This is a genomic window from Roseibium sp. HPY-6, from assembly GCF_040530035.1.
Lineage (GTDB): Bacteria > Pseudomonadota > Alphaproteobacteria > Rhizobiales > Stappiaceae > Roseibium.
The window spans coordinates 1,081,924-1,310,330 of sequence record NZ_JBEWCD010000001.1; the positions used below are offsets into that span (position 1 = coordinate 1,081,924).

Sequence of the window (228,407 nt, forward strand, 5' to 3'; positions counted from 1 at the left end):
AGACTGGCTGAGCCAATACTAGTGTCAGGCTAACCACTGCAGTTTTAATCATTCATCCCTCGCCGCTTGCAGCTTCGCCCGATTTGTGGATCACTGCTGCCATACTGCCCACCACCTTAGAGCTTCGAGCGTTTGTAATGACAATTGAATTATATACCGCCTACATTGTGGCAACCCTCATCGTGCTGGCAATTCCTGGGCCCACGATCATGCTTGTTGTGAGTTACGCTCTGACGCAGGGGCGCAAATCTGCCTTTGCCAGCGTTCTGGGTGTCGGTCTCGGCGACGCAACAGCGGCGACAGCATCACTTCTTGGCCTTGGAGCGATCCTTGCCGCCTCTGCAACTGCTTTTACGGCACTGAAATGGGTAGGCGCAGCATATCTTGTCTGGCTGGGCATTACGATGTGGCGCAGCCGCCCGGGGCCTTTAGGGGTTCAGGAAGTGGAAGACATCCCACCCCGCAAGATCTTCTGGCACGCATACGTCGTAACCTCGCTCAACCCAAAGGGCATCATTTTCTTCATGGCGTTTTTGCCGCATTTCATTGCGCCGCAGGTTGCCGTTGCACCACAGCTTTTCCTTCTCGGGTCGACCTTTGTGGTGCTCGGCATCCTAAACGCCGCGATCTATGCCTACGCAGCGGCCGCAGTGGGACAGAAGCTTAGAAACCCATCCCTTTTGCGTCTGGTCAATAAGGTCGGGGGCGGTTTTCTGATTTCTGCTGCTGCGATGACGGCTACGCTACAGAGGTCAGCGAACTGAGGCAGCTCGTCCATCTCAGCGGATCAATCGCAGTGTTACGAATTTGAGCTTTGAGTACCGAGGAAAACGGCCGCTGGGATTACCCTGTTTTCAGGCCGAAGTTTGCGCCGGATTTTTTCAACGTCTCCAACGAACGCTTGGCACCTTCTTCGCTTAGAGCCGCATAGCGCTGAATGGCAGCATTCAGTTCCAGTCCGCCGATGCGCAACCGCCTTGCGCGCATGGTCAGCACATCTTTGTAGGCTTCTGCTGTGACCCCATTCGCCTTGCAAAGGATAATCAGCGGTTTGTCGCTTGAGCTGAACAGCAATTGAGAAACAGCCGAAGAAGGCAACTCGCTTACTTTTGCCAACAACATGCCAAGTTCAGCGGTTCTGTCGGATCTTGCAAATGTCTTTACGGCATCGTCAATATCGGTTTTGCGGCTGACAACGTCCTTGATGAGCGCATTCGATTCTTCGCGCGCATCGTCCAGCTTGTGCGCTCTCGCCGCCACTTCTGTTGCAGCTCTTTGCGCAAGCAGGTGAACAAGCGTGTTGTCGGCCCCCAGAGAAGTGATCCGCTCTTTCAAAGCACTTGTCAGGAACGGCACCAGAGCGTGGGCAGCTTCTTCCGGCAGATCAGGGCGACTGACAAGCGCGGCTTGGATCGATTCATCCGAGCGGGCCTTTTCGACAAGCTTAAGGAAGGAGGACTCGGCAAATTCTGCGCCTTCGTTCTCCGCAACCCTCGTCAAAACCCTGCTGTCTCCGCGGTCGACCAACACAGACGTGACAGCTTTATCGACCGTTTTTCTTACCGCAATTGCTCCCAGATGATCCATGGACGCAGAGGAAGCGATTTCAACGAGGTCATCAGTCGTGAGGGATGGTGAATTTTCAAGGACAGGCTCGGCAACAGAAATCTTGTCTTTTGCCAAACTGACCATGAGGTCCCGCGGCGCGTCTTCTTCGTGACAAACGCGTTTGGCGAGGATCATGCGCGTTTCTTCTTCGAGCTGCCCCAAGACCTTCAAGACGATGTCACCGAAAAGAAGGCTGATCTGTTCGTCCCGATCATCACCGGCACCGACGAATAGATCCGTAAGCGCACCGACCAGACTTTTCCGGCCGACTGCACTGGTATCTCTCGCCAGTTCTGCCAATTTCGAAAGGTTGATCATCCGCACTCCGCTGCGCCAGGCGCTCTTAGAACGTAGCAGGAGCATCTTAACAATCGGCTACCGCGAGCGCGCCGTCAGCGGGGTCAATTGATACAGCTTCAGGCGTTCATCTTGCGCGTAAATCGCAGTAAAATCGCCTTTCATGCTGAAAAAATTTATGGTTCTCCGAGGGAGATTCCGTCTCATTTTTTCGAACGTAAGGTGTTCGTAATCAATATGTTAATGAAAGGCGCGAAGGAGACACAACCAATAGGTGCAATATCTGCATTGCAATGCAGCATCTTTTTTGCTTCGTTTCACACATTCACTGTCTTAGTATCTGGGCGTCAACTGAGGTAATCGGGAGCGGACAGATGACCCTAGCGCGGAACCTGAACAGGATTGCCTTCATTGCAGCATTTGCTTTTCTGGCTGCAATCGTCGTCGGAATCATATGATCCTGACGTAAGAGTACGAGTTAAAACAAAGCCTTAGAGCTAAACTCGAATTGGTGTTGATAGACAAGAAATAAAAGCCACTCACATTCGAGCCCGCCGCACCAGAAGGTGTCGGCCGGCACCGAATGGCTTTTGAAAATCACAGCTGAACACAGAGTTTGACGAATGTGCTTCGATCCAACGACATGGTTCGTAGTCGCAGGTTTAAACGTCACTGAAAATCATTGCAATTATTGGGTGTAAATCGTCTCACTGAGTGAGACGGTGTGGATGCCGCCCGGAAACTGGAAGTTCCGGGCGAGGCCACTGTACGGAGCCTTGGCTACGCAGCCAGTTGAAGTGTTTTTTCCAGCGCCGTCTGTTTCTTGGACGGGTCGGCCATAAGTTGATCTGCTGCGATAATCGAAACGTCATTGATACCGATAAATCCAAGAACGTGCTTCAGATAGGTCGCTGCAAAGTCAATTTCCGATCCTACTTTCGTACCGCCGGAGGCCACGACAACATACGCCTTTTTGCCGTCAAGCAATCCGACAGGCCCGTTTTCGGTGTAGGAAAACGTTTCACGTGCCCGAGCAATCTGATCGATCCAGGCCTTAAGCGCAGCTGGAACAGAGAAATTGTAAATTGGCGTCCCGATAACAATGGTATCTGCCGATTTCAACTCGTTCACCAGTGTGTCGGAAAGCGATAACTTCATGCGTTGTTCGGCGCTGCGTTCAGCCGGATCAGTGAAATTGGCCCCCACCCAGTCTTCGTCAAGAAACGGGATCCCCTGCGATACATCTCTACTAAGGACCGTCGCTTCCCGGTCTCTTTCGACCAGTCTCTTTACCAGTGTTTCCGTCAACTCGCGGGTAACCGAGTTGTTCTTACGTGCCGAAGCATTGATATGAAGAATGGTCTTGGCTGCGTTGCTCATGCTGATCTCCAATTTCAAAGCGAAGGATCGCTTGTTCATGAAATGAAGATAGTTTCGCCTCTTTTTACAAACTAGGCTATTTTTAGTGAACAGTCTGTTGAGCGCTGAACACGGATATGGCTACACTCGCAGCCTTGATTTGGATAGAAATTGTAACTCTTACCTGTGAGACAATAAAGGCGGCTTAGCTCAAACTGACCACTAACCCCTCTGTCCGACAAACCGCTGCGCGCCCTCAGGAAGCGGCATGGACGCATGCGCCTCAGCGAATTCACCAAGTTTCGTGGCGACAGGCTCCCCAGGCAGTGAGCTGGCACGGGTTGCCAAATCAACATGCAACAAAAATGTCTCTACTGTTGCCGCAAGCCTGCCGTCTGCACCTTTGAGATAGTGGAAAAGATGTAGCTTCTTGCCATCGCCTTTCATGACCTGTGTCGTGATGATGAGGCGCTCACCTGCGTGCATTTCGTCGAGATGCCGGATATGGGTTTCAACGGTAAAGTAGCTTTTGCCCGAAGCGATGTAATCCGCATCCGCACCGATGAGTTCCATGAACCGATCCGTTGCCGCTGCGCCCGCTTCAAGATAATGGGCCTCATTCATGTGTCCGTTGTAATCGACCCAGCTTTGAGGGATTTGACGGCTGCCCGTAACCGGCAAGTCCGGGTCTACATGAGCCGAGAGCGAAGACTCGTGCCGATTGATCACACCACCTGCACCGCTTCCGGTTTTTTTCAGTGCCCGCATCATGCCAACCAGATTGTCATCTCGCTGACGTTCGAGTTCGCGAATTGTCATATGGCCCGATTGTTCATCGGATTGACCCGCGATCAGATCAACAAGCTCGTCGGTGAACTCGGGCACGTCCATGAGTTTGGTCCATGGCCACTCAAGCGCAGGCCCAAATTGCGCCATGAAATGCTTCATTCCCGCTTCACCGCCAGCGATCCTGTAAGTTTCAAACATTCCCATTTGAGCCCATCGGATTCCGAAGGCCATACGGATCGCTTCGTCGATTTCTTCTGTCGTCGCAACGCCATCTTTCACGAGCCAAAGGCTTTCGCGCCAAACAGCTTCCAACAAACGGTCAGCAATATGCGCATCGATTTCTTTTCTCAATGTGAGCGGAAACATCCCGATCTCGCGCAAGATACTTGCGGCTTTCGCCGTCAAACTCTCCGCACCCACCAATTCGACAAGTGGCAACAGATAGACAGGATTGAAGGGATGCGCGACGATCGCTCTTGCACCCTCACTGTTCAATTCGGACGGTTTGAAACCAGATGTCGAAGATCCCAGGATGGCGTCCTCAGGTGCGATCTCACTCACCGCACCAAGGACTTTGTGTTTCAACTCAAGTCTTTCAGGTATGCTTTCCTGGATCCAATCGGCGTCTACCACCGCATCTTCAAGGCTTTCATGAAAGACAAGCTCTCCTTCTGGCGGCAACAGCCAGTCGTAGAGAGACGGCAGACTTCTCCTCGCGTTCGCGAGAACTTCATTTATGTTTCGCTCCGCTTCAGGATCGGGGTCGTAGACCGCAACGTCCCACCCATTGAGCAGAAACCGCGCTGCCCAGCCACCACCGATCACGCCACCGCCAATAATGCAGGCCTTCATTTTGGTGACCTCTTCGAAAGGCCAAGCAACGACCGTACGTCTTGCGGGCCCATGACCTTCGCTCCCATGCCCTCGATGACCTTCCGCGCCTTCTCGACCAACTGGGCGTTCGTAGCAAGCACACCTTTTTCCAGAAAGAGATTGTCTTCCAATCCGACGCGCACATTTCCTCCTGCCAGCACAGCGGCTGCAGCATATGGGATCTGGTCACGGCCGAGACTAAACGCGGACCAAGCCCAATCGTTCGGGATCGCGTTCACCATCGCCAGAAGTGTATTCAGATCGTTTGGAGCACCCCACGGGACCCCCATACACAATTGGACCAGTGCGGGAGATGCCAGTGTCCCTTCACTCACCAACTGTTTCGCGAACCACAAATGACCTGTGTCGAAAGCCTCGATTTCCGGCTTCACTCCTAGTTCGGTCATCATGCTGCCCATTGCACGCAGCATGCCGGGTGTATTCGTCATGACGTAGTCGGCTTCCGCAAAATTCATGGTTCCGCAGTCAAGCGTACAAATCTCCGGTAGACACTCCGCGATATGAGCCATGCGCTCCGCGGCGCCGATCATATCAGTACCCTTTTCATTGACCGGCAAAGGCGCCTCGGTCGATCCGAAGACAATGTCGCCGCCCATGCCCGCTGTCAGATTTAGAACAACGTCGACGTCAGCTGCGCGGATAAGGTCCGTTACTTCCCGGTAGAGATCGAGCCGGCGGGAGGGAGCTCCGGTCTCTGGGTCCCTAACGTGACAATGCACAACGGCGGCACCTGCTTTCGCCGCATCAATTGCACTTTCGGCAATTTGTTTTGGGCTTCGCGGCACATGGGGAGATTTATCTTGGGTCGACCCCGATCCGGTCACGGCACACGTTATGAAAACATTCCGGTTCATTTGCAGCGGCATTGCTTTACTCCTAGCGGCCTTTCCAGACCGGGTCTCGTTTCTCGGCAAAGGCCTTGGCACCCTCGAGCTGGTCTTCGGATCGATAGAGCGTTTCGACCGTTCCGAACTGGCTCTTGGTGATGCGGTTCATCGCATCCTGGAACTTCAGATCTTCCGCTTCCCTGACCACTTCCTTGATCGCGGCATAGACAAGCGGTGGTCCTGATGCCAACAGGTCGGCCAGTTTCCAGGCTTCTTCCATCAGTCTTTCAGCCGGATAGATGTGGTTTATCATGCCCCATCGCGCGGCTTCGTCCGCCTCAATCCAACGGCCCGTCAAAAGCAGTTCCATGGCAATATGATAGGGAATGCGCTTCGGCAGTTTGATGCTGGCAGCGTCTGCAACTGTTCCAGAGCGAATTTCAGGCAGTGCGAAAGTCGCATGCTCTGCCGCGAGGATAAGATCGGCAGAAAGCGCCAATTCCAGCCCGCCACCACAACAGATGCCGTTGACGGCGGCTATCACCGGTTTGTTCAGCCCTCTCAGCTCCTGCAACCCACCGAAACCGCCCTTGCCGTAGTCTCCGTCGACCGCGTCTCCATCGGCTGCCGCTTTCAGGTCCCAGCCTGGGCAGAAGAATTTTTCGCCTGCGCCTGTAACGATGGCGACACGCAGTTCGGGGTCGTCGCGAAATTCGGTGAAAACCTCACCCATCATTCTGCTTGTTGCCAAATCAATGGCATTAGCCTTCGGTCGGTCCAGCGTGACCTCAAGTATCTTGTTTTCCTTGCGGACCTTTAAAGGACTGCTCATCTTATGAAACCTCGCATCGGATCAGCGCGTCGGCGGCAACAGCAAACGTTTCGCCGCACAGGAGTGGGTTTATTTCGACTTCGGCAACCGCTGTTGACAACGCACAGGCCTGTACCGCCATGATCGCGTCGATGATCAAGGATCGATTGCAGGCAGGCTTGCCTCTATAGCCGTTCAGAACTCTGGCGATCTTAAGTTCCTCCAGAGCGCAATCCACTTCGGTGCGCGTAACAGGCAGGATCAACGACACACTGTCATCAAACAGCTCAGTCAGAACTCCACCAGCAGCCAAAGTCAGAACGTATCCATGCGCAGGATCGAGCACCACGCCGACAAGAAGTTCCGCGAGCGCGCCCGTTACCATCTCTTCAACAAGAAAGGTTTCTGACGCCATTCCGGATGCGGCAACTAGAACATCGTCGGCTGAGTTCAAATCAAGTTTCACAGCGCCGGCTTCGCTCTTATGAGCAAAGCCGACCCCCTTCAGAACCACAGGAAAGCCTAAGTCCTCTGCTGCTTTCGCGGCACATGCTCCACTAGGTGCGACAGCTTTGCAAGGCACAGCAACTCCATGTTTCTTCAGGAGGTCTTTCGCTTTCGCCTCGTCAAGACTAATCGGTTCAATCGACCCCGTTGGTACAAAAATCGAATTGGGCGCCTGCCTGTTTCCAAGAAATGCCGCAGCTTCGATCGCGGCGAGTGATTCTTCCATACCGCAAAGAGGACTAATGCCCCGCACGAGGAGTTCCAGGGCGACATTCTCTGGCATGTTTTCGGGCAGCGAACTTAGGATTCCGATTGGTTTGCTGGTGTTTTCCCTGGCAATTTCGACTGCATCAATCACCTTGAGCCATTCGTCCAGAGAACATCGATCGGGACGCGGAAAATCCAGCACCACGATACCCATGGCTGCATCGCTCTCCAACATTGCGGAAAAAACCCGCCCCATGGCGTCAACGTCGCCCCAGATGTAAGTGTGATAGTCGAGAGGATTTGCCAACGCCACCTTCACGCCCAGCACTTCTTGCAGCGTTCTCGATTGCGTGTCGGTCAGCGCTGGAAACTCGAGCCGCCTTCCCATTGCCGCATCGGCGATCAAACTGGCTTCCCCTCCTGAACACGACATTGAGGCGATCTTGTTGTCAACGATCGGCCCCACAGTATGCAGGAGTTTCAGTGTCTCCAAAAAGGCTGCGAGGTTGGTGACTTCGGCCAGACCCAACTTCTTGAAAAGCGCGCTCGCACCCGCCGCGCTGCCCGCGAGTGATGCTGTATGCGATATGGCCGCAGTGCGAGCTTGCTGCGAACGGCCAACTTTCAGGACGACGACCGGTTTGCCCAGCGCATGCGCGCGTTGCGCAAAGCCCACGAAGGCCGCCAGATCGTCCAAACCTTCGATATGAAGCCCTATCGCAGTCACGCGTTCATCAGACAAAAGTGCATCAGCGATCGCTGACAAACCCGTCTGTGCCTGGTTGCCCGCCGTCACCAAATAGGCAATCGGCAGACCGCGCGTCTGCATGGTCAGATTGAGGGCGATATTCGACGACTGGGTGAGGATCGCAACACCTGTTTCAGCCCCTGCAAGTCCGTGCTGGTCAGGCCAGAGCGAAGCGCCATCTAATGCATTGATAAACCCGTAACAGTTGGGCCCCAGGAACGGCATATCACCAGCAGCTTCCACGAGAGCTTCCTGCAGGGAATTGCCGTCATCCAATTCGGCGGAGGCTTCTCGAAATCCCGATGCAAAGCACACCGCACCACCGGCCCCGGACTTTGAAAGAGCGTGAACAGTTTCGATTGTCGCGTGTCGATTGACACCAATGAAAGCCGCATCAGGAACAAAGGGAAGTTCGGCAACCGATCGGACTACCGGGCATTCCCAGATTTCGTCCCTCGTTGGATGAACTGCACAAATCTTGCCCGCGAAGCCGGACTTACGGCATTCCCGCACCACGTTCTCACACCAGAACCCGCCGCCAACGACAACTATGGATTCGGGGCGAAACAAACGCTCGAGGCTTCGCACGGCTTATGCCCCAAGTGGTCTGAAAATGTCACGGCTGATGATATGCCGCTGAATTTCACTCGTTCCGTCCCAGATGCGTTCGACCCGGGCATCCCGCCAGAACCGCTCGATCGGAAAGTCGTCCATCAACCCCATTCCACCGTGAATTTGCAATGTGGTATCGGTGACCCTGGAAAGCATCTCCGTCGCATAGAGTTTTGCGCTGGCAATCTCCCTGTTTGCCGGTAGGCCTTGATCAAGCCGCCACGCGCCAGCGAGCGTAAGCCAATCAGCCGCGTCAATTTCCGTAATCATGTCGGCAACCTGAAATCCGACACCCTGAAACTTGGCGATGGGCTGACCGAATTGACTCCGCTCTGCAGCGTAAGAAACGGCGTGGTCGAAACAGCGGCGCGCGCGGCCGACGCTCATCGCGGCAACGGTGAGGCGCGTTGCATAAAGCCACTCATTCATCACCGCAAATCCGCCGTCGACATCGCCCAGGACCTGAGAGTCCGGGAGACGGCAGCCGTCAAAATACAAGACATAATTCTTGTAACCGCGATGACTGACAGAGTTGTAGCCCTCTCGGACCTCAAATCCTGGCGTGCCTCGATCAACGAGAAAACATGTGATCCGTTTCTTGGGACCTTTTGGAGTGTCATCCACACCGGTCGCTACAAAAACAATAAAGAAGTCAGCGTGTTCTGCGCCTGAAATAAAATGCTTCGAACCCGACACAACCCAGTCGCCACCCTCACGCACGGCCTGACATTTCATGCCGCGAACGTCCGAGCCGGCGTCTGGTTCAGTCATGGCCAGTGCATCCATTTTCTCGCCACGCACTGCCGGAAGCAGATAGCGTTCACGCTGATCGCCCTTGCATGCCATCAGAATATTTTGCGGCCGCCCGAAAAAGTGTGTGAGCGCCATTGAACCGCGCCCAAGTTCCCGTTCGACCAACGTAAAATCGAGATGACTCAGGCCCGCACCGCCCACTTCTTCGGGAAAGTTACAAGCGTAAAATCCAAGATCGATGCATTTGCGCTTGATCTCTTCACCTAGCTCCGGGAACACCTGTCCGGTCTTTTCAACCAGAGCTTCGTGCGGATAGATCTCATTTTCGACGAACGAGCGTACCGTCGAAACGATCATTTCCTGCTCTTCGCCCAGGCCAAAATGCATCTAATAACTCCTCTTGTCTCCGTTTCGGAAGAGTGAGACAAGATGGCATGTTGCGATATGCAGTTTTGGTAAAAAAATATGCGATTTCCGGAAAATTCAGCAAAGATCCGCTCTGTCTGCGTGCTCCTTTTTGAAAACTTTTCAAATCATTGCCTTGCAAATGCAATCGAACCCCTTCGAGCCGCAAACACGATTGCGCGGCAAAAGCTTTACACGTGGGAGCACTTCAGTCTGGATGGAGGAACGGTGAGGTCTTCCAGCGGCTTGCCCGTTGAGACAATATCCATGTCCAGATTCGCTCCAAAAGGCGACTATCTTTTCGCAATGCCAAGCTACGGCTATACCAAAATGGCAAATCCCAAGATGGGCGAAACACTGCGTGCGGCACGCAATCGTTTTACCAACCTTGTCGGAATGGATACCGGTGCTTGGCTGCTGGCGAAAGCAGGGCTGCTGGATGGTCTGAGAGCGACAATTCACTGGGACGAAATAACAAGCTTCATGGAAACTTTTCCTGAGGTGCATGTGGTTCAAGATCGCTACGTTGTTGAGAAGGGCATTGCGACCTGCGGCGGGGCATCGACCGCCTTCGAATTGACGCTGGAACTGATCAGACAGGAACACAGTCCGATGTTTGCGCTCGAAATCGCGGCGCTCTTTATGCACGGCGACAATCTGGAAATGCAGAGCCCGTTGCAGCGCTGGTCCACAGATTCCCTTGTGCGCAGCGCAACAACTCTCATGCGCCGAACAATCGAAACACCTTTGTCGATCCCTGACCTCGCCGGCAAATTGAGAACAGATCAACGCACGCTTGAGAAGCGCTTCAAAAGCGAGATGAAGATGACACCGTTGTCTGTCTACAAGGGCATAAGACTTCGCGAGGCGCGCCGCCTGGTAGAACTGTCGGCATTGAGTATCGAAGAAATTGCAGCACGGTGCGGTTACCAGAACACAAGCGCAATGATACGCGCCTTCAGGCAGGAATTTGGAGTAACTCCCGGACACTGCAGGAGTTCCGGCTGACCGCAGGCGAGTTCTCAATCTTGGATGATCTAACGAACTCAATTTGCCGGCTGAAGCGCCCCGACAACAGCCGTCCCGTCAGTCGGGATCGTCCGGCCTCGCATATCGACCGCGAACTCTGTTTGCCCTGCCGGGATAGTCGGCAGGTTGTGCAATGGCCCCGGCGTGTAGTCTCCACCACCCGGCCCAGAGACATCACTTGATTGATCATTTACCCAATCAGGGGTCAGCGAAAGTATTCCACCGAATATGTGATCATTCGGCCCTTCGGTATCGGCCTTCGCATCACCGAGTGCTTCACCAATCCAAGCTGAGAACCTGTAATTCGAATTATCTGAAACCGCACGAATAGCCATCGGACCTGTATCGACACCGTGACGGATCGCCCAGTTGCCTATTCGATTACCGTCTGCGAATTTGCTTGAGGTTACCGCTTCGAAATAATCTGTCTTACAATTCCACTGCCAGTGGTAGGAATGACGACTGACCACGTCTTTAAGGATTGTGACATTCCCCACATCCTGATACGCGATGTTCGTGCGTTGACCGACAACAGTGTTACCGCTCTCGGTAACGTTCGTGATGGCAGTCACATCGCTATCACCGGAAATGTATGCGGCAGCCTGAAAACCTAAAAGGGTATGGATTTCAACCACATTTCCGACTGCAGCCCACCCCATCGAACCAATAGCTGTGTCTTCTAGCGAAAGTGATGGTCCACTGTTACCCGGCTTGGAAAAGTAGTTCCACATGCAAAGGCTGCCATTGGGTACACCAAGAGACGCGGCTTGAAGAACCCGCCATCCATCCGCACTACAAGCAATGATGTTGTAAGGTGTATTCGGCGCGAATGTGCAGCCCGCAACGATGGTTGTGTTGCCAATATTAGTGACGAACTGATGGCCAAATCCGGTGTTTTCCCCACTACAGTTGATGATCTGGCAGCGACCGTATTGAACTGTCCAAGCGTCGTAGTAGTTTTGACCGGTGCTTAGTTCGAAGGTGCAGTTTTTGGCGACGAGTAAACCTGACGACTGGTTGTTTCCGTTCATCCAAATAAGTTGCGAATTCTTACGAATGATCAGATTGTGGATGACCATCTTCCTGGGAATGTTATCAGTCGTGTAATGGATGCCCGGATCACCCCAACGTGAAGTAGCATCATCACCTGAAACAAAGAGGGGAAGTTTGTCCATTGCCCCGGTCATATTGCCGGACATTGCACCCTCATAGGTAACGCCTGCGCTGAACTTCATACGCACCCCGGAAAGGTTATTCCATCCGTTCTGGACAGAGTTTTCCGCCTTGGCGGCCAGGGCAGCGCTGGATATATCCGCGAACGGATTAGCGCGGGCAGTCGCTTCGTTCGTATTCGCAGCAGGAGAACCGGCACCGACACCGTCGATGAAAACATAGACGGGGGTGTAGTACGTTCCGCCGATGTTGCAGATTGCGCGCAGCGTGGAGATATTTCCGGAGAGGTACGCTTCGCCATCAATCGAAATCTGGAAGGGGTCGCCAATCCAGGGATGGATTATCGCATCCACGGTGATGAATTCGCCGTCTATGAAAGTAGAAAGGTCCCAATTCGGCTGGAAGTAGTTGGCGTAGAGGCCCGACGCGCTGTACTGGCTTGTAGATAGTGTCGAAACGGTGCTGGTGACCGTATTCGTTCCGTCCGAAGCGATGAATTGAACCGCGCGGACAGGACGCCCCTGTTGTGCGTGGCGATGGTATATGCAGAGCTTAGGTGCCCACGAAGCGGAGGTGACTTCCTGATCTTCCTCTTCCAGCCATGCAAGCTGCGGGGTGTAGTAAGAAAGCGCCGAATTGTTCGTGACCGCCACGGTGCCGCCAGAATTGACTTCGCCGCCTCCACCCGTTCCATTGTTGGTGTAAAGGGATGCGGCGGCGATCGCGGTGACAATGTCGTCGGAATAGATCCTGTCGGACAAGGACATGACCACTCTGAGGTCGCCCGCGAATTCCGTCACCTCCCAAAGCACACCATTCGGGAACGGTTGACGAATGACCGACGTCGCGATCACCTTGCGTTGGAGTTTGGTCTCGTTGCCTACCGCATCCCAGGACTTTGACAAGACAGTAAGCTCGAGCCCAGGCGAAACGACGTTGTTGAGACCACTATAGACCCCGCCGTCGACCGCTTGATCGATCGTCATGGTTGCTTGCCAGCCGTCCGGCGCGATCACGAGAGACGAAATCATATTGTCTGTCGCTGATGATGGAACACCCACAGCGATCGATGGGATCGACAGCCCGAATTCAAAACCAAGATCCATTTGAAAACATCCTATTCAAATCGAGCGGCGAGCCTTACTTCGAGACAAACGCAACTTTTCCACCTTCACCACAGCTCAAGACCAGAGACTGACCAACGCCCAGGAACCAGCGAGGGGTTGCTGCAGCGTTTGGACTTTTGCCCAGGGCAACGTAAAGCGCTGTGTCGCCGGAATTCACAAGGCGGGCAAAATCCTGCGTACCTGCCATTATGTTGGACGGTGTTGCAGCTATGACCATTGTTTCAGAAGCGGTTGCACTGCCATCAAAAGCAGGCATCGCGGAGCCATTTGACGATCGGCCCGAAACAGGGGCAAACGTCACTTCCAATTCAGCGGGCATACTATTTATCCTTCCTGTTGAATGGTTTGATCCAGGTACTGTGAACTTTTGCGAGGATCTGAACGATCAGCCAGATTGCGCCCAGAACCGGCAAAACGAGCTGTGCTTCGCCGGCTATCCACTCCACCACCTTATGCACCTGCGACCAGCTGAGCGCTGTCAGCGCGACTGGTGCTGTAATCATGTCTTGCTTGTTCAACGCCGCCCCCGGATTGCGCTTGAGAGTGCTTGCGCCGTCGCGACGAGACCGCCCGATCCGAAGATTGAGGCAACAATGGTGTCGACATACGGCTTCACCGATGGCGGGTAGTCCGCCACCGACCATGAGAAATCAAAATTCGTGTCGATAGTGATTGCGAAAAACCAAAGCCCGACCGACCCGGAGAACAGGCACCAGATTGCCCAGAAGACCCTATATCTGCGAGCGTCCGCCCGTTCTTCAGCTGCGGTCTCCGCATAGCGATTTACCGCGTTGGCGCGGATATCCTGGCGCTTGGTGTCGTTACTCACATAGTGGTCAACACTGTCGAAGATCCGAGAGAACGGGCCCCCCAGGAACAGGGATGCAATTTTGCCCCACATCACGCCACCTCGCGGCCAAACAGCTTGTTGAGGCGGCGCTGAATGACATCCCGATAGCGCCAGGCAAAATAGATGGCTGCCAGAATGGTGACAAACGCGGAAACCTCGAGCCAGGGAAAGCCAGCAGCAGCCGCTCCGATACCCGACACCACAGAGAGCCCCCCGCCCTTCTGCGCAGCATCGCGAACCGCAATCCCGTCTCTACGAAGTTGGGCGATGGTCGCAGGTCCAATGATCCCGTCATTGGCCAGATGCGGGTGCGTCTTCTGATAGGCCAGAACTGCGGCTTTGGTTTTTCTGCCCATCCAGCCGTCAATGATGCCAGGATCGAAGCCGAAGTGCTTCAAACTCTCCTGGGCTTCCTTGACAACCGGATCCGGCTCCGCAGGCCGGGAAGCACTCTCCTTGCGCTGCTTCCCCTCACCGACACCGGCGTAAACTCCCGTCAGGAAAAGGTGTGCTTCCTCTTTCCGGCGCCGGACAAGACCTGGCAGTTTCCGTCCACCGGCTCTGTTGTAATTTTTAGCCCAATGCGCCGCCGCCTCTTCTCGGCGGTCAGCCTTCCAGAGCTGCGCCGCCTTCCACGACATGAACTTACCGCCAAGGTTGAAAGTGGCCGAAACGGCAGCGTCGAATTCATGCTGCGTGGCATCCCTTGGCATCCCTGCTTCCACCGGCGGCTCATATTCTTCATCGAGCGCCGCTCTCAAAATCCGTTGATTTTGAGAGCGAGTGATCGTGTCACCGGATTTGAGTTTCCGGCCCCATAATTTGCGGAATTGACTGCTTCGATTGGTGAAGCCCGTTCCAATCGTCAAGACGCCGACGGGATCAAGGTAAGCGCGCGACACAAATCCTTCATGTGCCTCGATGAAGTCTATGCCAGTGTGGCTGGTCTTCATGAAGATCCTTTCAGATACAAAAAAACCGCCTCAGGGGCGGTGTGTCTGGATCATTTTTTTGAGATTTTAGAGCCCCTCGATCGTGCACCTAAGTGCAGCCAAGTTACTACCTGTCAGCCTAAAGCTGCTTGTGAATGAGGGAGCAGTGAGTGCGGTCCAAGGAATTGATTGTTTAGGTTGGCCAGTAGCTGTTATCAGCATAATCGAATGGAATCGCTCCCATTGCCTGCAACGCAAAACTCGCCTGCCAAATGGCCTGGCGGATTGCGGTCAAGGCGACAAGGATCTGCTGCCATTCGTGGGCAGTTACGGTCGTGGCACCGGTTTCCGTAACGATGTTGAACGGATCGCCATGACGGCCGAGGTTGATGGCCGCCTGCGCGCCTTTGGTAACCTCGTCCCAACCGCTTATATCGGTTTCGGTCATCGCAAAGGTGTGAACACCACGGGCGTCTGCAAAGTTGTATTCGAAACCCAGCGCGAGACGCCGGTCGCGCTCCGCACGGACGTCCTCTTTTGTCGGTGCCGCCGGATTATGCTGCCAAACCTTATTCTCCGGGTCATAGACATGATCGGCACTCGGTTGGAGAGGCACCTGGATCCAGCCGACCGGATATCGATTTAAATACTCCTCCGAAGGGTAGCCCGTTGTTTGCCAATAGCCGTTTGTTGGGTGAAAAAATCCATACTCCATAACTATCTAAGCTCCTGCCAAACGATTGCGGTACCAGTATTCAAGCGGTAGTAGTGCCCCGACGGTATGACTATGGCAAAACCACCGCCACCATTGATGCCTCCTGAGCAACGAAAAACAGGAGACCATACCAGCCCATCTTCAGACACTTGAAACGAGTGAAGCGCCGTGGAAATCTGTGACCCAGAGCCGGTCAAAGTCAGATAAAGCTGGATTGGCCGGCCAGACGTGTTTTGGTAAGCCACGCCGGTCATGCGATCTACGGTCATATTTTGCCAAACTTGGTTCTGACCAACGCTAAGCATATCATGGAATATATTATTCACATCCATGACTCGCATTTTGCCTGCGCTGTCATCCCAAAGGATGGGACGACTTACGCCGTTCGTATGATCGCGCAGTGACACAAAGGTGTCGTTGTTCGCGTCTTTGCCGAAGAAACCAGCGATTTGATTGTCAATGCCGCGGATTTCGATACCAGTATTGATTGTTCGTAGTCTTTCACCGCCGCCGAAAAAAGCGCGTACGTACTGTCCATCCTGAATGACGATACAATTCTGCTGCACACCACTGGAATTAGTACCGATAAAGCCGGTATTCGCACCGTTCAGTAGATTGCGAAAAAGCAGGCCACCAGTGTCTCGATGGTCAAGGTAAGAGTTAAAGCCATCATGGAACAGATTCATGTTACCCGCGTCTCCGAACCTGGCTCGAAGTCCGTCGTTCCACTGAGTGTCTGAATTCACGATTGTATTCTGGGTGGCAGAAACATACGCATCGGTGAGTGTCCCTGCTGCTGCCTCCGCTGCCGCCTGTGCTGTTTCGGCGGCCGCTTGAGCGGTTTCCGCTTTGTCTTCAGCGGCTTCCGCGTTCGCTTCAGCAACCTGAGCTGCATCACGCGCAGCCAACGCTGAAGCGGTGTAAGCGGTGATTTGTTCGCCGTCGATCAGCACCGGTACAAGTTTATCGCCACTTCTGACAAAACCGTAGCCATCGGGAAGATCGGGCACTTCCAGATCCGGGAGCGAACCGGCAAGACTTGGAGAGATTCTCAAAGACCGGTTTACCTCGCCAGCGATCGACTGAACTTGCAGCGTGGTTCTGTCCATGCCGCGTTCAAGCACTGCGGGATCGATCTCGCCCCCATCGAGGGAAAGTGGCTGGCCGTATCGACTGGTCAAGATCACGGTCAGTCGTTCGCCAGTTTGCAGATCAGCAGCCGAAAAATACACCGTTCCTGGTGAAAAATTCCCCCCCGTGAAAGACCAGTTGCCAGGCGATTGCTGGAAACTCCATTCCGTGTCGGTTCCGCCCGTATCGGTATGGATAACCCTAAGGTCGTTTTCATCGACGAACTGAAAGTTCAAATCGATGCGATCCGTCACTCCGTCGCCCAAAATCTGAGCCCGGGTGTTTGTCAATATGGATACAGTCATTTTAGGTCTCGTGGTTCGTGAATGCTAAAGCCAATCGAAAGCACTCAGTGCGCCTCGATCGCGTGCAATGATTGAATTCACTCCCTGGATTCTTGAGGAACCAACCAACGCCTATAAGCATCGCTCTGCGTGTTTTCACACTTTCCCAAACGTGCTTGCTATGAGCCGATCTGTTGCGGGATTGTGACTGGTAGTCTCGCGGATCTGGCGTGCGTACCGCTTGCCGAAGTCTACTTGCCGCTCGTCGCGAGTTTGCCGTTGGTTCGACCGGGCCAGTAGCTCTGCGGTTTCCACCGGTTCTAGACCAAAGCGGGATTGCAGCACATTTGATTTCAAGGTTGCTGCTCTGAGCCGATCTCCAGCATCTGCCGGCACGGCAGGCCCGCTGCCTGAGCGTTCGAACGCGGATAGAAATTCAACTGCCCTGACGACTTCATTCGAATGCGGGCTTTGCAGGTTTCTGACAAGTGCATTTTCAAACCGCCGCGGCAAGATGCCTTTGGTGCGCAGCACACCCAGCGCAAGTGTGCCTGGATCGTCTTCGCCGCTAACAAGGTGAGAATATGCCAGATCAGCTTTGGCCTGATCATTGTGCCCCAGCCCGTCTCCCGGTTCGCTGCTCAATGACCATTCGATGGCTGAAAGCTTGCCGGAGCGATCATCAAGCGCCGCACGGTATTCGTTGAGCAGTTGCAGCTTCGTGTGCGTGTCCAGATTGGCCGAACGCGTGATCTCTTCGGGATCGAACGGTTCTTCGGCAGACGACATACGTTCCACCAGCGTCTGCGCTTCAAGAGAAGATTTTTGCGCCTTTTTTCTCAATGCATCGGCAAGCAGCCTGTTTCGGCTTTGAGAGGACAGCTGGTAAGCCCGTTCCATAAATTGAGATGCGCCCCGGTTTGCGGATCTAGTGCCTGCATCCTCATCATACCCGGGTTCCCCGCTTCCGCCGCCGCGTTCAACCAAACGCGTCAGTCCTTCGATCTGGTCGTTTAAAGGCAAACTGCTGATCCAGTTCTCAAGCAGCTTTTCCTGGCCGTCTCGCAAGGCTTGCCGCTTCAATCCACGCGGCAAGGGCGTTATCTCAACCAGATTCCGATGCTGCTCCAGTGCTTCGTCGATACTGTCTGGGAACTGTCCGACCAGATCCGAGGCCCGTTCCACGGACTCCCGCACGCCATTCAGGTAGTTCGATTTGCTGAGATCTGCTTCCGTCGCCGCGATACCATAGCGAAGCTGCTCCTCCCCGCGCGCTGTTTCCGCATCGAAAATCTCTTTCTGCGCCTCCGGCAGATCCGCGAAAACCCTGGACTTGTTGTCCGACATGAACTCCAGCAAGGCTTCGCTGATCTGCGCACTCTCCGGCCTGGCCGGATCTGCGGAGTCCTGCGCTGAAGGCAGTCTCATCAGTACGTCGTACTGATGCCTCTCAGCCGCTTTCTTGGCGGAATATATCTCGCTTCTCAGCGTCAGATCATCTGAACGAGCCTTTGCTTCATCTCGTTCCAAAGTGTCTTTCCGCTCAGCATGAAACCTGTTCGCCACTGCTGAAAGGTCTTCGATGTCTTTTGCCGAGCGGCTGATTTGAGTGCCGAGAGTTGCCGTCGCGGATCCGACCGCGGTATCGGCGATTACTTGCGGTGTACCAACGCCCGGCAGCGTCTGGCTACCGCTGAATTTCTGCAATCGTGCCATCTGAATTCCAAAATGTTGCTTGGTAAGAGGTGATGCCGGTTATGCGCCAACGCGTCACTTTCCGGAAAAGTGCCGGTAAGCACTGTCGCCGAGCGTTGTCAGAGCACTTGTTGCGCCGTCGAGAAGCGCCCCGAAGGCGCCAATCCGTCCGGCTTTACGGTGCGAGGTCGCTCGTTCGCGGGCCGTATTTGCCTGAAAGCTCAGGTTGTCGCGCTGCCCTTCGGTCCGGTAGCGAATGGCTTCGATGTTCTGCGCCGTTTCATAGGCGTTGTCGTCGGCGACATCACTCAGGGATCCGGTCTCCGAAAGACCTCGTTCAGCACCGGCAGCCCGGTTGAAACCCATGATCCGCTGGTAACTTTCAAGCGTTCGCTTGCGCTCAAACGACCCTTGCGTCTGACTGACTTCCTTTTGTCTTTCCGCCAATTCGGCGCGCCGCTCTTCGGCTTTCGCCTGGGCGTCCGCCTGTTGGCGGATGCCCTGCGCTTGCACGGCGCTTCCGGCAAGCGATCCGACAACGGAAACAGCTGCAATCACTGCTGGGTGACACATTTTAGGGCTCCATATCCTGTCCGAAATTGACCGCAAGAACGGTGCAAGGCTTACCACCGGAGGCTTCCAGGGCAAGTTGCCCGCCATCTTCCCACCGGGTTTCGATAGCCTGGTCGAGAACGCCGCTCCGCAGCGGGGCCGGCTCGCCATAAGCATCGCCGGCCTCGTAATAGATCAGCTCGTCCATGTAGGTCGCATCCGACCCGGCACGCAGCGTTCCGGTCTCAAAGACAGCCGTCTTGCAGTCGTCGACGCACATCTTCCGGCCGAGCGAAGCGCCATCTTGCGCATTCACGGGGAACGGCAACGTCGTCGCACGGGCCTTCACGTCAAGGCCGACGAGTATCTTGCCGGCGGTCCGGTCGTTCGGAAGGCTGGCGACACCGCCAACCACCTGCGCCTGATAGTCTGTCCCGTCCGCAAACAGGATCACGGACGATCCCTCAAGGTAGTCAAGCCCGGAAACGGAGTTGACCGGCACCCCGCTGTAAAGCGCCGCGCAATCAAGATGCCAGGCATCTTCAATTGCGCCCCCCAAAAACGGGCTTTGCATGATCTCGATGTAGCGCCGGACCATGCCGTTTATTTCCCGCTGGACGATCATCCACACGGTGTCTGATCCCGTCCCGGTAAGGTCGGCCATGCATTCGACGACACCGCCGAAATCGTGCCGGTGCATTCCGTAAACCTGCTGCTGCCGCTCGTAGGTAAACCCGATGGCGGAACCTTTCGTGTCCCAGGCCCAGATGATGCTGTCGGGGTATTGCTGATAGCAGGCGCCGGACAGCCCGTTCCGGAAAAGATGCGACTGCACTTCACTGACAGACTGCGAGATCCGGCCGTCAGCACTGAGATCGTAGGCCATCTCGCGCATGTCGGTGCCATAGGGGCCGAAGTAAAGCAAAACCGATCCCACCTTGATCGGCGAAATCCGGTTGGCTCCAAAGTTTGTCTCCGGGCTCTGATCCACATTCTCCGGACCATAGGGGTCTTGAGCCGTCGCTTTGCCGAGTGAGCGTACGGCGCGCGTCGTTCCGATGATCAGATCATTGTCGTCGACCAGCCACTGAATTCGGTTCACCTGGCCCGACAGGATACCCGCCGTCACCGCATCTGACGCTTGTAGAACATGCGAAACGGAAAAATTGTTGAAGTCTTCCGTCTGGCTCTCCCAGACCTTTTGCGGCTCGGCCCGTGTACCGGCAAAGGCAAGCCGGTTTTTGTGCCAGCCGACCGTTTCCGGCCAGCCTGTTGTTTCCGACCAGGCCCCAAGGCGCCAGATGCTTTGGGATACAGTGTTGGGGAGTGTCTGCCCGAACACCTGAGCCGTTACGACGGTTGACGACAAGACACTCGCGATCTTGAGCCAGCGCCAGAACCCGTCCGATCCGCGCAAGCGGATGTGCCTTCCCGTGTCGGACGCTTGAAATCCGTCCCCGCCATTGATGCCGATGGTATCGGACGCCGTCAGCTCGAACGGAGTTTGCGTCTCACCCGACTGGTGAAAGACAAGCTGGCCAATCGCCGAATTGTTCGACGTGGACCCTCCCCCTTGCGTGAAATTCAACCGGTAGAAGACAAAGGCGGTCTCGTTGTGGAACGCATACTCACGCCATTCGCTGGACGCCCAGGTGTCCTGGCCATCCTGCGTATCGAGGATCGTCCAGTTGGCGCCGTCATTGGAACCTTCGATATTCCACTGCCATGGCATATCGTCATTCTGGCTGTTATCGCTCGGTGCCTGCAGCATGTAGGCATCTATGACCACGGCCGACGGGAACTGATATCGCACCCATCCAGACGACCCTGCGGAGAGAACGACGCGTCCGGCTGCCCGGTTGAAGACCTGATAGGCAGACGCCGAACTGTTTGAGGACACAACCGCCCCGCTTGGGGCGCTGTTCGACGTCATGCGAGGCACGGGGTTGCCCGTATCCGCAGGTGTCAGGTTGGTCGGTGCAATATTCACGTCGAGAAACGGCCCGTCTTCGAACACCATTGGCGCGATGCTCCATTCGGTCTCCCCGAGCCGTTTCAGAGCCTGTGGCGCGACTCCGCCCCCGGCGATGAAAAGCGTGTCCGTGGACTGGACGAATTTGAGCTCGGGGAGAACAGACGTGCTGTAGGGGGTGGCGACTTCCACGTCGCCAACGCGCCCGCTCTCGGTGAAAACGCGAAAGTAGTTTTCCCCGAATTCAAGCATGTAGTACTGCCAGTTGCCGAACTCGAAGGGGATCAACCAGCCACCGTCGGAACTGTCTTTCAGCTCGGCAACGAATTTGGTGCCGCCTCTTCGGCGCAGGCCGCCGCGTTTGAGCGTTATGAAATTCCGGCACTCGGCAAGCGAGGAACGGAAGAATTCAAGATCGGTGCGATAGATCAGCTCGGGGTCGAGTTCGCCCCGGCTAAACGTAGCCTGCAAGTGATAGCTCATCGGTCCGTAACAATATCCAGGTCAATCATGGGCAGCGGCGTACCTTGAGTGGCGTCTTGGCGCGCAGCCTGTTCGAGGGTTTCCAGCGCAGCCTGGCGCAAGGCTTCGGCCCGGCTGTTCTTGCCGGTGATGACATGAGCGCAGCTCGCGGCAAGGAACAGCGAAAACCCGTGCACGAAAAGCGGTGGGAATTCGGTTTCCCGCGTCACTCTCTTGATGTAGCGAAGCGGAAATGGCGCCGGTTTGTCCGACAGGATTTTCTGACCGGCGACCTCATGGGGAATGATCTGCCCGTCAGGCTTTCCGTCCACGGTCTGCTGAGGAAGACGCAGACAGTCGGAAGGCTTTTGATACTGGTAGGCGAACCGGAAGGCAGGTGCGACGGTATCAGCCGGCAGATTGACAAGCTCTGTCGCGAAATCCCAGTCATGTTGTGCGAGATAGGCGTCCCGGTGTGCGTCGTAATGGTTTTTGAACCAACGCGAGGCAACGGATGTGTAATCGAAATCGCGGATCGGCGCTTCTTTGAGATGCGCGAGCGCAAGGTTTGCCATTTCCACGGCTGTGTGAACGGTACCGGACATGAAACATACCCCTGTTGCGTTAGGCGGCTGGAGGTGGTGTCAGATCGGCTTCGTAGGCTTCCAGGGCGTTGATTGCCTCCGCCTTGCTCGCTGCGCCAACGCCTGCGTAGTCCAAAGCCATCGCCTGAAGCGTTTTCCAATGCTCCTTGCGCCAGTCTCTCGGCAATGCGCGCCCTTGCGGCCTTACGCGATTTCGGTGCCAGGCAGCCGACACGACGTTCGTAAGCTCTTCCCGCTTTCTGTCGGCTTGCTCGGTGTTTTCTGCCGGCCGTTTCTGGAAACTCTGTTCGTGGTTGTCTTCCAGCCATTGCAGATGCCGCAATCGGCGCATGATGATCTCGTCCATGTCAGTGTCCTTTAGGCAAAGAAAAAGGGCGGCTTGCGCCGCCCGGATGATTGTCAGTGTCTTCAGGCAAATCTCGACTTCGCGTTATATCCGGCGGCTCCAACCGCGGCTTGGGTTTCGGCACCGGTTTGTGGTCCGGCTCTTCTGCCCTGTTGCCGGCCATCAGCTGGTCGGGGTTTGGCAGCCTCGCCGCGTGCATAAGCTGTTTTCTGGCCGCTTCGAACGGGTTCAGGCCACTGGTGTCCGGCCACTCCAGGCCATAGGCCTTGGCCAGTTCCCGGTCGGCCTTCTCCCGGGCAGCCTGCTGGCGTTGACGTGCACCGTTCACATGCGCCTGGAAAGCCTCCGTCAGCACATGCCGCCTGCCCGCTTCATCGTCATAGCTCAGTGTCATGCGCGGGCCATAGCCGTCCCGGTCCATGCTCCCCCAGGCCAGGTCCCTCCCCGTCTTGCCGTTCGGCTCCAGATACCATTTGCGCGCCCGGATCCCTTCTGACGCCAGCAAGGCTTCCACATCCGCGCGCACATAGCCGTGACCGTCCTTCTCAGGGTCGATATAAGCCTTTTCAACCGGGTATTTCATCACCGTGCCGTCGTCGGTGGCAAAGGCCGAGCGATCCCATCTCAGCTTGAACAGCTCGCCCGCCAGTACCTCCGCCATGTGAATGTTGCCCGTGTCGATGTAGCTTTCCCGGCGCAGGTCCTCGTAATGCTCAAGCGCCTCCTGCTGTTCTTCCGGCGTGCGCCCCAGCTTGCGATACGTGTCATAGGAGGTTTTGCGCGCAAACCGGTCTTCTCCCGGCTCCGCGGCCCGCTCCACCGGTGCCCGCACCTCTTGGCCCGCCCCGGCGCGAGGCTCAGGCAACAGGGACGGCGGCAGGATCTCATCCGACCCGGGAAACCGGTCGACATTCGACAGCGGCGCTTCGCCTTCCAGGGCGCGCCCGGGCGACAGGTCCGGATTGCGGAGGTCCGGCGCGGCCAGCGGCACGGGCGCGCTCTTTCCGGCTTGCCTGATCAGCAGTTTGGCGATTTCCTCCGGCGTCATGCCATTGACGACCGCTTCACCCAGCTCTTCGCCGCCATCGCGGATCGCACCACGCACCTTGCCGATGGCTTCAGCGGCTTCTTCCTGGCTCTCCGTACTGCCGAACACCCAGTCGATGGCGCCGCCAACGGCCCCGGTCAGGGCATCGCGTCCTTCCACATAGGCAGCCAGCGCTGCGGAGCCCGCCACATCATCGGCGAGCGCCGCCATCTGCTGGATCACTTCGTTGTCCGGATAGGCCTCACCGTAAAGCTGCATCAGCGACACGATGTCGTCGATATTGCCCAAAACATCCCAGGCTTTCTTCAGCGGCCCGATCGGCGTGAGGGTTATGGCAAGGTCGATACCGGCTTCTGCCGCAAGGTCCTTGAATTCTTCTTCGCCGAACTCAAGACCCAATTCACGCGCCGCCTGATCAAACGGAATGTTCCGCTCTTCAGCGCGCGCCCTGACCGCCGAAAATACCGGGGGGATCGCCAACCCGAGAACAGCGACGGGCGCCCCGCCTCGAAGCAGCTTAACAAAGTGTCGGGAAATTTCGCGAAGTCTAACGGTTTTGAAGTGTTCCGGGAGTTGTATTCCTCCGGACTGAGCAGTCTCGATAGATGCTAGCATTTCATCATCAAGGCGTAAAATGTCGCTGATTTGAGGACTAATTCCTCGGATAGTGCCGTCGGGAAGCGTGAAGTCATTTAGAAACGACCTGTAACGGCTTGCGGTAAGGTCCCCTTTCAAAACTGCTCTACCCAGAAGGTCAAGATTGGTTTGATATGTGGAAGCTGGCGCAAGCCTTTCGATATCATCGATCAACCCACGGTCGTTGGACAGCAAACGATAACCGCCTTCGGAAAATAGCTTTCTCTCGCTTTGAAGCCACCTTATTGCAGCATCAGCCAATTGTTTCTGCCGCGGTCGACCATTTTCATCAAACACAACACCCAATCGCCTATTTTCTTTTGAGTCTTTGGTGAAATCCGCCTCGATTGTAATTGCCTGAATATTCAGCCGTTTCTTAAGCGCTTCGAAATCAGCCTCGAATTCGTCAGGTATGTCGCCCTTGCCATAATTTGTCACAGCGAATTTCGCACCAGTTGACCGCAATGCCTGCTCCAGCGCCCCGGTTTGACCCTGTTGCACGACCTGCGACAAGGCACTCCAATCCAATACGATCGTCTCCAATTACCCAACTCCGTAGAACGATGGACTGTCTTGAAGTTTTCGCCGAATGTACTGCCGCGCCTCGTCAGAAGTCAGATCTTTGATTTCTCCCTTCAGCATTGACAGAACAACGTGCTGCGCGAGCTTCAACGGTCCGATAACTGGACCATATGGTGTTCCTTCGAAACCGATTTTCTTGCTGTAATCATAGCTTTCCCAATTCAGAACGGCCTGTATGTCCCGCGCCGCCATCGGGTCGTCATGTGCAATCTCGTTCCGGCGTAGCATTAATTTGCAGAGCCGCTCGTCCCTGGCGACAATCTGCGCGTATTCAATGATCAGATCTTCCAGATCTTTCCCTCGAGGTATCTCTTTCATAGTTACATTCCTTCGGGTGAACTGGCCTCAAGCTCGCAATTGTTCTCTTAATGTGCTTTTGACAAATCTAGGTCAGGATCGACAACCAGTTCTCCCATAAGCTTTTTCAACGACGTGTATCTGAATGGCGTGTTGACGATCTTCCGACGCTTTCCCGTCTCCGGATCGCGCGTGCCACGGATTTCGTTCTTATAGAAATCCTTCTCACCGGAAATAACCTCGAAGTCGTAGTGCGGGTTCTCGGCCATGAACTTGCGGGCACTCATGTCCCAAAGCTCATGGCCGCCCTTTTTCGTCAATCGCCTGTTGTTCGGGTCGTATTTTTTCCGGTCGGCTCTGGTCAGCCGGTCGGGTTTGACGAGGCGTCCAGACTTGTCTTGCTGCTCATACCAGGCTTCGAAGAGGTCCGCGTTTTTCGGGTTTTGATACCAGGCCCCGTTTTTAAACTCCGTACGGGCGTCGGCACTAAACATGAAAAGATCACCGCGACGGACAATCGCTTCCAGCCCGGCTAGGCCCGTTCGATTGACGATGATGTCGATCTTGGCAACATCAAGGATGATCACCTTCTGCGTCATTCACCATCCTCCCGGTAGATGAAATGTGGGTAGAAGGTCTTTTCCGCGAAAACCTTTGCTTCCGCATAATCGAGTGATACCAAATCGCCCGCGACAACGGCGATCGCCAGTTCCTCCGCCTTGGAGAGCGGAAAATCTCGGAAGGGAACACGCGTTTTCGACCCATACCAGGCCATAAATTCTTCAAGCTTTTCAGACGCATCCAGCGGGTTCTTTTCCCAGAACTCGTCATCGTCGTTAGTCAGATCCGGACGGGTCTTCAGAAAAGCCCGAAACTCCGCTCTCTGCCTGACCGCGTCTCGAAGCTCCTTGTGCTTCAGCATCAGTCCGGCAAGTTCCAGAATAACGTCGAATGGAAGTCGCCTTTCGCTGTCATATAGATGTTGCCGGAAATAGGCTTTACCTTCTTCGCTTTCCTCAAACGCTTCCAGCTCATCCTGCCAGCCGGTGATATCTTCAAAGTCTGCCATAGCTCTGTTCCGTATTTTCTACGCAAAAATGTTCATGAATTGTTCTGAACCTCAAGTCCCAACACACAAGGTAAAATCGTCGCTGAAAAAGAAGTAGTCACCCCGCCCGAGAAGCGCGGCCAAGACATCCACTCCTGACCGCCGCATGATCGTGAGGATTTGCGAGGCGTCGATGATGAACACTTTTTCCATCATTGCACCTCCTGCGGAAATGCAACAAACCGCGAAAACCTCTCTTTCACAAGCTGTTCTGCTTCTGGAGAGCGTAGCGAGGCGAGATCCCCATTCACCACGTCGATGGCCAACCTATCGCCTGCGCTAAATGTCGACCAGCCTAGAGCAATGTTCTGCTTCATTGCATACCAGCGCTTGAAGGCTTCAACCTTCCGGTTATCCTCGACCGGACACAAATCCCAAAAGCCCTCGTCGTCCTGACCGAAGTCGGGATTGTCATCCAGATATTTGACGAATTTGGCTGATTTTTTCAGTGCTTCGTGGATCTCGTCATGCCGGAACAGTTCTTCCGCATAACGCACCTCCTGCTCAAAAGTCAGCTTAGGGGCTCCCATTCCGTATCTTCCATAGAACTCTCGCCCCTCCTCGGTCGCCTCAAACGCCTCCAGCTCTCCCCGCCAGCCGGTGATATCTTCAAAGTCTGCCATCAGAACCATTCCTGTCTTGCCGCCGCAATATGTTCACGAATTGTTCTTAATTGCAACCAGTGCGCGCACAGTCGCTCGCGCAGCTCAGAAAGTGCTGCTCTCCTGTGTCGTGCGATCCTGGCCGCACTTTCCCAATCTACCGTGATGAGGCCTGCTTTAGCCCCGTTTTGACGAAGCGTCCATCAGACGAAAATGTCTGAAACACCATTTCAGACAAGAACCTCTGAAAAACATCATTTAATCATAAGGTTATACGAAATTGCAGTTGAGCGTTTTCCGCGTGGATTGGTCCTCCCCGAGACCGGGGAGGAACCGCTTCAGATACGCGATCAGATATTTACCTTGAGGCAGGCCAGCTTCACGTTGTTCCGGGTGTATTTCCGGTTCCAGTTGGCCGCATTCCGCAACTCGGCAAGTGTCGCGCCCTGAGACTTGGCGAGGGATGTGCCGGTAAAATCCATGCCCGCCGGATGGATCATCTCGAACCGGCGGGTGGTCAGATAGTCGGCACCGCCGCCATCCCCGATATCCGGGTCACGGGTGATCTCAGTGCCCTCGTTGCCATAGATTGTTTCCCGGTTCGGCACTTCGTCAATATGCATGAAAGCGCCGGGCGCAAACAGGAAACAGGAATATTCGTTGGTGTTTGTGCCCGTAGTCACCGGCATTCTTTCGGAATGCAACACCATCATGCCGGCATAGTAGGGAACCTCGAATGGCGCTTCGGACGGTTTCTTGAATTCAATCTTTTCATCGTCCAAAAGCGTGCCGTAGACATAACTGTGCATCGCGATCACACGCAGGTCGTCAAGGTTCTCGCCCATCGTCAAACGGGCCTTGTTGATGGCCTGGTAGCTGATCCTGTTCGCAGCCGTCGGAGATGCGATATCGGAATAGACCGAAAAGACCATATCGCCGCCATTGGCCACATTATCGGCGATCACCCCCTCCGCAGTCGCGATGATACGCTCCTCCTTGCGCCTTCCCCAATAGGCGCTGATGCGCTCTGCAACCCGGTTCATGGCGCTGTCGCCGCGCCCGGTCGCTGCGTAGCTGGCGACAGTCTTCGCACCGTATTTCTTCGCCAGGCGGTGCTTGTAGGCTTTCATGTCGCTGGCCGTAATCTTGCTGACGGCGATCTTGTTGTCGCTGTCATCGATCACGGTCGGTTCGGTATCGTCAAGGTCCTCCCAGTAAGGCACCTCGATCTGGTTTCCGCCTGCCTTGAAGCGTTTGGCGATGTCGGGTGCGGGCGCTGCAAGAATCCCGGACTTTTCCAGCATGACCAGCTTGGCGGGCTTGTTTTCGGCCATGTAAGGCGTGAAAACACGCGGCTGCACGATGTCAGAAATCTGTGACGTCATTGACTATCCTGTCTTCAATTTTTGGATAAACATCCGGCGATCTCACACCGGAAACACGGACCTGATTGTCCGAATGAGAGTGCCGCAACACGGGCCGCGGCAGCCGCCCGAGCGCCAGACGGCCAACGGGCGGAATTCGCAAGGGCTCGGAACTCGCGCCCTATCGGTCTGTAACCGTATTCAGAGGATCAGCGCGTCCAGAACAGCGCCGCTATTGCCTCAAGACGGCGCGATTTCCGCGGAAAACAAAAAATTTCTGCAAGGTTTCTGCAACAAATCTCGCTTTGATTGCGGGTATTCAACGCGCGTTGCCCAGCCTGAGGAATGCTTACCGCTGATGATTACGAGACGAAATTTCATCCGGGGTCTCGGAGCCACCATTCTTGGCGCGGCCAGCCTGCCGGCCTATGCGGTCGGGGTTGAACCCTTCCGATTGCATGTGAAGCGCTATGCGCTCACACCGCCTCGCTGGCCGGAAGAACTGGAACTCAAGGCGGCGCTCATCGCGGACCCTCATGTCTGTGATCCCTGGATGGGACTGGAGCGGCTCCAGTTTATTGTTGAACGCACCAACGCCCTCAAACCGGATATTGTGCTGATGCTGGGCGACTATGTCGCTGGACACAGATTTCGAACCGGCTCGATCCCGTCAAAGGATTGGGCCCGCGTCCTCACCGGTTTCAATGCTCCGCTCGGCATCCACGCAGTTCTCGGCAATCATGACTGGTGGGAGGACCGCACAGCACAGCTCACCGGAAAAGGGCCGCCCATCGCCGGCAAGGCGCTGCTGGATGCCGGGATCTCCCTTTATCAGAACCGCGCCGTAAAGATCCGAAAAGACGGACACGCATTCTGGCTAGCCGGGCTCGACGATCAGCTTGCGCTTGTTCCGAACAGGAAAGCCGGGCGAAAGCGCTGGCAAGGCAAGGATGATCTGCAAGGCACGCTGGCGCAGGTAAACGACCGGTCACCCGTCTTGCTCATGGCGCACGAACCCAAGATCTTTCGAAAAGTACCGGAAAGCATCAGCCTCACCGTTTGCGGGCACACACATGGCGGACAAATCAACTTTTTCGGATACCAGCCAGTCAGCGGAACAACGCTCGGCAAAAAGCACAATTACGGTCACATCACATTCGATGCGTCCGGTTCCCCGGGTCAAACAGGGACCCATGCTCGGAAGCATATGATCGTTTCAGGCGGACTTGGCTGTTCCATCATGCCGGTACGCTTTGGCGTTCCGCCCGAAATCACCCTGGTTCATTTGGCACCAGGGGCCGGTTCCAAGTCGCCTCCGCTCCACAGATCCGAAATCGATGCCTAAAGCAATTGATAGGACACCAAGTGTTATCTGAACTCAAAAAGCTCCGGATCCCGCCCGGCCGCCAGGATCATCTGCCGGGCGCGCAATGGGTTGCGCTCCAACAACTCTGCCTGCAGCTGCAAATCTGGGTGGCCCAAGTCAAAAGGATTGGTGGGAACAACACCTCTGGTTCTGAGATCGGTCTTGTTTCGGGTTGGTTTGCGTGACCTTTTCACTCACTTGATCTCGTCCTTGTTTTCCCGGCAGGCTTCTTTAAGGAACTGAAGTGTTTCGTTGAAGCTTGGCTCGTTGATGAGGTCTTCAAGCGGTTTCACGTATCCTTTTTCAAGAGCCATCTGAGCGCAATCAACCTGCGAGCCTCGCTCCATGCACTGCGCAATTTCAAGCAATGCGGTCTCGCCGAAACGCTCTCGTGGCCCAGGTTCTTTGCTCATTAACTCAAACAGACTGGAAATCTCGTTCCTGTATTCTGGTATGTCGTGATAGGCATGTGTGAGAAACGAAAAAAGTCGATCGATCTCACCTACGCCTTCGTTTGAGGTCACATCCGGGCCATGGGCCCAAATTGCAGTTTTTGAAAACTCCAGAAAAAAAGGTCTGTTTTCTGGATCAATCGTAGAAGCCCACTCACTTTCTTTCGGACAATGCGTCCGGTCGTAGTCTTCTTTACCTTGAACGCCTGCCGCAACGCTCGACAACAGTGCCATTGCAAGACAACCTGTAACCGCCAATTTTCTCGACATGCTTCCTCAATTCAGCACTTCAGCATTGTTCTGCATATGTTCTCATAGGCATTCGAAATACACAACCAAAAATTGATTGCGTTGTGTTTGAGTCGTCTCGCAGTGTTTGAAAAATTCTGTTGTCAACGGACGAGCAAGTCGTTGTTGACTGATAACTACTTTTGCGAGAATCCAAAAAGCTCCGGATCCCGCCCTGCAGCCAGGATCATCTGCCGGGCGCGCATCGGATTGCGGTCCAACATCTCTGCCTGCAGCTGCAGATCTGGGCGTCCCAAGTCAAAGGGATTGGCTGGAACAGCACTTCTGGTTCTGAGATCGGTCTTGTTTCGGGTTGGTTTTCTGCGAGGCTCAGGTGCTGGTTTTCGTGCCCTTTTCGTCTCTAAGCCTTCCAACTCAAATGATGGAGGCAGAATTTTCTGCGCGCCGGGTATTAGTGGCTTATTTGAAAGCGGGATTGCGGGCAGCTCGCGAAGTTCTGGCTTTGGCTGTGGGTGAGGCACTCGCCGGAACAAACCTTCAACCGGTTCCTCATCGCTACTGTTACGTTCACGCTCAGGTCTCTTTGCACTCGTAAATGTCGAGCTTTGTCCCGAAATATGTTTGCGTGAACGCCCGAAGGACGGTACGTAACTTTCCGGGATGATGCTCTGATAAACTTCAGCAGGCAAACTCACGTATCGCCCTGACTTTCCCTTTACAGCTTGGTAGTAGTCAGCAATCATAGAAGCCTGGGCTTCGATTGACATTTTTTCGAATGGAATACCCTTTCGAACGTCATCCTCATACTGGTAGTCATTTCCAAAAAACGACCTGGCTTTGCCCGCGCCCTTTGACAACAACAGATGTCTGCCAAATGTCTGCTCCTGGACAAGGTGTGCCCCCTCGTGGACGAACCATGCCGGATCGGACTTGCTGAAGTCATCCGAATAAGCTGACCTCCCAACTTTGATATTATTATTACTCACCATTCCAAAACCAGGATGCATATACCAGTTTCCGCGTTCAATCGTCGTTTGTCGGAAATAATCACGTTCTCCGAAAATCTCGGTCAAGAGCGCTATTTCACCACTGGTGAGGTGCCTCTTTTCACTCATTTGATCTCGTCCTTGTTTTCTCGGCAGGCTTATTTAAGGAATTGAAGCGCTTCGTTGAAACTTGGTTCGTTGAACAGGTCGTTAAGCGGTTTCAAATAGCCTTTTTCGAGCGCCATTTGAGCGCAATCGATATGCTGATTTCCAGACATACACTGCGAGATTTCAAGCAATGCAGCCTCCCCGAAGCGCTCACGCGTCCAAGATTCTTTGCTCATATCCTTGAACAATTCGGCATAGACATCTCTGTAGACCGGTGTGTCCTGGTAGGCGTGTGTCATCAGCGAATACAGAAGGTCGACCGCAACCAATCCCTGGCTTTGGTATCCATCCGGACCATGGGCGCTGATTGCGGCTTCGGAAAACATCTGAAAAAAGGCTCTGTTTTCCGGATCGATCGTTGAAGCCCACTCTCTCTTTGTCGGGCAGTGTTGCAAGTCGTCATCTTCAGAAGCCTGAACACATAGTGTTGCGGCAAACAGCACTGACATAGCGAGATAACCTGTCTTGAACATGTCTTTAAGCAACATGGCGCTCTCCCAATTCGATGACGGAAACTGGTCTCAGAACAACAAAAACACTGTGAGTAGTTCGAGGTTCCAAACTACTTTGCTTCGGCCGATCGCGAAATCACCCACACACTTCGGACAAGTTGCTTCGCTAGCAATGCCCGGGATATTCAGATCCAACTTTGCTACATCGCCAACCTGAACTGCGGGCTCTTTGTCGGTTGCAGTTTTGACAGGACCGACCGATGCAGCGCGGGTTCCCAATCACATGGGCCTGCGGAATGAGTCATTCCCACCTCAATCTTGCGTCGCAGATAAGTTTTTTCGGCCAACAGTTTTTGATCAAATAGCCGTCTCGCACGAAGTCTTCACCTGTCAGTTTCAGGAGTTCGGGAAATTCTTTCAAATCGACTTGAAGATATTCGGCATAGGTCAGCAACTGTTTCAGCCTCCTGTGCGAAAAATCACCATCATTTGTCGCATCAAGAACGTTTTTGAACCTTTCCTGATTTGCGCGAAGAAACAGCTTCACTGAATAGGCATTGCCTTCGATCATCGAAAGCTCCACGTAACGCTCCACATACGCCCAATTCAACAACTGAAGGATCGAATTTTCGTTGGCTTCCCGAAGGACTGCCACCCAATTTCTTTCATTGTTGAAGTGAAAGGCCTCTTCCAGCATGGAAACGGCTTCGCAAACGGGATCGTCCTTGTGCCCTTCGATGACTATCTGAGCTGCAAAAAAACTTGCCTGTGCCGGGCAAACATCAAGATTCTCAACGGTGTATTCGTAGGCGGCACCATATTCCGCATTCCCCATGAGGGTCGTGGTCGTTTTGACGAAATCCATATTTTCAAGACATGCATTTGCCGTTGATACGCCCGCCCCTAACGAAACACAGATCACTGCGGCAAATTTAGACAATAGACCCATTGGCCTAGTTTGGGTCATTTCAAGCCCCCCTTTTCGTCGTCAATAATTTCAATTCAAAAACACAATGCAGCGTTTTCTCATCGGGGTGACTATGTTCACCATTTGTTCGTAAATCAACTGAAAATTGCATTCTCGACATCCCCCAATTGCACCAACATTTCCTTCCCGTGATCTCTGTGTCTTGTGACGAGCCTGTCAGTTGCAACCGGCCAAGACAGTGGCTGTCACGTCAAGAAAGGCCGAAAAGTTCAGGATCCCGGCCAGCTGCCAGAATCATCCGTTTTGCCGTGACAGCATTACGGTCCAACATCTCAGCCTGCTGCTTGAGATCGATGCTGTTGTTGTTGAACGGATTGGCGCCGCCTGGTACGCCGCGGAGCCCTGACAGACTATCTTCGGCAAATTACTGTCGTGAACGAAGGTGAGCAGTTTCACCACCACCGGATCGACAACCTGCTGACGCCCGCCCCTGATTGTACATCGGACCGGTCCGGGAGATCACTCAAGGCTTATGTGGAAGACTTGGATCGTTTCGTTTCACCGGTTCAAAATTCAAAGCCAATTAGACGGCGAGCCGACCTTTTCAGAGATCGGTTTTCGAGCTGACAGCGACTTTATACCAAGCTCAACCGCCCTGCTGTAAAACTCTGTCTTTTCCGACCTGATATGACTGCCTAATTCACGTCCTCCTGACTACTGTCCAGTGGTAATTTACAATAAATACGATAATCATTGAAGAGTTTTGAAACGTATTCGTGACTCACCACTGCTTCCAAGCCCGAGATATAGCCTTTTCCAAATGCCATCTCCGCACAATCCGTTTTTGTTGTACCTGAGATACAGGACCCTATTTCTTCCAGGACGGTTTTATCATAGAAGTTGGTTACTGCTGATTTCCCGTGCAGCAGCAAAGTAAGGCCTTTAAGATGCTGATCTGGCTCTGTTATCCGGATGGAATGAATGCCAGCAAGCCAGAAAAGTCGGGTCATCTCTTCGTCGATGGAGTCGGGAACAGAATCGTCGACGATCCTTTCCATTAATGACGTCGTAAATGCACGTTTGGCAAACAACCAGAACAGCTGTTTTGAGTCCCCCTTAAGTGTGGAAGCCCATTCTTCGTGCGTTGGACAAAAGGACTGTGCATACTCGGTGCTCTGATCGGTTGCACCTGTGCCGATCCACAAAACGGATAAGACCAACGCGATTTTTACAAGATTGGGATTTTTCATCTCAGCTCACTTCGAGTAAGGCAACTATGTTCATGAAATGTTCCACGCATTAGCTTTAAAAGCAACCCCAAATTGCACTGGCTGTGTCTTCGTCAACGCCCAACAAATTGCCTCGCCAGCAAATGCTCGAGGGCATCTCCTTCCCATCGCAGGCCCTTCTGCTCGACTAGAGCCCGAAAAGGCCCGGGTCACGACCCGCAGCTTTGATAAGCTGACGTGCACTCAGCAAGCTCAGGCCCAGAAGCTTAGCGAACCGCGCCTGAGCAAACAGCAGATAATTCCTTATCACAAAGTATTTCCGGGAAATGGATTGTACTCTCGCGTCGAAAATAATTTCATGCACAGCCTTTAGTTCTGTTTTTTATTCATCTCGCAAATTCAATGTGGTCTCTTCACACCAGTCACGAAATGCGGTTACGGCCTTCGACACTGAATCGTGTTTCGTAGTGGTTTCCAGACTGGGAATGTATCCATTTCGATAGGCCACGGCCGCGCAATCCAGTTCGGCGCTCCCTGAAATACACTCCGACATTTCAGAAAGTGCTTCTTGACTATAGTGTTCTTTGATTGCGGGCTTCGATATCAAGCCAAAGTAAATGTCCCGTATATAGTCCGAATATTCTTCTTTCTGGTAAGTATGAATACTAAAGTCAAAAATAAACCTTAGAAATTTATCATCCTCAAGTAAATTATCTCCCTCACCGGATTCGCTAATTGCTTTCGTGTACACTCTATCGACATAAAACCATAACGAAGGTTTGATTTGCGGATCAAGAGTGGAACTCCACTCCTGATCGCTGGGACATGGGTTGAACTTGTCTTCGTCAGAGCCCTGAACGCCTGTCGCAACGCTCGTCAACAACACCAGAACAAGACAACCTGTAATCGCCGACTTTTTCGTCATGGTTCCTCAATGCAACATCCCAATACTGTTCCCTGTATGTTCTCACATGTATTCAGAAAGCACAACCAAAAATTGATTGCCTTGTGTTTGGGCCGTCTCGCAGTGTTTGAACAATTCTCTTGTGAACGGACGAACAAGTCGGTTTTGACCGACGACTGCTTTTACGCAAATCCAAAGAGTTTCGGATCTCTGCCAGCAGCCAGGATCAACTGCCTGGCCCGGATGGGGTTTTCTTTGATAAGCTGCGCTTGCTGGTCGAGATCAGTCCTGTCCAGATCAAACGGACTAAGTCCGCCGGACTTGCCGGTTCGGCCCTGTTCTCGAGGACCTGACGGTTTGCGAGTGGGCACAACCCTCTCTGGTTTAGAACGTGGTTTAGCACGGACTGGAAAGGCAACGTTGCCCATGTGATTTTGCGCGCCCCCAAATTCGGGCTTGCCCCTGGGAGGGCGCGGGTTATTTCCACTGTCTCGTTGGCGCTAACACTAACCTCATTCCGATGGGATCTATAGCCTGGCTTCCGAAGCGGCACGGGAGTTGCCTCGACATTGAGTAAGCCCATTCGATGGATATCAAAAATCGAAGGCGTTCCAGTTGGTGTCTGATTTCCGGAAAGAATGTCTTGAAGTAACGCGCTGTTTTCTGTTTCTTCCTTGAAGCGCAAGAGGGCATCAGAGGGAGGAGAATACTGTTCGCCGATGCGTCGCTCGATATAGGCTAGCTTCTGACCGCATTTCCTATCCGTCGCGTATCCACCAGGTTTCCCATATCGCAAACCTTCCGCAGCATCAGCGAATGTTCGCGCCGACATCGCTTCAGGCCAACGGGTTGACACAGTCTCCACCCAATCCGCAAGACTGTCTTCAATACTGTCGTATTTTCGAAATCGATCAGTCTTATTGACGCGCTTGCCACCGATTTCTTCCCAGGTTTGGAAACTCTGAACATCGCCTTTCCAGGAATATCTCGCCTTAATGCCGAAATAGTTGTTCCCTTTGACAGACTGGCCGTACAACGTCTCCAGCGAAGCTTGGGCCGCTGCAAGCCGCGCCTGCGGATCCTGCAATCCAAAATTGCGTGCAGCAATATAGACCCGCCTTGAGAATTCGTTTACATGAGATGACATGAAAAAATTTATCCTTTTCTTTTTAGGATTTACTTCGGCAAATCCGGCATTTTCGCAATCTTACTTCTGCCCGGACGAGCTTGTTCCTTACACATTTACGCTTTTCGAAGATGTTCTCATGATAAATCGTGCATATCATCGCGCGTTTTGCCAAAGAAAAGAGGGCATAGAGTATGAATGCCTGGAAAAATGGACCGACGACACGCCTGTAAGCGTTTATTCAATACATGCGAAAGTCGACGAGACCGGTAATTTGGCATTTTGGAACTCGTCGGAAACGCTGGACAAAGCCCCCTGGCTTATCCCTAGATGTGAGTGAAAGTTCAAAACTTCGGTGCATCAAGGAAATCACTCAAACCCGTGAACATGGGAATGATATTTCCCGCTTCCTGTTACCAAATAAGGATCTTGCGCGATCTTCCAGACCCAACCGTCTGGCCCTCTTGCATTGTCGCCGCTATACGCCGGGTGCGGGTTTGCATAGTGAAGGCTGGGGCCCGCAGTGCTTTCACCACCGGCTGCACGCTCGGCAATCGTTTGGCGGACCAGTCGATCAATTTGGGCACCTGCTTTGGGTGCGTTCTGAAAACTACCGTATGGGTTGAGTGAAACTCTTTCTTTCAGTTTAGAGTTGCAATAGGATTTTGGCCCGTTTATTTTCGTGAACGCATCTTTTTGATTCACAACGCCTGAAACAGACCCCGGAAAGGGTCAGTCGTAAGCGACACGATTTAGGATCGTATCGACAATCGCTGCAACTCCAGTTTTGAGAACGTCCCCTTTCCAATTTGCGCCGACTTCGGTTTGAACAACACGAGTAATGTAATCAATGTCGACTTCATCCAGAAAGATACTGTCTGCATCTTTGTTTTTCATGGCATCATTATTCCTGATTTCCGGTTCATTCGCAGAGGAGAAAGAGTGCAAAAATTTGCTCTACGCAAATAAAGACAACACACTCGTGCTTTTCTTTCACAATGACAGTGACCGCCCCAGTTTCACGAAAGTCCGCGATGGTGAAGGCATAATATGTGAGGGAATTATTTCGTTTGGCGCCGGTGGCTTAAGCTTCTACTGCTCCCCAGAGGAAAATGGCATCATGTATGCTGCCTGGGGTATTGACGGCATCGATCCAGACAAAGACTTCTTATTCATGGACGAAGTCGTCACTGAACAGTGCGCGCGGTAGTAGCCGGAATGCGCCGTTGGGGTTCAGGTTCCAATTTTTCAAACATCCGTCGAAAAACCCGAAGTGTCACGAACTGCAAAAACAAGTTCATGCAGTTCTTTGTCGTTCAATTCGATTCTCATAGGTGCTGCCTTGCTTAAATTTCTGATTGGTTTGATCGTTGGTGCGTCAATATCGACTGCAGCGGCACAACACTACGTCACCTGCGGACAGGGAACACTCAAGGGGTACATTGTGCAGGATCAAGAGCGAAACGAGGTGTGCCGCGACCCCGCCGTTTGGAACCACTTCAGAGGTCCCGAAAGTTACATCATATGCGACGACTAAACCCGGAACATCTTCGGATCCCGTCCTGCGGCCAGGATCATCTGCCGGGCGCGTGCCGGATTGCGGTCCAGAAGCTCCGACTGCTGCTTGAGATCGATGCTGTTGTTGTCGAACGGATTGGCGCCGCCTGGCGCATCACCGAGCCCTGAGAGACTGTCTTCGGCAAAGGCGCTGTCGTGAATGAATGTGAGCAGCTTCACCACCACCAGATCGACACTTGTTGAAGGCCGCCCCTGATTGTACATCGGACCGGTCCGGGAGATCACTAAAGGCTTATGTGGAAGACTTGGATCGTTTCGTTTCACCGGTTCAAAATTCAAAGCCAATTAGACGGCGAGCCGACCTTTTCAGCGATCGGTTTTCGAGCTGACAGCGACTATATACCAAGCTCAACCGCCTTGCTGTAAAACTCTGTCTTTTCCGACCTGATATGATTGCCTAATTCACGTCTCCCTGGCCACTGTCCGGTGGTAATTCGCAAAACACTCGAAAATTGTCGAAATATTTAGAAATTGTTTCTTGTCGAACCACATCTTCCAAACCGGGAATATAACCTTTGTCAAATGCCATTTCTGCACAATCTGCCTTTGTGCCTCCAGAGATACACAATTCTATTTCTTCCAGGACAGCCTCGTTATAATGGTCTGTCACTCCCGGTTCATCCTGCAGCCGCAAAATGCGTTTCCTCAACTCCCAATCTTGCTCGACATCCCGGAAAGAGTGAATGCCAACAAGCCATAAAAGTCGCTCGTATTCGTCGTCGACCAACTCAGGATCGGTTTCGTCAGCAATTCGATCCATAGTCAGGGTCGTGAATGCACGCATCGCAAACAACCAGAACAACTGTTTTGTGTCACCTTTGAGCGTAGAAGCCCATTCTTCGTGCGTTGGACAATAGGACTTTGCCTGCTCGATGCTCTGAGCGGCTGCACCTGTGCCGATCCACAAAGCGGACAAGACCAACGCGATTTTTACAAGATTGGGATTTTTCATCTCAGCTCATTTCGAGTAAGGCAACTATGTTCACCAAATGTTCCACACACTAGCTTTGAAAGCAACCCAAAATTGCACTGGCTGTGTCTTCGTCGAGACCCCAACAAATTGCCTCACCGGCAAATGCGCGAGGGCATCTCCTTCCCATCGCAGGCCCTTCTGCTCGGCTAAAGCCCAAAGAGGCCCGGGTCACGACCCGCAGCTTTGATAAGCTGACGTGCCCGCATCGGGCTCAGTTCGAGGATCCTTGCTTGCTGCCTAAGGTCAGGACTTCTCAGATTGAAAGGGTTTAAAATCCCGCCCGCATCTGAATTTTCCAGGTCATTTTTAGCCTTAGGTTTTGGTCTTGGAACGACAGTCTGTGGTTTTGAACGCGGTGCTTCCGGCAATCGGCTTTCAAGTCGAGACTCATCTGGAAATTGCCGGCTTGATCCCCGAACAGGCTCTTGTTTCAGTCCTAAAAACTCTCGCGCAAGATTCAGAGAAACTTCATTGGCGTTGATATGCAAGACATAATTATGGGCGAGGTCAGCTCCGCCGCCCGCGGCGCTAACCAAAGCTCCACCATGTTCGTTTTCGCTACGGAACTGATTCAGCCCCAAGGCCGACTCAAGTACACTTCTTGCCTGTCTATGCTTTCTACTCTTTTTACCGAAATTTTCTATTTCTTCCATGATCCCATCATTGTGAAAACCATCAAATCCATAATATTCATAGAAATAGTCTTTGATTTGGGCGATATCACGGTCTCGCTGCTTCTGCGCGATATCCGCCTCCATGACCCTGGATAGCTTTTCTGCTGGTTCCAGTCTTCGGTCGTCGATTTCGTTCCTATTTTGCAATGCCTCCCGATCAGCTCTGTCAAATGCGCCGTCTATCCTTGACCCGACAAAGTTCTCGTTGAGACGTTTTTTCCAATATGTATCCAATACAAGTCTCCGTTGGTAAATAAGTGTTCTTTCGCTTCTATTTCCCTAAACTCGGAACATCTTCGGATCTCGTCCTGCGGCCAGGATCATCTGCCGGGCGCGTGCCGGATTGCGGTCCAGAAGCTCGGACTGCTGCTTGAGATCGATGCTGTTGTTGTCGAACGGATTGGCACCGCCTGGCGCGTCGCCAAGCCCTGCGAGACTGTCTTCGGCAAAGGCGCTGTCGTGAATGAAGGTGAGTAGTTTCACCGCCACCGGATCGACAACCTGCTGAAGGCCGCCCCGGTCGGACCGTGACAGGGCGCCCTTGTCGGCGAACCAGTCCGTCAGGTCGATCCCGGCCGCCTTCAGACCCGTCAGTGCCCGGTCGGCGCGGGCGACGGCGTTCTGATAACCGTCGCTCTCCGGGGGGCCGTAATCGCGCACCAGATCCCGGTGGGCGCTTTCCGCTGCCTGTTGGCGGGCTGCTGCCTCGCTGCCGGCGGCCTCCTCGTGGGAGGCATAGTGCTCAGCCATCTTGCCGACCCACCTGTCGTGGAGTTTCTGAGCTGCTTCCGGGTGAAGGCCCGCCTCTTCGAACCAGCCACCCGCCTCCTGGGCAAAGGCCTGATCATAGGGGAAGTTTTCCGGCAGGTTCTCCGGCATGGAAAACCGGTATCCGTTCTTCGGCGTCCAGCTTTTTGAGACTTCGGCATAAAATTCCGCCCGCTCGTCATCGCTGGCTTCGCTGCCGGGCACCTGGACCGACCCCATTAGTTCGCCATGAAGCGCCTTGTAACCGTCGAACACACCCGCCGCATCGCTCCATCCGTTTTGCGCAGCCAGAGCCTGATGCTCCTCGCTAAGGCCGGACAGGAACCCGCTCTCCGGCACATGAGCGTCCATCAGGCTGTCTTCAGGCGCCGCAATCGTGCCGGTTCCAGCGGTTTCGGAAAAATCACTCATCAAAGGTCCTCCTCGGGTCCGAATTCAGGCAGGGTTTCCAGGCGCGCAGCTTCCTGCAGCGCGGCGTGTTCTTCAGGCGAAATGCGGATCATCGACAGTATCCGCGCATAAAGCGCCTTGCGGCCGTCCAGATAGCCGCTTTCACGTGGCGACAGCTCTGCGGGCGCGGCCTGGTAGATCCCGCATTCCGCGCCAAGATCTGCCAGCACCGTCTCTCCCTCGGGACACAAAAAAACGGACCGATAGGCCCGCTCGATTGCAACTGCTCTGTCTTCGCGCCGCCGCGCGATCCGTCTAAGGCAGCGCCAAAGCATCGAGTCCTCCTTCGCTTTCGCTCAGGGTTTTCAGCATTGGCGCACCATCCCTGGCCATCTTCGCCATGCTCTCCCCGGCGGCAAGCTGCTGCTGCTGTGCAGCCTCCTCGGTGCGTTTCTGGCGCAGCGCCTCCACCTCTTCCGGCCGCCGTTTCAGTTTGGCCGGCAGACCGAGCGAGCGCCGGGTCAGGTCGTATTCCTCTTCCCGGTCGTGAAGATCCGCAATGGCGGGATCGGCCTGTGCCGCAATGCCCAGATACTCCTGGAAACCCATGATCGCCTCGAAATGGCCCGCCTCGCGCATCTGGTCGATCGGCGCGGTCGACGTCAGCGTGACGTCGGCCTCCAGAACACTTGGCGGCGGTTCCAGCGGCGAGCCGGGTGCAAAAGCGCCGCGGCGTCCGAGAATGCCGACTTCACGCTCGAACAGCGCATCGTTCCCGGATAGGATGTTGGTTGAGAACGGACCGATCATATCGGCCATTTCCTTGCGCCGGATGTTGACCTCGGTCGCCGTGCGCCCGTTTCCTTCCAGCAGCGTCTGCCACAGATCGCCGTAAAGTCCGACGCGCAGTTTCTCGCGAATATTCTCGATCTGGGCATCTGCCGCACCCGGGTTGACTGTCTCCAGCATCGGCCGGAACAGCGGCCTGCCCTGTTCGTCGATCAGGCCCGGGTTCGTCCGGCCCGGATTGAGATCGAGCTGCCGTTCCTGGCGATGGGTCGCGATCGGCGGCCGTACCGCCTGGGAACTTGCGATCAGGCCATCGCGGGCAAGGCTTTGCAGGCTCTTGATATCGCTCATCAGTTTGGCCTGCGGGGGCGAGCCGTAGGGCGACAGCCCGTCCCGGTCCCATCGGCTGATCACCAGCGGATATTCGAAATACCCGCCCCGCCGGCAGATGTGATTGCTCTCTTCCTCAAAATGGATGCTTTCATAGCGCGACTTGCGAATGTCGGCCGCCTCATCAAATCCGCCCTCACGCATGAAACAGGCGTGGATGAACCGGTATTCCGCCGACTTGCGTTTGGGATCCTCAGCATCATCTTTCACCCGTTGAGAGACCTTGCCGTCATACTCCTTGACCGCCTGCCAGGCCTTCAGCGTTCGCACGCGGAAAAAGCCGCAATCGTTCCCCTGGGCATCGACCAGCAGATAGATTTCATAAAGCGGTACGTACCGGTAATGGACCGGCGTGCGGATATCGGCCAGATTTGTCTCGTTTTCGATCGGAAACAAAACCCCGGTGCCGAGCTTGACGGTCGACAGAAGCCGCGACCGGTTCGCAAGCGCAAACCCTGATCGCCCCGAATAGCGCACGCGGAACAGATGGTCGCGCACCAGTTCGAAGAATTCTTCATCCTCCTGGCTTGGCGGCGGCGAAAACGGGTCCCCGAACCCGACGCCATGCCAGTTGAAGCCCTCCGGCATGGTCAGCGAACCGACCCCGGAGGCCAGCCTGTCGAGCAGCCAGACCGCCGTCGGGTCATAGAGCTTGCGCGAGCGCTCGCGGGCCGCGGAACGCCGGAACACGCTCATGCCGTCGGGAGCAATGATGCCCCCCGGCCGGTTGAACGCCCGCTCCATGTCGGGCGCCGTATATGTCACATAATCCTGCCAGTCGGTCTCATACCAGTGGCGTTCGGATTTCGCGACTTGAAGCTCCTGCTTCAGATCGTCTGCGATACCCATTGTTTTCAAGCCCGTCCCAAAAGTGTGACAGCCGGCCGCGACGCGCTCCCGAAATCGGAAACCCCCAGAGGACTGGTATGGGTCGTTGCCCGCGTGTTGTAAGCCGCCGCGCGGCGCCGGCGATTGTTTTCCTGCAGGTTTTTCGCCTGCCGCTGCGGGTTCGGTTCCCGCGGCGGCGGCGGCGTCGGTTCAGGCTCGGCGGGCTGCTTGGAGCCGCCTCCGAATAGGCACATGTCATTACCTCGCTGATGATGTTTTTTGAGAGGAGACCGGTGGTGCACGTGGCGGAATCCCGTTGTCGGGTCGCTTGCGCATGTCTGCGTCTTAAGAGTGCTGCCGGTCGATTGAAGGCTGAGCCTGTCAATCGTGTAATGGGTTCAACCGCGGCTTTTGACGCGGGATCGGCTGAACATCCGGCAAGGGCTTGGTCGGCAACACCCGATGCGGCTCTGGCTTGGGCTTCGGCATCGGTTGATGGTCCTGCTCGTTTGCCCTGTTGCCGGCCGTCAGCTGGTCGGGGTTTGGCAGCCTGGCCGCGTGCATAAGCTGTTTTCTGGCCGCCTCGAACGGGTTCAGACCACTGGTGTCCGGCCACTCCAGGCCATAGGCCTTGGCCAGTTCCCGGTCGGCCTTCTCCCGCGCTGCCTGCTGGCGTTGACGTGCACCGTTCACATGCGCCTGGAAAGCCTCCGTCAGCACATGCCGCTTGCCCGCTTCATCGTCATAGCTCAGCGTCATGCGCGGGCCATAGCCGTCCCGGTCCATGCTCCCCCAGGCCAGGTCCCTCTCCGTCTTGCCGTTCGGCTCCAGATACCATTTGCGCGCACGGATCCCTTCTGACGCCAGCAAGGCTTCCACATCCGCACGCACATAGCCGTGACCGTCCTTCTCAGGGTCGATATAGGCCTTCTCAACCGGGTACTTCATCACCGTGCCGTCGTCGGTGGCAAAGGCCGAGCGGTCCCATCTCAGCTTGAACAGCTCGCCCGCCAGTACCTCCGCCATGTGAATGTTGCCCGTGTCGATGTAGCTTTCCCGGCGCAGGTCCTCGTAATGCTCAAGCGCCTCCTGCTCTTCTTCCGGCGTGCGCCCCAGCTTGCGATACGTGTCATAGGAGGTCTTGCGCGCAAACCGGTCTTCACCCGGCTCCGCGGCCCGCTCCACCGGCGCCCGCGCCTCTTGGCCCGCCCCGGCACGAGGCTCGGGCGACAGGGACGGCGGCAGGATCTCAACCGACCCGGGCAACCGGTCTTGAATGGCAAACGGAGCTTCTCCTTCCGGGGCGCGCCCGGGCGACAGGTCCGGATTGCGGAGGTCCGGCGCGGCCAGAGGCACGGGTGCGCTCCTTCCGGCTTGCCTGATCAGCAGTTTGGCGATTTCCTCCGGTGTCATGCCATTGACGACCGCTTCACCCAGCTCTTCGCCGCCATCGCGGATCGCACCACGCACCTTGCCGATGGCTTCAGCGGCTTCTTCCTGGCTCTCCGTACTGCCGAACACCCAGTCGATGGCGCCGCCAACGGCCCCGGTCAGGGCATCGCGTCCTTCCACATAGGCAGCCAGCGCTGCGGAGCCCGCCACATCATCGGCGAGCGCCGCCATCTGCTGGATTACCTCGTTGTCCGGATAGGCTGCACCGTAAAGCTGCATCAGCGACACGATGTCGTCGATATTGCCCAGAACATCCCAGGCTTTCTTCAGCGGCCCGATCGGCGTGAGGGTTATGGCAAGGTCGATACCGGCTTCTGCCGCAAGGTCCTTTAGCTGTTCCCTCGTAAACTCGATCCCAAGCGATTGAGCAGCCTCCAGATAGGGAAGTCCGCTTTCCTCCGCTTCTCTTGTAATCAGATCGTGCATCGCATAGGCAGCAGCACCGGTAATAAAGATCGGCGCACCAAGATCGAACAGCTTCCGGCCTCTTTTTGCAGCCCGTTTTCTGTTGGTCTTGCGCTTTTTGCGATCCTCCAAGACATTCGTTTGCCGAGCTTCTTCCTTTACCTTGAGCGCAGCTTCGTAGCTTTCCGGAATGTCCGGCTGCTGCTTTTCCAGACTGCTGAATTGACCGAACCCGCCACCATTTGGGGAGGCATTTTCGACGATATGGTCGTGTTGTTTGCGCGTGAGATCAACTTCTGGGTGCGTCAGAAGTGAAATCATCAGTGATTTGAAACTGACGCGTTCAAATTGGAGACGGCCAAGACCGGTGTCTGCATTGAAGGTGTTTTTCAAAAAGTCCTTATCGGCTGAAATGACGACAAAGTCATAGTGTTTCCGGTTTTCCCACATGAAGCGGCGGACATCCATGTCCCACTGCTCCTTACCACCCCTTTCCGAATTCTTTTTTTTGTCCGGGTCAAATTTTTGCCTGTCTTTCTCGCGCTTGACGCTTTTTGCTTTAAGCACCCGGTTTTGGTAGGTTCTCTCCTTGATCCAGGATTGGAAATCATCAAAAAACTCATCAGCAATGCTGTTTTTGAGTTCAGAATCCTCAACACCCGGCACATAAAGGATCTTGTCATTGGTTGCCAGTGCGGCGTCGAGAACGGCAAAGAGTTTGTTCTTTCTTTGTTCCGCTGGCAAACCGCGCTCAACCGTGGCATCGAGAAGCGTTCCAAGCTTGGCGTGATCCAGTGCGACAACGATCGACTTGGTCATTTGTATTTCTCCGCCAGGGCTGCCTTTTCCGCGTTCCTTTCCTTCACAAAGTCGGCAAATTCCTCTGATTTGGTTGAGGTGAATTCTCCGGTCAGGACGCCAATGGCAAGATTTTCACCCCACCAGTTGACCTCATGCTTGCTGACTGGGAAGTCGACCTTCATGCAATACCATTCAAAAAAATCGGAAAGAAGTTGATAGGTCTGCTTGGGATTATCCTCGTAGGCAGGATCGTCCTCCTTGACGATTCCGCCATGGGCAAGCTTCACTTTTTTCCACTCGGCCACGACTAAAAGCGCGTCCCGGGTTTCTTTGTGCTTCATCAGCAGGTCTGCATAGTCCTGAACTTGCGAGATGGAGATCTCCTGCTCCATAATCTCAATGCTGTCCCGGTAGAGATAGTCGATCCCTTCCTGTCCGAATTCTTCGAAGTGGTCTCCCAGCTCTTCCCGCCAACCGGTGATATCTTCAAAATCTGCCATTGCTCTCTTCCGAATACCCTAAGCAAAAATGTTCATGAATTGTTCTGAACTTCAAGTCTCGATACGCCACATGAAATCGAGAAGCGTTCCAAGCTTGGCGTGATCCAGTGCGACAACGATCGGCTTGGTCATTTGTATTTCTCCGCCAGGGCTGCATTATACGCGTTCTCTTCCTTCACAAAGTCGGCAAATTTCTCTGATTTGGTTGAGGTGAATTCTCCGGTCAGGACGCCAATGGCAAGATTTTCGCCCCACCGGTGGACCTGATGCTTGCTGACTGGGAAGTCGGTCTTCATGCAATACCATTCAAAAAAATCGGAAAGAAGTTGATAGATATGCGAGGGCCTATCCTCATGGGCAGGATCGCCCTCCTTGACGATTCCGCCATGGGCAAGCTTCACTTTTTCCCACTCGGCCACGACTAAAAGCGCATCCCGGATTTCTTTGTGCTTCATCAGCAGGTCTGCATAGTCCTGAACTTGCGTGAGTGAGACCATTTGTTCCAGGATCCCTCGACTGTGCCGGTACAGATAATTGATCCCCTCCTGCCCAAACTCCTCGTAGTAGTCCTCCAACTCATCCTGCCAACCGGTGATATCTTCAAAATCTGCCATTGCTCTCTTCCGAATATCCTACGCAAAAATGTTCATGAATTGTTCTGAACTTCAAGTCTCGATACGCCACATGAAATCGAGAAGCGCTCCAAGCTTGGCATGATCCAGTGCGACAACGATCGGCTTGGTCATCTGTATTTCTCCGCCAGGGCTGCCTTTTCCGCGTTCCTATCCTTCACAAAGTCGGCAAATTCCTCTGATTTGGTTGAGGTGAATTCTCCGGTCAGGACGCCAATGGCAAGATTTTCACCCCACCAGTTGACCTGATGCTTCCTCACCGGGAAGTCGGTCTTCATGCAATACCATTCAAAAAAATCGGAAAGCAGTTGATAGGTCTGCTTGGGACTATCCTCATACGCAGGATCGTCCTCCTTGACGATTCCGCCATGGGCAAGCTTCACTTTTTTCCACTCGGCCACGACTAAAAGCGCATCCCGGGTTTCTTTGTGCTTCATCAGCAGGTCTGCGTAGTCCTGAACTTGCGTGAGTGAGACTTCCTGCTCCATAATCTCAATGCTGTTCCGGTAGAGATAGTCGATCCCTTCCTGTCCGAATTCTTCGAAGTAGTCTCCCAACTCTTCCCGCCAACCGGTGATATCTTCAAAATCTGCCATTGCTCTCTTCCGAATACCCTAAGCAAAAATGTTCATGAATTGTTCTGAACTTCAACTCTCGATACACCACATGAAATCTAGAAGCGCTCCAAGCTTGGCGTGATCCAGTGCGATTACTCTGTCTTTCATCATCGGTGCTTCTCCGAAAATGAAGCATCGAACTCGACTGTTTCCTTGTATTGGTCAGCAAACTCCTTGGATCTTGTCGAAGCAATTTCTCCCTGAAGAACACCAATCGCAAGCTTCTTGCCCCATCTGCTGACCCTGTTTTTTAAGCATGGGAAGTCGGTTTTCATGCAATACCACTCATAAAAATCGGCAAGCAGATAAATGATCTCCTTGGGACGATCCTTATAGGCTGGATCGCCCGGTTCGACGATGCCTCCTGGATGGGCAAGCTTCACTTTTTGCCACTCGGCGAAAACTAAAAGCGCATCCCGGGTTTCTTTGTGCTTCATCAGCAGGTCTGCATAGTCCTGAACTTGCGAGATAGAGACCTCCTGCTCTATAATCTCAATGCTGTTCCGGTAGAGATAGTCGATCCCTTCCTGCCCGAATTCTTCGAAGTGGTCTCTCAGCTCTTCCCGCCAACCGGTGATATCTTCAAAATCTGCCATTGCTCTCTTCCGAATATCCTAAGCAAAAATGTTCATGAATTGTTCTGAACATCAAGCGCGCCAGGTTTGATCAATGATGTCGATCTTGGCGGCGGCGCGGATGGTCACCTTCTGTGTCATTCACCATCCTCTGGGTAGATGAACCATGGCGCGAACGTTTTCTCCGCGAAAGCCCTGGCCTCCGCATAATCGAGTGATGCCAAATTGCCCGCGACAACGGCGATTGCCAGTTCCTTGCCCTTGGAAAGCGGAAAACCTCGAAAAGGAACCCGCGTCTTCGACCCAAACCAGGCTATAAATTCTTCAAGAGTATAAGACGCATCCAGCGGGTTCTTTTCCCAGTATTCGTCATCGTTCTCGGTCAAATCCGGGCGGGTCTCCAGAAAAGCCCGAAACTCCATTCTCCGTCTGACTGCGTCTCGAATATCGTCGTGCTTCAGCATCAATCCGGCAAGCTCCAAAATGACATCGAACGGAAGTCTGATTTCGCTGTCGTTCAGATGTTGCCAGAAGTAGGCTTTGCCTTCTTCGCTTTCCTCAAACGCCTCCAACTCCTCCCGCCAACCGGTGATATCTTCAAAATCTGCCATCAGAACCATTCCTGTTTTGCCGCCGCAATATGTTCACGAAGTGTTCTGAATTGCAACCAGCGCGCGCGCAGTCACTCGCGCAGCTCGGAAAATGCTGCTCTCCTGTGTCGTGCAACCCTGGCCGCACTTTCCCAATGTACCGTGATGAGGCCTGTTTTAGCCCCGTTTTGACGAAGCGTCCATCGGACGAAGATGTCTGAAACACCATTTCAGACAGACACTTCAAAAAGAATAAGTAAAATCAGGAGCTTGCAGACTATTTCCATTGAGCGCCCCGGGCACATTTTTTGCGCATGTTCATACCAGTCTCGAAAGTTACCCGAATTCTGTGAGCTTGGAACCGAATTGCGATTGTCTTTCCGCGTTGCTCCCCCTACAGCAAACATCAATGATTTTCGTTCTTTCCATCGCGCTCGCCTATGCGCTCACCAATATCGACGGCCTCTTTGCCTACTTCGCGATCGCGACGTCCGGCCGGTACCGGCAGGCACTGTCCGGTTTTCTTGTTGCTCAGGCGATCGTGGTCACAGGGGCTTACGTCACAGGTGTCGGCGTCACGGTTCTGACGCCCCATGCGCTTGGCTATCTCGGGGTGATCCCGCTTGGGCTCGGCATCTGGGAAATCTGGAAGAACCGGGCCCGGTCCGGCGTTTCAGCGGACACATCGAAACCCGCCCATTCGCTGGTCAGCGCCGCAGTGATATTCCTGGCCCTCAGCGCCGACACATTCATCATGATGGCCGCCTTCTTCGCCGACACGGCCGAGCTTCTGGACCGGCACGTTCTGCTCGGGGCGCTGATTGCCATCACGGGTCTTGTGATTGCCGGAACACTGCTTGCCAGGAGCCTGGGTCAGAACAGAAAGGTCCAGGCCTTCTTCGAAAAGCTCTCGCCTTATGTGATGATCCTTGCAGGGATCTACATCCTGCTCGACACGGCGACCGACACCTATTGAGCTGCGTGATCCAGTGGGATCAACCGCCTGCCCGCACAAGCCCCAACCGCTTCAGCGTTTGACGGCATTGCCGGCAGAGCGGTTCATTTTTCCCGCCACGATAGTAACTGAGCGCGATCACCGCGCCATATAGCGCCCATCCCTTCGCACGCCGCCACTGTGCATCGTCAGCGCTCACAGCCTCGCGAAAGGCGTCCGGCGACAGCAGAATGACAGCTTCACCGCTCCTGCAGGGCCAGCCGCGCGCCGAGTGCGCAATAAATGGTTCCGACAACCTTCCCCTGCCATCTCACCACCGCCGGATGACGGCGCAGAAAACCGCCAAGACTGCCGGCACCGACCGCAAACACCACCGTACTCAAGAGCCCCAGCAGCACGAAAATCGCGCCCAGTACCGTCAGCTGCAGCATTACCGAGCCGTTTTCCGGCTTGACGAACTGCGGCAGGAAGGCAAGGAAAAAGAGCGCCGTCTTCGGATTGAGAACTTCCGCGATAATGGCCTGGCTGAAGGCTTTCTTCGCTGTTATCGGCGCGCTGCCGCGGGCAAGATCCAGCGGCGTCTTGTCGAGGATGGCGACGATCCCGAGATAGATCAGATAGGCTGCGCCTGCATATTTGATGAGACTGAACAGCACGGCCGATGTCGCGATAATCGCCGAAACGCCGATAATCGCCATGAACGTGTGCACCACGTCCCCGGCGGCAATCCCCGCCCCGGTCGCAATGCCCACCCTGGTTCCCGAACTCGTCGCCCGCGCCACAGTCAAAAGCGTCGCCGGTCCGGGAATGAACACAAACCCCAGAACAATGGTGACATAGGCAATCAGGGTGGCTGTATCGATCATGATCACATTCCGTACGGTTTGATGTCATTGCGTCTCTGGCGATTGCCGAGCGGGGAATAGCCCGCACGGCAAAAGAGCGAGAGAGCCTGGACACAGGGCCACTTGCCTCATCCTCGCACCCGCGCAGTCAGGAGCAACCCAACCTGCCCGCCGTCTGGCAAGAAATCAACAATCGACTGCGTCCGGTCGACGCTTTCAAAACAGCAACGCCGCTACGCCGTGTTTAGTGCGAGACCTTGATCTTCTCGAAATCCAACTCGTTTTCAGGTGGTGACGTTGTGATCGTCATGACGCCATCGCGGTGTTTGAACAGAATGTAGATGACGCAGGCGAGATAGATCGCGACCACAACAGCGCCGATCCACTGGATCTGCAGCCATTGGCTCTTGAACAGCAGCGTAAGCCCGAACAGCACGGCAACATTGCCGACAATGTACCAAAGCTTGCCGAACCGCTGTGTGGTGATGTTCAGGTTATCTGAATAGAGCCGGATCAGACTGTCCAGGGAGTTGATCACGAAGGTCACGCCAACGACCACCATCGCAACGTTGAGCAGCCCCGCAGTGCTGATCTCGTTCGAGTAGTAGTGATAAAGGACCGAGAACCAGATCGCCAATGGGATCGACGGTATGACCAGGAGCGCCAGCAGAAGATGCTGCGTTTTAAGGCCACCGACAAAACGCGAGGTGAACTGTCCGATCATGATCGACCATGCGAACCACCAGAACAGGTAGAACTCGTGATAGGCATTCAGCGGAATGACGAACTTGTGGAGGTTCGTGAAATAGCCGCCGATATTCGCCAGCGTTCCGGCCAGACCGAACAGGCCCAGGTCTCCGATCGCCCACATCAGGGCGATCAGCCCGATGAACAGGAACGTTGAGCCGACGCTCAGGATCCGGACGAATTTGATGTCCGTGCTCGAATAGGCAGCTGCCAGGATCACGCAGAACACGATGACGTAGAAGGTGAAAACCACCGTCTCGCCATCGCCGATTTCAGGGATGTAAAACGGCAGATAGACAAGAAACAGGCTCGCGGTGAACGCGCAGGTTCCAATAATGACGACATTGTTGAGGACGCGAACGAACGGTATCTCGAAAAACTTCACGCGCGGTTCAATCGCACAGAAATAGAAGCTTGTCAGGAAGTAGAATCCCCAGATCAGGAACCCCCAGAACCCGAACTCGATTGCCAGCGGATTGGTGAACCCGTACTCGGGGTTCTCCGCCGTGTTGGCATAGGTCGGGAACTCTCCCAGCGGGAACATGATCAAGCCGACATCCAGTCCGGATGTGAACAGGATGGCAATGAAGGTGAAGAGCGGAACCGGCGTGACGCCAATGACCGGCATGTCCCACCACTTGAAAACGCAAAACACCACCAGCCCAAGCGCTAACAGAATACCGAATGAAATGATGATTGTGAGAATTGCGTCCATCATGCCCCCCCAACGAGCTCTCCAAGTGCGTTGATGCGCTTGCGTTTTTTTGAATTCAACTCGCGCAACTGTGCAAAAATTAGACATGATGTACAAGGCATCATCTTCAATGTCTGTTCTGATCGCGCACACGATTGTGTGCAATCAGACATGTAAGCGCTACCAAGCCGGCAAAGCGGATATGGGGCTTTCGGCAATCGATGGCTACGCGCTTCCGGATATGAAAATCACGCCGTCGCTTCCGCTTGGTGTGCCCCGGGACCGCAGGCACCTGCCGCACAATCGCGAACAGACAAGGCCCACTCGCCTCGCGGGTGGTGAAAGTTACAAGGCATGGAAGCGTCGGTTCGTGAGCGGGTGAATTCCTCAGGTTTCACGCCTGCTGCAGAAACCGCTGCAGCTTTTCCCGTTCAGGATAGTCGGTCAGAAAGTCGCCGGAGTTGATCCGGTATACCTGATCTTTCGTCTTGACGGTTCCGTCGCTCCTGAATTCGGCCGCACAAAGAAACGGAAGGCCCGGCTTCTTGAGATCCCATTGCAAAAACCCGCCTCCCATCGGGTACTGCGCCGCTGCACTCATCCCGCCGTCGTGACGCGTTGTCGGCAATATTTTCACCAGCCGGTCCGGGCCGTTTAACGCAACATGTCTCAGCCCGGCCTCTTGCATGTTCCGGTATCCATGCGCGCCACGTTCTTGCAGGATGGAGCCATGCACAGAGCCCCGAAGATCCTCCTGGGCCTGTGTTTCACCCGGCAGACCGAACCTGCCGCCGGATCGCAGGGTCGTCCCGTGCAGTTCGAAATCATCCGGCTGCGGCATTCTTTTCAGGAGCAAGAGCGTGTAGCCTTGCGACAGTCTTCCTGCGTGATAGCCAATATTAATCTCCGTCTGGCGAAAATCTGCCAGGATCACTGCCTTCAGCTGGGTCACATTGCCCGAAATGGTCGGCATGATGTCGCCGATTGGTAATGACACTTTGGAACTCCAGGGTGCAAATTTTGAAAACGCGCGTAAAAATATTAATGAGAGCGTACTCTAGTCTCGACGTTCTCGCTTCTCAAGCATTGTGACCATGGTCTCTTGAAATGCCGCAAGAGACGTTTTTGCGCACCCATCCATAGACAAAAAAATCCTCGCCATTCCTGCCATAGGCGCGCAGCAGCCCTTCCCGTTCACCGCCAAGTGCCTCAATCCAGCCATGCGCAATGTCGTGTTCGCGGAAGCTGATCACCTGCAGCCGCCGGCAGTCCCGCTCAATAATCGGCCGTATGCTCGACAGATGCCGGGTGATAAGCGGCACGCAGCGCTTGAACCGGTCCGTTCCGAAAGCCCAGGCCTGCCAATGATCCGGGTCGAAGGCTGATGCGTGGCTGAAACCGTAGGCGGCTGCCGGCTGCCCGTCATACCAGACCGACCAGACCATACCGGTAACAGCCGTCTCAAGCGCGCAAACGCCAAGCGCGCGCGTATCCCAGTCTTTCCAGAGGCAGGCAATCTCGCGGCGGTCTTCATCGCGCATATAGGCGGCAATAAAGCTCGCATCGCGGATGGTTAGGTCCTTGATCAGAAGCCGTCGAGCGGGTCGGACAGAGGCGCACTTTCCGTCCGCTGTTCTTTCCTTAGAACCTTTTTGAGGTCCGCTTTGTCTTTCCATCCAAGTGCCTCGACAATTGCGTCCGCCTCGTCTGGAGACGATCCGAGACGGTCCTTGATCTCTTCCTTGCTTTCGATGAGGATCCGGCCACCCTTCAGCTTCCAGCGATGGGCCGTCAACTGTGCTTTCACGGTCGAAGACCGCCTGATCGCAAGGCCCAGCCCGCTCTTGGGGTGCAGTGCCTCTCGCAAGCGCCAGTAGAGTTGAGCGCGCAGGTTATAGAACGGGATCCGACTGTCTTTTGCGTATTCACCTGATTGCGCTGAAAACACGCATTTTTCGACCGGTAGACTGTTTTCCCGAGTTAGAAATCCGACCGTATCGCCGCCCCAGCCGCCGGTACAGTCGACCACGATCAGCGCATTGTCGCGCCGTTCGCGAACGATCAGAGCCCCGACATCAGCGCCATCCCGCGTGTCTGTGCCTTTCCGGATAATGCTCTCTTCAAAGCGCCGTCCATGAAGCGGCTGCAGCACGGTCTTGTCTTTGCCGCCCTGGGCGACATCGACCGCCAGAACATCCATGGGTGTGTCCGCATCAACACCCGCATCATAGCGCTGGAAGGCAAGTTCCAGCCATTCCGAGGGGATCACCTGCCAGTCATGATCCTGGCGCGCGGACTGAAAGTCTCCTGTCCTGAGCGCTGTGCGCATCGGTTCCGGCATCTGGTCGAGCTGTGCGTCATAGGCCGCGCCGAGAAAGCGATTGTCCTGCCGCTTGGCCGGAATAAAGGTCCGGCTCTTCGGTGTTCTGAGTTCGCCGTCCACCGCCACTGGCTCCGGGCCGTCCACCCAGACCGTGCGCACCGTATCGCCGTCATCGATGAAAACAGCCCACAGCAGTTCGCCCGGCTGAACAGTGCCATATTTCGGATGGAGCGGGTCAAGCCACGGCGCGAACCACTCGATCAGGAAATCGCCTTGCCCGCCGAGCGGCGGGTTGGTCGCGATCAATCCGCGGCAGCGCTGGCCTGTCCGGGTCGTCCTCAGCCAGCCGAGCACAAACAGGATCTTGCGCGGATCCATCTGAGCGCCCTCGTCAAACGCCTTCAGATCATGGTCCCGCCCCTGCCAGTCTTCTTCAGAACCCGGCAGTCCCAGATGCCCGAACTCGATCATGCGCTCGTCTGGCCCGACCCACCGCGGCGGTGTCCCGCTCACCTTGCCGAGACCCGCTTCGCGCATCAGGCTGTTCATGCGCTCAATCAGGCCCTTGAGCGATTTCAGCGACTGCCGGAAGATCGCTGTCTTATGGTGGGCAAACAGCGCGAGCCCGGCAATCAGATCCGTCTTGCCCCCGCCTGCCGCCCCTCCGTAAAGCGTCAGGTCAGCTTCGGAAAAATACCCTTCGGTCTGCGGACCCGGTTGAGGTTGCCACACCTCGAACTGCCTCAAAACACCAGCTTCATCCAATTGCCTTTGCAGTAACACCCTGTCGGGCGGCTCAAGATCGTCGATGTGGTCGATGAGCTTATGAAGAGCTGTCGTCATGTCCCTTGCTGTCCTCACGCGTCAGGAGTGCTAATACGCCGAGTGCGATTTCCGCCGTGCTGCGCGGCTTCAACTGTTCAAGCCGCGCGGCCTCTTCCGGACTTGCCAGCACGTTCCAGGTGTCGACCTCGGTCCGGTCGCGCCAGCCCGCCCGGTTTTTCATATTGAAAGCCCAGGCACTGGCGTTGAACTTGGCAAGGTCTCCGCGCACGCCTTCCTTGCCGATCTTTTCCCACTCCAGCAAACCCCGCCGTGTCGCCTCTTCCAGTTTTTCGCGCGGAAAATCTTCAGGAAACTGTTCGGCGTAGTAGCGGATCGTCTTGCGGTCCGCGTCCGGAAAACTCTCGACCGAAAAGCCTGCGCCAATGTGTGCACAAAAGGCATCGCACGCCAGACGCCGCAAAGCTGACGTCTGCCATTTCAATGGAGGAGCTGCCTCGCTCGACGCTTCTGTCTCGGGCTTTGCTGATTTTTCTTTCTCGGTGCGCATGGCATCCTCCTGTGATGATCGGATTTTGAAGAACTTGCCGCCTGTGGGAGCTCCAAGAGTGCGGCTCGCATTCCGCCGCGGCTGTCATGAGGGCCACCGACCATGAACATGCTCACACGCCTCTACGTGTCCGGCCTCGGCTTATTGACGATGACATGCGCAATCCTGCCAGCCGAGGCGTTTTCCCTCACCGGAACCTACAAGGGCGTCGTTGCCTGCAACAGCACGACCGCCGGCAAGGCCTCAAGCCGGGGCTGGAACATCGAATTGCTGATTGTTCAGGATGGCAAGAACCTGCGCGTCGACTAAAAAAATGTCGACACGGCTGAACTCGGCAACGAATACACGCTTTACAGCGGCAAGGCGACGACAAGCGCAGACGGCTCGGTTGTCAGTGCCTATTTCAAATCATGCAGCGCCAGTTTTCCGTCTGATAAGCTCGCCCGGATGGCTCCGACATCAACGGCGGAAACACCGTTCAATTTCGCCGCCGACAGCATCTGGGTCTCCGATCAGGTCCCGAACCTGCCCGGTCTGACAGTTCAAAGCTGTCGCTGGACACTCACCAGAAACTCCACCTAAACGCCGAGCGTTCGGGCCTGCCCGAAGAACTGACAGAGCCTGCAAACGAACGCTAGGCACTCTGAATTTACCGGTTGTGATAAACGGTGGTTGGCGAGTTCACCGCCTGACTAAAGGGTACCGGTAATGGGTCCCGGTTTTCGAGAGGGCACGGTCAAATCCCGCTCATTAAAGAGCGTTTCCGGCGATACTGGCCGCCCTTGATGCCCCGTGGCAGGTGTAAGGTTGTCTTTTGTCTGATCCGGTTTCGGTTCAGGCCGCGGACCCGGGATCTTGCCCGTGGGAACTCATGCGGAACGGCTTGACCTTTTTTGAGTTCTCGGGTTGCCAGGGTAAGAAGCAATGCAACCATAAAATCAAACAAAACTTGATAAGCCAATCTGTACTATCAGTCTTTTCGTTTCACAATTAATCAAAGATCAGCAAAGACAATGGCAACACCGTACATAAATACTAAAGCAAGCATCGCCGTTGACGCGCATCTGTATATTCGGATCCGAACGCCGAACTTAACAACAAAAACCCTTATCGATTGGAAAATACTTGTCACCGCATCCAATACAAAAATTGTAAGTAAAAAAAGAAAATGAGTTTCTGTTCTTTCGGGTAAATATTCAGGAAAAGTAAAAGAAGCAAACGGCGCACCAAAAAAATAAATTGAAGAAGAACAAATCGCCAAAAACGAAATAAGATTTAAGACTGTCTTTTTATCTTTCCAATAGACGAAAATATTGAGATACAACCGAACTGCCAAAGGGATTGCTGACACCAAGAATTCCAAAAACAATCACTTATCTCCTCGAGACGAAGATATGGTAGGCAAAACCAGTTTTCACAACCATAATGTTCACTATATGTTCCGATTGTCAAGCGCCCGTTCAATCAGGCGTAGCAAGGCCACACGTGCCACTTAAACAGGATTGTGCCAGAGAACGAATTGAAAGCCCACTGCTGGCTGGCTTTGTCCAAACAACCCGTTCTGGTGAATTCCAGCCCAAAATAGTTCCAGTCCGCAAACACCCAAGTGCGTGTGCTTACACCAGAACAGGAACACATTTTACGTCCCTTCGACCTATGACACACACATCAATGTTAAACATGCACACAGTCTTTAGGGTCTGAGATTTGCCTGTCAGAAAGCCTAATGCCAAGCACAACGAATGATGAAAAGTTCGCGGTGGACCTGGTTTCAAATGAACCCGCGTATTGGTGCATGGCGTGCGGATCATATGAGGTGCAGACAGATCGTCTGAGCAAGAGCGCACTTTTCCAAAGTACCGTTATGACGCTTGTTCTAGTCCCGTTTTGACGAAGCGTCCATCTCAAGGTGTTGTCTTAAGTGTGCTTTCAGACCAAACAGCCGGAAAAGCAATTTCGAAACAGGACATTAGCTCATCTATTGCGTTAAGCGCGCAGAAGGTGTTTTTTTTTCAAACTCTCCAGCCAAGCAGCCGTTTTTCCAGGAGGCCGATCAGGGCGCTGACAAGAACTCCCAGCAAAGACAGGATCACCACACCTGCAAACAAACGCTCCAGATCGTATAGCGACCCTGCTTCCAGAATATAGGCGCCGATGCCGTACTCCGCGCCCAGCATTTCCGCGGCAACGAGAAGAATAATCGCAATCGCGAGGCTTATGCGCAGTCCCGAGAGGATACCCGGCATCGCGCCGGGCAACACGATCTTGCGCACGATCGAGAACCAGGAAAGCCCGAAGCTCTGTCCCATGCGGATCAGCGAACGGTCGACATTGTCCACCGCGCCATAGGTTGCAACGACGGTCGGAGTGAACGTACCGAAGGCGATCAGCGCATATTTGGAGCCCTCGTCGATCCCGAACCAGATCACGAATAGCGGGAGAAGCGCGATCTTGGGGATCGGAAAAATAGCTGCGACCAGTGGCACAAGTCCTGCCCTGACGTAAGAAAACAAACCTATCAGCACACCTATTCCGATCCCTGCACTTGCCCCAAGCGCCGCTCCGATCACCAGACGGGTCAAGGAAGGTTGCAGATGCTTGAAGAGGAGGCCGCTTTCCCAAAGCTGAACGAATGTCGCCAGCACATCACTCGGTTTGGGCAGCGTCAGGGCAGAAATCCAACCGCTCTCCGTCCCCCATTGAACCAGAGCGATCAGGACGACGAACACCACCACACCGACCCAGCGCAAGGATCTTGGCGCAAAGCCGCCACCGCGAAACCGGACTTCGATCGGCCCTTCGCCATTGCGTTTGTTTCCAGCGCCCGTATCAGCCATCGATCAGCTCCTCGTCAGCCGCACGTGCTTCCTCGCGCATGAGCTCCCAAAGAAGATCGTGTTTGCGTTGGCAGACCGGATCGCCAGCCCGGCGCTCGCCGATCGGTGTATCGATGCTGACGATCTCCCGGATACGTCCCGGGCGGCGCGACAGCACCACGATCGTGTGCCCAAGCCGCACGGCTTCGGCCAGGTTGTGCGTCACATAGACGGCGGTAAAGGGCTGCCGCGTCCAGAGGGCGACCAGATCATCCATCAGCAATTCGCGGGTCTGGGCATCAAGCGCGGAAAGCGGTTCATCCATCAGCATGACGGCCGGATTGACGGCAAGCGCGCGGGCGATCGCCACCCGTTGTTTCATGCCACCGGAGAGCTGCTTCGGCAGTGCGTCGGCAAAGTCGGCCAGTTTCGTGCGGGTCAGCACATCATCGATGATCACCTTGGAGCGCTTGCCGCGAATGCCGTGATCTTCAAGCACAAGCGAGATGTTACCCTTTACCGTGCGCCACGGCAGCAGCGCAAAATCCTGGAAGACGAATGTCAGCGGATTAAGACTGTCACTCGGCGGAGCCCCGAGTTGCAGGACACGCCCGCTGCCCGGTCGTTCAAGGCCGCCAATCAGACGCAAGAGCGTCGACTTCCCGCACCCCGAAGGACCGACGAGGCACACGATTTGACCTGTCGGGATCTCCAGAGAGATGTCGCGCAGCACTTCGGTATCGCCGTAAAAATGGCAGATGCCATCCAGCCTGATGTCCATGCCCATATGTAACCGCCTGATGGAGCCGGATAAAAACGCTGCGGCGGCCACTGCCTCGGACCGCCGCTCCGTCTCGGAATTTAGCCCTCGTAGGTCTCCACGTAGCTGCCGTCGACAAGCGTATCGAGTGTGATGTCTTTGCCGACAAGATCTTCGGACTGAAACCACTCCAACTGGTCGCGTAAGGACGCGATATTCAGCTTCGAGCCTTCGTTGATCCGCATCGTTCCATTGATGATCGAAGGCGCTGCCTTTTCACGCGGGCGGTCGGTGTAGACGTATTTGTGGATCAGATCGACCATCTCGTTGACGCCGTCGTCGCCGCCTGCCTTGCCGATCATGGTTGAATTGTAATCGCTAACGCCTTTGCCGAACCCGGTCAGGAAGTCCTTGGTCTGGTCGCGCTCGTCGGCGGCATTCTTGGCCGATGTGAACACCGTGGTCACCTGGTATCCTGGAAGGTAATCGGAAATGTCGCCAATAATGTGAACGGCTCCGGAGCCGGCCAGCGGCTTGGCAATGTGCGGGACGATCGACCAGGCATCGATCTGTCCTGACTTGAGCGCGCCGATGATCGCGCCAACCTTCTGCAGCGGCTTGAAGGACATCTCGACGCCCTCAGCCTGGGCAACCTTCGAGCCCATGTAGTGGAAGGATGACCCGGCGGTCGACATACCGAAAGTCTTTCCGCTGAGTTGCGCCGGGGATGTCAAACCGGCCTTGAAGGCAGCATCTGAAGCAAGGATCTTCTGGCCGTCAATGCCCTTTTCTTCGCTGAGCGCACCACCGATGACCTTGATTGCACCCTTGTCGGCGAGCGAAATCAGGCCACCGGAAACAGCCGTCACTGCGTAGTCGACATCGCCAGAGGCAATTGCCACCGCCATCGGCTGCGCCGCCTGGAAAAACTTTAGCTCGACATCAAGGCCGGCATCATTGAAATAGCCGCGCTCCAGCGCAATGAAGCTTCCGGAATGCGAGGTGAAGCGAAGTGCGCCCACCACAATCTTCTTGTTTTGCGCAATAGCGGGTGCCGCCAGCGTTGTCGCGGCGGCTGCCCCCATCAGGCCGAGGGTTTGGCGTCTGTTGAATTTCATCTGTTTGTCCTCCCGTTTTATTTCAATCATGTTGTCTGTCTCCAGCGCCAAGATCGGCGCGAATGTCGTCGTCCAACAGCGCAAGCGCTTCTTTTTCGTCACGGCCAAGCACAGCTTTTTGAAGCTTCCCAAGCCGCTCCGTTCGAGCGCGAAAATCAATTCGGCCCTCGCGCAAGAGCGCAAGGCGAAACCGTCGCGACTGATTGTAGAATTTTCCGGCCATCTGAATAAGCCGTTTCGAACCGCAGGCTGACAGCATCGCCTCCGATGCCCCCCGGCAGGCTTCGTCCCACTCCAGCGCCGTGACATCGTCCGGTCCGGCGACAACGGCAGCTTCCGCACGGCAGAGCGCATGAAAGGCCGCAACGACCCTGGATTCCCAGGCGACATCGCCGCGCGCCATCGCCCGCTTAAGGCCCAGTTGCTCTGCCTGGAGCCGCATCAGCAGGATGTCTTCCAGGTCTTCCTGGGTCGCAGACATGACCCGGAAGCCACGCTGGCTGGTCGCCTCGACCAGACCTTCGGCAGCCAGCATTCGCAAGGTCTCGCGCATGGAGTGGTTGGACCCGCCATAAGCCTGGCGGAGCGCTTCGATCTTCAGTTTTTCGTCGGGTGGCAGCACGCCAAACGAGATGTCGCGGCGGATCGCCGAGGCGAGCATGGCCACCACCGTCTCGTCATCACCGCTGCGTCCACCAAAAAGCATTCCGTGCCTTAAAACCCAAAAAGTTGGATATTTTTCCGATAATCGACAAAGCCATGTCAAGTCCAACAGCACATGACACTGTCGTCAATATCAACGCAAATTAAGGTTTCGACAGGATGGAACACGTTCTGCGGCTGACTGATCGACAATACGTTTCATGAGGCCATCCCCCGCTCAATCGAAACTTGTCATTCCGGCTGAAGCGCAGCGAAAGGCCGGAACCCAGTAAACTCTTGTCTGATCGTCTCTTAATTTTCGGACAAGCGGAATACGTGTTTCGGGTCTCATCTCTCAGGCGGCAGACCTGGATGACAAACCTGGCAAGCAGGTCAGTCCCAGACAGGACACTCGGCGAAGTTATATCTTATTCTCTATGACATACGCGCGATCACACACTCCAAACCGAAGAGCAGCTAACCTGTGTCAGCGCATGACGAACGGGTTGCTCATGGGTGCTTCAGACATGTTGATCCAGGTCGTTTTCGTGCGTGTGTAATCGAGGATTGCCTCAAGCCCTGCCTCCCGGCCATATCCCGACTGATTGAAACCGCCGAACGGTGCGATTGGCGAAACAGCCCGGTAGGTGTTGACCCAGCAGATCCCGGCCTGCAGCCGCGACGACACGCGGTGAGCCCGCGCAACGTTCTGCGTGAAGACACCGGACCCGAGACCGTAAGGCGTGTCGTTGGCGAGCGCGATGGCCTCCTCTTCGGTATCGAAAGGCAAAAGAGACATCACTGGGCCGAACATCTCGACATGCAGCGTTGCTGTCTCCGGCCTCGCGCATTCCACAAGCGTCGGCGCCATATAGTTGCCCGGGCGGTCAAGCGGCGCGCCGCCGAACCTTATTCTTGCGCCTTGCAACCTGGCGCTCTCCAGTGTCGTCCTGATCTTGTCGACCTGCGCCGAGGTACAAAGCGGGCCGACATGCGTCGAGGCCTCAAGCGGGTCTCCAACCACGATCCCCTCTGATTTCTCGGCAATGCGGGCGGCCAGTTCCTCAAAAATCGGGCGCTGTACCAATCCACGCGTTCCCGCAACGCAGCTCTGCCCGGAAGCCCCGAAGTTTCCGGCGACCAGGCCGTTGGCAGCCCCCTCCAGATCCGCGTCTTCAAACACGATGATCGGAGACTTGCCGCCAAGCTCGAGCGTTGTCACCGCAAAGTTTTCCGCTGAGTTGCGCACTACATGCCGCGCGGTCTCAGGTCCTCCGGTAAATGCGATCCGGTCGACATCCTTGTGCCGGGTCAGCGGAATGGCACAGTTCTCGGAATCTCCCGTGATCACCGAAACGACACCTGCCGGAAACCCCGCTTCCTCGATCAGCCGCGCAAATTCCAGCATCGGCGCCGGCGCGATCTCCGATGCCTTCAGCACCACACTGCACCCGGCGGCAAGCGCAGGACCGAGTTTGGTTGCCGTCAGAAACATCTGCGCATTCCAGGGCACAATGGCGGCAACCACCCCGATCGGAACACGCTGTGTAAAGACATGCATATCCGGCTTGTCGATGGGAAGAACCTGGCCCTCGATCTTGTCCGCAAGACCCGCATAGTAGCGGTAATAGTCGCCGACATATTTTGTTTGGCTGGCGGTTTCAGCAAGCAGCTTCCCGCTGTCAGTCGTCTCGACCTCGCCGATATGCGCCGCATGTTTCTCGATCAGCTCCGCCAACCGATAGAGCAGTTTGCCGCGCGCCGTTTGGGTCATGTCCCGCCAGGCAGGCTCCGACAAAGCGCGCCGCGCCGCCGCAACCGCCCGATCAACGTCTTCCTGCGAAGCGCAGGCGAACGTCGCCCAGTCCTCGCCCGAGGCCGGGTTTTGCGAGGACATGACCTGGCCTGCATATCCCTCGGTCCACGCACCGTCGATGAAAAGCTGATAGTGCTGCATCCTGTTCCCTCAGCTGAAAGCCGGCATCACATCGTCGATGAAACGGCTGAGCGACGCTCGCTTGCGCTCCGCGCTCATGCCACTGTCGATCCAGAACGAAAATTCATCATACCCGAGATCCTCGTAACCCTTGATCCGGTCGATCACTTCACCCGCCGTTCCGATCGTCAGGTCACGTCCAAGGTTTTCAGGTGCCATCATCTGGTTGGCTGCTATTTCGTCTTCCGTCAGTTCCTCGATCAAGCCTTGGGAGACCAAACGCTTGTTCTGGAACCAGGCACCGAAATAGCAATAAAACCGGGAAAGTTCCCGCGTTGCACGACATATATCGTCGCTATCGGACCCAACATAGGTATGGTGCAAAAGCATGATCTTGGGTCTCGGTCCATCGAAGGTCGCACAGGCATCGTTGAACCGTCCCATCAATATTTCCACCTCCTCGTTGCCCTGCCAGAGAGGCGTTACCTGGATGTTGAAGCCGTTGTGCACACCGAATTCGTGGCTGTTCGGATCGCGTGCTGCGATCCAGATTGGAGGCCCGTTTTCCTGCAGAGGTTTCGGTGACGAGGTACTTGCGGGAAAATTGAAGAACTCGCCGTCATGCGCATGATCGCCATCCCAGAGTTTTCTCAGGAGAGGCGTCGTTTCACGCATCCTTTGCCCCGCCTCCCAGGCATCCATGCCGGGCATCATGCGTTCGTATTCATAAGAATATGCGCCTCGCGCGATCCCGAGCTCGATCCGCCCCCCCGTCATCAGGTCTGCGGCTGCCGCCTCACCTGCCAGTTTGATCGGGTGCCAGAACGGAGCGACAATCGTGCCGGTTCCCAGCCTGACATTCTTGGTATGGTGCGCGAGATCGACCAGAGACAGGAACGGGTTGGGCGCAATGGTAAACTCCATACCGTGATGTTCACCCGTCCAGATCGCCCGCATCCCACCCTCATCGGCCATTTTGCACAGCGACAGAAAGTCCTCGTACAGCTTGGCGTGAGTTTCGTCACGCGACAGCCGCTCCATATGCGCAAAAAGGGAAAACTCCATGATCAGGCCCTTTCCTGGATCTGGTGCGTCTCGCCTGAGACAGCATCACCGAGATAAAGACTGAAATTGCGTGTTCGCACTTCTTCGGCAAACCGCTCCAGCATTCGCGCAGTTGTCGCCGAGCTAAATGTGAGCCCCGCAATCTCGGAAAACGCGATGCTTTCAAATCCGCAGGCCGCATCAACGCTTTCGGCTTTGGCCAGCAGGTAGGCAAAATGGGTTTCCTGTGCCTGATGGTCGAAAACAGAAAAAACAGGGCCAAGCTCTGCCCCAATTCCCAGGCCGAGAAGCTCTTGCCTTAAACATTCTCGTAAAGACGTGCGGTCGGGTGCGACACATTCGGGCAATCTGTACCCCTCAGGCGTCGCCTTGAGCAAAATGCCGTCTTCGGTCTCGACAATCGCTCCGCAGATATTCTTTCTGGCGCTTGGATCGCGTGCCTGGTGCTCCAGGCCCAGGCTGAAGAACTGCCCGCCCGCGTTACCAAGACCCCGCCCCTCGCCTTGCGAAAACTCGGTAACCTCGCCCATAAGCACCACATGATCACCTGCCGGCACAACCTGATGCGTCTTGCAGGAAAACGCTGCTATCGCACCGTCGACAACCGGGACCCCGTGCTTATTGATCGTATGTGCCACCCGCGCAAACCGGTCGCCCTTGTAGCCCGCAAAAATATTCGCGACCTCCTCCTGCCCCTCGCTCAAGACACTCACGGCAAAGCGTTCGCAGCAAGAAAACACTTGAAAGCTCGAAAGGAACTTTCCGGGACACACCAGCAATATCGGCGGGTTCAGGGAAACGGACGAAAACGAGTTCGCGGTAAATCCGACCGGACGCCCTTCACGATCAAGGCTCGTCACAACGGTGACGCCGGTCATGAACCGCCCGAAGGCATCCCGCAATTCGCGCGGATCGAGTGCGTTCATGGTTGGCATCCTTCAGCAAAATCCAGCAAGGCGCGGTTCACCGCCGTGGGATGTGTCATCGGCATCATATGCGCAGCCTCTTCGACAACTTTCACCATGCCGTCGGGTGCAAGATCGGCCATCGCGCGGCTCATGGCTGGTGTGGAGTTCGGCTCAAGGCCACCGGTCATGAAAAGCGCGGGACAGGTTAGAGCCATCAAATCCGCGTCGTTCGGTCCGTCTTCATTTGCAAAGACGGAATAGGCCGTTCGATAACCGGCCGGATCCACACCGCTAAGCCAATCATGACAGGCCAGACGCTCCGGGCTTGGCTCCGTTCCAAACCAACGGGCTATTGCTGCCGATGGATCCACAGCTGTCATGCCGTCGAGTTCTGCAGCGCGTTCTCGGACGGCGTTTCGAGCTGCCGGACTCCGCCTGAAGATGGCGTTCAGTGCGCCAACACCTCGAACCTGATCTTGATAGCGGGACGCCAGATCCAGAGCGATCATCGCCCCCATCGAGTGCCCGACAACAATGGCCGGACGGTCGAGCAGTCGCGCGATCCGCTCGCTATAGTCCTGCAAGCGCGGCGCGCCTGAAAGTGCCGCGCTGCCTCCATGCCCCGGCAGGTCCGGAGCAAGAATTTCGAAGCAGTCCGACAAGGCCGCAATTTGCGCGTTCCAGGCCTCCGCCCGAAGCCCCACTCCGTGGATCAGGAGTAGGCGCGGTCCCCTTCCCGCCGAGACATAGGCAAGCGCTCCCGCTTCAGACCGCTGCCGGGTTGTCCACGTCATGGCCCATCTCTTCAAGATCCTGATACCTGTCGCCAATCCGATGGAATGGACGGCCGGAGGTTGCTCCGCCAAGAACGACGACAATCTCGTCGGCGCGGGGTGCGTCGGGAATTGCAAACTGGATTGTTAGATAATGCGATCGCCGCCCGGCATCATTCTTGTCCATCAGCGGCACCATGATCGGGGCATTGGCAGGACCGCGCGTGTTCGTGAAGGCCAGATAGGATTTCGCTTCGACCGCCTGCCGGTAGTAATTCCCAAGCCGCAGCGTGTGGATCAGGCCCGATGCGTGTTCCACCTCGCCATCCAGACCGACCGCCGCCGCCTTGCCATAGGCTTCGATGGCGGCCCCGCTTCCGGCCAGTTTGATCATCCGGTCGGTCATAAGACGGCCGAGCCTTGGCCCGTAGGACCTGATTTCCGGGCTGAGATCGTCGACAAAGCGCCCTGCCCAAGGGTTTCGGACAACGGCGGCAACTGCAAACATGCGCCAGGGCGTCTCTGCCTTGCGGAAGCCTTCAATCAGCACCTCCTCGTCATAGGTCACGATTTTCCTGATGTCAGGCTCCACGACCGTCCTCCCTTGCATCGCCTTGATCGCCGCAATCACTATCGAACGCCTTGACTTTCCGGACAAACGAATGATTTTCAGTCTCAGGCATTAGTCAAACTAATAGGTAACTTGATCATGGCACCGGCACTGCCGCCATTGAACTGGTTTCGCGCTTTTGAATCAGCGGCAAGGACCTTGAGTTTCACAGCGGCAGCAGACGAAATCGGCATGACCCAATCAGCCGTCAGTCAGCAGATCAAGTCGCTCGAAGTGAGGCTCGGTGTGCCCCTGTTCGAGCGCAAGGCACGCGGGCTTGCACTGACCGATCACGGCCGCAGGCTGCTGCCTCAGGTCGATGCCGCGCTGACCACCTTAACCGGAGCCACCGCTGCTTTCGACACCGGCCAGTCTTCTGATCTATTGACGGTGTCCGCCTCGATCAGCGTCATTCATTGGGTCATCGCTCCAAGACTTCCAGAATTCACCGAAAGGCATCCAGATGTCGTGCTCCGGTTGATCGGCGCGGTCTGGCCGGACGAATTCACCCGGATCGCAGCTGATGTTGAAATCCGCTTCGGATCCAAAAAACAAGCCGCCTCAGACGCTGAACTCCTTGGCTCGGACCGATTGATCGCGCTGAAATCACCCGGCCTGAAAGGCGATCTTGAAAACCTTCCCCTCATCGAGGCCGTCGGAACGTCCGACGGATGGAAGTCATGGTCACAGGTCGCGGGCAGAGCACTATCAGCACCGGCCCTGTTTGTGGATTCTTACGGATCCGCACTTCAGCTCGCTGTACACGGCAATGGCGTCTGTCTGGTGCATGAACTGCTTGCCGCACACCCAAGGCAGCAGGGACTGATAGAACAGGCGAGCGGTGTTTCAATCGCGGCCAACGAAAGTTACTTCCTGTCCGTCAAATCTAAAACTCAAGCTGCTCTGGCATTCCGGTATTGGATCCTGAAAATCACCCAATGATCCATCACCGGTGAAATTAAGTCGCTAGCCAACTCCAACGCGCAAACGATGCGCGTTTTGCAGCACGTAGATTTCAAGTCTAATAACGTATCAGGATCTATCGCCGCACCTGGTAGCCGAGACTGGTTACATAAGTGCGTTTTCCCGTCCTTTCGAACGAAAAGCAACTCGTGCGGCCACCGCGGAAGTTGTTGTCAAATTTGGTGCAGATCTTGTTGCCTTTGAAATGCCAGGTCCCGCTCAGCTGTTTGCTGTTTCCTGTCGTGTAGATAAATTTGCCGCCTCGCCGATATGTGATTTTTCCGGAAAAAGCGCCACTGAAGGTGAGCTTTTTCCCGATGAGTTCTGACGAAATCTCCTTTTGGGAGAGTGTTGCTGCAGACATCGCAGGCACAACAAAAAGGACTGCGAAGATAAGCGTGAAGATCGGCAATAAGCGCATTTGTTTTTTCCCGGCTGCATCGTCAAAACAATCAGTAGCATGCAGAGACGTGTTCTACACCCAAAAACACAGGCCTAAGCAAAGCTTTAGGCATTATGGTTTTCTATTGTCTCGCCTTTTCTTCAAGTTTTAGTGCCAGCCTCTTCAACGCGGCCCTGTTCCGGCTCGTTACCGTTGACCGTTTCCAGCCGTATTTATCGCAAATCCTGCTGAACTTGCCACCGCCGGCCTTGCACATGACCTCAAATTGCAAAGCGCGGCGGGCGTCTGTATCATCAATCAGCGAAAACCAGGTCAGCGCTTCTTCCGCCCTTGAAATCTGCGGAGGAGGATAGGTGCGTTTTCTCCCGGCGATCTTTCGCCGATAGTCCGGCCAGGCGGAAAAGATCGCTCTTGGACCATCGCCTTTTGCAACGGCGGCATTCACTTCCACGGCCTCGATCAGGCGCTCCAGAACATCTTCAGGAGACTGCGGGCGATTGAGATGAGACATCCAGTTTTACTCGTATTGGCTTGCATTTCGATTGCGTTGCGGGTCCTGTCCCGGATCATTTGACGAACACGGCCTCATTCCAGTGACCATGCGCGCGCCAGTGGGTCGGTGCCTCGACTTGCGACTAGGTGTACTAGTCGGAGCCCCGCTCCCAACGATCGAAACAGTCGGCATTCTTCGGATAGGAATTGCCTGACACTCGCCAGCCATTCCGATTGGCCGCCGCGCTTCGCTCGAACGCATGCGTTTGCGCTGTTGTCTGATACGAACTCAAGCTCCCCGACGGTAAACCTGCCCACGTGTTCCTCAGGCTCGCCTTTCAATTCATTCGGACCCAATAGACAACGCACTGTTTGAGCTTTTTTCCTCATCTTCAATGCACACTCCTTGACTGAAAAAAGAGATGAAACAGCCTCCATAAGATCAACCAAATGCATCAGGCAGCTTCCTCCGAGATGCCAGCCTGCACCGATTGATCGAGTTCATAAGAAAGCAGGACTGCCAACGTAATCGTCAGTGCTTCTGGATTGATGTTCTTGGCGCGGGCATGGAGCGCGCCAAGGTCGAGACGGTCGAAACTCGTTACGAAGTCCCTGCGTGCAACGGTGCCCGGCTGGTTCACAATCACCCAGGAGACTGCACTCAGCACGGGCGCTGACCAGTTACCGCGATTGGCCGGTGTATTGATCAGGCCGAAAACCAGGCGCAGATGCTCTGCGCCATGTTTTTTCAGCAAAGCGAGACAGGTTTTCCGTGCTTTGGATTGGTGGCGGCCTTCAGCACGCTTTGCTGATGACACAAAGTGAATGCCGAATTCTGACGCGATTCTGTCCACGGCTGCACCTGACGCCATTAACGTCCCTCCTGGGGCTTTTGAGCTCCTTTCTGCAAAGCTGCGAACGAGGCTTCAGCCTGCGCGCGCGTACTCAAACCTAAATGTTTATGCTTTGTTCTCATTCGTCTTCCTGCTTCGGCACTGATGTGACCTGTTCCGCTCCGCTTCGCACCTGATACATGATCTAAGTTCACGCTCTTGCCTGCTTCTTTGGACTTTAGGGCCGCCTTCAATCCTCTCAACTCCAGTGTCAGAAGCCGCGTGCGCGCTTTTTCCAGTGCGTATTCATCTTCAAGGCGTGCACTCGGCCTTTCTGCGCGCAGGCGATAGTGCGCCACACGCTCTCTTGCTGCCTCGATTTCGTCCTTAAGCCCGCTCACCGACCACTCCTTCGTTTCTGCGCCTGACCCAACACTCTCTATCGTCCTTTCCGGTTTCAAACTTCACGAAAAATCGTACGCAAATAACGTACACTTGTCAACGCAGTTTTCATACGATACAACTCTTCTCACATTGGGAAGAATTGCGGCACAACACACATGACCGAACCTGCGCAGACACTGCACGGCAAGCTTCAAAAGCTGAAGGAAAGATCGGGGCTCTCCTTGCGGGCGATCGCAAGAGAGATGGGTTATTCCCAGGCCTCTTCCATTCAGCGCTATTTCTCCGCGGATTACGGTGAGAATGGATTGCCGGCGAACTTCATCAGCAAGTTACTGGCCGTCCTTCCGGGAAAAGGAGACCCGGCCATAACACGGGATGAGATCCTTTTGCTCGCCGACGGGTCCGTGGCCGAAATCCAGCGCAAAACAACGTCTTTGCCTAAAACCGGTGTTCCGGTCGTTGGCGAGGTTGCTGCCGGACTCTGGATGGAAGCAGCCTTGTTCGAGACAGAGAATGCTGAAGAATCAACGATTTCATACGACGTTCGCTTCCCCGCACAGGCCCAATACGTGGTCAAGGTGCGTGGCGAGTCCCTCAACAGGATTGCCGCCAATGGCGACCTGCTCCTGTGCGTCGACTATTTGGCCGCCGGAATCGAATTGAAGGAAAACGACCTGGTCCTTGTGGAGCGCTCGCGCGACAACGGTATGACCATTGAACGCACGGCCAAACGTCTCGTCAGCCTCAATGGGAAGTCGGAGCTGATGCCGGAATCCGACGACCCGAGATTTCAGGAAACAATCGTTTACCAGGAAGGCGACTTCGACCACACTGAGGTCAAGATCAAAGCCAAGATCGTCATGGTCTTCAAACCGCTCTAGGCTCATGTTCGTCCAGCGCCTCCTCGGCAGACTCACAACACTCAGAAACCCTCTCAAGCGTACGCATTCGCGTAAAACGGGATATTTTCAACTTGATTTGTACGTATTTTGCGTATATTCTGGATTGAGCTTGAAGGAGGCTGTGAATGCAACCAAATCTCGATACATCGTTTTTCTCAATCATTTGCGAACTTGGAAATTCCTTATACACGCCAGAGATCGACTTGACCGATATGAGAAGGCTCCAACTCGTTGAGGATATTCGCAACGGCCAGATCGAAAATGTCAGGGCGGTGCTGGAGTTCAATCCCGAAGAAGGCTGGTGCAACAACATTACCGAGGAAGTGCTGGCTGAAGCGACAGATGGTAACGGGAGCCCGATCGCGGGATCGGTCGAGAATTGGTCTGACTATGGCACTGAACGCATCGAAGCCCAGCGCGCGGGCGTCAGACGGCGGGTCGCGGCGTAGACCGGCACGTCAGGCGCAGGCAAAAGACAGACCCGAAACTGAACCATCAGACAAGTTTCATGACAGCGTCTCTTATCTCCTGAAGCTGACCTGAAAGGTCGCCCTTGAGACCTGCAAATCTGTGCGAAGGCACCGGCACGGAAATGGCGTAGATCAGGCCTACCGGGTCACGAAATGCAAATCCCGCCGCTGAAATACCCTGCGTATGCTCGTCCAGGTCCCACGCTATCCCAGTCGCCCGTATATCTTCAATCTCTTTGAGAAAATCCGACAGTGGCCTTTGCGCCTGGCCATCGGCCTTCAGCTCTCGGGCAGCGATGGAAACGACTTTGTCATCTTCGAGCAGTGACAGCGCGGCCTTGCCGTTTGCGGTGTCGGTCATCGGGAAGACCTCACCGACCGCCGAAACGGTTCTAAGACGGTGCGTGCCAATCACCTGATCGAGAAACACCATGTGATCATCGCGGAAAACGGCAAGATCCACGGTCTCTTTTGTGCGTTTCGCAAGCTCGGTCAGAACCGGGTGCACCAACTCGGTCATGTTGACACGGCCTGCCGCGGCCAAGGACTGGATTTCTGAACCCAGACGCAGTCCTCCTTCGGACGAAGACGACATCACCAGCCGTTCGGCAAGCAGAGCGTTGACAATCCGCTGTACCGTAGAGCGGGGCAAATGTACGCGTTCCGCGATTTGCCCCAGGCTAAGCCCGGCATTGTCGTTCTTGAGGACCCTTAATATCTCGGCTGCACGCGCGATAACCTGAACGCCTTGATTCGATTGAGTTTTCTTCTCTGCTTCCATCGACAACACCAATTCTGCCCTCTTTGATCTGATGCTGGAATCGCTTTTTTGCACAGCGCCAAACGCAGCATATAGGTCAATTTTCAAAATCTGTCGAGATTCACTCTTGACCACATTATGATGCATCTGTACCGTTTAGCAATACAGTGATACACCGACTGACGGGAGGAACACATATGTCAGTTATGATTCGCGGCATCGAGTTTCAGGACAACCTGAACAACGATATGGGTGTTGAGTTTTACAACCTCTCCCACCGCTATGGCTTTCAATGCCCCAACTGGCCTTACTTCCAGGACGTCCAGATCGACCGTAAGCACTACATGGCGAAATCCGGGGTGCTGTCACAGACCATCACCACGACCATGCACGTGACGACCCATATCGATGCACCGGCTCACGTGGTGCAGGGCACACCGTTCATCGACGAGGTGCCGCTGCCGCATTTCTTCGGGTCCGGCCTCGTTGTCTCGGTACCGAAGCAGAAATGGGAGCAGATCACCGCTGACGATCTGGAAAAGGCTTGCGGACATGCAATTCGCAAGAACGATGTCCTGATCATCAACACCGGTTGGCACAAGCAATACGAAGACGGCGATTATTTCGCCTATTGCCCTGGCCTTGTTCCGTCCGCTGCCGACTGGATGGTCGAAAAAGGCGTCAAGGTCGTCGGACATGACACGCAGGCCAATGACCATCCGCTCGCAACGGCAATCGGACCCCAGCGCAATGGCCCCATCTTGCCGCACCTGGAGGCGGAATATCTTGAATGGTCCGGTGGACGCGACTGGAAAGACGATTTTCCTGAGTGGGAACCGGTGCACAACACGCTCTTTTCCAATGGAATTTTGGGAATTGAGAACGTCGGCGGTGACCTCGATGCAGTCACGGGCAAACGCTGTACCTTCGCCTTTTTCCCATGGAACTGGGACCGCGGCGACGGTTGCATCATTCGCCTCGTCGCAATGATCGACCGAGGTCAGCAATACCGCATCGAGCCCGGTGAAGAATTCTAGGACATCATGACCTGGACCGCCGCTCCAGTTGGCGGTCCGCTTGTCGCGTCTGGGAGGAAGCGATGCATGTAAAGCGTTTCGACGATGCAGAACCTTATGAAGCCCCCAACCACCATGGGGTGGTTGGTTTGCGCCTGCAGGGATTTGAAAGCAGCGGCCCGCAAAATCAATGGATCGGACTCAGCCAGTTTTTGCCTGGCGGTGGCGCAGGCCCGGATTCCACGCCCTTTGAAAAGGTCTATGTCGTCCTGGAAGGTGAAATGACCGTCATGGCCGACGGCACCGAGACGGTCTTGAAGAAATACGACAGCTGCACCATCGCCCCCGATGAAGTGCGGACGATTGAGAACCGCTCCAATCACACCTCTACGATGCTTGTCGTTATTCCCTATCCGCCGGAGGTAAACTGATGGCTGATATATGGACCCACCCGCTCGAATTGTTCGACATCAAAGGCAAGGTTGCCCTTGTAACAGGTGCAACAGGCGCCTTCGGTGCTGTCGCGGCCAACGCATTAGCCGGAGCCGGATGTGACCTCATACTGGCCGCAGGCAACAGCGAAGCGCTCGAAAAGATTGCCGAAGAGTGCCGCGCCAAAGGCGCTGCCGTCGAGACGGTGAACAAGCGCCCGTCGACTGCAGAAACCTGCGATGAGATGGTGGAAAATTGCGTTAGGCACCACGGATCGCTTGACATTCTTGTCGTTGCCTCCGGCATGAACAAGGTCGCAAAAATAAACGACATGGCGCCGGAAGATTTCAGCAATGTCATGGAAGCCAATGTCACCCAGTCCTGGCTGCTGGCCCGGTCTGCTACGGCGCAGATGATGCAGCAGCCGCACGGCGGCAAGATCGTACTGGTATCCTCGGCGCGTGGCCTTCTCGGACATCCTGCCGGCTACACGGCCTACTGCGCCTCAAAGGCTGCGGTCGACGGCATCACCAAGGCGCTCGGCTGCGAACTCGGCGCCGACAACATCACCGTCAATGCAATCGCACCGACCGTTTTCCGCTCGCCGCTGACTTCGTGGATGTTCGAGGATGACGAATTGGCAAAGGGCTTTCGAGACGGATTTCTCGCCCGCGTGCCCAAGGGCCGCCTCGGCGAGCCTGAGGATCTGATCGGCCCCCTATTATTCCTGTCCTCCAAAGCATCCGATTTCTACACGGGGCACATCCTTTATGCCGATGGCGGATACACGGCGGGATAGAAAATGAGCGAGAGCAAGAACATCGCTGTTCTAGGTGCTGGTCTCATGGGCCATGGCATCGCACTGACCTTCGCACGCAACGGCCATTCCGTTCGGGTCTTTGATGCCTATGAGGCAAGCCTGGAAACGCTTCACGAACGGGTGCGCACAAGCCTGACCGCGCTCGGTTCGACTGCGGAAAAAACCGAAGAAGCGATCACGCGCATCACTCCGTTTGCGGACCTTGCCGCGAGCGTCGCCAATGCAGACGTCATATTCGAGGCAGCTCCGGAAAAACTTGACCTGAAGCGCGCACTCTTTGCCGAGGCAGAGCGCCATGCGCCTCAAGACACGCTGTTTGCATCCAACACTTCGGTGATTCCGATCACCAGGATCATGTCGGATCTCAAGGATCGCGCACGTGCACTGGGAACACATTGGTGGAACCCGCCGCACATGATCCCACTGGTCGAGGTCATCCGCACCGAATGGACATCGGACGCGGCGATGATTGCGGCGACCGACCTGCTCACTTCGGTCGGCAAGACACCTGTACGTGTTGAAAAGGATGTCGCCGGTTTCATCGGCAATCGGCTGCAACACGCGATGTGGCGCGAGGCGATCAACCTTGTCGAAAAGGGTGTGTGTACGGCAAGCGATGTCGACACCGTCGTCAATACCAGCTTTGGCCGGCGCCTTTCGGTGCTTGGACCGCTTGCCAACGCCGATCTGGTCGGAACGGATCTGACGCTCGACATCCATGAAAACGTATTGGCCGATCTGGACAATCGGCCCTCCCCTTCCCCGTATCTGCGCGCTCTTGTTGAAGCAGGAAAGCTCGGGATGAAAACCGGTGAAGGATTTCAAAGCTGGACGCCGGAGGAAGCGGACGAAGTTCGCCAGCGCGTCGCAGCTCATTTGCGGGAGCTTGAAACCATCTTGAGCTGATGTGGCTTAGACACGCGACCAGCGCATCCGGGAGGAAAGACGATGACGCTCACAGGAAAGAAATTCGGCATTACCCGCCGTGGATTTATCGCGGGTGCCAGCGCAGGACTTGCAGCACCGGCGATCCTGACACGAACACGCGCCTATGCGGCAGATCCGGTCATCAAGATCGGTCATGTCAGCCCGCGGACAGGGCCGCTCGCCGGATTTGCAGAGGCAGACGACTTTGTCCTTGCCGGCATCCAAAAAGCCCTTGCCGGTGGAATTGAAAACAACAACAGATCCTACAAGATCGAAATCATTTCCAAGGACAGCCAGTCCAATCCGAACCGCGCGGCCGAAGTGGCCTCCGAACTGATCCTCAGTGATGAAGTCGATATTCTGGTCGGAGCGTCGACACCCGACACGACAAACCCCATCTCGGACCAGGCCGAACTCAACGAGGTGCCCTGTATCACCACCGACTGCCCCTGGCAGCCTTACTTCTTTGGCCGGAACGGCGATCCGGCGCAGGGCTTCGACTTCACCTATCATTTCTTCTGGGGCCTGGAAGACGTGATCAAAGCCTTCCTGGCGCTCTGGGAAGAAGCCGGTGTCGACAGAACGGTCGGCGGCCTGTTCCCGAACGATGCGGACGGCAACGCCTGGGGCGACGACAAGGTCGGTTTCCCGCCTGCGCTGATCGGAAGCGGTTTCGAACTGACCGATCCGGGCAGGTATCAACCCCTGACAGACGATTTCTCGTCCCAGATCTCCGCGTTCAAGGAAGCTGGCTGCGAGATCGTCACCGGCAACATGATCCCGCCGGACTTCGCCACCTTCTGGTCCCAGTCGGCACAGCAGGGATTCCAGCCAAAGGTGGTCACAATCGGCAAGGCTCTTTTGTTCCCGTCGGTCATTGAATCACTCGGTGAGCGCGGTGACGGGCTCACCTCCGAAATCTGGTGGACACCGGACCACCCGTTCTCATCTTCCCTGACAGGGGAAAGCGCCAGGCAACTCGCCGACGGCTACGTGAATGCGTCAGGCCGGCCCTGGACGCAGCCGATCGGGTTCAAGCACGCGCTCTTTGAGGTAACTGCCGATGTCATCAAGCGCAGCGCAGACCTGGACGACCCCAACGCAACGCTGGAAGCCATACAGGCAACCGACCTTCCAACTGTTGTCGGGCACGTCAACTGGGGCTTCGGCCCGGTGAAAAACGTCTCCAAGACACCGCTTGTCGCCGGGCAGTGGCAGAAGGGGGCAAACGGCATGGAACTGGTCATTACGTCCAATCACAGCGCACCTGAGATCCCCACAACAGGTGAACTGAAACTGCTGTCGTAATGCACCGCTGGTGCACGGCGACCGACGTCGTGCACCAGCTCCGGACCATTCAGTCAAGGGATATCCATGGCGCTCGTTCTTGAACTCAAGGACCTTTCGAAAGCTTACGGCGCGATAACCGTCGCCGACGAGCTCTCCTATCAGCTGGCCCAAGGCGAAGCGCTCGGCGTGATCGGACCGAACGGCGCCGGCAAAACCTCCATGTTCAATCTGATCACCGGCACGGTTCGGGCAGACCATGGACAGATACTGTTCAATGGCGCCGACGTTACGCGCATGTCGGCCGCGAAAAGATGTCGTCTCGGCATAGCGCGGTCCTTTCAGATACCCCAACCGTTCAGCAACATGACCGTTTTCGAAAACGTTCTGGTCGCCGCAACTCACGGCGCAAAATTGCCGTCGGCAATGGCGGACAAACACTGCCTTGAAATGTTGCAGCTGACGGGCTTGATCGACAAGGCGAATGATGTCTCCGGTTCGCTCACACTGCTGGGCCGGAAACGCCTGGAATTGGCAAGAGCTCTTTGCGCGCAGCCGAAGTTGCTCCTGCTGGACGAAATCGCAGGCGGTTTGACCGAAGGCGAGTGCCACGCGCTGGTTCAGACCATCAATACGATCCGGTCGACCGGCATATCCATCATCTGGATCGAGCACATCGTCCACGCCCTGCTGTCGGTGGCCGACCGGCTCATCGTAGTCGATTTTGGCCGCAAGATCGCGGACGGCGCCCCGAAGGAAACGATGGCCAGCCGCGAAGTTCAAGAGATCTATATGGGGGTCGATGCCGATGTCTGACCCGCTTTTGTCAACACGCGCTCTTGATGCGCACTACGGGGACATTCAGGCTCTTTTCGGCGTCGATGTATCCATTGATAGAGGTGAAGTGATTGCGATCATCGGCGCCAATGGCGCTGGCAAGACAACATTGATGCGCTCGATTACCGGGCTGCTGCCCAACGGAAACGGCATGGTGAGCTTTCGCAATCAGCCGATCGGCGCTTCCCGGGCCGACCAGATCGCGAAACTGGGCATTGCGATGGTGCCCGAGGGCCGTCAGCTGTTCCAGTCTCTCTCGGTCGAGGAAAACCTCGTTATCGGTGGCCAGATGAACCGAAAGGGTCCATGGGACCTGCAAAAGGTCTTTCAGCTGTTTCCCGTTCTGAAGGAAAGACGCGCCGTGCCGGCAACGGCCCTGTCCGGCGGCCAGCAACAAATGGTCGCCATCGGGCGCGCGCTGATGTCGAACCCGGAGCTCATCCTCTTTGACGAGATCAGCCTGGGCCTTGCGCCCATCATCATCAAGTCGATCTACGAAGCGCTGCCGGACATCATCGGTGAAGGCATGAGCGCCATTATCGTTGAGCAGGACATTGCCAAGGCTCTCAGCGTCGCTGGCAGGGTCTATTGCATGCAGGAAGGCAGGATCTCGCTTGAAGGCCGTTCGAATGAACTGTCCCGGGAACAGATCAGTGCTGCCTATTTCGGAGTCTGACGCATGGATCGGAAGATGACCACAACGACACCGCCGCACCGGCAATTTCCAATCGGCAATCCCGCGTCTTCGCCCTACCCGAAAGGCAACTAGAATGGACTGGATCAATGCCATTGTTCAAGGCGTGCTTCTGGGAGGCCTCTATGCTCTGTTTGCGGCCGGCTTGTCGCTGATTTTCGGCGTGATGCGGCTGGTCAATATCGCGCATGGCGATTTCATCGTTCTGGCTGCCTTTCTCGCGCTTTCAACAACGACCGCGCTTGGCATAAATCCGCTGCTGACGCTCGCTATCGTCGTTCCGGTTATGGCCGGGATCGGCTATGTGCTTCAGCGCGGCATTCTCAATCAGACCCTTGGCGATGATATCCTGCCACCTCTTCTGGTCACGTTCGGACTTTCGGTCATCATTCAAAACGGCCTGCTCGAAGTCTATTCCGCCGACCCGCAAAAGATGAATGCAGGCCCGATCGAAACGGCAAGTGTTGCCCTTCCCGGCGGACTGAATGTCGGCGTCCTTCCCCTCGTCATGTTTGCCGTTTCGGTCGCCGTCATCGCCGGCCTTCAATGGATTTTCTACCAGACGGCTCTCGGTCGTGCGTTCCGCGCTGTTTCGGACAAGCAGGACATCGCCCAGCTGATGGGCCTGAACAAGGCGCATGTCTTCGGTCTGGCGATGGCGCTTTCATTGGCGGTCGTCGCCGTTGCCGGCGTCTTTCTTGGTATCCGGACGAGTTTCGACCCTTCCATAGGCCCTGGGCGGCTGATCTTCGGATTTGAAGCCGTGATCATTGGCGGTTTGGGCAATCTGTGGGGCACGCTGATCGGCGGCATCATTCTCGGTGTCAGCCAGAACATCGGCGCCCAGATCAACCCGGGCTGGCAGCTTCTGGCCGGCCACATCGCCTTCCTGATCGTGCTCGCGGTAAAGCCACGCGGCCTGTTTCCACGGATTGACGGATGAACGCGCAAACCTACACCATTTCAAGGTCTTCCCGGGCAAGCAGAACCGCAGCTGTTCTCGGCGTGGTGTGCCTTGTGGCACTGATCGCAGCTCCCTGGTGGGCCGGCAGGGCTGACATGCGGCTGATGAGCGAGATCTTCCTCTATCTGTCGCTGGCCTGCCTGTGGAACCTGCTTGCCGGATATGCGGGTCTCGTCAGCGTTGGACAACAGGCCTTTGTCGGTTTCGGCGGCTATATGCTGTTCGCGCTCGCGATTTTTGCCGGACTGTCTCCGCTCGCCGCAATCCCGCTAGCGGGCCTGCTCGGGGCTTTGGTGGCCGTCCCCGTCGCCTTCCTCATTTTCCGCCTGCGCGGCGCCTATTTTGCGATCGGCACCTGGGTGATTGCTGAAGTCTTTCGGCTAAGTTTTGCGCAGGTGTCCGCGCTTGGTGGCGGATCCGGCACTAGCCTTCCGGTCGCTATCGTCCGCTCCATGGCCTCCAGTCGTTCCATGCGCGAGGCAACCACCTATTGGCTCGCGCTGGGCATGGCGGTCATCGTGCTGGCGGCCATCTACCTGCTCCTGCGTTCGCGTAACGGACTTGCGCTGACCGCGATCCGCGACAGTGAAACCGCATCCAACAGTTTCGGCATTGATATCTGGCGCCATAAATTCGTCGTCTACGTCATCACCGCCGGACTGACGGCCTCGACCGGCGCCCTGATATTCCTTCAGAAGCTGAGGATTTCGCCGGACGCCGCATTCAGCGTGAACGACTGGACGGCATTCGTCATCTTCATTGTTGTCATTGGCGGCATAGGCACGCTTGAAGGACCCATCATCGGCGTGATCGTTTTCTTTCTGCTGCGCGAAACGCTCGCCGATCTTGGCACCACCTATCTCCTGATCCTTGGGCTCGTTGCTATCGTCGTGATGCTCAAGGCACCTCAAGGCATCTGGGGTTTTGTCAGGGCCAGAACCGGGCTCGAACTATTCCCCCTCTCCAGGCAGGTCGAAAAACAAAAATCGGATGATTAGGAGGCGGCATTGGCTCGCAAAAAGAAAAAAACGATCATAACTTGCGCCGTAACAGGGGCGATCCATACGCCCACCATGTCAGACGCACTTCCCTTTACCGCCGAAGACATAGCCGATCAGGCCATCGAAGCCGCCAAGGCAGGCGCGTCCATTTTGCACCTGCATGCGCGCAACCCGGAAAATGGCTCGGTTTCCATTGCACCGGACCATTTCAAGGCCTTCCTGCCGGTAATCAAGCAGGCGACGGACGCGGTCGTGAACGTTTCCACCGGCGGCAGTCTGGTCAACACCATGGAAGAACGCATCGCGCCGGCCAAATGGGCGTCGCCTGAAATGTGTTCTTTGAACATGGGATCGATGAACTTCTCCTTCCATCCGATCGCCGACCGGATCAAAGAGTACAAATACGACTGGGAAGAAGCCTATATCCGCAATTCGGAGGGTTATATTTTCCGCAATACCTTTGCCGATATCCGTTATGTAGCAACCGAGCTCGGAGGCGCGCACGGCGTAAAGTTCGAACACGAGTGCTACGATGTCGGGCATCTTTACAATCTGAAATTCTGTATGGATGCCGGGTTGTTCAAAGCACCCGTTTTTATCCAGTTCATTTTCGGCATCCTTGGTGGCATCGGCCCCGACATCGACAACCTAATTTTCATGAAGCGGACGGCCGACAGGTTGTTCGGCGATGACTATCAGTGGTCGGTCCTCGGCGCCGGCGGCGCGCAGATGCCGTTTGCGACAACCGCGAGTCAGATGGGTGGCAACCTGAGGGTCGGTCTGGAAGACAGTCTCATGATCGCCCGCGGTCAGTTGGCGAAATCCAACGCCGAACAGGTCACCAAGATCCGGCGGATTGTCGAGGATCTTGGCTGCGAAGTTGCCACGGCCGACGAGGCACGGGAAATGCTCGACCTCAAAGGCGGCGACCGGGTCGCATTCTGAGCGTATCAAGGAGAAAGGACACCATGCCTGAGATTGAACCGGGAGACCGGAGCCTTAAAGATCTTCAGGGCCTGCACCTGTGGCACGCACCGATGTCGAGCTGTTCGCAGAGGGTGCGCATCGTGCTTGCCGAGACCGGCAAGGACTACACCAGCCATCTGATCGATCTGGCAAAGGACGAGCATGCGACGCCCGAATACCACGCGATCCATCCGAATGGCCTGGTCCCGGCGTTTGTCGACAATGGACGTCTTTTCATAGAAAGCGTCGACATCATTCAGCAGATTGCAGGTTCTGCCTCGGAGCTTTCCGCTTCTGCATCCGCCGAGCTTCTGGCGATGGCCGACGATGCGCAGGCAGATCTGAAGCTGGCGACATTCGAGTTTCTGTTTCGCGGCGTTGAAAGAAGCGACAAAGAAAGTTTTGATGCCTTTCAGCAGAAGCACCGGAACGAGTGGCTGAAGCAGTTTCGCCGGGACTTCGCATCAGGATTTGAAAAATCGAGAATAGACGCAGTGGTAACCCGCACGGACAAGGCTTTCAAACGGCTCGATGATCTGTTGAGCGATGGCCGCAGGTTCTTGTCAGGAAATACATTTGGTTTGGCTGACATCGCCTGGATGCCGAATGTCCACCGGTTCAGTCTTATGGGCTGGCCGTTTGAACGCACGCCTCATCTGAAAGCCTGGTTTGAAAGATTTTCTGAACGTCAAAGCTACAAGGAAGCGCTTCTTGACTGGCAGAATGAGGTCTTGACGGGCGCGTTTGCTGACTACACATCGCAGCGCCGGTCCGAAGGTACCGATATCCGCACCTTCGGAAGTCTTGGCAGCTGAATGCAGCCGCCCCGACCGTTGTCTTGGACTTTCCGCGTCTGTCAGGCTGCCAGAGCCTGGCGTGCGCGTGAAAGGCGGCTCTTGACGGTTCCCACAGCGACGCCCATCTGGCTGGCGATCTGGTCGTGGGACATGTCGGAAAAAACACAAAGCTCAAGAACGTCCCGTTCTTCGGGCCGTAGACCTTCGATACCTTTGGCGACATCGCCAAGTTCAACGTGCTTTTCCTGTGCAGGTGCAAACTGAGCGTCCTGGTACCACTCCTCGATCGGAACGTGATGCCCCCTGCGCTCGACTTTGCGGAACTCATCCAGCTGGGCATTGCGCACAATGGCGAAGAGCCAGCTCCTAAGCTTCGTCCCGGCAACATACTGATGCTTGTTCCTTAGGGCGCGCTCGAGCGCGGTCTGCATCAAATCGTCAGCGGCTTCAGAGGAATTGGAAATGGATCTGGCAAAACGCCACAGATGCGGGATCTCGGATTGCAGGTCTTTTGCAAAGCGATCTTCATGACGGGTCATCTCGCCCTCCCTGGTGACTGTTTCGATGACCCGCATCTAATGATTATCATCAGCGTGTTTTAGATATTTCAAAGGAAGTTCATGACGAGTTGATAGTTCGCGATGAACTACACCGATCACGCGTCACTCTACGCAAATGTTACTTGTAGTGATCTTCAAAAATCCAACATCCCTAACATCCGGATTTGAAAGCAATATTTTTTGTTTTCCGGGGCGACGACACTCAACTTCAACGCCAATGGCGACATCAAGATATAAAATCACAAAATAAAGTAAAATTTGAAGAGTGATAAATATCACAAAATATATTTCTCAAAGAAATCGCCATAAAATTCAAAAAACGATCTAATTTTTTTATTTATATTATAAAGCGTAAACTTTTTTCTAAAAATTTCGGAACCAACATCTCTATCAGACGTTCTTATGCTGTAATCGAGATGCAGACATGAAACATCAGATCGGCATCTCTTCCATTCTGGAATACTCAACAAGGAGAATTATTATGCGTACAAACAAAAAAGTCATCTCTTCCCTGATCGCCGCTGTCTTTGCTTCCGGTGCGTTCGTCGGTACAGCCAACGCGATCGACTTTGGCGGCCTTTATGGCGACTCCAACGGTTCTGAGCCGGTGTTCTTCACCAACAGCCAGCGCAACGTCAACAGCAGCCAGCTTCGCTCTGCAAATCGTGGTGTGAAAACTGACGCCGGTGTCTTCGCCGACTATGCAGACCAGGCATATGGCGATCTCAATGGCAACACTCCGGTTTCTGTTCGCCGCCAGCAGGCTGACAACGCACGCGCACTTCGTTGAACCAACTAAGTCACAGCGGGTGCACACGTTGCAGTCCGCGACTTCCGAATGGCCATAGGGCCACCAATTGACAGCATAACCCTTTGGAAAGCTGTCGACCAAAGAAAGGGCCACGCACCGCGCGTGGCCTTTCTTTTTTGCCTCGTTCGAATTGCGCGGCCTAAAGCGCAAACGCGCGCTGAGACCGACGGACTCCGACAAAACACGTGTCTCAAGGCCTCAATTCCAGTCCCAAATTTAGTCGTCTAATCACATTGATTTCTATCAGCGCTCTATTGAGACCCACGTGAAACCTGAAGGTCAATCATGCTCATTCTCGTGCCAATACCACCGCTCAGGCGACCCTAGCGTACAGATTGCCCAATTGGGGATTGGAACTAAAAACGCATCAATATGAGTTAAGGAATTGATCTAAATTACGAAAAAAATTAGCACCCTAAGCATCAAATCGCTTCTGATTTTTTCTGTCATTAACCATTCATTAACTTGTCAAAAAACGCTGTTACGACCCGCAGCCTACGCTTTTTTGGGGATCAAACGAGTTATTTTTAGGTGGCTTTTTTCCTTTTTTTACAAACTTCCACCCGTCAGAGTCACTCGCAGATTGCATCCCCTCCGACAGAATTACGCTCAAATTTAGGGGTGAGGGACAATTATGAGTTATCACTACGGGTCAGATGGGTCGCTAATCAAAGCAAACGGCAAAGACGAAGAAACGAGTGAGAATCAAAAAGCGCTCGAAGAAGCAATCGAAAAACTGAATTCGAATATGTCCAGCTACTCGAGTTCACAGTCACTTAGCCAGACATCGCCGTTCAGTGAAACATCCAGCCTGTTCAACGAACTCACGAGCCCAGAAATCACGCGAAAAAAGGCAGATTACTCGAGCGTAGCCGAAGGTATCTACGTGCGTCTCGATCAGGACTGGGGCACGGCGCTTTCCAACAAGTCCCTTGGCTGGATCCCTCTCACACAAGGCATTGCGAACGATACCGTCGAGCACGATGATCTTGATGGAATACGCAAGGTTACGGGAACTCATTTCACCGACCTTATCGTCGGTGATGGACAAAACAACGTTATCAAAGGCCGCGGTGGTGATGACTTGATCAATGGCCTGGACGGCAACGACAAGCTCTTCGGCGGCAAAGGCAATGATAAGCAATTCGGCGGAAGAGGTGACGACCGCGCCAAAGGCGGCAAGGGTGACGACTTCTCCGATGGCGGCGAAGGCATCGATACGCTCGTTTTCTCCGGAAATCTTGCTGACTACGAAATCGATCTGGTTGCAGGAACGGTCCGAGACTTGCGAAACAACAAGGACGGTACCGACACTTACGTCAATTTCGAATTTCTGGAATTCAGGGATCAATCGATCAGCGCCGTTGCTCCTTCGCCGGAAGTGTTCACGCTTGAGCTTCTTCATTTTGCCGATCAGGAAGCCAATGCCGCAACGATCAACAACATCGACAACCTGTCCGGTGTTCTGAACGCCTTGCGCGCCGAAGACCTCGGCGACGATGGGGTCGCCGACAACACCCTCACGCTCAGCTCCGGTGACGCGATTATTCCGGGCCTGTTCTTCGATGCATCCGCGGCCGTTTTCGGATCACAGGGCATCGCCGACATCCAGATCCAGAATGAGCTGGGCGTTCAGGCCATCGCCCTCGGCAACCACGAATTCGATCTGGGCACCGGATTGCTTGCCGGGCTGATCGACGGTTCCGCGGCGGGCGGCTTTACAGGCAGCGAGTTTGTCGGAACGGATCTGGAAGGTGCCGACTTTGCCGGCGCCCTCTTCCCGTATCTCTCCACAAACCTGGACTTCTCCACCGATCCGAACCTGGCGCCGCTGGCAACCGCAGGCGGTCAGGACACGGCGACGCTCCAGAATGTGGTCACCTCGTCTTCCATTTCCGACGTCAATGGCGAGAAGATTGCCATCATCGGTGCGACTGTTCCGACGATCCGCTCCATCTCAAGCCCCGGCGATGACCTCGGCATTTCCCCGGCCTGGGCCAGCGGCACACCGACGGACGAGGAACTGGATGCCCTCGCGGCCATCATCCAGGCCGAAGTGAACCAGCTCCTAAGCGACAATCCGGACCTCAACAAGGTCATCCTGCTGAGCCACATGCAGCAGATCAGCATCGAACAATCGCTTGCCGCACGGTTGGAGAATGTCGACATTATCGTTGCCGGCGGCTCCAACACCCGCCTCTTCGACGACAATGACCGTATCCGCGACGGCGACAGCGATCAGGGCGAGTACCCGCAGTTCATCACCAATGCCGGCGGCACCACGACGGCCGTCGTGAACACGGATGGCAACTACAAGTATGTCGGCCGCCTGGTTGTCGACTTCGATGCAGACGGCAACATCATTGCCGACAGCTACGACGAAGACGTCTCCGGTGCCTATGCCACCGATGACCAGGGCGTGGCGGACCTCAATGCCGAAGGCTTGATCGACCCGGAAATCGACGCCATCACGGATGCCATCCAGGCGCAGATCGTGGCAACCGAGTCGAACGTGTTCGGCGTGTCGGACGTGTTCCTGAACGGCAACCGCTCGGGCACGTTCACCCCGGACGATCCGGACGGCGTGCGCACCCAGGAAACCAATCTCGGTAACCTGACCGCAGACGCAAACCTGGCCTATGCCAACGAGATCATCGCGGCTGAAGGCCTCGGCGAAGACGTTGTCATCTCCATCAAGAACGGTGGCGGCATCCGCGCCAATATCGGCCAGATTGTCGTACCTGCTGGCGGTACCGAAGCGGTGCGTGTGGCGAACGAAGAGATCGTCGACGGCGACGGCAATGTGGTCAAGCCGGAAGGCGGCATCAGCCAGAACGACATTGCAACAACTCTGGCCTTCAACAACGGCCTGACGCTGCTCGATATCAACAAGGAAGAAATCAAGGCATTCCTGGAAGGCGCTGTCAGCGCGCTGCCGGACGGCGTGTCCGGCGGCTTCCCGCAGATCTCTGGCCTGAAGTTCTCATTCGACGAGACACAGACCGCGCAGACCTATGACCAGGACGGCAACATTGCGACCCCGGGCGAGCGTGTCATCAATGCAGGCATCTTCGACAACGACGGCAACCTGATCTCTGCCATCGTCCGGGACGGCCAGATTGTCGGTGATCCGGCAGAAAGCTTCCGGATCGTAACGCTGAACTTCCTCGCCAACGCTGGCGACGAGATCCTGTCGAGCCTATCCAACCCGAACCGGGTGGATCTGATCGACCTCGATGCCGACGGCGCCGATGACGAAGCCTTCACAGGCGACGCCACCTTTGCCGCTGACGGATCGGAACAGGACGCCCTGGCCGAATATCTCTTCGACAACTTCAATCCGGAAGAAGGCGGCTCCGCCTTTAACGAAGCCGACACGGGCCCCGTTGACGACGAGCGCATCCAAAACCTCACATTCCGAGAAGACACAGTCTTCGAAGGGATCGTGTTCGACGATGAAGAGGATCTGGAAGCCGCCATTGTCGCGGAGTTTGAAGGTGACAGCGGCGATCCGGATGACCCGGAAGGCGCATCCGAGGTGGTCGCACATGAAGACGGGCTGCTTTATGTCACCAATGGCGCCAATGACCGCATCGACATTTTCGACATCGCCAGCAACACATTGGCAAACACGATACCGTTGGGCGGTCTTGACGGATACGACGGCGTTCAGTCCGTTGCAGTCAAAAACGGTCTTGTGGCAGCGGCCATCTCGCGCGCTCCGGTGGAAGAAACGAACTTTGGTGTGACCAAGCTGGTCGAACAGCCGGGTTTTGTGGCTGTATTCAACGCGTCAACACTCGCGTTGATCACCACTGTCGACGTCGGCAACCTGCCCGACATGCTCACATTCAACAATGACGGCACCATGCTGCTGGTTGCGGGCGAAGGCCAGTTCAACGAAGACAGCATTGATGACGGTGTTGCGGCCAACCCGCTCGGCACCATCGCTCTCATCGATGTCAGCGACTTCTCGGCACACATTCTCGACTTTACCCAGTTTAACGGCTTCGAGGATGCGGCACGTGCAGGAGGCATTCGCATTCAGGAAGGTGTCGATTTCGCCGAGGACGTCGAACCCGAATATATCGCGGTTAGCGCCGACGGAACGACCGCCTTCGTCTCCCTGCAGGAGAACAACGCGATCGCCAAGGTCGATCTTGCGACCAAAACGATCGTCGATGTCTTCGACCTGGGCGTAACGGACTACAGTCAAATTGCCCTAGACCCGTTGGACGATGGCAACATCAACATCCGGACTTTCGATAATCTTGTCGGCTTCCGCATGCCGGATGCCATCGCCACGGCGGAAATAGGCGGCCAAACCTATGTCCTGACCGCGAATGAAGGCGACAGCCGTGACTTCGACGAGGACCGTGTCTTCGATCTGGCACAGGACGGCCTGATCGACCCGACCGTTCAGCAACAGCTGATCGACTCCGGTCAGTTGGACCTGTCCAACGAGGACTTTGGCCTCGGACGCCTTGAGGTTTCGACATTGGATGGCGACACGGACGGCGACGGAGACATTGATGTGCTTCACACCTTCTCGTCGCGCTCGTTCTCGATTTTTGATGACGAAGGTAACCTGGTCTTCGACAGCGGGTCCGAGTTCGAAGAGATCATTGCCGAAATTGCGCCCGAGCGTTTCAATTCCGACGACGGCGACGACAGTGAGAACCGCTCGGACGCCAAAGGACCGGAACCGGAGGCCATCGTCACAGGTGTGGTTGATGGCAGCGTCTACGCCTTTATCGGCCTGGAGCGCGACAGCGGCATCATGATCTACAACATCGATGATCCGGCCAACGCGTCCTTTGTGGAATACATCCCGCCGCTGCATGTCGACAATGCGGGTCCGAACGACGTTGCACGTCATGGTCCGGAAACGATCGCGTTCATTCCAGCTGAGGAAAGCACGTCCGGCAACGCCCAGATCGCTGTCGCATACGAGATCTCCGGTACCACCATCGTCTATGACATCACGTCATCAGGTGAAACAGTACAGCCCCTTGTCATCAATGAGGTCTTGGGCAGTACCACGGGCCCTGACAGCGAGTACATCGAGCTCTTCGGAACCCCGGGTGAATCGCTTGCCGGTCTCAGCCTCATCGTTGTCGAAAGCGATGACCAGTCTTCCAACGGCACCATTGATCGCCAGTTCGACTTTGGTGAGGATGCGGTGATTGGTGAAAATGGCTTCTACCTCGTCGCCAACGAGCTCGCGGAAGCGACCTACAGCGTCGATGCCGACGACAACATCCCGGATAACTTCATCGAAAACAGCTCCTACACGATCGCTTTGGTCGAGACGGCGAGCATTACCGGATCAAGTGTGACCGGTTCGGAAGTCGTCATCGACACTGTCGGCGTGAGCGACGGCGAGGATGAGAGCTTCTTCGCCTTCAACGCGCCGGTCATTGGTCCGGACGGATCGTTCTTGCCGGCAGGTGTCGGCCGCATCACGGATGGTGTTGACACCGACACGGCTGCAGACTGGTCCATCCTGGACTTCAACAACAATCCGGAAATCAACACACCGACGCCCGGTCACGATGACAACGGCGGCGGCGGCGGTGCCGAAGAAGTTGCGATCTACGAGATCCAGGGGGCTGGCCACACGTCTGCCTTTGAAGGCCAAATGGTCCTTACGTCAGGCGTTGTGACCGCTGTCGACACCAACGGCTTCTATATGCAGGATCCGGACGGTGACAACGACATAGCAACCTCTGACGGCATCTTCGTCTTCACAGGAAGTGAACCCACAGTCTCCGTCGGTGACGCCGTCGACGTTGAAGCGACGGTGTCCGAATTCACACCGGGCGGCGTCAGCACGCGCAACCTCTCCATAACCCAGCTGGTAACCCCGGTGGTCACGGTCACAGGAACGGGCGATGCAGTTGCGGCAACTGTTATCGGTCAGGGCGGCCGCGTGCCGCCGAGCGAAGTCATCGATGACGACGCCTTCGGCACCATTGCCGGAAATGGTGGTTTCGACCCCGAAACCGATGGCATCGACTTCTTCGAAAGCCTCGAAGGTATGCTGGTGACGGCGCAGGATGTTGTCGCCGTCGCGGGAACAAACCGGTTTGGAGAGATCTTCGGTGTTGTCGATCAGGGCGCCGATGCGACCGGGATCAGCGATCGCGGAACGCTCAACATTTCTCCGGACGATTTTAATCCGGAGAAAGTCCAGATCGACTTTGACAGCGGCATCCTCGACTTCGACTTCCCGGATGTGAATGTCGGTGATCAGCTTGGTGACGTGACCGGCGTTGTGACCTACAGCTTCGGCAACTTCGAGATTGCACCGACAGTCGATTTCACCGGCCAGATTGTGTCTGCGGGTCTCGAAGAAGAAACGACAGAGATAACCGCCGCTGAAGATCTCCTGACGATCGCCAGCTACAATGTGCTTAACCTCGACACGAACGATGCGGACGGCGACACTGACGTTGCCAACGGCCGGTTCACAAAGATCGCCCAGCACATCGTCAACAACCTTGGAACCCCGGACATCATCGGGCTCCAGGAGGTTCAGGACAACAGCGGATCCGCCGACGATGGCGTTGTGTCGGCAAGCGACACGCTGCAGCTTCTCGTGGACGAAATCGACAAGGTTGACGACGGCCTCGTCAACGGCAGCCTGAACTTCGCGTTCATCGACAATACATTCATCACCGACAATGCATCCGGCGGACAGCCTGGCGGAAACATCCGCACAGCCTTCCTCTATAACACGGATCGTGTTGACCTCGTTGATGGTTCTGTCGAAGCTGTTGGCGATCAGAGCGAAGGCAGCCCGTTCGAAGGTGCCAGGCTTCCACTTGCAGCGACCTTCGACTTCAGCGGCGACCAGGTGACCATCGTCAACAACCATCTGTCCTCCAAAGGCGGATCGGCACCAATCCTCGGTGTGGTGCAGCCTTTCGATGAGCGGCAGGAAGACGTCACCGTCAACGGCAGCCTGGACGAGCGTCAGGCACAGGCCGCAGCCGTAGCTGGTTTTGTTGACACGATCGCTGGTGAAGACCCGAACGCGAACATTGTCGTCCTTGGCGACATGAACGAGTTCGAGTTCATCTCTCCGATCGAGACGCTCGAAAACAGCGGGGGCGGTCTTGTAAACCTGTCGAACACCATTGACGAAGATGAAATCTACAGCTTCATCTTCCAGGGCAATTCGCAGGCGCTCGACCACATCCTCGTGAGCGAGCATCTGGCAGACAACGCTTCCTTCGACTTTGTCCACGTAAACTCCGAGTTCGCGGAGACCGATGAGCGCGCGAGCGATCATGATCCGCTGGTTGTTCAACTGGAACTGTTGGGTATCAGCGATGCAATTGTCTGATCGGCAGCTACTACGCTGAGCCGGATCAGGAAACGAAGCAGGGAGAGCGGCTGGCCGCTCTCCCTTTTTTTACCGCCTTGTAGCCTGAACACAACCAGTCCGGGCAATCAATGCCGCTGCTTCAACTGATTGACGCCCCGGGTCTCTTTCGGCCTAATGAACATGGCTCGTATGAATGTCGCCGTTGATTTGAAGGACACCTCTGCCATGGACGCGATCCCGTTTGATTATGCCGGCTACGAACCCAAGGGGGACAAGAAGAACTCGGACTTTTTCGGCGAGTACCTTCCAAAGATCTATGCCCGCAGGCAGGAAACGGGCGTCAATGATCTCGTCGGTGAGATGAATGCCATCGTTATCCAGGTCGAGGCCGGCGATGGTGTTGCGACCATGGCCGAACTGCACTGCATGACCCCCAATCGCTATCACTCGAGCTATGTTTCCAAAACACACAAGTTCCATGTGTTGCACAACAAGCCGGAGTTTCCGGCGCTCGTTTTGATGGAACCATTGTCTGACGGATACGAGGACTATATCAGGCGTCTGAACGTCCTCTATCCTCTGTCCCGGCCCAAGCCGAATACCCGCTACGTCGGCGAGATTTTCCAGTGTCCGGACACTTCCGCGCTTCGGGAGACTTTGGAAGCCCAGAGCATTCGATTTGAGTATGCGGGCGACACTGAGAACGAATTCTACACCTCTAACGGCATTCTGTTTTCGACCCCGTCCGACTTTACTGGAAACAGGATCGGCTACAGCGGTGCCGATTTCAATGATCCGCAAAGTCTGGCGCTGGGCGAACGTCTCGAACTGACAGACAGCGAAGACGCTCTGCTCAGGGAGGGAATTGCCTTTTCCGAGCAACACGGCCTCGATGAATTGATGCTCGGTTATGACCACATGGCAACGCGTATTCTTGCAGGAGAACGCGAAGACGCCATTCTGGAGTTCCAGACGATGGTGCCCTATTATTTCTGGGGCGCCTACAATATCTCGGACATGAATTCTTCGACGAACGTCAACCGGTGTCCGATCGTCAGCGATGACAAGAAATCACCTGCGAAGGTCTTCACTGCGAACAATACGCCCTCATTTGTCAATTCCTTCGAGAACCTGCCGATGCCAACGGAAAACTTTGTTCGCAATTACGGGCGCCGGATGCATCATATGGCCGTTGAAATCCTGGATGGTGACCACGCATCCGGTCAGAAAAATGTCGACTATGTGGTTGGCATCCTGGGCGAACAGGGCATCCCGTTCCTGGCACATGTCGTTGGGGAGTGTAAGGATTCACCGGATCTGAAACAGATCTTTTCCAAGCATTCGCAGCACACGCTGCTGATCACTGAATATATCGAGCGCTGCAAGGCCTTTGACGGCTTCTTCACCAAGTCCAATGTCGCGGCGCTGACCGAGGCCGCCGGCAAGGATGAGCGATACCAGCACGGCCATGTGTTCGACTAGAGAGCACTTGTCCGTATCCGCCGCTCAATTGAGATCCTTGAGCAACCTTCCGTGCTTGCGGGTCTGCCGGATGACGTCGCCGAAAGTTGCGTAACCGCGGGATGACAGGATCGGGAGCATCTTGCAAAGCGCTTCAGCCGTGGCCTGCGCGTCCCCCAACGCCGTGTGCCGGTGCTCCGGGTCGATCTTGATGTCGAGACGTTTGCACAGGGCATCCAGCGAATGCTCCTCCGTATCGCCGAACAAAACCGCTGACAGGAGGACCGTATCCAGCATCGGATGATCCCAATCCAGCCCGCAAATCCGGCCATGCCGGTTCAGGAAAGCCATGTCGAAAGGTGCATTGTGAGCAACCATGACACAATCGCGGGCAAACCCGTGAAACCGCGTCACGGCCTCACCTGCATACGGTGCATCGGCAACCATCTCGTCCGAAATCTTATGCACCTTCGTGGAAGCAGGCGGTATGGGACGTCCCGGATTTACGAGCTGATCCACCCGCTCGCCCGCCACGATTCTGCCCTTGACGACCCGAACCGCCCCGATCTGGACGATTTCATCCTTGTTCGGCATCAAACCGGTCGTCTCAGTATCGAACACAACGAACCTCAGGTCCTCAAGCGGCGTGTCCTCGATTGCGTGTTCTGCATCCTGTTCGGTGAGATCGAAGTCATAAATTAGCGGTCGTTCGGCATCTGGCGCAATATGCGCCTTGGTGCCGTCTACGAGGATCATGTAGCCGGGCACCTGCTTCAGCTTTTTGACGCGCAGTTCAAAGCGCAGGTTGCCCTGACTGCATTGCACTTTTGCCAGCACTTCGGATTTCGTCGCCGAAAGCTGCTCTGCCGCCGCACGTAGCTCGGCCTCGTTGAAATATTCAAAGACAGATGCACTGAGGCGCGGGACATGAACCTGGCCAAGAACGTCTGCGGCCTGGCCGTCGTAGAGCATGATCCTGTGGTTGGGACTGACAAGGATGATGGCGACAGGGATCTCGGTCAAAAGCATTGCCAGATGCGCTTTTTCCGCCATCAGCCGCGCCGTCTCGGTCGCGACAGCATCATCTGTCTGTGTCGAAACCTTCGTAAGTTTCCCGGTCACGGCCTCAACGGCAGGCCCAAGGTCACCAAGGAAGCGTGCGTCATGCAGATCAACCAGTGCATCGACACCGGCATGGGCACGCGTTCTTATGGTCGCAGCAAGGCGTTCGATCGGTTTGGCAACGTTTTCATCAAAGAGGAACCAGACCTGAGTGGTAACCGCAAGGATCGCAAATCCGGACAAGACCGCGGAGATTAGAAAGGCCGATCCTTCATTCCCGTCCTCCAGCCGGCTCAGCGCAAAAAAGTGCGATACCGCCACCAATCCGGCACAAAGCGTGGCAGACCCGAAGAACATCAAAAACGTACGCAGACGCAGACTGAGTGACATCAACATCATTCCACTCCGCAAATGGTTGAAACGATCGGATCACCGGATGGGACCTTGACCCACTCAGCGCCCGTCACAGCGCCATCACTTTCAAAGGAAATCCCGTCGGTGAGCGCGGCGCGCCGGTTACCGGCACAATCGGCAATGACATTTATCTTGCTCACAGGAGACCAGCGGCCAAAGAAGTAGGTTTCGCCCAGTTTTTCATCCGGGCGGTCCGGGTGCGAGCGAATGGATCGCACATCGACCGCCACAAATCGCTCCACAAACGGCTCCACATAGGTCCATGGCCTGTAGATCGCTGTGTTTTCAATTGTCTGAGCGACGACAATCCCATCAGGCAGGGCATCTTTCGTCCGCGAGAACCACCCATACTCGTTGGCGATAGTTGTGGCGATCATCGCAACACCGGCCGCAACAGGTGCGAACCAGCGCGGCAGACGTCCTCCGAGAAATCTGTTGATCAGCATCACGACACCTGCTGCCGCAATACCGGCGACAAAAGCCGCGATCAACTCGACAAACATGTCTTCCTCCCACCAAAGCTCCGGTCTTTATTCCCCGGTTTGCTTTTGAAATTTCCAGCTACCCCAGCATGCCCCGTCCGTGTCCGATAGATGACTGCATTGTCTTGACCACAACAAACGCATCCCGCAAATGACTTCGCTCAAAATCCGATAGGGTTGACGGTTGCAGGAAATTATCCGGCCTTTGCCCCAGCTTGATCAGGCCGGCCTGATGCAGCAGCCTGGTCTCGGCAATCAGATCATAGGCATCAAGCAGATCGCTGCCGCCGGACTGGCTGAGCCGGCCATTCGCGCGCGCTTCAAGAAGGCGCATTTTTGTATTCACGCCCGTAATCTGGCCCTGCAACGCATAAATTCGGGCCAGATCGACAATAGGCACCACCCCGTTGAGCTTCATATCAACCGAGTTCTTGTGCTCTCCGGATCGTATCGTCGCCAGTCCCCTGAGCAGGTTCAACGGCGGATTGTGTTTCAGCGAGTTGCTGACCATGTGAGCGACGAATATCGAATTCGCGGCAGCCGCTTTCAGCGTTCCCTCCTGCATTGAGGCATAGAGTTGAGCATGCCCCCCGATCGGGCGGAGATCGAACATCACGGAGCTCAGCATCTGGGCTTCCGGGTCAGGCTTTTCTATCCAGCCGCGAAAGTATTCCTCCCAAACATGAACCGGCTGGCACCAGCGCGGGTTCGTCGCCATCATGTCACCCGGGCAAAAGACGTATCCGCACGTGTTCAGGCCCGCGCAAACGAAGGCGGCCAGATCCGCAAAATACCCGTCCCTGTCCTGCGCGCTCACCCTATCATCAAGAAAAAGGCAATTGTCCTGATCGCTCACGCCGGTCTGTTCCTGGCGCCCCTGCGAGCCGCAAGCAAGCCACAGATAAGGTACAGGCGGCGGCCCGAGCTTCTCCTCTGCCAGGCTCAGAAGGCGTCGCGTCGCAGTATCGGCGATATCGGTAATGAGGCGTGTCACCACTTCGTGCGGGCTGCCCGCCGCAACCAATTGCAGGAGGAGCTGCGGGATATGAGCGGTTACCGCCGCCATTTCTTCAGCGGTTTTCGCGCGTGTGATCTGCCCCACCATATCTGCGGAGCTGACCGCCTGAAAACGCGTCAGGTCCGTCTGGGTCACCATCCCGACAAGACGCTTACCGTCAACGATTGGCACATGACCGATCCGCTTTTCCATCATCAAATGGAGGACATCCGTTCCTATGGCCGACCGCGGCAGCGTCAAAGGTGCGCTTGTCATGATTTCCGAAACAGGAGTTGCAACGGACCGTCCTTCGGCCAGAACTTTCCCTGCTAGATCCCGTGTGGTCGCAATTCCAAGAAGTGTTTCGTCCGGCCCCGACACGCACAGGGACGAAATATGTTTGTCCCGCATGACTCTTGCCGCTTCCTGTACCGTTGTCTCGGGACGGCAGGTAATCGGATTTCTCGCCATGAGGGTCTCAGCGCTGCTGGTCGCCAGATCCCGGCCGCGCGTCCCCGATTTGCGGGCCCGTTCAAAGAACCTGGAAAATGCCTGATGTTCGTCAATCAACTTGCGGAAATCAGCCGGAGGCAGCACAAGAAGAATAGAAGCTTCATCTGCCTGGGCTGAAGTGGCAGCAGTCCCGTCTTTCATCAGACCCCGCTCGCCGAACGTGTTTCGGTGAACGAGATGGCTGACGACAACACTGTTCTCGTCCCGGATCTTGACCGATCCCTCATATACAACGAACAGGCCCGGCAGTCGTTCTCCGAACTTGTATATGTCGGCTCCGGCTTCGACCTTCCGGATTTCGAAACAGGTGGCAAGCCTTTGCTGGACCTCATGAGACAACGCGTCATAAGGGTGCAAAGACTTCAGAAATTTCAAAACCTGGTCAATGCTCAAGGACATTCAGGCAGCCTCGAATTGAACGGAAAATCCTGTCCGGATCAAAGCCACCCGGACAGGAAATTATCATAGGCGGTGCGGACGGCTGGAGGCCAGCCGCCCATACGCGTATCAGTGGTCCTGCGCGACGCCGGCGCCGCGAGGGATGCGCACGCTTTCCACCAGCTCCTTGATTGCCTGAGGCGTCTCCTTGGTCATGCCGGAAACAATGTAGGCAATCGTGAAGTTGACGGCGGCACCGATGGCGCCGAACGATGTCGACTTGATGGGGCCAAGCAGAGGATCTGCATCCGTGAACGTGTTGGTTCCCGGAATGAAGAACCAGCCCTTGTGCAGGAAGATGTAGACAAGGGTCACGATCAGGCCTGCCAGCATGCCGGCCACGGCACCGGTGTTGTTGATGCGCGTGGAGAAGATCCCCATCATCAGCGCCGGGAAGATCGAGGCCGCTGCGAGCCCGAACGCAAGTGCCACCGTTTGTGCTGCAAACCCGGGTGGATTGAGCCCCAGATAGGTTGCCACGACAATCGCAACCGCCATCGCGACACGCGCCGAGAGGAGTTCGCCCTTCTCCGATATTTGCGGATTGAAAGCCCCCTTGATCAGGTCATGACTGACCGCCGATGAAATCGCGAGGAGCAGACCCGCCGCCGTCGAGAGCGCTGCGGCAAGACCGCCGGCTGCGACCAGGCCGATGACCCAGCTCGGCAGGTTTGCAATCTCCGGATTCGCCAGGACGAGAATATCGCGGTTGAACTTCGTCAGTTCGTTGCCGACCCAGCCCTTTTCTTCCGCGACAGCCTGCAGCTCCGCATTCTGATCGTTGTAGTACTGGATCTTGCCGTCGCCGTTTTTGTCTTCCCAATCAAGAAGACCGGTTTTCTGCCAGGTATCCATCCAGTCGTATTTCGGATCTTCGGCGATCGTCTCCACAGCAACGGCACCACCATTGATGCCGCCGTTCGGCCACATCATTTCCGTGATGTTGAGCCGCGCCATAGCGCCAACGGCGGGAGCCGTGAGGTAAAGCAAGGCGATGAAGACCAGGGTCCAGCCTGCGGACCAGCGGGCATCGGACACTTTCGGAACCGTGAAGAAGCGCATGATCACGTGCGGCAGACCTGCGGTACCGATCATCAGCGAGAGCGTGAACAGAACCATGTTCAGCGTGTTGGAATGGTGGGCTGTGTAGGAGTTGAAGCCGAGTTCCGTGACCACCTGATCCAGCTTGGTCAGAAGCGGCACACCGCTGGCAACATCGTTGCCGAAGAGACCCAGGCCGGGGATCGGGTTGCCGGTCAGCTGGAGCGAGATGAAGATTGCCGGGATCGTATAGGCGGTGATGAGCACCACATATTGCGCAACCTGCGTATAGGTCACACCTTTCATGCCGCCGAAAACGGCGTAGGCGAAAACGACACAGGCACCGATCAGGAGACCGGTCGTATTATCGACTTCCAGGAAGCGTCCGAAGGCGACGCCCACTCCGGTCATCTGACCGATCACGTAGGTTGTCGAGGCCACGATCAGGCAGACCACGGCAACGATGCGGGCGGTCTGGCTGTAGAACCGGTCGCCGATGAATTCGGAGACGGTGAACTTGCCGAATTTACGCAGGTAAGGCGCAAGCAACAGCGCCAGCAACACGTAGCCACCGGTCCAGCCCATCAGAAATGAGCTGTTGTCATAGCCCGTAAAGGCAATCAGGCCTGCCATGGAAATGAAAGATGCCGCCGACATCCAGTCCGCGGCCGTCGCCATTCCGTTTGTGACCGGGTGCACCCCGCGTCCAGCTGCGTAAAACTCAGATGTCGAGCCGGCCCGGGCCCAGACTGCGATGCCGATGTAGAGTGCAAACGAGCCCCCCACGAACAGCAGATTGATAGTGAACTGATCCATCTTGCCGGGTGCCCCTATTCTTCGTCGACGCCGTGTTCACGGTCGACCTTGTTCATCCAGAATGCGTAGAAGAAGATGATTGCAAGAAAGACCAGGATCGAACCTTGCTGCGCGAACCAGAACCCGAGATCGGTGCCTCCGACCGTGATTCCGCTCAAGAGCGGGCGCAGCAGGATGCCGAACCCGAACGACACCAGCGCCCAGATCACGAGGCTGATCGATATGATCCGCATGTTTGCAGACCAGTATCCGTTGTTGGATGAATTTTCGGACATGTCGTCTCCTCCACATCGTCCTGTTGTTTCCAGGAAACCGCGGCACCTTCCAGATCCGCTGTTTCCCGGCGACTGACCAGCCCTTTGAACAAAGGCATTCTCCCGCAATGCACAAATTGAGCACGCGTGAATTGACCGCGAGGCAGACAATCGAAGTTGCAATTCTGATCGGAGCAAAGCGCGACGAACACCGCTTCAAGGAAAATCATGCTCATCGAAAGAAAAACAGCACGAATTTCCCCGGTTATTCCAAAACACCACGATGCCTGCCTCACAAAGGCGCGCGATGACTTGAGAACAACTTTTTCAGATCGAAACTGAAAATGATCGGAACTGACGCGGGGACACTATCAGCAGATGACACCGTTTCAACACTACTTACGAATTACGCTACTTAGGTATTAGAATACGTATCTACACTAATATTCCGAGGAATTAATACTTAGGTATATGGTTAAGAAAACGCGGAATTCTGCGATTTTTTCGCCCTTCGCTGTGTTTTGCGAGGCCCGTCCGCTGGCTTGAAAGAACTTTGCTCGCTCTAAGTGCGCGTTGGAACGACCGGCCTATTGAACCATTGGATAATGCAGCGCAGCATGGAAATTTGACGCCATGCGAAATCGGCGCTGCATTTCCGGCAACATTGATGATTGATGAACGCAAACTCAACATGCGAATTCGCTCGACTTTGCGTGCGGGTCGGATGCGAATTGAGATTGGCGAAGTCACGAAACTGAAACCCGAGCGACATTTTCTGACAACAATCAGTCGTTAGACATAACTTCTCTTTTCGGGGAACAGTGAAATGCGCTTGCTTTTGACAACACTGCTGTTGACCTTGGCAACTTCGGTTTTCGCGGAACAGACACGGTTCGAAGCAACACTCGCAGGTCATGCGGTGCTCCCCGCCGAAACCCTTTTTCCAGCGCCCGCCGACGCGCCGGACGCGCTCAAGGTTTCGGGCAAATTCACGGGACCGGGGAATCGCCGCTCACGCGCGGTACCGACCCAAGGCAGTAGCCTGCCCTTTGACGGACAACCGCTTCAAGGGTTTTCTGGAATCAAGACCATCGGCGACGGCACGTATTATGTCCTGACGGACAACGGCTTTGGCGGCAAGGCAAACTCTGCGGATGCAATGCTCTATTTCTCCAGAGTAAGACCCGACTTCGACACGGGTAAGGTCGAAAGTGCCGAGCAGGTGTTTTTGAACGATCCGGAAAAGGTTGTGCCTTTCCCTTTGGCGATGGAAGCAACCGAAAAGCGATACCTCACGGGTGCTGACTTCGACATTGAAGGTTTCCAGATCGTAGGCGACCAAATCGTTATCGGCGACGAATTCGGTCCGTTCATTCTTGTTGCGGATCTTGAAAGCGGCGCAGTCACGGAGTTTCACGAAACAATCGTCGATGGCGTCACCATCCTGTCGCCGGACAATCCCTTCATTGGTTTGTCCAATCCTGATACGCCGGAAGCAAAGCAAAACGTGAAACGTTCGCGTGGCTTTGAGGGTCTCGCTGCATCAGTAGACGGGAAAACGCTTTATCCACTCCTGGAGGGTCCTTTTTGGGACGCTGAACAAGGCGCCTACGAGACCATAGCGGATGGCAGAACGGCGCTTCGGCTCCTTGAAATGGACGCGCAGACCCGCAAATGGACCGGTCGGTCCTGGTTCTATCCTCTCGAAGCGCCCGATCACGCAATAGGCGATTTCAACATGATCGACGAAACGCGGGGCCTGATTATCGAGCGTGACAGCGGTCAGGGTGACGCAGAATTTGCCTGCAAAGAGGAAGCGACCGGAAACTGTTTCAAACAGCCCGCCGCCTTCAAGCGTATCTACCTCATCGACATGGATGGTGTTGCACCCGGCGAACCGGTTCATAAGGTCGGCTACATCGATCTTCTGCGTATTCAGGACCCGAACGGGCTTGCCAGGCAGGGCAAACGGGAAGACGGTATGTTTACGTTTCCATTCGTTACGATTGAGAATGTCGATCGCGTAGATGACAACCACATCATTGTCGGGAATGACAATAACTTTCCGTTTTCGTTTGGACGCACGCTTGGGGCACGGGACGACAATGAATTCATCCTGCTCGAGGTGGTCGAGTTTTTGAAAGCGAGCGCAAAATAGCGCTTTGACGCAGCCCGCACATTGACAAAACATGTTCAGATCACAGCCTGCAAGAATCGCTTTTCCCAGACAGGTTGACGACCTCAAGAGCCGCGATCAGCCAGCAGAGGACCTGTTGAGACACGCTCTTTTGATATGCTGGCCTGTCGACTAATCCACGACACTTGAATTATTGAACACGGATTGCGTTTTTTCATTTTGAGTGTGCTGGGGTCATCGGCACTCAAACCCAGGTTTAGCCGTCGCCATGCGTTCGTCACTTGTTACCTTTCTCGTCATCATCGGTAGCTTCGTGGCTGTTGCGAACATTTATCCAATTCTGTTTCCGACCGAACTTCCGATTGGCCGGATTGCCATGCTGGAAACACCACGTGAACTTCCAAACGCGGAATTTACCGACCAAGCCGGCGTGCAGGTGGATCTGAAGGCATTTGAAGGAAGCTATGTGTTCGTGAACGTTTGGGCGACCTGGTGTGAACCTTGCCGTGAAGAGATGCCGGCGCTCGACCAACTCTCACGCGAGTTGCGTGGAGACAACATCAAGGTGTTACCCATTTCGATCGACGTGAATGGCGCCGGGGCAATCGAGCGTTTTTACAAGCGTCACGAACTTACAGACCTGCCGGTCTATATGGATCCGGCACAAAACATCATGAGAGCGCTCAACGTTGTCGGCATTCCAACAACGGTTCTGATTGGTCCGGACGGTCGCGAACTGGGGCGTATGGTTGGCCCTGCCCAATGGGATCGTCCCGAAACTGTCCGACAACTGCAGGAGATTGCCGGATCCTGAAGGCCGGCGAACAGTTTCCGGGTTCATGGACCACCTTTACATTGGCCCGCGACGCTCCGGGGAACGTGGATCGTTGAACGCGTTTCGGTCCCGCAAAACACCTGAATTCAAGGGAGCGCCTTGAACATGTCGTCCTTTTGCCCTTCCCGAACAAGTACCGTTCCACACAAGTTTGCGATGGCTTCTGCTGTTGCGACAGCGCCGTTTTGTGAAGCCTCTCGATTCAAGGACTTGTGAGCCGCACGCATATTCTCACGGGTCTCACTTTGCAGCATCCGGTCGAGACTGCTTTTAAGATCAAACGCAGCGGTATGCCTGACCAGTAAACCGAGGTTCTGTGCAACCGCGAAGCGTGCTCGCAAGATCTGCTGGTCTTGCTGTGCGTGTTCGTTTGGGATCCAGATTGTCGGCAAGGCTGCACGCACATGTTCTGCGAACGTATTGTAACCGGCTGCAGCGACTGCAAAATCAAACGCCCGCAGGAACTTGGAAAAGGGGTATTCGGTAAGCCGCGCAACACCGGCAGGCAAATCCAATGCCTCTGCGGAAATGCGCCACTGCGCAACGGTGACACCTATGCCACTCCGCCCGTGGAGGTGGGTAAGCGCTCGCGTAGTCATGTTGCCTGTATCGATGTTGTTTCCGGCGCCCAATGCAACCAGGATATTCGTCTGGTCCGGATCAAGGCCAATCCGTTCACAGGCATCGGACCGATCGAGGAGTTCTTGGCCGTCCAATAGCGTGATGGGCGCAACCTCACGCGTATCTGGCCGCAGAGCGACTGTCGGGCCGTCGTCACGTGCCCAGGCAAGTTCGCCGGGTTCAACAATCAGGTCGAACGCCTTTCCCCGCTCCAGAGCTTCGAGATCCCGATTGGGTCCCCAAAACGCCCGCCGGATCCAAACGCGCCCCACATCCGGACATGCTTCCATTGCCTTCATAAGTCCGACAAATGGAACATTTCCGTCAAAGACGACCGCCCGAGGGCGATAGAAGGCAATCGCCGTTTCGAGCGCGTCGGCAAGGGCGGCGTTCCAGTGCTCTTTTCGTTCTCCATAGGCAGCGTGATACGGCAAGTGCTCGGCGACAAAGCCGTGTGCACCAATGATATCGATCGCTTTCGAGTGGCTCAGAAAGACCGGCGTGATCCGAGGCGGCAAACGGCGCGCAACAGCAAGTTGCCGCGTCAGGTGACCAAGGCCGACACCATTCGTGGAGAAGAACAGCGCAGTGGAATTTGGTGTCGCGTGAACGGCGGGCGCAAAAGAGTTCTCACGCGGTTTTCCAATCAAAAATTTCAACCACTTGACCGCAGCATTCGCCGAGAAGGCCGTGACGATCAGATCCTCGGCACCGTCTCGAAGATCAGAAGCAAGATCCGGATTGTCGTAAAACTCAAGTGCACGCTGATTTAGTTCAGAGGAACGGCCATAAATTGCCGTGCCGGAGAAGACAGTCCGGAATTCTGGTTCCAGAAAGGGAACAACACGACTTCGGAGCGCATAAAGGACTTCAATCGGGCAGGGATCTTCGGCCGCGGTGTCGGCATTGGCAAGGATGTCAATCTTCGCAAGAAAATCCGCCAATGAAATTTCGGTGTCGGGCCAGACTTGCATGGGTGCGGCTTGCGGCCAGCTTGGACGATGTGCGTCCGGAGCCAATCTCAGGCGCCACATCACGTTTGCTGAACCAAAGTCATATTCTTCGTTCTCGCCCCAGTCCTTCGGAAACACCGTCCTCGCGCGCGAAACGCGCGCCATGCCAACGCTCGGCCTGGCCCATTCAGTCGCTTCGCGCATCCTTGGCGTGTACGTTGGCACGACAGATACCCAGTCTTTTTCGGTCGTCGGCCAATGGGGGGCGGCAAAAAAAAGTGCGTCCCGGGAGATCTTTGTGTTCGGCGCCCAGACGATGGAACCGCCTAACACCTCCTCGGCATAACTGCGCATGAGTTCTCGCTGTCGTGGCGTAAGCGAGGTGAACGATGCCGGCCGCTCGAGTGTAACGACACGATGCTCTGCCCTGATATCGCATGCAGGGTTCACTGGTGCCGCAAAGAGCCGGTCGTCTAAGCCGAGAGCAAGGGCACACTCGACAACGGCTCCCGGTGCCAATCGCGTAATCCGCGCGTCCTCGAAGAGACGTCGGTAACAAGGATCCAGAGTGTAGGGATCTGACTTGATGGCCGGCGATGCAACCGGCAACAATCCAATGCTATAGCCTTCCGCAGCAAAAGCCTTAAGCGCAGCCGCATGAGATGGGGATGCGACATCCCCTTTCCGGATGTCCGCAAGGACGCAGACATCAAGCCTTGTGGCGGATGAACGAGCCAATTAGGTCAGCCCGGTCAGGCTGCCCGGCAAGTCAGACCCGATGGCAACGAACCTTGTCCACGTGGTCCGAACTTGGTGCCTGTAAGCGTGGATAGGCGACCGTCGCGCGTTTTCACGGTCAGAATGTAGATGCCATCGCGACCGGAGTTTCTCAAGACACCATCATCACCGGGTGTAAGTTGTAGGTACGCATCAAGGCTGACCGTCTGGCTCTGTCCGTCGGCGTTTCGTCCGCTTGCCGGAATGGGTGCAAACTCACCCCCCGCACTGCGACGGCACTCAACGGCACGCGTTACGCGACCGCTATAGCGCAAGATCCGGGTTCCGTCGGATGTCTGCGTAACTTGCCTGAAGCCGAGTTGCTGAAGACGCGCGACCTCTTCATTGATCGAAACGTCAGGACGATTGACGCTAACACAGCCGGTCAGGAAAACCATGAAGACGATTAGAGCCGCAGTGCTTTTGATCATGGGATTCCCGCCTGTGTCTCATTTCATTTGTGTAAGTGTCGACAGGATGTCGAGCGTGATGTCATCACCTGGCGCGGAAAGACCGCGACTGGAAAAGGCATCGTTCAAGGCCCTGCGCGTTGCAGGGCCGTACTGTCCGTCAGCTGTGCCTGACAAAACGCCCAGCCTGAGAAGAATCGTCTGCGCAGCGGCAACGCGCTCCTTTTGGCTGTAGGACGACGTGTTTTTACCGACGGTTTCGGCCAGATTTGCGTCGTCGCTCAGCCCGAGCGCCGTTGCATACCACACAAGAGCTGCCAAGCGGTCCTTCGGAACGCCGCGACCTGCTTCGCTCATCCTGGCCAGATCCAGCGCGGCCCAGGGCACACCGCCTTCGGCGGCAACTCGGAACCAGCGCGCAGCTTCTTCAAAATTCGGCTCAGCGCCTTCTGAAGACGCCCAGGCGCGCCCGGCGTCCCGCGCGGTCCACGGATTCTTTTCAGCTTCCGACGCAAAGAGATCACGCGCTCTGGAAACGTCCTTGGGGACGCCTCGCCCCTCGAACAAAAGCTTACCAAGGCCGCGGCCTGCGCCATAGACCTCTTCTGAGACGGCCCGCTCGAAAAGTGTTGCGGCGCGGCCCGGATCATCGAAAAGCGGGTGCCGAGAAGCATAGACGCGCCCAAGGCGGTAAAACGCTTCGGAATCGCTTTCGCGCGCTGCCCGCGTGAAAAGGCGGACGGCGGCTTCGATGTCCTGATCAACCCCCTGCCCCGCTTCATACATGATCCCGAGCCGCGTAAGCGCATTCGGCACACCGCGGCCAGCCGCCGTCTCGAACCAGAACCGGGCTTCCTCGAAATCTTGCGGAACTTCGTCGCCCCTCTGATACATGCGAGCGAGGCGTGTTTGCGCCGTCAGCTCCCCGCTTTTCGCGGCAGCCGTGTACCAGTTGACCGCCTCGTTCGGGTCTTTCTCGACACCAAAGCCCTTTTGGTAGAATTCGGCGATATTGGTCATCGCCCAGTCGTTTCCGAGATCCGCGCCTTCGCGATAAAACTCAAGAGCCTTGCCATAGTCCTGAGGCACGCCGACACCTGCACGGTAGATCCACGCCAGTGCCGTGTAGGCCGCTGTTTCACCTCGGTCCGCGGCTTCTTCAAACAGTTCCTTTGCGCGGGCGAAGTCGCGCGGCACCGCTTGGGCATCAAGATGCATTTGTCCAAGGTAAACCATTGCGGATGCATAGCCTGCATCAACAGCCTTTTGCTGCCATTCAATCGCTTTGTCGTAATCGCCGGCAGAACGATAGGCGCGGGCGAGCTGCGCCCAGAACCGCTCCACATCCGGATAGTTGGCAACGGCGATTTCACACACTTCAATCGCGGCGTCGAAGTTCCGGTCAATGATGAATTGCCGTGTTCCCGCCGTTACGCGTTGGCTGTCATAGGGATTGCCAGCAAGAATATCGCAGGCATCAACATAAACATCCAGCTGCGCCTCGACCGGGGACGTGTTCCCTTCATCGCCTAAGGCAACACTTCGGAATTTGTCACGTCCGCCATTGGAGCCAATCTGCGGCGTGTAGGACAGTTCATTGTCATCTGCGAGCCAGTGCACTGTGCCGCCATGAATAGGCTTGCCAGTGCTTTCCGTTACCACGCCAAGGCGGGAAGCACTTTCGACGTAAATCCAACCGGCCTCGCCCCGATTACTGTTAAGCGGTTTCGTGCCAACGCCTATGGGCACCGTGACCTGTGCTGCGTTGATCGCGGCCTCGAACTCTTCGCGCACACCATCTTCAAGCGCACCGGTTTCCCGGCGCTCCGCACCCGGAAGCGTGGTATCTGAAACAAGGATCGCATCGGGATCGCCGCCCAGCTGTTTCAGCTGTTCCTTGGCATCTTCCACAAATGCGCCGGCCGGCATTGTGCGGATATAAGACGCAAACGCTTCTGCCCTGTCGCTTTCGCGAATGGAGCGCCAGAAAGTCCGGTCGATTACGCGGCGCGGCGGAAGACCGCCGAGCGTGTCGGAGGCAATGGACATGCCGGTCGTAGCGGCACGCAGGTCGTCGATCTCCGGCATGAAATAAAAGCGGCTCTCCAGCGTGCTGGTCGTCCAGGTAATCTGCTCCCCAGCAGTGGTTTCCCTGACGTGCCCCCGGATACGGCGGAACAGGTCGATGATTTCCAGACCCGGCTCGCTAATGTTGTCGGCGATCGCTTGTGTGTAGGGACTATGCCGACCTTCGCCATCATAGGCCACAGACCCTGGCGCCGTCGCAAAACTGATGATCGTTTCGGTATCACCTGCCGTCATCTCCGCCAGACCGCCGCGGCTTGACTGGGACAATTGTTCCAGGCCGCGGGAAACTTCTTCGCGCGAAGCGCCCAGACTGATCGCTCTCGACGCAATGGTCTCCGTTTCTTCTTCGGTAATTTCGCCGAACGGATTGTTGCGGCAGGCATCGAGTAGAACGATGTTCAGCTTTGCGCCTGAATTGGACATGATATCCACGAAGAGCTGTGCATCGATTGACTGCTCGACGAGTTCCTCGACCGACTTGGGCGCGACTGATACAGGCAGCAGATAGTTGCGCCCGCCAATCTGCACGCCGTGCCCGGCGTAGTAGAACAAAGCTTCACTGCCTTCGCGCAACCTGCTGCGAAAAGTGGCAAGGTCGGCGAGCATCTTTTCGCGATCGCCGTCGGTCGTTTCGATGACCTCAAATCCGGCTTCCCACAACTTCTCGGCCACGAGTTCCGCGTCATTGACCGGATTGGGCAAGGGCGCAACTGAGCGATAGGCGGAATTGCCGATTACAAGGGCGACCCGTGATGTCGAGTTTGCCAGCGCATCGCCCGTTTGCGCTTCAGCGGGCCCGAACAGGACCATTACTGCAACGGCAACAACGCTTGTGGACTTGAGCAAAAACCGTATCGGTTGCTGCATAGATCTTCTCAATAAAGGCCTGGCAGTCGAGACTGACGTCCGGTCACGGACGCTGCAGCGCCCTGGTTAAAGGTCCTGATAATGTCGTCCCGGGACAGTCCCGGGTTTTCGCGCATCAACCGAAATTCGACCAGCGCGAGAAAAGCTGCATTCGCCTCCGGGCCATCCGGGTTTGCGCGCAAATAGGCGCGGGCGGAAGCCGCCGTGTCGAACTGCTTGGAGTTTTGTGCAGCCGCGCTGCTAAGCGGGATGCCGAGCACGCTCAGCATTGCCAGTATTTTCCCAAGGACCCATCGTGCCATGGCCGCACTCACCCGAATTGATTGTCGAATAAAAAATCAGAAATCTTCTGATTGATTAGAGGCGACGCCGGATATCGTGTCAACCCTCGCCCGCGCTGTAGGATCATGCATGATAGTTGCTGGTCGCGAGTGCACAGACGTGCCAAGGTGTCCCATGAGCAATTTCGCCTTTCTAAACCCAGTTCCAATAACGTTTTTTCCTGACTACAGGACCTCGAACCCATATCAAAAGCTGCTCTACGAAGCCCTGGAGCCTATGTTTGAGGCAGAACCCGGAACCATCGAAGATGCGCTCGATATGCAGGCAGCCTCTCCTTCAAAGCAGCGTCTGTTTCATCTGCACTGGGAGCATGCAGTCTACGAGAGACAAACCGAACCGAAGCCTATTGAGCGCTTTCTCAACCAGCTGGACAGCTTTCGTGCGGCTGGCGGCAAGGTCATCTGGACGATACACAATCTGAGCCCGCATGACGAAAGCAAACGCGGCTCAAATAACGATCTTCAAAAAGGTCTCTTGGAACTTGCCGATGTCCTGCACCTGCATTCGCTCCCTGCGCTTGCCGCTGCAAAGGCCAAACTCAATCTTCCTGGCAGAAAAATTCGCGTAATACCTCATCAGAACTACACGGGTGCCTACCCTTTTTTCGTTCGCGAGGTTGCCCGGGAGAGTTTGGGCTTGCCGGAAGCCGGCATGATAGCTTTGTGTCCGGGCCGGATTGCTCCTTATAAGCAGCCAAACGAGCTCATCGAGGCATTCCTCGCAATCGCCAAAGCCAATGACCGGTTGATAATCGCCGGACACACGGAGAAAGACCTCGAAATCGAACTTCCTGAAGACAATCGTTTGGTTTATCGAAACGGCTTTGCAACGCCGGAAGAGGTTGGCAAATTGCACGCGGCTGCGGACTTTATCGTTCTGCCGTATCGCGCGTCACTCACGTCTGGTTCGGCCATCCTGGCCGCGACGCTCGGGCGCGCCGTCCTCGGCCCCGACACCCCAGGGTTGCGCGACGTGGTTGAGCAGGAGAGCACCGGGTTGCTCTATCAACCGGGTAATCTTCACGGAGCCCTTCGGGTGGCGCTTGGCACCGATGCGAAGACCTGGGCCGAACGAGGACGTGCAGCGGCACATGCGAGCGCAGCACGTGATGCAGTGATCGTTGCATCCGCATGGCATGACGTTATGACAACGCTTGTGGCTCCGGTATGCAGGCCGCGGGGAACATGACATGAAAAACCTATTTTCAAACGCACGCTGGACCGGCGTCACCGAGACAGAAAAACTGCCCCCCGACGAAGCTGCGTGGCCGTTCAATGCGGACAGCCACGTGATCGAAGGTATCGTCAGCGAGGATCAACCTTTATCCATCATGCTCGTAAATCTGTGTGGCCTCGATTGGACGGAGATCCAGCCGCTGTTACCGGTTGCAAGGGATGGGGCAAGCGAACAGAACATGCTGGCAGTGCTTGTCGTCGACCTGATGGACCTTGTGCCATTACACAATTCTGAGTTCGCTTATGACACATTGCCAAACCTAGCCGCCAATATGGCTCACTTGCCCGACCTGGACTGGAGCGCCTATTTCGCACGGCGCAAGGAGTTGCTGATCGAGAAATGGTCTCCGGAGGCCATCGTACATCTCGGCAGCGACCGGAACTGGTGAAGCTATGCTCGAACTGTCAAAGTGCGATGCGGTTTTCCTGAGCTTCGACGAGCCGAATGCGGACGTTCATTTTTCGCGTGTTCAGGAACTTTTGCCAAATGCAATGCGTGTACACGGCGTCAAGGGCTTTGATGCGGCTCACCGCAAGGCAGGTCAGATCAGCAGCAGCGCCCATGTCATCACGATCGACGCCGACAATCTATTGACCGACGAGAGTTTCTTCTCAGGCCGCTTCGACATTGCCCCGCGTGACCGAAGTGCCGTGTTTTCTTTCAGTGCCCGCAACGTGCTCAATGCGCTTGAATACGGCAATGGCGGTGTCAAGATTTGGCCGCGCGAAACCCTCCTGACCCTTCGTTCACACGAGAATGCTCGTCGGCCGGAGGCAGCCGTCGATTTCTGCTGGACGACGCCATACTATCAGGTGAAGCGTGTGCTATCGGAAGTGCACATGACAGCGACCCCGTTTCAAGCGTTTCGCGGCGGTTTTCGCGAGGGCGTTAAGTTGAACCTGGCCGACGGGACGCTTGCCGCCAAGGCCTATCCAAATTTGCCCAAGGGCAAGGCCATTCTGAAACATGCCGGTGCCGCCAGTTATGAACGCCTTCGGATCTGGTGCAGCGTTGGCATGGACGCTCCAAACGGCGACTGGGCAATTCTCGGAGCGCGGCTCGGCTGCGTCATGACCGCTCTCGAATCTTTCGAACACAGGCTTGTCTCCGACTACGAATGGATCGACAGCTTTTGGAGAGACAAAATTCTTGCGGATTGGCAAGAGGATGGTTCAAGGCTTCAGGCAATCGTTGATCTCGGAAAACGCCTCAACGAGGAGCTGGAACTCGATATAGCGGATTTGAGCCCGGACGCATCACGTTTCTTGAAATCAGTCTATCACGTGAAGCGGGATTTCGGACTACGCGTCACTGTCTAGGAGCCTTGCCGGGGCTTTTGATCAACACTCTAGTCGACATCCTCACGAACGACAAAAACGGAACAGCCCGCCCTGCGGACAACCCTGGAGGCCGTGGATCCCAGGAAGTAGTCCTGCGCTGAGGGATGGTGGGAGCCGACGAGTATAAGATCCGTTTCATTCGCCTCCGCAAATGCCGCGATCTGGACGCCTGGCTTTCCGGTGACAACCTTGCAGCTGATTTGCGGATCATTTTCTGCCACCGCCCTCAGCTTGTCGGAAACCTTCTGCGTCAGATGATTGTCGATTTTCAAATCGACAAATTCGGACACGAACCCCGGAATATTCTCCAGGACCGTCAGGAGTGTGATCTGACCGTCCGGTGCCAGGAGATGCCGCGCAAGCTCGAGTTTGCGCGCAACAAGCGTTTCGTGGTCAAGCGCGACCGGAATGAGAATGTGCTTATACATCTTGTCGGAACTCCCCGTTTCCGTGATCTGCTCAGACCCTGCTTTTTTATGATTCACCAGCAGCGAGCCGTTCGAGCGCATCCAGGTAACGAACCGGTACATCAATACCGTTCTCCTGCGCATCTCGAATGGCAGTCGCGCGGCGTTCGCCTGGAAGCCTTGCCCCGTCCTGCGATGCGATTAGCGTAAGAAGGCCTTCCAGCCGTGCTCCGAAATGCTCATCAAGCGGCTTCATCGCGATGAGGAACTGCCCGACGCCGGGAGGTGGCCCATCGCTCTTGAAAAACGAAGAGGCTTCCTGACTGTAGGAAGCGCCTGTCATGACCGATGCCAGGATTTCAACCAGCAGCGCCAGGGCGGTTCCTTTCGCCCCGCCAATGGGAAGCATTGTGCCCTGAAGCGCTCTTTCAGGATCGGTTGTCGGATTGCCATCACCGTCAAGTGCCCACCCTTCCGGTATTGGCTTACCCGCCTTGTGCGCGCTCATGACTTTGCCACGCGCAACCCTGGACAAGGAGAGATCCGCGACCAGCGGGTCCCTGCCGGGGCGCGGTACGGCAAATGCGATAGGATTGGTTCCAAAAACAGCCTTTTTGGCACCGAACGGCGCCATCGCAGCCGGCGTGTTTGCCACCATCAGCGCAACGAGCCCCTGCCGGGCGAGTTTTTCCACTTGAACGGACAAGGCACCACAATGATGGGAGCGTGTAATTCCCATTGTCGCGCATCCGTGTTGGTGGGCAAGCGCTGCACCCTGTTCAATGATCTGATCGAGGGCAGGATACGCGAAGCCGTTTCCGGCATCTGCGAGAAGGCTTGCCGAACCGGTCGTGCGGATCTCGGCAACAGCAGCTGCCTTTATCTTGCCGCTGCGAACCTGTGCGGCATAATCCTCGACACGCGAAAAGCCGTGTCCCACCTGCCCTTCCGCTTCTGCCGCAACGAGAGCCGCGGCGACCGACTGTGCGCTGGCCTCAGGCACGCCAACCGCGACAAATGCAGAGCGTATCAGGCTCGTCGCTTCTTCAAGGCTCAGGCGCTTGGTCGGATCCATTGAGTTTTCCCTGGTTGCCGGATGGCTGACGTGTCAGCCATCCGCTGGACATATCAGGCGCTACGATAGAGCTTGGTCATGGAGAATTCACGGTGGCCCAAAGCCTCGGCTGCGGTGTTGCGGCCATTTGCCGTTCTGCGGATCATGTCGATCAGCTCATCGCCCGCCTCGTCGATCGTCATTTCCCGTCTCAGAATGCCGGATACGTCCACATCGACATGCTCGCTCATGGTGCGAACCGTGCGTGGATTTGCCGTGATCTTGATGACCGGCACAATCGGGTTTCCAACAACGTTGCCCTGCCCGGTCGGGAAGGTATGGATGACCGCACCGCCGGCCGCCATAAGCGTCACGCACTCGGCCGCGGCTGAAGAGGAGTCCATGAAGTAGAGCCCCTTACCGGACTTGGGCGCTTCCGCCGGCTCGAGAATGTCGATGTATTGCGACGTGCGTCCGATCTTTTCCAGATTACCGAGCGCTTTTTCCTCGATGGTCGTAAGGCCACCTTCGATATTTCCCTTGGTCGGCTGACTGTCGGAGAGGTCATCTGTCTGGTGGGCGAAAATGACGTCGTCCTGATAGGCCTTCCACATCTTGTACCAGCGTTCACCAACCTCTTCGTTTATCGCCCGTTTCTGGCAGATATGTTCTGCGCCTGTAATTTCGGAGGTCTCGCCGAAAAAGCCCGTTATCCCTTCAGGCAACAGCTTGTCATACATGTTGCCGACGGTCGGACATGATCCGAGACCTGTCGTGGTGTCGCTCTCGCCGCATTTTGTGGAAACCCAGATATCGGAGATGGAACATTCTTCACGCTGAAGCTCAGTCGACCAGTGCACGAATTCCTTTGCTTTCCAGGACGCCGCGCGGATCGTCTCGAAGTCTCCGTTCTGCTCGATCGAAAACTCGGCCACCGGTTTACCGGTTTCACGGATCCCGTCAGCAATGCGCTTCGTCCAGCCGGGCTCGATGCCGATCACGACCACAGCGGCGACATTGGGGTTCGCACCGGTCCCGATCATGGTGCGGAAATGCAGCTCCAGGTCCTCACCGAACTGTAGACGGCCATAAGCGTGCGGGATCGCCATTGTTCCTTTCACGTTATTGGCAACCGCTTCGCAAGCCGCGTTTGAGATATCGTCAACCGGAAGGATGACGACGTGGTTGCGCACACCGACCCGGCCGTTCTCGCGCCGGAAAGCCTTGACCGTGATGTTGGAATACTTGGAAGTCATGGGCACGGCTCCTTACCAGCGTTTCGTTTTGCAATTGTGGGTATGGACATGGCCGCCCTTTGGAATGTCGGCAATGATCTTTCCGATATCCTCACCGTATTTGATAGCTGTGTCGCCATTGATGAGATCCTTAAGCGCGATCTTATGCCCGATCGGCACATCCGCGCCCGCTGTGAGCCTGAACGTGGAATTGTCATGCGTTACACAGCACAGCATATCGGTGCCCGCAGTCAGACCCTCCACAACGACCACGCCGACATTGTCGGCATGTTCATGGACGAGCAGGTGGGGGATTTCAGACATGAATGTCTCCTTAAGTGTCTGGTGTCAGTAGAATTTTTGGCACGGATACTTGTCCGGCACGAAGATCGGAAAAAGCTCTCAACCCCTCAGACAGGGGGCGAAGTTCGACCCAGTCGAGCGTGCCAAGACGCCCGTCGAACATGGCCGCCGCCGTATCGCGGAAGTCCTGCGCCGTGTAGGTATAGGTACCGATAAAAGTGATCTCTTGAAGCGTGATCCGCCGAATATCGAGACCGCCGTCAGCTGAACCGAGCCCGATATGCGCAATGACGCCACCTGGCTTGACACGTGCTGAAGCTGCAACGCGAGTTGCAGCAAACCCGACGCCATCAACGACGACATCATAAAGACCGCTGTCCTCCGCCGCCTCAGGTGTCAGCACCTCAATACCGCAAGCGTTTGAGAGGAATTGCGCCCTTTCCGGGTTCGGTTCCACGAGCCGAACAGTGGATATGCCGTGCGCCTTCAGCGAGAGCGCGGCTCCAAGGCCGATTGCGCCACCCCCGATTGCAAGAGCGCGAACAGAAGCCGGATCCCCAGCGATAGCCTGCCGGGCAAGCCGCACCGCATGCCAGCCGCAGGCAATCGGTTCGGCAAGCGCGGCCTGCGCATCGCTGACATGATCGGGAACCGTAACCAGGTTCTTTTCCGGCATTGCCAGATACTCTGCAAAACCGCCTTCTCGTGGCGGCATCGAAATGATCTGCCGGTTGGCACAAAGATTGTCTCTGCTTGTCCGGCACATTTCACAAACACCGCAGCTGACAAGCGGATTAACGGTAACCCGCCGTCCCGCAGACGGGCCCGAAATGACAGTACCGGCGACCTCGTGCCCGAGAATAAGGGGCGCTGGGCGGCGCTCATCGTGGCCGAGAAAGGCATGCATGTCCGAACCGCAAATGCCCGTGTGGGCAACCTGGACGAGGACCTCGTCATCAGCCGGTACAGGGTCGGCAACATCCTTGAAGGACTGTGTTTCGGGTCCTGTGTAAACGAGCGCTTTCATTTTGCCGTAAAGCCTCCGTCAACCATCAGGACCTGCCCCGTGACAAAAGCAGAGGCATTGGAACAAAGGAACAGAAGCGGCCCGTCCATGTCTTCCAGTTCTCCATTGCGCCCGATGCAGGTTTGACCGGCATTGCGCCGCGCCCGTTCGTCATCTTCAAAAACGGCTGCCGTCAATTCCGTCGGGAAAAAACCCGGGCCGATGGCATTCACGTTTATTCCGTCTTTCGACCACGCCTCGGCCATTGCGCGCGTTAGCTGACCGATGCCTCCCTTGGACGCACCATATGCAATTCCACCCGGAAACGCGCGCGTCGTCTGAAGAGACGCGAAGGTGACGATCCGTCCCCACCCTTTTTCGCGCATGGCCGGAACAAAGGCCTGGCTGAGAAAAAACGGAATTGTGAGATTAAGGCTGAGTGTGATGTCCCAGCCCTCCGGTGTCACCTCGTCTGCGACCTGCCGCGTGTTGATACCTGCTGCATGAACCAGTATCTGCGGTGGCCCGAATGGCCCTGCGATGTTTCCCGCAATGGCGCCCAGAGACGCTCGATCCGAGAGATCCGCCGTCACTGAAGCCGTTTGACCACCGGCATCCCGGCGCCAGGCCTCAAGATCAGCGGAGCGCCGCGCAACCCCGACAACGGACGCCCCGGCTTGTGCCAGCGCCGTTGCCGCGCGCCTGCCAAGACCCGAGCTTGCCCCGGTCACGCACGCAACCTTGCCTGTAACATCGAACAAGGCAGACATGTCATCAGGCCCCGGGATCCGCGCTCAGGTCGAAGTTTTCCTCCGGGAAATACTTCTTCAGCCGGATATCGGCCGTTCTGGCGTGGCCTTCCATCCCCTCAAGCCTCGAGATCCGCGCCGTTGCCTCGGCAACCGGTTTTGCGCCGTCCCGCGTCGCCCGCTGCCATGTGACGATTTTCATGTATTTGTGGACCGACAGACCACCGGTGTAACTGGCCGCCCCTGAGGTCGGCAGCACATGGTTTGTTCCGGACGCCTTGTCGCCAAAAGCAACGGTGGTTTCCTCGCCCAGGAAAAGCGAGCCGTAGCAGGAAAGCCTGTCCAGCCACCAGTCGAGGTCCTGTGCCTGCACGGTCAGGTGTTCAGGTGCATAGCTGTCTGATGTCGCCGCCATCTCTTCGCGCGTACCGCACAGGATGACCTCCGCATAATCCCGCCACGCAGCTGTCGCGTTATCGCGATTGACCTCCGGAAGATCCGCAATCAGCTCTGGCACGAGGTCCATGACCCTTTCCGCCAGAGCCTTCGAATCCGTGACGAGCCAGACCGGCGAATTGTAACCGTGCTCCGCCTGACCGACCAGATCAGCCGCAACAACAGCAGCGTCGGCCGTACCGTCGGCCAGGATCAGACTGTCTGTCGGGCCAGCGATCATATCGATACCGACCCGGCCGAACAGGATGCGCTTGGCTTCCGCGACAAACTGGTTGCCCGGTCCGACGAGAATATTGGCACGCGGCAACCCGAATAAACCGAAGGTCATTGCCGCCACGCCCTGAACACCACCCATCGCGAGAATCCTGTCCGCACCACAGACCTTCGCAGCGTGAATGATGGCCGGGTTGATGCCGACGCCCGGGCGCGGCGGCGAACAGGCAATGATGTTCTTGCACCCAGCCACCTTTGCGGTCGTGACGGTCATGATCGCGCTGGCTATATGAGAATATCGCCCTCCAGGGATATAGCATCCCGCTGTTTCGACCGGGATGCTCTTTTGCCCCGCAATCAGACCAGGGATCACCTCAACTTCAATGTCCTGGCAGGTCTGCTTCTGGGCCTCTGCAAAACGTTTAACGTTGGCATGCGCAAACGCGATGTCCTGCTTGAGTTTTTCGGGAACGACCGCAGATGCAGCCGCTATGGCGGCATCGTCCAGAAGAATGTCCCCGTCATACTTGTCGAACTTGGCTGCGTATTCGAGTGCAGCCGCGTCTCCACCGGCTTCGATCGCATCCAGGATATCCTGTACGATTTTCGTGGTCTCGGATGCGTCGGTCTTCGAGGTTCGAACCGCTTTTTTCAAATATTCAACTGTCATTTCAGGCCTACTTGTAAATGTCCGGAAGCAGCGTGGTGGAGATTGCCGGTACGTAGGCAATCAACAGTGTCACGAGCAGCATGAAGAGCACGAATGGCACGGCGCGTGCGGCGATCTTCAAGATAGACTCTCCTGTCAGGCCAGACACTACAAAAAGGTTCAGCCCGAGTGGTGGAGTAATAAATCCGACGCCAAGCGCAGTGATCATCATGATACAGAACTGGATCTCGTTCATGCCGATATTGTCGGCAAGAGGCTTCAGGATCGGTGCCAGGATCACGATATTGGGCGTGGTCTCCATGACGCAGCCCGCGGCGATGAGGATCAGGATCATCATAAGGATCAGGATCGCCGGCTCATTGGTCAGTGACGTCAGTGCATAGACGAAGCCCTGCGGCACGCCGAGAATGGCAAGCGCCTGGGCAAGCGGCAACGAGAAGGCGATGATGGGAACAATAACGCCATTGACCTTTGCCGAACTCACCAGCATCGCCGGGAAGTCAGAGAGCTTCAGGGTACCGAGCAGGAAACCCATGGTGATCGTGATCATCACGGCAACAGCCCCTGCCTCGGTCGGCGTCAGACGGCCGGAAAAGATTCCGTAGAAGATGACACCTGGGACAATGAACGCATACCAACCGGACTTGAGCGCTTTACCGAGGTTTGCCGCCCATTCGCCAAAGGTCATGAGCCCGCCGCCCTCGTAGGCGTAGATCCTGTTCATGACGATATTGGTTACGAGAATGGACACAAGGATGGCAATGCCGGGGATAAGCGCGGCAAGAAACAGTGTCGAGGCCGAGATCCCAAGCACGAGCCCGATGATGATATAGGCAATCGACGGCGGGATCAGGATACCGGTACAAGCGCCGGCGGCAACAAGAGCGCATGCGTAAGGACGCGGGTAACCGCTTTCGACAAGCCGATCGATCGTCATCCTGCCAACCGCGGCCGCACCGGCCGCATCCGAACCCGAAATCGCGGAAAACATCCCGCAGACAAGAACGGTCGCGGAACCGAAGCCCCCTTTCGCCCAGCATGTCAGCGCTTCTGCCACGTCGAGAAACTTGCGGCTGAGTCCCGTGCGCACGAGAACGTCACCGGTCAGGATGAAGAGCGGGACCGCAGTCAGAGCAAAGTGATCGATGCCGTGGAAGAGGCTCTCGCCGACAAGCGACAGCGGTAAGGCACCGGAGATCATAAGCATCGCGATGGCCGCGGCACCGATGGCGGCCCAGACCGGGACCGCGAGCGCGACAAGAAGGACGAATATCAGAACCGGACCGTAAAAGTCCCAGCCAAGTTCGACGGTTTGCTGCTGAAGTTGGTTCCAAAGCATGGTCGCCTCCCTCAGTCGAACAGTTTGTCGCCTTCGTAGACGGGACGTCCGTCACGAAAGTCGCGCAGATCGCGCATGAGAGACTGGGCAAGGCGGAAGAGGACCAGGGCGAAGCCGAATGGCACGGCAGACAGGAACCAGACTTGCGAAATTCTGAGACCGTGCGTAACGGATCCGAACTTTGCCGAGACAAGCACTGTCTCCAGCGACCAATAGAAAGCGATGACCGCGACGAAGGCCATGACGAGGTCGCCGAAGATGTAGAGCACCGCTTTCAGCCGTGGCCCGACATACTGCATGATGACATCGATGCGAATGTGCCCGCGTTCCTTGACGGCCGCGGCGGCACCGATCCAGGCCAGATAAATGAAGGAGTAGCGGACGATTTCCTCGCCCCAGATGGAGGAATACGCAAAGACCTCGCGCCGGACCACTTCAACAAACATAGTCAGGACAAGCATGACGTAGAAGACCAGGAGAAGCCAGCGTTCGCCGTTACGGTCCAGAGCTTTGATGACATTCGACATGGGCACTCCTCTACCGTTCCCATCAGTTCATTTTCTGATGCGGCGGTCGCGCGTATGGATGCAAGGAAGGTGTCCGGCCGGCACCTGAAAGCGCCGGCCGGACGAAGTGATATTAAGCGTCGTGGACGTAGTAGCGGCCCATGGTATTGGCAGCTTCCTCGAGACGGCCGAAGGCTTCCATCGAACCGGCCAGCTCGACCTTGAACTGATCCCATTCCTCACGCTGGTATCCGCCGGCGTCTTTCCATTCCGCCAGCTGATCATCGGTCAGCGAGTGGAACTCCACACCTGACTTCACCAGTTCGGACATGGCATAGGCACGGGCGGCTGGAACCTTGGCAAGGTTCTGCTGTGCAGAGATCTCTCCTGCAAACTCAATGCCTTCCTGGACATCTGCCGGCAACGAATTGAACCACTCCAGGTTCATGGAATAGACCTGACTGTCCGGCACTGCTTGGGTGAAGGTAACGTGGCTCAGGATATCCTTGAAACCGAAGACGTTAAGCGCGCCAACCGACGGATCGAGCGCATCTGCAACGCCCTGCTTGATCGCTGACGGTGTCTCGCCCCAGGCAACGGGCGTCGGGTTCGCGCCGACCATGCGGTAGTATTGCTGCAGCATCGCGGAGCCGGGCACGCGGAATTTCACACCTGAGAGATCAGCCGGTGTGATCACCTTGTTCCCACCCTTGCGCACGGCAACGACACGCGGATCGATGACAACGTAAAACAGTGCCTTGAAGCCCGATGCCTCGATTTTCGGGTGCACTTCTTTCTTCCAGGCGTCGGCTGTCACAAGGTTGGTGAAGCGCTGATTGGAACCGCAGAAATACGGCAAGTTGATCAGGTCGACGGCGGATGCAAACGGAGCAAAATTCGACAGGGAATGCTGAGCGGCTTGGATTGTGCCGCCCTGAACGGCCTGCGCAAGTGCACCGCCCGCTCCAAGCTGGCCACCAGGAGCGAGCTTGACATAGACCTTGCCGTTCGTCGCGTTCTGGATGTTTTCCTTCAGGTCGAGCTGCATGATCGGATAGCTGCGCGTCGCGCCCAATGGGTAGGCGGTTGCGAGCGTCATGATATGGTCGGCGGCCTGCTCTCGCGCCCGCTCTTCCTGAGCGGTCTGCGCGACCGCCTTGTCTGACCAAAGCACACCTGCCGCCCCTGCAACGACCGCGGCCGTAAAGCCGCCAGCGCTGGCAAGCTTCAAGAAATTGCGGCGCTCATGCGAAGCGAGATCTTCTGTTTTCTTCATATTTTCCTCCCAAAATCCCAAAAGGTGCAGTTAGTCGCCGGTTCGTTTTTTTGCTTCTCTCTTCAGGACTGATGCGGTGAACGCTATGGAAACGGCGAACAGCAAAACCATCTCGCCGACGTTGCCCAGCAACGGCGTTCCACCCATTGAACCGATCGAAACATTGATCACAAAAGCGGCAAACAGAACGGCCGCAAGAGCCAAAAGCATGATCACCTCCCAACGATCAGTTATCCCGGCCAGTAAAAATGTAAGCGCTTACATTTTTCTTTGCAAGCAGAAAAACTAGTCCCCGGAATGGAAAACCGCTTAAATGCCTTCCTAGCTCTTGACTCGAACCGCGGAACGTCACCCGACTGGACTGATGGAAGAATTCACAAGTTCAACAATAGGCGACGTTCCGACGCTTGCCGATGTGGCAGCGGCGGCGGGGGTGTCGACTGCAACGGTTTCAAGGTGCCTCAACACACCTGACAGGGTCACCAAGAAGACGCTGACTATCGTGATGGAGACCGTCGACCGCCTGGGTTATTCACCTAATTACAGTGCACGTGCACTTGCTGCCGGACGAACGAATACAATCGGGGCGATCATTCCGACAATGGAAAACGCCATTTTCGCACGCGGCATCCAGGCCTTTCAGGAAGAACTTCAGGAGAACGGCTGCACTCTGCTGGTTGCCAGCTCCTCTTACCGGCAGGATCTGGAAGAAGAGCAGATCAAGACGCTGACCGTGCGCGGTGCGGATGCATTGCTATTGATTGGCTATCAGCGAGACCCCAAGATTTATGAGTATCTCGAAAAACGCAAAATTCCGGCGGTCCTGACTTGGGCTTCCGACCCGGCTGCGAAACATCTCTCAGTCGGCTTCAACAACAGGCACGCCATGCGGGCGCTCGCCGAACTCGTTCTCAAAAACGGGCACACAAAAATCGGCTGTATCACCGCCGACACGATAGCAAATGACCGCGCCCGTGATCGTGTTCATGGCATTCGCGATGCGATGGAAGAAGCCGGGCTGAACCCCTCCGATCTGATCGTTCAGGAAACAAATTATTCAATCAACAAGGGCGACGTTGCTTTTCGCAGCCTAATGTCCCGCGACGACCGACCGACTGCTGTCATGTGCGGCAATGACGTTCTTGCGGTCGGGGCTGTAAGGGCCGCATCGGCACTGAACATGAGCATCCCTGACGACGTGTCCATTACGGGCTTCGACGATATTGAGCTGGCGAGCGTTGCAAACGTGCCTCTGACCACGGTTCATGTTCCGCACAGGCGAATGGGTCAGTTTGCGGCTCAGGCGCTCATGCGCGCAATCAATGGCGAATCGCCAAAGAGCGTGGAGTTGCCGACAACGATCTGCCGCAGAAACACGCTTGGCCCGGCCCCGAAAGCAACTTTGGTCAAACGCGTCTGATCAAAGACAGCTGTCACGTGCAAGACCGTTTGGCCCGCTGGCGACAGCTTCCCAGAATGTACCGCTAACGCTTGTCTTCGATCTGATTGGGTCCGGTGTATGTCCATCGGTAGGATGGCGGCGTCGGCCCCTTGTTGCGTCCGCCCTGTTGCATCTGTTCCCAGGCATGCGCGATCACTCCGACGGACCTTGAAAGGCAAAAAAGCCCCCGCGCCAATGGACCGGCAAACCCGAGTTCGGCGTAAATAACAGCTGTTGCACCGTCGATATTCATCGGGACGGGCTTGCCCTTGCGGGTATTGAGGACGTGTTGGACAGCGCGGCCGATCCTTGCAAACCGTCCGCTCACCGTCCCTGCCCGGGCCGCCTCATCGACAAGTCCCAAGAGCCGAGGTGCGCGCGGGTCTTCCGGTTTGTGAAATCGGTGGCCGAAACCCGGCACAAATGCAGTTCGGGTCTGCTGCCAACGGTCGATCATCTGTGCAGCGGCTTCTTCTGCGTCGACCCCAGCGCTGACGGCCTCGTCGATCCAGCCATAAAGTTCGACAGCCTGTTCCCCCGCGCCGCCGTGCACATCGTCCAGCATGTTGACGGCAGACGCCATAGCGCCGTTGAGACCGAGCCCGCAGGTCACAGCCATGCGCGCCGCTGCAATGGAAGGGGCCTGGGGGCCATGATCAACTGCCGCCACCAGAGCACATTCCAATAGTTTCGCCTGTTCCTGTGAAGGCAGCGCGCCGCGCGTCATCAGCCAGATCATCTGAGGAAAGGAAACAGACCCGATCAGATCCTCAATGGGCTGACCGCGAAACCGGATCTGACCAGGTGCCATGTCGATAATCTCGGTCGACCACCAATCGGATACATCATTGTTTTCGCCACTCATAAGGCACCGCCGTTCCGCAATTCCTTCAGCTCTTCCTCGCTAACGCCCAGGTCAGTCCAGATCTCGTCATTGTGCTCGCCAAGAAGGGGTGGCGGACTGTCGACACTCGGCGCGTTCCCGTCCAGTTTGATCCCGGTCGTTGTGACGGAAATGTCCCGTCCGACACCAGGCACGTCTTCGTAGGTTCTCAGAAATCCACGATCGGCGACCTGCGGCATGTCCAGCACTTCCGGCACCGTCAGCACGGCACCGGAAGGCACGCCGAGGCGATTGAGTTCCTTGGCCCAATCCCGAGCCGGACGGGTCTTCAACACAGTTTCGAGCTCCGCTTTAAGCGCCAGACGATTGCGTTTCCGGTCTTCGCGCGTTGCGTATTCCGGACGCTCGCGCAAGCCGCTCAGGCCCAGATGATCCGTCAGCAAGACCCACTGCTCATCCTTGTTGGCCGCGATATTGAGCAGGCCCCCGCCCGCTTCAAAGGCACCAGAAGGAGCCGAAGTAACGTTTTCGTTGCCGTTGGCGGCCGGTTCAACACCGGCATTGAGGTAGTTCGACACCACCCACCCCATCGTGGCAAGAACCGATTCCAGCATGGAGACATCGATGAAGCTGCCTCTGGGCGAGGCATTGAGCGCGGATGCGACCGCGAACGCCGCCGTTATGCCTCCAACGGTATCGGCCACCGGATAGCCAACCCTCAGGGGTGCACTGTCGCTGTCGCCGGTGATCGACATGACCCCCGACGCACCCTGGATAATCTGGTCATAGGCGGGCCTGTGTACCCAGGGGCCATCCTGACCGAAGCCTGAGATCGCGCAATAGATCAACTCCGGCCGCTCTTTCCTGAGCGCATCATAGCCAACACCAAGCCGGTCCATGACGCCGGGCCGGAAGTTCTCGACCAGCACATCGGCGGTTTTCACGAGCTTGAAAAAAAGCGCTTTGCCCTTGGGATGCTTGAGATTGACCGTGACGGATTTCTTGCCGGCATTTTGCGCAAGAAAAGAAACGCCCATGCCTTTCTCGTTGAGCTCCGCGTCAGCGCCGAGCTTGCGGGCAAGGTCGCCGCGGCCTGCCGCCTCGACCTTGATCACCTCCGCACCAAGATGCGCGAGGTGATGACAGCAAAAGGGACCGGCAAGAACATTTGTCAGGTCAAGGACCCGGATACCTGCAAGCGGTTTTGACACGACGCCCGCCCCTTTTGCTTTCTTTCTCAATCGCCGTCGGCGACACCTTCAGCACGAAGCCGTGCGCGGCGGGCCCGATAGCCCGGCAAAACGACCAGAACAACCGCCAGGATCAGCAATCCAAGCGTCATCGGACGCTCCCAGACGAAGCCGACGCCGTCATAGAGCTGCATGGCCCGGGAGAAGTTGTTCTCAAGCAGCGGCCCGAGAATGAAGCCGATGAGAAGCGGTGCGAGCGGATAATCCGCAAACCGGAACAGTGTCGCGCAAATTCCGAAGCCCACTAGGATCAGAAGCTCCGTCGCATTGTTCTGCCCGATATAGGCGCCCATCAGCGTGAAGAACAAGATGAACGGAATCAGATAGTTACGCGGAACAGCCAGAACCTTTGCGATATAGGGGATCAGCGGCAGGTTCAGGATCAGCAGCACCAGGTTTCCAAGATACATGGATATGATCACCGCCCAGAAAATCTGCGGTTCATCGACCATGAGGCGCGGTCCCGGGCTGACATTGAGCGCGATCAGCGCCCCGAGCAGAATGGCGGTGGTCCCCGATCCCGGAATGCCGAGCGTCAGAAGCGGCACGAACGAGCCCGTACAGGCCGCGTTGTTTGCGCTTTCCGGCGCTGCGATCCCTTTAACGGAACCTTTGCCGAATTCATCCTGCTCTTCCTTCGTAGCGATGTTGCGCTCAACCGCGTAGCCCAAGAACGATGCGATTGTCGCCCCGGCGCCGGGAAGGACTCCGATGAAGAAGCCCTGGAGCGACTGACGGCCGATCACGGGCGTTATGCTCTTCGCTTCCTCCTTGGAAATCCGCAGGTTCTTGATCTTGCCACCGTCGCTTCCGTCTCCGGTCTTGGAACGGTTGGGATCCAGAACAAGGAAAATCGCTTCTGGAAGTGCAAACATGGCCATGGCGAGCGTGATGAATCCAAAGCCCGATTGAATATCCATGATCCCCATCGTGAAGCGCGGTGCGTTGAAGAGCACGCCCTCCCCGACGGTTGCCATCATCAGCCCCAGGAATGTCATCAGCAGCGCCTTGCCGACCTGCCCTGTTCCGGCAAAGGCGGCGATCGCGGAAAGTCCGACGACCATCAGGGCAAAATACTCCGAGGAGTGGAACAAGAGGGCGACCGATGCCAGCGCAGGCGCGAACACCATCAGCAGAATGGCGCCGATTGTCCCCCCGGCAAAGGACGAGATCGCAGCGACTGTCAGAGCCTTGCCGGCCTGGCCTTTGCGCGCCAGCGGGTAACCGTCGAACGAGGTGGCCACTGTTGAAGCGACACCCGGCGCGTTGATCAGGATGGATGACGTCGAGCCGCCGAAAACGGCGCCGTAATAGACACCCGCAAGCAGGATAAGCGCGGCCGACGGATCGCCAATTGTGATCGCAACCGGGATCATGATCGCAATGATCGACATCGGGCCAAGACCAGGCAGCATGCCGATAAAGGTACCGATCAGGCAGCCGCCGATCACCATCATGATGTTGGTAAATGTGAAGGCCGTTGCGAGGCCGGTCAAAAGTCCTTCAAGCATCTCAGCCCCCCGTCAAGAACAATGGGAACGGACTTAGGAAGATCCCAAGCACCACATCCACCAGATACCAGACCGTGCCTGCAGCAATCGCCGCGACAATGATCATTATGCCGTAGCGGCGCTCGCCGAGAATATAGCTACCGACGGTCAGGAACAGAAAGGTCGAAGCAAGGAAACCGAGCGGCCGCAGCAGCAGCGCGTAAGCAACCATCAGCCCGAGAAGCAGTATTGCCTGGCCAACTTTGTATTCGCGCAGGCGCGACAGGTTGATGTCCGTCGCGTCCTTTTTCTCGGGAGACTTTTCAAGACCGAGCAAGATGCTCAGGGACAGCAAAATACCCCCGATCACCAGAACCTTCGGAAAGCTCGATGGCCAGATCGGACTGCGTTTCATGATCGGCGGCAAAAGCGCGTCCATGGTGAAATAGGCTGCATAGCCATAGGCCAGACAGATCAGCAGGATGACTAGGGCCAGCCAGCGGTCGAGCGCCATCGTTCCCCCCCAAGAATTTTATGATTGGTCGATGCGTCCGGGCAAATCCCGGACGCATCAGTACGCTTACAGTCGATGCAGAAGTGCGGCTTAAAGGAAGCCGAGCTGCTTCATCAGATCACCGATAGTCTGCTCCTGCTCTTCCAGGAAAGAGCGGAAATCATCGCCCGGATTGTGAATGTTCACCCAGCCGTTGCGTGCACGGACTTCTTCCCACTCGGAAGTGTCGTACATCTGTGCGATCGCAGCCTGATAGGCAGCAAGCTTGTCTGCCGGAAGGCCTGGTGCGGCAAAGAAACCACGCCAGTTGACGAAAGTCGTGTCGTTGCCTTGCTCAACCATTGTCGGAGCATCTGCATAAGCGTCGACGCGCTCCGGAGCAGTCACACCGATGATGCGGACTTCGCCGGCCTTGGCCAGTTCAACAGCTTCGGAGAAGCCGGTGGAAACCGCCTGGACTTCCCCGGATAGAAGGCCGGCCATTGTCTTGCCGCCGCCGTCATAAGGCACGTATTTCATGGCAACCGGATCGGCACCTGCCGCCTGGAAAACCATGGCAGCGACAAGGTGATCCATGCCACCGGGCACTGAGCCGCCGCCGATCGCCGTACCGGCCGGATCAGCGTTAAAGGCATCGATCAGACCCTTGAGGTCCTTGATGTCGCCGTTTGCCGGAACCACGAGCGCAGCATAGTCACCGATCGTGCCGGCAACGAGGGTCAGGTCACGGAAATTCTGCGGAAACACGCCGGTCAGCGAACGGATGACGATCGGGGTCGAGTTGACCATGAGCGTGCCGTGATTGCTGTCCGCGTTTTCGATCAGGTAACCGATGGCCTTGCCGCCACCGCCACCGGACATGTTCTCGTAAGACGCAGAGCCAACGAGGCCGGATTTGGTCAGGGCTTCGCCTGTTCCGCGGGCTGTTCCGTCCCAGCCGCCGCCTGCGCCGCCCGGAATCAGAAAGTGGATGCTATCAACAACTTCATCTGCAAAGGATGGTGTTGCGAATGAAAGAGAAGCGGCAGCCGCCGCCAATACGACCCGGCGGGTCATCTTCATAAGTGTCATATTGTCCTCCCTGACACGCCGGGGCTTCACGAGCCCCTTGCAAACGACAAAAGTATTGGGAAAGCTGACAGGAACCTGTCACGACACCAAAAACATTGGCAAACGGCTTTAAAACATGCGCTTCCTGCTGATCGAGGACAATGAAAAACTGGCAAAGGCCATTGTTGATCGGCTTGGGCTGGACGGACACGTGGTCGATCACGCACCCGACCTGGAGACAGCGGGCGACTGTCTGGCAAGCACGGGCTACGAACTCATACTGCTCGATATCATGCTGCCGGACGGCGACGGGCGTACGTTTCTGGAGCGTCACAGGACCGGTGACAACGATACGCCGGTGATTGTTTTGACCGCGCGCTCAGAAGTTTCCGACCGGGTGCGTATGCTCGATCTCGGCGCCGACGATTACATCACCAAACCGTTCGATTTTTCGGAACTTGAAGCCCGGTGCCGGGCCGTTCTGCGGCGCCGGCAGGGTGCGGCCCGCAACCAGAAGACTTTTGAGGACGTTGTCTTCGATCCGCTTGCCGGGACGGTCGCGGTCGCCGGAAACGTGTCTGATCTCAGAAACAGGGAACTGCGGCTTCTGGAAGTCTTCTTTTCGGCACCCGACATGATCTTTTCCAAATCTCATCTGGTCGACCGGCTTTTTTCCTATGACGAGGATGTCTCGGAGAATGCGATCGAAGTCTATGTTGGCCGGGTGCGGAAGAAACTGCAGGGCGGGCGCGTCAAGATCGAGACGGTGCGCGGTGTCGGCTATCGGATGACCGCCCTATGACGGCTGTCCGTGCACGTGGGTCACTGCGAAGACGGCTTTTGCTCCAGCTTCTTCTGGTGGCAGCAATTCTGTCAGTTGCGCTCTACTTCACCGTGCGGGCGTTGGCTCAGCAGGCGGCGGAAACAACCCAGGACAACATTTTGATCGCTTCCGCGACGGCCATTTCCGAAGCAGCCCGCGCCGAGCGCGGTCAGATCCTTGTTGATGTCCCCTACTCGGCCCTTTCAATGCTTGGCTCGATCGCGGAAGAGCGCGTCTTTTACCGCGTAACTGCGGACGCGTTGACGGTCACCGGCTACGATGACTTGCCAGCGCCTGACGCCGCAACGGAAACTGGAAACCCGGTATTCACGACTGCGATCTACAGGGACGACGAAGTGCGCATCGCGGCACTGCCAAGGCGGCTGACGGTCGGCGATGAGACGGTAATCCTGACTGTGCTGGTTGCCCAGACACGCCTGGGACTGGCCGCTGTGTCACTTCAGATCTCCATTGCGGCCGCCGCGGCCGGTGTCGGCTTCTTCCTGTTGTCTGGCGCACTGAGCTGGTTCGCCACAAACAACGCCATGCGCCCGCTCAATCGGCTCGCAAAATCCGTGGAAAGACGGGGCCCTCAGGATCTCAGTCCTGTCGAGACCTCAGCCCCTACGGAGCTCGTTCCGCTTTTGCAGTCGCTCAACACATTCATGGGGCGCCTCAGTGCTTCGCTCGCAAGAACGGAAGATTTCATCGCCGAAGCTGCGCATCATGTGCGTACTCCGCTGGCGACGGTCAGAACCCAGTCGGAAATCGCCATGCGCAGTGTGCGCAAGCCGGAAAACAAGCAGATCCTGCGTGAAGTGATCCGCGCCGCTGATGAAAGTTCCCGTTCTGCAGGACAATTGCTTGATCACGCGATGGTGGCTTTGCGCTCGGACAACCTGGAAAAAGAGCGGCTCAACATGAAGGACCTTGCGCAGGACGTAATCCGGTCCATCAGCCCGACCGCAGATATGAAGGACATCAGGATAAGCTGTTCGGGTTCGGACACCACAAGCGCCGTCGAGGGAGATCCGATCCTGCTGCAGAATGCGCTGCGCAATCTTTTGGACAATGCCGTCAAATATTCTCCGGAAGACAGCCGGATCAAAGTGGAAATTTCGGAAGCCGCATCCACCGTGCGAGTGGACGTGCTTGACGAAGGCAGAGGGCTTGGAGACGGTGATCGCAGTCACTTGACCGAGCGTTTTGGGCGCGGCGACAACGTTCGCGATGTGATCGGGTCGGGCCTGGGTCTGACTATCGTGGACGAGGTTGTGCGTGCCCATGGCGGGTCGCTGGCCCTTACAGACAATCAGGAGAGTAGAGGCACATGCGCGTCCATTACACTGCCCTCGGCCTGATTTTTTGGGTCCTTTTGCTCCTCACTCCGGCCAGCGGTTTCGAAGCGGAAGAAGAGCGCCTGTTCGAGGTGGACAGCCGTGCGGCAACGCTGAATATCATATCGACGGCGGACCTCAATATTTTTGCCCCGCTTGTGGAAGCGTTCCAGAAGCAGAACCCCGGCGTTGAAGTTCGCTACATCACCGCGTCCAGCAGCGAGCTCATGAAAGCACTTTATGACGAGGACGCAGAATTCGACATCGCGATTTCCTCAGCGATGGATCTGCAGACAAAGCTCGTCAACGATGGCTTTGCACGCCGCCATGTCTCGACGGAAACCGGCACGCTGCCCGATTGGGCAAAGTGGCGCGACCGCCTGTTTGCCTTCACACAGGAACCGGCGGTTCTGGTCTATTCAAAAGCGGCCTTTGAAGGCCTTCCCCAACCGACCAATCGCGACGAACTCATCGCACTCTTGCGCGAAAATCCAGATCGCTTTGCCGGACGCGTCGGGACATATGACATTCGCGAAAGCGGCGCCGGGTATCTTTTTGCAACGCAGGACTCCCGACAATCGGAATCTCTTTGGCGCATGGCCGAAGTCATGGGCAGGCTCGACGCACAACTTTACTGCTGCTCCAGCCAAATGATCCGCGACGTGACAAACGGCAGGCTTGCTCTTGCTTACAATGTGCTCGGAAGTTACGCGGCAGCGCATCTTGAGGGCAATCCGGATCTGAACATCCTGCAGTTCAGTGACTTCACCACCGTTATGCTGCGCACCGTTCTGATCCCGAACACGGCCCGGGACCCGGATCTTGCCGGACAGTTTGTCGATTTCCTGGTTTCTGCGGAAAACCGCGCGCTGATAGAAGACCTCACCGGGCTTCCTTCGATCGATCCGGGCGTCCTGCAAAAAGAAGCCGCCTTCCGTCCGATCCGTTTGGGTCCGGGACTGCTGGTCTACCTTGATCAGCTCAAGCGGCGCACGTTTATCCGCGCCTGGCTCAACGCGATGGTGCAGCCCTGAACTTAGAGCGAAAGCGGTCCATCGGTGACAAGAACACCGTCTTCATCGCAATAGATGAACATCCCGGGTTCAAATAAGACACTGCCGAATGCGAGTGGGACATCGATAGCCCCCGTCCCGGCTTTTGCCGATCTGACCGGGCTGGTGCCGAGCGCCTTGACGCCAATGTCGAGCCCGGCAAGGAGCCGGCTGTCCCTGACAGCACCATTGACCACTATCCCGGCCCAGCCGTTGGCAATCAGCCGTTCGGCCATACGGTCCCCGAGCAGAGCAGTCCTTAAAGACCCACCGCCGTCCAGGACAATGACGGAGCCATTGCCTTGCTCGGAAAAGAGCGTTTCCTGAACGAGCTTTGTGTCTTCAACCATCACCGCCGTCCGGATTGTTCCGGAAAACGCGCGTCTGGCGCCGTAGTCGCGAAACGGAAGCTGCACCAGGCGGACGCTGCCCGGATGAGCATCGTTCAGGTCACAGGTCGAAAAAGCTGCTGCATCATCACTCAAAACGCATCCTCCAGGAATTCCTCCGGATAGAGCACTGCCCCTTCCATAATCCGCCGCTGCGTGCGGAAGGTGCCGGCCGTCACTGCTTCAGGACCGTCTGCGCCCTGTTCCACGTTTGCCGTCACCTTGAGGACGCCGGACGGTGTTCCGATACGAAGGTCACGCCCGTCGATCTGCGCCATTTGCTGAACCAGTGAACCGGAAACCTGCGCTGCAACCGCAGTGCACATTCCGCCGGTGAGCGTGATGGCGCGATGAAAATTCCCCATGGAGACGAGGCGCACATTGAGATCATGTGTTTCCGCTTGATGCGTTTCCCCATCCAGCGACGTGAATGCATGAGGAGACCCGAGAATTGCAACCTTGGGATTGGAACGTTTTACTGCATCCGGCGAGGCTGCCATGCCCATCGCGACGGCACCGGCAGAGCGTACCGCCTCAATCTGCCTCATCAACGCGTTATCCGCATCCAGATCACCGGGCAATTCGGTAGCCGTTTTACCGAAATCCGAAGCGCGGACATAAACCACGGGATTGGCTGCGTCGATCAGAGAAGCCGGAATCGTCCCGACTCCTTCAACCGTCAATTCGTCCACTGCGTGGCCGGTCGGCAGCAGCTTTCCGGTCGCCGCACCACCTGGTGTGAGAAATTCCAGAACGACAGGTGCGCCCGTCCCCGAAACGCCTGGAATCGAGACGTTCCCGGTCTCGACCGCCCGTCCGTTTTTGATCGGAAAGCGCGCGTGGTAGATCCGGTCCGTGTTCGTGTCATATATCCGCACCAGGGCTTCATTCTGTTCGGGGTGCAAATCGATCATCCCCTCGTCGACCGCAAAGGGGCCGACGCAACTCGCCATGTTTCCGCATGCCGATCCATAATCGGCCAAAGGCTCATCGACCGCGATCTGGACGAATGTGTAGTCGACATCGGCATCCGATCTTTGTGACGGCTTTACGATTACGACTTTCGAAAGCGATGAAAGACCACCTCCCATCCCGTTCAATTGTCGGCCATAGGCGTCCGGGCTGCCCAGAACATGAAGGAAGATCCGGTCGCGAGCGTCCCGCCCCGCCGGCAGATCAGCACCGTTAAACACCACGGCCTTGGATGTTCCGCCCCGGTAAAAGGCTGCACGCAACCGGTTTTGCATCAGGCGGCTCCTGCAAGAAATTTCCGGAACGCGCGCGGCAACAAGCCCCCGGCAGCAAATGTCGCGCGTTCTCCATCGTTATAGAGGCGAAGATCCAGCGGCGTCATGTCGTAGCTGCCATCCTTGCGATGCACAGTCAGCATTGCGCCTGTGAGGTCCTCGTCAAGATCGATGTCGAATGTCTCGCTGCCGTCGAGACGCAGCGTTTTACGCGTGATCCCTTTGGGAAAACACAAAGGCGCTATTCCCATATTCACGAGATTGGAGCGATGGATGCGTTCAAAGCTTTCGGCGATAACAGCACGAACCCCGGCAAGCCACGGCGCCTTTGCGGCCGTATCTCTGGAGGAGCCACAGCCATATTCCTTGCCGCCGATCACAACGAGTTTTTGGTCCCTGTCGAGATAGGTCTCGATCGCCTTGTAGACGGTAGTGACCTCGCCTTCCGGCTCAATCCGTGTCCAGGAGCCTTCCCGGTCAGGTGTCATTTCATTGCGCAGCCGATAATTGGCGTAGGTGGAGCGCACGACAATGTCCGAACACCCGCGCCGCGTTCCGAACGAGTTGAAATCCCGGGGGTCAACGCCGAGCTTTTGAAGATACTGACCGGCTTCTGATTCTGGTGTGATGATACCGGACGGCGAAATATGATCCGTCGTGACGCTGTCTCCCAGAATGACCAGCGGCCGGAGGCCCTTGAGCGGCACGACCTTTGCCGCCTCCTTGCGAATTGTGCGCACGAAGGGCGGGAACGATACGTAACTGGACGGCACCCATTCATACATTCCAGCTCCGGCCTGCAGGTTGTTCCAATGCGTGTTCACATCGTTGATCGCCGCATAGTTTTTGCTGAATTCATCCGGCGTCACGAAGGTCTTGACGATCTCCGTTACTTCCTCGGCGCTTGGCCAGAGATCCGTCAGCATCACCGGGCGGCCCTTCTGATCAGTCCCGAGCGGCTCGCTCGTTATGTCGTTCAGGATTGTTCCCATCAGCGCATAGGCGACCACCAGTGGCGGTGATGCAATCATGTTGCGTGAGGCAAGTGGATGGATACGGCCGGCAAAATTTCGATTGCCCGATAGAACCGCGATGCCTTTGACATCGTTTTCCTTGATCGCGGCCTCGTGTGCCGGATCAAGCGGACCGGACATTCCGTTGCAGGTTGAACAGGAAAACGCCGCGACTTCAAATCCGAGCGCATCCAGGGAGGTTTGCAATCCGCTTCGTTCCAGGTAAGCGGCGACAACGCGCGAACCAGGTGCAAGAGACGTTTTGACATGGGCTGGCACTTGCAGGCCCCTTGCCACCGCATTGCGCGCCATCAGACCTGCGGTCACCATGTTGCGCGGATTTGCGGTGTTCGTGCAGCTCGTGATCGCGGCAATGATCACATCGCCATCGCCGATATCATGGGCAGCACCTTCAACCGCAACCCTGCGCCTGGTTTCCCCCTTGAGTTTCAGTTTCTCGGTTGCGTCCGACAGATCAATGCGCTGCTCGGGACGTGCAGGCCCGGAAACCGACCGGCCGATCTGGCTGAGATTGAGTTCGACGACCTCGTCATAGACAATGCCCTTGTCGATAGCATCCACCCATAGATCCTGGGATTTGCAGAACGCCTCGCTCCGGTCTGCCGCCTCATTCCGGCCCGTGTCCTTAAGATACCCGATCGTGCGTTCATCAACCGGGCAAAACACCATCGTTGATCCATATTCCGGCGCCATGTTCGCAATCGTTGCGCGATCGGCGACGCTCAGGTTGCGATAGCCGGATCCGAACAGCTCGACAAACGTGTCGACGACACCCAAGGCCCTCAGCCTTTCGGCGATGACGAGCGCGATATCGGTCGCCATGATCTCGTCGGACGGCGCACCGGTGATTTCCAGGCCGATGACACGCGGCACGTTGACGGGCGTCGTTTCACCGAACAGCACCGCTTCGGCCTCGAGTCCGCCCACACCCCAGCCCATGATGCCGAGGGCATTGATCATCGGGGTATGACTGTCGGTCCCAAGACACGAATCCGGAATGAGAAGCGTGGGATCTTCAAGGGACGGCAAGACCGTTTGCCCGAGATATTCCAGATTGACCTGATGGCAAATGCCCCCGCCCGGGGGAATCACGCGCAGCCGTGGGAACCGGGTCTCACAGGCTTTCAGGAACGCAAAGCGCTCGCGATTGACCTCAAATTCGCGGTCCATGTTCTTCTGCAGCGCAAACTTGTCCGCCCAGTGGTTGATCGACATGGAGTGGTCGATCACCAGATCCACCGGGAGGCTCATATCAACCGTCAGCGGATCGCCACCCTGTTCTTCCAAAAGATTGCGCATGGCCATGATGTCGATCAGCGCGGGTATGCCCAACATGTCGTGCAGGAGCAGCCTGGCCGGACGGAATGGAACAGCATCGCCGTTTCGCGCCAGGACGTCCTGAGCTGCCGCGCCATTTTCAGAATGACGGGCCGCGTTTTCAGCCAGCAGCCGAAGGGAATAAGGGAGACTGCGGTACCCGTCTCCCAGGATCGCGCGGTAATCCGCCGCGCGAAAGGATGTGTTTGCGATGGTTTGAGTGCGCACTTTGCCTCTCCTCAGTTAAGCAAAGGCTAGACAGTCTAGGTGCTTTTCAGCAAGTTACATTCAGCGCGTTTCATCAGACAGAACGATTATGGCAACCAACCGCACTGAATCCGTCGAACGGGCGATGTCGATCCTGAATGCATTTTCGACACAGAAGCCGACGATGTCGCTTGCAGAAATCGCCGAAGAGACCGGACTTCACAAGAGCACCATCCTGCGGCTCACCAATTCCATGGCAATTTACGGCTTCATCCAACGCGACGATGAAGGACGGTTCAGCGTTGGTCCGAGCGTCTGGCGGCTGGGATTGATTTTCCGGCGGGATTTCACGAGGCGCGAGCACGTCGCCCCATCCTTGAAGATACTTGCCGAAGCAACCGGCGAGACAGCCTCGTTCTATGTGCGCGCTGGCAACGAACGTGTTTGTCTTTACAGGGAAAACTCGCCCAACCTGCTTCGTTTTCATGTTGAAGAAGGCATGCGCCTTCGTCTGTCGACAGGAGCTTCCGGCCTGGTGTTACGGCACTTTTCTGGAGAACAAATTGATGACCTCAGCCAGTTCAACAAAAACGGGACAGTGAGTGCGGTTGGCGAGACCAATCCCAATATCTCCTCGATTTCGACACCTGTTTTCGATCAGAACGGCGACCTCGCGGGGGCCCTCACCGTGTCCGGCCTGGCAACGCGTTTCGATGAAGAGGCGCGTACCGGTGCAATCCCGTTGTTGGAAAGTCTTGCCAAGAGCCTGACGGCGCAAGGCTGAATTGACGTTTCGCCTGACAGAACGCTCTTGCGTGATACTTGCCAAAGAGAAGTGTGCGCTTTAGCCAAGGAGGCAAATCCGGGCAACGGGAGTGCGCAGCCATGATGAACCATGAGATCAATAAAGCGTTTCGCGAGCGCCTGAAAAGAGGAGGCGCTGTTCTGATGCCGGGCGCGGCGAATGCATTGGCCGCCAGGGTGATCGACGGCCTTGGATTTGAGGCCGTCTACATCTCGGGTGCCGGCCTCACCAACACCTATCTTGGCATGCCGGATCTCGGATTTGTCTCGCTGCCCGAAATAGCGCAACACACATCGACGATCCGGAACACAACCGAACTGCCCATATTGGTCGACGCGGATACAGGCTTCGGCAACGCACTGAACGTGCATCACACGGTCCGCACGCTCGAACGGGCTGGCGCAAGCGCCATTCAGTTGGAAGACCAGGTCAATCCGAAACGATGCGGCCACTTTTCCGGAAAAGACGTTGTTGACCTCGATGAGGCGCGCAGCCGGATCAGGGCCGCTGCAGACGCTCGTCTCGATCCGAATTTCCTGATCGTGGCTAGAACCGATGCCTGTGCCACCCATGGATTTGATGCCGCAATCGAAAGAGCCGAAGCTTTCATCGAAGATGGCGCAGACATCACCTTCATCGAAGCGCCAAAGAGCCTCGAGGACATTCGCGATATTCCAAAAAGGCTCTCCGGCACCCCGCAACTGATCAATCTGGTTGTCGGCGGCAAAACTCCGATCCTCGACTTTTCCGAGCTGGACCAGATGGGCTTCGGCCTGGTGCTTTACGCCAATGTGGCGCTGCAAGGCGCGCTCAAGGGAATGCATGATGCCTTGGCGGCTCTGAAGTCGGATGGCCGCATGGACGAAGGCGAACTTGTCGCGAGCTTTGAAGTTCGCCAAAACGCGGTTCACAAGGATTATTACGACGCTCTCGAGAAGCGATACACCGCGGACTAGCAACGTTTCTGCTGTCAGACCGGGCGCTGGGCTCCACGCGCGGCAACCGCACTCGAACCACGTGAATTGGGAGGTCAGTCGAGGACGATCTGCTCCAGGCGGGCCGCTGCATCCTGCAGTTTCGGCAGCTTGGCAATCAGACTGTCAATGTCATGGCGCTGCTTGGGGGCGTGGATGGAAAGCGTCGTCATCAGCCGTCCCCGGTCATCGCAGATGGCGACTGCGACGGCCGTCATCCCGTCCATGAATTCCTCGTTGTCGACCGAAAAACCGCGCGTCCTCGTTTCTGCAAGCTCCTGCTTGATTTCAGCCGGTTTGATGAGGGTCTGGTCGGTCCTGCGCTCCAGTTCGACCGATGAGAGCAGCCTGTCGAGCATGGTGTTCGGCAATGTAGACAGGTACATCTTGCCGCTGGCGGTGCTGTGGAACGGCACTTGGGTTCCGATTGGAAGCTGAATGCGCAGCGGCCAATGGGTTTCGACGCGATCAAGATAGACCATGCCATCACGGCTGGGCGCTGCAAGATTACAGGTTTCGCCGACATCCGACGCAAGGTCCCGCATGACCCGGAGCCTTTCCGTTCGGATCCGCTGCGAAGACAAGGTATTGGTCGACAGCTTGCGCATACGGCGCCCGGGACCAAAGGACCTTCCGTCGAGGCTACGCTGCAGGAAGCCTTCGCTCTCGGCGGTGTGCAGCAAACGGTGAACGGTCGGCTTCGGCAGTCCAAGCATGTCGCAAAGGGCGGAGGGAGCCACTGGCACCCCCGCCCTTGCAACTTCTTCCAGAATGACCAGCAAACGCAGGTTGGTCGGAATTTTTCCCGCTTCTTCTGTTTCGTGGTCTTCTGACATCTTTGGCTATCATCTGTTCGGCAGTAACATCAACGCCAGTTCAGGTGTGAGCGAAACGACGATCCACACACTGATTAACGCGAATAGGTATGGAACCGTATAGCGAAGTAGCCTGAAATAGGGAACTCCCGTAACACCTGACGCCACATAAAGATTGAGCCCGTATGGCGGCGTGATGAAGCCGATCGATGCTCCGACGAGGAAAATCACCGAAAAGTGGATCGGATCGACACCGACAGATGCGGCAATAGGCGCAAGGATCGGAGCCAGGATGATCGTTACCGGAAGACTTTCCAGAACCATGCCCGAGACGAAAACGATCACCATGGATGTGAACAGAACCGCATGGTATCCGCCCATCGACGTCACGAAGTCGCCAATCGTTTGCTGTGCACCCAGCAATGACAGGATCTGCTGCATAACCACCGAGATGGCGATGAGCGGCGCAAGAATGCCGGTGATCTGAGCTGAACGGATGACGATGGACGGAACTTCTGTGACCGTGAAGCCCTGCACGACGAACATCTCGGCAAAGCTCTTTTCAGTTACCGGCCGATCGCCATGTTTTCCCATGATCTTGTTCAACGGGTAGCTGACGAAGCCTGCGATCATGCAGAAGCCGACAGTGACACCGGCAGCCTCGGTCGGTGAGAACTTGCCGGTGTAGATGCCCCAAAGCACAAGACCGATTGCAAAGAACCCGAGCCAGGCACCGAATGCCGTTTTCAGGACCCGATTGAGATTGAGCGGAATGAGATAGCCCCATCCATTCATGCGGCAGATGATCCAGCAGGCGACCTGCATGCCGATCACCATAAGGGATCCCGGTATGATGCCGGCCACGAACAGGTCGGAGATCGGCAGGTTCATGAGGAAGCCGTAAACGATGAAGATGATCGACGGCGGAATGATAATCCCGACCGTTCCGCCCGCCGCTGCCGTTGCAGCCGAGAAGCGTTCATCGTAACCGCCCTTGACCATCTCAGGATGCAGCATGGAGCCGATGGTGGCAGTCGTTGCCGAGTTGGATCCGGAAATCGCAGCGAAGAGGCCGCAGGCACCGAGCGATGCCATTGCAAGGCCGCCTCGCAACCACCCCAGAACCGCATAGGCAAAGTCTGATAATCGTCGGGCGATACCGGACCGGTTGATCAAGTCACCCGTCAGAATGAAGAGCGGCATGGCCAAAAGCGCAAATCCCTTGTTGAACACGTTCAACAGTTCCGCGCCGAGATTGTCGAGCGTCAGTCCGAGCACGAAGGAGCAGCCAATCACCCAGTAGGCGATCACGAGAAGGACCGGCACTCCAATCATGAAAAGGACCGTGACGCTAATGGAAATCAGGGTAACCCAGGTTGCATCGGTCATCAGGTGTCCTCCCCGATAACGGCCGGCTTGATCAGCGGCTGATTGGTGCGCCAGTTGCGAATGTCGTCTCCGAGGTTTTCAAAGACACGGGCTGTCAACATCACGAACGACAGAGGGGCGGTGATCAGGAACCACCACTGCATGACGTCGTCGGTTCCCAGAACGATCTGAAAGTTGGACGCCGACAATGCCGTCAGTCGTGTCGTGGTCACCATGACGATCACGGCGAATGTGAACCAGAGGAACGCATCGAGGAACAGGCACGCCATTTGCGCCCATCTTGGCATTACCATTCTGAATTCGGAAAAACTGAGATGCGTTCTGAGGCGAACGTTAAAGGCAGCGCCGAACCACGTCATGATCATGAACAGCAGCGGCGGTATCGTTGTGGACCAGGGTTGCTGGTTCGCAAACACGAAACGGTCGATAACGCCCCAGAAGATAATGAACGCGATGGCCAGATAGCTCCAGACCATGATGGTTCGTTCAAGATGCCGGTCGAGCAATGGAACCAGCCGATAAAGAAGGAGAACAAGAAGCCCGCCTGCAGCAGTAACGAAGGCTCCGAGGACCCAGGCCGCCTCAGACTTCAAGGCATTCCGGATTTCCCAACTGTCCTGTGATGCAAAAGCGCTCAGAATCGCACCAAGATCCGACCAGACTGCCATATGGCCCTCCCTTTTCCGCCGGTTTTCCCGATCTGAATACAACTAGGGCTGGCGCGACCTCCGCGCGCCAGCCCAATAAGCTTACAGTGCGATCAACCTTTCCACCAACGGCGTGGCTCGACATTCTCCGGCTTCATGTCCGCAGGAATCCGGCGAGCGATGTCGTAGATTTCCTGGTAGGTGTCGATGCCACCGGCCCAGCCATTGAGGCGGTCACGCCATTCCTGCCACAGCTGCGGCTGGAACTCCGGCGAGCACATTTCCTCGGCCATCTTGATTTCGCTTTCCGGCAGGAAGGCCGGGCGAACATTGTTTTCAACAAAGATCGTGCCCGGAAGCTGCGGCTCGGAGAAACCGACGGTCTTGACCAGGGCTGCTTCGTTGGCGGCCTGCACATGCGCCTGCGCCCAGTATGCGGATTCCATAACGGCATCCTGAAGAGCACCATCCAGGCTGTCGAAGACACTCGCAGACATGGAGGTGTGCTCCGTGCCGCAGAAGAACTTCAGGTCAACGGACTGGCTGACGACCGGGGACATGTTGGCATAGGCAACCGCGCTCGCCCAGGTTTCCGCACCATCGATCAGGCCTTGTTTCAGGCCGTCGAGTGTCTCTTCCCAGGCAACCGGGACCGGGTTGAGGTTCAGGGCCTTCATGGCAATCCGGCCGAGCTGGGTACCCGTGACGCGGTTTTTGGTGCCAAAGAGCTCTTCAAGCTTGGTAACCGTCGGACGGTCCTCCCAGCCGAGACCCAGCTGAATGCCGCGCAGTTCACAGTGACTGAAGAGGAACTTCAGGCCATGGCGTTTTTCAAGCGGGTCGCGCAGGATCCGCTGGGATTCCGGGCTGTAGAGGAAATAGTACTGGGACGCACGGCCCGGGAACATGAACGCGTAGTCGAGTACGTTCAGATAGGGTGCGCCACCTGCAGAATTCTGCGTCGATGCCGCGTATATATCGATGATTCCCTGCTGGGTCTTTTCAACACAGGAAAGCTGACCGCAGATCTGGTTGTCACCGATAAACTCGATCCGGATCTCACCGTCGGTACGTGCTTCAAGGTCACGCGCGAATTCCAGTGCACCCGCACGTTCGATCAGAAGGTTTCTAGCATTGAAACCGGATGCACCGAACTTGAGTGTGTGCTTGGCTTCTTTCGAAAAACGCCGGTCGTAGGTTGATTCTGCTGCCGAGGCCAGGTTGGCCAGGCTCATCGCACCACTGAACGTACCAGCCGCCAGAAGTGTCGAACTCATTCCGTAAGTCCCTGCAACGCGGAACAAATCGCGCCGAGAAATCCTACTCAGTTTATTCACAAGACTCATTGCTTCCTCCCTTTTCGCAATTTTTGAGACGTTTTGTTTCAAAAAATGCTAGTTTATTTTATGCTTTTTGCATAGGGTTTTTTCAAAGAAATAAAGCGGAGAACAAAAATGGAGGCAGATTTCGTTGTGATTGGAGCCGGTTCGGCAGGTTGCGTCATCGCCAATCGCCTGAGTGAAAACCCCTCCAACAAGGTCATCCTGTTAGAAGCCGGTGGGCGGGATCTGAACCCGTGGATCCATATTCCGGTCGGCTATTTTAAAACCATGCATAACCCTTCTGTCGACTGGTGTTACAAGACGGAACCCGATCCGGGTCTCAACGGACGGTCAATCGACTGGCCGCGCGGCAAGGTTCTCGGCGGATCATCCTCGCTGAACGGCCTGCTTTATGTCAGAGGCCAGAAGGAAGACTACGACCGTTGGCGCCAGATGGGAAATGAAGGTTGGGGTTGGGATGATGTTCTCCCGCTTTTCAAACGTTCAGAAGATCAGGAGCGCGGTGAAGACGAGTTTCACGGAACGGGTGGACCGCTCGCCGTATCGAACATGCGCATCCAGCGTCCGATTTGCGATGCGTGGGTCGCCGCTGCCCAGACAGCAGGTTATCCATTCAATCCGGATTACAATGGTGCGACGCAGGAAGGGGTCGGCTACTTTCAGCTCACCACAAGAAACGGTCGCAGATGCAGCTCTGCCGTTGCCTTTCTGAAGCCGGCGAGAAGCCGGGACAATCTCCAGATCATCACCCACGCGCTTGTGAGCCGGATAAATCTCGACGGCAAAAAAGTCACCGGTATAACCTATCGTGACCGGTCTGGCGCGGAACAAACGCTCACGGTCAGGCGGGAAGTGATTCTGTCCGGCGGCGCTATCAACTCACCACAGGTGCTGATGCTTTCAGGAATCGGAGACCCGGAACACCTGAAGGAAAACGGCATAGAGCCGGTACACGCCCTGTCGGGTGTCGGCCAGGGACTTCAGGATCACCTGCAGGCGCGGCTTGTCTATAAGTGCAATGAACCAACGCTGAACGATGAGGTTCGCAGCCTCTTCAATCAAGCGCGCATCGCATTGAAATACGCCCTCTTCAGGGCTGGGCCAATGACGATGGCGGCCAGTCTTGCAACAGGTTTTCTGAAAACGCGCCCCGAGCTGGAAACGCCCGACATCCAGTTTCATGTGCAGCCCTGGTCCGCCGATTCTCCCGGCGAAGGCGTGCACCCGTTCTCGGCTTTCACAATGTCAGTCTGCCAGTTACGGCCTGAAAGCCGCGGCGAGATCCGTCTCGCAGGACCTGATCCGAAGCAGTATCCGAAGATCATTCCGCGATACCTGTCGACGGAGACCGACTGCAAAACGGTTGTGGATGGGGTCAAGATCGCGCGGCAGATCGCGCGTCACGCACCGCTCACGTCAAAGATTGCCGAGGAATTCCGCCCGGCTGCCAGCCTGGATATGGATGACGATGCGGGAACGTTGGATTGGGCGCGGTCCAACAGCGTCTCGATCTATCATCCCACCGGAACCTGCAAGATGGGCGCGAGTGACAACTCGGTGGTCGATTCGCGTCTCAAGGTTCATGGCATCGAGGGACTGAGGGTGGCGGACTGTTCGATCATGCCCGAAATCGTTTCAGGCAATACGAACGCCCCCGCCATCATGATCGGCGAAAAGGCCTCTGACCTGATCCGTGCCAACGCGGCATAACGGCACAAGGGTACAGACCCATAAATGAAGTTGATTTGGTTTGAAACGTTTTGGCCAGATGAAAGGAGCGAAAGCGCAGGAAATGTGGTTCATTTTCAAGCCTTTCGTGACGCTGCAGGTGGCCAAAACGGCCAAATCCGAAGGACGGCAAAATGGCGTCACCTCGCAGCGTCAACGTGCTTGACCGGGCACAAAGCCCGCTCTTCGCACGTTTCCTCGCGAGAATTCGCCATTTCTGCCGCCAAATCAGCTTCATTTATGGGTCCGTACCCTTAACCGTTGCACCGCGCGTGCGTGTCTCGTGAATTTCGATCAGACTGGGCCCCGTCCTGGCGGCAAGAGTCGTCAGGGCGCCTGGAAGATCAGCGGTGTCGGACAGGATGGCGGACGGCAATCCATATGCCTCCGCAACCTTGCTGAAGTCAGGAGCGGAAGGCCTCACACCCTCCGGTTCGATACCACATTCGATCATGTATGTTCCGATCTCGCCGTAACCGTCATTGTTCCAAACGAGAAAAATCACATTTGCCCCGCAATCCCTTGCCGATCCGATTTCGGCGAGGGAAAACTGAAGACCACCATCCCCGACAAGGCAGACAACAGGTGTCTCCGGTTCTCCGAGGCTGGCTCCAATAGCGGCTGGGGGACCGTAACCAAGGGCACCAAAGCCTGTTGCTGCGTTGAACCAGCCCTTCGGCCTGCCCGCTTCGAAATAGAGGTTTCCCGAATAAACTGCCTGCGTGGAATCGCCAACGATAATGCACCCGGGCAAGGCGTCCCGGATCTGCTCCAGTAGACCGATTTCCAGCTTCATCTTGGGGCTTAGGCTGTCGAAAGCCGCCTCCCTGCAGGCAGCTGCCCGAGTTGCTCCAGCCCGGTTCGTCCGAAGGTTGTCGAGCCTCGGCAGGAGATCTTGAAGCAGCTGGTCCACACTTGAGAGGATTTTGAGAGACGCAGATGGCCCGCGCGCCAGCTGTTCGGCATCGATGTCGACCCGTACCAGGTTCTTGATTTCGGGAAATCCGCCATCCGAATACATATCGTAGTCAGTCGGTCCCATTTGCGTTCCAAGCGCCAGCACAAAGTCCGACTGAGCCAGCAGCTCCCTCACGGCTGCCAGGCTCGGGCTTGCCGGAATGGAAAGGGAGTGATTGGCAAACATGCCCCGGCCGTTGACTGTTGTAACCACTGGCGCATCCAGCAGATCAGAGAGAACCTTAATTTCTTCTGCCGAAGCGATTGCCCCACCACCGCACAAAAGCGCCGGACGGTTTGGCTGCAGGCATTTTTCAGCCAGTTGCTCAATGTCCTGCAAAGAAGCCCTCGGTTTGCTGACATGTGCGGCACTGAGCGGCGGTAAGGAAATTTTCTGCGCCATCACATCGGTTGGGATTTCGATGTGGACCGGTCCCGGACGGCGGGATTGCAATATCGCGAACGCGCGGTCCATGACAGCTGGAAGGTCAGAGGGTTCGTGCAGTGTGTGCGTCATCAGCGTCAAGGGTGCCATAATCGCGCGCTGATCCGGCAATTCGTGCAACCATCCCTTTCCATGACCCAGGCTGGCACGCGCGTTGACCCCGGAAATGACGAGCATCGGGACAGAATCCTGATAGGCCTGGGCCATGGCAGTGATCGCATTGGTGAGACCAGGCCCGGTGATCAGCAGCGCGACACCCGGCTTGCCCGTGGTACGCGCATAACCGTCGGCCATGAACCCTGCTCCCTGTTCATGACGCGGTGTTATGTGCCGGATCTTTGACGAGGCAAGCCCGCGATAGAGTTCGACGGTATGAACACCCGGAATTCCAAAGACCGTGTCGACCCCGTTGGCCTCCAGAACGTCGATTAGAGCCTCTCCAACCGTTTTCGTTACGACGCCCATTTCCGGTCTCCTGCATGTTTATCCAGACCATCTGAAAATGCCGCAATCCGGTCCACCGCATCCGCAAGCACGTCGTCCGCAACCGTCAGCGACAAACGGATGAACCCGTTTGCCTGTTCCCCGAAAGACGTTCCAGGCATCACCGCAACCTGTTTGTCCTCAAGCAACCGGATCGCGAAGGTTTCACCGTCCAGGCCGCTGGCACTGACGTCGATCAGCAGGAACATACCGGCTTCCGGCATCATGGGCCGCAAGGTGTTGTGTCCGGCGAGGTGATCGAGAATGAGATCTGCGCGACGCTTGTAGCTTTCCCGCATACGCGCAGCCGTATCAAATTCCTCCGACAAGGCTTTGGCAGTCATGTCCGCGATGAAGGGCTGCCCGCCGAACAACATGGTTTCGGAGACGGCGAGAAGACGGTTGCAGAACTCCTGCGGACCGATGGCCCAACCCGAGCGGAACCCGGGAGCCGCGTGGGATTTGGAGATCGAGGAAACGACAACCGTTCGTTCCGCAAGCTGAGGCAGGTCGAATGGCGAGGCGAAGTCGCGCTCGAAAATCAGCTGTTCATAAACTTCGTCGCAGACGATCCACAGGTCATGACGAACACAAACCTCTCCGATTGCCGCGATTTCGTCGCGAGTGAGTGTCGCACCCGTCGGATTGTGCGGCGTGTTCAAGAGAAGAACACGGCATTCCGGTGTGACCGCGGCTTCCAGGTCTTCGGCCCTGAGGTGAAATCCGTGCTCCGGACGCAATGGCACTGGCACCATGGATGCGCCTGTAGCGGCTATGACCCCTTCATAGGTGGCATAGAGAGGGTCGCACACAAGAACGGCGTCATCGTCTTCAACAAGGCCCAGCATGACGGCAAAGAGCGCTGTCTGCGTTCCTGGAAAACACAGAATATTCTCTTCGGTAATACCGGGTTGCCGAAAACGGTATTTTTCGGCAAGAGCGGCAAGGACACGCGGCTCGCCCCGACCGTTGGAGTAACGTGTGCGTCCGCCGCGCATGGCGCGATTGGCTTCTTCGAGCAACGCCTCGTCGGGTTGTATATCCGGTTCTCCGATGGTCAGCTCGATTACGGGGATCCCTTTCGACACCATCTCGCGCGCCTTCAGGTGAAGGGCCCATTTTCCCGACCCTAGGTGGGCCAAGCGGTTGGTTATCGACGCATATCGCATAGTCGTTTCTCTCAACTTGGTTCTTCATTGCCGGTCAGCCTGATTCCGCCCAAAAGCGCTTCGACCGACCGGATCGCAATTCCGGAAAGAGGTGTTTTTGAAAAAAGGTCACCAACGAGCGTGCCTTCAAGCCAAAGGCCGTCGATCATGCCATTGATGGCTATTGCAAGTTCCCGGCATTCAGCTGGATCCGGATCACGCCCGGCTTCGGCAAAAACATCAGCGACAAGTGTTTCCAGTGCCGTCCTGAAGGCAAGGTATCCCTCCCGGTGGATCTCCGCGAAAACGGGGTCGACCCGCACCTGACTGACGAACGCCGCCCACAGCGACAGGGTTCGGCCATCGACAACAGGGGGCGTCAGGTTGGCGATAATAAATGTACGCAGCCGAGAACGGGCATTGCTCTGGTTTTCTTCATCCGGCGTCGCGGCATCGCGCGTCATGCCGGCTATGACTTCCTTGTAGGCAGCCCGCAGCATCTGATCCTTGCTTGAAAAATAGTGGCGTATCAGGCCCTGCGTCACGCCCGCGCGCGCCGCAATCTCGCGCACCGTTGCGCCTTGGAGACCACGCTCGAAAATGCAATCGAGTGTAGCTGCGATGAGATCATGGCGGCGCTCGGCTTCTCCAGCCCGATGAAACGATCTGCGGCTCATCGAGAGTCGCCCTTTCCTGCGCAATCGGCATTCCTGGAAGCCAAATACGTGCGGGACGTTGGCCACCCTGCCTCTATCGACCTGTTTTCGGGACTAGATTCGTCCGAACCACCCTGTTGCAAGTCCGCAAAGATGCACGTTGGGCTATCCTTATTATACGCTTGAATAATTACGGAGCAAGTGCAAAACTCACGCGAGTCGGCTGACCTTGCCCCGGCGAAGCCAGCCAGACGGCACTGGCGCGCTTGCCAATGGCAGCGCCGAAACCTCACTGGGCAAACATGACCGTTGTGACCACCAATTTGCTTCCCGACCTCGTCGCACTCAGGCATCACCTGCATTCGATCCCCGAAATCGGACTGTCGGAATTCAAGACCTCGGATGTCATTGCGAACGAATTGACATCGCTTGGCTACGAGGTCACCCGCGGCCTGGCAAAGACCGGTATCGTGGCCAGCCTGACCAACGGCAACGGCACAAAAAGCATCGGCATCAGGGCCGATTTCGACGCATTGCCCATTTCGGAGCAAACGGGCGCGGACTACGCCAGCACGCATCCCGGCGTTATGCATGCCTGCGGGCACGACGGCCACACCACGATCCTTCTGGGGGCGGCCCGCATGCTGGCCGAACGGCGCAACTTCGAGGGCACTGTTCATCTGATCTTCCAACCGGCTGAAGAGAATTTCGGCGGCGCAAAACTCATGATGGAAGACGGGCTCTTTACCCGGTTCCCCTGTGATGCCGTCTTCGGACTGCACAACGAACCTTCCCTGCCCTTCGGCAATTTTGCTTTCAGGGAGGGGCAGATGATGGCGGCTGCGGATGAGTGCAAGATAACCGTTGTCGGCCGGGGCGGACATGGCGCTGAACCGCACCTGGCCGCGGACCCGATCGTCTGCGGCGCAAGCATTATCATGGCACTCCAGACCATCATTTCCCGCAACACACACCCATCGCAGCCGGCGGTCATCACCGTTGGTACGTTCAATGGCGGCGATGCCAGCAACGTTATTCCCGAGCGCGCCGAGATGTGCCTGACCGTGCGTGCGCTTGATCCGGATGCCCGCGACGATCTTGAGGAACGCGTCAGAACGGTCGCCAAGGGCCAGGCCGCAAGTTATGGCATGCATGTGGAAGTAGACTACGAACGCTTCTATCCGCCTTTGGTCAATCCGAAAGCCGAGACGGCCTATGTCCGTGCCTTTGCGCAACGGTTTGCCGGCGCCGACAAGGTCCACGACATGCTGCACCCGATCATGGGGAGCGAGGACTTTTCCTATTTTCTGGAAGAAAGGCCTGGTTGCTACTTCCTGATGGGAACAGCCAGAGGCGAAAATGACCCGCCGCTGCATCATCCGAAGTATGATTTCAACGATGACGCATTGCCAGTCGGCGCAGCTTTCTGGACAGAGCTTGTCGAGGATTTTCTCACACATCCTTAAGCGAGCTTGGGTGTTTCTTTCAGCTCCCGGCCACGCGGCGTGCGCTCCAGCTCCAATAGGCGAAAGCCATCGCGTACACAAAATTTTCGATCGCCTGATACAGTGCAGATACAAAAATAATCCCATCAGTAAATACTATGAATTGGCATCTAAATATAAATATTATTGAAAAAGTGATAAATATCACTAGTTAATATCGGTTCATGTTGTTGATTTGTGACGGTTATCACATAAATATTTCGAAATTATTACTTATGTGATTTCAATCACGCTTCATTTTAACGATAATAAATCTTTAGTGACGCGCGTCACTACAATTGATACAAAAATGCCCCAAGGTCACCTTGTCGCAAGGGAATGGTGCCAGGACGCATCGTCAAGCGACGGGGGCTTAAAATACACTCACCGGATGTGATCATTCGGCACCTCCCCCTGATGAAACCAGACCAGCCGGCAAGACGGCTTTGTGAATGACTTGGCGGCGTTCATGCCGCAGCAGTTTTACGTGTGATTTGAGAATGATGCGGGCTTTACCGCACCGCATCACAGACATCGACCGGCAGACCGTAAAGATCCGCCGGAAGGGAGACGTGCGGCCTTTTTGTTAAAGGTTCGCCGCCAAATGAGGGATCTTGAACATGAATCAGACAACGCAACCTGGTGCAGACACTTTGCCGGACTTCACGGTTCTGGGAGAAAGTCTCGCGCTTATGGCCCAGTGCGACCTGTACAGATCGCGCAGCATAGACGAGTTCGGCGAACTGGTTCTGCCTCCAATGCGCCTTGGCCAATTCCGCATCTGGCGCCGTCAAGGCGTCGCTGTCGCCCTGGCGACATGGGCCTATCTCGATGCAGACACGGAAAAGATGGTTCTGGAAACCGACACGCCCTTGTCGCCCGACAGCTGGGCATCGGGAAGCAGGCCCGTGGTCATGGATGTGGTCGCCCCATTCGGAGATGGGTTCGCCGCATCGAGGGACCTGGTGCGCACAGTCTTTCCCGGCATCGCCTTTAAAGCCGTGCGCCGCACGGCTGACGGCCTCCCCCGCCGGATCGTCCAATTCGCCGGCATGAACGCCGACGGAGAGAAAGTCAGCCGCTGGTCTCGCACCTGCTGACCAAGTTTTCGAAAAATTTCAATTTAGACAATGACTTAAGCAGAGGAAATTTGAAAAATGGGTAGTTCAAAAAAGTCGATTCACCAGACCTACAAGCTCTACGGGATCAGCGTCTACAAAAACGCGGGTAGCGGCAACGACAAGCTCTATGGCTATGCCGCCAAAAACCACCTTCTCGGCGGCTCCGGCAATGACACGGTCTATGGCTACGGCGGCTGGAACAAACTCGACGGTGGCTCGGGCAACGACCTTATCAAGGCATGGGGCGCCTCCAACTATCTCTATGGCGGCTCAGGACACGACCGGATGTACGGATATGGAGCCTACAATTCCATGTCCGGCGGCTCGGGCAACGATTCCATGTACGGCTACGGCGCGAAGAACAAGATGTGGGGCGGCAGCGGCCACGACTACATGAAGGGCACCGGCGCTTACAACTATATGAGCGGCGGTGACCACAACGACCGCATTTACGGCCATGGTGCCCGCAACGAAATGTACGGCGGCAACCACGACGACAAGCTTTACGGCTACGGCGCATCCAACAAGATGGACGGCGGTGCGCACAACGACAAGCTCTACGGCTACGGCGCGCATAACGACATGTATGGCGGCAGCGGCAACGACTACCTGGAAGGCTGGGGCGCGGTCAACAACATGCGGGGCGGCAGCGGCAACGACGTCATCAAGGGGCGCGGCGCGCTCAACAACATCTACGGCGAAAGCGGCAACGACACGATCGAGGCCATCGGCGGCGTGAATAACGTCCATGGCGGCACCGGCGACGACAACATCAAGGGTATCGGCGGCACTAACGTCCTCAGGGGCAATGAAGGCAACGACACGATCACCGCGGTTGGCGGCGTCAACACGGTCTTCGGCGATGCGGGCGATGACACGATGATCAGCGCCGGCGGCGTCAATGTCATGTTCGGCGGGACCGGCAACGACAAGATGATTGCCAGCGCGCTTCTGGCGACCAGTCAGAGCGGCGAAGCGGGCGACGATACGATGGTCGCTGTCAGCAACGCGAACCTTCAGTGGGGCGGCGACGGCAACGACACCATGGTCGGCATCGGCAACCTCAACATCCAGTCCGGCGGTAACGGCGACGACCTTTTGCTGGCGGCTGGTCAGACCAACGTCCAGCTCGGCCAGGATGGCAAGGACAAGATGTTCGCTGTCGGCAGCCTGAATGTTCAGGTCGGCGGTGACGATGAGGATCTGGCCGTCGCTGTCGGCAGCACCAACGTGCAGTATGGCGGCAACGATGCCGACATCCTCGTTGCCGGTGGCGGCGCAAACATCCAGATCGGCGGAACCGGCAACGACTGGCTGATCGGCGCCGGCAAGGGCAACGTCCAGTTCGGTGCCGAGCTCTGGTCAACCATCCCCGACGGCGTCGATCTTGCCGGGTTCGATCTCGACGCGGCCAAGGACAAGCTTGCCGACTACGCCAATTCGACAGGCACCGACGGCACCAATGTCATGCTGGCGGGTGGCGAGCTCAACATCCAGCTCGGCGGCGCAGAGACAGACATTGCCATCGGCGCCGGCAAAGGCAACATCCAGGCCGGCGGCGGCGGCACCGACGTCCTTCTCGGCGGCGGCAAGGGCAACCTGCAGTCCGGCGGCGACGGCACCGATCTTATGATCGGCCTAGGCCGGGTCAACGTCCAGGAAGGCGGCGGCGACACCGATGTCATGATCGCGCTGGAACGCGGCAAGGATGCCGGTGTCCAGCTGCAGTTCGGCGGCGATGCGACCGACTTCATGATCACCCGTGGGGGTGACGGCGAAGCCGACCCGTTCAAGGCCTTCATAGATCACTTCAAGGAGAAGGCTGCTGAAAAGGCGGACGAAAACAAGGACGAGCAAAGCAACGACACGGACGCGACCTCGACTGCGACCGAAAACGCTGAGACCGATGACGCCAAAAAGCAGAGCCTCACGGAGAAAATGAAGGAAAACGCACCTTCTCTGAACCTGCAGTTCGGCGGTGACGGCGGCGACCTCTTCAACACCGGCGGCGATCTCGGCTTCCAGATGGGAGAGGAAGGCAACGACATCTTCCTCGGCGGCGGATCCTTCAACTTCTCCTTCGGCGGCACCGGCGACGACCTGATGATGATGACCGGCGAAAAGACCAATTTCGTCTTCGGTCAGGACGGCAGTGACTGGTTGATCGACACCGGTGCCTTCTCCGACCTGTTCTGGTCGGCGGTCTTTCCGCAGCTGCCGGACTTCGGATCAGGCGACAGTTCCGATGCGTCCTCCCTGCTGCCCTTCGATCTGTCGATTGGCGACACGCTGTCAGGCATCAATGACAAGGTGGACAGCGTCAAGGCGTTCCTCGATGACGTCAACCCACTGGACGACATCGCCGAAGCCGTTGGCGAGGTCGTCGACGATGCCAAGGAAGCCGTCGAAGGCATTCACGACACGATCGCCTCGCTCTTCGACTATTCCAGCACGCAGTATTTCGGCGGGGACGGCAATGACTTCATCACCGGTGGCGAAGCGGGCGGCGACGCGGTCGGCGGCCTGGGCGACGACACCTACCTCTTCACCTTCGGCTCGACCGGCGAGATGGATGTCGACGAGGCCGGCCTCGACGCGGCACGCGAACTTGGCGATTTCGTTGGAATTGCCAGCGACAAGCTGGACGCCATCTCCGGCGGCGGCGGCGGCACGGATGTCCTGGAACTGCGCAATGCGGGTGAAATGGATGCCAGCGATCTCCGGTTCTTCGTCGAAGGCGGCAAGGACCTGGTGATTGAGGGTGATGGTGGCAGCGTCCGTATCAAGAACATGCACGAGGAAGCCACCAAGGTGGAAACCCTGCGCATCGTCGGCGAGAACGGCACGCAGGACATCGACATCGGTGCTGCCTTTGACGACGGGCTCTTCGTCTTCACCTGGGCCGACCGTTCAGGCCAGACCGGCATCGAGGCTCTCGACAATTTTGAAGAGACCTTCGATGATGCGAACGCGGGTCTTATCGACTTCGATGGTTATTTCGGTGCTCTGAGCGCTCAAAGCGCAACGGAGTTGGCATTCGCAAACGCTTTTGACGGCTGGATGGACACGATTGTCGATGCCGGCTCCAGCCTGCCGCTCGTGGGCGGCACCATCGGTGCGGTGGGTGAACTGGCCGAAAGCGTCTTCGCCTTCCAGACACCTGAAGTCCCGGACGAGTTCAGCTTCCTCTGATCAGGCGAAAAATCGAGCGAAAACAACAAGCCACGCTGTCTATGCAGCGTGGCTTTTCTTTGTTCAGAGCAAGCTGTCGGCCATCTTCTGTTCGGCAGCCGTGTTCGCACGCCGGAAGATCAGCGTAACCAGCGTCGACGTGATTACGATGAAGAGAGAATAGAGCGCACCGACCGCCATGATCGGTTGTTGTTGTTCAGCTGGAAAAGTGATCACAATAATTGCAATCGCGAGCGGCGCATTCTGGATCCCCGTTTCAAGTGCCACGGTCCGCGCGTTTCTCGGATGCAGCTTGAGCGCGCGCGCAAACAAGTAGCCGATCGCTATCCCGAAAACGCCGAGCATGATCGCAACGAAATAGGTCGACGGTGCCGTCGACAAAAGGAACTGCCAGTTCCGCGGGATCCACGAGAGCGCGATAAATGCAATGAACACGAGAGCCAGTATGGAGCCGAAGAATTCCGTCACGGCGCCTGCATTGGCGTTGAACCGCCGGAGCGTCATGCCCACCCCCACAGGGATGAGAAGTATAAGCAACGTGGCAATGATGTTTTCGCGTGGGATCGTGAGATCGAGCGCCGATGCGTAAAGAAGCAGCACAAGCGGGATCAGAACCACACCGAACACGGTGGATGACACAGTCATCAGAACGGAAAGCGCCAAATTGCCTTTTGAAAAATACGTGAAGATATTCGAGGTGGTTCCGCCCGGCATGCAGGAGACGATCAGAAGCCCGAGCGCGATTGGGGCTGGAAGCGCAAAGGCCAGCGTCATCAGAAAGCCGATCAGCGGCATGAAACCGAATTGTGACACGATACCGATGCCGAGCCCGTAGGGCCTGCGCAGCGCGAGGTAGAAATCGCGGGGTGTCAGGGACGCCCCCATTCCAAGCATGATAACGAAGATCATTCCTGCCAGCAGGGCTTGCTCAAGAGGTCCAACCATGGGTCACGCCGCCGCTGTGCTTGCGCGCTGGTTCTCCTCGCGCAGGTCTTTTCGGAGAATTTTGCCGACATTTGACTTCGGCAGCTGGTCTCTGACTTCAACGCGCTTTGGAATTTTGTATGCGGTCAGATGCTGCTTGCAGTAGCTCCGGATATCACTCTCGCTCAAACTGGTATCCGTCAGCACCACAAACGCTTTCACCTTTTCGCCGGTCGTCTCGTCCGGAACACCAATGACGGCCGCCTCGAAAATACCGGGATGGGAGGTCAGCACCTCTTCGACCTCGTTCGGGTAGACGTTAAATCCCGAGACCACGACCATATCCTTCTTCCGGTCGACGATCGTGAAATAGCCGTCTTCGTCCATGACGCCGATATCTCCTGTCAGGAACCATCCGTTCCGCAGTACTTTTTCCGTTTCATCCGGCCTGTTCCAGTACCCGGACATGATCTGCGGACCACTGGCAGCGATTTCGCCCGGCTCGCCGAGGGGAAGCGGTGCACCATTGTCATCCACGCACTGCATCAGCGTCGACGGGACAGGAATGCCGATCGACCCGTCACGAGACTTCCCGACCGGATTGAAACTGAGCACCGGCGAGGTCTCCGTCAATCCGTAGCCCTGCACAACAGGTTTTCCGGTCACCTCTTCCCAGCGTCTGGCAACATCCGCCTGAAGCGCCATGCCGCCCGCAGAAGCAAGTTTCAGATATTTCGGCGGGCTGTCGCGGAACCAGAGCTCGTTGCTGAGCCCGTTGAAAAGCGTGTTCACCCCGCTCATCCAGGTGATCCTGTAATTCTCGAACGCGCGCTTCAGATTGGTGAGCGGCCTGGGATTGGGGATCAGGATGTTGCGCCCGCCAATCCAGTAAAACGCGAGCAGGTTCAAGGTGAAGGCGAAGATGTGATACATGGGCAGCGCCGTCAGCGCGACCTCCTTGCCCCGTTCGAAAACAGGGATCATCTCCAGCGTCTGCTCCATGTTGAGGATCAGGTTCCGGTGGCTGAGCATCGCCCCCTTGGCGATGCCGGTCGTGCCGCCGGTGTATTGCAGGCAGGCGATGTCTTCGGGCGTGACTTGCTGGTGATAGGCATCGACTTCAACGCGTTTTTGGCTGAGCTGCGACCGTCCCGCGTCGAGCGCGTCAGGAAAGCGGATGTGCGAAACACCGATCGGCTGGACCGACCGGTCCCAGTATTTCTGCACCAGGCCAATGATCCCGCGCGGCAGCGCGGGAAAGAATTCCGCCACCCGCGTCACGATGACATTGGGGATCGGATGGCCGCGCGTTGCCGCCGGGATCTTGTCGGCGAACATGTCGACGATCACCAGCGCCTTGGGCTCAGAATCCTGGAACTGGCGCGCCATTTCCTCCGCCGTATAGAGCGGATTGACGTTCACCAGCACGCAACCAGCCTTGAGGATGCCGAAGGCTGCAACCGGAAAGGTCAGCCCGTTGGGCAGTTGAACCGCAACACGGTCCCCCTTCACCAGCCCCGCGACTTCGCGCAGGTAAACTGCAAAGGCGTCGGACATTTCATCCACTTGCTCGAAGGTCAACGTCCCGTTCATGCCGTTATGCATCACAGTGGTGAAGGCCGGCGCCTTGCCATAGGTGCCGGAAGCGGACCGGATCAGATCGGGTATCGTACGGTAAGAGGGCGTTTCGATATCCGGTCGCATCTCCGGCCCGTAGAACGCTGTCCATGGCCGGTCGGTTCTTGTCATTCTTTCCTCCTGGCCACCACGGTCGCGTCGCAGCGCAATGGACTTGAAACCGCTTTCGCACAAATCGCGCTGGTAACATCAACTGTCAGGTTGATCCGAAGACTGTACCTAGGTCAATCGCAATCGTAGGCCAAGAGGCGGCCCAAAATCCTCAACACGCAAGGTCGTCAAAATCCGTCCGGGCCCTCCGGTTTCGTTCTTTACACATTTGTAAAGTTCACCGCAGGCGGTCGTAAACTGCGTGGTCCATCTTTGGTTCATCGAAGGGCGCGGTGCCTTTCAGCAACATAGAGATGGAGACAAATCATGGACAACAAACTGATCTTCGGAAGTGCAGTAGCCGGTGTTCTAATGGTTATGGGCGCCAGCGGCGCTATTGCGGCAAAAGCAACCGCCGAAGCTCCGGCACTGGACGAAACGCGCGCAATTGAGATCGCGTTGGCCGAGGTCCCCGGCACGGTCCAGGAAACCGAGCTTGAACGTGAAGATGGCAAACAGGTCTACGAGATTGAAATCCTGACCGCCGATGGACTAGAGATGGAGGTTGAGATCGACGCTGAAACCGGCGCCGTGCTGGAGGTCGAAGCGGACGGCGATGATGATGATGACGACGCCAAATCAGCCGGGTGAGGATTACGGCAAATGATTTACAAAGGGCTGCCGGTAACGGCAGCCTTTTTCCTCAACCGAAACCAGTCTATGGGGTGACATGCGCATACTGCTTCTTGAAGATGATCGCGAGCTGGGACCCTGGGTCGCTGGAGGCCTGCGTGAGGAGGGTCACGTCGTTGATCATTTCACGAACGGCAAGGAAGCGCTGCTGGCGTCCATGGGACAGGAGTATGACCTTCTGATCCTCGACCGCATGGTACCGGGTCTTGACGGGCTCGCCGTCCTCAAGTCCCTCCGTGCCTCCAAAGACACCACGCCTGCGCTGTTTCTGACCGCGCTTGGTGAAGTCGATTCCCGGGTCGAAGGATTTGAGGCAGGGGGTGACGATTACCTCACCAAACCATTCGCATTCGTGGAACTGTCTGCACGCGTGAATGCGCTCGGCCGCAGGCGTGAGGGATCGACGGAAGGCGCTGCTGAACCAACCATCCTGCGGTTCGGAGACCTCAGCCTCGACCTGCTTGCGCGGCAATGTGAACGCCAGGGTCAGGCGATCGAGCTGATGGCCAAGGAATTCAAACTGCTGGAGTTTTTCATGCGCCGTCCCGGGCGCCTAATAACGCGCACCATGCTACTGGAGCAGGTTTGGGACATGAGCTTTGATCCGACCACCAGCGTGGTTGAAACCCACATCAGCCGCCTGCGCGCCAAGATCGACAAGCCCTTCGGTGACGATCTGATCCGTACCAGACGAGGTGAAGGTTATGTCTTTGGCCGGTAAGCTTGCGGCGCGAGTCCGCTGGCTCATCCGGTCCTTGACCTTGCGACTGACGCTGCTGTTATCCTTTCTCTTTGCAATCGGCATGGCCGTTGCAATCATCGTGGCACTGATCCTGGGCCGCGAAGCCGTGTTGAGCCGCGTTGACACATCGCTTTCGGGACTGGCCGCCGCAGTCGCGGCGGACAACGTCCCAAGAGACACCTTTTCCGTCATCATCCGGCCGGTGTCCGAGCTCGATGGCCTGCCCAAGGCTTTTGCCCGCGCGGCAGAACGTGGCGGAGGCACCGTCGGCCTGAAAAATGATTTCAGGCGCTCGGAAGAATGGCGTGTGCTGATTTCCGAAGACAGCCGGGGAACGCCTGTTCTAATCGCCGTCCCGCTTGATGACAGCCTGGACGCACTGGATCTGCTTGGTAACATTTTGTGGACCACAGCCGGTTTGGTTCTGGCTGTTGCACTCATCATCGGGCTCGGTGCTGGCTGGTTGGCGCAACGACGCCTTAGCCGGATAAGCGGCACGCTTGACCGTTTGGCGGATGGTGACCTTAAGGCACGCACCGGCAACAAAAGGTCTGCGGATGATCTGGATGATCTCGCACGCCAGCTCGACAGGACCGCAGACGAACTGGAACGGTTGGTGAGCCAGACCCGGTATCTCAGTGCAAGTCTCGCACACGATCTGCGCACCCCGCTTGCTCGTCTCAGAGCCCGGTTGGAAATGATGCCCGAAGGGGAGGAACGTGGTGCCGCCCTGGAAGAAGCCGGGCGGCTGTCAGACATTTTCGACACCATCATGCGGATCGCCAGGATTGAAGCCGGGGTTGGAAGTGAAGGCTTCGAAAAAGTTACCCTCGCTGACCTCGTGACTGATGTTGCAGGTATCTACGAGGCCGTTATCGAAGACAGCGGCAAGCGTCTTGAGCTGTCGGTGAAAACGCCGGAAACAATCCTTGCGGATCGGCAGATGCTGGTGCAGGCGATGGCAAACCTCATTCAAAATGCGCTGGTTCACGGGGGCGACGTGATCACGCTTTTTGCGCAGGGGCGCGAGATCGGAGTCGCCGACAATGGAGACGGCGTGGACCCGACCCAGTTCATGGAGATCGTCAAGCCGATGGTTCGTCTGGACACCGCACGCGAACGCGACGGAACCGGGCTCGGACTGGCCCTGGTGCGCGCGGTCGCGGACAGGCACGGTGCTCACCTGATCCTGTCTGAAAACGCTCCGACAGGTCTGCGCGTCGCTTTGAAGTTTACAGAATTGTAAAGTCGGGGTCAGGCGGGCGAAAACTTCGGGCTCCATATCAGATTCATCAAAGCGATAACGAACATGGAGACCACATCGATGAAAGACATTCTTGCAAAAGTCACGGCGATCGGAGCAGCTGCCCTTGCCCTTTTTGTCGGCTTTGCCCTCGCCGGGTTTGGCCTCATGGTGATGGCCGGTTTGGCCATGCTTGCTCTCGTGGCAACCGGGATTGCTCTTCTGGCCACGCCCTTTATGCCAAAGGCCGAAAATGAGCATGACAATGCGGAATTTGAGACAGTCCGGGAAAATCCGTCGGCAGCCTGATCCCAACTCCGAAGACTGAGCTGGAAAAAGTAAGAATTCCCAATGGATTGCGCCGCTTGTTTCACAACAAAGGCACGCAACCTTGGGACGTCTTGCTTTGTCGAATGAGGATAACAAGGCCAGTCAGAAAAGTGCCTGAACCAGTTGAAACTTCGGTTTTTTCCACCCTCAGGCAATTAATTCAGGCGGCCGAGGTTCAATCGCCGAAAACCCGGGGCGGTTCAAGACTAGCTGTCGCTCCTTAAATACCGCAGGCTGTTCTCGAACTGCGTCAGAAACTCCATAGTCAGCAAAGAAGGCGGTTGGTTTAGGGGGCGCACGAGTGACAGCTTGTGGGGAATGACCGGTACGAATGGCCGGTAGCTCAATCCCCGGTTCTGATAGGTTCGGGCGTCCAGCTCACTGACGATCGAAACGCCCGTCCCAAGACTGACCAGCTCACAGGCGGTGGTGAACTGTCTCGTCTCGATAAAAGAATCCAGTTTCACATGGGCGCGTTCAAAAGCTTCCTCTATCGCACGGTAATAGATGCTGCCGACGGTGTCATGGATGAGTTTTTCGCTTTCAAGATCTGCCGGCGTGATCTCGTCGAGAGCTTCAAGCCGATGCCCTTTGGGAAAGATACAAGCAGACTTGATGGCGACCTTGCGTTCTTCAATTGCCGGGTGCCCGTTGAAGCCATCGGTAATGCCGCAATCATACTGTTCGTCGATAATCCATTCCAGGATGCGTTCGGGACGATCCGGTTCAATCGTCACCGTGACATCCGGCCGCCCCTCCAGAAAACTGGCGACGACTTCAGGCAAGTGGCTGACTGCAAAACCCGGAAGGCAGGCAATCCGTAAATGGCCGGCCCTTCCCAGCGGGATGTTCCTGGCAGCCTGGCCGATATTGTCCATCGATTCCAGAATACGCCTGATCTCCGGCATCAGGTGACGTACCTCGGACGTCAGCACAAGCTGTCCATCCTTTCTGTGGTAAAGCGGAAATCCCAGGTGTTTTGCAAGGTCGGCCAGCAGCCTGCTGGTTGCCGGCTGCGAGATGTGAAGGAGTTCTGCTGCGCGGGAGATACTGCCTGTTTTTGCGACTGCACTCAGCGCCTCAAGTTGTCTGAGCTGCAATTGCCCCTTCATCCGATTTTCCTGCCCCTTAATTCGCTCGAATTCAAGATATAATATTATGTTATATTCACGTCAAAAATATTTCGTTTGAATTATGTTTTTGTTTGCGCCAACGTAAGGCTCTGACGGTCGGGGGACCCGTAAAAAGGTGTCAGTTGCGGATGTGTTGCCCCGTTCAGAGCGAGTGATCGATGTCATTTGGTTTGGAACGACGCATAAGGCGAACCGGGCAATTGCCGTTAATTTACGGCCATCGGGGCGCACGTGGCGAGATGCCGGAAAACAGCATGGACGGGTTCCGCCTGCTTGACGAAATCGGTGTCACGGCTGTCGAGTTCGATGTGCAAAATGCCCGCAATCACCGCCCGGTCATATGGCACGATGCGACCCTGCAGGTTGGCAAGGTTCGCAATCGCTCCGGCCGCTGGCTTGAGAGCGAAGGCCCGACGGTATGCGAAACCAGTGTCGTGGACTTGAAAGCCTACGACATCGGCTCCTTGCAGCCCGGAAGCAGAGCACGATCCGCCTTTCCCGAACAGACCGCGCTTTCAAATATTGAAATACCCACACTGGAAGAACTCTTTGAATGGGCGAAAGACAGCCCTCGAATGGTTCTCAACCTTGAAGTCAAGTCGTTTGCCAACCGGACCGATCTCGGGGACAGCCCGGAGGATCTGCTCGGATCCATTTTACCATTGGTAGAACAGTTCCATCTGGCGGAGCGCATAGTCGTCTCTTCTTTTGACTGGCGCGTTCTGCACGCTTTCCGCCAGGCAGCGCCGAAGATCCGGCTGGGTTATCTGACATATCAAAATTTGGAAGATCCCGAGGATGATGCGAACATTTACGACAACTCGCCCTGGATGGATGGGCTTGAGTGGTCAAACAGCAAGCGATTGCCTGAACTGGTCAAGGAAGCGGGTGGCACGGTGTGGTCGCCTTACTTCTCCGAATTGACGCAGGACGATCTGGATCTCGCGCATACACTTGGTCTGGTGGTCAACGTCTGGACCGTCAATTCGATTGAGGACATGAAACGTATGAAAGATATGGGTGTTGATGGTGTCATTACGGACTACCCCACCCGTGCAAAGGCTCTTTGGGACGACATGCTGGCCGCGGAGGAACAGGGCAACCTGTCAGAAAACGACCGGTCGAATTCCCAAGGGAAAGGCTCGGCGAACCAACAGATATCAGCCGAGTGAATATCGACCGAAATTGGACCTGGACAATTTGGTTAAACAAGGAGTTGTCATGATTTCCCTGTCAATGCTCAAGACTACGACCGCCGCTGCGGTTCTTTCGCTGGCTGCCACGCAGATTGCAAGCGCCGAAACCCTCCGTCTCCTGACCTGGGGCGGATACGCTCCCGAAGAAGTCATCGAATTGTTCGAAAAGGAAACCGGCCACACGGTTGAGGTGACCAAATCGAACAACGAGGAAATGATCGCCAAACTGCGCGCGACCGGTGGCGGTGGCTTCGACCTTGCTCAACCGAGCCAGGATCGCATCTCCGGCCCGCAGGCTGAATTCGGCATCTACAAGCCGATCGACCTGTCCAAGATCGATGAGAGCCTGTTCATCACCTCCATGCTGGAAGCCACGAAAGGCAACACCACCGTTGGCGGCGAAGTCTACGGCGTACCGCACGTCTGGGGCACCTCCGGTCTTGTTCTCGACACCGAAGCGGCCGCTTCGGTCAAGGATTATACCGATCTTTGCAACGACGACGTAAAGGGTAAGGTCTCCTATCGCCTGAAGCGCCCGACGCTGATCGGCTTTGCCTATTCCATGGGGTTGGACCCGTTCGCCGCTTATGGCGACGAAGCCGCTTACAAGGAGATCATGGACAAGGTCGAGGCCAAGCTCATTGAGTGCAAGGGCAACGTCAAGGCCTACTGGGGCGGCGGCGACGAACTGATGAACCTGATCAGGTCCGGTGAAGTTGTCGCTTCCATGGCCTGGGACACCGGCGGCTGGAAGCTGAACGGCGAAATGCCGAACGTGACCTTTGTCGCGCCTGCGTCTGGTTCGCTCGGCTGGATCGACACATTCGTCCTGCCGGCAAAGGGCAAGGCCGATGACGCCGCCTACGCCTGGATCAACTTCGTGATGCGTCCTGATATTGCAGCCAAGATCACCAATGTGGCCGGCAACTTCACGGCGTCCAAGGGCGGCGATGCCGGCGTTTCTGAAGAGCTCAAGGCGAAGTACCAGAAGAGCTACCCTGCCGCCGATGTCGACAACATCAAGTGGTACCCGCCGGTTCCTGCCGGTCTTGAAGTGATCGAAGGTGGCGTCCTTGACCGCGTGAAAGCGGCAAACTGATAGCAACACCCCTGAACCTCCCGCCGCCCGGCGGGAGGTTTTCTCCCGGAAGGAATTGGAATGGCGACCCCGGATCTCAGCTGCATTGATCTGACAAGACGCTTCGGCGACGCGGTGGCGGTGGACAACGTCAGCTTTGAAGTCCCAGCGGGCTCGTTCTTCTCGATCCTGGGACCATCCGGCTGCGGCAAGACAACGATCATGCGCATGATCGCAGGCTTTCTTGAGCCGACCTCCGGAGACATTCTGATCAAGGGCCGGTCGGTTCTGGATGTGCCGCCGAACAAACGTCCGGTGAACATGGTGTTCCAGCACCTCGCCCTGTTTCCGATGATGAACATTGCCGACAACATCGGCTATGGCCTCCGCCGCAAGGGGCTCGGAAAGCCGGACATCGAAAAGAAAGTCGAGGAAGCCCTGGAGCGGATCGGGCTCCCTGGTATCGGCAAGCGTCAGATCAACGAACTCTCCGGCGGGCAGAAGCAGCGTGTCGCCATTGCCCGATGCATGGTGCTGGAGCCGGATGTGCTGCTGCTCGATGAACCGCTCGGCGCCCTTGATCTGAAATTGCGCGAGCAGATGAAGATTGAGCTCAAGAGCCTTCAGCACGCTTTCGACACCACCTTCGTCTACATTACCCACGACCAGAGCGAAGCGCTTGTCATGTCGGATTCCATCGCGGTGATGAACGCAGGCCGGTTTGAACAGGTGGCTGGTCCCGAACAGCTATATCACCGCCCGGAAACGGCGTTCGTTGCCGGTTTTGTGGGCGATGCCAACATCTTCAAGGGCAAGGTTGTCCGCTCCAGCGGCCATGACGTTGAGCTCCGCACCGAACAGGGCACCCACATCAAAGGTGTATCGCTGCTCCGTGATATTCCCGAAGGCCGGTCGGCGGAAGCCTATGTGCGCCCGGAGGCCATCCATCTTTCCAGGACAGCAGATGAAGTCAACGAACTCGACAATGCCCTTTCCGGCAAGGTGGAGCAGACGCTTTTCAACGGCGCGGCAAGCCGACTTCTGGTTAAGACGGAAGAAAGCAATGAGACAATCGAGGTTGGGCTGCCGCAATCCGGTCGTTTTGACGGGATCCGGCCCGGCCAGAGCGTAAATTTTGGTTGGTCCGACAAACAAAGCAACGTCTTCGAAACCGGGGGAACGGCATGACGTCCGGACGGTCCTTCGGCTTCTATCTTCTGCTTACGCCGGTATTCCTGTGGCTGCTCCTGCTCGTCATCATTCCGCATATAGACCTGGCTCTGGTCGCCCTTCGCGAGCGGGTGGGCGTCGGTCAATACGCCTTCAGCTTCGCCAATTTCCTGACCTTCCTGAATGAACCGCTTTATCTGGTGACCTTTGCCCGCACGGCAGTCATGTCGATCCTGGCAACCCTCATCACGCTGATCATCGGCTTTCCGGTCGCCTATTTCATTGCCAAGATGGCGCGCGGAAAACTGCAGCCAATCCTGTTTGTTCTGTGTCTCGTACCGTTCTGGGTCTCTGAACTGGTGCGCACTTTCGGCTGGATGATCCTCTTGCGCGAAACCGGCATCATTTCCTCGCTCCTGCAATGGCTCGGTCTGGTCAGCGGGCCCGTCGAGCTTCTTTATAATGATGCCGCCATCATGATCGGCCTCGTCTATACCTCCATGCTGTTTATGGTGGTCCCGCTCGTCACGACCCTCAGCACTCTGGACGACAGCCTGATTGAAGCGGGCTACGATCTCGGCGGCTCCAGCGCTTCGGTCTTCCGTGAAATCATCGTTCCGCATGCCATGCCCGGGATCGTCTCCGGCTGCATCGTCGTTTTCATGCTCTCGCTCGGCAATTACCTGACCCCGATCATGCTCGGCGGAAAAGACAGCCTGTGGTTCACCGAGCTGATCTATTCCCAGTTCATCGTGCGCTTCAACTGGGAACTGGGCGCCGCCTTCGGCTTCATGCTGCTGTTCCTGTCGACGGCCATTGTCTGGGCGGCCCTGAAGCTCACCGGCCAATCACTTGAAAAGACGATGGGATAGGGGCTGGCGATGATACCGACGATCCCGCAGAACCGAACCATGAACATTGCCTTCAAGGTCTATGTCACGTTGTTCTTCGTCTATCTGGCGCTGCCACTGGCTGTGAACGCGGTCTTTGCCTTCAACGACAGCCAGTTCCCCTCCCTGCCCTGGAAAGGCTTCACCTGGAACTGGTTCTTCGGAGATGCCCACCCGATGATCGGCGTCTTCCACGAGCGCCCGATCCTCAGGGCAATCGGCACATCGATCTTCATCGGCGTCTGTGTCTCGGCGCTGGCGGTTATCGTTGGAACCACCAATGCGTTTCTGTTCAACCGCTACAGGTTCAAGGGCAAGGAGTTCCTCTATTTCCTGATGCTTCTGCCGCTGGTCATTCCCGGCATCCTGCTCGGGGTGTCCATCCTGGTGTTTTCCTCCTCCATCGCCAACGCCATGTGGGACAGCTTCAAATGGGATATCGAAGCCTTGAGGCCGGGTGTTCTGCTCGTCGTGCTCGGGCAGTTTTCCTTCATCGCGACCATGGCGACCCTCGTCATATCGGCCCGGCTCAAGACCTTCGACAAGACACTGGAAGAAGCTGCGATGAACCTCGGCGCAGACGCCTTCACGGCGATCCGCACGATCACCCTGCCCTATCTCTTCCCGGCCATGATCGGGGCGTTCATCGTCGCGTTTCTCATGAGTTTTGAGAACTTCAACACCACTTTCATGCTGGTCGGCTCCGACGCGCCGCTGACCATCGCCATGTTCGACCGCCTGAAAGAAGGCTCGACCCCGCTTCTCAACGCCGTTTCCCTCCTCCTCATGGTCGGCTCCAGCGCCCTCGCCCTCATCATGATCGCCGTCCAACGGAAGAAGTGAGGTTTGGAGAAGCGGTGGGGGAGAGTTTGGGTTTCCGAGGAGGCGAGAACGTAATGGTGGCCCCTGAGGGGGAAAGCGAACACGCTTGAATTGATAAATTGCAAATAGATAACAGCTACAGCGATTACGGGACAGCTGCAGAACAAATTGGCTGACATGTGAACGACGATCACGCCGTTGTTTCGGCGAATATCCGGCGGCTGTTGAATTTATGTTGTTTCAGCAATTGCGAAGAGGTGCTGCACGACTGCCCTTGGATTATCACTTTGTCAAATTTTTTCTGATACCTGAGGTTTAAAAAGCAGGTCGAAACACCTTTTGACTAAGCGCTATATTGTATTTTACTGGGTAACACTATGGAATTTGTTCAAGTTATATTCAAGTTTATCGACCAGACGAACATATATTTCTGCATAACATTACTGGTTTTGATTGTTTTTTCCTTTAAGGGAACAACGAGTTTTCTTCGATATAGCTTGGCAGGCGTGGCTGTTTTCAATGCCCTAATCGCAACCGGGGTATCCCTTAATTCTTCTGAATATCGCGATTTCGAATACATCGCTGCTGACTATTTCGCCGCTGCATTCTTCGCGGCATTTTCTGCATTCGGCCTCTTGTCTGCAGTCCTGATCACGCAGCGCAAACGGCTGCTGAGATCGATATTGATCGTGAATTGCACCACGCTGGGTCTGGTAGCGTTTTATTTTGACATGCTGGCGAGCAGCGGACTGAATGTGCATTCGTACCTGTCCCAGCTTTTCAACTTGCACACGTTCAAGTTTCTCGCCGTCAATGTTCATTTCTTTTACTTACTCGTGTTGTCTTTGGCGATCTTTGTTTTCTGGTACACCTTGAGAACAAACGATCAGCGCAGGCAAAGACTGATCAAATCCACGACGATTTCCATGTTTGTTTTCTGGGCGGTGTTCTTGTCCTACCCGCTCGCCCCGCAAGGAGTTGGCGGCAACATCTACAATTCCTTCCCCTTCGACAGTGTTACTCGAAATCTTTTCTATGGCTTTGACATCGAAGCGACAAACAGACGATACGAAACCCGGCTGCATGTTGCGGCCAAGAAAGGTGACCTAAAAAAGGTCAGGTCATTGTTGCAGCTCGGCGCCGACCCGTATGCCCAAACCAGAACCGGCAACTATCGCATTCCGCTGGACTATGCTGCCGATGGAAAAAACCTGGCGGTGCTCAAGTTGCTTCTGGGTTCGATGGACGACATCAACTTCCGTGACAAAGATGACAAGAGCCTGGTGCACATTGCAGCTAGGTCTCAGTTCTCGGAATTTCTCGAAGACGTAATGCGCCGCAACCCAGGCGCTGAAAGCATCACGGCGCGTGATACCGTATTGAAGTGGACTCCCTTGCACCATGCTTTGGTGAACCGGGGCAGCGACAGAGACGCAGTCAGGAAAATCCGGATTCTTTTGAAGAACGGTGCGGATGTGAATGCGGAAGGCGGGTACGGGGATAAACCACTCTTGCTTGCCGTCAAAAAGGCCAATGTCCTGGCCGTTGAAGAGTTGCTGAAACACGGCGCTGACACCGATATTCGAGATTTCAAGAAGCAGACTTTGCTTCAGGTCGCACTGGAAAGTAAGCAGAAATGCGAAACCGAATGCAGTCGATTGATCAAGGACCCCGAGAGGCACATCAATAAGCTGTCTCAGATAATAGGACTCCTGGAGAAGCGAATTTCACAACAAACAGAAACGCAGGTCGGTGCGAAATAGCGACTTCACCGGCCCCTATTTCTGGTTTCCGCGATCCGTAACGTCCCATTCGTTAGTCGAGGCTATGCAACATGATTTTTTTGCTCAAAGTCCTATTTGGATTGTACATATTTTTCATGTTTTTCGCGGGCCGGTTCCTCAGAAGGTTTATTTGGCTCGTCCCACTCGCACTGACGGGCGGAATTCTGAAGATAGTGCTGGACGTTCAGGAAGAAAGACTCTCCAGAAACTGGGTCGGAGATGGGCCGGGATACTTTGACGATTTCACCTGGCCCTTCATGGCGCTTACGCATGCCGTCTTTCTGCTCCTGGTTGGATCGATTGGCTTCTATTTCCGAACGAGAGCGCTGAAGGGCAAATGATCTAAGCTGGGTACATGTCGTCGAGAAAGAAACCAACACCACAGAACGCCCTGCAAACCCATGAGGTTAAAAAGAACCTTGTTCGCACCGGCAGACAAGAGAGAAAATGGTGGGCCCGGAGGGAGCGCCCACCACCGCTTCAACGCCTTGAAATCACTAGCAACAGAGGTGAGAAGTGGAACACGATGTCCCACTTGTGTGCCACATCATTGTCAACCCGGTAAACAGTGTCTAGCCCCTGAGCTCAACAATGCACGGCGCAAGCTTGTTCAAAAGCGAGCACGTCTCCGTCGCTCATTCTGCCGGTATACACACTCTTGGAAGGATTGCGGCTTTTCACTTTGCCATTCTCGAGTATGTTTTGGAACCGCAGCAACGGGAGTAGCTTTCGGCTTTCTTTGCGATATTAAGGAGTCGTTGCGCCGGGTCATTGCTTCAGACACTAAGTTTGTTTCAGTCCTGTCGCCTGGGCCCAGAAGTCTTGAATAAGACCTACGAACTATCAGTCTCTGTTGCCGTTCAAAAGGACTGCTAGGCTATATGTTACGCAGATGGGCCTTGGCGAGTGAACTTGTCGATCTCGACAGCTACTTCTTTGAGGAAAATAAAAATGTCGCCAACGATCCTCTCCGCACCTAAGTCCTCATTAATCTTATCCTGGACACGCGGATCTAGCGATCGCCTTATTGCAACGTGCAGAGCTAACAGCGTCCAGTCAATCAGCGGACACCGAGGGCACACCCTGAACCAGCGCTCTTCGTCCGCAACAATCATTCGTAATATTGAAGCATAGCGCTGATGCAAAGCACCAAACGCAGCAATTGCCGTATTGAGCTGCCCACTACCCAAATTCTCTATGGCTTTGAAACTGCCGTCCGACTGTCTAGCAAAACCGAACATAGGAAGAGTGGCAGCTTCGACTGAATTAGTCGTAATGAGAAACGCGAGTTTGTTCTTTTCGTTTGTCGCATACGGCTGCTCCAACAGAGTAAGATCACAAGACCGGTTAGGCGGTGGGTTAAGCGCGGCAACAATTAGCGGTCCAGCTGTGTTTTCACAAACCGAAGCCGGCGCGAGCCACTGACCCCGTTTTTGGTTTCTGCGGCGGATATCAGTTAAGACGAATTCATCAACACCAAGCTGCAAATGAATGCGACCAGTCAATGCACCCAGTAACGCAGTGCGGGTCGTAGGCCACTTGTTCGTGTTCTTAGTTAAGAGCGAACTAACGGTTCTATCAAGCATTTTCACTGCTTCGCAGGTCTTGTTGGTAGAGAGCATAAGTTCTGCCGCTTGCGTCCGAGCTCTAGCAGTTAAGGTGCGGTTCTCATCGTCGCGCTTCAACTCTCTTTGGCTCACGAATTTATCAAGGAATGTGCTGCGCGCCTTGATTCGTGCTTTCCATTCGTTGTCTAAATGTTTAAATGACGGATGTAAGGCCATCACAAGGTTTCCAGCACGGTGTTAATCCGCTCCGGTGGTACGAAGTTGGGGTTGCCCTGCCTTTGGCCAACAAGTTTCAGAGCACGATCGTACTTCTGATACCACTCAATTTGGCGCGATGGTACGAACAGTTTCGCGGCGATTTCTCCTTCGTGGTGAAATGTCCCAAACTGCCGAAAAATGTTCAGCTCTCGCACCTCTTCGGCAAAACCCGGAAGCTCGGGCCCCGGCTTCGGAGAAACCAAAACCCATAGTCTGAATATATACCCATCACACATGCAGTTGTCCGTCGCAAAGGATAGCGCAGTGTCGTACGCTGGGTAGACTTGTATTGTTTTGTTGCCTGGGTCTAGTTCGACTGTGCCGGCGCTGAGCGAAATATAGGGTGTTTTTGTTGCCGCAGCACTAAAACTGTTAACATGTGCATCGAGATCAGCCTGAGAAAGGGACGCATGGCTTTTGGCGGGCAGTTCGCCGAGGCCAGCGTTATTGTTGGCGTTGTCTCTGAGCCACGCGGAAGTCAACCCAGCATCTCGCAGAGCTTCATTTGCCTCCGTGTCGCCGAACTCTTTGGTTTTTGGAACGCCTTTCAAGCACCATTGAAACAGCAAATCTAGATCCCCCGGCGCGCTCTGCATCCGTTCAATTGGACTTATTTGATAGCAGCTGAACGCATTCCAGTTCCAGATCTTTCAAGGCTTTTTGCATCTGAACGAGGCGTTCCCAGCGAAGCTCTTCCTTCGGTGTTAACTCGTCAAGAAATTCTTGAAGCGGAGCGAGGAAGTGTGAAAGCGAACCGTCGTTCCATTTCTTCACAAAGTCGGAGTATCGCATGCACCGCCATGACTCATTCTCCAAAACGGAAACGACTTCACCTATAGCTCGCTGTTGTAGCGTGAAGACTTGCTTGTCGCCATCACCCGATGCTTTCTCCAGCCCACGCAGCGGGAAAGCACTTAATTTCCGTCCAACCGCGCGAACTTTGTCGAAGAAGGCATCCTTTTCGGTCTGCTCTTCAAACATTTCAAAGCTTAGTTTCTCCTCGAGAAGCCGCACCCAGCAAAAATACTGACAGAAAAGAAACAAAGTACTCCCAAAAAAGTATTCGTAGTCTATTGACCAATTTGGATTTATCTTTTGTTTGTATTGCTTCGATAACGCCAAGTAACCCTTTTTATCCAGAATGTTATCTAACCTTTTTCTAAGTTCCTTGACTGAACCATTGATGGGGTTAGCCCATCGAGACACTTCCAATCTGATCCGGTTTTTTAGGGCTGTTTGAGCGGCCAGTTCAGTTTTAAAGGATTCCAACTGCCGTTCGAATTCTGCTTTCTGAGCCTGCAACTCACGGTCCGCGCTTGCTTTCATCGCTGCAAGCTCTTCATCGGTCTGCGCCTTCAATTCGGACTTATGAGTGTTGAGATCTCGGTTGAGCAAGTGCTTAATCACGGTCTGAGCTAAAAACCCAAAAGCCGCAACAACGATCGACGTACTGCCAAGTGTACTGAGAACATCATTCCAGTTTATGTTGGTCATAACGCTGCACCCACTCTTCTATTTAAAGTTGATAATACAGTACGTTTGGTGCTTGGCAATAATGAATCGAAGGACTCCGCAATGTAGAGATCTGAACTTGAAGATCAGATCCAACGCATCTTTAAGTGAACCAGCCTCCAGTTCATAGCCGCCCTGCAGTAGTCTCGATAGGCGTCGCGTATTCATGTCTGAAGGCTCCGAACACCGAAGTACTCGGCTCGGCATCTAGACTGTTGGCGCGAAAAACACTTAGTATCTCATCGTCGGTGATAACTATGCCGAGGTCTTCGTTACCATCTACAGCCTTCAGGGCAAAGTCGGCTGCGGCTTTCAGTGCAGCCTTCTTTCTAGGCGTGAGCTTGCCTTTGTTCGCAACTCTAACCTTGTGTCTGTCGAGTGCCTTCGCGAAGTGTTCTTGAACGAACCTTCGTGTGACTTCGTAACGCATGCCGTGAAGAAGTCCGTATGGTAGTTATACTGTTGACCTCGTTCTTCAACTCCATCGACAGATACAACGCTTCAGCCGGTTCTCTAGTCTTCAGCGATACCTTGACTGAGGATGAAACTGCCTCGGGATGGGCCAGCGGAAGTAGAAGATGCCGTGCCGCGAAACGCTGAGATATCTCGGAATGAACACGATAATTGTCTCACCAGAATGTCCCACCTAGGCAATCCGGCAACTAAGGCATTGATTTTAAAGAAAATGGTGGGCCCGGAGGGACTCGAACCCCCAACCAATCCGTTATGAGCGGACGGCTCTAACCAGTTGAGCTACAGGCCCACGGCAGGGTTCGTGCGAAAAGCGGAACGCTGCGCTATCTCCCCCCTATACCATGGCAAATGCGCGGAGCAAGTGGTTTGCGCCGGCAAGCTTAAAAAGGCCTTGGAAAGTCGTCTTGGCGGCGCTGCCCTCGGCACGGCTTCAGATGGCCGGCGGCTTGGGTCTCCGCCCTTGCAACAGGAGCCCGGCGTCTGATCAGAAAACGCAAGTCTTGTTCACAGGAGGATCAAAAAGGTTCCGTTCGCAAAGAGCTTGGGGTCTAAATGGAACTGAAACCCAGCGCGACTCGCTGCAGTTGGAAATGCCGGAGCCACCATGCGAAGTCCACTTCTGTCCGCCACGCTCACTGTCCTGCTCGTCTGCATGATTGGCTGGCTGCTTGTGGTCGGGCGCTCGCTGCTGCTGCCTTTCGTGATCGCGCTCATCGTCTGGTACATGATCAACTCGCTCGCGCACGCCTTCCAGAAGATTCCGATCGGCCGCTGGCGGCTGCCCGGCTTCATTGCCTTCACCTTCGCGCTTCTGGCGATCTTCGCCGCGAGCACGGTCGTGCTCGACATCGTTACGGTGAACCTTGCCCAGCTTGCACAGGACGCCCCCACCTATCAGCGCCGCCTTGAGGAGATCTTCGATCAGTTCTCCTCCCATTTCGACTTGAACGACCCGATCGAACTGAAAGATCTGCTGCCGGACAGCGTCGTCCCGCGCATGGTGACCGCCGGCGCCAGCCTCGTTACCACGCTGGCCGGTTCCGCCAGCCTCGTCTTTATTTACGTCCTGTTCTTGGTGCTGGAACAATCCACGTTCGACCGGAAATTCGAGCGGCTGTTTTCCACGCCCGAGCGGGCGCAATCCGCCTTTGCGATCCGCGCTGAAATCAACCGCTCGATCATGCACTACTTTTCGATCAAGACAGCGGTTTCGGTCGCAACCGGCGCGCTCACCAGCCTCGTTCTCATTCTGATCGGCCTGCCCTACGCGGCGCTTTTCGGCTTCATCGCCTTTCTGCTCAATTACATCCCGACCATCGGATCCCTGATCGGCGTCATCTTTCCGAGCCTGCTCGCGATCGTCTACTACGACACGCTGGGTCCGTTTTTTGCAATCGCAACCGGCCTCGGCCTCATCCAGTTCGCCGTCGGCAACCTGATCGAACCGAGGCTGATGGGATCCAACCTCAATCTGTCCGGTCTCGTCATCATGCTTTCCCTCGCCTTCTGGGGCGCGATCTGGGGTATCGTCGGCATGGTACTCTGCGTTCCGCTGACAGTGATGATTGTCATCGTCTGCGCCCGTTTCGAAAGCTCCCGGCCGATCGCCGTTCTGCTTTCAGAAACCGGCGATGTCGGTTTGAAACAAACGAGCCTCGGCGAAAAGACAAGCTAGCTTGCCTTGTGAAGCGGAACCGCGCTCAGGCGCATGGTCCCGGAAATGAACGGAAGCTGAACCGGAGAGCCTTATCGACGCCGCATTGACCGACAATCTTCCGCTCAAGTCACATTCTGTTGAAAGGAATTTTTAATGACACTTTTTTTGACCACTCCGCATCACGCAATAAGCACATTCATTCGCGGCACGTCCCTTGCCGCCTTCTTTGGCGCTGCCCTTCTCATGGCAACACCCAGCCTTGCGCAAGATGCCCACGCGTCCACGGGCACAATCACCATGGAAGGTATTGGCTCCGTGGCCGTTGCTCCGGATATGGCTGTTGTCTCAACCAGCGTTGCGACCACTGCAAAGTCGGCATCCGACGCGCTTTCGGAGAACTCCGCGGCGATTGCAAAGGTTATCGAAGCGGTCAAGGCAGCGGGTATCGAGGCCAAGGACATCCAGACAGAGGGCTTCGGCATTTATCCGCGTTACGAACGCATCTCGGGCACCTCCGATCGCCAGCCTAAGATTGTGGGCTACGAAGTACGCAACGGCATTGAAGTCAACGTCCGTGACCTCGACAAGCTCGGCGGATTGCTGACGATTGCCGTCGAAAGCGGGGCAAATTCAGTCGGCAACATCCGCTTTGAAGTCAGCGACCCGGAAGACAAGCTTGACGAGGCAAGGAAGGCTGCCGTGGACGCTGCCCGTAAAAAAGCGGAAACCTTTGCAAGCGCCGCGGGCGTTGAACTTGGGAATATCCTGTCGATTACCGAGAGCAATGTACAGCGACCCGCCCTTGGCCAGACACGGGCTCTGAACTTTGGCGCTGCTGCACCGGGAGCGGCGCCAATTGAAGCAGGCGAAGAAACCATCAGCGCCAATGTCACGATCCGTTGGGCGCTCAAATAAGATCTTGCAGCGGCGGGCCGGAGGCAGGTATGTGTCTCTTCCCCGCCGCAGCAAACACTCTTTTCCCGTGATTATCGACCCTGATCAGCGTCGCGCCGATGCACTTTCTCAAAACGTCCTGTGCCAGACTTGCATCGGCTTCTCGGTTTCACCCGCATCACCGATGTCCTGCCAGGGGAAGGTGACGATAACACCGTTCATTTTCTCATATCCGCGCTTGCGCCAGAACGGATCGAGAGGCCGATAGTCAGCTGGCCGTTTGGGATGATTGTCCGGCCGTATGACCGCGCAAAACGTCGCCTGCTCGAAGCCAAGCTTGCGCGCATGCGCCTCGCGCTCGTCGAAGAACAGGTGCCCCACACCTTGACCGCGATAGGCAGGATCAAGAACGGATTCAGCCAGATAGAAAATCCTGGTGGGATCGTAGCCGCGCTCTTTCAGGGGTGCTTGAAAGGCTTCAAATTCGTCTCCGAGCGGTTCCCCGGTCGCAGCACCGACCAGCGTTTCTCCGTCATAGGCTCCCACGATAACCGCTCCGTCCGTTTCGGCATAGCGCTGCAGGTATTTGGCTTCGTAGTCCATTGAGCCTTCGTAGAGATAAGGCCAGTCGCGAAACACGGAAATTCTGAGCCGGGCGAGATCGTCCAGCGCATCTTTCAGCCCCTCGCCTGTCAGGATCCTGATATCAACCGGCACGACTAACCCTCTCTAAAAGCGGAACGAATTTCTGAGCCGTCTGAGCAGCCCGGTGACTTTCATATCAGCATTGCAATTTCTGCAGCAAAATTTTGCAGATTTCCCATTGAGATTAAACACTCTTTTCTGTATGGAGTGCGCTCCGGAAATAATGCCGGGGACATCTGCTGGTTTGGGAGAGCGATATGGAAAGCAACGCCCTCTTCGAACTGGGGATGGACTTGGAGGCTCGTGTAGCAGAAGACGCAGTTTGCGTTGCCGAGCCAAGAAGCACCACCCAGAAGGAAGAAAACGTTTCGACCGCGGCCGTTGGCGTCTACGCAGACGACCGCCTGGATCACTTCATTCAGAAGGAAGGGGTCCACTGCGCTGGTGCGCATTTGATAATTGATCTGTACGATGCCGAAAGGCTCGACGATCTGGCTCATGTCGAACAGGCTCTGAGGACCTGTGTCGAGGAGGCAGGCGCAACACTGTTGCACATTCACTTGCACCCGTTTGAACCGACCGGTGTATCGGGCGTTGCCGTGCTCGCGGAAAGTCATATTTCCGTTCACACCTGGCCCGAGGCCGGATACGCGGCTTTCGATGTCTTCATGTGCGGCGATGCCAAGCCTGAAAAATGCGTCGACGTGCTGCGCGAGGCCTTCAACCCGGGCAAGACTGCGGTCTCGGAACTGCTGCGCGGACGCGAAGTTGCCAACCAGCTCTCCAAGCCGCACACGCTGGAAGCGGCGGAATGAGCGACGGTCTGGTTTTCAACGAAACCCTCTACCCGGGGGTTCAGGTCAGCTACAGCTGCAGTGAAATCCTCTATCAGGAAAAAACGGAGCACCAGGATCTGGTGCTCTTTTCCAATCCGGTCTTCGGCAAGATCCTGATGCTGGACGGGGTGACCCAGGTCACGACCGCGGACGAATTCATCTATCACGAGATGATGTCGCACGTTCCGATCATAGCCCATGGCGCCGCACGCAACGTTCTGATCGTCGGTGGCGGCGATTGCGGTCTTGCCGAGGAAGTGCTGAAACACGCCTCCGTGGAGAATCTGGTTCAGGTGGAAATCGATGCCTCCGTGGTCGAGTTTTCCAAGGAGCACTTTAAAGACTTCAACAAGGGCGTCCTGGACGACGCGCGCTTTGAACTTGTCATCGCCGACGGCATGAAGTTTTCCGCCGAAACAGACCGGCGTTTCGATGTGGTGATTGTCGACAGCACCGATCCGCACGGGCCAGGTGCCGTCCTCTTTTCCGAAGAGTTCTACCGCAATGTGCACCGGATGCTGAAGCCTGGCGGCGTTCTTGTGACCCAGAATGGCGTCCCGTTCCTGCAGCGGGACGAGCTGGTCACAAGCGTTGCGCGGTTCTCGCGCATCTTCAAGGACGCAGCCGCCTATATCGCAGCGATTCCGACCTATTTCGGCGGTCACATGACCCTCGGCTGGGCATCCGACAATCCGGACCTGCGCAAACAGGCGGCTTCGGTACTTCAGGAACGCTTTGACGCACAGGGTTTTGAGACCCGCTACTACACGCCGGACGTTCACGCAGCCGCATTTGCGCTGCCGAAGTTCATTTTGGACGCGGTCGAGGACGGCCGGGCGCAGGCTTAGGTCTGCGCCCTTTTCCTGAAAAATGATTTCATATCACCCGCCAGGTTGGCCCTGCACCTGCTGTTCGATGGCATCCATGGCTGCCGCGGTGGCTTTTTCCCTGTCGCTTTCACTCAGGTCTTCACCGCCGATGACTTCGACTTTGACATTGCGCTGCGCGAAGTTGATGCCCGCCTTTTCGAATTCGTCCCGGATCCGCTGATAGGCATCACGTCTGATGGTCCATTGCCCGCCGGGCTTGGTCATGAACTTGACGCCGACAACCATGTTGAATTCTTCCATCCGCCGGACGCCCTGGAACTTCAATGGCTGGAGGAAATTGTCGCCATAGTCCTCATTCGCCTGCAGCTCTTCATTGATATTCTTGACGATTTTCTTGGCAAGCTTGAGGTCGGTGTCAAACGGAACCCTGAACTCCAGCTTCATCATCACCCAGTCGCGGCTGTAGTTGGTGAGCGACTTCAACTCGCCGAACGGAATGGTGTGAACCGCGCCGCGATGGTGCCGCAGTTGAAGTGACCGGATAGACATGGATTCCACCGTGCCCCTGATGTCACCCATCTCGATATACTCGCCGACGCGAAAGGCGTCGTCGATCAGGAAGAAGACACCGGACACGATATCGCGCACCAGGGCCTGTGCGCCGAAACCGACGGCGAGGCCAACAACGCCCGCCCCTGCCAGCAACGGGGTGATGTTGATGCCCATCGATGACAGGCCGATAAGGGCCACCATCACCAGAATGGTGACCAGCACGACTTTCTTGATCAAGGGCAGCAGCGTCGCCATTCGGGCTTCGGGACCGGGTGCAATACCCGGCTGAAGTTTCGGCATCGCCGCCATGCGCCGGTCGATTGCGGTTTTTGTCGCAGTCCAGATCAGATCGCCGATGAGGAACGCGACCATGATGTCGATCAGGACCCGCACCATTTGCGCAGGCGTTGAATTGATGGCGGACATGTTCCAGGGCTGCACACCCCAGAAGAGGCCAATGCAAATCACCGCCGAGACAACAACGACGAACCGGCCAAGACGGACCGCGACGGGCAGATAAATCCCGTGCGCATCTTTCGTGGCCTCTTCGGGTTCGCCTGTTTCGGCGGGCTCATCCGTCTCCACGGAATCCACCGTGTCTCCGGTTTCGTCCGCCTCACTGGCTTCGCCGGCAAGGTCTTCCGGCTCTTCGTCCGGCCGGTTTTCGCGAAAGGCCTGTTCGATAGTCTTGCGGACAATTCGCTCTGTCGGCACGAGCAGAGCGACAACGGCAAGCGTTCCTGCCGCGCTTTCCGCACCGATCAGCCAGAGCACGAACAGCATCAGCAATACGAACGTGCCAACCACGGGCATCAGGATGGATCGGCCTTGCAGCTCGCTGCCCGAATACATGAGCCAGAGCAATCCAATGGCGAGCAAAGTGGCTGCTGCCGCTGCAGAAATGTCAATTGCGAGACCGACGGGTTCGTTGCGTCCAAGGTGAACGATGGTCTCCGAGAGATTGCTGCCGAAGAGCAAGATCGCCGACGTCACCATGACGCCGAGATAGAGAATCTGCGCGTTTGTGCGCGACAGAGGCATCAACCGCAGGGTTTCAACACGCGGTGCCAGCGCAAACAGCGCAAAGGCTGCAATCGCACGCAAAATGACAAGCGATACGAGGAGTTCTAGGACAAACTCCCGTGCATTGGGAGGCCAATCGAAAATGACGAACGTTCCGATCGTCCCGATCGAAAAAAACAAGGCCCCGCCGGAGACGAGCGCAAGCCTTGTGACTGCCGAGCGCGCCTTGTCGAAGTAACTGTCCGATCGGCCGAGTTCAATGCGCCGCCGGAAGTAACCGGCGTATCTCCAGTAGAGCCATTCGAGCCCGGCGCCGACAAAGATGAAAATGATCAGAAGGACAACGAAGTTCAGCTGCTGTCTGGGTGCTAAACCCTCCTGCCAGGTTTGCGAAATAATCGCCGGGGCATCCGGCAGCAGGGCCAGCGATGCCCCGACCAGTTGCACGCGGTCCTCAATTTCGTTGAGCCCCTGCTGCACGGCCTCGCGGAAAGTCTGGTTTTGTATCGTACCGTCGTTGAGCCCGTCTGCCCGTTGTTGCAGCCAGTTGACAATGGCGGGGTCGGCCAAAAGACGTGCAAGTTCCTTTATGTCGTTCGGCGATGGTTCTGCCGCCGGCGCCTCGGTTTCTGAAGCGCCCGCGCCCGGCAGGAGCATTTGCGCCGAAGCAGGCGCAATCGATTGGACACTCAGCACGAGAAAGAGTGCCGTCAAAAACCTGATCATGCCGCGCCCTCGCTTTGCGATTCCGTTTCGGTAGCGGACGCCGTTGGCGTCTTTTCACGCAGCAAGGATTGATATTCGACGGGCGAGATCGTCGGCGGGAACACCCGCTCCACGGTGACACTCCCCCCTGTCGGCATTGCCTGGCACGCAAGGCGAACGCCTTCAGGCAACGACCGGCGGGTAAGTGTGTCCTTCTCGACACGGCTGGGAGCGGAGAGATTTTCAGCCCCCTCCAGAACACGGACTGCGCAAGAGCCGCAGCGGCCGCGCGCACCGCAAAGCGCGGCATGGGACGTGTCCATTGACTGAGCGGTTTCAAGAATACTGATACCGGCGGACCGCTTGATGGTCGGACCGTCTTTGTAGGTCAGGGAGACATCCGCCCCCTTTCCCCACACCCGGACTGCCCTTGCGGCCAAAACGACCGCGACGATGCCGGCGTACCACCACAAGACATCGGTCTGAATCTGCATCAGTCGTTCGCCAACCGAACTGTATGCTGTAGCGGACTCGCGAACCGGCGCCATGTATTCAGGGTCGCCGCTGTTCGCAATCAGGATTTTTCCCGATTCAACAAAACCCAGGAGAGCTGTGACCGGAATGATAACGGCGAACGGGTAGGAAAACGTGGCGTATCGGCCCCACCAGTTTTGGACCTGCATCCATAGGAAAAGCCCGTAGCAGGCATGGACCCAAATCACGATCAGGGCGACGACCTGCTGAATGCCCAGCTGCGGCACGAACATCCAGTAGACGGCAAGCACCCATTTGAAGCCGACATGCGTGTCGGTCATCATCGGGCCGACAACCGTGCCCATGATATGAGGCAACAACAGAGGGACAATCGCGAGACCGAGCACGGCCTGAATACTGTCTCCCCAGTTGAAAAACAGTCTGTTTCGCCAAAAAAGCGTCCAGAGCCCCAGACCGGCGTGGGCGAAAAAACTCAAGATCAGGAGGGGACCACCGACGGGATTGGCGAACAGCCCCATGAGGTAGACACTTGCCTCTTCCATGGCTTCAATCGATCGAAGGCCAAACGCCAGAGTAAGCAAATGTCCAGTCACAAACACAAACAGGACCAAGCCGCTTGCGATGCGAAGTTTGCTGATCATGTTCCTTGTCCACTCCGCCCTGTTTTCAAACCGACGCAGCCCGCCACGCTGAAGGCGAGCCAACATCCCATGCGTCCTGACCGTATCACGATGATTTCGTTGATGGTTAGTGCATTGAAGTCACTCATTCCACTGAAACGACCGGCACAAGCGAGTGAACTGCGAAGAGGCGCAATTCTGCGTATTACTTTCTTAGCGGCTTCCGGAAAAGTTGTGTCACCGGCAGGCGGTTCAGTGTCCGCGCGAACCTTTCACCAAGGTGATGGCAAATCGGATTGCTGTTTACCTCTTGCGCAGACCAATTTTGTTGAACATGCCCCTACCGGTCTCCGTGAGTCTGTTTTCGGCCGGATTTTTCCGGCATCTGACAGGTGAATCCAGCACCTTGTGGAACAGCCGCAGGGGCAGCACCAGCTTTCGCAATGCGTTGCTGTTGACCGCCCATACCGGTTCTCAGTATGCGCCTGGCACGCCGGCCGGGCTCAAAGCTGCACCCCGGCGCCTAAGCTGCAGCGACATCGTCAAGAAACGTGTCGATAACCCGGCTGAGCTGATCGGTATTATCTGACACACCTCTTGCTGCAGAAAGCACCCGCTCGGCTGTGCTCTGACTTTCGTCAGCTGCCTGCCGGACGCTGACAATGTTCCCGGAGACTTCGTTGGAACCGGCTGCTGCGGAGCGCACGTTTTCTGAAATTTCGGCGGTCGAAGTGCCCTGCTCTTCAACAGCTGCTGAAATCGCTTCGGTCGCCGAAGAAACCTCACGCATCGTTTCGGCAATTCCGCGGATCGCTTCAACAGAGCTTTCGGTTTCCTTTTGAATGTCCGTAATCTGGGTCGAGATTGCCTCGGTTGCCTTGGCGGTCTGTGTCGCAAGCTCTTTCACTTCCGACGCAACAACCGCAAAGCCTTTTCCGGCTTCGCCTGCGCGAGCCGCCTCAATTGTTGCATTGAGGGCAAGCAGGTTGGTTTGCTCGGCGATACCCTGGATGAGCAGAATGACCTCGCCGATCTTGTCCGCGGAAGCGGCAAGTCCGGCAATCTTGGTATCTGTTTCTATGGTCGCGTCGGTTGCCTGTTCGACAATGGTCTTTGTCTGGGCAACCTGATGGGAAATCTCGCTAATGGAAGTGGAGAGCGCTTCTGCCGCCACCGCAACCGCCTCGACATTCTTGGAAGCGTCCTGGGAGGCACTGGAAACACCGTCTGCCTGGGAGGTTGTCTGCGAAGCAATTGCCGAAAGGCTGCCCGCTGAGGTCTCCATTTCACGGTTTTCCGAATTGACAGCTTCAAGCACGCCCTGAACGGTTTCACGGAAGTCGCGAACGAGGTCGTCGACCTTCGACTGGCGGTGCGCGCGCGCTTCTTGATCACGTTTGCTTTCATTCATCAGGTCCATGCGCTCTGCAGACGCATTCTTGAAGAACTGAACTGTTTCCGCCATCTCCCCGATCTCAGTTTTGGTATCGAGCTTCGGCAGTTCTGCGCTCGCATCGCCGCCCGCGAGCGATTTCATTGCGTTGTTAAGCTGATTGATCGGAGTTGAAATGCTTCTTCCGATCAGCAGGCCAAGAAAAACTCCACCCGCCAGAATACCGATGCTCGCGACCAGAAAGGTCTGGTCCGTCGTTTTCATGGTGGATGCGAAATTCGCGTTGGCAACGTTCTGGCCCTCTCCGGCGAGCTCGCGGATTTTCGCAAAATCCGGCTGCATCTCGGCAAAGATCTGGCTCAACTGTTTTGTTTCGGGTGCAAGTATCATCGCGGTTTCCGCAAAGGCTTTGAAACCGGATTGATATTGGTCCATGAGGGTAGTCAGGTTGGCGACAAGCTCAGCGGGAAGTGAAGAATCCTTGAGCAGGCCGTCGAACTCTTCGCGTCGTTTGTCGATGCGGGCGACATATTTTTCCTTGCCGCGCATCATGAAGTCCTTTTCATGACGGCGCATCATCAGCATTTTCACGGTCAGACTGTCCAGCTCGGCAGTCTTCAAGAGCTCTTCCACGTTGTGGACGGCGGTGCGCAGTTCTCCTTCAAGTCCTTCTTTTTCGGACAACCCTACCTTCACGCGCAGATCGGCAACCTTGTGGAACTGCGCCTGGTGGCGTTTGACGTCCGCCTTTAGTTTCTGAACATTTTCGGTTACGTCAGCCGATGCTGCGAGCTGCGACATCTGCTCCAAAGCTGTGTCCACGGTTTTGACCGCTTTGTCGTACTTGTCGACATATTTCATATCGCGCCGCAGCAGGAAGTCCTTTTCACTGCGCCGCATCTGGAGTGCTCCGATTTCGACCGCCTGTACCAGCTCAAAGAGCGCCGCAAACTGGTTCTTGCTCTCCAGGGATGCCTGGGTTCCCGCTCTGCCTGTCAGATAAGTGATTCCAAGCGCTGAGATCGCAAATATCGTCAAAGCGACAAGTAAGTTGATACGCGTTCTGATCCGCAGGCGATCAAATATCCCGATGCGTTTAAACGTTTTTCCAGCACTGTTCGGTTCATCAGACATGGTACGAGCTCCCCCCAAGAGCCAGGTAACACTTCTGCCTTAGAAGCATTTGTGAGATAAAATCGGATATGAATGCGCATCCAGTGATGTCAGCGTATAGTTAAGATTGAATAAAACTATTTCCTGCCCTGCAGGAATAAGCCAAAACAACGCAAAAACAACTTTAAGTTTACGAGTTTAAAAATCAGTTGTAAGTAATTATCTCTACAACCAATACCACAAAGTGCGTAAAACAACTTGGTAAGCTGATACACGATCCGATGAGATGAAAAATTTGGCTGAAACCCTTCAATCACAGTGTTTCTTTCGATTGAAAAATGCGCCTATGACCTGATGGACGCATCAGATCCGGTGAGTTCGTCGTCGGGTTCCGGAGTTCGAACGGACAAGTCGTTTAGGGCACAGCTAGCTTTTTCTTCGCTGGATCACATGGTCGTGATCCTCAGCCACGGGAACCCGGAATTCCATCGTAGCCCACCCTGTTCGAATTAGCGTTTGAGCAACGCCTTACCCAGCGGTACCATCTCGTTGATGAAACTCGCGTTCGAGAACACGGAAATCGACATGGTGCTGGCGGAGCTTCGCCGCTCCGGCGAACCTGTCAGTATTGAACCTCGCGCCTTCGATCTTTTGTGTCTTCTGATTTCCAACCGCGACCGTCTGGTGACCAAAGACGAAATCGTCGCTAAAATCTGGGATAGCAGGTATATCTCGGACGCCGCCATTTCGACCTGCGTGAAATCCGTGCGCAAGGCGATTGGCGACGACGGTGACCAGCAGCGCCTGATCAAGACAGTCCGCGGGCGTGGGTTTCGGTTTATCGGCGCGGTACGCGAAAGTGCGTTGGAAGCCGCGCTACCGGCTGGACCCCAAACGCATTCCCCTCACCCGGAACCACCAGAAGAACACGGCAAACCGTCGATCGTGGTTCTGCCATTTGAAGATTACGGATCGGACCACGGTCAGCAGCTCCTGGCCGAAGCGATACCGCACGAGCTTATCCAGGGTCTTGCAAAACTGCGCTGGCTGCGTGTCATTGCCAGGGGCACGGCCTTTCAATTCCGGGGCCCGAACCTGGACCTGGCTTCCATCGGAGAACGTCTTGCCGTCCGCTATGCACTCACGGGAACCGTGCTGCATTTTCAGGATATGATGAGCGTATCCGTTGAGCTGGCTCATTGCGAAAGCGGCCTGGTGATCTGGGCGGAAAGGTTCGAGGACCGGAGCGATCGCTTTCTGGCAATCAGACGCGAGATGCTGGAGCAGATCGCCTCATCGCTCGAGATCTATATCACCCAGCGGGAAGCATCCATCGCTGCGCGTTCGTCGACCGAAAAGCTGGACGCCTGGGCGGAGTACCATCTGGGATTGCGCCATCTGTTCCTGTTCACGGAAGCCAACAATACGGCTGCGAAATCGTGTTTCGAACGCGCAATCGAAAAGGACCCGGAGTTCGCCAGAGCCCATGCCGGCCTTTCGTTTGGACGGTTTCAGGATGCATTCGTCGGATATTCCTCTGACAAGGCCGCCGCAATCGAAGAAGCCCGCCGTTTTGCCGAACGCAGCGTGGAACTGGATCCGCTCGACCCTTTCGCCAATCTCAACCTTGGCCGTTCCTTCTGGCTGAGCAATGACCCTGCATTGGGCCTTGGATGGTTGGAACGGTCCATATCGCTCAGTCCCAATTTCGCTCAAGGTCACTATTCGCGCGCTTTCGCTGAAGCGCTTCAGGGGCGTTCGGGTGCCGCCTTGAAACACGCTTCGGCCGCTCTGGACCTCAGTCCGCTGGATCCATTGCTTTACGCCATGCACGGTGTTCGGGCGCTCGCGAATTTGCAGGCCGGAGAACTTGAAGCTGCGACCGGCGAAGCCGCTGCGGCGGTTCACGCCCCAAGGGCGCATCACTTGATCTACATGATCGCAGCCGCAACGCACGCCCTTGCAGACGACCTTCCCGCTGCCCGGCAATACGCTTTGAAGGCCCGCGAGAGCGGTGCGGACACCAGAACCGAGCATTTCTTCAGGGCATTCCCGTTTGTTGAGCCCGGATTCCGGGAAGAGTTCAAGCGGGGCCTTACGCTCGCCGGCTTCGACTGAGGCCACAGGACCGGTCAGATTTGCCTCCTTTGGACGATCAAAGTCGGGCGAACAATTCGCCGTTTCACACCGGTCAGACGCTTCTCCCCGAAGGATTCCAGCCTTTCCTCAGACAATCCCCACACAGCCCTCAGGCAATCTTCAAGCACAAGCCTGGAAGCGATGCGATCAATGCTCCATCAACGCAAACCCGAAAGGAGCACATAGATGAACGCACTCAACCAACCTGCTTTTTCCGGACCGGATCTTGCCGCCGTCAAACAGCGTCAACAAGGTATCTGGTCGACAGGCGACTACCCGGCAGTCGGAACGACCTTGCAGATCGTCGGCGAGACACTTGCCGAATCGCTCGACCTTGCCCCCGGCGAACGCGTACTGGATGTTGCCGCCGGCAACGGCAATGCAACGCTGGCAGCTGCGCGCCGCTTCTGTGATGTCGTTTCGACTGACTATGTCGATGCGTGGCTGCGCGCCGGGATGGAACGGGCAAAGGCGGAAGGCCTGCCGGTCGCGTTCCGCGAGGCCGATGCTGAAGACCTTCCGTTCGAGGACGCATCGTTCGATGTGGTCACATCCACATTCGGCGTGATGTTCACTGCGGATCAGGATGCCGCTGCGAAGTCGATGCTGAGGGTCTGCCGACCAGGCGGTCGGATCGGCATGGCAAACTGGACACCGGCCGGCTTCATCGGACAGGTTTTCAAGACAATCGCTAGTCACGTTCCGCCTCCTGCAGGTGTACGTTCGCCGTTGGAATGGTCATCGGAATCACGCCTTCAGGAGCTGTTCGGTGCAGATGCCGCGGACATGTCCGTCACGCTGAAAACCTTTGTCTTCCGCTACCGGTCCGCCCGCGCCTGGGTCGAAAGCTGGCGCGAGATCTATGGTCCGATGAACAAGGCCTTCCAGGCCGTTGGCGAAACCGGTGCAGCGGCCCTTGAAGACGATCTGGTCAAACTGGCTGAAACAGCATCGATTGGCGGCGAACGGGCAATGATCGTTCCAGCGGAATACGCGGAAATCGTGATCCACAAACGCTGATGATGAGGATGCGCAGGCGCTCTCTAGCCTGCGCGTCTCATCGACGTTTCAACGGCAATCCGAATGAAGGGAGCAAACGATGTCCGGAAAAACGCAAACGCTTTACGAAAAATACGGTGGCTTTCCCGGCGTCCGTCAGGTTGTGACGGATTTTTACGAACGCGCGCTCGACAGCGATATCGTCGGCCATTTCTTTGAAGATGTGAACATGGCCCGCCTCGTTGATCATCAGACCAAGATGATCGCCGGACTGCTCGGCGGTCCCGTGGAAATCTCAGACGCACGCCTTGCGACCGCGCACGCGCATCTGGAGGTCGATCACTATCATTTCGACGAAATCGCAATCCTGTTGAACGAAACCCTGGCCGATGCCGGCTTCGACAAGCAGGACCGGCTGGCGGCAGTCGCCGCTGTGGAAGCCAGAAGATCGGTGATCATCAAGAGGAGCCGGGCCGCATGAATATCGACGCGATAAGCATGCGGATGCTGTCCAACATCGGGGTTGGGGTCGCACTCGCCGACCCGGAAAGCCTCACGATCGGCTACCGCAATCCGGCATTTGCCGCCTGGTTTGGTGTTGAAGACGGCGCACCGCTTGATCAGGCGCTCGGCAGTGTGACGCGCACCGAATTGCACGAAAAGCTGGCCGTTGAGGAGGCGATCAGGCTCGATGTCGCGGTCAAGCGCAAGCGGCGGCTTTTGACCATTGAAACGGTCATTCGGCACGCGGAGAGCGACGGGCGAAAAATACTGCTCGTTGAGTGCCAGAACATCTCGCGTCTGCGTGAGACGGAGGCGATGATCGACAGCTATGCCCGCATTGCGGAGAAGAAGGCGCGCGAACTGGAGCTTGAAAAGAACCGCGTCGAAAAACTGCTTCTCAACGTCATGCCACGCTCGGTTTATGAAGAATACACCGCCTTTGGAACAGTGACCCCAAAGCTCTATGAGCCGGTCTCAGTTTTGATGCTCGATTTCGTCGGCTTTACGCAGATGGCCGCAGCTGCCGACCCGACAGTCACCGTTACCGAACTGAATGATATCTTCACGGCCTTTGACCGGATCGCCGAAATGCATGGCTGCGAGCGGATAAAGACGATCGGCGATGCGTATCTTGCTGTCGCCGGGTTGCCGACCCCCAACCCGGATCATGCCGGCGCAGTGGCGCAATGTGCATCGAAGATGATCCGCTATCTGGAACGGCGCAACGAAAGCCATCCCCACAAGTGGCAGGCAAGGATCGGCATCGCCTCCGGCTCTGTCGTCGGATCGGTCGTCGGTGTCCAGAAATATGTCTATGACGTCTTCGGTCCCGCGGTGAACCTTGCATCCAGGCTGCAGTCGCTGTCCAATCCGATGGAGGTGACGGCAACGTCCGAGTTTGGCGAAGACGGCCTGGAAGGCCTGGTGCCGGTCGATGCCGGAACCGTCGATATCCGTGGCTTCGGATCAACGTCCATCGTCAAGCTTCAGGCGCGCGGCCTTGTCGATCTCGCGGCGTGAAAGAGACAGCCGGTATTTCGGATCAACCGCTTGCGGGTGTTAGCGGCAAGTCCCATTGCAATGGCCGCCAGGATCTATTCGGCAAGGGGAGAGAATATGAGAGCACTTCGCCAGAACCAGATGACCGCTCACCTTCCGCGTTGAGGCGTTTTCGCGTGAGCGGTCAGCATTGTCAGATCAAACCAGATGCCCTGTCATACAGACAGCATGGCCTTCATTTTTTCAAAGAGCTCATCAGGCCTGTCATATTGCGGCAGATGGCTGCGTCGCAGCCGGACAACATCAGATTTCGCGCTCGCACTGCCATAAGCCTCAAGCATTGTTTCCTGTAGTTGTGCGGGGATGACATCATCCTCCTCACACAGGACATATCCGCGCGGAATGGCATCAAAACCCGGCGTACGGCTGAACGTTGCCCCCAAGGGTTCCTCGGGCTGATAAACAAAACGTAACTTCAGCAGGTGAGGCAGATAATCACCCAGGGTTTTTGTAACCGGAACGTCCATATCCTTGATCGCATTTATGATCTTTGCAGGTGAATCCCCGGTGTCTGGAAGCATTGCCGCAACGTAGATCAGTTGCTTGATGCGGCCCGGATGTTGTTGGGCTACCTGGGAAATGACCGCCCCGCCCATCGAATGCCCGACCAGAACAACATTCCTCTCGTCTTCAGCAGGAAATTTGGCGACAACCGCCTCGACATAGTCGTTCATCGTCAATCCCGAGGAGTATGTGCCCTTACTCCCCAAGAGCAGAACCGTGAGTGGCAGGTCCCTGTCGTGACCCGGCAGGTCGACCGAAACCGCGTCAAAGCCGGCCTGGTTGAACTTCTCCGGAATTGTGTTCCAGCTTTCGGACGTTGCGTTCATGCCATGTACAAAAATAATCCTGGTCATGTTTGACCCTCCCAAACTGTAAAGCGACTATTTGAAAAAACGGCTCATGCGACGTCCAGAAGGCTCTCGTGCACCCACAGGTCATCTTCAATCTTCTTCCATTCACCGTTGCTTCCGAAAATGAAGACGCGGTCGCCGTCCTGAAATACCCGCTCGACATCGAACGTCATGCCGGGTCCAAGGCGGGCATTGGTATCCGCCGTATTGACGGTGGCGGAAACGACCGGATCGGTGTAGCGGCCGTAGATCCAGAACTGCTTGGATTGCGAAATACGCAGCCAGCCGTTTGCCGATTGCTCATAGACCCGAACGACCGCACCGTGGTCGAGGGGCCCCTGCTCGCTGATCATGGCAAAATTGCTGCCCGGCCCTTTTCGAATGTTGAGGCTATCCGACGTGACACCGACCCATTCGAGCAAACCCACGGGCTGGGTGCCGCCTCCTGCGCCCATTATTGCCTGAAGCCTCGGCAGGAAGTTGGCCTCGAAATCCGAGAGCTGGTTCCCGCCAAAGAACGCTGTGCCGGGACAGCTTTTTTGTCCACTGTTCGTGTAAACCAGGCCGCCGTTGCCGTCATACCAGTGATGGTAGACCACATTGGTTCTGCTTGGTTTGGAGAGGCCGATTTTCTTCAGTAGAGCTGCGGTTGCGCTGAATATCGCGTCCGCTTGTGCAGGCTTCATGGTATCGCCGCCGGCATCGAAATTGCCCACGGATTCGATACAGATGGCCCGGCTGTTCGCATTGTAGATACAGGCAGGCGATCGGTTCAATGGACGCCCCGTAACGATTGCGCCATCGGGAAAGATCGAGAAGTGCTGACCAATATCGCTCCACCCGTTGTTGTTGATGTGATATCGCTTCATGCTCCTTTGCATCTCAAAGTGATTACTGCCTTTAAACCCCGAGTAACGCGGCTTCCAAGTGTGGTGTTGCTGGACGCGAACACAGGCGCGACTGATCGATTGCTTTGCGATCCAGGTCGAAAATTCATTCGGCGAAAATTTAGTAAATCCATATTTCTGCTGCATCGGATTTCTCCGTTCTCACGCTAAAACTGATGTACCACTTAAAAGTGCACCACCGAGGCTGCGACAGCATCCGATAGAAATTCATGCAAGCAAGTAACAATTTCAAACCGGTATTGAGATCAAACCAACCAATTGAAAAAGAAAATGGATCGTTGCAACCTCGGCGGCAAATGTAGTTTGCCGCACAATCAGCAATCTTCATCGTCCAAATGGTCTATAGCGAGGAACTTTTCCTGTTCGCCGCTAGAAAATCCGTACCGAAACTCATCATCAGGCGGACAAATTGCGTGCGCGTGGCGCATTGTGTCTTGGACAGGATGGATTTGACCTGTGCATTGATCGTCGGCACCGCACGGCCCCTTTGCTCGGCAATTTGGGTGTTGGTCAGCCCCTCGGCAATCGCATCGACCAGCGACATCTCGGCATCGGTCAGCTTGTAGGCGGTCTTTATCGGCAGCGTCTGGCAAGCGAAGGGAAGACTGGTATCGGAACTGTAGACAATACACCCGTCAAAGGCTTTGGAGCCGATTTCCTGCGACTTGTGAAGAGGTGCGACTTCCATGCAGAGAAAAACATCTTCATCCGCTGAAAGCGCTTCCTTGCGAGGCCTCGCACCAAACTTCCCGTGGTTCATGGCGTCCGCCTTGAGAGTCTCAAAGCGTTTCTGATCAGCAGCTTTGGACAAGATGAGCTTACCCGCAGCATCGACACGAAAGACGCGGTATTCGGCAAGTTGCCTTCGAAACTCCTCGTTCTTGATCACGACGCTTCCGTTGGAATCGAGAATGCAAACACCAATGGACAGGCGATCCATGGCAGCCAGCATTCCGTAGTGTTCGTCGGCGAGCTGTTTGGCAGGCCCGCCGAGATCATAAGCCTTGGCGACATGCGGCAGAATGAGGCCCAGATGATTTTGCTCCGCTTCTGTCAAACGGCCCCGATCCGCACCCAACTGAACGGAGAAGCGGGATCGCGCTGAATTGTCCTTATTGAGAAGACCGGCTGCGCGATGCAGGATGCCGAGCTTTTGAAGCGTCTGCACATTGGGGCGTTCCTTCAAGGCCTCAAGTGACGGCGCAAGCACGTCGTCCTGGACAAGATCAATCCGGTCAAGCAGCAGGGAATGCGCTTCGAAGATATCCTGATCCCGCGCTTCCTCTTCGAAAAAACGATCGATGTAGACGTCGATTTGTGCGGGGTCGTAGTAACTGGATGCGACAGAAACGGCCAGCTTGCGCGCGGCAGGGGCCGTTTGCCATTCGAACATGATGCAACCGACGGCGTTGACCTGTTCGGCAACGCGCTGCAAGACGTCCGGCCAAAGCGAGGGATCTGCAACCGCATCGTAGATTTGCAGAACCGCTTCCCTTGCGTCCTCGGACATGTTTCACCAACCCGTCGTTTTATTTTTGTACTTTAGAGTCAATGATCGCAGGCTGCCAAGCCGTGTCTGGACATTCACGCCAAGGGGACACCGCCTTGCAGCGATTTGTGATGGTGTGATCGAGCAGACACGATCGTGGGCGAAAGCCGACATGCGCGACAAATTAAGCCAACGCTACCTAACATCCATGTAGCGCTGCGATTGCCACCTTAGACCCGCAAAATTCAGTCCCTGGCCTCCAGCCAGGTCCGTGCCGTCGCCATGTCTTTTGACAAAACGCCTTCGGCGAGCTTTTGACCGACCACCGCGCCAAACTTGTAACCATGCCCGGAGCATGCCGAGACGATGGTTGCCTTGTCCTCGGTGACCGCAAAGAAATGTTCGTCGGATGTGAACGTATAGGCGCAGGTCACAACGTCGTCGACGTGGTACTCCTCAATCCTGGAAAAAGGCCGCGAGAAGTGATTGCGCAGGGTCACGCCCTCGCCATCCTTTGGCGTCCTGTCCTGGTTCGGACCAGCCCGGTACTTGTGAATTCCGGCCCCGAACTTCAGTCCGGTGCCCGCCACTGGCGGAAGAACATAGCCGTCGATCGGGCCGCCCGGATCAAGAATGGCAGGTGCCCGTTCCCAGGCTTCGCGAAGGTCTTCAGGGGGCGTGAGATAGACAACGGCAGTGCGATAGGGTGTGAGGCTGACGCCAAGTTTGGGAAAGAGCCCAAGCGTCCAGGCACCGGCTGTGACGATCAGATGATCCGCGCACTGCGTGGTACCGTCGGCAAGCGTGACTGTCCCTGAAGAGGGGTCGACTGCCGTAACCTCTGAGTTTTCTCGTACGTCCGCACCGTTGTCGCGCAGCCAATTCCGCAGGTCCGCCGCTATCTTCTGGCACAGCAGCACACCGCCTTCCTCGCTCACCAGCCCATAGCGAATGGTCGCCGGATCGATGAAAGGAAAGCGGTCGGCAGTCTCCAGCGAGGTCATTTCGTCAAACGGATAGCCACCCTCGATCAGCCCGCGCCGGTACGTTTCGCCGCCGTCGTCTTCCGTCTGGGACAAGATCATGAAGCCTGTATCGACAAGATGCTTTTTGCCGATGTCGACCCACATTTCGTCCCAGGCCGCATAGGCGTCGCCGATCCGCCGCTGATAGCCCCCTTTCCCACCATAGGCGCGGCGAATGATGCGATGCTGATCGCCCGAGGCAGACAGGGGATTGGGGATCGGACCTTGTTCAAACAGCGTGACCGGGACGCCTTGTTTTGTGAGCCACCACGCAGTGGACAGACCGGAGATACCAGCGCCAACGACGATTATTGTCATGAAAAAATCCTGCCATGTTTTCAGGCAGATTAACCGGAGTATCGGAGTGTGCAAGTCGCTATCTGACACCAGATGCGAATGCCCGCCATACGCGTTTGCCGATACTCACATCTGGCTTTAAGGCGCTCACAAACTGCATGAAGGGCGGCACGGCTCACATGCGAACCACGGCCAGCGCACATTCAAAAAAGCATGTAAAATGAATGCAGTATGCGAAAGAGCGGAATCAGTTCAAAAACAAGCTCGACTGTATTCTCACGTACGACTGGCGATCCGCTGGCGCGAATGAACAAATCGATCGGACATCTCTACACTTGCAGACAAAGTCGCTCCAGACCGGCCTTTCAAAGCGTCTTCGTGGCCTTTATCCTCACACCTTGCACCTGACGTCTGACGTTTCCACACCGAGGCACCGGCATGATTTTTTCGACACTCGACACGCCTTCCGTTCTGATCGATCTGGATGTTGCCGAGGCCAATATCCACAAGTACCAGGCCTATTGCGACACGCACGGTCTGAAGCTGCGCCCGCATGTAAAGACACATAAACTCCCCGCGCTGGCAAAGTACCAGATAGCGCAAGGCGCTGTCGGCATTACCTGCCAGAAAATCAGCGAAGCCGAAGCCATGATTGCGGAAGGTGGCATCGACGATGTTCTGATTACCTACAACATTTTGGGAGACGCAAAGACTGCACGCCTGCGCGCCCTTTCCGAAAAGGTCCGGCTTTCAGTTGTCGCCGACAGCAGCTTCGTTGCTGAAGGACTAAGCAAGGCCTTCATGGGTGCTTCCGAACCACTGGAAGTTCTGGTCGAGTGCAACACGGGGGCAGATCGCTGCGGCGTCGCGGCCCCGGCCGATGCTGCCGATCTCGCAAAGCGGATCTCTGATTTGCCTGGTCTGAATTTTGCCGGGCTGATGACTTTTCCCGCCTTTGGAGGTTTCGCTGAAGCGGCAGACTGGTTGGCCGAAGCCAAGGAGATGATCGAAGCTGAGGGTCTGGAGGTCCGGAAGGTTTCGTCTGGTGGCTCCCAGGACATGTGGCAGGCACATCTGGCAAAACCGGTCACCGAACACCGGATCGGCACCTATGTCTATAACGACCGTTCACTGGTTTCGCGTGGAAACTGCACCTGGCAGGAGTGCGCATTGACCGTTCTTGCGACCGTCGTCTCCGTACCGTCCGCAACCCACGCAATCATCGATGCCGGCTCGAAGGTCCTGACGAGCGATCTTTTCGGTCTCCACGGTCACGGTCATGTGCTCGGCCGTAACGATCTCTCCATCGACCAACTCAGTGAAGAACACGGACGGCTTGTTTCTGACGGTCCGATCAGTCTTGCCGTTGGAGACCGGCTGCGGATCGTCCCTAACCACGCCTGCGTCGTGGCCAACATGCTGGATCAGGTCGAATGCGTCCGCGGAAATGAAATCATCGGACCTGTACCTGTCGCGGCACGCGGTCAGGTCTGGTAGCACAACGGTTCTCGGCTATTTCCGGCAAGCTTGTTGCTCAACAAACGTGGCAATGCGGCAAGGAATCTGAACCACTGGACGCGAACCTCGCCTCCGCTTTCCCACGCTTCAATTTGCCACCATCGGGGCGACTTCATTTTTGGCGCAAAACCTGCTTGAAGACGCAACGGCCGGATAAGCGCATCCGGAGCGGTATTCAATGAGCGAGGGCTTGGTGTGTTGGACAACCAAAAGGACGATGAGACCGTTTCTTCACCGCAATTCCTGTCCGACTATCCGGACTGGGGCTATTTGCTGAGGGAGTTGTACGAAGCCTACCGTTTCCTGTCTTCGGGCGGCAGCGACAAGATACGCGCGCACCAGCGTGCGGTCAGGGAAGCGATCGGCCGCGTCAACAAATCCAAAGCGGTTATCGATTTTGGTGTTCCCGCCCAAAAACCGGTCACGGCGCACTTGAAACGGGCATTGGATGAAGGCCGCCTGGAACGAACGGCCCCTCTCATACGTGCCATCGAAAGCGTGCAAACTCAGCTGACCTGGCAATACGGTTATGAGAAAGTGCCAAGAGGCCTTGGCAAAAGCTATGCCTATGCAGAATTCTGCGGCCCGAATGGGCCGGTGCTGACAACGGAAGTTATTTTGGGCCTGGTCCTGTTTGCCCCGGGCTGCATTTATCCGTCACATGCCCATAGCGGCATTTCGGAAAGCTACATCTGCCTGTCTGGGGCGGTCTCTGAAAATCACCAGGGCGTCTATGCACCTGGGTCGATGATTTTCAATCCGCCGGAACACACACACAGGATCACGGTGTCCAAACTGGAACCTGCGCTTCTCGCCTATGCCTGGACCGGTCCACAGGACAAGCTCGCAAGCCAGAAGATGGTGTTCAGCCGCAAACGCAGCTGAACACACGGATCAGGCAGCCGCAGCGGACTTACGAAACTGGCGCTCGATCGTGACCTCCGATTTCTCCAATCGCCCCTCGGCGGAGATCCAGGCAGGTTCGCTGATCAGTTTCTCGCAGCACACACCAATTTCGGGAAAGGTGAGCCCCATGGAATGGGCAACCGCAACACGGTCACCAGGTTTTGGATTGAGGCCGCAGCAAACGTCCCGTGTGCCCATTTTCAGATGATGGGCGATATCCCATTCCAGAACAACGCCATTATGGCGTGTGACCACCCAGCAATGGGCATCTTCGCAGCACCCGTTCTTTTCTTCAGGGAAGAAGTATCCGGTAATGTAACCTGCCTCATATCCGGCCGCGCGCAGTGACGCGATCAGATAGGTATTGATGTCGACGCACGAGCCTTCTGTCAGCCCGCATGCAAGGTAAGGGACTTCTTCGCAGCCATCGTTGAAGCGTCGTTCAGGATGGCCATACCGGAATTTTTCAGCGGCGGCATTGACCAGCGCCTGGATTGCCGCATGACCGTCCGGCTGTGTTTCGGCAATGTTGATCGCGTCGAAGACAAGCTGCTCAGCTGCCAGTGTAAACTTGTTCCTGTGCGGCTCGAAAAGAGCGTCCGGGTAACCCGGCCCGCCTTCCAGGAAGGAGTAAGATACCTCGACCGGTTGTCCAGTTTCCGGTGTTACCACGGCAACGAGCTGACCGGTTGTGCTTTCACCGGTGAGGGCAAAAGCGCCGCCGGTGACGTTGAAATGAACCGGCATTTCATGCGGCGTTGGCAGCCCGACAGGAACAAGCAGTTTTCGCGTCGCGTCCTGATGGGGTTCGACCCTTATTGAGACATCTGTGTGCATGCCACAATCCTTAAATGACAATCTGAAAGATGAGGCCGGAGAGTACCGCGCCCACGAAACCAAGGCCGAGATAGGTTGCGAAAACCTGAGGTTTTACCAGCGACCAGACTGCTGCCATAGCTGGTATGGAGCTCACTGCGCCGGCAATCATGAAGGCCATGGCAGCACCGGCACTCATGCCCTGGTCCATCAGGCCTGCCAGGAGCGGCGGCGCGACGTAGCTGTTGAGATAGGCCGGCATGCCGACAAGTGCGGAGATCGTGATTGACCCGATTCCCTCACCGCCGACAACACCGGCGATGAGGCTGGCCGGCACATAAGTCACAAGCGCCGCTTCCAGCACATAAGCCAGAGCAAGCCACTTCACCAGGAAGAACGCATTTGCCTTTAGCTCTGCGCGGAACTTCTCTTTGCGCTCTGCCTCGCTCCAGAATTTCCAGACAGGCCGGCCCGTTTGTGGGGAAGCACCGCAACCGCATCCACTGGCCGACGACCCGATCTTGACAGGATTGGAAAATGTGCCGGTTTTGCGCAGCAGGGAGACAAGGAAGCCGCCAAACAGACCCAACGCGACGGCAAACACGGCCTTACCGATCGCAAAAGACCACCCCAAGGCACCGGCGGTTATGAGCAGTGTCGGCGGATCAATCAGTGGGGACGACAGCCAGAAAGCCATGATTGCCGAAAGCGGTGCGCCAACGGCCAGCAGCCCGGCAATGAACGGGATGACCTCGCAGGAGCAAAAAGGTGCCAGACCACCGAACAGCGCCGCCAGGAAGATGGCCTGTGTTTCGCGTCCTTCGAACGCGCGCCCGACATAGGCCTCCGCACCCGCCGCCTTAAGCCAGGCAATCAGGGCAACGGCGAAGGCGATGTAAGGCAAGGTGCCCAGGAAAGCCTTGACCGCAAAGCTTACAAAAGGAACGAATTGGACCTGATCGAACAGGAGCACAATCAGGGGTCCACCAAGGACGATGGCCCAGGTTGACAAGATGTAGTCTTTGCCCGGGAAGGCCCTCCAGGTCCACCTGGGGTCCGGTGCGTCGCAGCATGCGGTTTTTGGTGCGCAGCAGCTCGCAGCACCTCCGTCCTGTTCAAGTTCAATGCGTTCAATCGTGTCTGACATGTGCATCCATCCTTGATGGGACAGGCCTAGCAGCCGCCCTCGTCCACACAGCATTCCTTGAGGATGTATCCGGCCAGGCCTTCCAGGTGATCGAACGCGGCACGGTTGATCACCGAGCGCCCGTCCTTTTCCTGAATGACAAGGCCGGCGGAAGACAGAAACTTCAAGTGATGTGCGAGTGTCGACGCAGCCATGCCGGTGCGGGATTGGATGTCTCCAACCGTCAGACCCTTATGTCCGGCTTTCACCAATGTGAGCACAACTTGCAACCGGGCCTCGGAACCCAGCGCGGCAAACCCTTGAGCAGCTTCTTCCAGAACCATTCTCGATCCATCCAATATAACTATATTTCTAGTTATATAGTTTCTTTTAAGCTGTCAAGACCGATCGGCTCCATGCCGCTGCATCTGCTGTTTATTCAGAAATTGAAGACCAGGCCGACCAGAGGCCCATGGGTGATAGTGTCATACTGGAAGTTCCGGATGCCGGACTTGTCGTTGTCAAAATCAACCGCTGTTGCCTTGTAGTGAAGCTGCAGGGCCACGCTGTCGTTGAAGTGGTAGCCAACGCCGCCCTGAGCACCCCAGGTAAAGTCGGAGGCGAAACCAAAGTTGAACCCGCCGATGTTGCCCGTACCATAAAGGGACCACTTGTCGTTCAGGAACACCTGCCCCCTCAGGCCGATGACCGGGTCAGCCCAGGCTTCATCCAGCGTCGTCGAAAAACTGTTGCCGGGCACCGATGCGGAGACATCGATCTGGTTGTACCAAACGCGCGCACCTGCATAGGCTTCTGCCCATGCGCGCTCTGAACGATAGAACCGGTAGCCAAAGAACAATTCGCTGATCAGCTGTTTGAAACCGGCGTTCACCGATCCACCTACGGCGGGAAAGGTTCTGTCGTCGCCAAGATCCATATAGGCAATATCGAAAACGGCCCCGAAGCGATCATCATAAAGAACCTCGAAGTGGCCCATTCCGCCAAATTTCAGGTTCTTGAAAATGTTGCTGGGGGATACGTCCAACTCGGTTGCTGGAAGACGGCCGATTTCAGTGTGACCCTGGATCGTCGGCGCAATGAGATAGGGCGCAACGATAAACTTCCAGCGTTTCTCGACAATCTGAGAAGGCGCTGGCTCGATCGGTTGGGTAGTATAGAGGTCGGCCGACAAGGCACTGGTGGCGAAAAGGAAGGAACACAACGCTCCGACCAGAAACGATTTCATGCCATTCTCCAGTACCGACCAGTTGTCTACACGACCTTATGCCTACGGCACCATATGACAACAAAACAGTTACAAACAGCAAAACGCAGCATTGCAAAGGTGAACTGATACACTTTTGCCACACTTGCCTTGCTTGTTCTGCGGAGAGCCTTGTCCATTTGCCCTGCGGCGCCGTGCGCTCAACCGGCTTTTGAAACCAGTCCCTCGACCGCTTTCATCAGCTTCGCAGTTTTGGTGTCACTCAATCCGTCCGGGTGCGGGTCTGAAAATCTCCCGCCATCATTGTCGAAATACTTGCCGGTTGCATTCGCGAACATATCCGAAAGAGCTGCACGCAGGAGAATATCGACGCCGATACCCAGATCTTTTCCCGAAACACCAAACCCCTCCTTTACCATCTTGCTTGCCAGCAAGGACCCCGGATTGACCGCGACGACGACAGGTCCTTCCGCGCCCAGGACACCGGCCAGGAAACGCGTCCACATGGTCAGCGCCAACTTGCTTTGAGCATAAGCATCCATCGGCGAAAGACGCACCTGTCCCTCAAGTGCATCCAGGCTGACCGGGGCTTGGGCGGCTGACGACAGATTGACCACACGGCTGCTACCGTCCATGAGCGGCAACAATTCCCGTGTCAGCAGATAGGGCGCCAGAAGATTGACAACGAAGCGAATGTCCAGTCCGTCGTCCGTAAGCTCGACCGGTGTGCGAAAGATGCCGGCATTGTTGATCAGGACGTCGATCCTTTCATGACGTTTCCGGATCTCCGCCGCCATGCGGGTAACTTCGGCGAGCTTTGAAAAGTCGGATTGGAATGCCTCAACGTCTGCGCTTGACGGGATCTTCAGAAGGTCGGCTTTTGCGGCTTCGAGCTTTTGCAGGTTCCGCCCGTGTAGCAGCACGGTGTGTCCCTTTTCCCGCAAGGCTTTCGCTGTTTCAAGACCGATTCCGTCTGTCGATCCTGTCACCAAAATGGTCATGCTCATTTGACTTTTCCCGTGCCGTTCATTGCGTGACCGCCCCGCTTGCCTGAGGGACGGTCAAACGCTGGTCATGTCAATCAGGCGAGGTCATCCTTGCCTTCGATCAGGAAATGAAAGCTGTTCGACCCGGCGGTACGGGCTTTCAGATGCGGTGCGTATTCCGCGTCGTTCATGAAATTCATGGCAGCTTCCCTCGACGGCCACGCAATCACGATACGCAGAGCCGCATCGTCCTTATCGCCTTCGACCTGCTCATGAGAAGCGGTCCGCGCCAGATACTTGCCGCCGTATTGTGCCACCAGTTTGTTTGCCGGGCCTATGTAGTCCGGAATCCAGTCCTCAGAGGTCGGCGTTACGGCGAGTACGGAATAGTAGGTCATTTTCTGTATCCAGTCGTTTGAGAAGAAATGAATGCTGCCAAGCCGTCAGCGGGCAAAGCCGTCGAGCGTGTCACGCACGCAATTCTTGAGACTTGTTTCCACGATCCAACCAATCTTCTCGAAGATCGAATGTACCTCGTTTGCCCGTTACGACATTGTTTCAGCGTCGGCACGAGGTAAGATAGCTATGCAGTTTCCAACATAAACTGGCAAAACAGGATTTTATAATTCGGGAATCAAATATAATAGAAATAAGAACTTTCGGGTGGAACGGCGCTCCTCTTGTCGAAAAAACCGATCACACAGGTGCGGGAGATGAATTCGCAGCCTTGCTCCACCCGTTCAGTTGTGAGCTTTCGCCTTTGCAGCCTCTTCCAACCGGATCGGGTCAGCGGTACCTTCCGATGAACGCCGGTTTTGCCGCCTGTCTCAGGCGCAACACGATGGAGACGCTGACGATCCGCAGCATCCGGCTGTTCCGGATTTTGCAATGTGTTCCTGTGCCGGTTTGCAATAGGCGCGAATTTCATTCAATCCGACGCCGACCATATCACCGCGCAAGACCGGCTCTGACACATCATAGATCCTCATACCCTTGTTTTCATGTGCGAATTCCACATGCAGAAGACTGTCGCCAAGACCCTGCACCTTCTCAACGCTTTGCCTTAGGATGGCGGTGAATTTCCCGACTTTCATATGTCCCCCGCCCTGCCCGTCAAGCAGTTGCAACGTCGCTTCCGTCCAGGAAGACTGCCGGGCACCGCAATCAATTCCGTTTATGTTCGCAAGCTTGAACTCCGTCACATGGTAGCCGTCTCCGATGTCGCCTCCCTCTGTCTGAAACACGAGCGGGAGGTCGCCTGGCATGGCCTGCAATGCTTGGAGCAGTTCAGTTGGCGTCATGGTTCTTGCCTTTCATTTCAACTTTCCTTGAAATAAAATCAAACACAGATTCGATTCCATTTCAAGAAAGTTTGAAATATGAATGAAGCCATGGCCCTCGCAGCCTTTGCGTCGATCTCCAGCAAAACGCGATTGCGTATTTTCAAATGTCTCGTTGAGGCAGGCAGCGACGGGCTCGCCGCGGGAGCAATTGCGACTGCCGTTGGCGCAACACCCTCAAGGACTTCATTTCACCTTGCGAACATGTCCGAAGCCGGGTTGGTCTCGTCCAGCCGGCAAGCCCGCCAGATCACATACCGGCTTGATTTCAAGTCGGTCGGCGCGCTGATGCGCTACATGTTGGAAGATTGCTGCAAGAACAATGAAACCGTGCGGGCGTGCTGCGTTGCTAAAGACAGGTGCTAGGTTCGTTTACGCACTGCAGCTGAGCCCCACCTGGCGGTTTTGAAACTAGAACCGCTCCACATAGGGGCGCAGCTCGATTTCGTTGGTCCAGACACTGCGGTGCTGACGGGTCATTTCCAGATAGGTCCGGGCGATTTCGTCCGGGTGAAGCGTCTTTTCTGGATCGTCATAAGGCGCGCCGCGATCAGCACGGTGAATGGCGCCGTCAATCACGAAGTGCACAACGTGAATATTCTTCGGATGCAGTTCACGGGCCAGCGACTGGCAAAGGCCTCTCAAGGCAAATTTACCCATGGCAAACGGAGCCGACTGCGGAAAACCCTTGATGCCGGCGGACGCGCCGGTAAACAGCATCGTGCCCGCCGTCTTGGGGACCATCCGCTTTGCCGCTTGATGCGCAACAAGAAAGGCACCGAAAGCAGTCACCTCGAGCGCAGCGAGAACGTCGCTCGGATCAAGCTCTGCGATCGGGCCACGCGTTCGTCCGCTGGCATTGTAGATCACGACATCCGGGGTCAGTCCGTCTGCATCCAGCTCCGCAAAAAGCGTCTCGACACTTTCTGCCTTGGTCGCATCACATGCGTAGGCGCGCGCACCGCATTCCTGACAAATGTCGGCAAGCTTGTCGGCATTGCGTGCCGCTAGTGAGACTTTATAGCCCGCAGTAGAATAAACCCGAGCAAGCGATGCGCTCAGACCCGAACCGGCTCCGACAATCAATGCGTTTCCTGTCATGAGGATGCTCCCGATGGCTGACTGTCTTTGGGTATAGTGCGCAACCGGGCAGCAACCAGTAACGTGTTGTTGTCCTGCACAGCCCTTAAGCTGATCGAAGCTCTCAGGGCTTACGCGGTTCTTCAGACGGCAGCCCCAGGTCGGAAGCCCTCAGTTGAATTCAGGATGTTTCCGCGTCTTCACCGGTGTCCGGTTTGACCTGATCGATCCAGTTCTGAAGATTGTAGTAGGTCGTGATGCGCGCGATCTGCCCGTTACGGATCTCAAAGAAACTGCCGGCAGGCAGATCATAGGTCTGACCCTCCGCCGCGGGAAGACCTTCGTCCGTGTTGATATAGGTTCCGTGAACAATGAATTCGGCCGCGGCGCGCGTGCCTTCCTCATTGACGAAAAGGACGATATCCGACAGGCGTTCCTTGTAGCAGCGGCTCATGTGAACGTTGAAGGACCAGAATTTGTCCTTCCCGACCCGTCGTTCGCCCTGGTTGACATCGTGGATCAGATCCTCGGTCACAAGACTTTCCATTTTCTTGGTGTCACCGGCATTGAAGGCGGCGAAATAGGTATCGATCAGGAAGCGGGACTGTTTGTTCGGCATGACGACTCGCACAGCTTGCGTTTCAACTCGGCGGCGAGTTTGCCTGTGGCGCTGGTACCGCGCAAGGGGGATGGCATCCGCTGATCTGCAAAGCCTTACCGGTGAAGACCCTGCGGCCTTCGCCCTTCTGCCGGGCAGAATGCCTCGATCCAATGAAGTTGCAAAAAAGCAACATATAGTGGCGCAAAAGCATCATACTCATCAAAGCATGCGATTACCACTTGCAACCCCTCAAGAAAACGAAGTATCACCTCATCACCGATCAAGAGGTTGGCGCAGACATCAACGGTTAGGCTGTTTTTCTGCCGCCCGCGTGATCCGGCTCTGCCGTGTTCACGTACGGATGCTGTTCTGACAGATCGGAGATCCGCGCATGAAGTTCAACGGTTGAACGCCGGGATGTAACCCGGAAGCAACAGGTTCGACTCCTGTCGTGTGTACCATGGATAGCTCAGTAGGTAGAGCATCGGACTGCGAATCCGAGGGTCGCGGGTTCAACTCCCGTTCCACAAACCGGCCTTGAAAACCGGACTGGCTTCTTAAGCCGGCAGCTTTAGGTGCTGTTCAAATCATAGGGGATCTGAAGGGATCTTGCGGACGCAGGACGCGTAACCCTGTCTTCGGACAGGGCGAGCGGATTGCCGACGCCAGGTGCGCTCGCCCGGTTCCCGTCCAAGACCACGCTGCAGTTCGGCTGGACGTGCCTGTTTTCGAAGAGGCCAAACCCGCCGCACCGCCGCAAGGCCCTCTGGCCGGAAACCCGTCGGGAGCCCTCGTGCTCTCTTCAGGTCTCCACATCATACGCTCAATTCATTTCGCCCCGGGTCGCCCAGGCAACGACCCGGTATCAACCACCCCCAAACCCGACATCAACCTGACGAAAGGAAGCCAAGTGCCTTAGAGCCATGGAAGGAGTATTGAAATGATGACTTTTCTCGACAGAATCCGCGGACGGACCCGCGTTGTGATTTCCGAAAACGAACGGGCACTGCACCTCGTCAGGGGTGAGCTCCAGGGTATCCTTGAACCGGGTGAACACAGTCTGAAAAACGGCCGTGGAACGCTCGTGATTGAGCGTCATGCACTGGCGTTGCCCGAATTCCGTTCCGGTTACGAGAAGGCGCTCTTCGATAAACTCCCTGATGTGGCTGAAAAGCACTTTACCGTCGTGCGGACCCGGTCCGCCGAGGTGGCAGTTGTCGAGCGGGATGGCCGGGTGCACAAGGTTCTGGGTCCTGACGAACGCCTTGTTCTGTGGACGGATGCGGGACCGTGGACCTGGGAACTGATCGACACGCAGGACCAGCCGGAGCTGACGCAAAAACTGATGCGCCGGCTGGGTGATGCGAAGCAGACGCAGCAGTTTGTGATCGTCCCGGTCACCGAAGGCAGCGTCGCACTGCTCTTCGTCGACGGTGTCCTCACCCGGACGCTGACCGCCGGTGTTCACGCTTTCTGGAAGGCCGGGCGTACGGTGACCCAGAAGCTCATCGACCTTAAGCGGCAGAGCCTCGACGTCACCGGTCAGGAAGTGCTAACGCTTGATCGTGTCACGATCCGGATCAACCTGTCTGCGGAATTCCGCGTGGTTGATCCGGTCAAGGCAGCTCAGGAGGTCAAGGACTTCGCGGACACGCTGCACCGGGCGCTGCAGATGGTTTTCCGGAAGCAGCTCGGCGCGTTGAAGCTGGACCAGATTCTTGAGCGCAAGGGCGAGGTCAACGCGGAGGCAACCGCTCAGATCAAGTCAGACATGGCTGCGATCGGTGTTGAGATCCACGATATCGTCCTGAAGGATGTCATCCTGCCGGGCGAAATGCGCGAGATCCTCAACAAGGTGGTGACCGCCGAAAAAGAGGCTGAAGCAAACGTGATCCGGCGCCGCGAAGAAACGAACGCAACCCGTTCGCTTCTGAACACGGCCAAGGTCATGGCCGAAAACCCGGTCATGCTGCGGCTGAAAGAATTGGAAGCGCTGGAATCGATCGCCGGAAAGGTGGACCGGCTGACGGTCCACAACGGAACCGGAGGCTTGATGAACGATCTTGTCAAGCTGCGCGACGACAGCGCGGCATAACAACGGACGGCGCGGGGCAGCTCGCGCCGTCTTCTTTTTTTTGCCTCGGTCTTGAGCCGGGGCCAATTTGTCATGCCTGTTGAGGCCCCGGCTCAAGGCCGGGGCGGCACTAAACAAATAACGAATATGCGAAACATAACAAAAATCTCCAAACAGCTTTCTTACTGGCTACGGCACTGTCCGCAGGATGCCGGCCTGGTGCTTTCCGAAACAGGTTGGGCAAATGTCGATGCGGTGCTGAAAGCCCTATCTGACAAGGGCGTCTCTTGCGACGCTGAAAAACTCGGCAATGTCGTTGCCTTGAATGACAAACAGCGCTTTGAGTTCTCCGAAGATGGCGCTTCGATACGCGCGCGGCAGGGCCATTCCGTCAAGATTGACCTGGAGCTGACACCAGTTTCACCACCGGACCTCCTCTTTCATGGCACCGCAGAAAGGTTTTTGTCTTCCATCCTGCGCGAGGGATTGAAACCAATGAAGCGGCACCATGTGCATTTGTCGGACACAGTCGAGACGGCTCTGAATGTCGGCAAAAGGCACGGAGAGCCGGTTGTTCTATTGATTGATGCGGCGAAAATGTCCGTCGCCGGGCACCAGTTCTACAAGACGGAGAACGGTGTCTGGTTAACTTCGTCGGTGCCCGTGGCCTGTCTTTCAAGACATTCCGGCAAAGTGTGACGCAGCAGCATTGACGAAAACCGGCAATCGGCTGACACTTTCGGCATGATTTTTAATGAACCGGTTTGACCATGAAATTTCCTGCGTCCCGCATACTTGTCGATCTGCATTCCTGTCCGAGTTGCCTGGGCACGCCATTGCCCATTATGTGGAAAGGAGCGTTCAGAGTAATAACCGGAATGTTCCCGCAAGCGCGGGTGACCGACCTTTGCCTGTGTGTCGGCCCGCCACCGCCAATAGGTGGCGACCCGATCATCACCGGGGCCTTCAACGTTCTGGTGGAAGGGATGCCTGCCGCCCGCATGACGGATCTGACGCTCAAAGCGGGCGCCCTCACCACGGGGTACCCAAGGGTGCTCATCGGTATGACGCCCGGTCCGGGTGGTGGCGGCGGCGGCGCAGGCGGCGGTGCAGGTGGTGCCGGAGGCGCAGGTGGTGCCGGCGCGGGAGCCGGTGGCGCTGCTGGCGCGGCGGCTGGTGGCGGAGCGGCATCCAATCTGTCGCCCAAACAAATTGCCGATCTCAGACGCAACGCCCTGATGAACAAGATCAAGAACGGTCAGTCATCGATCAAGGTTGAGGGAACGGATGAGTTCAAGCAAAAAGCCATGGATTCATTGGACACGTTGGCCCAATCACCCACCGGCATGGACCTCCTTCTGGCGCTCGATTCCAGCGACCAATCGACAACGATCAAGGATGCCGGCCCAGGCAAGGGAAGCTCGGAAGCACCCTCAAACTGGGACGACTGCAACTACGACACGGTCAACGACAAGCCGGGTCCAGGCACGGACAGCACAGTGAGTTTCAACCCCGACCGAGACAAGCACAACGGCGAAGGCTGGCAGACGACAGACCCCGCGATCGTTCTCGGACACGAACTCATTCACTCCTACCATGACACACATGGGACGAACGATCCGCGTGGTGAGGTCGAATACACCGGTCACGATGGCCTGAAACACAAGGCACCCGGCTATGAGTTGCAGGCCGTCGGCCTGGGCGAGTATGAAGACAACGAATTCACCGAAAACAAGATCCGCAAGGATTTCAATGATCTGGGTATCGGTAAGAATGAAGAAGAGCACCAGAGACCCTACTACTAATGGTGCTTAGAGATTTTGCGGGTGGCTGCCTGACCCGGTCGTTGCCAACTGCCCGCACAGGCCAATTCCGGCAGGAGTAAATGCATGCTGACCGTTTCTGTCAAAGCAATCACAGCCGCCACTATTTCGCTGGCGTATCAGGTCACCAATACCGAGAACACGGACATCTTTGTCGCCGACATACTCTACCGCCCGGCGGCGGATGGCAGTTTGTCGGCCGATCCGCAATTCGCCTATGTCATGCCAACGGAAAACGGCGTTCTTTACACAGGAAAGCTGTTGTTGAAAGTGCCCCAGGGCATGCGGATCGGAAGCCCGGATACTCCTTATTTCCGGCGCGTCGTGCCAGGAGAAACGATCTCAGGTGAAATTGTCCTGACCAACCCGGCAATGCCCTACCATCCTTATGACAGCTATGCGCTGGGGGAAAACCCCTTTGCCATTTCCCGCATCATTGTGCAGATAGGCGTGATCAGTGCCGCAAAGATCAAACCGGACGAAGGTGTTCTGCGCCCTGCGCCGACAATCGGGCCCGCGCATTTCAAGGCGGACTACGGCTACGGGCTGGACTATCAGGAAGTGCTGCAGGCCGAGCTGGATGTCGCCAACACCGGTGCCGCTTTTCTGCCGATCACAGCCGTCGACCGATGAGGGGCCGGAGGCCGTACCGAAAGTCAGAAGCCTGACAGCCCGCGGGCGAGCCACTGCGAGCGCGGGATTTCCTCTCCGATCTTGAAGCTGAAGCTTTCAACACGGGTCACACCCGCATTCGTCTCGCATCGGAAAGCAATGTCAAACCAGCGCCCGAGGCTGCGAAACGCGACGCGTTGGTATTCGAGCACCGTTCCCCCTCTTGCGCGCGCACGGGGCAGCGCCTCCGGTGGCACAGGGCTGACCGCAGTCAGCTGCGCATCAAGCTCTGTGATACACAGCAGGCTCAACCGCTCTCCTTCCGTAAGACCACGCATTCTGGCCGTAACGCGCGAATTGTTGGCGGAATAGATCTGCCTTGCCTGAATGTGGCCCGGTCGGCGAACCGTTCCGGCAGACGACGAAGCAGCTGGTTCGGAGCGTGTGGCACGTGCGACCCGGCGCGCCGGTTTGGGCGCGGGCGCTGTTTCAGAAACAATGGGCCCAACCGTGCCGAATTCGTCCGGTGCGATCTCGTCCGCGTCGCCGACATCGGCCGCTGCGTCCGTTCCGATCTCGGCCACTTCCACAGGTTTCGGCAAAGGCTCGGGGGTGACCTCCGTGTCGGTCTCGCTTTCCGGTCCCGCGAGCGGGTCAAAGTCATCCGCAACCTCCGCCTCAACAGGCGTTTCAGCAGATGTTTCCTCCGCCTCGGCAAGCTCTTCGTCTGAGGGCGCCTCCTCTTCCGAGGCCTCGACTTCGCTTACATCTTCCCTGGTCGCATCCTCTTCGGCTAAATCGGACGCCACGTCTTCCTCGATCAGGTCTTCGGTTACCTCCTCGGCAACATCGCTTTCCTCAGTACCGGGTTCGGCAATCTCCTGCGCCTCATCCAACGGCTCCGTTTCGTCGGGCTCTGTTGCGTTCTCTTCTGCAGTCACCTCTTCTTCAACCGGCTCCTGCAGAGGTTGAAGCTCGCTTTCCTGCGGCTCGGAGTCTTCTTCTGTGAATTCCTGAACCGCTTCCTGGATCGCCGGAGGCGTTTGATCTACTGGCGTTTCCTGCTCCTCCTCTGAGGGGGCCGGCTCAGGTGGCGGCTGCTCGGCATTCGCCTCTTCCGTTTCCTGTTCTTGAGCTGCAGGTTCGGGCGGCAGATCGCCTTCCTGCTCTTCTTCACTTTGAGGCTGCTCTTCGGCCTGCTCTTCTGCGGCCGCGTCCTCCTCAGCCGGGGCCGGTACCGTAATGATCTCCACCTCAACCGGTTCCTGGCTGGGCTCGGCCACATAGCCGGATATGCCGCCCAAAAGTACGAGAGCCAAGGCCCCATGAAGCGCGAGCGAAAACGTCAGCCCCCAGGCAAATCCTTGTCCATCGTCTTTGGCCGCCTCGATCATCGGACGGTTGATATCTTCGATTATGGCCAAAAAAGAGCCCTCGGCCGCAATTCCACGATCACCATTTCTTCATTAGCACGGATGCAAAAAACCCGGCAGAAGCGCCGGGTCTTTCACAGTGTTTGATATGCCCTTACAGCCTGTTAGCTGTCCAGGAACGACCGCAGCTTGCGCGACCGGCTCGGGTGCTTGAGCTTGCGGAGTGCCTTGGCTTCGATCTGGCGAATACGTTCGCGCGTCACCGAGAACTGCTGACCAACCTCTTCCAGCGTGTGGTCGGTATTCATACCGATGCCGAAACGCATGCGGAGAACACGCTCTTCGCGCGGTGTGAGCGATGCCAGCACACGTGTGGTCGTTTCTCTGAGGTTGGACTGGATCGCCGCATCGATCGGCAGAACCGCATTCTTGTCCTCGATGAAATCGCCGAGATGCGAATCCTCCTCATCGCCGATCGGCGTTTCAAGGGAAATCGGCTCTTTTGCAATCTTCAGGACCTTGCGAACCTTTTCCAGCGGCATCTGCAGCTTTTCCGCCAGCTCTTCCGGTGTCGGCTCGCGCCCGATCTCATGCAGCATCTGGCGCGATGTGCGAACGATCTTGTTGATCGTTTCGATCATATGGACCGGAATACGGATCGTGCGGGCCTGGTCGGCAATCGAACGCGTGATTGCCTGACGGATCCACCACGTTGCATAGGTCGAGAACTTGTAACCGCGGCGGTATTCGAACTTGTCCACCGCCTTCATCAGGCCAATGTTGCCTTCCTGAATAAGATCCAGAAACTGCAGGCCTCGGTTGGTGTATTTCTTCGCGATCGAAATCACGAGACGCAGGTTCGCCTCGACCATTTCCTTCTTGGCGATGCGCGCCTCGCGCTCACCCTTTTGCACCATTGCGACGATGCGGCGGAATTCGGTGATTTCCAGACCGGTTTCGGTCGCAAGCGTCTGGATTTCCTGGCGCAGCTCGCGGACCGTTTCTTTTTCCTTGGCGATGAAGTTTTTCCATCCGCGCGTGGAAAGGTTTGCAACCTTGCGCAGCCAGTTCGGGTCGAGTTCGGCACCCTGATACTGCTTGAGGAAGTCGGTCCGGTCCACATTGTAGCTGTCTGCGAGACGCAACAGCCGGCCTTCGTAACCCATCAAGCGTTTGTTGATGTCGTAGAGCTGGGCAACCAGGGCATCGATACGATTCTGGTTGAGCGACAGGCTCTTCACATCGACGATGATGTCTTCCTTGAGCTTCTTGTAGCGGCGTTCCTGGCTGGGTGACAGGGTCTTGTTGGCGAGCTTGTTTTCAACCAGCTGATCCTGTAGACGGCGAAGCTTCTTGTAGTTGTCGGCGATATTGTCGAAGGTTTCCAGAACGCCCGGCTTCAACTCCGCTTCCATGGCGGAGAGGGAAACGTTCGATTCGAATTCGTCGTCGTCCTCTTCGCTCTCGCCTTCACCTTCTTCATTTTCCGTCTCTTCGGAGACGCCATCCTTGGCTTTTTCTTCCGTCGCTTCGCTCGGTGCCACGTCATCATTGGCCACGGCGGGCCCCGCCTTGGCGTCCGGTCCCGCATACGTCGCTTCAAGGTCGATGATGTCGCGCAGAAGCACCTGGGCTTCGTTGAGCTCGTCGCGCCAGATGATGATCGCCTGGAACGTCAGCGGGCTTTCGCAAAGACCCGCGATCATGGCCTCACGTCCGGCCTCGATGCGCTTGGCGATCGCAATCTCGCCTTCACGGGAAAGCAGCTCGACAGAGCCCATTTCACGCAGGTACATGCGGACCGGGTCATCGGTACGATCGGCCGGCTCTTTTGTGTTGGTCGTCTTGGCAACGGCGGTCGTCGTGGTGGTCGCCAGCTCTCCGCCATCGACTTCTTCCGGACCGTCTTCGGCCTCATCGGAATCGATCACATTGATGCCCATATCGGAAAGCATGGACATTGTGTCTTCGATTTTCTCCGAAGACACCTGCTCTGACGGCAACACTTCGTTCAGCTCGTCATAGGTCACGTACCCGCGTTTCTTGGCGGCTTTGATCATTTTCTTGACCGCTGCATCCGAGAGGTCGAGCAGTGGACCGTCCGGGCCGTCCGAGCTTGCTTCCTGTGTCTCGTCTGCTTGTGTCGCTTTGGCTACCATATCGTGCTCCAGTTCGTGACCGTTGCGGTCACGCAGCGCCCTATAAACGGCTTCAAACCAATCCCCCTTCAGCGCGCCGGCATATAACGCGGCCGCGACTGAACGATTCGATGTGGTTAAATTTGTAAGCCGTGTCCCTTAAGTCCCAATTAACTGTGCGCTTGCCGACATTGACAGATTTCAGCATCGAGGAAGTACACAGCCTTCTATTTCAGCGCCCGCATATGCGAGTGCCCAAGCGGTATTCAAACGGGTCTGCAGCGTTTTTTCAGACTATTTGCCGCGAGCAGGCTTTCAGCTGCGGCTCTTGAGGGCTGCAAAACTCCTATTTAGCTCGGTGCGCGCGATTCGCAAGTGTGATTCGTCATCGGTCAATCGGAAAATGCATTTTTTGTGGTTCAACACGCACTTGCGACGATGTTTTGCAGCTGAATCGCCCTTCTCGGCGGTCCCGCCTCACCGCATTCACGTGGATTTTTAAAAGGGTTGGCGCAATTGTTATTGCGCAGCGGCCACAGGTGGCGCCGATCTGATTTTCCTCGCACGCTCGGCAAGGTCCGCTTCGTCCCGCGCACACTCCTCACGACGGCGGCTCAAGTCCTGCGTCAGTGCCTGAATGCGCGCCCAGGAATGCTCGTCCAGATGTTCATCGGCGGTTGTCAATTCACCGGTGAGCTCTTCTTCCAGCGCATTGAGTTCAAGGAGATCCAGAAAGTGGAGATACGCTGCTTCGACGAAGTCCTCCGGCGGGTTCGATTTCAACAGCGGGAAGCGGTGATTGAGAGCGGAGAACTCCGCCTTGCCTTGCTCTTGCAACCCAATGGTTTCCAGCATCATCTCCTGCATGATGTCACGCAGCGGTTCATCGAACGAACTGGTCAGATCTGCAATCGGCGCTGCTTCCAGATCGTCGACAATCCGGCACAGTATGTCCCGCAGTTGGCGGTGAAGCGTGTTGGTGAACGGCAGACCGGCAAATCGCTCGAAGTTACGGTCCAGCAGATGCGGGAACCGCATGCACAGCCCGAGCACAAGCCGTTCCGTCCCGAAATCGTCACTCGCCGCCACACGTTCACGCGCAATGCCGAGGCCCGAGGCGGCATCAGGCGATTTTTTACCATCCCGGCGGGTTTGCCGTGACTGCTCGAAGAAAAGGTTCGACAGCTTGAACTTCAGATCGAGTTGGTAGCGCCTCTTCACCCGGTCATCACGGATCGTCCCGATCAGATCGTCAAAGCGTTTTTCCAGTGCCGCCTTGCGTTCTGGCGTGTCAATCCGCGAGACGGAAATTTCGCGTTCCCAGACCGCATCGAAAAGCGCCTGCGCCTTGCCCATTTCCTGCCGGAAGCCGTCCACACCACGTTCCTTGATCAGGTCGTCCGGGTCCATGCCGTCGGGCAGAAAACTGAATTGAAACGAATAGCCGCTTTTGAGAACCGGAAAGATCCGGTCTATTGCCCGGTGCGCAGCCGACACACCGGCAACGTCGCCGTCAAAGCAGATCACCGGTTCCGGCGCGAATTTCCAGAGCCGGACAACCTGGTCTTCCGTAAATGCTGTTCCAAGAGACGCCAAGACATGATGGATACCAGCCTGCCAGAGCGCAATGGCATCCATGTATCCTTCCACCACCACCGCCTCGCCGGCCTTGAACGCCGGTTCTCGGGCACGGTGCGCGTTAAAAAGCATGACGCCTTTGTGAAACAGCGGCGTTTCCGGCGAATTCAGATACTTCGGCTGACCTTCTGGTGAGAGTGTCCGGCCCCCGAATGCGACGACCCGGCCCCTTTCATCATGGATCGGGATCATAAGGCGTCCGCGAAACCGGTCATAACCCGGCCGGCCGTCATCCGGCCTGATCACCAGACCTGCCTCGGCCATGTCGGCTTCCGGAACACCTTTTGCCGCCAAATAGGACTTCAGGGCGTCCCGGCTGTCTGGAGCAAAACCGAAGCGGAACTCAGAAAGCGTTTCGGACTTCAGACCACGCTTGGCAGTGTAATCCCGCGCGCCCGCGCCCCTGGATCCGGTAAATTCGGCTTCAAAGAACCGCGCAGCCATTTCGCAGATTTCAGCAAGCCCCGCACGCTTCTTTTCACGCCTTGCCGCTTGCGGGTCTGGTGCCGGCAGAGCAACCCCCGCCTGCTCTGCGAGCCGTTCGACAGACTCCGGAAAGCTCAGGCCCTCGGTCTCGCACACGAAGGTAAAGTGGTCGCCCGAAGCGCCGCAGCCGAAGCATTTGTATCGGTTGCGGCGATCGTCGACATGAAAACTCGGGCTTTTTTCCTGATGGAACGGACAACAGGCCCAAAAGTCGCCCTTCCCCGGCTGGGTCTTGCGCCGGTCCCACGTGACACGCCGGCCAACAAGATCCGACAGGGTCAGGCGCGCGCGGATTTCATCAAGGAGACGCGGTTCAAAACGCATGTGAGAAACAAACGATCATTTGTGACTTAGGAGCGGCCATTCTTCGTTTGGACAAGAGATCCCTTAGAACGGCTCCACAAGATAGAATGACTTGAAGTCCAAAACCAGTGTCAGTTAATGAACCTCGACCTTAATGTGATCTATTGGTGGATGAGTGTGCATGTCCTGCATGAACGCCTCATGCGACCAATCGGAAGCGGCCGGTCTATTAAGCGGCCTCCTGTCAGCCCTCTGCCGCTTCGTCGGCACCGCTTGATGCCTGGTAGCCATTGTTTTCGGCCCGAAGCATTTCCTTCACGAAACACGAAGCTTGCACAAAGTCCATTTTCCCTGGATATCTCGATTTTAGCTCCGACATGCAACGTCCGATGTCACGCAGACCGTGTGCATCGATCTCCTTTACGGTTGCTTCGCACAGGGAGCGGATTTCCTCGTCGCTCAGCTGAACAGGCAGGAATTCGCGTATGATCTCCTGCTCGACACGCTCCTGTTCGACGAGATCGAGTTGTCCACCCGATTCAAACTCTTCCGCAGAAATTTCTCTTTGGCGGATCATTTTCTGAAGGATTTCGATGACTTCAGTGTCTCCGACACCGTCCTTGCCATTTTCCCGGGCAGCGGTTTCCCGGTCTTTGACCGCTGTCTGGATCAAGCGCAAGGTTGCGCATCTGCGTTTGTCGCCGTCTTCCTGCGCCACTTTAAGCGCGGCGTTGATTCTTTCGCGCAAATCATCGCGCATGGTTCACCCTACCCCTGCCGCACTGAGGCTGTGAGCGCTTGGGCACCCTTCAGCAATTCTCAGCCAAGACATTGAATTTTAATGATCTTTTTTCGAAGGATCAATATTGACGATCCCAGCCGCTTCCCATAGAGTCCCGCGCTTAATGCAGACGGCTATTCGCAGGCCCTTGGCCAGCCACAGACGCCTATCCTGCAGCGCATGATGTCACCAACAGACTCTGGATACAAGACATGACGACTGCAGACGCATGGTCTGAGACCCCGGCGACCGCCCTGCTTGTGCTTTCCGATGGCAGCATAATCGAGGGTCTGGGATTAGGTGCCACCGGCCAAGCCGTTGGTGAGATTTGCTTTAACACCGCGATGACCGGTTATCAGGAAATCCTGACGGACCCCTCCTATTCGGGTCAAATCATCACGTTCACATTTCCGCATATAGGAAATGTCGGAACCAATGACGAGGACATTGAAACCGTCAATATGGCGGCCGAGAGCGGTATACGCGGTGTCGTCCTTGCCGCCCCGATCACCGATCCGGCAAACTACCGGGCTGCGAAACACCTCGACGCCTGGCTGAAAAGCCGGAACATGATCGGCATTTGCGGTGTGGATACACGCGCCCTGACGGCATTGATACGCGAGCAGGGTGTCCCGAATGGCGTGATCGCCCATGCGCCGGATGGTCAGTTCGACATTGAAAGCCTGAAAGCGAAGGCGGCCGGCTGGCCCGGTCTTGTCGGAATGGATCTTGCAAAGGAAGCTTCAACGCTTCAGTCACATCCGTGGTCGCAGACCGTGTGGACTTGGGACGAAGGATACGGCGAAGCAAAGGATGGTAAATACAAGGTCGTTGCCATCGATTTCGGAATCAAGCGGAACATCCTGCGTCTCCTGGCCGATGCGGGGTGCGACGTTACCGTCCTTCCGGCAACAGCAACGGCAAGTGAAGTGCTTGGCCACGAACCGGACGGGGTCTTCCTGTCAAACGGTCCCGGGGACCCGGAAGCCACCGGAAGCTACTCGGTGGAAATGATCAATGGCGTCGTTGAAAAAGGCATTCCGACATTCGGTATCTGCCTCGGACACCAGATGCTTGCGCTCGCGCTTGGCGGCAGCACGGTGAAGATGCATCAGGGACACCACGGGGCAAACCATCCCGTTTTCGACCACACGACCGGCAAAGTGGAAATCACGTCCATGAACCACGGGTTTGCGGTCGATGCCGACAGTCTGCCTGACAATGTTGAGCAGACACATGTCTCGCTGTTCGATGGTTCCAATTGTGGTCTGGCCGTCAAGGACAAGCCTGTTTTTTCGGTGCAATATCACCCGGAAGCATCACCCGGACCACGCGACAGCCACTACCTCTTCAAGCGGTTCACCGATCTGATGCAAAGCGCCAGAGTCAGCTGACCTGCTAACCTTGGTGGAGAACAGGTTGGTCCGGATCGGGAGCCGCGTGAGCAGCACCATCTGCGGCCAATGACAAACGCCAAAACCCCGGTGCAATCTCTCGACCGGGGAAATGGCAATCTGAGTAAGGTGTTCTTAGGCGATCAGTTCGTCAAAAGCCGTCAGAATTTGCTCGACTTCGGCAACTTGCTCGTCAAGCATCTGCTTTTGCTCCAGAAGGATTTCCTGCTGGCCTTTGCAGATCTCCTGCAATTCCTTGAACTGTTCCTGTTTGTCGGCATTGCTCTCGACCAGTTTGATCACGCGACGGATCTCGGCAAGAGTCAATCCGATCTTCTTGGCCTGGAGAATGACGCGCATGCGCGACACGTCCCGAGTTCCGTAAAACCGCCGCGCGCCTTTGCGAACGGGGTTGAGCAGTCCTTTTTCTTCGTAGAAACGCAGAGTTCTGAGGGTTACGTTGAAGCGTTCAGACATTTCTGAGATCGCAAGCGCGCGATCGTCAAGCACCAGGTCCTGCGCCGGACCCGCGATGTCCGGAACAACGACCATATTGGTAGCGACATTGTTCATAGTGTTAAGCCCGATCTTTTTCTTTTGTTCCGAGCTCGGTCAGGTTTTGCAACGCTCCTGAAGCGCCGGTCCCACATCCGACCCTTCCGGTCCCACTAGCATCGCGAAAAACAACCACTCGGTTTTCATCATCTTGCACACGGCGAAAAGCCCAGCGCTTTGCATGCTGTGACTTTACACACAGACTAATACACTGGTTCGATAGTTAAAATCTACGATAAAATCGGAAATATTGATCATTTTCCGCACAAGTTTCAGAAAATGAAAAATTTAAACTCCGAGCATCACAGAAAGACCATAGGAGCGCCGAATTTTAAACACTTCTAAAAACGTGACGGAAGGCATAAATATTAATTATCGATAATCTACATCCAATAAATAGCGCTTTCTGTCAGCGCGAATTCGATGGACGATTTTCATAACCTGACGGCAGCCCGGACGGTAAAAACTACTTAGTTTTCCTTGCTTTATCGAAAAAATTTATTTTATTCACCAAAAAAAATTTAGGTGATACCTAGCGAAAATTGCATGAATTGTCATAAGCCGGGATACGCAATCAGTAATAGGATAATATACTTTCTACTTCTTTTGCGCGCTTTCTCGCCGCATTTAGTACAGTCTGGTATTTATTTCTCGAGTGACGTGGATGCAATGTGTGCCTGTGGAGAACTCGCCTCATGGAACACTTTTTGACGGAAATCCCTCCTTGAATTGGCCTGCCGGGAGACCCTGCGACGTGCCGATGAGGTCATTCTGCGCGACTGCAAATCGACACATTCCCCTAAGGAAACCACTTTGCCACATCGTAAACGGCCCGAAGCGTGAGCGTATTGACGGCAAAAAAGGAGCACATTGTGCACTTCTTCATTGACAAAGGGCAGCCCAGGTTATTTTTGTCAATCTGATCGGCGTGCAGCCCGCCAAGTGCGGTCACGCGGAAACAGGATGTTTTGGAATATTTGAAATATGGCCGAATCAAAAGCAAAAGCCTCCGTGCCGGGCATGACGCCACAGCAATTCCGCCATTGGCGAAGGACGCTTGGTTTGAAGCAAAAAGATGCAGCTGAACGGCTCGGCCTGAAAAAGCGCATGATCCAGTATTACGAAAAGGGGAATCGCGACGGTCGGCCGGTTGAGATACCAAAATCGATACGCCTCGCCTGTTACGCACTGTCCGAAGGAATAGGCGATTATGACGGTCAGTCGACAACACCATTGGGCGCCGAATCCGCCGAAACCGAATAAACGCTCAAAAACTGGTCCGGAAAACACCTTCCAAAGGCCTTGCCGGGGTTTCCTCCTGCTGCGCTTTTCCCTATAAGACGCGCTCAGCCAACATAGACATTCACACCTAGTCCGCGCCCGACCGAATAGCGATAGTGCTAATCCGGAGCGGTCGCTGCGAGCTGCGAGCCGAGATGCCCAAACGCACAGATATCTCTTCCATCCTGATCATTGGCGCCGGTCCGATTGTTATCGGGCAGGCTTGTGAATTCGACTACTCCGGCACACAGGCTTGCAAGGCTCTGCGCGAAGAGGGGTACCGCATCATCCTGGTCAACTCCAATCCGGCAACGATCATGACCGACCCGGACCTGGCTGATGCGACTTATATCGAGCCGATCACGCCGGAGCTCGTTGCCAAGATCATCGAGAAAGAACGGCCGGATGCGCTTCTGCCGACCATGGGCGGCCAGACGGCGCTTAACTGCGCACTCGACCTCGAGCAAATGGGCGTTCTGGAAAAGTTCGGCGTGGAAATGATCGGCGCGCGCGGTGACGTCATCGAGAAGGCGGAAGACCGTGAAAAATTCCGGGCTGCCATGGACACGATCGGCCTGGAGAACCCGCGCGCGGCTATTGCCTCTTCACCGGCCTATCGCGACGAGAACGGCAGGATCAAGGGATACGACCGCAATGCCGGATATCTGGAGGCCATGCGTGCGCTTGACGAGATCGGCCTGCCAGCCATCATTCGTCCGGCTTTTACGCTTGGCGGCACCGGCGGCGGCGTTGCGTATAACCGTGAGGAATTCGAGACCATTGTCAGGTCGGGCATCGATGCTTCACCGGTCGGCCAGGTTCTGATCGACGAGAGCCTTCTGGGCTGGAAGGAATATGAAATGGAGGTGGTCCGCGACAAGGCGGACAACTGCATTATCATCTGCTCGATCGAGAACGTCGACCCGATGGGGGTTCATACCGGCGACTCCATCACCGTTGCGCCCGCGCTCACGCTCACCGACAAGGAATACCAGATCATGCGCGATGCATCGATCGCGGTGCTGCGTGAGATCGGTGTCGAAACGGGCGGCTCCAACGTTCAGTTCGCCGTCAATCCGGACAACGGACGTCTTGTTGTCATTGAAATGAACCCGCGCGTTTCGCGTTCCTCCGCGCTTGCCTCAAAGGCCACGGGTTTTCCGATTGCAAAGATCGCCGCAAAGCTCGCCGTCGGATATACGCTCGACGAATTGGAGAACGACATCACCGGCGGTGCGACGCCGGCGTCTTTCGAACCATCCATCGACTATGTCGTCACCAAGATCCCACGCTTTGCCTTTGAAAAATTCCCGGGATCTGAACCAACCCTGACCACGGCGATGAAGTCCGTTGGTGAGGTCATGGCGATCGGGCGCACGTTCAATGAAAGCCTGCAAAAGGCACTGCGTGGTCTGGAAACCGGTCTGAACGGGCTTGATGAAACCGAAATTCCTGGCCTCGACCAGGGCGATGACAGGAACGCTTTGCGCGCTGCGGTTTCAGTACCGACCCCAACCCGTCTCCTGAACGTTGCGCAAGCCATGCGCCTCGGCATGAGCGTTGACGAGGCCTATCAGGCGAGCGGCATCAATCCCTGGTTTCTGGAACAGATGGCCGACATCCTGGCAATGGAAGCCAAGGTCCGCAACATCGGGCTGCCGCAGGACGCTCATAACCTGCGCAAGCTCAAATCGATGGGATTTTCCGATGCGCGGCTCGCAAGCCTTGCTGGCCTTGATGCCGACGACGTCGTGAAGCTGCGCGGGGAACTGGACGTTCATCCGGTCTACAAGCGCATCGACACGTGCGCCGCCGAATTCGCATCCCCGACCGCCTATATGTATTCAACTTATGAAGCTCCGTTCATGGGTGCCCCGGCCTGTGAGGCCGCACCGTCTGACCGGCAAAAGGTCGTCATTCTGGGCGGTGGACCAAACAGGATCGGCCAGGGCATTGAATTCGACTATTGCTGCTGCCACGCAGCCTTTGCCCTGGATGATGCGGGATACGAGACCATTATGGTCAACTGCAATCCTGAAACAGTTTCAACGGATTACGATACGTCCGACCGGCTCTATTTCGAACCGCTGACACCCGAAGACGTTCTGGAGATCATTCGCAAGGAAAAGGAAAACGGAACGCTCCACGGTGTCATCGTGCAGTTTGGCGGTCAGACACCCTTGAAACTTGCCCAGGCGCTTGTCAAAGCCGACATTCCTATCCTTGGCACCTCGCCGGACATGATCGACCTTGCAGAGGACAGAGACCGGTTCCAGAAGCTTCTGGTCAAACTCGGCCTGAAGCAACCCGAGAACGGCATTGCCTACTCCGTCGAGCAAGGCCGGCTGATCGCAAGCCGTCTTGGTCTGCCCCTTGTTGTCCGCCCCTCCTACGTTCTGGGTGGCCGCGCCATGCAGATCATTAGGGACGAGGAAGCGCTGAATTCCTATCTGCTCGGCACATTGCCCGAGCTTGTACCGGCTGAAGTGCGGGCGAAATACCCCAACGACAAAACCGGCCAGATCAATACAGTCCTGGGGACGAACCCGCTGCTCTTTGATCGCTATCTCGAAGGGGCCATTGAAGTCGATGTCGACGCGCTATGTGACGGCAAGGATGTCTTTGTGTGCGGCATCATGGAACATATTGAGGAAGCGGGCATTCACTCCGGTGACAGCGCATGTTCCCTGCCGCCGTTCTCATTGTCTGAAGAAATGATTGCCGAACTGAAACGGCAGACAACGGCTCTTGCTCTCGCACTCGAAGTCGGCGGCCTGATGAACGTTCAGTACGCCATCAAGGACGGCGAGATCTATGTGCTTGAGGTCAATCCCCGCGCATCCAGAACGGTTCCCTTCGTTGCCAAGACCATCGGAGCCCCGGTCGCCAAGATTGCAAGCCGTGTCATGGCAGGTGAAAGCCTTGGCTCCTTCGGACTGACAGAGAAGAAACTTGACCACATCGCGGTTAAGGAAGCGGTCTTCCCGTTCGCCCGTTTCCCGGGCGTCGACACCATCCTCGGCCCGGAAATGCGGTCCACAGGAGAAGTAATGGGTCTTGACCAGGCCTTTGGGACCGCGTTTGCCAAGTCTCAGATCGGCGCCAGCATCGGCGTACCTGAAAACGGTACCGTCTTTGTCTCCATGCGGGACGCGGACAAGGAAGGCGTTGTCGAAGCCGTGCGAAGCCTTGAGGCTGCGGGATTTTCGATCATAGCCACCGGCGGCACCCAGAAATATCTGGAGGACAAAGGCATTACCGTGAAGAAAATCAACAAGGTGCTTGAAGGACGTCCCCATATCGTTGATGCTGTCAAGAACGGTGATGTCCAGCTTGTCTTCAACACGACCGAGGGCGCGCAAGCCATTGCCGACAGCCGGTCGATGCGCCGGGCGGCGCTCCTGAACAAGGTTCCGTATTACACGACCCTTGCAGGGTCCGTCGCAGCAGCCAAAGGTATTGCCGCCCACAAGGCGGGGAGCCTTGAAGTAAGACCTTTACAATCCTACTTCGGCTAGGGCTATTATACTCGTTGACCGGCCGGGAAAGCGTGCCTTTCCCGGCTTGGTTTGTTTTTGCAAATACGCGGTCCTTATAATGAGTGGAATAAGCTTTAAGAGGATCCAATAAGCTGAAGGTCTGAGACCCATGGAAAAAGTTCCGATGACCTCTGCCGGTTACAAAATGCTTCAGGACGAACTGAAGGAGCGTACCACGGTCGAGCGTCCGCGCATCGTAGATGCGATCGCAGAAGCGCGCGCGCATGGCGATTTGTCGGAAAACGCCGAATACCATGCGGCTAAGGAAGCCCAGAGCCTGAATGAAGGCCGCATTTCGGAACTCGAGGACAAGCTCTCACGTGCCGAGATCATCGATGTCACCAAACTTTCTGGCGATGTCGTGAAGTTCGGTGCGACCGTGTCTCTCATCGACGAGGACACTGAAGAAGAAAAGCGGTACATGATCGTCGGAGACGTGGAATCCGATGTGAAGCAGAACAAAGTGTCGATTTCGTCTCCAATCGCGCGCGCGCTCATCGGCAAGGCCATTGGTGACAGCGTTGAAGTGGCTGCTCCCGGTGGGGCACGGTCCTACGAGATCGTCAACGTCAAATTCATCTGAAGCTTTTACATTCCAAATGGATAGCGCCTGTCGGCTCGAGTCCTGGCGCCTGCCGATTTCCCTTTGACGCGTGCCGGTCAACCGCTAAGGTAACTTCCGGTATGTGTCGGAGGACGGATAATGGTCTTTCATGCAATCGGCATGTGGCTTTTGGCGGCGGCCATCCCACTCTGGGTCTATCGCTGGTATGCCTATTCCAAGCTGGAGCCGCCTGAACGCCGGATCTTTACGCGCATCGTAAAACGACGGCATGAAAACGCCTATGCGTTCGCGCTACAGATGTTCGGCTATCTCATCGCACTCGCAGCAGCCGTGATCCTGCTCGTTATGGGGCTTCGCTACATCAAGCAAGGTTCACTGGAAGTCGGGGCCTATCGCGAAACCATCCGCAATCGGCTTTACTCCGGTGTCGACCCGATCGACCGCGCGCTCGATGCCTATCACTATGACCAGCTTCTGCCGATTGCCATCATCACGACCTGCGCCCTCTTAAGCGTTGCCTTCACATTGGTCGCAACGGCTCTCAGGGACATTTCGCTGATGTCCCGCCTTCACAAGAAACTTCGCGGCATGAAGCATCGCCAGGAAGCTGCACAGACTTGACTTCCCTGAAGACTAGACCGTGGTTTCATTAACGCGCAGCCAAAACCGGATGGCAGCGAGCTTGACGGACGCTGCAGCCTGCACGAAGGTCTGCAAAGCGGACGCGAGATTAAGTCGTTTCCAGTCGGAATTTCTTGAAGACCTCTCCGTTGTATTCCGTGTTTTCGACAAATTCAGCGCCTCCACGAACAAGCGCCCCGATGTTTTTGCGCGAGGGCGGAAGGAGAAAGGTTACAAAATCGATGCGCGGGTCTGTTGTCGCGAAGGCAATGGCTTTTCGAGTGATGCGCAGCCCTAGACCGAAGCTATCCGGCTTGAGAACAAGGCCAAAGTCCCAATCGTGGCCTTCCTTTTGGAACCCTCCCCATCCAACATAAGCTCCATCGCTCAAAATAGCCCAGTGTCCCAGCCCGTCGCGCCGCCACGTATCTTCCTTCGCCGCGACAAAGCTCCTCGCTTCTTCTAGCGTCCATTTCGACACGAGCAGCGGCATGTGTTCAGAAACGCGAGGATCGTTCATATGTGCAACAATGTCTTGCAGAGAGATACTGGGTAATCGGGCAAACTCGATTTTTGGCGCGTGTTTCAAGGCTTCCTCAAACGCTTTGATATCTCACATACGCAACCGTATATTTCGGGCTATTCCATTTGTAAATACGCCACCGTATATTTCACACATGAACAAAACGAAATTCAGCAAAGAAGCATGGTTGGCGGCGGGCTTTCGTGCCCTGACAACAGATGGGCCGAACGCGATCAAAGCCGAGGCGCTTGCGCGAAGCCTCGGCGCCACGAAGGGGTCATTCTACTGGAACTTTGACGATATCGCGTCTTTCGTAGAGGCAATGTTGGGCCTATGGCGCAACAGCGTTGTCCAAGAAATTGAGGATGTACTTCAGGCTGAACCTGAAAAGGCGGCGCGACTACGTCTGTTGGTGGATCGTGCAGCTAAGCCAGCATCAGTTGAGTTCGGAGGACGTCGGGTAGAACCCGCAATGCGTTCTTGGGCATTGGCAAACCCAGCTGTCTTGGCAGTGGTAAAGGAAGTTGATGAGATCAGATTGTCATTCGTGACGAGATTGCTGCGCGATGTCGGACAGAATGATCCTGCTCTTCCTCAGTTGGTCTATGGTGCGTTTATCGGACTGGACGATCTGGCATCCAAGGGAAGTGCAGATATTCAATCGGGGCTTAAGGTGTTGCTACGACTCGTCGCGGGGCCCGAAATCGAAACGAATTGCCCTCCAGATTGATTGCGAACAGTCCAATTTGCCAAGAGCGGACTTTTGGAGAAACGCATCGGGCAGCGACTTGGTCCGCATTGCTGACCGACGTGGTCGGTCGATCTCTTTCGGAGGGTCCGCCGAAAGCGGTCATAGGCGCTCGCTTGTCCATGCGTCCACGCCCTAGCCTTCGATCGGAACGACCGGCTCATCCTTGGTCCTGCGGATCGTAAGAGCTGTTCTGACGCTGTCCACGTTGGGCGCGGCCGTCAGGTCGCGGATGACGAAATTCTGAAACGTCTGAAGATCCGGCGAAACGCATTTCAGCAGGAAATCGACTTCACCGGAAAGCATGTAGCTCTCGCGGACCAGCGGCCAGTTCTGAACGGTCTGTTCGAATGCGATAAGGTCGGCCTCGGTCTGACTGTGGAGCCCGACCATCGCAAAGGCCGTGACATCATAGCCGAGCTGCTTTTCATCCAGGAGCGTCCGGTATCCTTGAATGAGCCCGGCCTCTTCAAGTGCGCGCACCCGGCGCAGACACGGTGGAGCGGAAATGCCGACACGGCGCGCCAGCTCCACATTGGTCATCCGGCCATCATCTTGCAGTTCTTTCAGGATATGCCAATCGATGGCATCAAGCCGCGCTTTCAATCCTGTCTCCTTTGAGCTGTCACGAATGACCTGCCTGTGAATAGGCTTCGCTTTGCCGGACTGGCATCTTGCAGGGAATTGGGGCCCTGCGCTAACTTTTCTTCAGGTGCCGAATTATTGTTATTTGCGCGTTTGTGCAAGACTATAACAAAAATGCGCACGATTCCGAAAGAAAACAATAGGGGAAGTTCTCCATAAATGCATCGTGAGCCGGAGATCTTTCCTCAGTCCGCCTGGGTTCTGACAGACGGCAAGGCCGGCGACATGGCGCAATGCGTCGGGGTCGTTGAGGCGCTTGGCGTATCTTACGAGTCCCGGACAATCGCGCCACGACCACCGTTTTCCTGGTGGCTGCCGTTCGGCCCGACCGATCCGCGTGAGTGGGAAACACGACAGCACAGTCCGATTGCGCCGCCGTATCCGGACATCGTTGTTGCGTCCGGGCGCCGCGCAGCCGCTTATCTGCGTCGCATCAAATGGCTTTCTAAAGGCAATACCTTCACGGTATTTCTCAAGGACCCGAGAACCGGACCCAGTGCAGCGGATCTGATCTGGGTTCCGGAACATGATCGGCTGCGCGGCCGCAATGTTCTGGTCACGCCGACCTCACCACATCGCTTCTCTGCAGAAAAATTGGCGACTTTGCGCTCAGACAGTGTCGCCGCGATCGACAAGCTCGCCCATCCGCGTATTGCAGTACTTGTTGGCGGCGACAGCCGTCATCACACCTTCACGGAGGCTGACCAGTCTCACTTTCTGAACGGTCTCAGAGAGCTGGCCAATGAGGAAAGTGCACGCTTCATGATAACTGCATCGCGCCGGACCCCGCCTGCACTCGCCTATGGCCTCTCGAGCCTCGCAAAGTCCGGTGGGCATCTTTACTGGACGGGCGAGGCTCCAAATCCTCTCGGACATTATCTGGCCAAGGCCGATGCGATTGTTGCGACAGCCGATTCGACCAACATGATCGGTGAGGCTACCGCAACCGGAAAACCCATTCATGTTTTTCAACCCAGCGGCGGTCACAGCAAAATCACCGGTTTTTTGGAGAGTTTGGAACGCTTGGGGGTTATTCACCCCTTTCCAGGTCCGCTAAAAACAACTACCTACGAGCCGATAGATGCAACACCCGTCATCGCGGATCGCATAAAGTTGGATTTTTCTGCATCAAGAGAGCCCGAAGAGGCGACTTGATCGGGTCCTGACAGGGACAGGCAGAACACAAGAAACACAGGAAAAGGTGTCTTCATGAGCACGGAACACAGCAAGCTTTTGATCGTTGGATCGGGCCCTGCAGGGTATACGGCCGCGGTCTACGCCGCGCGCGCCATGATCGAACCAACGCTTGTTGCCGGCATTCAGCCCGGCGGACAGCTGACAATCACCACCGACGTTGAAAACTATCCCGGTTTTGCCGATCCCGTAATGGGCCCCTGGCTTATGGAACAGATGCAGAAGCAGGCGGAAAACGTCGGCACCAAAATCATCTACGACACCATTGTCAAAGCCGATCTCTCCGAGCGCCCGTTCCGACTCGAGGCCGACAGCGGAACGGTGTTCACCGCCGATACGCTCGTCATCGCTACCGGCGCCCAGGCTCGATGGCTCGGGCTGTCCTCTGAACAGGACTACATGGGTGCTGGTGTATCTGCCTGCGCCACATGTGACGGCTTTTTCTACCGCAACCGCGAAGTCGTCGTTGTCGGCGGTGGCAACACCGCCGTGGAGGAAGCGCTGTATCTCGCCAATTTGGCTTCCAAGGTCACGCTGGTGCACCGTCGTGACAGCCTGAGGGCAGAGAAAATTCTTCAGGATCGGCTCTTCCAGAACCCGAAAATCGAGGTCATCTGGGATCATCAGGTCGATGAAATTCTGGGTGGCGGCGTGCCCAAGGCCGTGACGGGTGTACGGCTGAAGAGCACAAAGACCGGCGAACTCCAGGAAATTTCAACCGACGGCGTTTTCATCGCAATCGGCCATGCGCCTTCGGTGGAGCTGTTCAAGGACCAGCTGACACTCAAGCCGAATGGCTATCTGGAGACTGCTCCGGATTCCACCCGAACATCCATACCCGGCGTCTTTGCGGCCGGCGATGTCACAGACGATATCTACCGTCAGGCAGTGACCGCAGCCGGGATGGGCTGTATGGCCGCGCTTGAGGCAGAAAAGTTTTTGGCCGAACACGAAACGGCATCCACACAACAGGCGGCTGAATAAAGCCGCCTGAGCGTCCTGCGGAGGGGCACGGATGGATTGGGACAAGCTGCGCATTTTTCATGCGGCCGCGCAGGCCGGCAGTTTCACGCATGCAGGCGACACGCTGCACATGAGCCAGTCGGCGGTAAGCCGTCAGGTCAGTGCCCTGGAGCATGACTTGGGCGTTCCCCTTTTCCACCGTCACGCGCGGGGTTTGCTGCTGACAGAACAGGGCGAACTGCTCTATCGCACGGCAAGCGACGTTCTCATGAAGCTGGAATCGGTTCAGTCCAGCCTGACCGACAGCAAGGAAAAACCTTCCGGTATTCTGCGTGTCACGACCACGGTGGGTCTTGGCTCCACCTGGCTTACGTCCCGCATCCGGAGCTTCATCGAGCTTTATCCCGAAGTCGACCTGCACCTGATTTTCGACGATGACGAGCTGGACCTCGGCATGCGGGAAGCCGACGTTGCCATCAGGTTGCGCCAGCCGACACAGCCCGACCTGATCCAGCGCAAACTCTTCACAGTTCATTTCCATGTCTATGCCGCGCCGGAATATATCCAGCGCTTCGGCTCGCCGTCGACAATCGAGGACATCGACGAGCACCGGGTCATCACATTCGGCGAACAGGCGCCGGCTTACCTGAGATCAATGAACTGGCTCGATTCTGCAGGCCGCCCGGCAGGGGAACCCAGGCGGTCCGTTTTAAAGGTCAACAACCTGGTGGCCATCAAGCGCGCTGTTCAGTCGGGTGTCGGCATAGCGATATTGCCTGACTACATCATCGATCATGCGTCCAACCTTGTTCCGGTCCTTACAGAGCAGGAAGACAAGGTGCCATCATTCGACACTTATTTCGTGTATCCCTCCGAGCTCAAAAACACGGCTCGCGTGAAGGCATTCCGGGAATTTTTGCTGACCAGTGCCGAAAAATGGGTGTACTAGCGCGACGCAAAATCAACGCCTAATTAATGGGCAGGGATTTGTTTGCTGATTTTTTAAGCAAATGTGTTTTGTCCAGATTTAACCGAAGGTATTTTTTGGAAAAAAACTGAATAACTTCAGCTGATCGCGGATCAACGTCGGCGCTAATCAGCTGTAAACAAACAGCATTTTAAAATTGACTTAGCGCAATGCCAAAGCTCTGCAGAAATTGCATACCTGATTTGCACACCTGCCACTTGTTTATGCAGCTTGTGCACCGCATATAAGCAGCACTGTTGGTCACACGGGGATCACATCCTCCTCCCAGTGATGCCCAGACCAGCTGTTCCCCTCTGGAAGGTGATTCCACTGTATTCAGTGAATCAAATCAAACTGCCGGGTCTCTTAAGACCCGGCTCTTTTTTTGTCCAGTGCATTGTGCGGCGCTATCAAATTGCGCGCCGCATGCTCACATGAACAGCTTTTCACCGCTGAGGTTCTGATAAAGGCCGGCGACCTGCTCTTCGTAGCCATTGTAAAGCAGCGTGTCGCGGCGTTCGTCCGTGCCAAGCAGTTTTTCGCTCGCCTGAGACCAACGCCGATGCGGCACTTCCGGATTTACATTCGCCCAGAAGCCGTATTCCTTCGGCTGGATCTCTTCCCAGAAGCTGACCGGACGCTGGTCGGTAAAGGAAATCCGCACGACCGATTTGATGCACTTGAAGCCGTATTTCCACGGTGTCACAAGACGAATGGGTGCACCGAATTGTTTGGCGAGCGGTTTGCCGTAGATGCCAGTTGCCATGAAGGCCAGTTCGTTGGTGGCCTCGTCAAGCGTGAGACCCTCCACATAAGGCCAGGGGTACCAGCTCTGTTTCTGACCGTTCGCAATGGACGGATCCAGGAACGTTTCGAAGCGCAGGTACTTGGCACCTGATTGCGGGCCCGCGAGTTTCACCAGTTCCGAAAGCGGGAAGCCTGACCAGGGCACCGCCATCGACCACGCTTCCACGCAGCGATGACGATAAAGCCGTTCTTCAAGCGGCATTTTCGACAGCAGCGTGTCGATGTCGACAATTTGCGGGTTGTCGATCATTCCGTCCAGCGTCACGGTCCAGGGTCTGATTTGAAGCTGCTGCGCGGCCGGCCAGATCTGCTTGTGCGATCCGAACTCATAAAAGTTGTTGTACTTGGACGCGATATCTTCGTCCGTCAGGTCCCTGTCGAGCGTAAAGCTGGCATTGCGGCTGACAGGATAAAGTCCGGCGCTCGGGTCTTCTTCCGCGAAAGCCGGCTTCATGCCGAGGCCAGTCCCCAGAAGGACACCGCCACCGGCCATGCCGGCAAGGATCTGCCGCCGGTTCAAAAAGACGCTTTCAGGTGTAGCCTCGCGCTCTGGAAGCTCCCAGCTGCGCTTTTTCAAGATGTTCATGGTCAAACTCCTGTTTGTGAACGAAAGAACCTGAAACCGGCCTCAAAGGCAAATAACGCCCTAGTGACCGTAAACAACCGGATCGTGATAGGATCTAAAACGCGGCGGACAGGCCCGATTGCGGGGCGAGCGGTCTTTGACCTGATATCTGCTAACGGATCTGCGCATGAACGCGACGCAGATCGACGTGCGTTCAGACAAGCAAGGCCAAGTTGCCTGCATAGCAAAATCAAGTGAAAGCGCCGGACCTCTGATTTGGGCGTTCTGAAGTGGAGATTTTAAAAGTAGGGGAGGAAGAAAATGTTGATTGAGAGCGTGCTGAAGAGCGCCGTTGAGGAAGAAAAAGTCCCGTTTGTTGTTGGTATGACCGGCAACTCCAGCGGCGTGACGCACAAAAGTGCTTTCGGCACGGCCACGGCGGCGAGAGCTGTAGATGCCGATACCGTCTTTCGCATCTTTTCCATGACCAAGGCTGTTGGAGGTCTGGCAGCCGCCATCCTGGTGGACCGTGGCAAGCTCAAACTCGACACGCCAGTTGGAGACGTTCTGGACACCTGGAACGAGTTACAGGTCCTGGACGGTTTTGATGGCGAAGAACCGGTGTTGCGCGCCCCAAGGACGACGGCCACATTGCGCCACCTGGTAACCCATACAAGCGGCCTTGAATACGAGTTCTGGAATTCGGACGTGCCGCGATACATGGAACTCACCGGACATCCGACGATCTTGTCGGGGTTGAAAAGCTCGCTCAAGTATCCGTTAACCTCCGACCCCGGAACACGCTGGGGATATGGCCCCAGCACCGATTGGCTTGGGCAGATGATCGAGGCCGCGGATGGCAGGCGTATCGACGTTTTTTGTCAGGAAGAGATTTTCGAACCGCTCGCCATGGCAAGCACAGCCTTCGAGCCGGAAAGGCTGCACGAACGGCTCGCTGATGTCCACATTCGCGGTGAGGACGGCAAATTCGCGCCAATGGAACTTGCGCCGCCGTCGATGCCTGAAGTGTACGGAATGGGGCACGCCCTTTATTCGACCCCAAACGATTACATGCGTTTCCTGCGCATGATCTTGAATGGGGGACAATTGGACGGAAGTCGCGTTTTGTCCGAAGATGGCCTGGCAACCATGCTGGGTGACCAGATGAGCGGCCTCAAGTTCCAGACAATGGTATCCTGCTCGCCGATAACGGCCGACGTGGTTCTTCCTGACGATACGACCCACAGCATGATCGCAACGCTGCACACGTCGGATGTTCCGGGGAAACGATCCGCGGGAACACAGAGCTGGGCCGGCGTTTGCAACACCCACTATTGGGTCGATCCGGGCAAGGATCTCGCTGCAGTGATCATGACGCAATCCCTCCCCTTCGTGGAACCGCCTTTCATGGAAACCTATGACGCATTCGAGAGGGCTGTTTACGCGGTCAATTGAGCCCAAATGTACATATGAGCCGATACCAAAAAAGGGGCCATTCAGGCCCCTTTCCCATTGATCGGCTTCATCAATTGGGCGTCAAGCTGCCTGCTTGCCGGACCGCTGCAGCGCCTGTTCCGCGGCTTTGCCGGAGAGTTCCGCCATATGGTCGAACTCAGACGTGTAGCTCGCAACACCGGCTGTGGCTGAGCGTAATTCGACAATCAGGTCCCCGATTTCCGCTTCCGGCATCAAGGCCTGCACCTCATCCCAACCAGGCCAGTCCGGCCGTGCATCAAAGCCCAGAAGCTGACCTCGCCTTGTAGATACGATCGCGTTCACCTTTGCCGTCGCATCGTTGGGACAGGCAATCACAACCTTGTGGATCGGCTCGAGAAGGACAGGTTTACAGTCCGGCAAACCTTCCCGGATTGCCAGAATACCGGCCATCTTGAACGCCTGGTCCGAACTGTCGACCGAATGATAGGAACCATCGGTCAGGCAGATGGCTATGTCGGCAACCGGAAAACCAAAAGTCCCGCGACCGAGTGCATCCAGAACGCCATCCCTGACGGAGGCGATATATTGTTTGGGCACAACACCGCCTGTGATCGTGTCGGAGAACTGAATGCCTTCGCCTCTCGGGAGCGGCGAGATTTCCAGGACCACGTCGCCGAACTGGCCATGGCCACCGGACTGCTTCTTGTGCCGGCCCCGGACCTTGGTCTTGCCGCGAATGGTCTCCGCGTAGGGCACGTGCGGTGTGTGTATCGAAACTTCCAGTCCGTATTTGCCAGACAGCCGTTCCTGAGCAACGCGAAGATGCATCTCGCCCTGGCCTTCCAGCAGGGTTTCTGCCGTTGTCTGATTCTGGCTTATGGAAAGAGACGGATCCTCCTCTGATAGTTTTGCAAGCGCCGCAGACAGGCGCACTTCGTCTTTTCGTTGAGCGGCAGCAACGGCCGTGGCCAGTACCGGGCTGCGGCGATCAATATCGAAGGCACTGCTGATTTCGCCTTCATCATGACTGAGCAGGTCCCCGGTTTCGACGCCATCCATTCGTCCGAGCGCGACAAGATCGCCTTTTCCGGCAGTCGCAATTTTGCTGGCGTGCTGGCCAAAGATAGAAAACAGGCCTGAAACCTTCACTTCTTCCCGTCCGTTGCGGAACAAGCTGTCTCCGTCGGAAACCTGGCCTTCGAGAACACGCGCAACGGAGAGCTTTCCGCCATGCTGGGTATGCAGCGTTTTGACCACCTGGAGAGTAGACCGTGTGCCGTTGTCCAGAACCCGATATTTAAGGACATCCACACCTGGAGCTTCGTGACGGAGCGCTTTTAAAAGACGGCTGACACCATTGCCGTGATCCGCCGATCCGAAAAACACGGGGCAGATCAGTCCGTCCCGCATCTCCTTGACCAGATCTGAAAAAACAAGGTCTCGATCAGGAGCAATATCCTCAAGCAGGGCTTCCATCAGATCATCGTCGTGATCGGCGAGATGCTCCAGCATTGTGAACCGGGCTTCAAGTTCACGGGCCCGGTCTTCATCGGACATGTCGACCCGCGTGCTCGCTTCCTTCTCATGGTAGACATGCGCCCGCTCCAGCGCGAGATCGATAAAACCGGTCGCCTGACCGTCTTCCCAGATCGGAATTTGCCGCAGTACAAGCGGTACCGCCGAGGCAGGCTGCAGAACGCTCAAGACGTCGCGCACGCGGCGGCTACTCTTGTCGATCTTGTTCAAAAACAAAACCCGCGGAATGGCGCGGGCTTCGAGGGCTTTCAGTATAAGCTGCAAGGCGGGTACCTTGCGTTCATCGTCCTCCGCAACAACGACAGCGAGATCGATACCACTCAGCGCGCCATCCATTTCGCTCAGGAATTCCACCGATCCCGGACAATCGACGAAAACGAACCGATCTCCGAGATATTCCGTTTCGGCAATATTGAGTTCCACGCTCATGCCATGCGCGCGCGCTTCCGGCGAAGCATCGCCCACCGTATTGCCGTCGGTTACCGTCCCCTGGCGCGCCAGTTTGTCCGTTCGCGCGAGCAACGCCTCCAAGAGACTGGTCTTTCCGCTTCCGAACGGACCGACGAGGGCGATGCAGCGCGGCGAACTACCGGCAGCTGATCCTTTTCCGTTTATCGAGTTTGCCATAATGAGCCTCCCGTGTGTTTGAGGGTCTCCCCTTAACAACGCGGCATGGCCGACGAGGGACGCGGGCCTGCCGCGTCTCGCCCGGTTGGGATCGATGGCTGATCCGGCTTTAGTGCGCCTGGACGCCTCAGTGTGAGACGGCGCATCGACCATGGGCGGTCCTTCATCGTCGCGCTGAAGAGGCCTTGAAGGCAAGGGAATCTTACGTCGCAGCGCAGCAATTTGCGGCCAGGATATGCAAACACGGTGCAATTACATGACCTTGCCCGTTTCAGATGTATATCCGGAAGGTCTCGGCTCACACGATATGCGCCTGTCAATGCTCACCAAACTTGTCGGCAGAAGCTGGTTCAAGCTAACCTTGTTTGCATATTCTGCTCGCATACCCACCTATCAAGGCAGATACACAGCAGCGCAGGTGTACCTGAATGACGTACCGATTGTGCCTTTGGACTATCGCACTCTTGCTTGCAATTGCGCCGCCTGCGGCTGCGCAGAATGTACAGCTGCGCGGATTGCCGCAACCCGGCACGTCGCTGTTGCCGTCCGCAGAGCAGCAACTCAATCAAAACCTCAATCAGCAAAGAAACGACTTTTCAACGCAGCGCCAGATCGATCGTTTCAACAGACAGAACCAGATCGACCAGATCAACCGCCTGAATTCAGAGCGCAGGATTCCGGCAGATCCGTGCGCGGGTCCCGGCACGCCTTGCCGCGCGGACGACTGACGCCGGATCTCAAGAACCCGCCTGACAAATGTCCGCCCGTTCCGTGTTGCAGATCGGGCGTCCAGGATTTTGCTAGTTGATGGCTTCAAGCGTCAGTTTGCTGACACCAAGCGTAAGGTTGGTTCCTGTCTGGCTTTCCAGGCTGAAGGGGTTGAGTGCGATTGAACGATCAAATCCGCCTAAGAGCGCATTCGCCTTGATACCTGCTCCAAGGCTCGCTCCGGCCGTCAGACCACCATATGTTCCGGCGAGCAGCCCAGGCTTGCGGTTTGCAGAAGGCGCCAGCACGCCCCATACAAGCGTCGCCTCTTTGGTTTTTCCGATATCAAGACCGTAGTCACGGACCTCACCACTGTAGTACTCGATTGCTCCGCCATCGACCGGTTTGAAACTGCAGCCGAGTTTGGCAGTAGACCCGACAATGAAGCTGTGCTCACCTTCCACCAGGCAATTCAGGGTCCCGATCTCGACTTTCGGACTGTTTTCTGACGCATAGGCAGGAAGGGTCATCGAAAGTGTTGCAGCAGCAAGTGCCACGCTCAAAAAGCGCATACTGAATATCTCCATCTTGAATGGTCCCGTTCGCGGATCACGAGCGTCGGGAACGGCGAAGATATGGGTCCGCTTCACGTCAAAATCTGGGCGGACCCAGCCTGTCGGGACACTAAAAAAATGTCAGGTTGCAACCGAAGTCGCGGCTCGAACCTTCTCCACGCAGTCGTCGGAGCGGCCCCGAATTCTTCCTCTTTCGACAGCATCCGCAACACCGGATAACAACCCAGAAGAGTTCAGGATTATCAATTTTTTAAAGTGTAAGACCTATTTCTATCGAAGGTAAGGTCAGGAAATTTTTGGCGGAAACGGGAGACTGCAAAGTCGCTTCCACCCCTCAAGCTCACTACCTGGTCATGAGCGGAACAAACGTAAACCGGTCTGAAGTTGTGCGCTTTTCATGAAACTGATCGTCCAAATTCCCTGCTACAACGAAGAAAAGACGCTACCGGACGTCGTTTCTGCCATTCCGCGGTCCATTCCAGGGATCAGCAAAGTCGAAATTCAGATCATTGACGATGGGTCCACGGACGGCACGGTGGAAACGGCGCGCGCATGCGGCGTTGACCATATTGTGCAGAACGGGCGAAACAAGGGGCTTGCCCGGAGCTTCCAACACGGCATTGAATCGGCGTTGTCTCTTGGTGCGGACATTATTGTCAACACCGACGGCGACAACCAGTATTCAGGGTCCAGTATTCCGGACCTTGTCGAACCGATTATCCGGAAGCAGGCCGACATCGTTGTCGGTGACAGGAAGCCAGGCGACAATCCTGAGTTTTCCTGGCTGAAAAGGCAACTGCAGAAATTGGGTACGCGGGTCGTTCGCAACCTTTCGCAGGTGGACGTGGACGACGCGGTATCGGGCTTTCGGGCCTATTCGCGTGAAGCGGCCTACACGATAAACGTCATGACACGCTTCAGTTACACGACGGAAACGCTCATTCATGCAGGTCAGCATGGCTTGAGCGTCGTTTCTGTTCCTGTGAAAACCAATCCGACGACGCGGCCCTCCCGGCTTGCCGGATCCACTTTCCGTTTTCTCAAGAAGCAGATCGTGACGATCCTCAGAAGCTATTTCATGTATCGCTCGCTGAACGCATTTCTGTGGGCTGGCGTTCTGATGATTGGCATTGGGCTGGTGCCGGTACTGAGGTTTCTCTTCTTTTATGCCATTGGCGACGGTGACGGCAGGGTCCAGTCATTGGTCTTGGGCAGCATGTTTCTGCTTGCCGGTTACATAACGGTCGTGATCGCGTTTTTAAGTGATGCTCTTGCCACCAACCGCCGCCTGACGGAAGCCGTCCTGGAACGGGTGCGGCGACTTGAACAGCCGCCGCCGCAGGTGGACACGACAGACCTGCGGGAAACCTTGCAGATCATGAGACGCTCAGATGACAAAGCCTACCGCGCTCGCAGCTCCAAATGATGCGCTGACCGTCTGGCGGGCCATCGACCTCATCCTGATAGGAATGGTGTTCTATGCCGTTCTTGCAAGCGGGATCCTGCAGATCCCAGGCATCGTTCCCTTTGGACAAAGCATCTACGACGAATACTATCTCGCCCTTCTGGATGGCCACCTGGACATCCCGGCGCGCGTCGTGCAGCTGGAAGGGCACTATGCGCCGGATGGCACAACCTATCTCTATCATGGTGTCGGCCCCCTTCTGACGCGGTTTGCGCTCGGGTGGTTCTGGCCGTTTGAAAGTGTCGGGATGGCGCAGTTTTCAATCTGGGCCTGGGCTTGTCTTGGAACGCTCTGCTACCACGCAGCTTTCCTGAAGGCGACCGCACGGGAAATGGAACAGCTTGGCGAAAAAGGACTGGCGCTCAGCAGGTTGCTTTCGCTGGCCGTCTGGTTCAGCAGTCCCGGCCTGCTTCTGGCGGCCAATACGTCCTTTTACCACGAACCGATTGCCCTGGCT

At 56.2% G+C, this 228,407-nt stretch carries 217 protein-coding genes and 3 tRNA genes (2 of these 220 only partly in view); 81 read left to right on the forward strand and 139 right to left on the reverse strand.

What is annotated here, in order from left to right:
* Positions 1–52 carry the 5' end (the start) of an extensin-like domain-containing protein gene (locus ABVF61_RS05140; protein ID WP_353992442.1) on the reverse strand. 707 nt of this gene lie to the left of the window's left edge, so only the first 52 of its 759 coding nucleotides appear in the window; its start codon is at positions 50–52; its stop codon lies off the left edge, out of view.
* 85 nt (positions 53–137) lie between these two features.
* Here ABVF61_RS05140 and ABVF61_RS05145 point away from each other — a divergent pair, with 85 nt between their 5' ends.
* Positions 138–764 (forward strand): LysE family translocator, encoded by a 627-nt coding sequence (locus tag ABVF61_RS05145; RefSeq protein ID WP_353992443.1) that lies wholly within the window; start codon positions 138–140, stop codon positions 762–764.
* A 79-nt stretch (positions 765–843) separates the two neighbouring features.
* Here the strand turns inward: ABVF61_RS05145 and ABVF61_RS05150 are convergent, their stop codons facing one another.
* From ABVF61_RS05150 to ABVF61_RS05180, 7 genes are all read right to left on the reverse strand, one after another.
* Positions 844–1,926 carry a DUF2336 domain-containing protein gene (locus ABVF61_RS05150; protein ID WP_353992444.1) on the reverse strand — a complete coding sequence of 361 codons (1,083 nt, stop codon included), beginning with the start codon at positions 1,924–1,926 and terminating at the stop codon, positions 844–846.
* Positions 1,927–2,685: 759 nt separating this feature from the next.
* Entirely contained in the window at positions 2,686–3,285 is a 600-nt protein-coding gene (locus tag ABVF61_RS05155) for an FMN-dependent NADH-azoreductase (protein ID WP_353992445.1), read from the reverse strand.
* 201 nt (positions 3,286–3,486) lie between these two features.
* The gene (locus ABVF61_RS05160; protein WP_353992446.1) at positions 3,487–4,905 is read right to left on the reverse strand and encodes a carnitine 3-dehydrogenase; all 1,419 of its coding nucleotides are present in this window, start codon (positions 4,903–4,905) and stop codon (positions 3,487–3,489) included.
* Positions 4,902–5,813: a 3-dehydrocarnitine:acetyl-CoA trimethylamine transferase BcoG gene (gene bcoG, locus ABVF61_RS05165; RefSeq protein WP_353992447.1), complete on the reverse strand. Its 912-nt coding sequence runs from the start codon at positions 5,811–5,813 to the stop codon at positions 4,902–4,904. The genes ABVF61_RS05160 and bcoG overlap by 4 nt, the downstream gene beginning before the upstream one ends.
* Positions 5,814–5,823: 10 nt before the next feature.
* Positions 5,824–6,606: a carnitinyl-CoA dehydratase gene (locus tag ABVF61_RS05170; RefSeq protein ID WP_353992448.1), complete on the reverse strand. Its 783-nt coding sequence runs from the start codon at positions 6,604–6,606 to the stop codon at positions 5,824–5,826.
* A 1-nt stretch (position 6,607) separates the two neighbouring features.
* Positions 6,608–8,635 (reverse strand): acetate--CoA ligase family protein, encoded by a 2,028-nt coding sequence (locus ABVF61_RS05175; protein ID WP_353992449.1) that lies wholly within the window; start codon positions 8,633–8,635, stop codon positions 6,608–6,610.
* Positions 8,636–8,638: 3 nt separating this feature from the next.
* Complete coding sequence (locus tag ABVF61_RS05180; protein ID WP_353992450.1) at positions 8,639–9,799, reverse strand: acyl-CoA dehydrogenase family protein; 1,161 nt, start codon at positions 9,797–9,799, stop codon at positions 8,639–8,641.
* A 285-nt stretch (positions 9,800–10,084) separates the two neighbouring features.
* On the opposite strand from ABVF61_RS05180, the gene ABVF61_RS05185 reads away from it, so the two are divergent.
* Complete coding sequence (locus tag ABVF61_RS05185; protein WP_353992451.1) at positions 10,085–10,825, forward strand: GlxA family transcriptional regulator; 741 nt, start codon at positions 10,085–10,087, stop codon at positions 10,823–10,825.
* 38 nt (positions 10,826–10,863) lie between these two features.
* Here the strand turns inward: ABVF61_RS05185 and ABVF61_RS05190 are convergent, their stop codons facing one another.
* The 19 genes from ABVF61_RS05190 to ABVF61_RS05280 all read right to left on the reverse strand — a co-directional run bounded on the left by ABVF61_RS05190 (position 10,864) and on the right by ABVF61_RS05280 (position 28,348).
* Complete coding sequence (locus ABVF61_RS05190) at positions 10,864–13,125, reverse strand: hypothetical protein (protein ID WP_353992452.1); 2,262 nt, start codon at positions 13,123–13,125, stop codon at positions 10,864–10,866.
* 34 nt (positions 13,126–13,159) lie between these two features.
* Positions 13,160–13,465, reverse strand: coding sequence for a hypothetical protein (locus tag ABVF61_RS05195; RefSeq protein WP_353992453.1), 306 nt, complete (start codon positions 13,463–13,465; stop codon positions 13,160–13,162).
* Position 13,466: 1 nt separating this feature from the next.
* Positions 13,467–13,649 carry a hypothetical protein gene (locus ABVF61_RS05200; RefSeq protein WP_353992454.1) on the reverse strand — a complete coding sequence of 61 codons (183 nt, stop codon included), beginning with the start codon at positions 13,647–13,649 and terminating at the stop codon, positions 13,467–13,469.
* 11 nt (positions 13,650–13,660) lie between these two features.
* Positions 13,661–14,047: a hypothetical protein gene (locus ABVF61_RS05205; protein ID WP_353992455.1), complete on the reverse strand. Its 387-nt coding sequence runs from the start codon at positions 14,045–14,047 to the stop codon at positions 13,661–13,663.
* Positions 14,047–14,949 (reverse strand): glycoside hydrolase family protein, encoded by a 903-nt coding sequence (locus ABVF61_RS05210; protein WP_353992456.1) that lies wholly within the window; start codon positions 14,947–14,949, stop codon positions 14,047–14,049. Before ABVF61_RS05210 ends, ABVF61_RS05205 begins: the two co-directional genes overlap by 1 nt.
* Positions 14,950–15,121: 172 nt before the next feature.
* Entirely contained in the window at positions 15,122–15,643 is a 522-nt protein-coding gene (locus ABVF61_RS05215) for a hypothetical protein (protein ID WP_353992457.1), read from the reverse strand.
* 2 nt (positions 15,644–15,645) lie between these two features.
* Positions 15,646–17,079, reverse strand: coding sequence for a hypothetical protein (locus ABVF61_RS05220; RefSeq protein WP_353992458.1), 1,434 nt, complete (start codon positions 17,077–17,079; stop codon positions 15,646–15,648).
* 135 nt (positions 17,080–17,214) lie between these two features.
* Positions 17,215–18,774 carry a hypothetical protein gene (locus tag ABVF61_RS05225; protein ID WP_353992459.1) on the reverse strand — a complete coding sequence of 520 codons (1,560 nt, stop codon included), beginning with the start codon at positions 18,772–18,774 and terminating at the stop codon, positions 17,215–17,217.
* Positions 18,775–18,828: 54 nt separating this feature from the next.
* Positions 18,829–19,326, reverse strand: a complete 498-nt coding sequence (locus ABVF61_RS05230; protein WP_353992460.1) for a virion core protein, T7 gp14 family — start codon at positions 19,324–19,326, stop codon at positions 18,829–18,831.
* Position 19,327: 1 nt separating this feature from the next.
* Entirely contained in the window at positions 19,328–21,748 is a 2,421-nt protein-coding gene (locus tag ABVF61_RS05235; RefSeq protein WP_353992461.1) for a phage tail protein, read from the reverse strand.
* An 8-nt stretch (positions 21,749–21,756) separates the two neighbouring features.
* Entirely contained in the window at positions 21,757–22,344 is a 588-nt protein-coding gene (locus ABVF61_RS05240; RefSeq protein WP_353992462.1) for a phage connector family protein, read from the reverse strand.
* Between the two features lie 19 nt (positions 22,345–22,363).
* Complete coding sequence (locus ABVF61_RS05245) at positions 22,364–22,690, reverse strand: hypothetical protein (protein ID WP_353992463.1); 327 nt, start codon at positions 22,688–22,690, stop codon at positions 22,364–22,366.
* Position 22,691: 1 nt separating this feature from the next.
* Positions 22,692–24,218: a hypothetical protein gene (locus ABVF61_RS05250; RefSeq protein ID WP_353992464.1), complete on the reverse strand. Its 1,527-nt coding sequence runs from the start codon at positions 24,216–24,218 to the stop codon at positions 22,692–22,694.
* Positions 24,219–24,917: 699 nt separating this feature from the next.
* Positions 24,918–25,274 (reverse strand): hypothetical protein, encoded by a 357-nt coding sequence (locus ABVF61_RS05255; RefSeq protein ID WP_353992465.1) that lies wholly within the window; start codon positions 25,272–25,274, stop codon positions 24,918–24,920.
* Positions 25,275–25,321: 47 nt separating this feature from the next.
* Positions 25,322–25,852: a hypothetical protein gene (locus ABVF61_RS05260; protein WP_353992466.1), complete on the reverse strand. Its 531-nt coding sequence runs from the start codon at positions 25,850–25,852 to the stop codon at positions 25,322–25,324.
* Complete coding sequence (locus tag ABVF61_RS05265) at positions 25,849–26,322, reverse strand: hypothetical protein (RefSeq protein ID WP_353992467.1); 474 nt, start codon at positions 26,320–26,322, stop codon at positions 25,849–25,851. Before ABVF61_RS05265 ends, ABVF61_RS05260 begins: the two co-directional genes overlap by 4 nt.
* A gap of 51 nt (positions 26,323–26,373) precedes the next feature.
* Positions 26,374–26,517 carry a hypothetical protein gene (locus ABVF61_RS05270; RefSeq protein ID WP_353992468.1) on the reverse strand — a complete coding sequence of 48 codons (144 nt, stop codon included), beginning with the start codon at positions 26,515–26,517 and terminating at the stop codon, positions 26,374–26,376.
* The gene (locus tag ABVF61_RS05275; protein WP_353992469.1) at positions 26,514–26,984 is read right to left on the reverse strand and encodes a hypothetical protein; all 471 of its coding nucleotides are present in this window, start codon (positions 26,982–26,984) and stop codon (positions 26,514–26,516) included. The genes ABVF61_RS05270 and ABVF61_RS05275 overlap by 4 nt, the downstream gene beginning before the upstream one ends.
* Before the next feature lie 329 nt (positions 26,985–27,313).
* Positions 27,314–28,348, reverse strand: coding sequence for a hypothetical protein (locus ABVF61_RS05280; protein ID WP_353992470.1), 1,035 nt, complete (start codon positions 28,346–28,348; stop codon positions 27,314–27,316).
* Between the two features lie 337 nt (positions 28,349–28,685).
* Here ABVF61_RS05280 and ABVF61_RS05285 point away from each other — a divergent pair, with 337 nt between their 5' ends.
* On the forward strand, positions 28,686–29,672 hold the full coding sequence (locus ABVF61_RS05285) for a metallophosphoesterase (protein WP_353992471.1): 987 nt from the start codon (positions 28,686–28,688) through the stop codon (positions 29,670–29,672).
* A 215-nt stretch (positions 29,673–29,887) separates the two neighbouring features.
* On the opposite strand, the gene ABVF61_RS05290 is transcribed toward ABVF61_RS05285, so the two are convergent.
* From ABVF61_RS05290 to ABVF61_RS05320, 7 genes are all read right to left on the reverse strand, one after another.
* Complete coding sequence (locus ABVF61_RS05290) at positions 29,888–30,379, reverse strand: hypothetical protein (RefSeq protein WP_353992472.1); 492 nt, start codon at positions 30,377–30,379, stop codon at positions 29,888–29,890.
* Between the two features lie 191 nt (positions 30,380–30,570).
* Positions 30,571–31,509, reverse strand: a complete 939-nt coding sequence (locus tag ABVF61_RS05295; protein ID WP_353992473.1) for a hypothetical protein — start codon at positions 31,507–31,509, stop codon at positions 30,571–30,573.
* A 29-nt stretch (positions 31,510–31,538) separates the two neighbouring features.
* Entirely contained in the window at positions 31,539–32,036 is a 498-nt protein-coding gene (locus ABVF61_RS05300) for a hypothetical protein (protein ID WP_353992474.1), read from the reverse strand.
* A gap of 265 nt (positions 32,037–32,301) precedes the next feature.
* Positions 32,302–32,865, reverse strand: a complete 564-nt coding sequence (locus ABVF61_RS05305) for a hypothetical protein (RefSeq protein ID WP_353992475.1) — start codon at positions 32,863–32,865, stop codon at positions 32,302–32,304.
* 758 nt (positions 32,866–33,623) lie between these two features.
* Positions 33,624–34,178 (reverse strand): hypothetical protein, encoded by a 555-nt coding sequence (locus ABVF61_RS05310; RefSeq protein WP_353992476.1) that lies wholly within the window; start codon positions 34,176–34,178, stop codon positions 33,624–33,626.
* Between the two features lie 361 nt (positions 34,179–34,539).
* Entirely contained in the window at positions 34,540–35,082 is a 543-nt protein-coding gene (locus ABVF61_RS05315; RefSeq protein WP_353992477.1) for a hypothetical protein, read from the reverse strand.
* 205 nt (positions 35,083–35,287) lie between these two features.
* On the reverse strand, positions 35,288–36,208 hold the full coding sequence (locus tag ABVF61_RS05320; RefSeq protein ID WP_353992478.1) for a glycoside hydrolase family 73 protein: 921 nt from the start codon (positions 36,206–36,208) through the stop codon (positions 35,288–35,290).
* On the opposite strand from ABVF61_RS05320, the gene ABVF61_RS05325 reads away from it, so the two are divergent.
* A complete protein-coding gene (locus ABVF61_RS05325; protein WP_353992479.1) occupies positions 36,207–36,527 on the forward strand; it encodes a hypothetical protein in 321 nt (106 codons plus the stop codon). The genes ABVF61_RS05320 and ABVF61_RS05325 overlap by 2 nt on opposite strands.
* 392 nt (positions 36,528–36,919) lie before the next feature.
* On the opposite strand, the gene ABVF61_RS05330 is transcribed toward ABVF61_RS05325, so the two are convergent.
* Positions 36,920–37,084: a hypothetical protein gene (locus ABVF61_RS05330; RefSeq protein WP_353992480.1), complete on the reverse strand. Its 165-nt coding sequence runs from the start codon at positions 37,082–37,084 to the stop codon at positions 36,920–36,922.
* Between ABVF61_RS05330 and ABVF61_RS05335 the strand changes: the two genes are divergently transcribed.
* Positions 37,083–37,397, forward strand: coding sequence for a hypothetical protein (locus ABVF61_RS05335; RefSeq protein ID WP_353992481.1), 315 nt, complete (start codon positions 37,083–37,085; stop codon positions 37,395–37,397). The genes ABVF61_RS05330 and ABVF61_RS05335 overlap by 2 nt on opposite strands.
* A 323-nt stretch (positions 37,398–37,720) precedes the next feature.
* On the opposite strand, the gene ABVF61_RS05340 is transcribed toward ABVF61_RS05335, so the two are convergent.
* From ABVF61_RS05340 to ABVF61_RS05395, 12 genes are all read right to left on the reverse strand, one after another.
* A complete protein-coding gene (locus ABVF61_RS05340; protein ID WP_353992482.1) occupies positions 37,721–37,969 on the reverse strand; it encodes a hypothetical protein in 249 nt (82 codons plus the stop codon).
* A 193-nt stretch (positions 37,970–38,162) separates the two neighbouring features.
* Entirely contained in the window at positions 38,163–38,717 is a 555-nt protein-coding gene (locus ABVF61_RS05345; RefSeq protein ID WP_353992483.1) for a hypothetical protein, read from the reverse strand.
* Between the two features lie 167 nt (positions 38,718–38,884).
* Complete coding sequence (locus ABVF61_RS05350) at positions 38,885–39,646, reverse strand: hypothetical protein (protein ID WP_353992484.1); 762 nt, start codon at positions 39,644–39,646, stop codon at positions 38,885–38,887.
* 45 nt (positions 39,647–39,691) lie between these two features.
* On the reverse strand, positions 39,692–40,591 hold the full coding sequence (locus tag ABVF61_RS05355) for a hypothetical protein (protein ID WP_353992485.1): 900 nt from the start codon (positions 40,589–40,591) through the stop codon (positions 39,692–39,694).
* Complete coding sequence (locus ABVF61_RS05360; protein WP_353992486.1) at positions 40,591–40,905, reverse strand: Bbp19 family protein; 315 nt, start codon at positions 40,903–40,905, stop codon at positions 40,591–40,593. The genes ABVF61_RS05355 and ABVF61_RS05360 overlap by 1 nt, the downstream gene beginning before the upstream one ends.
* Positions 40,886–42,598, reverse strand: coding sequence for a portal protein (locus ABVF61_RS05365; RefSeq protein WP_353992487.1), 1,713 nt, complete (start codon positions 42,596–42,598; stop codon positions 40,886–40,888). The genes ABVF61_RS05360 and ABVF61_RS05365 overlap by 20 nt, the downstream gene beginning before the upstream one ends.
* 360 nt (positions 42,599–42,958) lie before the next feature.
* Positions 42,959–45,253, reverse strand: coding sequence for a hypothetical protein (locus ABVF61_RS05370; RefSeq protein ID WP_353992488.1), 2,295 nt, complete (start codon positions 45,251–45,253; stop codon positions 42,959–42,961).
* A complete protein-coding gene (locus ABVF61_RS05375; RefSeq protein ID WP_353992489.1) occupies positions 45,250–45,735 on the reverse strand; it encodes a hypothetical protein in 486 nt (161 codons plus the stop codon). Before ABVF61_RS05375 ends, ABVF61_RS05370 begins: the two co-directional genes overlap by 4 nt.
* Positions 45,736–45,863: 128 nt before the next feature.
* Positions 45,864–46,349 (reverse strand): hypothetical protein, encoded by a 486-nt coding sequence (locus ABVF61_RS05380; RefSeq protein WP_353992490.1) that lies wholly within the window; start codon positions 46,347–46,349, stop codon positions 45,864–45,866.
* A 128-nt stretch (positions 46,350–46,477) separates the two neighbouring features.
* A complete protein-coding gene (locus ABVF61_RS05385; RefSeq protein ID WP_353992491.1) occupies positions 46,478–46,963 on the reverse strand; it encodes a hypothetical protein in 486 nt (161 codons plus the stop codon).
* Between the two features lie 128 nt (positions 46,964–47,091).
* Entirely contained in the window at positions 47,092–47,580 is a 489-nt protein-coding gene (locus tag ABVF61_RS05390; protein WP_353992492.1) for a hypothetical protein, read from the reverse strand.
* Between the two features lie 116 nt (positions 47,581–47,696).
* Positions 47,697–48,170: a hypothetical protein gene (locus tag ABVF61_RS05395; protein ID WP_353992493.1), complete on the reverse strand. Its 474-nt coding sequence runs from the start codon at positions 48,168–48,170 to the stop codon at positions 47,697–47,699.
* 388 nt (positions 48,171–48,558) lie between these two features.
* Here ABVF61_RS05395 and ABVF61_RS05400 point away from each other — a divergent pair, with 388 nt between their 5' ends.
* Positions 48,559–49,125 (forward strand): hypothetical protein, encoded by a 567-nt coding sequence (locus ABVF61_RS05400; RefSeq protein ID WP_353992494.1) that lies wholly within the window; start codon positions 48,559–48,561, stop codon positions 49,123–49,125.
* 218 nt (positions 49,126–49,343) lie between these two features.
* Here the strand turns inward: ABVF61_RS05400 and ABVF61_RS05405 are convergent, their stop codons facing one another.
* Together ABVF61_RS05405 and ABVF61_RS05410 are read right to left on the reverse strand one after the other, a co-directional pair.
* On the reverse strand, positions 49,344–49,970 hold the full coding sequence (locus ABVF61_RS05405; protein WP_353992495.1) for a LysE family translocator: 627 nt from the start codon (positions 49,968–49,970) through the stop codon (positions 49,344–49,346).
* Between the two features lie 223 nt (positions 49,971–50,193).
* A complete protein-coding gene (locus ABVF61_RS05410; RefSeq protein WP_353992496.1) occupies positions 50,194–51,411 on the reverse strand; it encodes a BCCT family transporter in 1,218 nt (405 codons plus the stop codon).
* Positions 51,412–51,520: 109 nt separating this feature from the next.
* Here ABVF61_RS05410 and ABVF61_RS05415 point away from each other — a divergent pair, with 109 nt between their 5' ends.
* Positions 51,521–51,772 (forward strand): hypothetical protein, encoded by a 252-nt coding sequence (locus ABVF61_RS05415; protein WP_353992497.1) that lies wholly within the window; start codon positions 51,521–51,523, stop codon positions 51,770–51,772.
* Positions 51,773–51,784: 12 nt separating this feature from the next.
* Here the strand turns inward: ABVF61_RS05415 and ABVF61_RS05420 are convergent, their stop codons facing one another.
* From ABVF61_RS05420 to ABVF61_RS05435, 4 genes are all read right to left on the reverse strand, one after another.
* Positions 51,785–52,387, reverse strand: a complete 603-nt coding sequence (locus ABVF61_RS05420) for a hypothetical protein (RefSeq protein WP_353992498.1) — start codon at positions 52,385–52,387, stop codon at positions 51,785–51,787.
* A gap of 82 nt (positions 52,388–52,469) precedes the next feature.
* Entirely contained in the window at positions 52,470–52,931 is a 462-nt protein-coding gene (locus ABVF61_RS05425) for a hypothetical protein (protein ID WP_353992499.1), read from the reverse strand.
* A gap of 44 nt (positions 52,932–52,975) precedes the next feature.
* Positions 52,976–54,556, reverse strand: a complete 1,581-nt coding sequence (locus ABVF61_RS05430; RefSeq protein ID WP_353992500.1) for a hypothetical protein — start codon at positions 54,554–54,556, stop codon at positions 52,976–52,978.
* On the reverse strand, positions 54,537–55,046 hold the full coding sequence (locus ABVF61_RS05435; protein WP_353992501.1) for a hypothetical protein: 510 nt from the start codon (positions 55,044–55,046) through the stop codon (positions 54,537–54,539). Before ABVF61_RS05435 ends, ABVF61_RS05430 begins: the two co-directional genes overlap by 20 nt.
* Positions 55,047–55,148: 102 nt before the next feature.
* Between ABVF61_RS05435 and ABVF61_RS05440 the strand changes: the two genes are divergently transcribed.
* Positions 55,149–55,355 (forward strand): hypothetical protein, encoded by a 207-nt coding sequence (locus ABVF61_RS05440; RefSeq protein ID WP_353992502.1) that lies wholly within the window; start codon positions 55,149–55,151, stop codon positions 55,353–55,355.
* A 685-nt stretch (positions 55,356–56,040) separates the two neighbouring features.
* On the opposite strand, the gene ABVF61_RS05445 is transcribed toward ABVF61_RS05440, so the two are convergent.
* The 10 genes from ABVF61_RS05445 to ABVF61_RS05490 all read right to left on the reverse strand — a co-directional run bounded on the left by ABVF61_RS05445 (position 56,041) and on the right by ABVF61_RS05490 (position 65,656).
* Positions 56,041–56,415 (reverse strand): hypothetical protein, encoded by a 375-nt coding sequence (locus tag ABVF61_RS05445; protein WP_353992503.1) that lies wholly within the window; start codon positions 56,413–56,415, stop codon positions 56,041–56,043.
* Between the two features lie 643 nt (positions 56,416–57,058).
* Entirely contained in the window at positions 57,059–57,883 is an 825-nt protein-coding gene (locus ABVF61_RS05450) for an ABC transporter permease (protein WP_353992504.1), read from the reverse strand.
* Positions 57,876–58,643, reverse strand: coding sequence for an ABC transporter ATP-binding protein (locus tag ABVF61_RS05455; RefSeq protein ID WP_353993674.1), 768 nt, complete (start codon positions 58,641–58,643; stop codon positions 57,876–57,878). The genes ABVF61_RS05450 and ABVF61_RS05455 overlap by 8 nt, the downstream gene beginning before the upstream one ends.
* A gap of 80 nt (positions 58,644–58,723) precedes the next feature.
* Positions 58,724–59,740 (reverse strand): ABC transporter substrate-binding protein, encoded by a 1,017-nt coding sequence (locus ABVF61_RS05460; RefSeq protein ID WP_353992505.1) that lies wholly within the window; start codon positions 59,738–59,740, stop codon positions 58,724–58,726.
* A 22-nt stretch (positions 59,741–59,762) separates the two neighbouring features.
* Positions 59,763–60,446: a GntR family transcriptional regulator gene (locus ABVF61_RS05465; protein WP_353992506.1), complete on the reverse strand. Its 684-nt coding sequence runs from the start codon at positions 60,444–60,446 to the stop codon at positions 59,763–59,765.
* 423 nt (positions 60,447–60,869) lie between these two features.
* Positions 60,870–62,339 (reverse strand): aldehyde dehydrogenase, encoded by a 1,470-nt coding sequence (locus tag ABVF61_RS05470; RefSeq protein WP_353992507.1) that lies wholly within the window; start codon positions 62,337–62,339, stop codon positions 60,870–60,872.
* Between the two features lie 9 nt (positions 62,340–62,348).
* Positions 62,349–63,383, reverse strand: coding sequence for an LLM class flavin-dependent oxidoreductase (locus ABVF61_RS05475; RefSeq protein ID WP_353992508.1), 1,035 nt, complete (start codon positions 63,381–63,383; stop codon positions 62,349–62,351).
* A 2-nt stretch (positions 63,384–63,385) separates the two neighbouring features.
* Positions 63,386–64,309, reverse strand: a complete 924-nt coding sequence (locus ABVF61_RS05480; protein ID WP_353992509.1) for a flavin reductase family protein — start codon at positions 64,307–64,309, stop codon at positions 63,386–63,388.
* Entirely contained in the window at positions 64,306–65,085 is a 780-nt protein-coding gene (locus ABVF61_RS05485) for an alpha/beta fold hydrolase (RefSeq protein WP_353992510.1), read from the reverse strand. The genes ABVF61_RS05480 and ABVF61_RS05485 overlap by 4 nt, the downstream gene beginning before the upstream one ends.
* A complete protein-coding gene (locus tag ABVF61_RS05490) occupies positions 65,057–65,656 on the reverse strand; it encodes an amino acid synthesis family protein (protein ID WP_353992511.1) in 600 nt (199 codons plus the stop codon). The genes ABVF61_RS05485 and ABVF61_RS05490 overlap by 29 nt, the downstream gene beginning before the upstream one ends.
* A gap of 117 nt (positions 65,657–65,773) precedes the next feature.
* On the opposite strand from ABVF61_RS05490, the gene ABVF61_RS05495 reads away from it, so the two are divergent.
* On the forward strand, positions 65,774–66,616 hold the full coding sequence (locus ABVF61_RS05495; RefSeq protein WP_353992512.1) for a LysR family transcriptional regulator: 843 nt from the start codon (positions 65,774–65,776) through the stop codon (positions 66,614–66,616).
* A gap of 97 nt (positions 66,617–66,713) precedes the next feature.
* On the opposite strand, the gene ABVF61_RS05500 is transcribed toward ABVF61_RS05495, so the two are convergent.
* The 4 genes from ABVF61_RS05500 to ABVF61_RS05515 all read right to left on the reverse strand — a co-directional run bounded on the left by ABVF61_RS05500 (position 66,714) and on the right by ABVF61_RS05515 (position 68,724).
* On the reverse strand, positions 66,714–67,058 hold the full coding sequence (locus ABVF61_RS05500; protein ID WP_353992513.1) for a hypothetical protein: 345 nt from the start codon (positions 67,056–67,058) through the stop codon (positions 66,714–66,716).
* Positions 67,059–67,161: 103 nt separating this feature from the next.
* Entirely contained in the window at positions 67,162–67,551 is a 390-nt protein-coding gene (locus ABVF61_RS05505; RefSeq protein ID WP_353992514.1) for a DUF6362 family protein, read from the reverse strand.
* Between the two features lie 436 nt (positions 67,552–67,987).
* Positions 67,988–68,404: a hypothetical protein gene (locus ABVF61_RS05510; protein ID WP_353992515.1), complete on the reverse strand. Its 417-nt coding sequence runs from the start codon at positions 68,402–68,404 to the stop codon at positions 67,988–67,990.
* Positions 68,404–68,724 carry a hypothetical protein gene (locus tag ABVF61_RS05515; protein WP_353992516.1) on the reverse strand — a complete coding sequence of 107 codons (321 nt, stop codon included), beginning with the start codon at positions 68,722–68,724 and terminating at the stop codon, positions 68,404–68,406. Before ABVF61_RS05515 ends, ABVF61_RS05510 begins: the two co-directional genes overlap by 1 nt.
* Positions 68,725–68,925: 201 nt before the next feature.
* Here ABVF61_RS05515 and ABVF61_RS05520 point away from each other — a divergent pair, with 201 nt between their 5' ends.
* Together ABVF61_RS05520 and ABVF61_RS05525 are read left to right on the forward strand one after the other, a co-directional pair.
* The gene (locus ABVF61_RS05520) at positions 68,926–69,651 is read left to right on the forward strand and encodes a LexA family protein (protein ID WP_353992517.1); all 726 of its coding nucleotides are present in this window, start codon (positions 68,926–68,928) and stop codon (positions 69,649–69,651) included.
* Positions 69,652–69,875: 224 nt separating this feature from the next.
* Complete coding sequence (locus tag ABVF61_RS05525) at positions 69,876–70,121, forward strand: hypothetical protein (RefSeq protein WP_353992518.1); 246 nt, start codon at positions 69,876–69,878, stop codon at positions 70,119–70,121.
* 46 nt (positions 70,122–70,167) lie between these two features.
* Here ABVF61_RS05525 and ABVF61_RS05530 read toward each other — a convergent pair whose 3' ends face one another.
* On the reverse strand, positions 70,168–70,923 hold the full coding sequence (locus tag ABVF61_RS05530; protein WP_353992519.1) for an IclR family transcriptional regulator: 756 nt from the start codon (positions 70,921–70,923) through the stop codon (positions 70,168–70,170).
* A gap of 176 nt (positions 70,924–71,099) precedes the next feature.
* On the opposite strand from ABVF61_RS05530, the gene ABVF61_RS05535 reads away from it, so the two are divergent.
* From ABVF61_RS05535 to ABVF61_RS05585, 11 genes are all read left to right on the forward strand, one after another.
* Positions 71,100–71,939 (forward strand): cyclase family protein, encoded by an 840-nt coding sequence (locus ABVF61_RS05535; protein ID WP_353992520.1) that lies wholly within the window; start codon positions 71,100–71,102, stop codon positions 71,937–71,939.
* Between the two features lie 62 nt (positions 71,940–72,001).
* A complete protein-coding gene (locus ABVF61_RS05540; protein WP_353992521.1) occupies positions 72,002–72,349 on the forward strand; it encodes a cupin domain-containing protein in 348 nt (115 codons plus the stop codon).
* Positions 72,349–73,149, forward strand: coding sequence for an SDR family NAD(P)-dependent oxidoreductase (locus tag ABVF61_RS05545; RefSeq protein ID WP_353992522.1), 801 nt, complete (start codon positions 72,349–72,351; stop codon positions 73,147–73,149). Before ABVF61_RS05540 ends, ABVF61_RS05545 begins: the two co-directional genes overlap by 1 nt.
* Before the next feature lie 3 nt (positions 73,150–73,152).
* Complete coding sequence (locus ABVF61_RS05550; RefSeq protein WP_353992523.1) at positions 73,153–74,076, forward strand: 3-hydroxyacyl-CoA dehydrogenase family protein; 924 nt, start codon at positions 73,153–73,155, stop codon at positions 74,074–74,076.
* A 42-nt stretch (positions 74,077–74,118) separates the two neighbouring features.
* A complete protein-coding gene (locus ABVF61_RS05555) occupies positions 74,119–75,405 on the forward strand; it encodes an ABC transporter substrate-binding protein (RefSeq protein ID WP_353992524.1) in 1,287 nt (428 codons plus the stop codon).
* Positions 75,406–75,471: 66 nt separating this feature from the next.
* A complete protein-coding gene (locus tag ABVF61_RS05560; protein ID WP_353992525.1) occupies positions 75,472–76,200 on the forward strand; it encodes an ABC transporter ATP-binding protein in 729 nt (242 codons plus the stop codon).
* Positions 76,187–76,897, forward strand: coding sequence for an ABC transporter ATP-binding protein (locus tag ABVF61_RS05565; RefSeq protein ID WP_353992526.1), 711 nt, complete (start codon positions 76,187–76,189; stop codon positions 76,895–76,897). The genes ABVF61_RS05560 and ABVF61_RS05565 overlap by 14 nt, the downstream gene beginning before the upstream one ends.
* A gap of 94 nt (positions 76,898–76,991) precedes the next feature.
* Entirely contained in the window at positions 76,992–77,858 is an 867-nt protein-coding gene (locus ABVF61_RS05570) for a branched-chain amino acid ABC transporter permease (protein WP_353992527.1), read from the forward strand.
* Positions 77,855–78,877, forward strand: a complete 1,023-nt coding sequence (locus ABVF61_RS05575; protein WP_353992528.1) for a branched-chain amino acid ABC transporter permease — start codon at positions 77,855–77,857, stop codon at positions 78,875–78,877. Before ABVF61_RS05570 ends, ABVF61_RS05575 begins: the two co-directional genes overlap by 4 nt.
* 9 nt (positions 78,878–78,886) lie before the next feature.
* Complete coding sequence (gene kce / locus ABVF61_RS05580; protein WP_353992529.1) at positions 78,887–79,825, forward strand: 3,5-dioxohexanoate:acetyl-CoA acetone transferase; 939 nt, start codon at positions 78,887–78,889, stop codon at positions 79,823–79,825.
* A 23-nt stretch (positions 79,826–79,848) separates the two neighbouring features.
* Positions 79,849–80,661 carry a glutathione S-transferase family protein gene (locus tag ABVF61_RS05585; protein ID WP_353992530.1) on the forward strand — a complete coding sequence of 271 codons (813 nt, stop codon included), beginning with the start codon at positions 79,849–79,851 and terminating at the stop codon, positions 80,659–80,661.
* A gap of 41 nt (positions 80,662–80,702) precedes the next feature.
* Here ABVF61_RS05585 and ABVF61_RS05590 read toward each other — a convergent pair whose 3' ends face one another.
* Positions 80,703–81,182, reverse strand: coding sequence for an RNA polymerase sigma factor (locus tag ABVF61_RS05590; RefSeq protein WP_353992531.1), 480 nt, complete (start codon positions 81,180–81,182; stop codon positions 80,703–80,705).
* Between the two features lie 445 nt (positions 81,183–81,627).
* On the opposite strand from ABVF61_RS05590, the gene ABVF61_RS05595 reads away from it, so the two are divergent.
* The 3 genes from ABVF61_RS05595 to ABVF61_RS05605 all read left to right on the forward strand — a co-directional run bounded on the left by ABVF61_RS05595 (position 81,628) and on the right by ABVF61_RS05605 (position 90,829).
* Entirely contained in the window at positions 81,628–81,993 is a 366-nt protein-coding gene (locus ABVF61_RS05595) for a hypothetical protein (protein ID WP_353992532.1), read from the forward strand.
* Between the two features lie 655 nt (positions 81,994–82,648).
* Positions 82,649–89,365, forward strand: a complete 6,717-nt coding sequence (locus ABVF61_RS05600) for a choice-of-anchor I family protein (protein ID WP_353992533.1) — start codon at positions 82,649–82,651, stop codon at positions 89,363–89,365.
* Positions 89,366–89,527: 162 nt separating this feature from the next.
* On the forward strand, positions 89,528–90,829 hold the full coding sequence (locus ABVF61_RS05605) for a hypothetical protein (protein WP_353992534.1): 1,302 nt from the start codon (positions 89,528–89,530) through the stop codon (positions 90,827–90,829).
* 24 nt (positions 90,830–90,853) lie between these two features.
* Here ABVF61_RS05605 and ABVF61_RS05610 read toward each other — a convergent pair whose 3' ends face one another.
* From ABVF61_RS05610 to ABVF61_RS05630, 5 genes are all read right to left on the reverse strand, one after another.
* On the reverse strand, positions 90,854–92,260 hold the full coding sequence (locus ABVF61_RS05610; RefSeq protein WP_353992535.1) for a 3'-5' exonuclease: 1,407 nt from the start codon (positions 92,258–92,260) through the stop codon (positions 90,854–90,856).
* Between the two features lie 5 nt (positions 92,261–92,265).
* A complete protein-coding gene (locus ABVF61_RS05615) occupies positions 92,266–92,787 on the reverse strand; it encodes a hypothetical protein (protein ID WP_353992536.1) in 522 nt (173 codons plus the stop codon).
* Between the two features lie 58 nt (positions 92,788–92,845).
* Entirely contained in the window at positions 92,846–94,675 is a 1,830-nt protein-coding gene (locus tag ABVF61_RS05620; RefSeq protein WP_353992537.1) for a DUF294 nucleotidyltransferase-like domain-containing protein, read from the reverse strand.
* Positions 94,676–94,783: 108 nt separating this feature from the next.
* Entirely contained in the window at positions 94,784–96,571 is a 1,788-nt protein-coding gene (locus ABVF61_RS05625) for a sodium:solute symporter family protein (protein ID WP_353992538.1), read from the reverse strand.
* Between the two features lie 14 nt (positions 96,572–96,585).
* Positions 96,586–96,846: a DUF4212 domain-containing protein gene (locus ABVF61_RS05630; RefSeq protein WP_353992539.1), complete on the reverse strand. Its 261-nt coding sequence runs from the start codon at positions 96,844–96,846 to the stop codon at positions 96,586–96,588.
* 805 nt (positions 96,847–97,651) lie between these two features.
* Between ABVF61_RS05630 and ABVF61_RS05635 the strand changes: the two genes are divergently transcribed.
* Complete coding sequence (locus ABVF61_RS05635) at positions 97,652–98,983, forward strand: esterase-like activity of phytase family protein (RefSeq protein ID WP_353992540.1); 1,332 nt, start codon at positions 97,652–97,654, stop codon at positions 98,981–98,983.
* A 247-nt stretch (positions 98,984–99,230) separates the two neighbouring features.
* Complete coding sequence (locus tag ABVF61_RS05640) at positions 99,231–99,776, forward strand: TlpA family protein disulfide reductase (RefSeq protein WP_353992541.1); 546 nt, start codon at positions 99,231–99,233, stop codon at positions 99,774–99,776.
* Positions 99,777–99,883: 107 nt separating this feature from the next.
* On the opposite strand, the gene ABVF61_RS05645 is transcribed toward ABVF61_RS05640, so the two are convergent.
* Genes ABVF61_RS05645 through ABVF61_RS05660 form a run of 4 tightly spaced genes read right to left on the reverse strand, consistent with a single transcriptional unit; the run spans position 99,884 to position 105,815 of the window.
* Positions 99,884–102,109 (reverse strand): glycosyltransferase, encoded by a 2,226-nt coding sequence (locus tag ABVF61_RS05645; protein WP_353992542.1) that lies wholly within the window; start codon positions 102,107–102,109, stop codon positions 99,884–99,886.
* 14 nt (positions 102,110–102,123) lie between these two features.
* Positions 102,124–102,579, reverse strand: coding sequence for a hypothetical protein (locus tag ABVF61_RS05650; protein WP_353992543.1), 456 nt, complete (start codon positions 102,577–102,579; stop codon positions 102,124–102,126).
* 18 nt (positions 102,580–102,597) lie between these two features.
* Positions 102,598–105,513: a caspase family protein gene (locus ABVF61_RS05655; RefSeq protein ID WP_353992544.1), complete on the reverse strand. Its 2,916-nt coding sequence runs from the start codon at positions 105,511–105,513 to the stop codon at positions 102,598–102,600.
* 8 nt (positions 105,514–105,521) lie between these two features.
* Positions 105,522–105,815: a hypothetical protein gene (locus ABVF61_RS05660; protein ID WP_353992545.1), complete on the reverse strand. Its 294-nt coding sequence runs from the start codon at positions 105,813–105,815 to the stop codon at positions 105,522–105,524.
* A gap of 256 nt (positions 105,816–106,071) precedes the next feature.
* Between ABVF61_RS05660 and ABVF61_RS05665 the strand changes: the two genes are divergently transcribed.
* From ABVF61_RS05665 to ABVF61_RS05675, 3 genes are read left to right on the forward strand one after another with little or no spacing between them, the layout of a single operon-like run.
* The gene (locus ABVF61_RS05665; RefSeq protein ID WP_353992546.1) at positions 106,072–107,043 is read left to right on the forward strand and encodes a glycosyltransferase; all 972 of its coding nucleotides are present in this window, start codon (positions 106,072–106,074) and stop codon (positions 107,041–107,043) included.
* 1 nt (position 107,044) lies between these two features.
* Entirely contained in the window at positions 107,045–107,479 is a 435-nt protein-coding gene (locus ABVF61_RS05670; protein ID WP_353992547.1) for a hypothetical protein, read from the forward strand.
* Between the two features lie 4 nt (positions 107,480–107,483).
* Positions 107,484–108,410 carry a hypothetical protein gene (locus ABVF61_RS05675; protein ID WP_353992548.1) on the forward strand — a complete coding sequence of 309 codons (927 nt, stop codon included), beginning with the start codon at positions 107,484–107,486 and terminating at the stop codon, positions 108,408–108,410.
* A gap of 29 nt (positions 108,411–108,439) precedes the next feature.
* Here the strand turns inward: ABVF61_RS05675 and ABVF61_RS05680 are convergent, their stop codons facing one another.
* The 11 genes from ABVF61_RS05680 to ABVF61_RS05730 form a co-directional block, all read right to left on the reverse strand.
* Positions 108,440–108,961 carry a universal stress protein gene (locus ABVF61_RS05680; protein WP_353992549.1) on the reverse strand — a complete coding sequence of 174 codons (522 nt, stop codon included), beginning with the start codon at positions 108,959–108,961 and terminating at the stop codon, positions 108,440–108,442.
* Positions 108,906–109,913: an Ldh family oxidoreductase gene (locus ABVF61_RS05685; protein WP_353992550.1), complete on the reverse strand. Its 1,008-nt coding sequence runs from the start codon at positions 109,911–109,913 to the stop codon at positions 108,906–108,908. The genes ABVF61_RS05680 and ABVF61_RS05685 overlap by 56 nt, the downstream gene beginning before the upstream one ends.
* Positions 109,914–109,966: 53 nt before the next feature.
* Positions 109,967–111,148, reverse strand: coding sequence for a UxaA family hydrolase (locus ABVF61_RS05690; protein WP_353992551.1), 1,182 nt, complete (start codon positions 111,146–111,148; stop codon positions 109,967–109,969).
* A gap of 12 nt (positions 111,149–111,160) precedes the next feature.
* A complete protein-coding gene (locus ABVF61_RS05695) occupies positions 111,161–111,451 on the reverse strand; it encodes a UxaA family hydrolase (protein ID WP_353992552.1) in 291 nt (96 codons plus the stop codon).
* 10 nt (positions 111,452–111,461) lie between these two features.
* The gene (locus ABVF61_RS05700; protein WP_353992553.1) at positions 111,462–112,457 is read right to left on the reverse strand and encodes a zinc-dependent alcohol dehydrogenase; all 996 of its coding nucleotides are present in this window, start codon (positions 112,455–112,457) and stop codon (positions 111,462–111,464) included.
* A complete protein-coding gene (locus ABVF61_RS05705) occupies positions 112,454–113,206 on the reverse strand; it encodes an SDR family NAD(P)-dependent oxidoreductase (RefSeq protein ID WP_353992554.1) in 753 nt (250 codons plus the stop codon). Before ABVF61_RS05705 ends, ABVF61_RS05700 begins: the two co-directional genes overlap by 4 nt.
* A 4-nt stretch (positions 113,207–113,210) precedes the next feature.
* Positions 113,211–114,524: a histidinol dehydrogenase gene (gene hisD / locus ABVF61_RS05710; protein WP_353992555.1), complete on the reverse strand. Its 1,314-nt coding sequence runs from the start codon at positions 114,522–114,524 to the stop codon at positions 113,211–113,213.
* A 7-nt stretch (positions 114,525–114,531) separates the two neighbouring features.
* Positions 114,532–115,863, reverse strand: a complete 1,332-nt coding sequence (locus ABVF61_RS05715) for a TRAP transporter large permease (protein WP_353992556.1) — start codon at positions 115,861–115,863, stop codon at positions 114,532–114,534.
* 11 nt (positions 115,864–115,874) lie between these two features.
* Complete coding sequence (locus ABVF61_RS05720; protein WP_353992557.1) at positions 115,875–116,390, reverse strand: TRAP transporter small permease; 516 nt, start codon at positions 116,388–116,390, stop codon at positions 115,875–115,877.
* A 112-nt stretch (positions 116,391–116,502) separates the two neighbouring features.
* Complete coding sequence (locus ABVF61_RS05725; RefSeq protein ID WP_353992558.1) at positions 116,503–117,645, reverse strand: TRAP transporter substrate-binding protein; 1,143 nt, start codon at positions 117,643–117,645, stop codon at positions 116,503–116,505.
* A gap of 30 nt (positions 117,646–117,675) precedes the next feature.
* Positions 117,676–117,855 (reverse strand): hypothetical protein, encoded by a 180-nt coding sequence (locus ABVF61_RS05730; protein WP_353992559.1) that lies wholly within the window; start codon positions 117,853–117,855, stop codon positions 117,676–117,678.
* Positions 117,856–118,009: 154 nt separating this feature from the next.
* Here ABVF61_RS05730 and ABVF61_RS05735 point away from each other — a divergent pair, with 154 nt between their 5' ends.
* The gene (locus tag ABVF61_RS05735) at positions 118,010–119,065 is read left to right on the forward strand and encodes a LacI family DNA-binding transcriptional regulator (RefSeq protein WP_353992560.1); all 1,056 of its coding nucleotides are present in this window, start codon (positions 118,010–118,012) and stop codon (positions 119,063–119,065) included.
* Positions 119,066–119,129: 64 nt separating this feature from the next.
* Here the strand turns inward: ABVF61_RS05735 and ABVF61_RS05740 are convergent, their stop codons facing one another.
* From ABVF61_RS05740 to ABVF61_RS05760, 5 genes are all read right to left on the reverse strand, one after another.
* Positions 119,130–119,951 carry a citryl-CoA lyase gene (locus ABVF61_RS05740; RefSeq protein WP_353992561.1) on the reverse strand — a complete coding sequence of 274 codons (822 nt, stop codon included), beginning with the start codon at positions 119,949–119,951 and terminating at the stop codon, positions 119,130–119,132.
* Positions 119,948–121,141: a CaiB/BaiF CoA transferase family protein gene (locus tag ABVF61_RS05745; protein ID WP_353992562.1), complete on the reverse strand. Its 1,194-nt coding sequence runs from the start codon at positions 121,139–121,141 to the stop codon at positions 119,948–119,950. The genes ABVF61_RS05740 and ABVF61_RS05745 overlap by 4 nt, the downstream gene beginning before the upstream one ends.
* Before the next feature lie 26 nt (positions 121,142–121,167).
* Positions 121,168–122,691, reverse strand: a complete 1,524-nt coding sequence (locus ABVF61_RS05750; protein WP_353992563.1) for a tripartite tricarboxylate transporter permease — start codon at positions 122,689–122,691, stop codon at positions 121,168–121,170.
* Position 122,692: 1 nt separating this feature from the next.
* Complete coding sequence (locus ABVF61_RS05755) at positions 122,693–123,184, reverse strand: tripartite tricarboxylate transporter TctB family protein (protein ID WP_353992564.1); 492 nt, start codon at positions 123,182–123,184, stop codon at positions 122,693–122,695.
* Between the two features lie 90 nt (positions 123,185–123,274).
* Positions 123,275–124,255 carry a tripartite tricarboxylate transporter substrate binding protein gene (locus tag ABVF61_RS05760; RefSeq protein ID WP_353992565.1) on the reverse strand — a complete coding sequence of 327 codons (981 nt, stop codon included), beginning with the start codon at positions 124,253–124,255 and terminating at the stop codon, positions 123,275–123,277.
* 115 nt (positions 124,256–124,370) lie between these two features.
* Between ABVF61_RS05760 and ABVF61_RS05765 the strand changes: the two genes are divergently transcribed.
* From ABVF61_RS05765 to ABVF61_RS05775, 3 genes are read left to right on the forward strand one after another with little or no spacing between them, the layout of a single operon-like run.
* The gene (locus ABVF61_RS05765; protein ID WP_353992566.1) at positions 124,371–125,036 is read left to right on the forward strand and encodes a response regulator transcription factor; all 666 of its coding nucleotides are present in this window, start codon (positions 124,371–124,373) and stop codon (positions 125,034–125,036) included.
* Positions 125,033–126,418, forward strand: coding sequence for a sensor histidine kinase (locus ABVF61_RS05770; protein WP_353992567.1), 1,386 nt, complete (start codon positions 125,033–125,035; stop codon positions 126,416–126,418). The genes ABVF61_RS05765 and ABVF61_RS05770 overlap by 4 nt, the downstream gene beginning before the upstream one ends.
* Positions 126,388–127,428 (forward strand): ABC transporter substrate-binding protein, encoded by a 1,041-nt coding sequence (locus tag ABVF61_RS05775; RefSeq protein WP_353992568.1) that lies wholly within the window; start codon positions 126,388–126,390, stop codon positions 127,426–127,428. The genes ABVF61_RS05770 and ABVF61_RS05775 overlap by 31 nt, the downstream gene beginning before the upstream one ends.
* A gap of 2 nt (positions 127,429–127,430) precedes the next feature.
* Here ABVF61_RS05775 and rraA read toward each other — a convergent pair whose 3' ends face one another.
* From rraA to acnA, 3 genes are read right to left on the reverse strand one after another with little or no spacing between them, the layout of a single operon-like run.
* Positions 127,431–127,931 carry a ribonuclease E activity regulator RraA gene (rraA, locus tag ABVF61_RS05780; protein ID WP_353992569.1) on the reverse strand — a complete coding sequence of 167 codons (501 nt, stop codon included), beginning with the start codon at positions 127,929–127,931 and terminating at the stop codon, positions 127,431–127,433.
* Entirely contained in the window at positions 127,928–129,082 is a 1,155-nt protein-coding gene (locus ABVF61_RS05785) for a 2-methylaconitate cis-trans isomerase PrpF family protein (protein WP_353992570.1), read from the reverse strand. Before ABVF61_RS05785 ends, rraA begins: the two co-directional genes overlap by 4 nt.
* Positions 129,082–131,661: an aconitate hydratase AcnA gene (gene acnA, locus ABVF61_RS05790; protein ID WP_353992571.1), complete on the reverse strand. Its 2,580-nt coding sequence runs from the start codon at positions 131,659–131,661 to the stop codon at positions 129,082–129,084. Before acnA ends, ABVF61_RS05785 begins: the two co-directional genes overlap by 1 nt.
* 88 nt (positions 131,662–131,749) lie before the next feature.
* Here acnA and ABVF61_RS05795 point away from each other — a divergent pair, with 88 nt between their 5' ends.
* On the forward strand, positions 131,750–132,424 hold the full coding sequence (locus tag ABVF61_RS05795) for an IclR family transcriptional regulator (protein ID WP_353992572.1): 675 nt from the start codon (positions 131,750–131,752) through the stop codon (positions 132,422–132,424).
* Positions 132,425–132,525: 101 nt separating this feature from the next.
* Positions 132,526–133,401, forward strand: coding sequence for an isocitrate lyase/PEP mutase family protein (locus ABVF61_RS05800; protein ID WP_353992573.1), 876 nt, complete (start codon positions 132,526–132,528; stop codon positions 133,399–133,401).
* Positions 133,402–133,475: 74 nt separating this feature from the next.
* Here ABVF61_RS05800 and ABVF61_RS05805 read toward each other — a convergent pair whose 3' ends face one another.
* From ABVF61_RS05805 to ABVF61_RS05820, 4 genes are all read right to left on the reverse strand, one after another.
* Positions 133,476–134,255 (reverse strand): IclR family transcriptional regulator, encoded by a 780-nt coding sequence (locus ABVF61_RS05805; RefSeq protein WP_353992574.1) that lies wholly within the window; start codon positions 134,253–134,255, stop codon positions 133,476–133,478.
* Between the two features lie 9 nt (positions 134,256–134,264).
* Positions 134,265–135,623, reverse strand: a complete 1,359-nt coding sequence (locus ABVF61_RS05810; RefSeq protein WP_353992575.1) for a TRAP transporter large permease — start codon at positions 135,621–135,623, stop codon at positions 134,265–134,267.
* The gene (locus ABVF61_RS05815) at positions 135,623–136,291 is read right to left on the reverse strand and encodes a TRAP transporter small permease (RefSeq protein ID WP_353992576.1); all 669 of its coding nucleotides are present in this window, start codon (positions 136,289–136,291) and stop codon (positions 135,623–135,625) included. The genes ABVF61_RS05810 and ABVF61_RS05815 overlap by 1 nt, the downstream gene beginning before the upstream one ends.
* Positions 136,292–136,383: 92 nt before the next feature.
* Positions 136,384–137,547: a TRAP transporter substrate-binding protein gene (locus ABVF61_RS05820; RefSeq protein ID WP_353992577.1), complete on the reverse strand. Its 1,164-nt coding sequence runs from the start codon at positions 137,545–137,547 to the stop codon at positions 136,384–136,386.
* A 177-nt stretch (positions 137,548–137,724) separates the two neighbouring features.
* On the opposite strand from ABVF61_RS05820, the gene ABVF61_RS05825 reads away from it, so the two are divergent.
* Positions 137,725–139,323, forward strand: a complete 1,599-nt coding sequence (locus tag ABVF61_RS05825) for a GMC family oxidoreductase (RefSeq protein ID WP_353992578.1) — start codon at positions 137,725–137,727, stop codon at positions 139,321–139,323.
* 256 nt (positions 139,324–139,579) lie between these two features.
* Here ABVF61_RS05825 and ABVF61_RS05830 read toward each other — a convergent pair whose 3' ends face one another.
* Genes ABVF61_RS05830 through ABVF61_RS05840 form a run of 3 tightly spaced genes read right to left on the reverse strand, consistent with a single transcriptional unit; the run spans position 139,580 to position 143,051 of the window.
* A complete protein-coding gene (locus tag ABVF61_RS05830; protein ID WP_353992579.1) occupies positions 139,580–141,208 on the reverse strand; it encodes a 5-guanidino-2-oxopentanoate decarboxylase in 1,629 nt (542 codons plus the stop codon).
* A complete protein-coding gene (locus tag ABVF61_RS05835; protein WP_353992580.1) occupies positions 141,196–142,395 on the reverse strand; it encodes a pyridoxal phosphate-dependent aminotransferase in 1,200 nt (399 codons plus the stop codon). The genes ABVF61_RS05830 and ABVF61_RS05835 overlap by 13 nt, the downstream gene beginning before the upstream one ends.
* A gap of 11 nt (positions 142,396–142,406) precedes the next feature.
* A complete protein-coding gene (locus tag ABVF61_RS05840) occupies positions 142,407–143,051 on the reverse strand; it encodes a TetR family transcriptional regulator C-terminal domain-containing protein (protein ID WP_353992581.1) in 645 nt (214 codons plus the stop codon).
* Between the two features lie 251 nt (positions 143,052–143,302).
* On the opposite strand from ABVF61_RS05840, the gene ABVF61_RS05845 reads away from it, so the two are divergent.
* The 3 genes from ABVF61_RS05845 to ABVF61_RS05855 all read left to right on the forward strand — a co-directional run bounded on the left by ABVF61_RS05845 (position 143,303) and on the right by ABVF61_RS05855 (position 148,827).
* Complete coding sequence (locus tag ABVF61_RS05845; protein ID WP_353992582.1) at positions 143,303–144,496, forward strand: M20 aminoacylase family protein; 1,194 nt, start codon at positions 143,303–143,305, stop codon at positions 144,494–144,496.
* Positions 144,497–145,134: 638 nt separating this feature from the next.
* A complete protein-coding gene (locus tag ABVF61_RS05850; RefSeq protein WP_353992583.1) occupies positions 145,135–145,614 on the forward strand; it encodes a toxin-activating lysine-acyltransferase in 480 nt (159 codons plus the stop codon).
* A gap of 57 nt (positions 145,615–145,671) precedes the next feature.
* Positions 145,672–148,827 carry a calcium-binding protein gene (locus ABVF61_RS05855; protein ID WP_353992584.1) on the forward strand — a complete coding sequence of 1,052 codons (3,156 nt, stop codon included), beginning with the start codon at positions 145,672–145,674 and terminating at the stop codon, positions 148,825–148,827.
* Between the two features lie 63 nt (positions 148,828–148,890).
* Here the strand turns inward: ABVF61_RS05855 and ABVF61_RS05860 are convergent, their stop codons facing one another.
* Positions 148,891–149,772 (reverse strand): bile acid:sodium symporter, encoded by an 882-nt coding sequence (locus tag ABVF61_RS05860; RefSeq protein WP_353992585.1) that lies wholly within the window; start codon positions 149,770–149,772, stop codon positions 148,891–148,893.
* A 3-nt stretch (positions 149,773–149,775) separates the two neighbouring features.
* A complete protein-coding gene (locus ABVF61_RS05865; protein WP_353992586.1) occupies positions 149,776–151,500 on the reverse strand; it encodes an AMP-binding protein in 1,725 nt (574 codons plus the stop codon).
* A gap of 306 nt (positions 151,501–151,806) precedes the next feature.
* Between ABVF61_RS05865 and ABVF61_RS05870 the strand changes: the two genes are divergently transcribed.
* The 4 genes from ABVF61_RS05870 to ABVF61_RS05885 all read left to right on the forward strand — a co-directional run bounded on the left by ABVF61_RS05870 (position 151,807) and on the right by ABVF61_RS05885 (position 154,466).
* Positions 151,807–152,130, forward strand: coding sequence for a PepSY domain-containing protein (locus ABVF61_RS05870; protein WP_353992587.1), 324 nt, complete (start codon positions 151,807–151,809; stop codon positions 152,128–152,130).
* 79 nt (positions 152,131–152,209) lie between these two features.
* Positions 152,210–152,893, forward strand: coding sequence for a winged helix-turn-helix domain-containing protein (locus ABVF61_RS05875; RefSeq protein WP_353992588.1), 684 nt, complete (start codon positions 152,210–152,212; stop codon positions 152,891–152,893).
* Complete coding sequence (locus ABVF61_RS05880; protein ID WP_353992589.1) at positions 152,877–154,160, forward strand: sensor histidine kinase; 1,284 nt, start codon at positions 152,877–152,879, stop codon at positions 154,158–154,160. The genes ABVF61_RS05875 and ABVF61_RS05880 overlap by 17 nt, the downstream gene beginning before the upstream one ends.
* A 78-nt stretch (positions 154,161–154,238) precedes the next feature.
* Positions 154,239–154,466: a hypothetical protein gene (locus ABVF61_RS05885; protein ID WP_353992590.1), complete on the forward strand. Its 228-nt coding sequence runs from the start codon at positions 154,239–154,241 to the stop codon at positions 154,464–154,466.
* 227 nt (positions 154,467–154,693) lie between these two features.
* Here ABVF61_RS05885 and ABVF61_RS05890 read toward each other — a convergent pair whose 3' ends face one another.
* Complete coding sequence (locus ABVF61_RS05890; RefSeq protein WP_353992591.1) at positions 154,694–155,599, reverse strand: LysR substrate-binding domain-containing protein; 906 nt, start codon at positions 155,597–155,599, stop codon at positions 154,694–154,696.
* A 179-nt stretch (positions 155,600–155,778) separates the two neighbouring features.
* Here ABVF61_RS05890 and ABVF61_RS05895 point away from each other — a divergent pair, with 179 nt between their 5' ends.
* From ABVF61_RS05895 to ABVF61_RS05925, 7 genes are all read left to right on the forward strand, one after another.
* Entirely contained in the window at positions 155,779–156,792 is a 1,014-nt protein-coding gene (locus ABVF61_RS05895) for a glycerophosphodiester phosphodiesterase family protein (protein ID WP_353992592.1), read from the forward strand.
* Positions 156,793–156,841: 49 nt separating this feature from the next.
* Positions 156,842–157,915 carry an extracellular solute-binding protein gene (locus ABVF61_RS05900; protein WP_353992593.1) on the forward strand — a complete coding sequence of 358 codons (1,074 nt, stop codon included), beginning with the start codon at positions 156,842–156,844 and terminating at the stop codon, positions 157,913–157,915.
* 60 nt (positions 157,916–157,975) lie between these two features.
* A complete protein-coding gene (locus ABVF61_RS05905) occupies positions 157,976–159,082 on the forward strand; it encodes an ABC transporter ATP-binding protein (RefSeq protein WP_353992594.1) in 1,107 nt (368 codons plus the stop codon).
* Positions 159,079–159,936 (forward strand): ABC transporter permease, encoded by an 858-nt coding sequence (locus ABVF61_RS05910; protein ID WP_353992595.1) that lies wholly within the window; start codon positions 159,079–159,081, stop codon positions 159,934–159,936. The genes ABVF61_RS05905 and ABVF61_RS05910 overlap by 4 nt, the downstream gene beginning before the upstream one ends.
* 9 nt (positions 159,937–159,945) lie before the next feature.
* Complete coding sequence (locus tag ABVF61_RS05915) at positions 159,946–160,797, forward strand: ABC transporter permease (RefSeq protein ID WP_353992596.1); 852 nt, start codon at positions 159,946–159,948, stop codon at positions 160,795–160,797.
* Positions 160,798–161,153: 356 nt separating this feature from the next.
* On the forward strand, positions 161,154–162,539 hold the full coding sequence (locus ABVF61_RS05920) for an ankyrin repeat domain-containing protein (RefSeq protein WP_353992597.1): 1,386 nt from the start codon (positions 161,154–161,156) through the stop codon (positions 162,537–162,539).
* A 194-nt stretch (positions 162,540–162,733) separates the two neighbouring features.
* Positions 162,734–162,901: a hypothetical protein gene (locus ABVF61_RS05925; RefSeq protein ID WP_353992598.1), complete on the forward strand. Its 168-nt coding sequence runs from the start codon at positions 162,734–162,736 to the stop codon at positions 162,899–162,901.
* Between the two features lie 543 nt (positions 162,902–163,444).
* On the opposite strand, the gene ABVF61_RS05930 is transcribed toward ABVF61_RS05925, so the two are convergent.
* The 5 genes from ABVF61_RS05930 to ABVF61_RS05950 form a co-directional block, all read right to left on the reverse strand.
* On the reverse strand, positions 163,445–164,344 hold the full coding sequence (locus ABVF61_RS05930; protein ID WP_353992599.1) for a hypothetical protein: 900 nt from the start codon (positions 164,342–164,344) through the stop codon (positions 163,445–163,447).
* Positions 164,344–164,955 (reverse strand): hypothetical protein, encoded by a 612-nt coding sequence (locus ABVF61_RS05935; protein WP_353992600.1) that lies wholly within the window; start codon positions 164,953–164,955, stop codon positions 164,344–164,346. Before ABVF61_RS05935 ends, ABVF61_RS05930 begins: the two co-directional genes overlap by 1 nt.
* A gap of 31 nt (positions 164,956–164,986) precedes the next feature.
* On the reverse strand, positions 164,987–165,880 hold the full coding sequence (locus ABVF61_RS05940) for an ATP synthase subunit B family protein (protein WP_353992601.1): 894 nt from the start codon (positions 165,878–165,880) through the stop codon (positions 164,987–164,989).
* Between the two features lie 142 nt (positions 165,881–166,022).
* Positions 166,023–166,328: a hypothetical protein gene (locus ABVF61_RS05945; protein WP_353992602.1), complete on the reverse strand. Its 306-nt coding sequence runs from the start codon at positions 166,326–166,328 to the stop codon at positions 166,023–166,025.
* Positions 166,329–166,584: 256 nt separating this feature from the next.
* Positions 166,585–166,661 (reverse strand) — tRNA-Ile (locus tag ABVF61_RS05950).
* Between the two features lie 315 nt (positions 166,662–166,976).
* Between ABVF61_RS05950 and ABVF61_RS05955 the strand changes: the two genes are divergently transcribed.
* Both ABVF61_RS05955 and ABVF61_RS05960 read left to right on the forward strand, forming a co-directional pair.
* Positions 166,977–168,047, forward strand: coding sequence for an AI-2E family transporter (locus ABVF61_RS05955; protein WP_353992603.1), 1,071 nt, complete (start codon positions 166,977–166,979; stop codon positions 168,045–168,047).
* 135 nt (positions 168,048–168,182) lie between these two features.
* Complete coding sequence (locus ABVF61_RS05960) at positions 168,183–168,944, forward strand: SIMPL domain-containing protein (protein ID WP_353992604.1); 762 nt, start codon at positions 168,183–168,185, stop codon at positions 168,942–168,944.
* A gap of 108 nt (positions 168,945–169,052) precedes the next feature.
* Here ABVF61_RS05960 and ABVF61_RS05965 read toward each other — a convergent pair whose 3' ends face one another.
* Positions 169,053–169,640, reverse strand: coding sequence for a GNAT family N-acetyltransferase (locus ABVF61_RS05965; protein WP_353992605.1), 588 nt, complete (start codon positions 169,638–169,640; stop codon positions 169,053–169,055).
* 185 nt (positions 169,641–169,825) lie between these two features.
* Here ABVF61_RS05965 and speD point away from each other — a divergent pair, with 185 nt between their 5' ends.
* Complete coding sequence (speD, locus tag ABVF61_RS05970) at positions 169,826–170,383, forward strand: adenosylmethionine decarboxylase (RefSeq protein WP_353992606.1); 558 nt, start codon at positions 169,826–169,828, stop codon at positions 170,381–170,383.
* The gene (gene speE / locus ABVF61_RS05975) at positions 170,380–171,252 is read left to right on the forward strand and encodes a polyamine aminopropyltransferase (RefSeq protein WP_353992607.1); all 873 of its coding nucleotides are present in this window, start codon (positions 170,380–170,382) and stop codon (positions 171,250–171,252) included. The genes speD and speE overlap by 4 nt, the downstream gene beginning before the upstream one ends.
* Positions 171,253–171,285: 33 nt before the next feature.
* Here the strand turns inward: speE and ABVF61_RS05980 are convergent, their stop codons facing one another.
* The 3 genes from ABVF61_RS05980 to ABVF61_RS05990 all read right to left on the reverse strand — a co-directional run bounded on the left by ABVF61_RS05980 (position 171,286) and on the right by ABVF61_RS05990 (position 177,156).
* A complete protein-coding gene (locus tag ABVF61_RS05980) occupies positions 171,286–173,535 on the reverse strand; it encodes a mechanosensitive ion channel family protein (protein WP_353992608.1) in 2,250 nt (749 codons plus the stop codon).
* Positions 173,532–174,650 (reverse strand): 2Fe-2S iron-sulfur cluster-binding protein, encoded by a 1,119-nt coding sequence (locus ABVF61_RS05985; protein ID WP_353992609.1) that lies wholly within the window; start codon positions 174,648–174,650, stop codon positions 173,532–173,534. Before ABVF61_RS05985 ends, ABVF61_RS05980 begins: the two co-directional genes overlap by 4 nt.
* Positions 174,651–175,152: 502 nt before the next feature.
* Entirely contained in the window at positions 175,153–177,156 is a 2,004-nt protein-coding gene (locus tag ABVF61_RS05990; RefSeq protein ID WP_353992610.1) for a methyl-accepting chemotaxis protein, read from the reverse strand.
* 531 nt (positions 177,157–177,687) lie between these two features.
* Between ABVF61_RS05990 and ABVF61_RS05995 the strand changes: the two genes are divergently transcribed.
* From ABVF61_RS05995 to ABVF61_RS06010, 4 genes are all read left to right on the forward strand, one after another.
* Positions 177,688–179,253, forward strand: coding sequence for a winged helix-turn-helix domain-containing tetratricopeptide repeat protein (locus tag ABVF61_RS05995; protein ID WP_353992611.1), 1,566 nt, complete (start codon positions 177,688–177,690; stop codon positions 179,251–179,253).
* Between the two features lie 207 nt (positions 179,254–179,460).
* Entirely contained in the window at positions 179,461–180,294 is an 834-nt protein-coding gene (locus ABVF61_RS06000) for a class I SAM-dependent methyltransferase (protein WP_353992612.1), read from the forward strand.
* A 79-nt stretch (positions 180,295–180,373) separates the two neighbouring features.
* Positions 180,374–180,754 carry a group I truncated hemoglobin gene (locus ABVF61_RS06005; protein ID WP_353992613.1) on the forward strand — a complete coding sequence of 127 codons (381 nt, stop codon included), beginning with the start codon at positions 180,374–180,376 and terminating at the stop codon, positions 180,752–180,754.
* Positions 180,751–181,797, forward strand: a complete 1,047-nt coding sequence (locus ABVF61_RS06010) for an adenylate/guanylate cyclase domain-containing protein (RefSeq protein ID WP_353992614.1) — start codon at positions 180,751–180,753, stop codon at positions 181,795–181,797. Before ABVF61_RS06005 ends, ABVF61_RS06010 begins: the two co-directional genes overlap by 4 nt.
* Before the next feature lie 194 nt (positions 181,798–181,991).
* Here ABVF61_RS06010 and ABVF61_RS06015 read toward each other — a convergent pair whose 3' ends face one another.
* The 4 genes from ABVF61_RS06015 to ABVF61_RS06030 form a co-directional block, all read right to left on the reverse strand.
* A complete protein-coding gene (locus ABVF61_RS06015) occupies positions 181,992–182,693 on the reverse strand; it encodes an alpha/beta fold hydrolase (RefSeq protein ID WP_353992615.1) in 702 nt (233 codons plus the stop codon).
* Positions 182,694–182,737: 44 nt separating this feature from the next.
* The gene (locus ABVF61_RS06020) at positions 182,738–183,724 is read right to left on the reverse strand and encodes an N-acetylmuramoyl-L-alanine amidase (RefSeq protein WP_353992616.1); all 987 of its coding nucleotides are present in this window, start codon (positions 183,722–183,724) and stop codon (positions 182,738–182,740) included.
* Positions 183,725–183,938: 214 nt separating this feature from the next.
* Positions 183,939–185,108 (reverse strand): helix-turn-helix transcriptional regulator, encoded by a 1,170-nt coding sequence (locus ABVF61_RS06025; protein WP_353992617.1) that lies wholly within the window; start codon positions 185,106–185,108, stop codon positions 183,939–183,941.
* Between the two features lie 224 nt (positions 185,109–185,332).
* A complete protein-coding gene (locus tag ABVF61_RS06030) occupies positions 185,333–186,430 on the reverse strand; it encodes an NAD(P)/FAD-dependent oxidoreductase (protein WP_353992618.1) in 1,098 nt (365 codons plus the stop codon).
* Positions 186,431–186,847: 417 nt separating this feature from the next.
* Here ABVF61_RS06030 and ABVF61_RS06035 point away from each other — a divergent pair, with 417 nt between their 5' ends.
* A complete protein-coding gene (locus ABVF61_RS06035; RefSeq protein ID WP_502949931.1) occupies positions 186,848–187,906 on the forward strand; it encodes a D-TA family PLP-dependent enzyme in 1,059 nt (352 codons plus the stop codon).
* A 216-nt stretch (positions 187,907–188,122) separates the two neighbouring features.
* Positions 188,123–188,812: a dimethylsulfonioproprionate lyase family protein gene (locus tag ABVF61_RS06040; RefSeq protein WP_353992619.1), complete on the forward strand. Its 690-nt coding sequence runs from the start codon at positions 188,123–188,125 to the stop codon at positions 188,810–188,812.
* A 9-nt stretch (positions 188,813–188,821) separates the two neighbouring features.
* Here the strand turns inward: ABVF61_RS06040 and ABVF61_RS06045 are convergent, their stop codons facing one another.
* The 7 genes from ABVF61_RS06045 to ABVF61_RS06075 all read right to left on the reverse strand — a co-directional run bounded on the left by ABVF61_RS06045 (position 188,822) and on the right by ABVF61_RS06075 (position 194,287).
* Positions 188,822–189,670: a transglutaminase-like domain-containing protein gene (locus ABVF61_RS06045; RefSeq protein WP_353992620.1), complete on the reverse strand. Its 849-nt coding sequence runs from the start codon at positions 189,668–189,670 to the stop codon at positions 188,822–188,824.
* Between the two features lie 10 nt (positions 189,671–189,680).
* Positions 189,681–190,796, reverse strand: a complete 1,116-nt coding sequence (locus ABVF61_RS06050) for a permease (protein ID WP_353992621.1) — start codon at positions 190,794–190,796, stop codon at positions 189,681–189,683.
* A gap of 26 nt (positions 190,797–190,822) precedes the next feature.
* Entirely contained in the window at positions 190,823–191,119 is a 297-nt protein-coding gene (locus ABVF61_RS06055) for an ArsR/SmtB family transcription factor (protein WP_353992622.1), read from the reverse strand.
* A gap of 95 nt (positions 191,120–191,214) precedes the next feature.
* Complete coding sequence (locus tag ABVF61_RS06060; protein ID WP_353992623.1) at positions 191,215–192,021, reverse strand: outer membrane protein; 807 nt, start codon at positions 192,019–192,021, stop codon at positions 191,215–191,217.
* Between the two features lie 179 nt (positions 192,022–192,200).
* Complete coding sequence (locus ABVF61_RS06065) at positions 192,201–193,007, reverse strand: SDR family NAD(P)-dependent oxidoreductase (RefSeq protein WP_353992624.1); 807 nt, start codon at positions 193,005–193,007, stop codon at positions 192,201–192,203.
* 74 nt (positions 193,008–193,081) lie between these two features.
* Positions 193,082–193,384, reverse strand: a complete 303-nt coding sequence (locus ABVF61_RS06070; RefSeq protein WP_353992625.1) for a DUF1330 domain-containing protein — start codon at positions 193,382–193,384, stop codon at positions 193,082–193,084.
* Positions 193,385–193,813: 429 nt separating this feature from the next.
* The gene (locus tag ABVF61_RS06075; protein WP_353992626.1) at positions 193,814–194,287 is read right to left on the reverse strand and encodes a DUF6428 family protein; all 474 of its coding nucleotides are present in this window, start codon (positions 194,285–194,287) and stop codon (positions 193,814–193,816) included.
* A gap of 78 nt (positions 194,288–194,365) precedes the next feature.
* Between ABVF61_RS06075 and ABVF61_RS06080 the strand changes: the two genes are divergently transcribed.
* Positions 194,366–194,692 (forward strand): ArsR/SmtB family transcription factor, encoded by a 327-nt coding sequence (locus tag ABVF61_RS06080; protein ID WP_353992627.1) that lies wholly within the window; start codon positions 194,366–194,368, stop codon positions 194,690–194,692.
* Positions 194,693–194,737: 45 nt separating this feature from the next.
* On the opposite strand, the gene ABVF61_RS06085 is transcribed toward ABVF61_RS06080, so the two are convergent.
* Together ABVF61_RS06085 and ABVF61_RS06090 are read right to left on the reverse strand one after the other, a co-directional pair.
* Positions 194,738–195,427 (reverse strand): SDR family NAD(P)-dependent oxidoreductase, encoded by a 690-nt coding sequence (locus ABVF61_RS06085; protein WP_353992628.1) that lies wholly within the window; start codon positions 195,425–195,427, stop codon positions 194,738–194,740.
* A gap of 160 nt (positions 195,428–195,587) precedes the next feature.
* Positions 195,588–196,025, reverse strand: a complete 438-nt coding sequence (locus tag ABVF61_RS06090; protein WP_353992629.1) for a ketosteroid isomerase-related protein — start codon at positions 196,023–196,025, stop codon at positions 195,588–195,590.
* A 369-nt stretch (positions 196,026–196,394) separates the two neighbouring features.
* On the opposite strand from ABVF61_RS06090, the gene ABVF61_RS06095 reads away from it, so the two are divergent.
* The 6 genes from ABVF61_RS06095 to ABVF61_RS06120 all read left to right on the forward strand — a co-directional run bounded on the left by ABVF61_RS06095 (position 196,395) and on the right by ABVF61_RS06120 (position 200,537).
* A tRNA-OTHER gene (locus ABVF61_RS06095) sits at positions 196,395–196,468 on the forward strand.
* A gap of 1 nt (position 196,469) precedes the next feature.
* Positions 196,470–196,534 (forward strand) — tRNA-Arg (locus tag ABVF61_RS06100).
* A gap of 416 nt (positions 196,535–196,950) precedes the next feature.
* Entirely contained in the window at positions 196,951–198,102 is a 1,152-nt protein-coding gene (locus ABVF61_RS06105) for a slipin family protein (protein WP_353993676.1), read from the forward strand.
* Between the two features lie 126 nt (positions 198,103–198,228).
* Positions 198,229–198,780 (forward strand): RNA 2'-phosphotransferase, encoded by a 552-nt coding sequence (locus tag ABVF61_RS06110; protein WP_353992630.1) that lies wholly within the window; start codon positions 198,229–198,231, stop codon positions 198,778–198,780.
* A 146-nt stretch (positions 198,781–198,926) separates the two neighbouring features.
* On the forward strand, positions 198,927–199,886 hold the full coding sequence (locus tag ABVF61_RS06115; RefSeq protein ID WP_353993677.1) for a M91 family zinc metallopeptidase: 960 nt from the start codon (positions 198,927–198,929) through the stop codon (positions 199,884–199,886).
* Positions 199,887–199,970: 84 nt separating this feature from the next.
* A complete protein-coding gene (locus ABVF61_RS06120; protein ID WP_353992631.1) occupies positions 199,971–200,537 on the forward strand; it encodes a hypothetical protein in 567 nt (188 codons plus the stop codon).
* 23 nt (positions 200,538–200,560) lie between these two features.
* On the opposite strand, the gene ABVF61_RS06125 is transcribed toward ABVF61_RS06120, so the two are convergent.
* The 4 genes from ABVF61_RS06125 to ABVF61_RS06140 form a co-directional block, all read right to left on the reverse strand.
* Positions 200,561–201,940: a DUF930 domain-containing protein gene (locus ABVF61_RS06125; protein WP_353992632.1), complete on the reverse strand. Its 1,380-nt coding sequence runs from the start codon at positions 201,938–201,940 to the stop codon at positions 200,561–200,563.
* A gap of 113 nt (positions 201,941–202,053) precedes the next feature.
* A complete protein-coding gene (rpoD, locus tag ABVF61_RS06130; RefSeq protein ID WP_353992633.1) occupies positions 202,054–204,048 on the reverse strand; it encodes an RNA polymerase sigma factor RpoD in 1,995 nt (664 codons plus the stop codon).
* Positions 204,049–204,546: 498 nt separating this feature from the next.
* Positions 204,547–206,475 (reverse strand): DNA primase, encoded by a 1,929-nt coding sequence (gene dnaG, locus ABVF61_RS06135; RefSeq protein ID WP_353992634.1) that lies wholly within the window; start codon positions 206,473–206,475, stop codon positions 204,547–204,549.
* Between the two features lie 223 nt (positions 206,476–206,698).
* Entirely contained in the window at positions 206,699–207,202 is a 504-nt protein-coding gene (locus tag ABVF61_RS06140; protein ID WP_502949947.1) for a GatB/YqeY domain-containing protein, read from the reverse strand.
* A gap of 245 nt (positions 207,203–207,447) precedes the next feature.
* Between ABVF61_RS06140 and carA the strand changes: the two genes are divergently transcribed.
* Positions 207,448–208,629: a glutamine-hydrolyzing carbamoyl-phosphate synthase small subunit gene (gene carA / locus ABVF61_RS06145; RefSeq protein ID WP_353992636.1), complete on the forward strand. Its 1,182-nt coding sequence runs from the start codon at positions 207,448–207,450 to the stop codon at positions 208,627–208,629.
* A gap of 135 nt (positions 208,630–208,764) precedes the next feature.
* Here the strand turns inward: carA and ABVF61_RS06150 are convergent, their stop codons facing one another.
* Entirely contained in the window at positions 208,765–209,202 is a 438-nt protein-coding gene (locus tag ABVF61_RS06150) for a MerR family transcriptional regulator (protein WP_353992637.1), read from the reverse strand.
* A gap of 966 nt (positions 209,203–210,168) precedes the next feature.
* On the opposite strand from ABVF61_RS06150, the gene ABVF61_RS06155 reads away from it, so the two are divergent.
* The 4 genes from ABVF61_RS06155 (at position 210,169) to ABVF61_RS06170 (ending at position 215,190) form a co-directional block, all read left to right on the forward strand.
* Positions 210,169–210,447, forward strand: coding sequence for a helix-turn-helix domain-containing protein (locus ABVF61_RS06155; RefSeq protein WP_353992638.1), 279 nt, complete (start codon positions 210,169–210,171; stop codon positions 210,445–210,447).
* Positions 210,448–210,620: 173 nt separating this feature from the next.
* The gene (gene carB, locus ABVF61_RS06160; protein WP_353992639.1) at positions 210,621–213,983 is read left to right on the forward strand and encodes a carbamoyl-phosphate synthase large subunit; all 3,363 of its coding nucleotides are present in this window, start codon (positions 210,621–210,623) and stop codon (positions 213,981–213,983) included.
* Positions 213,984–214,113: 130 nt separating this feature from the next.
* Entirely contained in the window at positions 214,114–214,587 is a 474-nt protein-coding gene (gene greA / locus ABVF61_RS06165) for a transcription elongation factor GreA (RefSeq protein ID WP_353992640.1), read from the forward strand.
* Positions 214,588–214,707: 120 nt separating this feature from the next.
* Positions 214,708–215,190 (forward strand): hypothetical protein, encoded by a 483-nt coding sequence (locus ABVF61_RS06170; protein WP_353992641.1) that lies wholly within the window; start codon positions 214,708–214,710, stop codon positions 215,188–215,190.
* A 109-nt stretch (positions 215,191–215,299) separates the two neighbouring features.
* Here ABVF61_RS06170 and ABVF61_RS06175 read toward each other — a convergent pair whose 3' ends face one another.
* On the reverse strand, positions 215,300–215,779 hold the full coding sequence (locus ABVF61_RS06175) for a GNAT family N-acetyltransferase (RefSeq protein WP_353992642.1): 480 nt from the start codon (positions 215,777–215,779) through the stop codon (positions 215,300–215,302).
* Between the two features lie 88 nt (positions 215,780–215,867).
* Here ABVF61_RS06175 and ABVF61_RS06180 point away from each other — a divergent pair, with 88 nt between their 5' ends.
* Positions 215,868–216,443, forward strand: coding sequence for a TetR/AcrR family transcriptional regulator (locus ABVF61_RS06180; protein ID WP_353992643.1), 576 nt, complete (start codon positions 215,868–215,870; stop codon positions 216,441–216,443).
* Between the two features lie 153 nt (positions 216,444–216,596).
* Here ABVF61_RS06180 and ABVF61_RS06185 read toward each other — a convergent pair whose 3' ends face one another.
* Positions 216,597–217,067, reverse strand: a complete 471-nt coding sequence (locus tag ABVF61_RS06185; protein WP_353992644.1) for an Lrp/AsnC family transcriptional regulator — start codon at positions 217,065–217,067, stop codon at positions 216,597–216,599.
* Positions 217,068–217,265: 198 nt separating this feature from the next.
* Here ABVF61_RS06185 and ABVF61_RS06190 point away from each other — a divergent pair, with 198 nt between their 5' ends.
* From ABVF61_RS06190 to ABVF61_RS06200, 3 genes are read left to right on the forward strand one after another with little or no spacing between them, the layout of a single operon-like run.
* Positions 217,266–218,261 carry a mitochondrial fission ELM1 family protein gene (locus ABVF61_RS06190; RefSeq protein WP_353992645.1) on the forward strand — a complete coding sequence of 332 codons (996 nt, stop codon included), beginning with the start codon at positions 217,266–217,268 and terminating at the stop codon, positions 218,259–218,261.
* 54 nt (positions 218,262–218,315) lie between these two features.
* Positions 218,316–219,284 carry a thioredoxin-disulfide reductase gene (trxB, locus tag ABVF61_RS06195; protein WP_353992646.1) on the forward strand — a complete coding sequence of 323 codons (969 nt, stop codon included), beginning with the start codon at positions 218,316–218,318 and terminating at the stop codon, positions 219,282–219,284.
* Between the two features lie 31 nt (positions 219,285–219,315).
* Entirely contained in the window at positions 219,316–220,212 is an 897-nt protein-coding gene (locus tag ABVF61_RS06200; RefSeq protein WP_353992647.1) for a LysR family transcriptional regulator, read from the forward strand.
* Positions 220,213–220,660: 448 nt separating this feature from the next.
* On the opposite strand, the gene msrP is transcribed toward ABVF61_RS06200, so the two are convergent.
* Positions 220,661–221,623: a protein-methionine-sulfoxide reductase catalytic subunit MsrP gene (gene msrP / locus ABVF61_RS06205; protein ID WP_353992648.1), complete on the reverse strand. Its 963-nt coding sequence runs from the start codon at positions 221,621–221,623 to the stop codon at positions 220,661–220,663.
* A 300-nt stretch (positions 221,624–221,923) separates the two neighbouring features.
* Here msrP and ABVF61_RS06210 point away from each other — a divergent pair, with 300 nt between their 5' ends.
* Positions 221,924–223,057, forward strand: a complete 1,134-nt coding sequence (locus ABVF61_RS06210; RefSeq protein WP_353992649.1) for a serine hydrolase domain-containing protein — start codon at positions 221,924–221,926, stop codon at positions 223,055–223,057.
* A gap of 81 nt (positions 223,058–223,138) precedes the next feature.
* On the opposite strand, the gene ABVF61_RS06215 is transcribed toward ABVF61_RS06210, so the two are convergent.
* On the reverse strand, positions 223,139–225,202 hold the full coding sequence (locus ABVF61_RS06215) for an elongation factor G (protein ID WP_353992650.1): 2,064 nt from the start codon (positions 225,200–225,202) through the stop codon (positions 223,139–223,141).
* Positions 225,203–225,630: 428 nt separating this feature from the next.
* Between ABVF61_RS06215 and ABVF61_RS06220 the strand changes: the two genes are divergently transcribed.
* Positions 225,631–225,930, forward strand: coding sequence for a hypothetical protein (locus ABVF61_RS06220; RefSeq protein ID WP_353992651.1), 300 nt, complete (start codon positions 225,631–225,633; stop codon positions 225,928–225,930).
* A 72-nt stretch (positions 225,931–226,002) separates the two neighbouring features.
* On the opposite strand, the gene ABVF61_RS06225 is transcribed toward ABVF61_RS06220, so the two are convergent.
* Positions 226,003–226,482, reverse strand: a complete 480-nt coding sequence (locus ABVF61_RS06225) for a DUF992 domain-containing protein (protein WP_353992652.1) — start codon at positions 226,480–226,482, stop codon at positions 226,003–226,005.
* Between the two features lie 400 nt (positions 226,483–226,882).
* On the opposite strand from ABVF61_RS06225, the gene ABVF61_RS06230 reads away from it, so the two are divergent.
* Together ABVF61_RS06230 and ABVF61_RS06235 are read left to right on the forward strand one after the other, a co-directional pair.
* Positions 226,883–227,911 carry a glycosyltransferase family 2 protein gene (locus ABVF61_RS06230; protein WP_353992653.1) on the forward strand — a complete coding sequence of 343 codons (1,029 nt, stop codon included), beginning with the start codon at positions 226,883–226,885 and terminating at the stop codon, positions 227,909–227,911.
* Positions 227,877–228,407, forward strand: the beginning of a protein-coding gene (locus tag ABVF61_RS06235; RefSeq protein WP_353992654.1) for a hypothetical protein. The gene runs 999 nt beyond the window's last position; only the first 531 of its 1,530 coding nucleotides appear in the window; its start codon is at positions 227,877–227,879; its stop codon lies beyond the right edge, outside the window. Before ABVF61_RS06230 ends, ABVF61_RS06235 begins: the two co-directional genes overlap by 35 nt.

Coding starts and splice junctions, on each gene's coding strand:
- ABVF61_RS05595 (WP_353992532.1), top strand. CDS start 81,628: ATGAAACATCAGATCGGCATCTCTTCCATTCTGGAATACTCAACAAGG.
- ABVF61_RS05945 (WP_353992602.1), bottom strand. CDS start 166,328: ATGCGTTACGAAGTCACACGAAGGTTCGTTCAAGAACACTTCGCGAAG.
- ABVF61_RS05160 (WP_353992446.1), bottom strand. CDS start 4,905: ATGAAGGCCTGCATTATTGGCGGTGGCGTGATCGGTGGTGGCTGGGCA.
- ABVF61_RS05835 (WP_353992580.1), bottom strand. CDS start 142,395: ATGCGATATGCGTCGATAACCAACCGCTTGGCCCACCTAGGGTCGGGA.
- ABVF61_RS05330 (WP_353992480.1), bottom strand. CDS start 37,084: ATGAAAAACAAAGATGCAGACAGTATCTTTCTGGATGAAGTCGACATT.
- ABVF61_RS05885 (WP_353992590.1), top strand. CDS start 154,239: ATGAAAGACATTCTTGCAAAAGTCACGGCGATCGGAGCAGCTGCCCTT.
- ABVF61_RS05685 (WP_353992550.1), bottom strand. CDS start 109,913: ATGGATCCGACCAAGCGCCTGAGCCTTGAAGAAGCGACGAGCCTGATA.
- ABVF61_RS05640 (WP_353992541.1), top strand. CDS start 99,231: ATGCGTTCGTCACTTGTTACCTTTCTCGTCATCATCGGTAGCTTCGTG.
- ABVF61_RS05320 (WP_353992478.1), bottom strand. CDS start 36,208: ATGTCATCTCATGTAAACGAATTCTCAAGGCGGGTCTATATTGCTGCA.
- ABVF61_RS05200 (WP_353992454.1), bottom strand. CDS start 13,649: ATGATTACAGCACCAGTCGCGCTGACAGCGCTCAGCTGGTCGCAGGTG.
- ABVF61_RS05470 (WP_353992507.1), bottom strand. CDS start 62,339: ATGCAGCACTATCAGCTTTTCATCGACGGTGCGTGGACCGAGGGATAT.
- ABVF61_RS06190 (WP_353992645.1), top strand. CDS start 217,266: ATGCATCGTGAGCCGGAGATCTTTCCTCAGTCCGCCTGGGTTCTGACA.
- ABVF61_RS05605 (WP_353992534.1), top strand. CDS start 89,528: ATGGCTCGTATGAATGTCGCCGTTGATTTGAAGGACACCTCTGCCATG.
- ABVF61_RS05625 (WP_353992538.1), bottom strand. CDS start 96,571: ATGGATCAGTTCACTATCAATCTGCTGTTCGTGGGGGGCTCGTTTGCA.
- ABVF61_RS05400 (WP_353992494.1), top strand. CDS start 48,559: ATGATTTTCGTTCTTTCCATCGCGCTCGCCTATGCGCTCACCAATATC.
- ABVF61_RS05850 (WP_353992583.1), top strand. CDS start 145,135: ATGAATCAGACAACGCAACCTGGTGCAGACACTTTGCCGGACTTCACG.
- ABVF61_RS06180 (WP_353992643.1), top strand. CDS start 215,868: ATGAACAAAACGAAATTCAGCAAAGAAGCATGGTTGGCGGCGGGCTTT.
- ABVF61_RS05955 (WP_353992603.1), top strand. CDS start 166,977: ATGCGAAGTCCACTTCTGTCCGCCACGCTCACTGTCCTGCTCGTCTGC.
- ABVF61_RS05305 (WP_353992475.1), bottom strand. CDS start 32,865: ATGGATTTCGTCAAAACGACCACGACCCTCATGGGGAATGCGGAATAT.
- ABVF61_RS05560 (WP_353992525.1), top strand. CDS start 75,472: ATGGCGCTCGTTCTTGAACTCAAGGACCTTTCGAAAGCTTACGGCGCG.
- ABVF61_RS06230 (WP_353992653.1), top strand. CDS start 226,883: ATGAAACTGATCGTCCAAATTCCCTGCTACAACGAAGAAAAGACGCTA.
- ABVF61_RS05395 (WP_353992493.1), bottom strand. CDS start 48,170: ATGGCAGATTTTGAAGATATCACCGGTTGGCGGGAGGAGTTGGAGGCG.
- ABVF61_RS05815 (WP_353992576.1), bottom strand. CDS start 136,291: ATGGCAGTCTGGTCGGATCTTGGTGCGATTCTGAGCGCTTTTGCATCA.
- ABVF61_RS05520 (WP_353992517.1), top strand. CDS start 68,926: ATGACCGAACCTGCGCAGACACTGCACGGCAAGCTTCAAAAGCTGAAG.
- ABVF61_RS06045 (WP_353992620.1), bottom strand. CDS start 189,670: ATGCACACAGATGTCTCAATAAGGGTCGAACCCCATCAGGACGCGACG.
- ABVF61_RS05500 (WP_353992513.1), bottom strand. CDS start 67,058: ATGCGCTTATTGCCGATCTTCACGCTTATCTTCGCAGTCCTTTTTGTT.
- ABVF61_RS05325 (WP_353992479.1), top strand. CDS start 36,207: ATGAAAAAATTTATCCTTTTCTTTTTAGGATTTACTTCGGCAAATCCG.
- ABVF61_RS05690 (WP_353992551.1), bottom strand. CDS start 111,148: ATGACTTCCAAGTATTCCAACATCACGGTCAAGGCTTTCCGGCGCGAG.
- ABVF61_RS05375 (WP_353992489.1), bottom strand. CDS start 45,735: ATGGCAGATTTTGAAGATATCACCGGTTGGCGGGAAGAGCTGGGAGAC.
- ABVF61_RS05735 (WP_353992560.1), top strand. CDS start 118,010: ATGGAAGAATTCACAAGTTCAACAATAGGCGACGTTCCGACGCTTGCC.
- ABVF61_RS05630 (WP_353992539.1), bottom strand. CDS start 96,846: ATGTCCGAAAATTCATCCAACAACGGATACTGGTCTGCAAACATGCGG.
- ABVF61_RS05875 (WP_353992588.1), top strand. CDS start 152,210: ATGCGCATACTGCTTCTTGAAGATGATCGCGAGCTGGGACCCTGGGTC.
- ABVF61_RS05865 (WP_353992586.1), bottom strand. CDS start 151,500: ATGACAAGAACCGACCGGCCATGGACAGCGTTCTACGGGCCGGAGATG.
- ABVF61_RS06035 (WP_502949931.1), top strand. CDS start 186,848: ATGATTTTTTCGACACTCGACACGCCTTCCGTTCTGATCGATCTGGAT.
- ABVF61_RS06055 (WP_353992622.1), bottom strand. CDS start 191,119: ATGGTTCTGGAAGAAGCTGCTCAAGGGTTTGCCGCGCTGGGTTCCGAG.
- ABVF61_RS06065 (WP_353992624.1), bottom strand. CDS start 193,007: ATGAGCATGACCATTTTGGTGACAGGATCGACAGACGGAATCGGTCTT.
- rpoD (WP_353992633.1), bottom strand. CDS start 204,048: ATGGTAGCCAAAGCGACACAAGCAGACGAGACACAGGAAGCAAGCTCG.
- ABVF61_RS05475 (WP_353992508.1), bottom strand. CDS start 63,383: ATGGAGTTTTCCCTTTTTGCGCATATGGAGCGGCTGTCGCGTGACGAA.
- ABVF61_RS05435 (WP_353992501.1), bottom strand. CDS start 55,046: ATGCGCACCGAGAAAGAAAAATCAGCAAAGCCCGAGACAGAAGCGTCG.
- msrP (WP_353992648.1), bottom strand. CDS start 221,623: ATGAACATCTTGAAAAAGCGCAGCTGGGAGCTTCCAGAGCGCGAGGCT.
- ABVF61_RS05825 (WP_353992578.1), top strand. CDS start 137,725: ATGGAGGCAGATTTCGTTGTGATTGGAGCCGGTTCGGCAGGTTGCGTC.
- ABVF61_RS05820 (WP_353992577.1), bottom strand. CDS start 137,547: ATGAGTTCGACACTTCTGGCGGCTGGTACGTTCAGTGGTGCGATGAGC.
- ABVF61_RS05450 (WP_353992504.1), bottom strand. CDS start 57,883: ATGGCTGATACGGGCGCTGGAAACAAACGCAATGGCGAAGGGCCGATC.
- ABVF61_RS05285 (WP_353992471.1), top strand. CDS start 28,686: ATGATTACGAGACGAAATTTCATCCGGGGTCTCGGAGCCACCATTCTT.
- ABVF61_RS05775 (WP_353992568.1), top strand. CDS start 126,388: ATGCGCGTCCATTACACTGCCCTCGGCCTGATTTTTTGGGTCCTTTTG.
- ABVF61_RS05830 (WP_353992579.1), bottom strand. CDS start 141,208: ATGGGCGTCGTAACGAAAACGGTTGGAGAGGCTCTAATCGACGTTCTG.
- dnaG (WP_353992634.1), bottom strand. CDS start 206,475: ATGCGTTTTGAACCGCGTCTCCTTGATGAAATCCGCGCGCGCCTGACC.
- ABVF61_RS06150 (WP_353992637.1), bottom strand. CDS start 209,202: ATGAACAATGTCGCTACCAATATGGTCGTTGTTCCGGACATCGCGGGT.
- ABVF61_RS05480 (WP_353992509.1), bottom strand. CDS start 64,309: ATGAACGCACTCGATCCGCGCGAATTGCGGGATGCCTTCGGGCGGTTC.
- ABVF61_RS05695 (WP_353992552.1), bottom strand. CDS start 111,451: ATGTCTGAAATCCCCCACCTGCTCGTCCATGAACATGCCGACAATGTC.
- ABVF61_RS05585 (WP_353992530.1), top strand. CDS start 79,849: ATGCCTGAGATTGAACCGGGAGACCGGAGCCTTAAAGATCTTCAGGGC.
- ABVF61_RS05385 (WP_353992491.1), bottom strand. CDS start 46,963: ATGGCAGATTTTGAAGATATCACCGGTTGGCGGGAAGAGTTGGGAGAC.
- ABVF61_RS05300 (WP_353992474.1), bottom strand. CDS start 32,036: ATGTTGCTTAAAGACATGTTCAAGACAGGTTATCTCGCTATGTCAGTG.
- ABVF61_RS05345 (WP_353992483.1), bottom strand. CDS start 38,717: ATGAAAAATCCCAATCTTGTAAAAATCGCGTTGGTCTTGTCCGCTTTG.
- ABVF61_RS05530 (WP_353992519.1), bottom strand. CDS start 70,923: ATGGAAGCAGAGAAGAAAACTCAATCGAATCAAGGCGTTCAGGTTATC.
- ABVF61_RS05860 (WP_353992585.1), bottom strand. CDS start 149,772: ATGGTTGGACCTCTTGAGCAAGCCCTGCTGGCAGGAATGATCTTCGTT.
- ABVF61_RS05905 (WP_353992594.1), top strand. CDS start 157,976: ATGGCGACCCCGGATCTCAGCTGCATTGATCTGACAAGACGCTTCGGC.
- ABVF61_RS05195 (WP_353992453.1), bottom strand. CDS start 13,465: ATGCCCGCTGAATTGGAAGTGACGTTTGCCCCTGTTTCGGGCCGATCG.
- ABVF61_RS05510 (WP_353992515.1), bottom strand. CDS start 68,404: ATGGCGTCAGGTGCAGCCGTGGACAGAATCGCGTCAGAATTCGGCATT.
- ABVF61_RS06075 (WP_353992626.1), bottom strand. CDS start 194,287: ATGACGCCAACTGAACTGCTCCAAGCATTGCAGGCCATGCCAGGCGAC.
- ABVF61_RS05700 (WP_353992553.1), bottom strand. CDS start 112,457: ATGAAAGCGCTCGTTTACACAGGACCCGAAACACAGTCCTTCAAGGAT.
- ABVF61_RS05575 (WP_353992528.1), top strand. CDS start 77,855: ATGAACGCGCAAACCTACACCATTTCAAGGTCTTCCCGGGCAAGCAGA.
- ABVF61_RS05680 (WP_353992549.1), bottom strand. CDS start 108,961: ATGTACCGGTTCGTTACCTGGATGCGCTCGAACGGCTCGCTGCTGGTG.
- ABVF61_RS05370 (WP_353992488.1), bottom strand. CDS start 45,253: ATGACCAAGTCGATCGTTGTCGCACTGGATCACGCCAAGCTTGGAACG.
- ABVF61_RS05760 (WP_353992565.1), bottom strand. CDS start 124,255: ATGACACTTATGAAGATGACCCGCCGGGTCGTATTGGCGGCGGCTGCC.
- ABVF61_RS06030 (WP_353992618.1), bottom strand. CDS start 186,430: ATGACAATAATCGTCGTTGGCGCTGGTATCTCCGGTCTGTCCACTGCG.
- ABVF61_RS05340 (WP_353992482.1), bottom strand. CDS start 37,969: ATGTACAATCAGGGGCGGCCTTCAACAAGTGTCGATCTGGTGGTGGTG.
- ABVF61_RS05770 (WP_353992567.1), top strand. CDS start 125,033: ATGACGGCTGTCCGTGCACGTGGGTCACTGCGAAGACGGCTTTTGCTC.
- ABVF61_RS05220 (WP_353992458.1), bottom strand. CDS start 17,079: ATGACTGTATCCATATTGACAAACACCCGGGCTCAGATTTTGGGCGAC.
- ABVF61_RS05205 (WP_353992455.1), bottom strand. CDS start 14,047: ATGTGGGGCAAAATTGCATCCCTGTTCCTGGGGGGCCCGTTCTCTCGG.
- speE (WP_353992607.1), top strand. CDS start 170,380: ATGAGCGACGGTCTGGTTTTCAACGAAACCCTCTACCCGGGGGTTCAG.
- ABVF61_RS05995 (WP_353992611.1), top strand. CDS start 177,688: ATGAAACTCGCGTTCGAGAACACGGAAATCGACATGGTGCTGGCGGAG.
- ABVF61_RS05805 (WP_353992574.1), bottom strand. CDS start 134,255: ATGTCAGAAGACCACGAAACAGAAGAAGCGGGAAAAATTCCGACCAAC.
- ABVF61_RS05245 (WP_353992463.1), bottom strand. CDS start 22,690: ATGGACGAGATCATCATGCGCCGATTGCGGCATCTGCAATGGCTGGAA.
- ABVF61_RS05455 (WP_353993674.1), bottom strand. CDS start 58,643: ATGGACATCAGGCTGGATGGCATCTGCCATTTTTACGGCGATACCGAA.
- ABVF61_RS05390 (WP_353992492.1), bottom strand. CDS start 47,580: ATGGCAGATTTTGAAGATATCACCGGTTGGCGGGAAGAGCTGAGAGAC.
- carA (WP_353992636.1), top strand. CDS start 207,448: ATGACGACTGCAGACGCATGGTCTGAGACCCCGGCGACCGCCCTGCTT.
- ABVF61_RS06010 (WP_353992614.1), top strand. CDS start 180,751: ATGAATATCGACGCGATAAGCATGCGGATGCTGTCCAACATCGGGGTT.
- ABVF61_RS06120 (WP_353992631.1), top strand. CDS start 199,971: ATGCTGACCGTTTCTGTCAAAGCAATCACAGCCGCCACTATTTCGCTG.
- ABVF61_RS05145 (WP_353992443.1), top strand. CDS start 138: ATGACAATTGAATTATATACCGCCTACATTGTGGCAACCCTCATCGTG.
- ABVF61_RS05740 (WP_353992561.1), bottom strand. CDS start 119,951: ATGAGTGGCGAAAACAATGATGTATCCGATTGGTGGTCGACCGAGATT.
- ABVF61_RS05270 (WP_353992468.1), bottom strand. CDS start 26,517: ATGATGGAAAAAGTGTTCATCATCGACGCCTCGCAAATCCTCACGATC.
- ABVF61_RS05675 (WP_353992548.1), top strand. CDS start 107,484: ATGCTCGAACTGTCAAAGTGCGATGCGGTTTTCCTGAGCTTCGACGAG.
- ABVF61_RS05930 (WP_353992599.1), bottom strand. CDS start 164,344: ATGGCCTTACATCCGTCATTTAAACATTTAGACAACGAATGGAAAGCA.
- ABVF61_RS05725 (WP_353992558.1), bottom strand. CDS start 117,645: ATGAAGAAAACAGAAGATCTCGCTTCGCATGAGCGCCGCAATTTCTTG.
- ABVF61_RS05670 (WP_353992547.1), top strand. CDS start 107,045: ATGAAAAACCTATTTTCAAACGCACGCTGGACCGGCGTCACCGAGACA.
- ABVF61_RS05920 (WP_353992597.1), top strand. CDS start 161,154: ATGGAATTTGTTCAAGTTATATTCAAGTTTATCGACCAGACGAACATA.
- ABVF61_RS05440 (WP_353992502.1), top strand. CDS start 55,149: ATGAACATGCTCACACGCCTCTACGTGTCCGGCCTCGGCTTATTGACG.
- ABVF61_RS05615 (WP_353992536.1), bottom strand. CDS start 92,787: ATGTTTGTCGAGTTGATCGCGGCTTTTGTCGCCGGTATTGCGGCAGCA.
- ABVF61_RS06200 (WP_353992647.1), top strand. CDS start 219,316: ATGGATTGGGACAAGCTGCGCATTTTTCATGCGGCCGCGCAGGCCGGC.
- ABVF61_RS05415 (WP_353992497.1), top strand. CDS start 51,521: ATGTCTGTTCTGATCGCGCACACGATTGTGTGCAATCAGACATGTAAG.
- ABVF61_RS05910 (WP_353992595.1), top strand. CDS start 159,079: ATGACGTCCGGACGGTCCTTCGGCTTCTATCTTCTGCTTACGCCGGTA.
- ABVF61_RS05985 (WP_353992609.1), bottom strand. CDS start 174,650: ATGATCAGCAAACTTCGCATCGCAAGCGGCTTGGTCCTGTTTGTGTTT.
- ABVF61_RS05185 (WP_353992451.1), top strand. CDS start 10,085: ATGTCCAGATTCGCTCCAAAAGGCGACTATCTTTTCGCAATGCCAAGC.
- greA (WP_353992640.1), top strand. CDS start 214,114: ATGGAAAAAGTTCCGATGACCTCTGCCGGTTACAAAATGCTTCAGGAC.
- ABVF61_RS05180 (WP_353992450.1), bottom strand. CDS start 9,799: ATGCATTTTGGCCTGGGCGAAGAGCAGGAAATGATCGTTTCGACGGTA.
- ABVF61_RS05335 (WP_353992481.1), top strand. CDS start 37,083: ATGGCATCATTATTCCTGATTTCCGGTTCATTCGCAGAGGAGAAAGAG.
- ABVF61_RS06050 (WP_353992621.1), bottom strand. CDS start 190,796: ATGTCAGACACGATTGAACGCATTGAACTTGAACAGGACGGAGGTGCT.
- carB (WP_353992639.1), top strand. CDS start 210,621: ATGCCCAAACGCACAGATATCTCTTCCATCCTGATCATTGGCGCCGGT.
- ABVF61_RS05620 (WP_353992537.1), bottom strand. CDS start 94,675: ATGTCCTTGAGCATTGACCAGGTTTTGAAATTTCTGAAGTCTTTGCAC.
- ABVF61_RS05890 (WP_353992591.1), bottom strand. CDS start 155,599: ATGAAGGGGCAATTGCAGCTCAGACAACTTGAGGCGCTGAGTGCAGTC.
- ABVF61_RS05795 (WP_353992572.1), top strand. CDS start 131,750: ATGGCAACCAACCGCACTGAATCCGTCGAACGGGCGATGTCGATCCTG.
- ABVF61_RS05155 (WP_353992445.1), bottom strand. CDS start 3,285: ATGAGCAACGCAGCCAAGACCATTCTTCATATCAATGCTTCGGCACGT.
- ABVF61_RS05255 (WP_353992465.1), bottom strand. CDS start 25,274: ATGAAAGAGATACCTCGAGGGAAAGATCTGGAAGATCTGATCATTGAA.
- ABVF61_RS06070 (WP_353992625.1), bottom strand. CDS start 193,384: ATGACCTACTATTCCGTACTCGCCGTAACGCCGACCTCTGAGGACTGG.
- ABVF61_RS05900 (WP_353992593.1), top strand. CDS start 156,842: ATGATTTCCCTGTCAATGCTCAAGACTACGACCGCCGCTGCGGTTCTT.
- ABVF61_RS05980 (WP_353992608.1), bottom strand. CDS start 173,535: ATGATCAGGTTTTTGACGGCACTCTTTCTCGTGCTGAGTGTCCAATCG.
- ABVF61_RS06110 (WP_353992630.1), top strand. CDS start 198,229: ATGCGAAACATAACAAAAATCTCCAAACAGCTTTCTTACTGGCTACGG.
- ABVF61_RS06210 (WP_353992649.1), top strand. CDS start 221,924: ATGTTGATTGAGAGCGTGCTGAAGAGCGCCGTTGAGGAAGAAAAAGTC.
- ABVF61_RS05665 (WP_353992546.1), top strand. CDS start 106,072: ATGTTTGAGGCAGAACCCGGAACCATCGAAGATGCGCTCGATATGCAG.
- ABVF61_RS06170 (WP_353992641.1), top strand. CDS start 214,708: ATGGTCTTTCATGCAATCGGCATGTGGCTTTTGGCGGCGGCCATCCCA.
- ABVF61_RS05600 (WP_353992533.1), top strand. CDS start 82,649: ATGAGTTATCACTACGGGTCAGATGGGTCGCTAATCAAAGCAAACGGC.
- ABVF61_RS05150 (WP_353992444.1), bottom strand. CDS start 1,926: ATGATCAACCTTTCGAAATTGGCAGAACTGGCGAGAGATACCAGTGCA.
- ABVF61_RS06060 (WP_353992623.1), bottom strand. CDS start 192,021: ATGAAATCGTTTCTGGTCGGAGCGTTGTGTTCCTTCCTTTTCGCCACC.
- ABVF61_RS05360 (WP_353992486.1), bottom strand. CDS start 40,905: ATGCTTTGGCGCTGCCTTAGACGGATCGCGCGGCGGCGCGAAGACAGA.
- ABVF61_RS05505 (WP_353992514.1), bottom strand. CDS start 67,551: ATGTCTCATCTCAATCGCCCGCAGTCTCCTGAAGATGTTCTGGAGCGC.
- ABVF61_RS06000 (WP_353992612.1), top strand. CDS start 179,461: ATGAACGCACTCAACCAACCTGCTTTTTCCGGACCGGATCTTGCCGCC.
- ABVF61_RS05275 (WP_353992469.1), bottom strand. CDS start 26,984: ATGGCAGACTTTGAAGATATCACCGGCTGGCGGGGAGAGCTGGAGGCG.
- ABVF61_RS05960 (WP_353992604.1), top strand. CDS start 168,183: ATGACACTTTTTTTGACCACTCCGCATCACGCAATAAGCACATTCATT.
- trxB (WP_353992646.1), top strand. CDS start 218,316: ATGAGCACGGAACACAGCAAGCTTTTGATCGTTGGATCGGGCCCTGCA.
- ABVF61_RS05315 (WP_353992477.1), bottom strand. CDS start 35,082: ATGACGAAAAAGTCGGCGATTACAGGTTGTCTTGTTCTGGTGTTGTTG.
- ABVF61_RS05655 (WP_353992544.1), bottom strand. CDS start 105,513: ATGCAGCAACCGATACGGTTTTTGCTCAAGTCCACAAGCGTTGTTGCC.
- ABVF61_RS05565 (WP_353992526.1), top strand. CDS start 76,187: ATGCCGATGTCTGACCCGCTTTTGTCAACACGCGCTCTTGATGCGCAC.
- ABVF61_RS06085 (WP_353992628.1), bottom strand. CDS start 195,427: ATGACAGGAAACGCATTGATTGTCGGAGCCGGTTCGGGTCTGAGCGCA.
- ABVF61_RS05610 (WP_353992535.1), bottom strand. CDS start 92,260: ATGTCACTCAGTCTGCGTCTGCGTACGTTTTTGATGTTCTTCGGGTCT.
- ABVF61_RS05915 (WP_353992596.1), top strand. CDS start 159,946: ATGATACCGACGATCCCGCAGAACCGAACCATGAACATTGCCTTCAAG.
- ABVF61_RS05460 (WP_353992505.1), bottom strand. CDS start 59,740: ATGAAATTCAACAGACGCCAAACCCTCGGCCTGATGGGGGCAGCCGCC.
- ABVF61_RS05870 (WP_353992587.1), top strand. CDS start 151,807: ATGGACAACAAACTGATCTTCGGAAGTGCAGTAGCCGGTGTTCTAATG.
- ABVF61_RS05590 (WP_353992531.1), bottom strand. CDS start 81,182: ATGACCCGTCATGAAGATCGCTTTGCAAAAGACCTGCAATCCGAGATC.
- ABVF61_RS05465 (WP_353992506.1), bottom strand. CDS start 60,446: ATGCTTTTTGGTGGACGCAGCGGTGATGACGAGACGGTGGTGGCCATG.
- ABVF61_RS05800 (WP_353992573.1), top strand. CDS start 132,526: ATGATGAACCATGAGATCAATAAAGCGTTTCGCGAGCGCCTGAAAAGA.
- ABVF61_RS06015 (WP_353992615.1), bottom strand. CDS start 182,693: ATGACCAGGATTATTTTTGTACATGGCATGAACGCAACGTCCGAAAGC.
- ABVF61_RS05650 (WP_353992543.1), bottom strand. CDS start 102,579: ATGATCAAAAGCACTGCGGCTCTAATCGTCTTCATGGTTTTCCTGACC.
- ABVF61_RS05990 (WP_353992610.1), bottom strand. CDS start 177,156: ATGTCTGATGAACCGAACAGTGCTGGAAAAACGTTTAAACGCATCGGG.
- ABVF61_RS05660 (WP_353992545.1), bottom strand. CDS start 105,815: ATGGCACGATGGGTCCTTGGGAAAATACTGGCAATGCTGAGCGTGCTC.
- ABVF61_RS06105 (WP_353993676.1), top strand. CDS start 196,951: ATGACTTTTCTCGACAGAATCCGCGGACGGACCCGCGTTGTGATTTCC.
- ABVF61_RS06215 (WP_353992650.1), bottom strand. CDS start 225,202: ATGGCAAACTCGATAAACGGAAAAGGATCAGCTGCCGGTAGTTCGCCG.
- ABVF61_RS05720 (WP_353992557.1), bottom strand. CDS start 116,390: ATGTCGAATGTCATCAAAGCTCTGGACCGTAACGGCGAACGCTGGCTT.
- ABVF61_RS05715 (WP_353992556.1), bottom strand. CDS start 115,863: ATGCTTTGGAACCAACTTCAGCAGCAAACCGTCGAACTTGGCTGGGAC.
- ABVF61_RS05410 (WP_353992496.1), bottom strand. CDS start 51,411: ATGGACGCAATTCTCACAATCATCATTTCATTCGGTATTCTGTTAGCG.
- ABVF61_RS05430 (WP_353992500.1), bottom strand. CDS start 54,556: ATGACGACAGCTCTTCATAAGCTCATCGACCACATCGACGATCTTGAG.
- ABVF61_RS05190 (WP_353992452.1), bottom strand. CDS start 13,125: ATGGATCTTGGTTTTGAATTCGGGCTGTCGATCCCATCGATCGCTGTG.
- ABVF61_RS05380 (WP_353992490.1), bottom strand. CDS start 46,349: ATGGCAGATTTTGAAGATATCACCGGTTGGCAGGATGAGTTGGAGGAC.
- ABVF61_RS05210 (WP_353992456.1), bottom strand. CDS start 14,949: ATGAAGACCAGCCACACTGGCATAGACTTCATCGAGGCACATGAAGGA.
- ABVF61_RS05240 (WP_353992462.1), bottom strand. CDS start 22,344: ATGTCCGGTACCGTTCACACAGCCGTGGAAATGGCAAACCTTGCGCTC.
- ABVF61_RS05705 (WP_353992554.1), bottom strand. CDS start 113,206: ATGTCTGCCTTGTTCGATGTTACAGGCAAGGTTGCGTGCGTGACCGGG.
- ABVF61_RS05855 (WP_353992584.1), top strand. CDS start 145,672: ATGGGTAGTTCAAAAAAGTCGATTCACCAGACCTACAAGCTCTACGGG.
- ABVF61_RS05170 (WP_353992448.1), bottom strand. CDS start 6,606: ATGAGCAGTCCTTTAAAGGTCCGCAAGGAAAACAAGATACTTGAGGTC.
- ABVF61_RS06155 (WP_353992638.1), top strand. CDS start 210,169: ATGGCCGAATCAAAAGCAAAAGCCTCCGTGCCGGGCATGACGCCACAG.
- ABVF61_RS05265 (WP_353992467.1), bottom strand. CDS start 26,322: ATGGCAGACTTTGAAGATATCACCGGCTGGCAGGATGAGCTGGAAGCG.
- ABVF61_RS05730 (WP_353992559.1), bottom strand. CDS start 117,855: ATGCTTTTGGCTCTTGCGGCCGTTCTGTTTGCCGCTTTTGTGATCAAT.
- ABVF61_RS05840 (WP_353992581.1), bottom strand. CDS start 143,051: ATGAGCCGCAGATCGTTTCATCGGGCTGGAGAAGCCGAGCGCCGCCAT.
- ABVF61_RS05225 (WP_353992459.1), bottom strand. CDS start 18,774: ATGGCACGATTGCAGAAATTCAGCGGTAGCCAGACGCTGCCGGGCGTT.
- ABVF61_RS06005 (WP_353992613.1), top strand. CDS start 180,374: ATGTCCGGAAAAACGCAAACGCTTTACGAAAAATACGGTGGCTTTCCC.
- ABVF61_RS06220 (WP_353992651.1), top strand. CDS start 225,631: ATGACGTACCGATTGTGCCTTTGGACTATCGCACTCTTGCTTGCAATT.
- ABVF61_RS06115 (WP_353993677.1), top strand. CDS start 198,927: ATGTGGAAAGGAGCGTTCAGAGTAATAACCGGAATGTTCCCGCAAGCG.
- ABVF61_RS05310 (WP_353992476.1), bottom strand. CDS start 34,178: ATGAAAAATCCCAATCTTGTAAAAATCGCGTTGGTCTTATCCGTTTTG.
- ABVF61_RS05485 (WP_353992510.1), bottom strand. CDS start 65,085: ATGACGTGGACAACCCGGCAGCGGTCTGAAGCGGGAGCGCTTGCCTAT.
- ABVF61_RS05550 (WP_353992523.1), top strand. CDS start 73,153: ATGAGCGAGAGCAAGAACATCGCTGTTCTAGGTGCTGGTCTCATGGGC.
- ABVF61_RS06090 (WP_353992629.1), bottom strand. CDS start 196,025: ATGCCGAACAAACAGTCCCGCTTCCTGATCGATACCTATTTCGCCGCC.
- ABVF61_RS05785 (WP_353992570.1), bottom strand. CDS start 129,082: ATGCAAAACCGGTTGCGTGCAGCCTTTTACCGGGGCGGAACATCCAAG.
- ABVF61_RS05755 (WP_353992564.1), bottom strand. CDS start 123,184: ATGGCGCTCGACCGCTGGCTGGCCCTAGTCATCCTGCTGATCTGTCTG.
- ABVF61_RS05295 (WP_353992473.1), bottom strand. CDS start 31,509: ATGAGTGAAAAGAGGCACCTCACCAGTGGTGAAATAGCGCTCTTGACC.
- ABVF61_RS05215 (WP_353992457.1), bottom strand. CDS start 15,643: ATGGAGTATGGATTTTTTCACCCAACAAACGGCTATTGGCAAACAACG.
- ABVF61_RS05940 (WP_353992601.1), bottom strand. CDS start 165,880: ATGACCAACATAAACTGGAATGATGTTCTCAGTACACTTGGCAGTACG.
- ABVF61_RS05365 (WP_353992487.1), bottom strand. CDS start 42,598: ATGGGTATCGCAGACGATCTGAAGCAGGAGCTTCAAGTCGCGAAATCC.
- ABVF61_RS05750 (WP_353992563.1), bottom strand. CDS start 122,691: ATGCTTGAAGGACTTTTGACCGGCCTCGCAACGGCCTTCACATTTACC.
- ABVF61_RS06225 (WP_353992652.1), bottom strand. CDS start 226,482: ATGCGCTTTTTGAGCGTGGCACTTGCTGCTGCAACACTTTCGATGACC.
- ABVF61_RS05405 (WP_353992495.1), bottom strand. CDS start 49,970: ATGATCGATACAGCCACCCTGATTGCCTATGTCACCATTGTTCTGGGG.
- ABVF61_RS05810 (WP_353992575.1), bottom strand. CDS start 135,623: ATGACCGATGCAACCTGGGTTACCCTGATTTCCATTAGCGTCACGGTC.
- ABVF61_RS05635 (WP_353992540.1), top strand. CDS start 97,652: ATGCGCTTGCTTTTGACAACACTGCTGTTGACCTTGGCAACTTCGGTT.
- bcoG (WP_353992447.1), bottom strand. CDS start 5,813: ATGCCGCTGCAAATGAACCGGAATGTTTTCATAACGTGTGCCGTGACC.
- ABVF61_RS05425 (WP_353992499.1), bottom strand. CDS start 52,931: ATGCGCGATGAAGACCGCCGCGAGATTGCCTGCCTCTGGAAAGACTGG.
- ABVF61_RS05845 (WP_353992582.1), top strand. CDS start 143,303: ATGGCAGCGCCGAAACCTCACTGGGCAAACATGACCGTTGTGACCACC.
- ABVF61_RS05495 (WP_353992512.1), top strand. CDS start 65,774: ATGGCACCGGCACTGCCGCCATTGAACTGGTTTCGCGCTTTTGAATCA.
- hisD (WP_353992555.1), bottom strand. CDS start 114,524: ATGACAGTTGAATATTTGAAAAAAGCGGTTCGAACCTCGAAGACCGAC.
- ABVF61_RS05260 (WP_353992466.1), bottom strand. CDS start 25,852: ATGACGCAGAAGGTGATCATCCTTGATGTTGCCAAGATCGACATCATC.
- ABVF61_RS06080 (WP_353992627.1), top strand. CDS start 194,366: ATGAATGAAGCCATGGCCCTCGCAGCCTTTGCGTCGATCTCCAGCAAA.
- ABVF61_RS05570 (WP_353992527.1), top strand. CDS start 76,992: ATGGACTGGATCAATGCCATTGTTCAAGGCGTGCTTCTGGGAGGCCTC.
- ABVF61_RS06020 (WP_353992616.1), bottom strand. CDS start 183,724: ATGCAGCAGAAATATGGATTTACTAAATTTTCGCCGAATGAATTTTCG.
- speD (WP_353992606.1), top strand. CDS start 169,826: ATGGAAAGCAACGCCCTCTTCGAACTGGGGATGGACTTGGAGGCTCGT.
- ABVF61_RS05535 (WP_353992520.1), top strand. CDS start 71,100: ATGTCAGTTATGATTCGCGGCATCGAGTTTCAGGACAACCTGAACAAC.
- ABVF61_RS05555 (WP_353992524.1), top strand. CDS start 74,119: ATGACGCTCACAGGAAAGAAATTCGGCATTACCCGCCGTGGATTTATC.
- ABVF61_RS05280 (WP_353992470.1), bottom strand. CDS start 28,348: ATGACGTCACAGATTTCTGACATCGTGCAGCCGCGTGTTTTCACGCCT.
- ABVF61_RS06025 (WP_353992617.1), bottom strand. CDS start 185,108: ATGTCCGAGGACGCAAGGGAAGCGGTTCTGCAAATCTACGATGCGGTT.
- ABVF61_RS05230 (WP_353992460.1), bottom strand. CDS start 19,326: ATGTGTCACCCAGCAGTGATTGCAGCTGTTTCCGTTGTCGGATCGCTT.
- ABVF61_RS05540 (WP_353992521.1), top strand. CDS start 72,002: ATGCATGTAAAGCGTTTCGACGATGCAGAACCTTATGAAGCCCCCAAC.
- ABVF61_RS05880 (WP_353992589.1), top strand. CDS start 152,877: ATGTCTTTGGCCGGTAAGCTTGCGGCGCGAGTCCGCTGGCTCATCCGG.
- ABVF61_RS05545 (WP_353992522.1), top strand. CDS start 72,349: ATGGCTGATATATGGACCCACCCGCTCGAATTGTTCGACATCAAAGGC.
- ABVF61_RS05290 (WP_353992472.1), bottom strand. CDS start 30,379: ATGGCACTGTTGTCGAGCGTTGCGGCAGGCGTTCAAGGTAAAGAAGAC.
- ABVF61_RS05765 (WP_353992566.1), top strand. CDS start 124,371: ATGCGCTTCCTGCTGATCGAGGACAATGAAAAACTGGCAAAGGCCATT.
- ABVF61_RS05355 (WP_353992485.1), bottom strand. CDS start 40,591: ATGAGTGATTTTTCCGAAACCGCTGGAACCGGCACGATTGCGGCGCCT.
- ABVF61_RS05895 (WP_353992592.1), top strand. CDS start 155,779: ATGTCATTTGGTTTGGAACGACGCATAAGGCGAACCGGGCAATTGCCG.